Origin of the sequence: Chryseobacterium sp. MIQD13, assembly GCF_050496705.1 — a bacterium.
In the GTDB taxonomy this organism is placed as follows: Bacteria; Bacteroidota; Bacteroidia; order Flavobacteriales; family Weeksellaceae; genus Chryseobacterium.
This window is the reverse complement of the sequence record NZ_JBNWAF010000001.1, coordinates 172623-403308: the sequence shown is the minus strand read 5'-3', so window position 1 is coordinate 403308 and position 230686 is coordinate 172623. Positions and strand designations below refer to the sequence as shown.

At 37.0% G+C, this 230686-nt stretch carries 218 protein-coding genes and 2 tRNA genes (2 of these 220 only partly in view); 84 read left to right on the top strand and 136 right to left on the bottom strand.

Annotation, left to right across the window (positions count from 1 at the left end):
- The 4 genes from ACQWU4_RS01920 to ACQWU4_RS01905 form a co-directional block, all read right to left on the bottom strand.
- Window positions 1-203 carry the 5' portion of a helix-turn-helix domain-containing protein gene (locus ACQWU4_RS01920; protein WP_429934076.1) on the bottom strand. It extends 142 nt beyond the left edge of the window, so 203 of the gene's 345 nt are visible here — the first part of the coding sequence; it begins with the start codon at window positions 201-203; its stop codon lies off the left edge, out of view.
- Window positions 203-520: a transposase gene (locus ACQWU4_RS01915; RefSeq protein ID WP_429934075.1), complete on the bottom strand. Its 318-nt coding sequence runs from the start codon at window positions 518-520 to the stop codon at window positions 203-205. Before ACQWU4_RS01915 ends, ACQWU4_RS01920 begins: the two co-directional genes overlap by 1 nt.
- 197 nt (window positions 521-717) lie before the next feature.
- Window positions 718-1614, bottom strand: coding sequence for a hypothetical protein (locus ACQWU4_RS01910; protein ID WP_429934074.1), 897 nt, complete (start codon window positions 1612-1614; stop codon window positions 718-720).
- A 247-nt stretch (window positions 1615-1861) separates the two neighbouring features.
- On the bottom strand, window positions 1862-2146 hold the full coding sequence (locus tag ACQWU4_RS01905) for a bacteriocin-like protein (protein ID WP_429934073.1): 285 nt from the start codon (window positions 2144-2146) through the stop codon (window positions 1862-1864).
- A 340-nt stretch (window positions 2147-2486) separates the two neighbouring features.
- Between ACQWU4_RS01905 and ACQWU4_RS01900 the strand changes: the two genes are divergently transcribed.
- Together ACQWU4_RS01900 and ACQWU4_RS01895 are read left to right on the top strand one after the other, a co-directional pair.
- Window positions 2487-3272 carry an XRE family transcriptional regulator gene (locus tag ACQWU4_RS01900; protein WP_429934072.1) on the top strand — a complete coding sequence of 262 codons (786 nt, stop codon included), beginning with the start codon at window positions 2487-2489 and terminating at the stop codon, window positions 3270-3272.
- 127 nt (window positions 3273-3399) lie between these two features.
- On the top strand, window positions 3400-4008 hold the full coding sequence (locus ACQWU4_RS01895; protein WP_429934071.1) for a DNA-3-methyladenine glycosylase: 609 nt from the start codon (window positions 3400-3402) through the stop codon (window positions 4006-4008).
- 30 nt (window positions 4009-4038) lie between these two features.
- On the opposite strand, the gene ACQWU4_RS01890 is transcribed toward ACQWU4_RS01895, so the two are convergent.
- Entirely contained in the window at window positions 4039-4377 is a 339-nt protein-coding gene (locus ACQWU4_RS01890) for a MerC domain-containing protein (RefSeq protein WP_429934070.1), read from the bottom strand.
- 88 nt (window positions 4378-4465) lie between these two features.
- Between ACQWU4_RS01890 and ACQWU4_RS01885 the strand changes: the two genes are divergently transcribed.
- Both ACQWU4_RS01885 and ACQWU4_RS01880 read left to right on the top strand, forming a co-directional pair.
- Window positions 4466-4855, top strand: coding sequence for a Fur family transcriptional regulator (locus ACQWU4_RS01885; protein ID WP_429934069.1), 390 nt, complete (start codon window positions 4466-4468; stop codon window positions 4853-4855).
- 142 nt (window positions 4856-4997) lie between these two features.
- Complete coding sequence (locus ACQWU4_RS01880) at window positions 4998-5489, top strand: hypothetical protein (RefSeq protein WP_429934068.1); 492 nt, start codon at window positions 4998-5000, stop codon at window positions 5487-5489.
- Between the two features lie 3 nt (window positions 5490-5492).
- On the opposite strand, the gene ACQWU4_RS01875 is transcribed toward ACQWU4_RS01880, so the two are convergent.
- On the bottom strand, window positions 5493-5957 hold the full coding sequence (locus ACQWU4_RS01875) for an NUDIX hydrolase (RefSeq protein ID WP_429934067.1): 465 nt from the start codon (window positions 5955-5957) through the stop codon (window positions 5493-5495).
- A 177-nt stretch (window positions 5958-6134) separates the two neighbouring features.
- On the opposite strand from ACQWU4_RS01875, the gene ACQWU4_RS01870 reads away from it, so the two are divergent.
- Entirely contained in the window at window positions 6135-6302 is a 168-nt protein-coding gene (locus tag ACQWU4_RS01870; protein ID WP_429934066.1) for a lmo0937 family membrane protein, read from the top strand.
- A 130-nt stretch (window positions 6303-6432) separates the two neighbouring features.
- Here ACQWU4_RS01870 and ACQWU4_RS01865 read toward each other — a convergent pair whose 3' ends face one another.
- On the bottom strand, window positions 6433-6939 hold the full coding sequence (locus ACQWU4_RS01865; protein WP_429934065.1) for a TlpA family protein disulfide reductase: 507 nt from the start codon (window positions 6937-6939) through the stop codon (window positions 6433-6435).
- 5 nt (window positions 6940-6944) lie between these two features.
- Window positions 6945-7376: a rhodanese-like domain-containing protein gene (locus ACQWU4_RS01860; RefSeq protein WP_429934064.1), complete on the bottom strand. Its 432-nt coding sequence runs from the start codon at window positions 7374-7376 to the stop codon at window positions 6945-6947.
- A gap of 147 nt (window positions 7377-7523) precedes the next feature.
- On the opposite strand from ACQWU4_RS01860, the gene ACQWU4_RS01855 reads away from it, so the two are divergent.
- Both ACQWU4_RS01855 and ACQWU4_RS01850 read left to right on the top strand, forming a co-directional pair.
- Entirely contained in the window at window positions 7524-9182 is a 1659-nt protein-coding gene (locus ACQWU4_RS01855; protein ID WP_429934063.1) for an FAD-binding dehydrogenase, read from the top strand.
- A 76-nt stretch (window positions 9183-9258) separates the two neighbouring features.
- A complete protein-coding gene (locus ACQWU4_RS01850) occupies window positions 9259-10062 on the top strand; it encodes an SDR family oxidoreductase (RefSeq protein WP_429934062.1) in 804 nt (267 codons plus the stop codon).
- A gap of 78 nt (window positions 10063-10140) precedes the next feature.
- On the opposite strand, the gene ACQWU4_RS01845 is transcribed toward ACQWU4_RS01850, so the two are convergent.
- From ACQWU4_RS01845 to ACQWU4_RS01815, 7 genes are all read right to left on the bottom strand, one after another.
- Complete coding sequence (locus ACQWU4_RS01845; RefSeq protein ID WP_429934061.1) at window positions 10141-10677, bottom strand: hypothetical protein; 537 nt, start codon at window positions 10675-10677, stop codon at window positions 10141-10143.
- Between the two features lie 63 nt (window positions 10678-10740).
- Complete coding sequence (locus ACQWU4_RS01840) at window positions 10741-12366, bottom strand: DKNYY domain-containing protein (protein ID WP_429934060.1); 1626 nt, start codon at window positions 12364-12366, stop codon at window positions 10741-10743.
- Window positions 12367-12621: 255 nt separating this feature from the next.
- Entirely contained in the window at window positions 12622-13437 is an 816-nt protein-coding gene (locus tag ACQWU4_RS01835; protein ID WP_429934059.1) for a hypothetical protein, read from the bottom strand.
- Window positions 13438-13528: 91 nt separating this feature from the next.
- Window positions 13529-14353 (bottom strand): hypothetical protein, encoded by an 825-nt coding sequence (locus ACQWU4_RS01830; protein WP_429934058.1) that lies wholly within the window; start codon window positions 14351-14353, stop codon window positions 13529-13531.
- A gap of 11 nt (window positions 14354-14364) precedes the next feature.
- Window positions 14365-15192, bottom strand: coding sequence for a hypothetical protein (locus tag ACQWU4_RS01825; RefSeq protein WP_429934057.1), 828 nt, complete (start codon window positions 15190-15192; stop codon window positions 14365-14367).
- A gap of 246 nt (window positions 15193-15438) precedes the next feature.
- Window positions 15439-15759, bottom strand: coding sequence for a helix-turn-helix domain-containing protein (locus ACQWU4_RS01820; protein WP_429934056.1), 321 nt, complete (start codon window positions 15757-15759; stop codon window positions 15439-15441).
- A gap of 7 nt (window positions 15760-15766) precedes the next feature.
- A complete protein-coding gene (locus tag ACQWU4_RS01815) occupies window positions 15767-16201 on the bottom strand; it encodes a transposase (RefSeq protein ID WP_429934055.1) in 435 nt (144 codons plus the stop codon).
- Window positions 16202-16865: 664 nt separating this feature from the next.
- On the opposite strand from ACQWU4_RS01815, the gene ACQWU4_RS01810 reads away from it, so the two are divergent.
- Window positions 16866-18467 carry an AraC family transcriptional regulator gene (locus ACQWU4_RS01810; protein WP_429934054.1) on the top strand — a complete coding sequence of 534 codons (1602 nt, stop codon included), beginning with the start codon at window positions 16866-16868 and terminating at the stop codon, window positions 18465-18467.
- Window positions 18468-18627: 160 nt separating this feature from the next.
- Entirely contained in the window at window positions 18628-20475 is a 1848-nt protein-coding gene (locus ACQWU4_RS01805) for a chloride channel protein (RefSeq protein WP_429934053.1), read from the top strand.
- A 188-nt stretch (window positions 20476-20663) separates the two neighbouring features.
- On the opposite strand, the gene ACQWU4_RS01800 is transcribed toward ACQWU4_RS01805, so the two are convergent.
- Both ACQWU4_RS01800 and ACQWU4_RS01795 read right to left on the bottom strand, forming a co-directional pair.
- Window positions 20664-21608 (bottom strand): aldo/keto reductase, encoded by a 945-nt coding sequence (locus ACQWU4_RS01800; protein ID WP_429934052.1) that lies wholly within the window; start codon window positions 21606-21608, stop codon window positions 20664-20666.
- Between the two features lie 219 nt (window positions 21609-21827).
- Window positions 21828-23633 carry a hypothetical protein gene (locus ACQWU4_RS01795; RefSeq protein ID WP_429934051.1) on the bottom strand — a complete coding sequence of 602 codons (1806 nt, stop codon included), beginning with the start codon at window positions 23631-23633 and terminating at the stop codon, window positions 21828-21830.
- A gap of 509 nt (window positions 23634-24142) precedes the next feature.
- Here ACQWU4_RS01795 and ACQWU4_RS01790 point away from each other — a divergent pair.
- Complete coding sequence (locus ACQWU4_RS01790; protein ID WP_429934050.1) at window positions 24143-24739, top strand: Crp/Fnr family transcriptional regulator; 597 nt, start codon at window positions 24143-24145, stop codon at window positions 24737-24739.
- A 431-nt stretch (window positions 24740-25170) separates the two neighbouring features.
- Window positions 25171-25515: a mannan-binding lectin gene (locus ACQWU4_RS01785; RefSeq protein WP_184159708.1), complete on the top strand. Its 345-nt coding sequence runs from the start codon at window positions 25171-25173 to the stop codon at window positions 25513-25515.
- Window positions 25516-25574: 59 nt separating this feature from the next.
- On the opposite strand, the gene ACQWU4_RS01780 is transcribed toward ACQWU4_RS01785, so the two are convergent.
- Window positions 25575-26357, bottom strand: coding sequence for an AraC family transcriptional regulator (locus tag ACQWU4_RS01780; protein ID WP_429934049.1), 783 nt, complete (start codon window positions 26355-26357; stop codon window positions 25575-25577).
- 72 nt (window positions 26358-26429) lie between these two features.
- Between ACQWU4_RS01780 and ACQWU4_RS01775 the strand changes: the two genes are divergently transcribed.
- Window positions 26430-27635, top strand: coding sequence for a CynX/NimT family MFS transporter (locus ACQWU4_RS01775; protein WP_429934048.1), 1206 nt, complete (start codon window positions 26430-26432; stop codon window positions 27633-27635).
- A gap of 56 nt (window positions 27636-27691) precedes the next feature.
- Here ACQWU4_RS01775 and ACQWU4_RS01770 read toward each other — a convergent pair whose 3' ends face one another.
- Window positions 27692-28462: an MBL fold metallo-hydrolase gene (locus ACQWU4_RS01770; RefSeq protein WP_429934047.1), complete on the bottom strand. Its 771-nt coding sequence runs from the start codon at window positions 28460-28462 to the stop codon at window positions 27692-27694.
- Window positions 28463-28553: 91 nt separating this feature from the next.
- Between ACQWU4_RS01770 and ACQWU4_RS01765 the strand changes: the two genes are divergently transcribed.
- Window positions 28554-28871 (top strand): winged helix-turn-helix transcriptional regulator, encoded by a 318-nt coding sequence (locus ACQWU4_RS01765; protein WP_429934046.1) that lies wholly within the window; start codon window positions 28554-28556, stop codon window positions 28869-28871.
- Here ACQWU4_RS01765 and bioA read toward each other — a convergent pair.
- The 5 genes from bioA to ACQWU4_RS01740 all read right to left on the bottom strand — a co-directional run bounded on the left by bioA (window position 28831) and on the right by ACQWU4_RS01740 (window position 33617).
- Window positions 28831-30135: an adenosylmethionine--8-amino-7-oxononanoate transaminase gene (bioA, locus tag ACQWU4_RS01760; protein WP_429934045.1), complete on the bottom strand. Its 1305-nt coding sequence runs from the start codon at window positions 30133-30135 to the stop codon at window positions 28831-28833. The two genes, ACQWU4_RS01765 and bioA, sit on opposite strands and share 41 nt — an antisense overlap.
- Window positions 30136-30208: 73 nt before the next feature.
- A complete protein-coding gene (gene bioB / locus ACQWU4_RS01755; protein ID WP_429934044.1) occupies window positions 30209-31201 on the bottom strand; it encodes a biotin synthase BioB in 993 nt (330 codons plus the stop codon).
- A gap of 2 nt (window positions 31202-31203) precedes the next feature.
- Complete coding sequence (bioD, locus tag ACQWU4_RS01750) at window positions 31204-31818, bottom strand: dethiobiotin synthase (protein ID WP_429934043.1); 615 nt, start codon at window positions 31816-31818, stop codon at window positions 31204-31206.
- 82 nt (window positions 31819-31900) lie between these two features.
- Window positions 31901-33049 carry an aminotransferase class I/II-fold pyridoxal phosphate-dependent enzyme gene (locus ACQWU4_RS01745; protein ID WP_429934042.1) on the bottom strand — a complete coding sequence of 383 codons (1149 nt, stop codon included), beginning with the start codon at window positions 33047-33049 and terminating at the stop codon, window positions 31901-31903.
- On the bottom strand, window positions 32994-33617 hold the full coding sequence (locus ACQWU4_RS01740) for a hypothetical protein (protein ID WP_429934041.1): 624 nt from the start codon (window positions 33615-33617) through the stop codon (window positions 32994-32996). The genes ACQWU4_RS01745 and ACQWU4_RS01740 overlap by 56 nt, the downstream gene beginning before the upstream one ends.
- Window positions 33618-33682: 65 nt before the next feature.
- Here ACQWU4_RS01740 and ACQWU4_RS01735 point away from each other — a divergent pair, with 65 nt between their 5' ends.
- Window positions 33683-35173, top strand: a complete 1491-nt coding sequence (locus tag ACQWU4_RS01735) for a PLP-dependent aminotransferase family protein (RefSeq protein WP_429934040.1) — start codon at window positions 33683-33685, stop codon at window positions 35171-35173.
- A 219-nt stretch (window positions 35174-35392) separates the two neighbouring features.
- Here the strand turns inward: ACQWU4_RS01735 and ACQWU4_RS01730 are convergent, their stop codons facing one another.
- The 9 genes from ACQWU4_RS01730 to ACQWU4_RS01690 are packed head-to-tail and all read right to left on the bottom strand — an operon-like array spanning window position 35393 to window position 49078.
- Window positions 35393-36559: a PepSY-associated TM helix domain-containing protein gene (locus ACQWU4_RS01730; RefSeq protein WP_429934039.1), complete on the bottom strand. Its 1167-nt coding sequence runs from the start codon at window positions 36557-36559 to the stop codon at window positions 35393-35395.
- Window position 36560: 1 nt separating this feature from the next.
- Window positions 36561-39002: a TonB-dependent siderophore receptor gene (locus ACQWU4_RS01725; protein WP_429934038.1), complete on the bottom strand. Its 2442-nt coding sequence runs from the start codon at window positions 39000-39002 to the stop codon at window positions 36561-36563.
- Window positions 38989-40377 (bottom strand): AMP-binding protein, encoded by a 1389-nt coding sequence (locus tag ACQWU4_RS01720; RefSeq protein ID WP_429934037.1) that lies wholly within the window; start codon window positions 40375-40377, stop codon window positions 38989-38991. Before ACQWU4_RS01720 ends, ACQWU4_RS01725 begins: the two co-directional genes overlap by 14 nt.
- A 4-nt stretch (window positions 40378-40381) precedes the next feature.
- Window positions 40382-40627, bottom strand: a complete 246-nt coding sequence (locus ACQWU4_RS01715) for an acyl carrier protein (RefSeq protein WP_048504159.1) — start codon at window positions 40625-40627, stop codon at window positions 40382-40384.
- A 1-nt stretch (window position 40628) separates the two neighbouring features.
- Window positions 40629-42032 carry an MATE family efflux transporter gene (locus ACQWU4_RS01710; RefSeq protein WP_429934036.1) on the bottom strand — a complete coding sequence of 468 codons (1404 nt, stop codon included), beginning with the start codon at window positions 42030-42032 and terminating at the stop codon, window positions 40629-40631.
- Complete coding sequence (locus tag ACQWU4_RS01705; protein WP_429934035.1) at window positions 42029-43843, bottom strand: IucA/IucC family protein; 1815 nt, start codon at window positions 43841-43843, stop codon at window positions 42029-42031. Before ACQWU4_RS01705 ends, ACQWU4_RS01710 begins: the two co-directional genes overlap by 4 nt.
- Before the next feature lie 7 nt (window positions 43844-43850).
- Window positions 43851-45167, bottom strand: coding sequence for a lysine N(6)-hydroxylase/L-ornithine N(5)-oxygenase family protein (locus tag ACQWU4_RS01700; protein WP_429934034.1), 1317 nt, complete (start codon window positions 45165-45167; stop codon window positions 43851-43853).
- Window positions 45160-47580, bottom strand: coding sequence for a GNAT family N-acetyltransferase (locus ACQWU4_RS01695; protein ID WP_429934033.1), 2421 nt, complete (start codon window positions 47578-47580; stop codon window positions 45160-45162). The genes ACQWU4_RS01700 and ACQWU4_RS01695 overlap by 8 nt, the downstream gene beginning before the upstream one ends.
- Window positions 47552-49078: a pyridoxal phosphate-dependent decarboxylase family protein gene (locus tag ACQWU4_RS01690; protein ID WP_429934032.1), complete on the bottom strand. Its 1527-nt coding sequence runs from the start codon at window positions 49076-49078 to the stop codon at window positions 47552-47554. Before ACQWU4_RS01690 ends, ACQWU4_RS01695 begins: the two co-directional genes overlap by 29 nt.
- A 217-nt stretch (window positions 49079-49295) precedes the next feature.
- On the opposite strand from ACQWU4_RS01690, the gene ACQWU4_RS01685 reads away from it, so the two are divergent.
- Window positions 49296-50393, top strand: coding sequence for a taurine catabolism dioxygenase TauD (locus tag ACQWU4_RS01685; protein ID WP_429934031.1), 1098 nt, complete (start codon window positions 49296-49298; stop codon window positions 50391-50393).
- Between the two features lie 104 nt (window positions 50394-50497).
- On the opposite strand, the gene ACQWU4_RS01680 is transcribed toward ACQWU4_RS01685, so the two are convergent.
- The 5 genes from ACQWU4_RS01680 to ACQWU4_RS01660 all read right to left on the bottom strand — a co-directional run bounded on the left by ACQWU4_RS01680 (window position 50498) and on the right by ACQWU4_RS01660 (window position 54846).
- On the bottom strand, window positions 50498-51019 hold the full coding sequence (locus tag ACQWU4_RS01680; RefSeq protein WP_429934030.1) for a GNAT family N-acetyltransferase: 522 nt from the start codon (window positions 51017-51019) through the stop codon (window positions 50498-50500).
- A 9-nt stretch (window positions 51020-51028) separates the two neighbouring features.
- Window positions 51029-51607 (bottom strand): nucleosidase, encoded by a 579-nt coding sequence (locus ACQWU4_RS01675; protein ID WP_429934029.1) that lies wholly within the window; start codon window positions 51605-51607, stop codon window positions 51029-51031.
- Between the two features lie 344 nt (window positions 51608-51951).
- The gene (locus tag ACQWU4_RS01670; protein ID WP_429934028.1) at window positions 51952-52653 is read right to left on the bottom strand and encodes a DsbA family oxidoreductase; all 702 of its coding nucleotides are present in this window, start codon (window positions 52651-52653) and stop codon (window positions 51952-51954) included.
- Window positions 52654-52736: 83 nt separating this feature from the next.
- Window positions 52737-53909 carry an MFS transporter gene (locus tag ACQWU4_RS01665; protein WP_429934027.1) on the bottom strand — a complete coding sequence of 391 codons (1173 nt, stop codon included), beginning with the start codon at window positions 53907-53909 and terminating at the stop codon, window positions 52737-52739.
- Between the two features lies 1 nt (window position 53910).
- A complete protein-coding gene (locus tag ACQWU4_RS01660) occupies window positions 53911-54846 on the bottom strand; it encodes an alpha/beta hydrolase (protein WP_429934026.1) in 936 nt (311 codons plus the stop codon).
- 159 nt (window positions 54847-55005) lie between these two features.
- Here ACQWU4_RS01660 and ACQWU4_RS01655 point away from each other — a divergent pair, with 159 nt between their 5' ends.
- Window positions 55006-55380 (top strand): winged helix-turn-helix transcriptional regulator, encoded by a 375-nt coding sequence (locus ACQWU4_RS01655; protein WP_429934025.1) that lies wholly within the window; start codon window positions 55006-55008, stop codon window positions 55378-55380.
- A gap of 18 nt (window positions 55381-55398) precedes the next feature.
- Here the strand turns inward: ACQWU4_RS01655 and ACQWU4_RS01650 are convergent, their stop codons facing one another.
- Window positions 55399-56589, bottom strand: a complete 1191-nt coding sequence (locus ACQWU4_RS01650; protein WP_429934024.1) for an MFS transporter — start codon at window positions 56587-56589, stop codon at window positions 55399-55401.
- Window positions 56590-57025: 436 nt separating this feature from the next.
- On the opposite strand from ACQWU4_RS01650, the gene ACQWU4_RS01645 reads away from it, so the two are divergent.
- Both ACQWU4_RS01645 and ACQWU4_RS01640 read left to right on the top strand, forming a co-directional pair.
- The gene (locus tag ACQWU4_RS01645) at window positions 57026-57775 is read left to right on the top strand and encodes an NUDIX hydrolase (RefSeq protein ID WP_429934023.1); all 750 of its coding nucleotides are present in this window, start codon (window positions 57026-57028) and stop codon (window positions 57773-57775) included.
- Between the two features lie 75 nt (window positions 57776-57850).
- Window positions 57851-58582: an MBL fold metallo-hydrolase gene (locus ACQWU4_RS01640; RefSeq protein WP_429934022.1), complete on the top strand. Its 732-nt coding sequence runs from the start codon at window positions 57851-57853 to the stop codon at window positions 58580-58582.
- A 16-nt stretch (window positions 58583-58598) separates the two neighbouring features.
- Here the strand turns inward: ACQWU4_RS01640 and ACQWU4_RS01635 are convergent, their stop codons facing one another.
- Window positions 58599-58940, bottom strand: coding sequence for a helix-turn-helix transcriptional regulator (locus ACQWU4_RS01635; RefSeq protein WP_429934021.1), 342 nt, complete (start codon window positions 58938-58940; stop codon window positions 58599-58601).
- 431 nt (window positions 58941-59371) lie between these two features.
- On the bottom strand, window positions 59372-59998 hold the full coding sequence (locus ACQWU4_RS01630; protein WP_429934020.1) for a CatA-like O-acetyltransferase: 627 nt from the start codon (window positions 59996-59998) through the stop codon (window positions 59372-59374).
- A gap of 220 nt (window positions 59999-60218) precedes the next feature.
- Between ACQWU4_RS01630 and ACQWU4_RS01625 the strand changes: the two genes are divergently transcribed.
- On the top strand, window positions 60219-61064 hold the full coding sequence (locus tag ACQWU4_RS01625; protein WP_429934019.1) for an NAD(P)-dependent oxidoreductase: 846 nt from the start codon (window positions 60219-60221) through the stop codon (window positions 61062-61064).
- Window positions 61065-61142: 78 nt separating this feature from the next.
- Here ACQWU4_RS01625 and ACQWU4_RS01620 read toward each other — a convergent pair whose 3' ends face one another.
- The 5 genes from ACQWU4_RS01620 to ACQWU4_RS01600 form a co-directional block, all read right to left on the bottom strand.
- Complete coding sequence (locus tag ACQWU4_RS01620; protein ID WP_429934018.1) at window positions 61143-61946, bottom strand: helix-turn-helix domain-containing protein; 804 nt, start codon at window positions 61944-61946, stop codon at window positions 61143-61145.
- A gap of 18 nt (window positions 61947-61964) precedes the next feature.
- Window positions 61965-62369 (bottom strand): GlcG/HbpS family heme-binding protein, encoded by a 405-nt coding sequence (locus ACQWU4_RS01615; RefSeq protein WP_429934017.1) that lies wholly within the window; start codon window positions 62367-62369, stop codon window positions 61965-61967.
- Entirely contained in the window at window positions 62370-63161 is a 792-nt protein-coding gene (locus ACQWU4_RS01610) for an SDR family oxidoreductase (RefSeq protein WP_429934016.1), read from the bottom strand.
- A gap of 107 nt (window positions 63162-63268) precedes the next feature.
- Window positions 63269-63799 carry a DUF4442 domain-containing protein gene (locus ACQWU4_RS01605; protein ID WP_429934015.1) on the bottom strand — a complete coding sequence of 177 codons (531 nt, stop codon included), beginning with the start codon at window positions 63797-63799 and terminating at the stop codon, window positions 63269-63271.
- A complete protein-coding gene (locus tag ACQWU4_RS01600; RefSeq protein WP_429934014.1) occupies window positions 63796-64353 on the bottom strand; it encodes a TetR/AcrR family transcriptional regulator in 558 nt (185 codons plus the stop codon). Before ACQWU4_RS01600 ends, ACQWU4_RS01605 begins: the two co-directional genes overlap by 4 nt.
- 177 nt (window positions 64354-64530) lie before the next feature.
- On the opposite strand from ACQWU4_RS01600, the gene ACQWU4_RS01595 reads away from it, so the two are divergent.
- From ACQWU4_RS01595 to pdeM, 4 genes are all read left to right on the top strand, one after another.
- Entirely contained in the window at window positions 64531-65553 is a 1023-nt protein-coding gene (locus tag ACQWU4_RS01595; protein WP_429934013.1) for a ligase-associated DNA damage response exonuclease, read from the top strand.
- Window positions 65550-67130 (top strand): ATP-dependent DNA ligase, encoded by a 1581-nt coding sequence (locus ACQWU4_RS01590; RefSeq protein WP_429934012.1) that lies wholly within the window; start codon window positions 65550-65552, stop codon window positions 67128-67130. Before ACQWU4_RS01595 ends, ACQWU4_RS01590 begins: the two co-directional genes overlap by 4 nt.
- Window position 67131: 1 nt before the next feature.
- Window positions 67132-69579 (top strand): ligase-associated DNA damage response DEXH box helicase, encoded by a 2448-nt coding sequence (locus ACQWU4_RS01585; protein WP_429934011.1) that lies wholly within the window; start codon window positions 67132-67134, stop codon window positions 69577-69579.
- 232 nt (window positions 69580-69811) lie between these two features.
- Complete coding sequence (pdeM, locus tag ACQWU4_RS01580) at window positions 69812-70456, top strand: ligase-associated DNA damage response endonuclease PdeM (protein WP_429934010.1); 645 nt, start codon at window positions 69812-69814, stop codon at window positions 70454-70456.
- 85 nt (window positions 70457-70541) lie between these two features.
- Here pdeM and ACQWU4_RS01575 read toward each other — a convergent pair whose 3' ends face one another.
- From ACQWU4_RS01575 to ACQWU4_RS01550, 6 genes are all read right to left on the bottom strand, one after another.
- A complete protein-coding gene (locus ACQWU4_RS01575; RefSeq protein WP_429934009.1) occupies window positions 70542-71762 on the bottom strand; it encodes an MFS transporter in 1221 nt (406 codons plus the stop codon).
- 149 nt (window positions 71763-71911) lie between these two features.
- Complete coding sequence (locus tag ACQWU4_RS01570; RefSeq protein ID WP_429934008.1) at window positions 71912-72868, bottom strand: nitrilase family protein; 957 nt, start codon at window positions 72866-72868, stop codon at window positions 71912-71914.
- A 60-nt stretch (window positions 72869-72928) separates the two neighbouring features.
- Entirely contained in the window at window positions 72929-73729 is an 801-nt protein-coding gene (locus tag ACQWU4_RS01565; RefSeq protein WP_429934007.1) for a DUF6597 domain-containing transcriptional factor, read from the bottom strand.
- Between the two features lie 108 nt (window positions 73730-73837).
- A complete protein-coding gene (locus tag ACQWU4_RS01560; protein ID WP_429934006.1) occupies window positions 73838-74071 on the bottom strand; it encodes a thioredoxin family protein in 234 nt (77 codons plus the stop codon).
- A gap of 10 nt (window positions 74072-74081) precedes the next feature.
- On the bottom strand, window positions 74082-74966 hold the full coding sequence (locus ACQWU4_RS01555; protein WP_429934005.1) for a dihydrodipicolinate synthase family protein: 885 nt from the start codon (window positions 74964-74966) through the stop codon (window positions 74082-74084).
- A gap of 234 nt (window positions 74967-75200) precedes the next feature.
- A complete protein-coding gene (locus ACQWU4_RS01550) occupies window positions 75201-75656 on the bottom strand; it encodes a cupin domain-containing protein (protein WP_429934004.1) in 456 nt (151 codons plus the stop codon).
- Window positions 75657-75758: 102 nt separating this feature from the next.
- Here ACQWU4_RS01550 and ACQWU4_RS01545 point away from each other — a divergent pair, with 102 nt between their 5' ends.
- A complete protein-coding gene (locus tag ACQWU4_RS01545; protein ID WP_429934003.1) occupies window positions 75759-77204 on the top strand; it encodes a PLP-dependent aminotransferase family protein in 1446 nt (481 codons plus the stop codon).
- 122 nt (window positions 77205-77326) lie between these two features.
- On the opposite strand, the gene ACQWU4_RS01540 is transcribed toward ACQWU4_RS01545, so the two are convergent.
- A complete protein-coding gene (locus ACQWU4_RS01540; RefSeq protein WP_429934002.1) occupies window positions 77327-78472 on the bottom strand; it encodes an Atu1372/SO_1960 family protein in 1146 nt (381 codons plus the stop codon).
- 69 nt (window positions 78473-78541) lie between these two features.
- Between ACQWU4_RS01540 and ACQWU4_RS01535 the strand changes: the two genes are divergently transcribed.
- A complete protein-coding gene (locus ACQWU4_RS01535; RefSeq protein ID WP_429934001.1) occupies window positions 78542-79348 on the top strand; it encodes a helix-turn-helix domain-containing protein in 807 nt (268 codons plus the stop codon).
- A gap of 29 nt (window positions 79349-79377) precedes the next feature.
- Here the strand turns inward: ACQWU4_RS01535 and ACQWU4_RS01530 are convergent, their stop codons facing one another.
- The 4 genes from ACQWU4_RS01530 to ACQWU4_RS01515 all read right to left on the bottom strand — a co-directional run bounded on the left by ACQWU4_RS01530 (window position 79378) and on the right by ACQWU4_RS01515 (window position 82483).
- Window positions 79378-79878, bottom strand: coding sequence for a CinA family protein (locus ACQWU4_RS01530; RefSeq protein ID WP_429934000.1), 501 nt, complete (start codon window positions 79876-79878; stop codon window positions 79378-79380).
- Between the two features lie 48 nt (window positions 79879-79926).
- The gene (locus tag ACQWU4_RS01525; protein WP_429933999.1) at window positions 79927-80316 is read right to left on the bottom strand and encodes a hypothetical protein; all 390 of its coding nucleotides are present in this window, start codon (window positions 80314-80316) and stop codon (window positions 79927-79929) included.
- A 389-nt stretch (window positions 80317-80705) separates the two neighbouring features.
- Window positions 80706-81320 (bottom strand): Crp/Fnr family transcriptional regulator, encoded by a 615-nt coding sequence (locus ACQWU4_RS01520; RefSeq protein WP_429933998.1) that lies wholly within the window; start codon window positions 81318-81320, stop codon window positions 80706-80708.
- A 278-nt stretch (window positions 81321-81598) separates the two neighbouring features.
- The gene (locus ACQWU4_RS01515; RefSeq protein ID WP_429933997.1) at window positions 81599-82483 is read right to left on the bottom strand and encodes a DMT family transporter; all 885 of its coding nucleotides are present in this window, start codon (window positions 82481-82483) and stop codon (window positions 81599-81601) included.
- A 92-nt stretch (window positions 82484-82575) separates the two neighbouring features.
- On the opposite strand from ACQWU4_RS01515, the gene ACQWU4_RS01510 reads away from it, so the two are divergent.
- Entirely contained in the window at window positions 82576-83988 is a 1413-nt protein-coding gene (locus ACQWU4_RS01510; protein WP_429933996.1) for a PLP-dependent aminotransferase family protein, read from the top strand.
- A gap of 2 nt (window positions 83989-83990) precedes the next feature.
- On the opposite strand, the gene ACQWU4_RS01505 is transcribed toward ACQWU4_RS01510, so the two are convergent.
- From ACQWU4_RS01505 to ACQWU4_RS01485, 5 genes are all read right to left on the bottom strand, one after another.
- Window positions 83991-84584, bottom strand: a complete 594-nt coding sequence (locus ACQWU4_RS01505; protein WP_184159821.1) for a Crp/Fnr family transcriptional regulator — start codon at window positions 84582-84584, stop codon at window positions 83991-83993.
- Complete coding sequence (gene ytxJ / locus ACQWU4_RS01500; protein WP_429933995.1) at window positions 84584-84961, bottom strand: bacillithiol system redox-active protein YtxJ; 378 nt, start codon at window positions 84959-84961, stop codon at window positions 84584-84586. Before ytxJ ends, ACQWU4_RS01505 begins: the two co-directional genes overlap by 1 nt.
- Window positions 84958-85419 carry a DUF1569 domain-containing protein gene (locus tag ACQWU4_RS01495; protein WP_429933994.1) on the bottom strand — a complete coding sequence of 154 codons (462 nt, stop codon included), beginning with the start codon at window positions 85417-85419 and terminating at the stop codon, window positions 84958-84960. Before ACQWU4_RS01495 ends, ytxJ begins: the two co-directional genes overlap by 4 nt.
- Window positions 85413-85949: a YfiT family bacillithiol transferase gene (locus ACQWU4_RS01490; protein ID WP_429933993.1), complete on the bottom strand. Its 537-nt coding sequence runs from the start codon at window positions 85947-85949 to the stop codon at window positions 85413-85415. Before ACQWU4_RS01490 ends, ACQWU4_RS01495 begins: the two co-directional genes overlap by 7 nt.
- 209 nt (window positions 85950-86158) lie before the next feature.
- Window positions 86159-87301 (bottom strand): DEAD/DEAH box helicase, encoded by a 1143-nt coding sequence (locus ACQWU4_RS01485; protein WP_429933992.1) that lies wholly within the window; start codon window positions 87299-87301, stop codon window positions 86159-86161.
- A 172-nt stretch (window positions 87302-87473) separates the two neighbouring features.
- Between ACQWU4_RS01485 and pncA the strand changes: the two genes are divergently transcribed.
- Entirely contained in the window at window positions 87474-88079 is a 606-nt protein-coding gene (gene pncA / locus ACQWU4_RS01480) for a bifunctional nicotinamidase/pyrazinamidase (protein WP_429933991.1), read from the top strand.
- Window positions 88080-88211: 132 nt separating this feature from the next.
- On the opposite strand, the gene ACQWU4_RS01475 is transcribed toward pncA, so the two are convergent.
- Complete coding sequence (locus tag ACQWU4_RS01475; protein ID WP_429933990.1) at window positions 88212-89390, bottom strand: pseudouridine synthase; 1179 nt, start codon at window positions 89388-89390, stop codon at window positions 88212-88214.
- Between the two features lie 101 nt (window positions 89391-89491).
- On the opposite strand from ACQWU4_RS01475, the gene aroB reads away from it, so the two are divergent.
- The 5 genes from aroB (at window position 89492) to ACQWU4_RS01450 (ending at window position 95145) form a co-directional block, all read left to right on the top strand.
- Entirely contained in the window at window positions 89492-90538 is a 1047-nt protein-coding gene (gene aroB, locus ACQWU4_RS01470) for a 3-dehydroquinate synthase (protein WP_429933989.1), read from the top strand.
- A gap of 279 nt (window positions 90539-90817) precedes the next feature.
- Window positions 90818-91444: a porin family protein gene (locus ACQWU4_RS01465; protein ID WP_429933988.1), complete on the top strand. Its 627-nt coding sequence runs from the start codon at window positions 90818-90820 to the stop codon at window positions 91442-91444.
- A gap of 321 nt (window positions 91445-91765) precedes the next feature.
- On the top strand, window positions 91766-92458 hold the full coding sequence (locus tag ACQWU4_RS01460; RefSeq protein WP_429933987.1) for a porin family protein: 693 nt from the start codon (window positions 91766-91768) through the stop codon (window positions 92456-92458).
- Between the two features lie 494 nt (window positions 92459-92952).
- Window positions 92953-93996 carry an MBL fold metallo-hydrolase gene (locus tag ACQWU4_RS01455; RefSeq protein ID WP_429933986.1) on the top strand — a complete coding sequence of 348 codons (1044 nt, stop codon included), beginning with the start codon at window positions 92953-92955 and terminating at the stop codon, window positions 93994-93996.
- 426 nt (window positions 93997-94422) lie between these two features.
- Entirely contained in the window at window positions 94423-95145 is a 723-nt protein-coding gene (locus ACQWU4_RS01450) for a porin family protein (protein ID WP_429933985.1), read from the top strand.
- A 111-nt stretch (window positions 95146-95256) separates the two neighbouring features.
- On the opposite strand, the gene ACQWU4_RS01445 is transcribed toward ACQWU4_RS01450, so the two are convergent.
- The 6 genes from ACQWU4_RS01445 to ACQWU4_RS01420 all read right to left on the bottom strand — a co-directional run bounded on the left by ACQWU4_RS01445 (window position 95257) and on the right by ACQWU4_RS01420 (window position 102170).
- Window positions 95257-96204, bottom strand: coding sequence for a glycerophosphodiester phosphodiesterase family protein (locus ACQWU4_RS01445; RefSeq protein WP_429933984.1), 948 nt, complete (start codon window positions 96202-96204; stop codon window positions 95257-95259).
- 144 nt (window positions 96205-96348) lie between these two features.
- Window positions 96349-97848, bottom strand: coding sequence for an amidophosphoribosyltransferase (gene purF, locus ACQWU4_RS01440; RefSeq protein WP_429933983.1), 1500 nt, complete (start codon window positions 97846-97848; stop codon window positions 96349-96351).
- Between the two features lie 141 nt (window positions 97849-97989).
- On the bottom strand, window positions 97990-98709 hold the full coding sequence (gene purC / locus ACQWU4_RS01435; RefSeq protein WP_062646789.1) for a phosphoribosylaminoimidazolesuccinocarboxamide synthase: 720 nt from the start codon (window positions 98707-98709) through the stop codon (window positions 97990-97992).
- 33 nt (window positions 98710-98742) lie between these two features.
- On the bottom strand, window positions 98743-99438 hold the full coding sequence (locus tag ACQWU4_RS01430) for a DUF3307 domain-containing protein (RefSeq protein ID WP_429933982.1): 696 nt from the start codon (window positions 99436-99438) through the stop codon (window positions 98743-98745).
- A gap of 2 nt (window positions 99439-99440) precedes the next feature.
- Entirely contained in the window at window positions 99441-100046 is a 606-nt protein-coding gene (locus ACQWU4_RS01425; RefSeq protein WP_429933981.1) for a SatD family protein, read from the bottom strand.
- A 225-nt stretch (window positions 100047-100271) separates the two neighbouring features.
- On the bottom strand, window positions 100272-102170 hold the full coding sequence (locus ACQWU4_RS01420) for an endonuclease (RefSeq protein ID WP_429933980.1): 1899 nt from the start codon (window positions 102168-102170) through the stop codon (window positions 100272-100274).
- A 193-nt stretch (window positions 102171-102363) separates the two neighbouring features.
- Here ACQWU4_RS01420 and ACQWU4_RS01415 point away from each other — a divergent pair, with 193 nt between their 5' ends.
- The 9 genes from ACQWU4_RS01415 (at window position 102364) to ACQWU4_RS01375 (ending at window position 110722) form a co-directional block, all read left to right on the top strand.
- Window positions 102364-103503 (top strand): acyl-CoA dehydrogenase family protein, encoded by a 1140-nt coding sequence (locus ACQWU4_RS01415; RefSeq protein WP_111953316.1) that lies wholly within the window; start codon window positions 102364-102366, stop codon window positions 103501-103503.
- Between the two features lie 21 nt (window positions 103504-103524).
- The gene (locus tag ACQWU4_RS01410; RefSeq protein ID WP_429933979.1) at window positions 103525-104022 is read left to right on the top strand and encodes a DinB family protein; all 498 of its coding nucleotides are present in this window, start codon (window positions 103525-103527) and stop codon (window positions 104020-104022) included.
- Between the two features lie 203 nt (window positions 104023-104225).
- Complete coding sequence (locus ACQWU4_RS01405) at window positions 104226-107156, top strand: reprolysin-like metallopeptidase (RefSeq protein WP_429933978.1); 2931 nt, start codon at window positions 104226-104228, stop codon at window positions 107154-107156.
- Between the two features lie 427 nt (window positions 107157-107583).
- The gene (locus tag ACQWU4_RS01400) at window positions 107584-108297 is read left to right on the top strand and encodes a hypothetical protein (RefSeq protein WP_429933977.1); all 714 of its coding nucleotides are present in this window, start codon (window positions 107584-107586) and stop codon (window positions 108295-108297) included.
- A gap of 10 nt (window positions 108298-108307) precedes the next feature.
- A complete protein-coding gene (locus ACQWU4_RS01395; protein ID WP_429933976.1) occupies window positions 108308-108745 on the top strand; it encodes a hypothetical protein in 438 nt (145 codons plus the stop codon).
- 138 nt (window positions 108746-108883) lie between these two features.
- Window positions 108884-109351, top strand: a complete 468-nt coding sequence (locus tag ACQWU4_RS01390; protein ID WP_429933975.1) for a hypothetical protein — start codon at window positions 108884-108886, stop codon at window positions 109349-109351.
- 1 nt (window position 109352) lies between these two features.
- On the top strand, window positions 109353-109919 hold the full coding sequence (locus ACQWU4_RS01385) for a TlpA family protein disulfide reductase (protein ID WP_429933974.1): 567 nt from the start codon (window positions 109353-109355) through the stop codon (window positions 109917-109919).
- Window positions 109920-109921: 2 nt separating this feature from the next.
- Window positions 109922-110527, top strand: a complete 606-nt coding sequence (locus tag ACQWU4_RS01380; protein WP_429933973.1) for a DUF4230 domain-containing protein — start codon at window positions 109922-109924, stop codon at window positions 110525-110527.
- 12 nt (window positions 110528-110539) lie between these two features.
- On the top strand, window positions 110540-110722 hold the full coding sequence (locus tag ACQWU4_RS01375; RefSeq protein ID WP_429933972.1) for a hypothetical protein: 183 nt from the start codon (window positions 110540-110542) through the stop codon (window positions 110720-110722).
- 173 nt (window positions 110723-110895) lie between these two features.
- On the opposite strand, the gene leuB is transcribed toward ACQWU4_RS01375, so the two are convergent.
- The 4 genes from leuB to ACQWU4_RS01355 are packed head-to-tail and all read right to left on the bottom strand — an operon-like array spanning window position 110896 to window position 115205.
- Window positions 110896-112020 (bottom strand): 3-isopropylmalate dehydrogenase, encoded by a 1125-nt coding sequence (leuB, locus tag ACQWU4_RS01370; protein ID WP_429933971.1) that lies wholly within the window; start codon window positions 112018-112020, stop codon window positions 110896-110898.
- Window positions 112001-112606: a 3-isopropylmalate dehydratase small subunit gene (gene leuD / locus ACQWU4_RS01365; protein WP_429933970.1), complete on the bottom strand. Its 606-nt coding sequence runs from the start codon at window positions 112604-112606 to the stop codon at window positions 112001-112003. The genes leuB and leuD overlap by 20 nt, the downstream gene beginning before the upstream one ends.
- 16 nt (window positions 112607-112622) lie before the next feature.
- On the bottom strand, window positions 112623-114011 hold the full coding sequence (leuC, locus tag ACQWU4_RS01360; RefSeq protein ID WP_429933969.1) for a 3-isopropylmalate dehydratase large subunit: 1389 nt from the start codon (window positions 114009-114011) through the stop codon (window positions 112623-112625).
- A 30-nt stretch (window positions 114012-114041) separates the two neighbouring features.
- Window positions 114042-115205: a 2-isopropylmalate synthase gene (locus ACQWU4_RS01355; protein ID WP_429933968.1), complete on the bottom strand. Its 1164-nt coding sequence runs from the start codon at window positions 115203-115205 to the stop codon at window positions 114042-114044.
- 147 nt (window positions 115206-115352) lie between these two features.
- On the opposite strand from ACQWU4_RS01355, the gene ACQWU4_RS01350 reads away from it, so the two are divergent.
- Window positions 115353-116897 (top strand): hypothetical protein, encoded by a 1545-nt coding sequence (locus ACQWU4_RS01350; RefSeq protein ID WP_429933967.1) that lies wholly within the window; start codon window positions 115353-115355, stop codon window positions 116895-116897.
- Window positions 116898-116938: 41 nt separating this feature from the next.
- On the opposite strand, the gene ACQWU4_RS01345 is transcribed toward ACQWU4_RS01350, so the two are convergent.
- Both ACQWU4_RS01345 and ACQWU4_RS01340 read right to left on the bottom strand, forming a co-directional pair.
- Window positions 116939-117907: a dipeptidase gene (locus ACQWU4_RS01345; protein WP_429933966.1), complete on the bottom strand. Its 969-nt coding sequence runs from the start codon at window positions 117905-117907 to the stop codon at window positions 116939-116941.
- 17 nt (window positions 117908-117924) lie between these two features.
- Window positions 117925-119112 (bottom strand): DUF4932 domain-containing protein, encoded by a 1188-nt coding sequence (locus tag ACQWU4_RS01340; RefSeq protein WP_429933965.1) that lies wholly within the window; start codon window positions 119110-119112, stop codon window positions 117925-117927.
- A 92-nt stretch (window positions 119113-119204) separates the two neighbouring features.
- On the opposite strand from ACQWU4_RS01340, the gene thrS reads away from it, so the two are divergent.
- The 9 genes from thrS to ACQWU4_RS01295 all read left to right on the top strand — a co-directional run bounded on the left by thrS (window position 119205) and on the right by ACQWU4_RS01295 (window position 128275).
- Window positions 119205-121124 (top strand): threonine--tRNA ligase, encoded by a 1920-nt coding sequence (gene thrS / locus ACQWU4_RS01335; protein ID WP_429933964.1) that lies wholly within the window; start codon window positions 119205-119207, stop codon window positions 121122-121124.
- 129 nt (window positions 121125-121253) lie between these two features.
- Complete coding sequence (gene infC, locus ACQWU4_RS01330; protein WP_172617123.1) at window positions 121254-121754, top strand: translation initiation factor IF-3; 501 nt, start codon at window positions 121254-121256, stop codon at window positions 121752-121754.
- Window positions 121755-121954: 200 nt separating this feature from the next.
- Window positions 121955-122776, top strand: coding sequence for an alpha/beta fold hydrolase (locus ACQWU4_RS01325; RefSeq protein WP_429933963.1), 822 nt, complete (start codon window positions 121955-121957; stop codon window positions 122774-122776).
- A gap of 190 nt (window positions 122777-122966) precedes the next feature.
- The gene (locus ACQWU4_RS01320; RefSeq protein WP_429933962.1) at window positions 122967-123536 is read left to right on the top strand and encodes a hypothetical protein; all 570 of its coding nucleotides are present in this window, start codon (window positions 122967-122969) and stop codon (window positions 123534-123536) included.
- A gap of 184 nt (window positions 123537-123720) precedes the next feature.
- On the top strand, window positions 123721-123918 hold the full coding sequence (gene rpmI / locus ACQWU4_RS01315) for a 50S ribosomal protein L35 (RefSeq protein ID WP_062646738.1): 198 nt from the start codon (window positions 123721-123723) through the stop codon (window positions 123916-123918).
- A gap of 117 nt (window positions 123919-124035) precedes the next feature.
- Window positions 124036-124380: a 50S ribosomal protein L20 gene (gene rplT / locus ACQWU4_RS01310; RefSeq protein ID WP_040995267.1), complete on the top strand. Its 345-nt coding sequence runs from the start codon at window positions 124036-124038 to the stop codon at window positions 124378-124380.
- Window positions 124381-124618: 238 nt separating this feature from the next.
- Window positions 124619-125794, top strand: a complete 1176-nt coding sequence (locus ACQWU4_RS01305) for a M28 family peptidase (RefSeq protein WP_429933961.1) — start codon at window positions 124619-124621, stop codon at window positions 125792-125794.
- A 26-nt stretch (window positions 125795-125820) separates the two neighbouring features.
- Window positions 125821-127005, top strand: a complete 1185-nt coding sequence (locus tag ACQWU4_RS01300) for a M28 family peptidase (protein WP_429933960.1) — start codon at window positions 125821-125823, stop codon at window positions 127003-127005.
- 82 nt (window positions 127006-127087) lie between these two features.
- The gene (locus tag ACQWU4_RS01295; protein WP_429933959.1) at window positions 127088-128275 is read left to right on the top strand and encodes a M28 family peptidase; all 1188 of its coding nucleotides are present in this window, start codon (window positions 127088-127090) and stop codon (window positions 128273-128275) included.
- A 95-nt stretch (window positions 128276-128370) separates the two neighbouring features.
- On the opposite strand, the gene hisIE is transcribed toward ACQWU4_RS01295, so the two are convergent.
- The 12 genes from hisIE to ACQWU4_RS01235 form a co-directional block, all read right to left on the bottom strand.
- On the bottom strand, window positions 128371-128958 hold the full coding sequence (gene hisIE, locus ACQWU4_RS01290) for a bifunctional phosphoribosyl-AMP cyclohydrolase/phosphoribosyl-ATP diphosphatase HisIE (protein WP_429933958.1): 588 nt from the start codon (window positions 128956-128958) through the stop codon (window positions 128371-128373).
- Window positions 128955-129707: an imidazole glycerol phosphate synthase subunit HisF gene (gene hisF / locus ACQWU4_RS01285; RefSeq protein WP_429933957.1), complete on the bottom strand. Its 753-nt coding sequence runs from the start codon at window positions 129705-129707 to the stop codon at window positions 128955-128957. Before hisF ends, hisIE begins: the two co-directional genes overlap by 4 nt.
- On the bottom strand, window positions 129700-130422 hold the full coding sequence (hisA, locus tag ACQWU4_RS01280; protein WP_429935066.1) for a 1-(5-phosphoribosyl)-5-[(5-phosphoribosylamino)methylideneamino]imidazole-4-carboxamide isomerase: 723 nt from the start codon (window positions 130420-130422) through the stop codon (window positions 129700-129702). Before hisA ends, hisF begins: the two co-directional genes overlap by 8 nt.
- 3 nt (window positions 130423-130425) lie before the next feature.
- Window positions 130426-131004, bottom strand: a complete 579-nt coding sequence (gene hisH / locus ACQWU4_RS01275; protein ID WP_429933956.1) for an imidazole glycerol phosphate synthase subunit HisH — start codon at window positions 131002-131004, stop codon at window positions 130426-130428.
- Window position 131005: 1 nt separating this feature from the next.
- Complete coding sequence (gene hisB / locus ACQWU4_RS01270) at window positions 131006-132100, bottom strand: bifunctional histidinol-phosphatase/imidazoleglycerol-phosphate dehydratase HisB (protein ID WP_429933955.1); 1095 nt, start codon at window positions 132098-132100, stop codon at window positions 131006-131008.
- On the bottom strand, window positions 132097-133125 hold the full coding sequence (gene hisC / locus ACQWU4_RS01265; RefSeq protein WP_429933954.1) for a histidinol-phosphate transaminase: 1029 nt from the start codon (window positions 133123-133125) through the stop codon (window positions 132097-132099). Before hisC ends, hisB begins: the two co-directional genes overlap by 4 nt.
- A gap of 4 nt (window positions 133126-133129) precedes the next feature.
- Window positions 133130-134404, bottom strand: a complete 1275-nt coding sequence (gene hisD, locus ACQWU4_RS01260; RefSeq protein ID WP_429933953.1) for a histidinol dehydrogenase — start codon at window positions 134402-134404, stop codon at window positions 133130-133132.
- 2 nt (window positions 134405-134406) lie between these two features.
- A complete protein-coding gene (gene hisG / locus ACQWU4_RS01255) occupies window positions 134407-135264 on the bottom strand; it encodes an ATP phosphoribosyltransferase (protein WP_429933952.1) in 858 nt (285 codons plus the stop codon).
- A 252-nt stretch (window positions 135265-135516) separates the two neighbouring features.
- Window positions 135517-136614: a glycosyltransferase family 4 protein gene (locus ACQWU4_RS01250; RefSeq protein WP_429933951.1), complete on the bottom strand. Its 1098-nt coding sequence runs from the start codon at window positions 136612-136614 to the stop codon at window positions 135517-135519.
- Between the two features lie 121 nt (window positions 136615-136735).
- Window positions 136736-137548, bottom strand: a complete 813-nt coding sequence (locus ACQWU4_RS01245; protein ID WP_429933950.1) for a 2,3,4,5-tetrahydropyridine-2,6-dicarboxylate N-succinyltransferase — start codon at window positions 137546-137548, stop codon at window positions 136736-136738.
- 188 nt (window positions 137549-137736) lie between these two features.
- Window positions 137737-137898, bottom strand: a complete 162-nt coding sequence (locus ACQWU4_RS01240) for a bacteriocin-like protein (RefSeq protein WP_429933949.1) — start codon at window positions 137896-137898, stop codon at window positions 137737-137739.
- A gap of 73 nt (window positions 137899-137971) precedes the next feature.
- Window positions 137972-138544, bottom strand: coding sequence for a C40 family peptidase (locus tag ACQWU4_RS01235; protein WP_429933948.1), 573 nt, complete (start codon window positions 138542-138544; stop codon window positions 137972-137974).
- Window positions 138545-138697: 153 nt separating this feature from the next.
- Between ACQWU4_RS01235 and ACQWU4_RS01230 the strand changes: the two genes are divergently transcribed.
- Entirely contained in the window at window positions 138698-139342 is a 645-nt protein-coding gene (locus tag ACQWU4_RS01230; protein ID WP_429933947.1) for a hypothetical protein, read from the top strand.
- A gap of 36 nt (window positions 139343-139378) precedes the next feature.
- Here the strand turns inward: ACQWU4_RS01230 and ACQWU4_RS01225 are convergent, their stop codons facing one another.
- A complete protein-coding gene (locus ACQWU4_RS01225; RefSeq protein ID WP_429933946.1) occupies window positions 139379-139747 on the bottom strand; it encodes a hypothetical protein in 369 nt (122 codons plus the stop codon).
- 426 nt (window positions 139748-140173) lie between these two features.
- Between ACQWU4_RS01225 and ACQWU4_RS01220 the strand changes: the two genes are divergently transcribed.
- A complete protein-coding gene (locus ACQWU4_RS01220) occupies window positions 140174-140857 on the top strand; it encodes a hypothetical protein (RefSeq protein WP_429933945.1) in 684 nt (227 codons plus the stop codon).
- A gap of 134 nt (window positions 140858-140991) precedes the next feature.
- Here the strand turns inward: ACQWU4_RS01220 and ACQWU4_RS01215 are convergent, their stop codons facing one another.
- Together ACQWU4_RS01215 and ACQWU4_RS01210 are read right to left on the bottom strand one after the other, a co-directional pair.
- Window positions 140992-141156 carry a bacteriocin-like protein gene (locus ACQWU4_RS01215; RefSeq protein ID WP_429933944.1) on the bottom strand — a complete coding sequence of 55 codons (165 nt, stop codon included), beginning with the start codon at window positions 141154-141156 and terminating at the stop codon, window positions 140992-140994.
- Window positions 141157-141291: 135 nt separating this feature from the next.
- Window positions 141292-142095, bottom strand: coding sequence for a hypothetical protein (locus ACQWU4_RS01210; RefSeq protein ID WP_429933943.1), 804 nt, complete (start codon window positions 142093-142095; stop codon window positions 141292-141294).
- A 395-nt stretch (window positions 142096-142490) separates the two neighbouring features.
- Between ACQWU4_RS01210 and ACQWU4_RS01205 the strand changes: the two genes are divergently transcribed.
- From ACQWU4_RS01205 to ACQWU4_RS01190, 4 genes are all read left to right on the top strand, one after another.
- Window positions 142491-144854, top strand: coding sequence for a TonB-dependent receptor domain-containing protein (locus tag ACQWU4_RS01205; protein WP_429933942.1), 2364 nt, complete (start codon window positions 142491-142493; stop codon window positions 144852-144854).
- A gap of 124 nt (window positions 144855-144978) precedes the next feature.
- Window positions 144979-145215 (top strand): hypothetical protein, encoded by a 237-nt coding sequence (locus ACQWU4_RS01200; protein WP_429933941.1) that lies wholly within the window; start codon window positions 144979-144981, stop codon window positions 145213-145215.
- A 68-nt stretch (window positions 145216-145283) separates the two neighbouring features.
- Window positions 145284-146600 (top strand): radical SAM protein, encoded by a 1317-nt coding sequence (locus ACQWU4_RS01195; RefSeq protein ID WP_429933940.1) that lies wholly within the window; start codon window positions 145284-145286, stop codon window positions 146598-146600.
- Complete coding sequence (locus ACQWU4_RS01190; protein WP_429933939.1) at window positions 146587-148800, top strand: peptidase domain-containing ABC transporter; 2214 nt, start codon at window positions 146587-146589, stop codon at window positions 148798-148800. Before ACQWU4_RS01195 ends, ACQWU4_RS01190 begins: the two co-directional genes overlap by 14 nt.
- Before the next feature lie 141 nt (window positions 148801-148941).
- Here the strand turns inward: ACQWU4_RS01190 and ACQWU4_RS01185 are convergent, their stop codons facing one another.
- From ACQWU4_RS01185 to amaB, 13 genes are all read right to left on the bottom strand, one after another.
- Entirely contained in the window at window positions 148942-150276 is a 1335-nt protein-coding gene (locus ACQWU4_RS01185) for a hypothetical protein (protein WP_429933938.1), read from the bottom strand.
- A 3-nt stretch (window positions 150277-150279) separates the two neighbouring features.
- Window positions 150280-150678, bottom strand: a complete 399-nt coding sequence (locus tag ACQWU4_RS01180; RefSeq protein WP_429933937.1) for a hypothetical protein — start codon at window positions 150676-150678, stop codon at window positions 150280-150282.
- Between the two features lie 554 nt (window positions 150679-151232).
- Window positions 151233-151306 (bottom strand) — tRNA-Ala (locus ACQWU4_RS01175).
- A 159-nt stretch (window positions 151307-151465) separates the two neighbouring features.
- Window positions 151466-151945 (bottom strand): MarR family winged helix-turn-helix transcriptional regulator, encoded by a 480-nt coding sequence (locus tag ACQWU4_RS01170; protein WP_429933936.1) that lies wholly within the window; start codon window positions 151943-151945, stop codon window positions 151466-151468.
- Complete coding sequence (locus ACQWU4_RS01165) at window positions 151942-152439, bottom strand: GNAT family N-acetyltransferase (RefSeq protein WP_429933935.1); 498 nt, start codon at window positions 152437-152439, stop codon at window positions 151942-151944. The genes ACQWU4_RS01170 and ACQWU4_RS01165 overlap by 4 nt, the downstream gene beginning before the upstream one ends.
- Window positions 152440-152598: 159 nt before the next feature.
- Window positions 152599-154014 carry a TolC family protein gene (locus ACQWU4_RS01160; RefSeq protein WP_429933934.1) on the bottom strand — a complete coding sequence of 472 codons (1416 nt, stop codon included), beginning with the start codon at window positions 154012-154014 and terminating at the stop codon, window positions 152599-152601.
- Window positions 154015-154106: 92 nt separating this feature from the next.
- Window positions 154107-157253 (bottom strand): efflux RND transporter permease subunit, encoded by a 3147-nt coding sequence (locus ACQWU4_RS01155; protein ID WP_429933933.1) that lies wholly within the window; start codon window positions 157251-157253, stop codon window positions 154107-154109.
- Window position 157254: 1 nt separating this feature from the next.
- Entirely contained in the window at window positions 157255-158439 is a 1185-nt protein-coding gene (locus tag ACQWU4_RS01150) for an efflux RND transporter periplasmic adaptor subunit (RefSeq protein ID WP_429933932.1), read from the bottom strand.
- A gap of 1 nt (window position 158440) precedes the next feature.
- Complete coding sequence (locus ACQWU4_RS01145) at window positions 158441-158896, bottom strand: transcriptional regulator (RefSeq protein WP_429933931.1); 456 nt, start codon at window positions 158894-158896, stop codon at window positions 158441-158443.
- Window positions 158897-159012: 116 nt separating this feature from the next.
- The gene (locus ACQWU4_RS01140; RefSeq protein WP_429933930.1) at window positions 159013-159525 is read right to left on the bottom strand and encodes an N-acetyltransferase family protein; all 513 of its coding nucleotides are present in this window, start codon (window positions 159523-159525) and stop codon (window positions 159013-159015) included.
- 90 nt (window positions 159526-159615) lie between these two features.
- Entirely contained in the window at window positions 159616-159846 is a 231-nt protein-coding gene (locus ACQWU4_RS01135; protein ID WP_048504017.1) for a DUF2007 domain-containing protein, read from the bottom strand.
- 62 nt (window positions 159847-159908) lie between these two features.
- Window positions 159909-161234, bottom strand: a complete 1326-nt coding sequence (gene lat, locus ACQWU4_RS01130; RefSeq protein WP_429933929.1) for an L-lysine 6-transaminase — start codon at window positions 161232-161234, stop codon at window positions 159909-159911.
- A gap of 101 nt (window positions 161235-161335) precedes the next feature.
- Window positions 161336-162886: an L-piperidine-6-carboxylate dehydrogenase gene (gene amaB / locus ACQWU4_RS01125; RefSeq protein ID WP_429933928.1), complete on the bottom strand. Its 1551-nt coding sequence runs from the start codon at window positions 162884-162886 to the stop codon at window positions 161336-161338.
- A gap of 135 nt (window positions 162887-163021) precedes the next feature.
- Here amaB and ACQWU4_RS01120 point away from each other — a divergent pair, with 135 nt between their 5' ends.
- Window positions 163022-163174: a hypothetical protein gene (locus ACQWU4_RS01120; RefSeq protein WP_429933927.1), complete on the top strand. Its 153-nt coding sequence runs from the start codon at window positions 163022-163024 to the stop codon at window positions 163172-163174.
- Window positions 163175-163277: 103 nt separating this feature from the next.
- Here ACQWU4_RS01120 and ACQWU4_RS01115 read toward each other — a convergent pair whose 3' ends face one another.
- The 6 genes from ACQWU4_RS01115 to ccsA form a co-directional block, all read right to left on the bottom strand.
- The gene (locus tag ACQWU4_RS01115; protein ID WP_429933926.1) at window positions 163278-163475 is read right to left on the bottom strand and encodes an Arc family DNA binding domain-containing protein; all 198 of its coding nucleotides are present in this window, start codon (window positions 163473-163475) and stop codon (window positions 163278-163280) included.
- Window positions 163476-163616: 141 nt separating this feature from the next.
- The gene (locus tag ACQWU4_RS01110) at window positions 163617-164483 is read right to left on the bottom strand and encodes an SPFH domain-containing protein (RefSeq protein WP_429933925.1); all 867 of its coding nucleotides are present in this window, start codon (window positions 164481-164483) and stop codon (window positions 163617-163619) included.
- Between the two features lie 176 nt (window positions 164484-164659).
- Window positions 164660-165163, bottom strand: a complete 504-nt coding sequence (locus ACQWU4_RS01105) for a hypothetical protein (protein ID WP_429933924.1) — start codon at window positions 165161-165163, stop codon at window positions 164660-164662.
- 14 nt (window positions 165164-165177) lie between these two features.
- Window positions 165178-166641 carry an aldehyde dehydrogenase gene (locus tag ACQWU4_RS01100; protein WP_429933923.1) on the bottom strand — a complete coding sequence of 488 codons (1464 nt, stop codon included), beginning with the start codon at window positions 166639-166641 and terminating at the stop codon, window positions 165178-165180.
- Window positions 166642-166717: 76 nt separating this feature from the next.
- On the bottom strand, window positions 166718-167515 hold the full coding sequence (locus ACQWU4_RS01095; protein WP_429933922.1) for a helix-turn-helix domain-containing protein: 798 nt from the start codon (window positions 167513-167515) through the stop codon (window positions 166718-166720).
- A gap of 65 nt (window positions 167516-167580) precedes the next feature.
- Entirely contained in the window at window positions 167581-170838 is a 3258-nt protein-coding gene (gene ccsA / locus ACQWU4_RS01090; RefSeq protein ID WP_429933921.1) for a cytochrome c biogenesis protein CcsA, read from the bottom strand.
- Window positions 170839-171307: 469 nt separating this feature from the next.
- On the opposite strand from ccsA, the gene ACQWU4_RS01085 reads away from it, so the two are divergent.
- The 4 genes from ACQWU4_RS01085 to ACQWU4_RS01070 all read left to right on the top strand — a co-directional run bounded on the left by ACQWU4_RS01085 (window position 171308) and on the right by ACQWU4_RS01070 (window position 177077).
- Window positions 171308-173857: a DNA translocase FtsK 4TM domain-containing protein gene (locus ACQWU4_RS01085; protein ID WP_429933920.1), complete on the top strand. Its 2550-nt coding sequence runs from the start codon at window positions 171308-171310 to the stop codon at window positions 173855-173857.
- 65 nt (window positions 173858-173922) lie between these two features.
- Window positions 173923-174570, top strand: coding sequence for a LolA family protein (locus tag ACQWU4_RS01080; RefSeq protein WP_429933919.1), 648 nt, complete (start codon window positions 173923-173925; stop codon window positions 174568-174570).
- Window positions 174571-174680: 110 nt separating this feature from the next.
- Entirely contained in the window at window positions 174681-176135 is a 1455-nt protein-coding gene (locus ACQWU4_RS01075; RefSeq protein WP_429933918.1) for an LptF/LptG family permease, read from the top strand.
- 150 nt (window positions 176136-176285) lie between these two features.
- On the top strand, window positions 176286-177077 hold the full coding sequence (locus tag ACQWU4_RS01070) for a hypothetical protein (protein WP_429933917.1): 792 nt from the start codon (window positions 176286-176288) through the stop codon (window positions 177075-177077).
- 128 nt (window positions 177078-177205) lie between these two features.
- On the opposite strand, the gene frr is transcribed toward ACQWU4_RS01070, so the two are convergent.
- Window positions 177206-177760 carry a ribosome recycling factor gene (gene frr / locus ACQWU4_RS01065; RefSeq protein ID WP_429933916.1) on the bottom strand — a complete coding sequence of 185 codons (555 nt, stop codon included), beginning with the start codon at window positions 177758-177760 and terminating at the stop codon, window positions 177206-177208.
- 169 nt (window positions 177761-177929) lie between these two features.
- Window positions 177930-178637, bottom strand: a complete 708-nt coding sequence (gene pyrH / locus ACQWU4_RS01060; RefSeq protein ID WP_040999212.1) for a UMP kinase — start codon at window positions 178635-178637, stop codon at window positions 177930-177932.
- A gap of 166 nt (window positions 178638-178803) precedes the next feature.
- Here pyrH and porQ point away from each other — a divergent pair, with 166 nt between their 5' ends.
- From porQ to ACQWU4_RS01035, 5 genes are all read left to right on the top strand, one after another.
- Complete coding sequence (gene porQ / locus ACQWU4_RS01055) at window positions 178804-179796, top strand: type IX secretion system protein PorQ (RefSeq protein ID WP_429933915.1); 993 nt, start codon at window positions 178804-178806, stop codon at window positions 179794-179796.
- Window positions 179797-179877: 81 nt separating this feature from the next.
- Window positions 179878-180552 carry a (d)CMP kinase gene (cmk, locus tag ACQWU4_RS01050; protein ID WP_429933914.1) on the top strand — a complete coding sequence of 225 codons (675 nt, stop codon included), beginning with the start codon at window positions 179878-179880 and terminating at the stop codon, window positions 180550-180552.
- Window positions 180553-180647: 95 nt separating this feature from the next.
- A complete protein-coding gene (locus tag ACQWU4_RS01045; protein ID WP_429933913.1) occupies window positions 180648-180995 on the top strand; it encodes a YtxH domain-containing protein in 348 nt (115 codons plus the stop codon).
- Between the two features lie 82 nt (window positions 180996-181077).
- Window positions 181078-181392, top strand: a complete 315-nt coding sequence (locus ACQWU4_RS01040) for a phage holin family protein (protein WP_048504003.1) — start codon at window positions 181078-181080, stop codon at window positions 181390-181392.
- A 3-nt stretch (window positions 181393-181395) separates the two neighbouring features.
- Window positions 181396-181893: a phosphoribosyl-ATP pyrophosphatase gene (locus tag ACQWU4_RS01035; protein ID WP_429933912.1), complete on the top strand. Its 498-nt coding sequence runs from the start codon at window positions 181396-181398 to the stop codon at window positions 181891-181893.
- Between the two features lie 145 nt (window positions 181894-182038).
- Here ACQWU4_RS01035 and ACQWU4_RS01030 read toward each other — a convergent pair whose 3' ends face one another.
- Window positions 182039-182764, bottom strand: coding sequence for a TrmH family RNA methyltransferase (locus tag ACQWU4_RS01030; RefSeq protein WP_429933911.1), 726 nt, complete (start codon window positions 182762-182764; stop codon window positions 182039-182041).
- On the opposite strand from ACQWU4_RS01030, the gene ACQWU4_RS01025 reads away from it, so the two are divergent.
- Window positions 182750-185353, top strand: a complete 2604-nt coding sequence (locus ACQWU4_RS01025; RefSeq protein ID WP_429933910.1) for a BamA/TamA family outer membrane protein — start codon at window positions 182750-182752, stop codon at window positions 185351-185353. The genes ACQWU4_RS01030 and ACQWU4_RS01025 overlap by 15 nt on opposite strands.
- Here ACQWU4_RS01025 and ACQWU4_RS01020 read toward each other — a convergent pair.
- A complete protein-coding gene (locus ACQWU4_RS01020) occupies window positions 185350-185958 on the bottom strand; it encodes a SanA/YdcF family protein (RefSeq protein ID WP_429935065.1) in 609 nt (202 codons plus the stop codon). The genes ACQWU4_RS01025 and ACQWU4_RS01020 overlap by 4 nt on opposite strands.
- Before the next feature lie 5 nt (window positions 185959-185963).
- Window positions 185964-187088, bottom strand: coding sequence for a ferredoxin--NADP reductase (locus ACQWU4_RS01015; protein ID WP_429933909.1), 1125 nt, complete (start codon window positions 187086-187088; stop codon window positions 185964-185966).
- Between the two features lie 32 nt (window positions 187089-187120).
- On the opposite strand from ACQWU4_RS01015, the gene ACQWU4_RS01010 reads away from it, so the two are divergent.
- From ACQWU4_RS01010 to ACQWU4_RS00965, 10 genes are all read left to right on the top strand, one after another.
- On the top strand, window positions 187121-187684 hold the full coding sequence (locus ACQWU4_RS01010) for a TlpA family protein disulfide reductase (protein WP_429933908.1): 564 nt from the start codon (window positions 187121-187123) through the stop codon (window positions 187682-187684).
- Window positions 187685-187707: 23 nt separating this feature from the next.
- Window positions 187708-188679: an iron chelate uptake ABC transporter family permease subunit gene (locus tag ACQWU4_RS01005; RefSeq protein WP_429933907.1), complete on the top strand. Its 972-nt coding sequence runs from the start codon at window positions 187708-187710 to the stop codon at window positions 188677-188679.
- A gap of 161 nt (window positions 188680-188840) precedes the next feature.
- On the top strand, window positions 188841-189764 hold the full coding sequence (locus tag ACQWU4_RS01000; RefSeq protein ID WP_429933906.1) for an ABC transporter ATP-binding protein: 924 nt from the start codon (window positions 188841-188843) through the stop codon (window positions 189762-189764).
- A gap of 165 nt (window positions 189765-189929) precedes the next feature.
- The gene (locus tag ACQWU4_RS00995; protein ID WP_429935064.1) at window positions 189930-190382 is read left to right on the top strand and encodes a MarR family winged helix-turn-helix transcriptional regulator; all 453 of its coding nucleotides are present in this window, start codon (window positions 189930-189932) and stop codon (window positions 190380-190382) included.
- 55 nt (window positions 190383-190437) lie between these two features.
- Entirely contained in the window at window positions 190438-192831 is a 2394-nt protein-coding gene (locus ACQWU4_RS00990; RefSeq protein WP_429933905.1) for a 3-hydroxyacyl-CoA dehydrogenase/enoyl-CoA hydratase family protein, read from the top strand.
- Between the two features lie 25 nt (window positions 192832-192856).
- Window positions 192857-194038 carry an acetyl-CoA C-acyltransferase gene (locus tag ACQWU4_RS00985; protein WP_429933904.1) on the top strand — a complete coding sequence of 394 codons (1182 nt, stop codon included), beginning with the start codon at window positions 192857-192859 and terminating at the stop codon, window positions 194036-194038.
- A gap of 118 nt (window positions 194039-194156) precedes the next feature.
- A complete protein-coding gene (locus tag ACQWU4_RS00980) occupies window positions 194157-195932 on the top strand; it encodes an acyl-CoA dehydrogenase family protein (RefSeq protein ID WP_429933903.1) in 1776 nt (591 codons plus the stop codon).
- A gap of 179 nt (window positions 195933-196111) precedes the next feature.
- Window positions 196112-196426: a hypothetical protein gene (locus tag ACQWU4_RS00975; RefSeq protein WP_429933902.1), complete on the top strand. Its 315-nt coding sequence runs from the start codon at window positions 196112-196114 to the stop codon at window positions 196424-196426.
- Window positions 196427-196447: 21 nt separating this feature from the next.
- Window positions 196448-196783, top strand: a complete 336-nt coding sequence (locus ACQWU4_RS00970; RefSeq protein ID WP_429933901.1) for a YegP family protein — start codon at window positions 196448-196450, stop codon at window positions 196781-196783.
- Window positions 196784-196862: 79 nt separating this feature from the next.
- Window positions 196863-197309 carry a phosphohydrolase gene (locus ACQWU4_RS00965; RefSeq protein WP_184160021.1) on the top strand — a complete coding sequence of 149 codons (447 nt, stop codon included), beginning with the start codon at window positions 196863-196865 and terminating at the stop codon, window positions 197307-197309.
- On the opposite strand, the gene ACQWU4_RS00960 is transcribed toward ACQWU4_RS00965, so the two are convergent.
- Window positions 197306-198022, bottom strand: a complete 717-nt coding sequence (locus ACQWU4_RS00960; RefSeq protein WP_429933900.1) for a DUF2490 domain-containing protein — start codon at window positions 198020-198022, stop codon at window positions 197306-197308. The two genes, ACQWU4_RS00965 and ACQWU4_RS00960, sit on opposite strands and share 4 nt — an antisense overlap.
- A 71-nt stretch (window positions 198023-198093) precedes the next feature.
- Entirely contained in the window at window positions 198094-199905 is a 1812-nt protein-coding gene (locus tag ACQWU4_RS00955; protein ID WP_429933899.1) for a TonB-dependent receptor plug domain-containing protein, read from the bottom strand.
- Window positions 199906-200417: 512 nt separating this feature from the next.
- Here ACQWU4_RS00955 and uvrA point away from each other — a divergent pair.
- Complete coding sequence (gene uvrA / locus ACQWU4_RS00950; protein WP_429933898.1) at window positions 200418-203210, top strand: excinuclease ABC subunit UvrA; 2793 nt, start codon at window positions 200418-200420, stop codon at window positions 203208-203210.
- Between the two features lie 53 nt (window positions 203211-203263).
- Here the strand turns inward: uvrA and ACQWU4_RS00945 are convergent, their stop codons facing one another.
- Window positions 203264-203902 carry an NAD(P)-dependent oxidoreductase gene (locus ACQWU4_RS00945; RefSeq protein ID WP_429933897.1) on the bottom strand — a complete coding sequence of 213 codons (639 nt, stop codon included), beginning with the start codon at window positions 203900-203902 and terminating at the stop codon, window positions 203264-203266.
- A gap of 290 nt (window positions 203903-204192) precedes the next feature.
- Between ACQWU4_RS00945 and ACQWU4_RS00940 the strand changes: the two genes are divergently transcribed.
- From ACQWU4_RS00940 to ACQWU4_RS00930, 3 genes are all read left to right on the top strand, one after another.
- A complete protein-coding gene (locus ACQWU4_RS00940) occupies window positions 204193-204963 on the top strand; it encodes an alpha/beta hydrolase (RefSeq protein WP_429933896.1) in 771 nt (256 codons plus the stop codon).
- Between the two features lie 388 nt (window positions 204964-205351).
- Window positions 205352-206791 carry a S41 family peptidase gene (locus ACQWU4_RS00935; protein ID WP_429933895.1) on the top strand — a complete coding sequence of 480 codons (1440 nt, stop codon included), beginning with the start codon at window positions 205352-205354 and terminating at the stop codon, window positions 206789-206791.
- A 137-nt stretch (window positions 206792-206928) separates the two neighbouring features.
- Window positions 206929-207000, top strand: a tRNA-Arg gene (locus ACQWU4_RS00930).
- Between the two features lie 158 nt (window positions 207001-207158).
- On the opposite strand, the gene ACQWU4_RS00925 is transcribed toward ACQWU4_RS00930, so the two are convergent.
- The 4 genes from ACQWU4_RS00925 to ACQWU4_RS00910 all read right to left on the bottom strand — a co-directional run bounded on the left by ACQWU4_RS00925 (window position 207159) and on the right by ACQWU4_RS00910 (window position 211556).
- Window positions 207159-208052, bottom strand: coding sequence for a hypothetical protein (locus ACQWU4_RS00925; RefSeq protein WP_429933894.1), 894 nt, complete (start codon window positions 208050-208052; stop codon window positions 207159-207161).
- 468 nt (window positions 208053-208520) lie between these two features.
- A complete protein-coding gene (locus ACQWU4_RS00920) occupies window positions 208521-209435 on the bottom strand; it encodes a helix-turn-helix domain-containing protein (protein ID WP_429933893.1) in 915 nt (304 codons plus the stop codon).
- A 79-nt stretch (window positions 209436-209514) separates the two neighbouring features.
- Window positions 209515-210312, bottom strand: coding sequence for an SDR family oxidoreductase (locus ACQWU4_RS00915; RefSeq protein ID WP_429933892.1), 798 nt, complete (start codon window positions 210310-210312; stop codon window positions 209515-209517).
- Window positions 210313-210497: 185 nt separating this feature from the next.
- On the bottom strand, window positions 210498-211556 hold the full coding sequence (locus ACQWU4_RS00910; protein ID WP_429933891.1) for a 3-oxoacyl-ACP synthase III family protein: 1059 nt from the start codon (window positions 211554-211556) through the stop codon (window positions 210498-210500).
- Window positions 211557-211801: 245 nt separating this feature from the next.
- Here ACQWU4_RS00910 and ACQWU4_RS00905 point away from each other — a divergent pair, with 245 nt between their 5' ends.
- Window positions 211802-215143, top strand: a complete 3342-nt coding sequence (locus tag ACQWU4_RS00905) for a DEAD/DEAH box helicase (RefSeq protein ID WP_429933890.1) — start codon at window positions 211802-211804, stop codon at window positions 215141-215143.
- A gap of 285 nt (window positions 215144-215428) precedes the next feature.
- Here the strand turns inward: ACQWU4_RS00905 and ACQWU4_RS00900 are convergent, their stop codons facing one another.
- From ACQWU4_RS00900 to ACQWU4_RS00870, 7 genes are all read right to left on the bottom strand, one after another.
- Window positions 215429-216727, bottom strand: coding sequence for a T9SS type A sorting domain-containing protein (locus tag ACQWU4_RS00900; protein ID WP_429933889.1), 1299 nt, complete (start codon window positions 216725-216727; stop codon window positions 215429-215431).
- A 195-nt stretch (window positions 216728-216922) separates the two neighbouring features.
- On the bottom strand, window positions 216923-217423 hold the full coding sequence (locus tag ACQWU4_RS00895; protein ID WP_429933888.1) for an endonuclease V: 501 nt from the start codon (window positions 217421-217423) through the stop codon (window positions 216923-216925).
- A 15-nt stretch (window positions 217424-217438) separates the two neighbouring features.
- Window positions 217439-217801: a glyoxalase gene (locus ACQWU4_RS00890; protein WP_429933887.1), complete on the bottom strand. Its 363-nt coding sequence runs from the start codon at window positions 217799-217801 to the stop codon at window positions 217439-217441.
- The gene (locus ACQWU4_RS00885) at window positions 217798-218250 is read right to left on the bottom strand and encodes a GNAT family N-acetyltransferase (RefSeq protein WP_429933886.1); all 453 of its coding nucleotides are present in this window, start codon (window positions 218248-218250) and stop codon (window positions 217798-217800) included. Before ACQWU4_RS00885 ends, ACQWU4_RS00890 begins: the two co-directional genes overlap by 4 nt.
- An 80-nt stretch (window positions 218251-218330) precedes the next feature.
- A complete protein-coding gene (locus tag ACQWU4_RS00880) occupies window positions 218331-219140 on the bottom strand; it encodes an SDR family oxidoreductase (protein ID WP_429933885.1) in 810 nt (269 codons plus the stop codon).
- Between the two features lie 64 nt (window positions 219141-219204).
- The gene (locus tag ACQWU4_RS00875; protein ID WP_429933884.1) at window positions 219205-219759 is read right to left on the bottom strand and encodes a TetR/AcrR family transcriptional regulator; all 555 of its coding nucleotides are present in this window, start codon (window positions 219757-219759) and stop codon (window positions 219205-219207) included.
- 64 nt (window positions 219760-219823) lie between these two features.
- Entirely contained in the window at window positions 219824-220867 is a 1044-nt protein-coding gene (locus ACQWU4_RS00870; protein ID WP_429933883.1) for a M28 family metallopeptidase, read from the bottom strand.
- An 88-nt stretch (window positions 220868-220955) separates the two neighbouring features.
- Here ACQWU4_RS00870 and ACQWU4_RS00865 point away from each other — a divergent pair, with 88 nt between their 5' ends.
- Window positions 220956-222095, top strand: coding sequence for an aminotransferase class I/II-fold pyridoxal phosphate-dependent enzyme (locus tag ACQWU4_RS00865; protein WP_429933882.1), 1140 nt, complete (start codon window positions 220956-220958; stop codon window positions 222093-222095).
- Window positions 222096-222282: 187 nt separating this feature from the next.
- On the opposite strand, the gene ACQWU4_RS00860 is transcribed toward ACQWU4_RS00865, so the two are convergent.
- The 8 genes from ACQWU4_RS00860 to ACQWU4_RS00825 form a co-directional block, all read right to left on the bottom strand.
- Window positions 222283-225018, bottom strand: a complete 2736-nt coding sequence (locus ACQWU4_RS00860) for a sodium-translocating pyrophosphatase (RefSeq protein WP_429933881.1) — start codon at window positions 225016-225018, stop codon at window positions 222283-222285.
- 216 nt (window positions 225019-225234) lie between these two features.
- A complete protein-coding gene (locus ACQWU4_RS00855) occupies window positions 225235-225846 on the bottom strand; it encodes an inorganic pyrophosphatase (RefSeq protein WP_429933880.1) in 612 nt (203 codons plus the stop codon).
- Window positions 225847-225862: 16 nt separating this feature from the next.
- On the bottom strand, window positions 225863-226375 hold the full coding sequence (locus tag ACQWU4_RS00850) for a hypothetical protein (protein WP_429933879.1): 513 nt from the start codon (window positions 226373-226375) through the stop codon (window positions 225863-225865).
- 24 nt (window positions 226376-226399) lie between these two features.
- Window positions 226400-227566, bottom strand: a complete 1167-nt coding sequence (locus tag ACQWU4_RS00845; protein ID WP_429933878.1) for a hypothetical protein — start codon at window positions 227564-227566, stop codon at window positions 226400-226402.
- A 102-nt stretch (window positions 227567-227668) separates the two neighbouring features.
- The gene (locus tag ACQWU4_RS00840; RefSeq protein ID WP_429933877.1) at window positions 227669-228601 is read right to left on the bottom strand and encodes a phytanoyl-CoA dioxygenase family protein; all 933 of its coding nucleotides are present in this window, start codon (window positions 228599-228601) and stop codon (window positions 227669-227671) included.
- Between the two features lie 91 nt (window positions 228602-228692).
- Window positions 228693-229604: a hypothetical protein gene (locus ACQWU4_RS00835; RefSeq protein WP_429933876.1), complete on the bottom strand. Its 912-nt coding sequence runs from the start codon at window positions 229602-229604 to the stop codon at window positions 228693-228695.
- On the bottom strand, window positions 229601-230278 hold the full coding sequence (gene radC / locus ACQWU4_RS00830; RefSeq protein ID WP_429933875.1) for a RadC family protein: 678 nt from the start codon (window positions 230276-230278) through the stop codon (window positions 229601-229603). Before radC ends, ACQWU4_RS00835 begins: the two co-directional genes overlap by 4 nt.
- A gap of 35 nt (window positions 230279-230313) precedes the next feature.
- Window positions 230314-230686 carry the 3' portion of a murein L,D-transpeptidase catalytic domain-containing protein gene (locus ACQWU4_RS00825; RefSeq protein ID WP_429933874.1) on the bottom strand. 206 nt of this gene lie beyond the right edge of the window, so the window shows 373 of its 579 coding nt (coding positions 207-579); its start codon lies beyond the right edge, outside the window; the stop codon is at window positions 230314-230316.

Sequence of the window (230686 nt, the reverse complement as noted above, 5' to 3'; positions counted from 1 at the left end):
GAAGATTCATCATACGAACGGTGCTTCTGATTAGATAGAAAACTGCTTTTACTTGTCGATCCGAAAATTAAGTGATTAAGTTTTATTATGTCCAGACCTGTCAGGTCAGCTTTTGATAAAATCTCCCTGCATATTTCTTTTTTTTCAGGGTATTTTAATGCAATCATATCCTGGTATATTTTTCTGTAATCCGGTGGAGTCATTATTTTTCATTCGGTTTTTTGTATTTGCTGATCCATTTATATAAAGTGGTTTTAGGTATTTTATACTCCTCTATCACCTGCTTCTTGCTTTTGGTTTCGGATTCTATAAGCTCCAGAATAAAATCAATAATTTCTTTTGTGTAGAGATTCTTTCTGAATTGAGGTAAGACTGATTTTTCTGATCGCTTTCTACCATTAACGGGATTGGGTGGCGAGTATAAAATCATATGCTGGGAATACAGCCTGAAAAAATCATATTCCAGCAGCTTGCTCCATTTTAACAGTAAGTCGGTATCTATAGATTTTTCTTCGTACATGGCAATTATTTTATTTTCATCTAAACCAAAAAAATTACAGATCCTTTGTGTGGTTATATTCATTTCCCCAACCTTTGACATTATCATGTGGCCAATGTCTATCTCTTTTAAATTCACTATTTATAATTTTAAATTTTCAAATGTTTTTTCTATACAGGAACTGAAGCTTAAAGACTGGGCTTAAGTGTTTTTTTCTCTTAATCTAATTTTTCAACAAATAATGTTACGGAAGATGGTGTTGCGGGAACTGAGCCGCTTGCCGAAATATCTGCATTTACATTAGCAGTTACTCTATACACTTCTTTTGAGTTGTGCAATACAATGTAAGCATAACCGATATCCCTATTTACCTGGGATAAATTCCAGTCGGTATTCTGGCCGCCCGGCATTCTGTACCATGTTCCTGTAACAGCGGTGTTGGTACCCCAGAATTCATTATTCGTAGCCCCAGAACCACCTTTGTGATAAAGTACCGTAATATGATTGTTTACAATGGGCTGATATTCTATAACTCCTGAGGTAGTAGGAATTGTCGCATTGAATCTTACCTTTAAATTTCCGATCGTTACTACAGAATTAACTGGTGTACTGGTATTGATAGGGCTTACTGTCACCTTGGAATACTGCAGGGATAATAGGGCCCCTCCCGGAGTTCCTATCATTGAAAAGGCCCAGGTGGTTCCTGTAGGAGAAATACCGCCGGTACTTTTTACAAATCCGGTATAACCGTGAGGTATGGATACGGTATTGCTGCCTGTTCCGGCAATGTCAATCAATTCAGATCCGTTGCCCTTTAATGTAAGGGTATTTCCGGACGCATTCCTTATCAGGTATTCTCTTCCCTGTATATTGGCGGTTCCGGTAGCCAGAACAGGTAAAGTCCAGAGTGGAGAGGTTGATCCGGTATTGGTACAGGTAATTTCATGTTGTGTGGCACCTATTGTATAATTCGTGGAATTGGTCTCCGAATAAGAGGTTGCAAAAGAACCGTTTACACTCAGTGTGCTTGTAGGCGTAGGCGTATTGATTCCTACTTGAGCGAATGAAGTGATGCTTGGAAAAAGAAGCATGAGCTTAATAATTTTACTTTTCATAACAAAGTGTTTTTTAGATTTACATTCTTGGTAGGGCAAATCTATAATTGTCATGAAAGATTCTCAAAAAATCAGCCTCTCAATACTTATTGACTTTCTGTCAAAAATCGTCAGTAATTGATATACAGTATGTTGTGATATTAATTGTAAATAATTGCCATTTACTCATTCTTGAAATAAATATTCAGTTTGAGAGCACAAAAAAACCGCTCTTTTCAGAGCGGTACACTTTTAATTTTTGTTTGGTCTAGCAAGTAGATCCGCAAGAAAGTACCTGAATATGTACTACTCCGTTTATTACGCACTGTACGTTGCATAATGTAGTGCCTACAAGGGTACCTGTAGCATTTACTGCACCACCAACTGTACTGCCTACTCCGGTAACTACACCACCAACGATAGTGCCTACGCCGCCTACTACTCCACCAACTACTCCGCCAAGTCCGCCGATAACACCACCGATGTTATCAAAGATTCCTTCACCTGAAATAGTTTTCAATTCGTTTCTGTTCAATTTTTTAAAGTTTTTCATGATATAAAATTTGTATGATTATTACATCACTAAGATAATAATAATTATAATATGTGGAATAATTTTCAATAAAAAATAATTAAAAATGTTTATTGTTTAATATTTCGTTAATATAAATGATATTTTGTAAATATGTCATTATTTGACTTATTTTTCTTATTTTAATGAAAATGAACAATTTACAAGATGTAATTATGAAATTAATTTTTCCCTGTAATTTTAACTTCCTGTAAAATTTTAAATTTTTTAAACTGTATTGATGTAATTTTTTTTGTTTGCTTTGAAGATTTTGACCTGTTTTTATTCTAAATTTGTATTTTTGTTGATATATTTTGTATCAATGTCGGTTTTTTCAAGCAATATTCGCTTTTTAAGAGATAAAAGAAATCTCTCCCAACAATTTGTAGCTAATGAACTTACCATTTCCCGTGTGCGGTATTCCAAATACGAAAATGATATATCTGAGCCTCCTATCGAACTTCTTATAAAAATCTCCAAATATTTTCATATCAGCCTGGATCTTCTGGTCTCTGTAGATATTTCCAGGTACCCTGTTGAGGATATGCTGAAGCTTCCGGACAACAGAATCGTCCTGCCTGTAGCTGTGGATGAGCTGGGAAATGATACTATTGAAATTATTCCGCAGAAAGCATCAATGGGCTATCTTGAAGGTTACAGCGATATTGGTTATATTGAAAGCCTGCAGAGAATTTCCTTGCCGTTTCTTACTAATGGAAAATACAGAGCTTTCCCGGCAGACGGAGACTCTATGCCGCCATTTAGAAACGGTTCGTATATCGTAGGAAAATATGTGGAGGGAGTTAATGACCTGAAACCGGGGAAAACTTATATTTTTATTACCTTAAATGATGGAATTACCTATAAACGCTTTAAGGAAATAAAAGGAAATACAATATGTGTAAGTGCCGATAATTCATTTTACGAGCCTTATGACATTCCGTTTGAAGAGATTGTTGAGATCTGGCAGTATGCTTCAGGAATTTTTCCGGAAGATTTTGAACCTGGTGATTATGAGAATTATAATTTTAAAGAAATGTTCAGAGAGTTGAAGCAGGATATCAAGCAGCTGGATATGAAAGTTTCCGCCCGCCGTAAATCTAAATAAAGTATATAAACCATACTGGATGGCAATACTTTTAATGCCAATCCGTGGCTGCCTGAGTTGCTATCCTTAAACTAACTGCTTTGAAAATAAAAACCAGATGTTTAAATTTGCTTAGACTTATCAATAAATGGATTTAAAACTGCCGCTTTCCTATTATCTGAATCAGGATGTTGTTTTTCTGGCTAAAGATCTTCTGGGAAAAGTACTTTTCACGGAAATTGACGGGGATATTACTGCAGGAATTATTGTAGAAACTGAAGCTTATTTCGGGGTCTTGGATAAAGCTTCCCATGCTTATGGAGGCCGGCGTACTGACCGTACTGAAACATTATACAGTAAAGGCGGTATATCATATGTCTATTTATGCTATGGAATTCATCATCTCTTTAATATTGTAAGCTCCGTTGAGGGAGAACCTCACGCAGTACTGATAAGAGCTGTTGAACCTCTGATCGGTTCCGAAATAATGGAACTCAGACGCAATATGCCGGTTTCTAAACCTGCTGTATCATCAGGACCGGGATCTGCGGCCAAAGCCTTGGGTATTGACCATTCTTTTAATAAAAAAGATCTTACTGAAAACGAAATATGGATTGAGGACCGGGGAATCAGGTATTCTCCTGAAGATATTACTGCAGGACCACGAATCGGGGTTGCTTATGCCCAGGAAGATGCATTGCTGCCATGGCGCTTCTATGTAAAAGGAAATAAATACGTCAGCAAGCCCAGATCCTGATACTCTGCTTGATTCCCAAAAGATAGGTTATTAATGTTTATGATTTTTAAAATTAAGAATGTGTCCTGTAATCAGTCCTGCTGCTCCTGCATAAATTAAAGGAATGTGGATTTCAAAGATCAAGTCTGCCAGAACAGAAATTGTGATAAGGATAATGGAAACCCAAAAAAGCAGCTTAAGCCAGCCGCTGTCCATGTTTTTTGTGACTCTATAAACCACAATGGCACCAATAATAAGGAAAGCGAGATCAATATAAGGATTATGGGATATTCCTAATGGAATAATCATTAGCAGAGGAAAAGCAATACAATGAATAAGACACAGAACCGCTGCAGAAATTCCTACTGCATCAAGAATTTTTGATTTCATAAAAGGTGGAGATTTTAATTTCTTAGTGTAACTTTGTTGCAAAAGTATAGATTAATTTTTAATTAAAGCAACTTTGTTGCATTAAAAAATGAAACAAATCAGAAATACCCAGGCTAAAACTGAAATTCTAAATATCATTAATCATTCTGATATTGCCCTTTCGCAACCGGATATTCAGAAAAAATTAGGAGACCTCTGCAATAGAGTAACAATTTACAGAGTACTTGAAAGACTCGAAAAAGAAGGTCTTATTCATAAAATTGTAAATATTGACGGGGTTGTGAATTTCGCAAAATGCAGTAAAAAATGCAGTACAGGAAATCATTTTCACAATCATATTCACTTTAACTGTAAAGAATGCCATTCAGTGACGTGCATTGAAAATGTGGTTCCAGATATCAGTCTGCCTCCGGACTTTATAGCACAAGAGTATAATTTTATAGTGAGCGGAATTTGTCCCGGATGCTCAAAAGGATAGAAATTATAAAATATCCGCAGATGCCTGTTGATTTTCATGACGTTTTAAAACGCCAGAATCATTTCCTTTATCCAAAGCAGATTAATGTTTGGTAAAGCAAATAAAAGTACTATTTTTATTTTCAGAAAAGAAAACACCAATTATGCCGACTGAAGCTTCTCACAAGCTGATTCCGATGACAGATTTTGTTATTGAGTACTACTCTAACGAAGGATATGCCGATCTCCAGACTTTGCGTCTGATGAAAAATTATGCTAATTTTCTAAGACGGTCTTTAACACTTGGTATGTTTGTTCCCGTAGATCCAAAAGGAAATGTGCTGAAAGAACCAAAAAATTATACCTCCTGGAAATCGCTGGATCACAATGCGGTAAAAAGAAATGATGCTGCCGGATTTGAAGAATATCTCGAATATCAGAATGCGGAGCGCAACTGCCTGTTTGAAGGTTTTGTAATTGCTTACAACGGGTATTCTGTGGTAAGGATTGAAGCATCCTACAACCCTGAAATCGAATTGTCTTTTAATAAAAATGATTTGATACCGACCACTTTTTCGGATATTGAAGCACTTACTGCTTTTGATGATATCTATCTGACCGTTAATGCTTTAAAGTCTATAGGAATCAAACGGTAAAATTTATTCCGTTTCATTCAATATTTTTTCCAGTTCTGTGATAAATGCAGCCTGTGCAGAATTGATTCTCTTTTGAGCCTCCTTCGATTCAAACCATTCCCATTGGTCTATTTCAGGAATTTCAATCATTTTGGATGATCCTGGCGGCCATTCCATCTGTAATGTATTGCTGTAGAGTTCCGATGTTTGAAGATCACCCTCTAAAGCCCATCCATAAACAGTTTTACCACTTTTCTGTTTAACGGGCTGTAAAGCAATGAACTTCCCCTGTACAGTTTGCCCTGTTTCCTCTTTAAATTCAATCAGAGCCCGTTCAAAGGGATCTTCATCAGGCATGATCTCCCCTTTTGGAACAGACCATGCACCCGCATCTTTGTTTTTCCAAAAAGGACCGCCTGGATGAACCAGAAAATAATACAAATGATTTTCCTCTCTTTTAAACAGTAAAATTCCGGCACTTGTTTTCATAGTTTTAAGGTAGTGTATTTTAAAAAATAAACAATAATTAAAATACCAGGATTGTCTTATTTTATTTATAACATAAAAATATTATAGATACCACATTTTGAATACTATTGATTATTTTCTTCATAAAGGCATGGAATATGCATTAAATCAAGTGAATAACATTAAAAATTTAAAGTCATGAGAAATTTATTATGGTTAGTAGCCGTTATTTGTATCGTTGTCTGGCTTCTGGGAATGTTAAATGTTGTACCGGGTATCAGTACCGGTTATTTGGTACATATTCTTTTGGTAATTGCCATTATTGTAGTCCTTTATAATATTATTTCCGGTAAAAAGCCCCTCTGATGGTAAATGAAATTTTATTGAGTATGAAAATAAAAACAGGTCGGAAAAATCCTTTCCGACCTGTTTTTTTATATTAAGCTTGTTAACCATTAAGACATAATAAATGATTTAAACAAATAGATTGATAAACTTATCTTGAAGCAAAATATTTGGTAATGAAATTGCCAAGATCTTTGCCATGGAGGTTTTTGGCGATGATTTTGCCCTTTTCATCTATAATTACATTAAAAGGAAGTTCTTCAATTTCATAGCTTTTAGCCATAGGACTTTTCCAGAATTTCAGATCACTTACCTGTATCCAGCTGATCTCAAAACGGGTAATGGCTTTCTGCCAGCTTTCCTTATTTTTATCTAAAGACACCCCTAAAATTTCAAATTCCTGATTTTTTACTTTATCCGAAAACTTATCATATAATACTTTCAGTTCCGGCTGTTCTTCCACGCAGGGAGCGCACCATGTAGCCCAGAAATCGATTAGTACAACTTTACCCTTTAATGATGAAAGAATAAATGGGCTGTCATCAGTTTTTGAAAGGTTAATTTCAGGAGCCTGCTGTCCCACCTCTATTTTAGCCTGTTGAGCAGAGGTATAACCCATCAGAACGAATGCGGAAAAGATTGTTATAAGAGCTTTCATATTAATCATTTGTAGGATAATCTTTGTCCAGCCAGTCCACTTTGATATTTTTTTGGAAGATTCAAAAGTTTTGCCTTTTTAAAACCCATTTCCTGAAGAAGCCTGAAGGCAGGACGAATGTTCGGACATTTGACGAAAGGACAGCATCCGCAGTAGATTACCACTTCTTTTCCTTTAGGAACGTTTTTGAGATAGTTTCTTAATTTTTCAAGATTTTCCGGTTCATGTGTCGGACCTATATCTACAGAACCTTTGATTATGGCTTCAGGACCTACGGAAATAATCACCACATCTTTTGCTTTGTTTTTTGTAATCATTGATGCTAAAAGTGCAGGATCCATCAGCTGGCTATCATTCCATGGATCTTTTGTCTGCTGGGCAGAAAGCTGGCTGAATGCTGAACAGATCAGAAAAGCCACCATAAACAGATATTTCATTCTTCTTTTTTAACAAAGATATGAATTTAGCCATGAGCCTTATGCAGTCCACGGTTTCTTCTGAAATAATTTAAACGGTATAAGCCTAAATATTTTATATATTTATTGTAAGATATATATAGGTACAAACAAAAGCAAATCAATACAATGGAAGAAAAATTCCAGCCTGATGTTATTATTGTGGGAACAGGACTGGCGGGGCTGACTGCTGCCATGGAAATTACCAATGCCGGAAAAAAAGTACTTCTTCTGGACCAGGAAACTGAGCAGAATATTGGAGGGCAGGCATTCTGGTCATTTGGTGGTCTCTTCCTGATCAATTCACCCCAGCAGCGGAGAATGGGAATTAAAGATTCTTATGAGCTTGCTCTTCAGGACTGGAAAGGTACAGCAGGTTTTGACCGTGAAGAAGACTACTGGCCCAGAAAATGGGCGGAGGCCTATCTGAAATTCGCTGCCTATGAAAAATATGCTTATGTTTCTAAGCTGGGGATCAAATTTATGTTTATGGTAGGCTGGGCAGAACGCGGAGACGGATCCGCAACGGGCCACGGAAATTCTGTACCTCGTTTTCACGTAAGCTGGGGAACCGGAACCGGTGTTGTGAAACCTTTTGTAGATAAAGCATATGAGGCTAAAAAGAAAGGCCTTTTACAGATGAAATTCAGGCACAGGGTAACTGAACTGATTACAGAAAATGGTAAAATCAAAGGAGTTAGAGGTGATATTCTTGAGAATGATACTAAAGAAAGAGGTGCTGCCACAAACAGAAATGTGGTTTCACAGTTTGAATATCATACCTCTCATGTAATTATTGCGTCCGGAGGTATAGGAGCAAACCATGAGCTGGTACGGAAGAACTGGCCGGAGAGATTAGGAAAAGCTCCGGAAAATATGGTCTGCGGTGTACCTGCCTATGTAGACGGAAAAATGATCGGGATTGCAGAGAATTCAGGAGCACATATCATCAATCCTGACAGAATGTGGCACTATACAGAAGGAATACAAAACTGGAATCCGATATGGCCGAAACACGGTATCAGAATATTGCCCGGCCCGTCTTCCTTATGGTTTGATGCAAAAGGCAACCGTCTCCCCGCCCCTTTTCTACCGGGATTTGACACTTTGGGAACGTTAAAACATATACAGGAGACAGGTTTTTCTTACTCATGGTTTATCCTCACCCAGAAAATTATAAAAAAAGAATTTGCCCTTTCCGGATCTGAACAGAATCCTGATATTACCAATAAGGATTATGCTCTTTTCCTAAGCAGAATTTTTGGAAAAAAAGCACCTGGCCCTGTAGAAGCTTTTAAAGAACATGGTAAAGATTTTATTGTTTCAGATAATTTGAAAGATCTGGTACAAGGAATGAATGAATTATCAGGAACCGATCTTTTAAACTATGAAAAAATTAAAGAGCAGATCGAAGCCAGAGACCGGGAGCTGGACAATAAATATTCAAAAGATGCACAGGTCAATTATATTCGGAATACAAGAAATTATTTAGGAGATAAATTGGGTCGGGTTGCAGCACCGCATAAAATATTAGATCCTAAAAATGGTCCTCTGATTGCTGTACGGCTTAATATCCTTACCCGGAAAACGTTAGGAGGTATTAAAACCAATCTTGACGGCCAGGTTTTAAGAGATGATGATACTGTAATTGATGGACTTTACGCTGCAGGAGAAGCTGCAGGCTTTGGCGGCGGCGGAATGCATGGCTACCGTGCACTGGAAGGAACATTTCTCGGTGGATGCATATTTTCAGGAATGAAAGCGGGGAAATACATTGCAGGGCTTTAAAAGGCAGTAATGTATTTTCCTTCAAAAATGAATAGGAATTGTAATAATTGGGGATTGAAATATTAAACAAGACAAAGTGAGAAATTATTTTAATGATAAAGTGATTTGGATTACTGGAGCTTCTTCAGGAATTGGGGAGGCTTTGGTGAATGAACTGGCAGTGAAAAGCACTGCAAAAATTATTCTTTCGTCAAGAAATGCAGATCAGCTGAATACCGTAGCTCAAAAAGCGGGACTGGATGCAAGCCGTTTTGCCGTACTGCCTTTAGATCTGGAAGAGTATAAAAAGATGCCGGATATTGTAGCAGAAGCTATGGGAAAATTTGGAAAAATTGATATTCTGATCAATAATGCCGGACTTTCCCAGCGTTCTCTCGCTATGGAAACTGATATAGAAGTTGATAAACGTATAATGGATGTTGATTTCATCGGAACTGTAGCTCTTACAAAATCTGTACTGCCCTATATGATAAGGAACGGTGGCGGCCATATTGCTGTAGTATCCAGTATGATGGGGATTTTCGGGGCTCCTATGAGAAGCAGTTATGCTGCTGCAAAACATGCCCTCCACGGATTTTTTGATACTCTGCGTGCAGAATTGTATACTAAAAAAATTATAGTAACCATCATCTGTCCCGGATTTGTACAGACCAATATTTCTATTAATGCAGTTACCGGAAACGGTTCTTTACAGGGAACAATGGATAATGCAACCCAAAAAGGAATGCCTGCCGATGTTTTTGCGGGAAAAATGCTTTCCGCGATCGGGAAAAAGAGAAATCAGGCTTCTATAGGAGGTCAGGAAGTTATGGGTGCTTATCTTAAAAGATTCTTTCCCGGTCTTTTGGCCAAGATTGTCCGTAAGGCAAAAGTAGTATGATTATTTACTATAAAATTTGCCATACTGAAAGGTTGGACATACTTATGAAAAATCAAAAACACAGGTAATCCGGGGTTATTATTTTAAGTTATTTTCAGATTCAAACTGTTTCTGTGCGGAAAAGCGCTGTTCATCAGCTTTATAAACTTTCTGATACAGTTTTTGTTTTTCAAGAGCAAGCTCATATCTCTTATCCAGTGATATACGTATTTTTTGTTCATCTTTTTCTTCTTTCGTCTGCTTTTCCTGTTCAATTTCCTTTCTTGAGAAGATGTAAAGATCTTTAAGTGCTGTATAATAATTAATTTCAGCCTGCTGAATCTCTTGCCCTTTTGAAATACCGGCAGTATTTACTTTTTCTATGTCTTTAATAATATTGTTAAATTCAATTTCCTCTTTATCAATAATATTTAGAGCCTTAGGATAATCATAAGCAATCAGATAGTTCAGTTTGGCAGATTCTAAGCCTTTTTCGCTAAGCAGCATATCAGTTGCCTGTGATTCTTTCTTAGCAAGAACCTCTTTAAAATCAGCGGCCTTTTTGTCGGTACATGCATAAACAAGCATAAATGCCGAAGCTGTAAGTAAACTTTTGATAAATGTTTTATATTTCATAAGAATAAATTTTGATGGTAGTTAAATTTATGAAATAAATTATTGTTTTTCAGATTTACCTCTTTATTTACTTTTATGATCTAAGAAATCATTAATATCAACAGGAAGCGTTTTTCCAATATTCCGGATACTTTCAGATGTTACTATCCAAAACCCGTCCGAGTTTTTAAAAAGATATCTTGTTGGTCCCCCGCCACAGTCGCCGGGTTCACCCTCGAGAATGGCCACCATATCCAAATCTTTATTGTTAAGTAGCCTGTAGTTTAAATTATACAGATAATCCTTATCAATCAGAAATCCCCATTGTCCTCTGGCAGTCATTACATCTATACCTTTAATGGAAAATAATCCTTTCTCTCTTGAATATGTATAAATATTATTTTTATCCTTATAGATATTAAAAAGTCCATTTAGCCTCTCAAAAGTATTTATATCCGCCTGTGTTTCTTTTCCATTCCAATATATTTTATCATCTGTTTTATAAAGTAAATAGTCATAAGAAGTTGTTAAGGAGGTTTTTCCATCAATATTTACTAAATCATGTTTACCCTTATTAATCATGGCAATTACTTCTTGTGGAATGTTTTTATAATAAATACCTTGGATAAAATCATAAACCTGGTTGTCCAATACAAAATAACGCCCCACAATATTATAATTCTTTTTCCTTAGCATTTCTATTTCTTCAGCCGATACTTTTTTAACAGTAAGTGAATCTGCTCTGGAATTCCATACTTTCAATGAAATACCACCATTATCATAAAAAAAACTGGCACTTGGAAGTATGCCGAAATCTTCTTTTTTTACATTTTCCTGTTCTTTATTTCCAAGAAATATTTTTTTTCCGTCTGTTATATAGGATGCATTTGGAATTTCCCATATTTTAACTTGATTGAAATCTGCTTTATCAATGGGAAGAGCCTGGTTATGATAATAAATATGATTCTTATCTTTAGCATAATTGTCAGATAATCTCTCCAAACTTTCGGCATCAATTTCGGGATACACTTTCTTATCCCAGTTGTAAAAAACTTCTTTGGCAGTTTTATGCAGATATGCGTTCACGTATTGAACTGGAAGATTATTAAAGGTTAATCTTTTGCCCTTATAATAGTAATATCCGTCACTGAAACACTCGGAATCGACCCCAAATGCTTTTTTTACATCTGCTCCTAAAACTACCTTATCAAAATAATAAACATATTTTTCATCCTTAAAATATCCGTGAAATGCATCACCTCGTTTTGTTTTCAATCTTTCAAAACTATGCGGATTGATGCCTTTCAACTGTGTTGTATTCAGAAAAACTCCCTTTTTATTTTTCCACAGCCACTTATTTTCCATTGTTTTACCGAATGGAACAAAACCAATAGTGTCAGTTTTAATAAAATCACCGTTTACAAAAATTCCGTTTTTATCAAATGCAAACACATCATCTCTATTATAACTACCATTTAGTCTGAAGGTACTTAAGTCTGCCTTTATGATCTTTCGTGTATTCTTATCTTTCTGAAAAATAATATTGGATTTATTAACAATATAAACAGGCGATTGCAGAACTTTCAACAAGGGAAATGATAACAAAGAATCATTTCTGAAATTTTCAACCAATAGAATATTTGTGTCCTGCCCATAAAATAATGAACATCCGAAAATAAATAATGAAATTAAAAAATGTTTACTTTTCATCTGTGTTTTTATTCAGTGATGGGAACAACTCGTATATCAGTTAATTTTTTTCTATTTCTAAATAAAGAATAGTATAAGTGATAAAAATAATAAAAATCAAATATAAACAGCTTAATAACTGTACTATATCTAAATAGGAACAAAGTTTTTAATCAAAAACCTGAGTGATCTGCAAAATCAGCGGGAAGTAAAAATAAAATAACCTCCCAAATGAGAGGCTATTTTTATTATAATCTTTAAATATAAGAAATGGTTCTATTGTTCAACAATGGTAAGAACATTATAACCACCTGTATTAAGAAGAGGACGTTTATCCGGGTCCCACGCTACATTGATCCATACAAAAGGTCTCAGCTTATCGCCTGCATTCAGATACAAACTTGCAGTACATGCTGATCCTACTATTACCGCATTGGGTGCAACTCCTGTATCCTGAGGATAACCATTGTTGGTTTTTATTCTCTGTATAACCGAATTTGCGGAATTTCGTACCTCCCAGATCGCTTCCGTCTGGTTTTGTCCGAAACTTGTATTAACCTGATTTGATGCAAGCGCGAAGGTGAAAGTGGCAAAATATACACCTGCTCTTGGAGCAATGAATTCTCCTGTAGCAGGATCAAAATTGGTTCTGGGCTGCCCTGAATCCGAATCCAGTTTTTCCGTCCATGAAGTAAGATAAGTAGAAGATCTTCCGGGAATTCCATCTGTATAATTTCCTACAGGCCACAATCCTGGTTCAAAAACAGTAGAATTATTATCCGTTTTTTCAGCCATTACTACAATTCTCGGTTTTCCGTATGGAAGAATGGGAACCCATACCGTTCCGTCAGAATATTCTATATAACCCTGTACTCCGATAGCCGGATTTGGGTTATAACGCATAGCTCCGGCTCCGGCTTCAGCAGCGGTTTGATTGGTCATTCCTATAGCCATGGATCCGTTGGCTCCATTTCTAAGGTCAATTGCCATTTTGGGAGCTGCTACTCCTACTCCTATCTTTCCGGTTTTATCGATAATTACTTTTTCAGTTGAATTGATTTCAACAGCATTTGTAGAACTAGGATTATTCATACCAATGCCTATTTGAGCTGATATTAAGTTTGGGAATATTCCGAGGCTCAGTATCAATAAATATTTTTTATTTAATTTCATCTTTGTTAATTTATAGTTCGTAAATACTGATAATGTTATTAGTTCCGCTGTTTGCTGTATTTATAGTTCTGCTGCCGCCGAAATTGTGATATACCTTAAACTGAATCGTATTACCTGCCGATAAATTAAAAATAGCTGTACAGTTACCACCTACAATATTGTTGACAGTAGAAACATCCCAGGCAGGATATGAATTTACACTTCTGTACGTCTGGATATTGTTGGCAGAAGCATTACTCTCAATAATGGTTTCTATTCTTGAATTCTGGGCAATATTTCCATCCGCCAAAGTAACATTGAATGAAACTATATAAAATCCGTTTCTGGGTGCAGTGAATGTAGTCCCATTGAAATTAGATTGGGAATCTGTAACTACAGTCCACCCGCTTACCACGGTCGTTGCATTGTTTGGGAAAGTAATTGTTGTGCCTTTATTAGCCAGTACCAATGCTTTGGGAGGCAGTGTCATTGGAAGATTATGCCATGATGCACCATCAGAATACTGAATGATATTCCCGGTACTGTATCGGATAGCTCCCCCTCCTGCAGCTGCAGCGGTCTGTGTACTTGTTCCCAGTCCGATAATACCTTTTTGATCGGCAGAACGTACATCTACTTTTGTTTTGGGATCTATAAGCCCCACTCCCAGTTTACCGTCAGAAGTAACTACTACATCATTTAATATCTGATTGGCAGCAGGCGGTACAGTGGTGTTATCTTTTGCTCCGTCTATATGAAAAGTCTGCATTGGGTCTTTGGTAAAAACACCTGTTTGAGCCTGTACAGAGAATGACAGGAAAAGGACCAGTAATTTATATAAATTTTTAATTTTCATTTTTTGCGTTTTTAATTTTCAATAATAGTCAGATTGTTAAAGCCTGCGTCTGGATGAGTCCAGTCTGCATTTGCTCTTAATGCTCTGGCTCCGGAGCCCGTAATATTTTGGTTAAGTTGTGGACGAACGGTCTGACCGGCATTTAAGCTTACTGTAATTGTAGCCGAACCTCCTACCTGGGCATCTTCGTTGGCCCGGGCAAATGCTTTATAAGAACGTGCCAGAATAGAGTTGGTAGTGGGACTGTAAAACTGGCTGATAACCTCAGAAGAATTGGCTACTGAACCTGAAACAAAATTATACGTCATCAGAAACGTGTAAACCCCTGTTCTGGGTGCGGTAAAAATTCCTGTGACAGGGTCAAAGCTGTCTGATAGATCCCTTACCTCGTCCCATCCTGTGATATTAACATCAGAATTGTACGCAACAGAGAATGCACTCGTAAGTCTTGCAACGACTACGGCTTTCGTAGGCAGGATAATCGCTGCTTCCCAGACACTTCCGTCAGATACCTGGAATTTTGCCTGAGTCGGTTCATACCTTACGGCACCTGCTCCGGCTACATTAGCAGCCATATTGGTGGAACCGAGGCCTACAGCATTCTGCAGTCCGGCAGACCGCATATCAAGCTTTACAGTTGGATTTGAAACGCCAGCGCCTATGAAACCGGAACTGGTGATGATCAGGTCATTGCTGATTTGTGTGGGAGTAGCTGAAGTGGCATTATCTTTTGCTCCATCTATGTGCAATGCTCCCATAGGAGTTTTAGTATTGATTCCTATTTGTGCATTAACAAAGGATGAAGCCACAAAAGCTAAGGATAGCAATTTTTTTTTCATTGAATTGTGTTTTTAATGTTCGGCTTTTAATAAACCTTCTGGAATTAGGGTGCTATTAACAAATTTGATTCCAAAATGCAAAATTAAAATATTCTTTTTTAAATTGAAAAATTAAATGTTATCTGTTGAATACAAAAATTAACAAATCCTTTCAGAACAGAAAATATGAGGTGTAATATTTTCAGAAAAAAACACACTGGTTTAAATTCTTAATTCAATGATATGTAGTGATTTATACTTATTTATTTAACTGAATTTTTTCTTCCATTTTGCAATGGTATTCCTGCTTAATTTAAAATGCTGGGCCACTTGGGTATTGTTATATCCGGTTTTCTTTTGATAGTCCAATATTTCATAAATAGATTGCTCATCAAAACAGCGGTGCTTCTGATTAAAAATAAAGGTGCTTTTATCTTCCCTGTTCGTCAGAATATTGCTGCATGCAATCACATCAAGAATAGAGAAATCCTTTTTGGAGAGTATCATTTTCAATGCTTCTTTTTTTTCAGGATATCTTTCATTAACGAGGTCTGTGTAGATTCTTTTGTAATCAGGAATGTTTTTCATTGTATTTTTATTTTTCTATCAGGTTATATTTATGCAGCCATTTATAGAGCGTGCTTTTGGGAATTTTATATTCGGAAATAACACTCGATTTTGTCATCTCCCCTTTTCTGATTTTGTCAAGAACGAATTCGATAATTTCTTTGGTGTAAAGATTTTTACGGAATACCGGCAAAGAATCCGGTATTTTCTTCTTTTCAATATAATTCATAGAGGATTGTGGCGAATATAAAATCAAATGCTGTGAATAAAGCCTGAAGAAATCATATTGCAGGAGTTTGGACCAACGCAGCAGCACTTCTGTATCAAAAGCAGAAGATTTGTACATTTTTAGTATATCTTCTTCTTTGCAGTTTAGAAATTTACATATCCGGGACATTTCTATACCGCTTTTAGCCACCTTTTCTTTTATCATTGACCCAATGTTCAGATGTTTTAGATCCATATGTTTTTTTTTATCTGTGTTTTTTAAGGATTAAAGAATAATTTTTATAATTGAAAATGAAAAGAGGGACCAATAAAGGAAAAGCAATAGGACAAAATTCCTAATTGAGGAGATTAGAAATCCTGACGGGATTATTGCTTTTCATACCTGTGTTCTAGAATTTTATAAGCCTGATTTCTGTTTTATAATACAAACATTTGAGATTCTGGTACAACATTAAAGGTTTGTTATGGGATATGAAAATATATGATGTTGTAAATTCTGAATCCTTCACTACGATCCGGGATTGTTGGGTGGCATCCTCACATCTGTATGTTAAAAGATAGTTTTCTGTACGTATATCAGAAGAGGCTTAAGAAATTTTCTATTTAATCATTCATACTGTTTTTTGGTCCCTCAGTTTTTAAGGGAGTGCAATATTAAGTCTTTGATCAGGCATTGAAAAGCATAAACTGAAATGATTTCTGAAAAAGAAACAGGTGTTTTGAGGCTGTTTTCAGTAGGACGGCAATAATCCGGATTTGAAATGTTGATTTGAGTTTAAATTATTCAAGTTCAATTAATTGAAAAAATTAATTAATAATATAAATTCGGAAAAACTAACACTATTATTGGGTAATAATTATTAATATTGTACTTAATTTGCTCTTCCAAAAAACACACAATGAAAACTACCGTCTTACTCCTGTTCCTAGTAATTTCCGGCTTTTTTCATGCTCAGCTTAATTCCGGATCCCTCACAAATTCACAAATAGATTCCGAAATTATCAGGGCAGAAGAATTGTCCAAAAGCAATCCTGTAAAATCAATAGAACTTTTGAATGAGATCTATCTCGTTTCTAAAAAGACCGACTACAAAAAAGGAATTCTGGGAAGCAGTACCAGCCTGATGGCTAAGTATTATGATGTAGGAAATCATAAAAAAGTAATTGAGTTAAGTACTGAAGCTGAAAAACTTGCTCTGGAAGCAAAAGATGATGCAAAACTGGCTAATGTTTACAGGCTGAGAGCTTCATCCTATACAGAATTGGGCTTTAACAGTGAGAGTATTATAGAATTTAGAAAGTCTTTAAAAATAGCTGAAAAAGTTTCTCCTGAAGACAGGAAAAACTATCTGAAAGCTTTGATATATACAGGTATAGGCCTATATTTGGCTCATGTGAATGCGCCGCTGGATTCCGTAATAAGCTATCAGAAAAAATGTCTGGAAAGTGCAGTGCTTATTGGGGACCGAGAAGATTTTATGGCAAAAAAATATCACCTTCTCGCTCTGTCTTATATGAATTTAGGGATGACAAGTGTTGCCTCCAACCGGATCAGTGATGCAGAGAATTATTTTGGAAAAGCATTAAAAATCGCTCAAAATAAACGCTATAAAGTTTCTAATAATCTGGAGGTTACTATTCTTAATGAATATGCCTGGTTGAACTATGATCAGAAAAAATATAATCAGGCGATAGATTATGCAGAAAAGGCAGAACAGCTGGAAAGGCAGGTAAGTATACCTTATATCCGGAGGGATATTTATGAAGTAAGTTTCAAATCATATGTAGAACTTGGAAAAAAAGAAGCTTCAAAAAAATATATGAACTTTTATACAAAACTGAATGACAGTCTCGTTAACGAAGAAAAGAAAACAATAAGTACTCCTGTAAAAAAAATGATGGATGAGCAGGGAGAGGCTCATACCGGAAGTATTCAGAAAATTCTGCTATTTACTCTTGTTTTTGTGTTATTTCTTATAGCAGCCGGCATATTTTTATGGAAAAGAAATCAGAAAAAACTTCATGAAAGCTATGAAGCGGTTATTAATAACCTCAAAAAAACGGATCATGATACTCCTGTACAAAATATCCGGTTGGAAATACCCTCTGAGAAAAGCATTAATATTACAGACGATACAGTTAAAATGATCCTGGCCAAGCTTGAAAAATTTGAAAAATCGCAGAAATTTATCAAAAAGGACCTGAGTCTTACTTCCCTCGCCAATGATCTGAATACGAATACCAGGTATCTTTCAGAGATCATCAAGCAGTATAAGGAAAATAACTACAATAATTACATCAACGGTCTGCGGATCAATTATATTACCAATAAACTTTATGAAAACCCTATTTACAGGGAATATAAAATCAGTTATCTGGCTGAAGCCTGCGGGTTTTCGTCAAGGGAGGTCTTTGCTGTAATTTTCAAGAAAGAAACCGGAGTAAGTCCCTCCTATTTCATTAACAATCTGAAAAAAGACAGCCTGGAATCAGCATCTTAAAATAAGATGAAAAATTTATAACAAAATTTACAGTATTTCAAATTGCTTACCTTCAGTATATTATGGAAGCATTTGATTGTTTTGAGGTATCTTGGGTCTACATCTTTATAAAGATATTTCATAAATTTACGAAACCATTACGGTTTTAAATTGGTTCCCGGTGAAAATTCACAATAAAAAAAAGTATTTAAGCTTTCTAAAATTTAAAAGAGACTTTCAGGAATATGGACTGGAAAAAGCCCGAAGCTATGAACTTATTCTTCACTGGCTGAATAACAGGCTCAGCAGAAACCAGTTTCTGGTACTCTCGGGAATTCTTGTGGGCTGTACTGCGGGTCTTGCCGGAGTGATCCTGAAAACACTTGTGCATACAATTCATAATTTTATTACGCATAAAGTTCATTTTGAGTATCAGATCTTATTTTATGTTGTTTTTCCTTTTCTGGGAATTGTACTTACCACGGCTATTGTTCTTACTTTATTTAAAGGTCAGGACAGAAAAGGAATTGGTGCTATTCTTTATGAAATTGCCCAGAATTCGAGTATTGTAGCTTCCGTAAAAATGTATTCACAGATTATTCAGAGTGCTGTGACGGTTGGTCTGGGAGGTTCCGCCGGGCTGGAAAGTCCTATAGCGGTTACCGGTGCTGCCATTGGATCCAATTATGCCCAAACCTACAGGCTCAGTTATAAAGAAAGGACTCTCCTTTTGGCTGCAGGAGCTACTGCGGGGATTGCTTCGGCTTTTAATGCCCCGATTGCCGGAATTATGTTTGCTTTTGAAATTCTTTTAACCGGTGTGGTTTTTACAGATTTTATTCCTTTGGTTGTGGCAGCTGTCTGCGGAAGTCTTTTGTCAAGGATTCTGCTTCAGGAAGATGTTCTTTTCAGATTTTATACCAGAGAGCCCTTTAACTATAAAAATGTTCCCTACTATCTTATTCTGGGGATTGTAACCGGTCTGTATGCCCATTATTTTGTTGTTATTTCTCAAAAAGTCGAACATTTTATCAAAGGTCTTAAACTTTCGAGGATGCGTAAAGCTATGTTCGGAGGTTTGGTATTGTCACTTTTATGTGTTCTTTTTCCGCCATTATTTGGGGAAGGATATGATACGGTGAAGGCTTTTACCAATGGAAATACCTATTCCATCATCCAAAACAGCTTTTTCAGGTATTTTGAGATCGGAGACTGGACAATTATTATATTTCTTGTTCTGGTGTGCCTTTTAAAAGCTTTTGCGACTTCTTTTACAATATTCAGCGGTGGTAACGGAGGTAATTTCGCTCCTTCACTTTTTGCAGGAGGTACGGTAGGATATTTATTTGCAATTATTTGCCAGCATATAGGATTTACAGAGGTTCCGGTAACCAATCTTGTTCTGGTGGGAATGGCCGGAGCGATGAGCGGTGTACTCTATGCTCCTCTTACAGCCATATTTCTGATAGCCGAATCCAGTTTCGGATACGATCTTTTTATTCCTCTGATGATTGTGTCCATTACCTCCTATCTTATTGCAAAGTGGTTCTCCCCGATTTCTCCCGAATTGAAATCTTTGGCTGATGAAGGAAAAATACTGACCAGTAAACATGATACCAATCTCCTGTTTGCTTTAAGAACTGAAGACTTTATAGATCAGTATTCAGAGACGATCAATGAAAATGCTTCAGTCGCAGAATTGTTTGAACAGGTGAAAAACGGCAATAAAAACATCTTTGCAGCAACAGATGAAGCCGGAAAACTGAAAGGAATTCTTACACTGGATGATATCCGTCCGTACCTTTTTAATGAAGAAACAGACCGTTCGATGAAAGTTGCCCAAATTATGAAAGCTCCGCCTGCAATAATTCACAGAGAAAACAAGCCGCTGGAAATTCTCCAGATTTTTGACGACAGCGGTGTCTGGAATCTTCCGGTAACCAGTGAAAATAATGATTTTATCGGATTCATATCAAAATCTTCCATCCTGATGAGCTACCGACAGCTTTTAAAAGAATATTCCAATTAATTCTTTAATCACAAAAAGGCTCAATTTTTTTAGAATTTACAGTATATTATATTTCCTGTCTTGCTTGAAAATCCGTGCAATCTGTATAAATCCGCGAGAGATTTATTAAGTACAGATCTATCATTTAAGGCATAAAAAATATCCGTTCAGCACCCCGAACAGATATTTTATCAATTAATAACCTGAAACTAGTTACTTGCCTGATTAAGCAATTCAATATCCTCCTGATCCAGAACCAGCTTTGGAGCTTTAAACAAAGTATCAAGCTGGGATGCACTCGTAGCGCTTACAATCGGTGCGGTGATTAAAGGATTGGCCAGAAGCCATGCCAGTGCGGCAGCTCCCTGTGTGGTCTGATACTTTTCGCTTACCTGATCCAACGCTTTCAGTACTTCAAGACCCTTTGGATTCAGATACTTTCTCACCCCCTCACCTCTCTGGCTTTTACCTAAATCAGCTTCTGTACGGTATTTCCCGGTGAGAAAACCTGCAGCCAATGACCAGTAAGGAAATACACTGAGATCAAACTCTTCTACAAGCGGAGCATAATTTTTTTCAAAATCTTCTCTTTCCATTAAATTGTAATGAGGCTGCAAAGCAACATATTTGGGAAGATTATATTTTTCTGAAGCTTCAAATGAGGCTTTCAACCGCTCCGGAGAAACATTGGAAGCTGCAATATAACGTACTTTTCCTGCTTTAATAATCTCATCATAAGCAGAAAGTGTTTCCTCTACCGGAGTAGTATTATCGTCATAATGGGTATAGTAAAGATCAATATAATCTGTCTGAAGTCGCTGCAGAGATTCATCCACAGATTTTAAAATATGCTTTTTGCTGATATCCAGATCGTGCTCTTTGGTTTGAGCTCCTACTTTGGTGGCCAGTACAATATCCTTACGGTTAGAGTGGTTTTTCATCCATTTTCCGAGAATTTCCTCAGACTGCCCTCCTTTTCCATTAACCCACCATGAATAAACATCTGCCGTATCAATAAAATTAAATCCGGCATCGGTAAACTGGTCTAATATATCAAAAGACTGCTTCTCGTCAAGTGTCCATCCGAAAATATTTCCTCCAAAATTGACAGGTGCTACCGATAAATCAGTATTTTTTATCTTTCTTTTTTCCATAAAAATAAATTGAATTAAGATTTTAGAAGTATCTAAGGTAAGGATTATGATGCAGGATTTCAGATTCAAAATAAGCATACTGCTTATAGTTATTATTAATGGAAAAGCATATTCTGTCTCACTTTTTTACATTTCTAAATATTTAATTGCCAAAGCCCGGAATAAAAAAAACAGCCTCCGCAATGAAGGCTGTTTTATCTATCAATTTAAAAAATAATGTTACTTTTCAACCTGAGGAATCTCGATGGCTGTAAGTATCAGTTTGTATTCCTGCAGCTGCAGTTCTATAGTTTTCAGGCTGTTTCTGAAAAATGTTGAAGTGTTGAACAGATTGTGATAATATTCGATACCTTCCAATACGTTCTTTTTGAATGCATTCCACTTTTTGGTTTGAGAACTGGTAATCTGTGATGAAGAATTGCTGATTTCTTTTTTAAGGTAATCAACATACATTTTCAGTTCATTGATGAACATATTCGGACGTTGATTGTCAGGAAGAATATTGGCATTCCCGTAAATATGTTTTACCATTTCGGAAAGGGAAACTTCCTTATCAAAAAAAGCAAGATTAGGTCCCGGACAGATGACCACTCCTTGTTTCTCTCCTTTTATTTCCAGATTCTGCTCCATATAGGCTGAGTTTACCAGTCCTACGCACAGACAGGCTTTATCTGTAATTTCAGTCTTTCTTTTATCAAATTCTTCAGCTATAAGTTCATGACCTGCCTGAAGCTCTTTCAGTTTAATATCCTGGTACTTTTTAGATGCTGTACAGGTTCCCTGTGGTGAAAACTCTTTGCTTAAAGCCAGCAATTTTTTCGGACATGAGCTGCCGTATTTCCCGGCGGCTTCTTTTTCGTATTTCAGGATTTCATTGGATGTCCCTTTTACTGTATTGAAAGGAACTCCCAAAGGCGAAATATTACTCAGGTAGAAATCCTGTTCCTTAGATTTTAAAAGTAGATTTCTGGTTTCGGTATCTACAGAAGTAGCTTCGGGAACGAGAAGGAATGGGGATCCCCAACCGACACTGTCTACATTATAGTTTTCAATCAGAAATTCGTGCTCTTCTGAAGTTCCTACTCCACCCTGAACTGTAATTTTCATTTCGAGAGGTTCAGAAACCATGTACTTTCCTTTTTGCTGTAAAGCTGTTATCATTAAAGCATGGGCAGACTGTATCAGATCGTTCTTTTTTTGCTTGAATTCCTCCATAATTGGCCCAAGAAGCATCCCTTCTGTAGCAAATGCATGTCCTCCGCAGTTCAGACCGGATTCTATCCTGTATTCCGAGATCCACAATCCTTTTTTAGCTAAAAAATTTCCCTGGATCATCGCTGAACGGAAATCACTTACCTTAAGGATGATTTTCTTTTTTAAAATACCGTTCTGATCAGGAAAAAAATCATCAAATTCTTCAATATAGCTGTATAAACGGGGATTCATTCCCGCAGAAAGTACCATTGAGGAAGATAATTTACTTTGTGCAAACCCACGCAAGGAAGCATGAGCATCATTGAAAATCACCGGAAGCTGTTCATTCTTTTTATAGTTGTCCTTATCGACTTTTGTCATGATATTGACATCAATGCTTCCCGGTTTCAGATTGGATTCAATAAAATTTTTAATGCTGGAACCCAAATTATCTTTTTGATGGATTAAATTCTGCAGACCGTCTTTCAGATCCGAAGTATTGGGCAGAATGGCTGCGAAATTCTTTAATGCTTCCTTATTTTTAGTGATTTCCAGTTTAAAAGCTTCAAATTTTTCATTTACGATATCATCTACCATATCGAGATAAGCTGTAATTCTTTTCGCCCTGTAATCCTCTGTTTTTGTTGAAATTCCTAAATAACCGAGATTAAATTTCCTGTTATAGAAGTTTTTCATTTTTTCAAGGATCTCATCATCAATAATGGAAATAACGGAAGATATTCCATATTGGGCAACACGGATAGGGCTGTCTATGGTATACGCCAGACCCATTACCGGAATATGGAAGTTGTGTAATGGTTTATGTGTCATTTTATTTTGATAAAAATTCTTTCGCTGAATGAATTAAAAATCCGGAAATGTTTTCCGTTGAAATGAATCGTATTTCCGTTCGGATTTTAACTACTTAAATTTATTATTAAAATATTAGTTATGCATTAAATAATATTTATAATATCAGAAATATGCCAAATATCATTCTTTTGCCATGTGCGGTACTGCAATTTTCTACTGAACACCTGAAATTATCCATTATTCCTCCTGAGTATATAAAGTAAAAACCTCTCAATGGAGAGGTTGAATGTAAAAACGTAATGTATTAATATATATGGATGTTAACTGATTTCAAAAATAAAAGAAATGATTAGTATATTTTATGACTGGAAGCATGTTGTCAGAAATCACAAGAATATGTTAAAAATATAATTTTTTAAAGTTTTATCGTGTTTTTGTGAAGTAATAATTATTTTTGAATAAAAAATTGAGAATTTCAAAGATGAAATTGATTTTTTTTCTAAACTCCAGAACTGTTATATGTGCTTATGATAATTAATGAAGAACTTTTATTTTCCTCCGGATCGGAACTGATCAGTTATGCAGCGGATGATATTATTTTCAGAGAAAATGATCAGCCTAAGTATTATTTCCAGATTAAAACCGGAACTGTGAAGATCAATAATTACCATGAGGATGGAAGGGAAATCATCCATAGCTTACCTTTTGACGGTCATTGTCTTGTAGAGAGCTCTCTGTTTATTGATAAGCCCTACCCTGTGAATGCAGTTGCGATGGGTAATTGTGAGATTATAAGGCTGGATAAAAATAAATTTTTGGAAATTATCGGAAGTTCACCGGATCTTCTTCTGAAGCTTTACAGCTATACATCCGAAAGAATGTATTACAGACACGTAATGCTGAACAACCTTTCCGCACCCGACCCGGGAACCAAGGTGAAGCGTGTAATGGACTGCTTTAAATCTTATAATCAATATACCGATAAATATTCCTATCAGTTTCCGTTCACCAGAAAACATTTGGCAGCTCTTACCGGTTTATGTGTAGAAACGGTTATAAGAGTTGTAAAAAAAATGGAAAAAGAAAAGACTGTGAAAATACAGAACGGTAAGATATTTTACTGATTATATTTTTTAATTGATTACTCGAAATTAATGTAATGTCTTCGCTGTAATGTTTACACTATTTAAATATGTACTATTTATTTTGATTTTATGATAATATATTGTAGAATAAAGCTTTGAAAATTTGAAAGAAATTACTATTCCTGCAATCCTTATTTTTAATTAGAATTAATAATTTTTTAATATTTGTGCTTATAGAATGTCGCGCATAATATAAATTTTGCTTATATTTGTGGATCGAAATAATTTTTTTTCATCATTTGTGTTTTTTTAAGGTCTCCTCTAGGGGACCTTTTTCTTTTACCAGCTTATGTTTCCTTAATTAAAGATTAGGTGAAAATACTGAATAATAAATTTGGTACTTTCTACGCTAGTTTATATCTCTTTAAAGTGACAACTTTGTAATGTTAAACAACTTAAAACATTACACCATGTCAACATTCAAAATCAACATTATTGCAGGTCCGCTTTGGAGCAATGATGAAGCACAAAAAATCGGAGGCCGTATTGCTGCGGCACATTTAGGAAAATTCACCGGACAATGGAGTACTATTGTCGAAGGTCAGATGAGCGTTATCGAAGTTGAGTACAATACACAACCAACCGGAAGTACAGAATATACTATGGACGTTTTGGCGGGGCCTATCTGGAGCAATGAAGATGCAAAAGAAATATGCCCTTCAATCTGTGCTTCTTACGGAGGTACATGGAACGGACAGTGGACTACAGTCGTTGAAGGCAAAATGAGCGTTTGCGGCTGTGTATTTAAGTTCTAGGAATATTTAAATTCAGCATAAATCTCCGGGATTGTCCCGGAGATTTTTCATGTACTTAATTATTGAGTCGTTTTGATAAAATCTGTCGGTCTGGACTGCATAACAGCCTGAAAACTCCTTGTAAAAGCCTGTACGCTTTTGTACCCTACTGCATAAGCTGTTTCCGAAACAGTAAGATTCCCTGAACTCAGAAGTTCCAGACTTTTAATGATCCTCAGTATCTGCTGGTATTTGCTCAGAGTGATTCCTGTTTCTTTTTTGAAGATACGTTCCAGTGTCCGTAAAGACAGCCTCGAAATTTCACTTAGGTCTTCCATTTTTATTTCCTCTTTATAATGATTGTGGAGGTATTCAATAGACAATGACAGCCGTTTGTCTTCGGGAAGACTGATGTGAAGCTTAAGCGAGTGCTCAACAAAACGGGGCAATTCATTAAAAAGGGCTTTTAAAAACAACATCTCATCAGGATCATCCAAAAGGTTTTTTGACCATCTTTCCGAATATTTGATCATCTCCTTTAAAATGGGAGGAACTGAAAATACATTGATTTCGTGATGAAAAACACTGTTTTCCTCAACATCAGCAAACATAATCATCAGCTTAATCTTTTCGGAATGTGAATTGGTCTTATGAATCGCTCCGGGAGGAATCCAGGCAGCGTGATTCTGTGGAAGCAGATAGATCTTCTCTTCCACGGTAATATACTGAAAACCGCTTTCCACATAAACCAGCTGGCCTTTTTCATGGGAATGGAGAATATCATCATGCCGCCAGTTTTCCTCAAACCATACAAAATAAGGTTTATTCAGTTCGTCGATAGAAATGGTATCGTGAGCAGTCATGTCGTTTAAGGTTAAAACTTTGGCAAAATTAAATAAAACTGCTGAATTAATTTTGCACCAAATATTTATGATATGATGAAGACAGAAACCAGAAAGAACGCTTCTTATGTTCTGATGATGATTAATGTACTGGTGGTGATCCTTGTATCCAGTAACCTGAGATCTCCGATTATTTCCGTTTCTCCGGTATTATCAGACATCCGGAATTCCCTGAACCTGGATAGCTTTCAGGTAAGTCTGCTTACCTCTATTCCACTTTTTATGTTCGCAACCTGTTCTGTACTGGTCAGCAGGTTTTCCCATAAATTCAGCATCAGCAGGTTTTTAATGTATTCCTTGATCATTTTGAGTTTTGGACTCTTTCTGCGGATTACAGGATCTCTTTGGATGCTGTTTGCAGGTTCGGTTTTTATCGGGCTTGGAATCTGCATCGGAAATGTGGTGACACCGGGATATATTAAAAATAATTTTCCCGGGCAGATCGGCCTGATGACTGGGATTTTTGCAGTTTCCATGAATCTTACTGCTGCATTAGCTTCGGGTTTCAGTGTGAAAATTGGAGAATGGACGGGATTCGGGTGGCGTGGTTCACTGGGAATCTGGCTGGTGATTGCAGGACTGGGCCTGTTTGTTCTGATTTTAGAATTGATATTCAATAAAAAGAATCCTGATCAGAAAAAAGCGGCATTAAGTGTTTCGGATTTTAATATGTTCAAATCTGCACAGGCATGGAATATCAGTGTTTTTATGGGATTACAATCTTTATTTTATTATTGTATGATGGCCTGGCTGCCTTCATTCCTTACCGATTATAATATGCATGGTGAAAGCACCGGCTGGGTGCTATTTGTTATTCAGATCACCATGATTCCTATTACTTTCTGTGCACCGATCATTGCTGGTAAAATGAAAGACCAGAGAATCCTGATTGTTTTTATCTGTACTTTAATGTTTGCAAGTACTATGATGTTTGCATGGCTTCATTCTGAATGGATTTATATTAATGCCATGATTATTGGTGTTTCTAACGGTCTGTCTTTCAGTTTATCCATCCTCTTCTTTTCAACAAGAACAAAAAACAGTGCCAATGCCGTAAAAATATCAGGAATGGCACAGTCCGTAGGTTATCTTATTGCAGCTTTCGGGCCTCCTGTCTTTGGAAAACTGCATGATTGGGACACTTCCTGGAAAAGCTCTTTTTACTTTCTGAGTTTTGCCGTCATTCTGATGTTCTATTTTGGAATGAAGGCTGCCAGAAATAAATATGTTGAAGATTAAAAATAAAAAAGGCTGTACTTTCATATGATACAGCCTTTTTTATTCATAGATTTCTATTAAGATTTACTAAAAGAGTATTCCATACCGTCCTTCAAAATCAAGCATCTTTCTTCCAGATTGTTTTTATTGATTCTATCCTGGATAAATGCACGGTCTTCTTTGCAATGGCTCACAGCTTCAAGGTGGGTTACCAAAACAGTGGTATCAGGTGCATATTCACAAAGTTTGATAATATCTTCACTCGTCATGATTATAGGATCACCTACCACAAAAGTAGCTGCACCACCTGCAACCACAATATGCTGAGGCTTGTATTGATCAATTTCATTGGCAATTCCTTCATACCAGATACTGTCGCCGACAATATAAATAGCTTCATTTTCTGCCTTAAAGACAAATCCGTTTACCACACCCATTTTTTCACCTATTTCTCCAGTGCCGTGGCGTCCTTCGGTAATGGAAATATTGATATTCTCCCAAAGGATATGGTCTTTAACAGAAATAATGTTCGTAAATCCTGCCTGAGCAATTTGTTCTGCAATAATTCCGGAACAGATCACAGGAATGTTTTTATCCAAAAGCTCAATAGCCTTTTCGTCCCAATGATCGGGATGAAGATGGGTTACAACTACTGCATCTATTGCTGATAATTTAAGTTTCAACTCTTCTTCATTAAAAGGGAGATCTACCAAAGGGTTTGATAAATCGTTATCCGTCATTGGAAATTGTCCCAAAGAACCTTTTGCTCCGAGCATGGGATCAATTAAAATATTCTTTCCTCCGGTTTGGAGCAGCAATGTGGCGTTACGCCATAATTGTAGTTTCATTTTGCTTATGTTTGTACTGCAAAACTACAGGGTAATTAAGTTTAAATAATGGAAGGTTACCAAAAGGTTAACCATAAATATTTTATCAGGGATGAATTTTGAAGAATTTAAACATTGCGGTCTGAGAAAGAGCCTGGATATTCTTTCCGGAAAATGGAAACCGCTGATCTTTCACAATCTTTTTGAAGAAGATCAGGTCCGTTTTATAGAACTATGGCGCAGTATGCCCAGAGTTTCAAAGAAAGTACTTTCGGAGCAGCTTAAACAGTTGGAGGAAAATCATATGATTGAACGGATTGAAATCTATAATTTTCCTCCGGAGGTTTATTATAAACTCACTGATAAAGCACGGAAGTTACTGCCGATTCTTAATCAGCTGCATGAATGGGGAAATGATCTTGATTCCTAAAAGCATTTAATACTTCAAGAATATTCTGATAAATAAAATCCAGCTCTTCCGAAGTAATACAATAAGGCGGCACTAAATACATCACATTTCCTAGCGGACGCATAATGATCCCGCGTTGTAGGAATGCGTCATACAGAACTCTCCCTATTTCATTAAAATAAGATGTATTCTGATCCGTTTTGTATTCAAAAGCAAGAATAGTTCCGGTCTGGCGTACATTTTCAACATTCGGATGTCTGGATAGAATTTTAATAAAATCTGAATGCTGATTACTGATACGGTCAATGGCATTTAATGTTTCTTTCTGCAATAAAAGCTCCATACTTGCCAATGCAGCAGTACAGGCTAACGGATTAGCTGTAAAGGAATGCCCGTGAAACAGTGTTTTATATTTGTCATCAGATAAAAAAGCATTGAAAATTTCCTCAGAGCAGGTTGTAATTCCCATCGGCATGGTTCCGCCTGTGAGCCCTTTGGAAAAGCACATAATATCCGGACTTTCCGTTAAATGATCTGCTGCAAACAGTTTTCCTGTTCTTCCGAAGCCTGTGAATACTTCGTCCTGTATCATCAGGATTTCTTTGCTTCTGCAGAATTTCATCAGCTCATCCAGATGTTCAGCTTTATACATCAGCATTCCGGCTGCACCCTGTACTAAAGGTTCGTAGATAAAACAGGCTGTTTCTTCTGCAAGATCTTTAATCTGATTTTTTAAGCTTTCCAGGTTTTCAGCATTGGGGGTATCAATAAATACCACTTCGAACAGCATGCTTCCGAATGGTTTTGTCCAGACACTTCTGCCACTTACAGACATCGCCCCGAAAGTATCCCCATGATAGGCATTTTTGAAAGCCAGAATTTTAGTTTTATCTTTTCCGGTATTATAAGCATACTGAACACACATTTTCAGTGCAGCCTCTACCGCAGTTGAGCCATTATCCGAATAAAAAATTTTTTTCTGGTTACCTGGAAGCAGTTTCAGAAGGTTTTCCGAAAGCCGGACAGCCGGTTCATGCGTAAATCCTGCAAAAATTACCTGTTCCAAAGTATTCAGCTGCTGAAATACCTTTTCTGCAATATAAGAATGTGCATGACCATGCAGGGTTACCCACCACGATGAAACGGCATCGATATACCTTTTTCCTTCATCATCATATAGATAAACGCCTTTTCCTTTTACAACAGGTATGGAGTCTCCGGCTGTTTTCATCTGGGTATAAGGATGCCAGTTGACTGCTTTATCCCTGTTTTTTAAATTATGCATATTCTAATAAATTAGAGATTAGCATTGAAATAAAAGACAGAATATTTACAATTAGAGTCCAAAAATTCATGTTTTATATTTTACAGGTTGCCTTTACTTCTGATTTCATTGGCTTTAACCCTAAGGTTTCCAGCATCTGCATATCTTCGGAAACTCCCGGATTAGGGGTCACTAAAAGGGTTTCTCTTTCTCCTGTGAAAATAGAATTGGCACCGGCCATAAAACACCACGCCTGTTCTGTTTCATTCATTTCGATACGTCCCGCACTCAATCTGACCATTGAAGATGGCATTACAATTCTTGCGGTAGCAATCATTCTCACCATTTCCCAGGTATCCACTTTTTCATTGTCTTCAAGCGGAGTTCCTGCCACTCTTGCCAAGGCATTAATGGGAACAGATTCCGGATGTTTTGGCATTGTGGCCAAGGTCAGAAGCATTGAAATTCTGTCTCTGTGTGTTTCACCAAGACCGATGATTCCTCCTGAACATACCGTTATTCCCGCTTTTCTTACATTATTGATTGTATTGATCCTGTTATCGAATGTCCGGGTTGAAATAATCTCTTCATAATACTGCTCAGAAGTGTCCAGGTTATGATTATAGGCATATAAACCTGCTTCCTGAAGGCGGATAGCCTGTTCTTCTGTAAGCATTCCTAAGGTACAGCATACTTCCAGTCCCAGTTCGTTCACACCTTTTACCATGTCAATAACCCTGTCAAAATCGCGGTTATTCCTCACCTCACGCCATGCTGCAGCCATACAGAAACGGGATGAACCGCTGTCTTTGGCTTTTTGGGCATGGGCAATAACTGTTTCGGTCGGAAGTAACGCCTGTACTTTGATGTTGGTGTGGTAACGGGCAGCCTGTCCACAGTACGAGCAGTCTTCGGGGCATCCTCCTGTTTTGATTGATAATAAGGTTGAGATCTGCACTTCTTCCGGATTGTGCCATTCACGGTGAACCGTTGCTGCTTTATAGATCAGTTCCAGAAGCGGCAGGTGATAAATTTCTTCTATTTCTTCTTTTGTCCAGTTGTTTCTGATGGTTGTTTTTTTGTCCATTATCATAAATTTGCTTTTGTTAGTTGTTCTGTTGAAGCTTTAATGCTTTCTTTTGAAGGAATATCTATTTCAGGAATTCTGATGATTCCGGTTTCTTCTTTAATAAAACCCAGAATTACTCTTTCTGTATCCGGAGGAAAAGTTCCGTTAAGAATCAGATATTTCAGTTTGAGCTTTCTTTGTTTTAATGCCATGATGGAAAGTAAACTGTGATTGATGCATCCCAAATAATTTCTGACAACTAATGCTACAGGAAGATCAAGTTTTTCTATAAGATCAATCATAAAAACATCATCCGAAAGAGGGACCATAAGCCCTCCTGCTCCTTCTACGATAAGTCTGTTTGCTGTTTTGGGTAATTCAAAATCGTTGAGGTTAATTTGTATATTTTCTTCTTTGGCAGATTGATGTGGTGATGCAGCCAGTTTAAGACTATAGGTCTCCGGATGACATACTGTATTTTCTGTCCATGACGTTATCTTATGACTGTCTGTATAATCAAGATCACCAGATTGGACGGGTTTCCAGTAATCTGCCTTAAAATATTGTATTAAAACAGCTGAACAGACTGTTTTTCCTACTTCGGTACCTATTCCGGTGATAAATAATTGGTTCATTTGGATTATGAGTTACGTGATTCGGGTTTTAAACCAAAATGATATGTGTTTGATTATCAGTGTTTTTTTATTGATGTTTGATTTAAATAAATTCTTTAATAATTCTCGTGAGTGTTACAGTTTCTTCTTCAGTATTAAAGCTGTGAAGACATATCCTGAGCCTTTCTGTTCCTGTTTTTACAGTGGGACTGTAGACAGGATAAGTCAGGAAATTATGGTCAGATAAAGTTTGCTGTAGATTTCTTAATTGCTGATTGTCCGGAATCAGTATCGCCTGTATTGGACTTGTTTCTGCAGAAGGTGTTTCTATGTTCTGGTTTCTGAACGTCTTAATGTTCTGTTGAAGCTTCTTTAAGTGTTCCGGTTTTTGTTTTAAAAATTCATAGCCGGTTTTTATAGAAACCCATAGAAAATCCTGTGCTGCTGTGGTATAGATAAAAGGAGATGCAAAATTTACTAAATAGGATTTCACTGTTTCATTGCAGAGAATTGCTGCTCCATGTGATCCCAGAGCTTTTCCATAAGTCATTACAGCTGCAAAAACCTCGTTCTGAAGTTGATACTTATGAATCAGTCCATATCCGAAAACACCAAAAGCATGGGCTTCATCAACAATCAACGCTGCATTGTATTTTTTTACTAATGCAGTAATTTCCTGAATGGGAGCAATATCCCCATCCATTGAATACAGACTTTCTATCGCAACATAACACGGTCCGGTTTGTTTTTTCAGAATATTTTCCAAATCTTCAGGATCATTATGCCTGAATTTTAACTTTTTTGCATGAGACATTCTGCACGCATCATGAACAGAACGATGAATCTGTTCATCAACAATAATGGTGTCATGACGATCAGCCAATGAGGAAAATAAAGCCAGGTTTGCATTGTAGCCGGAAGAGAAAAGCAAAGCTGCAGGATATTGATGCTGCTCTGCAATATAGTTTTCCGTTTCAGATACTGTATTACTGTTTCCGCTGATCAGTCTTGAACCGGAACTGCCTGAAAGAATCTTTGGATTTTCCTGTATCTGCCTTAAAAGAAGATGTTGAAATTCCTCATTCCCTGCCAAGCCAAGATAATCGTTGGAGTAAAAATCAATACCTGCTGATTTTGGCTTTAAGGTTCTTAATATTCCTTCTTCTTTTCTTTTGTCAAGAGCGTTCTGAAATTTCTTAAGCATAATCAGGCTGTGATACTTCATTTGTAATGGCATTGATCCACTGGTCATGAAGTTCTTTTTCTATAATCAGGATATTGTCTGCATGCTGCTGCCAGTCCCCGGAAAATTCATTCAACTGGCTGATCATTTCTTCAAGATGTCCTTCTTCTTCCAGAATAATAGATTTTACCATAATTTTTGAAGACTCTTTGGTGAGAATATCCTGATAAACCGGATACAGTTCATCTGCCCGAACTTCAATGGCATAAGTTACAAAGAGATAGGCTGCATATTTCAGTTCTTCTTTATCCAGATTGAAAGCATTTTGAAGGTATCTGCAGGCTTTTACATCCAGGGAATGAAGGTACTGACGGGTAGCAACCGGGGCCAGAAGTTCTTCTGCTTTATAGGTTTTGCACAATTCAGGATCTATTTTTCCGATCTGTTTTTTTAGGTAGTAAGCATGGCGGTGTTCTTCGGCGGCGTGTTTCAGCTGGATCAGAGAAACTGAAACAGGATGCTCACATTTTGAAATTTTTCTGGCACCCGCATTTTCCATGAATGAAAGGGTATTCAGCCATTTGGCGTGTGTTGTACTATGTTGTACAATTCTTTCAAGCAGTTGATGAAATTCCATAGATTTTTATTTTGAACCAAAATTAGTATATTGCCGGACTGTTAAAAGGTGCCAGTTTTAATATTATGGATAGTCCGGTTAAGATTCCTTACAAAAGTTTTATAGAAATTGATAGAAATTCAGAGACTTCGATCTATATGCAGATCGCCAATCAATTGATTAATGCTATTCAGAGAGGTTTTTTGCCATACGGGACCAAGCTGCCGGGAACCAGAGCATTCAGTGAACTTCTGGAGATTCACAGAAATACGGCTGTGGCTGTTTATGATGAATTATCGGCACAGGGCTGGGTGGAAAGCTTACCCAATAAAGGAACTTTTATTATCGGTGAAAATAAGGAGGAGCCTGTAAAGGTAAAAGACTTTGAAAAAGATCATCTCCAGAATTATCCTGAAAAAACAGGATTTTCTTTTAAAACTTCGAATATTTTAGACAATCCTTTTGAACATTCGGATTGTGAATATGTTTTCAATGACGGGGTACCGGATATCAGGCTGACACAGATTGGCCAGCATTCAAGATTCTACAGTTCTATTCTTAAACGGAAATCCAACCAGAAGATGCTTGGTCATTATAATCATGACGGAAGTGAGTTTTTTAAAGAACATTTATCACATTACCTCAATCTTTCCCGGGGGCTGCCAATTTCAAAAAATAACCTGCTCATTACCCGAAGCACGGAGATGAGTATTTATATTGTTTCCGAAATTCTCCTTTCCGAAAATGATACAGTTCTGGTAGGAGCTCTGAGCTATTTCTCAGTTAATATGATCTTCCAGAAAGCAGGGGTCAATATTGTATCATTACCCATTGACGGGGACGGAATTATTGTAGAAAATGTCCGGGAAGCCTGTAAAAAACAAAAGATCAGGATGCTTTACCTGACACCGCACCACCACTATCCTACTACTGTTGCGCTGAGTGCCCAGAGAAGACTTGAGCTGCTGGACCTTGCTCACGAATATGGTTTTATCATTCTGGAAGATGATTATGATTATGAATTTCATTATGATAAAAGTCCAATACTTCCACTGGCAAGCGCAGATACCAACGGAATGGTTATCTATATCGGATCATTCGGAAAATCGCTGGCTCCGGGGTTCAGGACCGGCTTTATTGTTGCTCCTGAAAACCTGATGGCTGAAATGAGAAAATATCTTGGAATTATAGACCGCCAGGGAGATATTTTAATGGAAAGGGCTTTAGGTGAAATGATTGAGGAAGGTGAAATACACCGTTATCTGAAAAAATCGCTGAAGGTTTATCAGGAAAGGCGGGATTATTTTGCGGAGCTTCTTCAGGAGAATTTAGATGATCTTATACAGTTTCAGAAACCGTCGGGAGGTCTTGCTTTCTGGCTGGAATGGCAGGTGCCCATCAATCTGATGCAGCTGAGCAGAAATTGTACCCGGAATAATCTTTTTATTCCTAAAACGTTGCTTTACCAGACTAAAGATATTACAGCCATGAGATTGGGCTTCGGGAATCTTAATATGGAGGAAATGGAGAAAAGTATGGAGATTTTTTCTGAGACTGTAAAAACAGCTCTGATGTAGTGTGTTATAAAATCTCTCGCAGATTGAGCAGATCTGGCAGATGTCTATGTATTATTACTCTGGATAAACTACTAAAGCTGTGTGAAAAATTTGATTTTAAGTAATTCCCGCAGATTGCACAGATATTTATATTTATGAATCTGTGAAATCTGTGCAATCCGTGGGAAAAAATAAAGTGTAACAATTATGCTACACTTATCTAAATTTTGTTTTTTAAGTCTATATATTCAACTTCTTTTTCTTTGGTTTCTTCTTTTTTCTGTTCAGATAAATAATAAACCCGGTGATGGGAAGTGAGGCAGCAATCATTCCTGCAAAAAGATATAAGATCCTGCCCGGCAGCCCTAAAATACTTCCTGTATGAAGGTCATAATTTCTTTCTCTTAATGCAGTTCCATAGCCGATATTTTTATCTTTATAGGATTGATGCTTTAAAATTTTCCCGGAGTATTGATCAAAATTGAACTGTTCATTCTGGTAATGCCTGTCACTGTAAGTCACTTCAGCATAATAAGTTCCCTCTTCTGTTTTCGGGAAACTGATGAGTGCTGATTTTTTATCAGTGAGATTTTTTTCAACATTATTTCCAACTAAATTTAAAATGTTTTTCTGATTTTTAAATGCTTCGGAAGGGACTGTACTTTTGGCTTTTTCTGTTTTTATATTTCCGTTGAGTGTCTTTTTTACCCATTTGTCTACCTCTTCAAAATTCCAGATTACTGCTGCATATGAAATAAGCAGCAAAGGAATAACGGCATAGAATCCTAAGACATTGTGCATATCGTAATTGATTCTTTTCCATTTGGCTGATGTCTTAATGAAAAACATTCCTTTCAGTGCCTTTTTATTCATTTTGCGGGGAAACCAGATCACCAGCCCCGAAAAAAGCATAACAGCCAGTATCAATGTGGAATATCCTGTAATGGTTTTGCCAATTTTTTCACCCAGTAAAAGCCTTCTGTGAAGATCCATAACGATCTCAAAAAAGTCATTTTTTGCATTCTCTACCTCAAGAACTTTTCCGGTATAAGGATCTACATAAACCCTGTAATAATAAATATAAGTGCCCCAATAAGTAAGCGCATCATTATTCATTTTCAGAGAACGGAATGCATAGCTTCGTGAAGGATCTGAAGAGATTTCCACCCTGCTGACTTTCAGGTTGTCTGGCAATGCTTGTTCAGCTTTTAGTTTAAGATCGGAAAATGGAAGTTTTTCTTTTTTGATGGCTTTTACGAAATATTTTTCAGGATATATGGCATGTTTTAATTCTTTTTCAAAAGCAAGAATACATCCTGTAACTGCCATTATTACAACTATAAGCCCGGACGTTAGTCCGAGCCATAGATGTATTTGATATGCTGTCTTTCTTAGTATAGAATTCATATTAAAATTTAAGAGTAACCTCCGCAACAAAGTTACGGGGCATCTGGGCAACTATAACACCCTGCCCTGCGAAATACTGCACATTTCCTAAATTATTCATTTTAAATCCTAACCTGTATCGTTCTTTTTCAAGCGATAAGGAAGCATTGACCAAAGTGTAAGCCGGGAATATAAACTGCCCTGTATTTGCATTATCTACAGTAACCTGCTCCCCGACACGGTTCACACCAAAGCCTAAACCAAGACCTGAAAGCCCTTTGATCGGCAATACGTAGCTCACCCATGAATTGAATACATTAGCCGGACCTGAAGAGGATGGACGGCGGCCTTCTACATTAGCAGCAGCTCTTACAAACTTACTGTCATTATAAGAATATCCTGCCATAATATTCAGTCCCTGGATCGGATTCAGGGTGGTTTCAATCTCAATTCCCTTACTTCTCTGTTCTCCGTCCTGAATCGTTATATTATAGTCTGTTCCGTTTCGGTTCACAATATCTGCTCTTAACATATTGTCCACCAGAATATCATAATATCCTACGGTAAAATTCACTCTGTTTCTCCAGAGATTTCCTTTGAATCCTGCTTCCCACTGATTAGACCTCTGAGGTTTGAAATCTCCGCTGTAATCGGAAAGCGGCTGCGCAACCGGAACCAAATTACTAAACCCATTCATGTAGTTAGCATATGCAGACAGGTGTTCTTTAATGATCTGATAGGATAAACCAAATTTCGGAGACCATGCATTTTGGTTGAATGCCCCTGTATTGGAATTTTTAATTAAATCAAGCTGCCCTTTACTTTCATAATGATCAAAACGTAAACTTAATAAAGCAACCAACCGGTCCGTAATGTATACTGCATCAGAAATATATGCTCCATACATATTATTTGATGCTGTATTTCTTACTAAAGGCGCTGAAGAACTTTGAATTTTCTGCAATGCCAAATCTCTGGATATATTACCATATGTTCCTGTTATTGGCAGTACCACTGGAGCTGTAGGGTTTTTAGGATCAATGTAATCAAATACAACAATTGGAGAAAGGTTATTATTAAGAGACTGGTTCAAATAATCTAGCCCGATAAGAAGTTTATTTTTGATCTTTCCTATCTTAAACTCTCCGTTAAAATTCTGCTGAACACTGGTAGAAGCTCCTTCGCCATTCTGCCACTGTACATTACGCTCCAGAAGGTTATCTGTAGCCCCCCTCATGAACTGGTACTGATATAATCCTTCTGTTTTCCTGTAATTTCTTGAGATCAAAGTCTGTGAATTCCAGTTGTCTGAAATTTTATAATTCACCTCCGCTTTTACATTGATGGAAGGGGCTTTTAAGCTCATATCATTATTGGAATAAGACTTTTTCCAATCGTACCCAAGCTCATCCGGAGTTGTTGAAATAAATGGTCTGATTCTCGGTAAAAAGATAATCGGTGTGTTAGTTCCTTCATAAGTATAAATCTGAGCTCCCAGATTGAACTTTAGCCTATCATTTACCTGATAGCTCAGTGTCGGAGCTACAAACATTGACTTTCTGAACTCAGAATCCCTGAATCCGTTCTGGTACTGGTAGGCAGCATTCAGACGGAACAACGTTTTTCTTGAATCCGTGATCGGGCCGTATACATCAGCTGTCACACGATTCAGATTATAGCTTCCCAGAAGATAAGAAACCTCACCTCCGAAATAATCTTTAGGCTTCTTCGTTACTAAGCTGATCAATCCCCCAAAAGAATTAACCGCACCTCCATACAGAGTTCCTGAAGGTCCCTTGATTACGTCTATACGTTCAATATCAGCAGGATCGATTTCTGAGTTGGTTGTTGCGGGAACACCATCTACCATAGAAATTCTGGTAGGAAACCCTCTTAGGTTATAATAAAAGCTTCCATCTCCTGCTCTTCCTGCACTTCCCTGCATCTTTACAATACCCGGAGCATTTTTTACCGCATCCGAAACATCATAAATCAGCTGTTCTTTAAGGATCTGCTGGTTAATGCTTGTGTAGAACTGTGGATTTTCGATGTTTTTCAAAGGCATTTTAGTGATGGAAGTACTGTCTTTATCCAGAAATTTGTTTCTGCTGAAAGCATATACTGTGATTCCCTCAATAACATTGTTTTCTATTGAAGAAGCGTAGATCGCGGGAATTTCAAAGACATCTTTCTCAATATGGATCTGCTCACGCATCAATTCAATATCATTTAAAACTACCTGAAGGGTATACTCTCCCGGCGGCACATTATCAAAGTAATATTCTCCTGAACTATTGGTTTTTGCCTGATACGGCGTATTAACTAACCTTAAAAGTGCATTTTTCACTGGCACTTTTTCGGACAGCATGATTTTTCCGTTAACACGTTCATTCTGCTGTGCAGAAACAAAATGTGGAAGGCTGATAAGTAATAAAAGTAATATAGGGGTTTTAAATTTTTTCATGCTGTAAATTTTGTAGCAGTGGATAGTTGATTTTGCCGTTTTGTGATAATGGAAATGATTCTATGTGTTCAGTGCGTATGTACTGCGGATTGATGCGCAGCTTATTCTTGATAGTTTCGGTAATAATCCGGGGATCAATTTCGATGTTGTCATAAAGAACAATGATTTTTTTGTCATTGGAATTCAGGCAGACAAACGTATTGCCTTCCAGCTCATTTTTAAGGATAAATTCTACCTCATCCAGATTCAGGCGGATACCGAAAAGTTTCATAATGCGCTTGATTCTTCCTGTAATATAATAAAGCCCGTTCTGACCTCTTCTCGCAGTATCTCCGGTACGAAGAAGTCTTGGCTGTTCATAGGTGGCAAGATCTTCAAGCTTATTGGCATAACCTCCGCTGATACTTTGGTGTAAGAAAAGAAGTTCATCCGTTTCAGGATCGATCTGGAAACTGCCACCATTTACCGGAGTTCCTATGGAAGTTTCTTCTTCAAGAAGTCCGTCTGTTGTAAGATAGGCCATTCTTCCACCTGCTTCTGTCTGTCCGTACTGGGCAAAGAATTGTTTTTCAAATTCATGACAGTAATTGAAGATGGTTTTTCTCAATTCAGCATTAATTACGCCTCCTGTATGGGTCATATATCTCAGGCTGCTGCTGTCTTTTCTGAAGAAACCTATTCTGTTCAGGTTTTCATACAGATACGGAACACCTCCAAGTGTGCTGTAGCCGTACTTTTCCATTTCATCCCAGAATGCTTTCTGCATAATGTCCTTGTCTGTACATACTATTCTTCCCGCCCGCATACAGTTGGTGGTAAAAATAGAAAAACCGTACACGAAATTAATCGGTACGTTTAACGGAACTACATCATTTCCCAGAACAGGCATGTACTGAAGGATGCTCACTGCATTCTGGTACAGGTTTTCATCTGAAAGTTTCACCAGCTTTGGAACCCCGGTGGTACCGGAAGTACTCAGAAGGATCTTGATTTCAGGATGAATGGTAACCTCCGGCCTGTAATCTTCTTTGGCAAAAATTTTCACTGTTTCTGAAAATTCCTTTAAAGAATATCCCTGAACCTCATCTCTTGAGGGATCGAAGATATATTTCGGCCGGTACTCCGCTTCCAGGCGTTCTTTAAATTCCGGATACAGCTTCTGTCCCAAAACTGCAATAGCATGCGCTGTTCCGTAAAAATTGAGCAGAACCTCAATGCTGGGCAGCTGGTTGTCATTATACAAAAAGATCAGTCCTTTTTCCACAGGATTGAGGCCTAAAGACCGGTACAGCGTTCCAACCGGCGTGGTGGCACCGGTGGAAGCATCTGTAAACAAGAGGTTCTTGTTAGCAATTACATTTTCTAAAATTTTCATATACTTAGTTTTCTACGAGTACATCGTATTTTTTCATTTTTTCGCGAATCTTCCCGACAGTCCCCATTTCAAGGATATCATTGAAGTCAAACTTTACCTGATAGAACTGCTCCAGTGCTTCTACAATAAGCAGATGCGACATAGAATCCCATTCAGGAATCTCCTGATAAGTCAGGTTTTCGTCTACCAGTTCTTTTTTCACAGCGATTGCTGATGCGATAATTTCATAAAATTCGTCTGTTGTGTGCATTTTAAATTTTTATAGTTTTCCATTTACCATTTTTGAAGATCATTAAGAACAATACAGCCAGTACAATTTCTGATGAAACAATAGCTGTAAATATTCCTTTCAGTTCCCAGTGAAGCCTTATTCCAAGCAGGTAAGCCAGAGGAAGCTGAATAACGTAGAACATGATCATATACAGCAGCGTTACCTGCATAATATTTCCGGCAGCATTGAGTGCACGGCTGATGACCATTGTAAAGCCTAATAAGAGATAAGCCATAGATACCACATGGATATACTGTACTGCATACCTTGCGACCTCAGCTTCTTTAGTGAAAAAAGTCACGACATATTCCGCGGCAAACTGCCAGAATAATGCGACTGCAATAAGATAGGTCATATTGATCCCTCCTGCCCTCCATACTGTTTTTTCTGCGCGGTCAGGGTTTCCGGCTCCTAAATTCTGTCCTGTAAGAACTCCTGCAGCATTTCCTATTCCCCAGGCAGGCATTGTGGCCACAGAAGCAATTCTCTGGGCGATAATATAGCCTGCAAGAGCAGTTGTACCGAAAGTGGCAATAATTTTAACCATAATCAGCCAGCTGGAAGCAGGAACAATGTATTGAACCAGGCCGCCGAGTGCTATTTTCATGATCTTTTTCAGAAGAGGCAGATCAATATGAAATTTAGCCAGAATATTAACTCTTGTTTTTCCTGTAAGAAGAATGAAGAATTGATATAAAACTGCCAATAACCGGGACAAAATGGTAGCATACGCCAGACCCATTAATCCGTAGGCGGGAATAAAGCCAAGTCCAAATACCAGGATCACGGCAAAGACCATACTTGAAATATGACAGAGCCAAAGCGACTTCATGGCAAGATCAGCATCTCCGGCGCCTCTGAACAGTCCATTGATGGAAAGGCGGAGAATTACCAGACCAATACTTAAAAAGACAAGTCTGGAGAAAGGAAGCCCATTAGCTACCATATCTGTACTGAATCCCAGGAAACTGATAATTTCGCCTGCAAAAAGGAATGACAGACCACCGATCAGTAACGCAAAAGCAGCAGCCAGCGATATGATATAATGTGCAGTTCTGCTCATACCTTCCTGGTCTTTTTCTCCCGCTCTCCTTGCCGTCAGTGTTGCAGCAGCTATACCCAATCCAATGGCAATGGCGTTGGCAAAATTGATATAGTTATCTGCAATTCCTACAAGGCCGAGAACTTTATCTCCTAATCTGGCAATAATCAAGAGATTGATGCTGACAAAAACGGATTCCATCACCAGCTCCATCACCATCGGAATGGCCAAGCTAAAAATAGAACGGTTGATGCTGCCTGACGTAAGCTCTACTTTTTTCCCCGCCATGGCTCCGTACGCAAATACAGAGCCTTCTTTTACAAGATGCAGAAGCTTTCTCATACGGTAGCTACGAAGTTTTTATTGGCAATCTGATACAAAGGATTCGGCAGTGCACCGTCTTTCCTCGGAATAGCAAATGCTTTATTTTCGCTGTAACCATTATTTTTCAGACGGACACTGTTGATGTAGAACCTTTTGAATGCCGGAACATACAGATCATACTTTTCGTAGCGTTCATTCAGATGTGGATTTTGATTTTTGTAGTTCTCAATACATTCATGAACAAGCGTCCAGAATGTTTCTTCCTGAAAATTGGAATAGGTATGCAGGACGTTGGATAAATACCTGAAAAAGGCATCAAAAACCCCTAAAAGTATAGACAACGGAACATTTTCCTTGTTGGAAGACTGAATCAGTCCGTCGGCCAGATAATCAGGAAGTTTTTCTCTGGCTTCCGGAGTCAGAACGATATCATCCACGAAATCTTTGATGACAATTCTTTGCGGTAATCCGTTTTTCAGTACAACCATTATGTTTTCTCCGTGAGGTGTTACGCATAGAGAATGGGTATAATAGATATGAAGAAGCGGTGTCAGATAAGCATCCAGATACTCTTTAATCCACTGTTTAATACTGATTCCGGCTTTTTCTGCAAAAGCCTGTACCAGAGGAATTCCTTTCTGATCTACAAATAAAAGAGAAGCCATGGTAAACATTTCTTCGTCTTCTTTTAAATAATTGAAAGCACTTTCACGCCATAAAGCCCCTAAAAATTCATTATACTGATAAGGAACTCCGGAAATTGCGCTGTACTGAGGATGCAGATAAGCTATAGAAGCCTCTTCCCCTAAAAAGATGGTTCCTTTGGTTTCAAGATAAGCATCGTCTTTGATCAGGTTTTTTACCCAGTCTGTAATGGCAGGGGCGATTTTCATCTGTTTGGGTGACAAACCTCTGATATTCCCTGTGCTTAGAATAGAAACTGCAGTTTTCAGGTATCTTTTCTCAGGATAATCTGTATTAAACAGGGTTCTGATGCTTTGTTGCGGACTGTAGACATCATTTCCTTCTCCCAACAGGATTAAAATACCGGAAGCAATATCTCCTGCAAAATGAATTTTGAGTTTATGCTCCCATTGCCACGGATGTACCGGAATTAAATTATAATCCTGAACAGATTTTCTGGAATTGATCAGTTTCTGCTGAAACTCCTGATACAATTTGTCTCCTATTTCAGAACGGTAAAATGTTTCCTGATCAATGTGGTCTAAAGACTGGAATACCGATCTTTCCTTATGGGCAGCCAGCCATAAAACCTTTAGGTTCTCTCCTGCTTCCGGGGCAAACTTTTCAAGGTCAGCCGGAGAAAATCCTAACCGGCTTTTATTGACGATTACCCAGGGATGCCCTGTCATTTCATGCTCTACAGTCTGATAGTTGCTGGATGCCAAATCTTTTGAAGACATTACGCCTCTGGAAAGGATCAGTGCATCACAGTATAAGGTGTACAGTAATTCTTCGGTATATCTTGCCAGAGTATTCGAATCCAGATCCAATACGGTCTGCATCTCAAGGAAGAACTGGGGAATATCCAGAACCGATGAGTTGATACCGTTTTCTGTCTTTTCAATGCTGTCTTTATCAATATGCCAGTAATCCAGCATTCTTTCCTGTCCGCGGAAGCTGTATTGAATGTTTTCTATCCCTGTTTCAAGTCTGAAAACTGTAAATCCTGCCTCATCCTGAAAAACAGCGACAGGTTTCAGCCGTTCTTCGTGCATTAATTCTGCAATGGTCTTGGCCAAAAGCTCTCTGTTAGCCTGCAGCCAATGTTCCTGGCTGATTGTTGTATTTTTTAAAGTGGTGTTCATGATTAGATTATATATTGACAGTTGGCATTACAGCATGTTTTTCTACATCAAAATCCTGGAAAGCTATTTTCTTCTCTATTTTGTAATATTCTCTTCCCAGAATATCATTGATGATGTAGGAATTCCGGTAAGCGGCCATCCCTAAATCTGTTGAAATATAACTGTGGGTATGTACCTCTGCATGAAGAACATAAATTTCACCTCCGTTATGGTCTATGGAATAATTCCTGTTCACCGCAAATAATCCTGACGAATCTCTTTTGATCCTGGACTGGATGTTTTTCAGGAATGCTGGTTCGTGATAACGGTATCCTGTCCCCACAACAAGGTAATCGGCTTCCTGCTCATAAGGAACCTCCTGCTCAAGTTGGGTGAATTCAAGAGTGAGATGGTCTGTACTGCTGTTATCTACCCTGTCCAGCTGGCTGTTTGGAATAATGGTAAGCTTTGGATCAGCATTGTCAATATTCAGGTCGTAAATGAAATCGTAAATCTGGTTGATGAGGTCATAATTGATTCCTTTAAACTGAGCCTGCTGCTTGCTTAAAATGCTTTTCCTTGCAGGTTCGCTTCTGCTGTAGAAGTAATCAACGTAATCAGGAGAAGTCAATTCCAGGGTCAGTTTTGAATATTCCATCGGGAAAAAGCGGTCCGGCCTTGAATACCAGCCTAATTTTGTGTTTTCGCCACGGCTTTGCAGTAAATCATAGAAAACCTCCGCAGCACTTTGCCCGGAACCGATCACAGCAATTTTTTTCCCCTGAGCCAGAAGTTCTTCTTTGCGGTACAGATATGAACTTGTGTGAAGAATACGCGAATCATCTTTCGGAATAAAGGAAGGAATATGAGGCTGTGTACCCGTTCCCAGAATCAGTCGTTCCGTTTTGAAAACTTCCGTTTCTTTGGTTTTGGTATGAACTGTTGTAATTAAATACAATCCATTTTCATAAACGATATCAACTACCTGTGTTGAAAACCTGCATTGTGGAAGCTGGCTGACCACCCATTGACAATACCGGTTGTATTCTTTACGGGGAATGAAAAAATCTTCCCTGATAAAGAATTTATAAAGCCTGTTGGTTTCTTTCAGATAGTTCAGAAGGCTCAGAGGATTGGTAGGATCTGCCATAGATACACAATCACACAGAAAAGGGGTCTGTAGTGTTACATGGTCGATCATTAGTCCCGGATGCCAGTCAAAACCATCTCTCTGGTCAAGGAAAAGTGTTTTTAATTCAGAGATAGGATTGGATAAGGCGGCCAGCCCCAGATTAAAAGGGCCGATACCTATTCCTATTACATTATATACGGTTTCATTATTCATTTTCTGTGATGTTTGTGGTGAATTGTACGTCTTTGTTCTGGGGGAATTTTTCCCAATACCATTCCCTGTAGCAGAAATTGAGATTGGCTTTTTTGTGTGGCATTTCAATGACTTTTTCTACTTTGAAACCTACGTGAGCTTTATTCATCATAGAAGCCAGAGAATCTACCGATCCCTCGCCTACCATTTTTCCAACCTCAGGCTGGGCAAATACATAATCTACCATAGATTGTGTGGAAGGAGAAACATATTTCTTTTTTGGGTCTGTTGGCGCTATAAACTGATGAGTTCCGTAATCGGTAGGAAGAACATCATAGTAATCTCCTACAATATCCCTACATGGCCAGTAAATTTCAATATTGCATGAAGGTTCACCGTTGCTGGATACAATATAGCTGTGGCCTTCATCACCCGGAAGCATCAGGCGGTAATATGTTTCGAGCTCGTCAATCGGCCAGTTCATCTGCCAGATCTTAACAGCATGTTCCCGGTTGAACCATTCATGAAGCATTTCGAGGTCTTCATCGAGATTTATCGGTCTCATGGTGATCGTAACATCATCTTTCGGGAAGTAACGTTTGAAACAAATATTTTTTCCCTTCGGATGGATCAGTTGGTCCGAAAAATAATATTGATGAAGAAGATTGGGAACCTTGGCGTAAGAAATGGCTGATGCACTTGTAATTCCGTCAATTTCATTAGCGACTGCCTTAAAATTGGTTTTGGTCCCCCAATAACGGTTTTTAAGGGCATATTGGGTAAAGCCTGAAGGCATTTCATCATGAATCTGCTCAAACTCGTTGTGCAGCATATTGATAAGGCTTCTTTCACTTACCCATCCGGTTTTTCCTATTGATGCAATAAGCGCTGAAAGGTTACTTACCAGCACATGATAAGAAATGATATCCAGAAGACGCTCGTCTCTGATGAAAAGATCCTCAATTTCAGGATAATCTTTTGAAAGGTTTGTGTACTGTTCTCTTGAACTTTCTCTTAATAAATAACCCTGTGCATCCCTTACAAAAAGAGTCTGTGGCAGTAACTGCTCGTCTAGTTTTATCAGAAGGTTTTGCTGATGAGCTTCGGGAGCCATTCCGTATTGGCTGTATAGGTGATTGAGAGGCGTAATTAATAATTTAATATATTTTTCAAACCAGATAACAACCGATTCTTCCGGACTTGTTCCCAGCTTTTCCGAAACCTCTTCAAAAAACTGCTGTATGAAGCTCTGTCCGTTTGCAGGCTCGTCCTGGCATAATCTTGCTAGCAATATTATTTTGTCGTCCTTTGAGAAAGGATTTTCACGGATCAGCAGATTAAGACTTTCAATATTTTTATCTTCATGATAAACTCCCAGTGTTACAGGCTCCAAAAGCAATCTGAACTGATCGAAATCTTTTTCAAAAAACGATCCTGCATGTTTCCTCCATAAAGCGGAAGCATAGCCTCTTGCCAGATCCTTTTCAGTATTGATTCTTATAGATCCGGTCAGAAGAACATTTAAAGAAAATTTAGGCATCCAGGGAATATCCGGGCTGTACATACTTCTTATGGAAGATGTGGAATAAAATTCCTCCCCAAAAGCTCCCATATGGATTAAAGTACGGTTGCTGACCATTTCCGAACCTTCTTTGGTCGATAAAAGATAGCTGGCTTCCCACGGATGACAAGGAATTATATAAAAATCAGAAAGTTTTTCTCCTTCTTTTAGATAGTTTTCTTCCAGATTTTCAGGTAAAGAAACAATGCTTTTCAGAAATTCCTCATAAGACAGGTCAACAGCCTGTTCTCTGACACAGCTTTTAGCCACCAGAAAATATTCCAGCTGAATTCCTTTATTGAATTCCGGGCCGTAAAGAAGCTGTTCCTGTTTTGAAAATCCCATTCTTGCTTTGGTAAAAGGATGAAGATTGTGTCCTACAGGAAGCTGCTGCTCAGACTCAAGAAAAGAATAGGTTAAATTATTTCTACCTTTTAAGCCTTCATCCATAATCATTTCCAGATTTCTCAGGCTGCTGTGGATTCTTCTGGTAAACAGAGCAAGGCCCTGCTCACTATACTGTTCGGAAAGTTCCCTGTATACCAATGCTGTAAGTTCATCAATATCCGGTTGAGAAACTTTTTGGTTTTTGTGGTCAACGGTCCATAATGACGCGTAATCATGAAAAGTGCTTTCAGATCGGTAGGCAACCGGGGCAAATAAAAAGATCTCGCTTTTCTTCAGTTCAAATCTTATGTGAAGTGGATGGGTGCTGTTTTTCAGTGCTTCTGCTGTCAGAGTATCATATTTTGGAACTCCCTGATAGAATTTTCCGTTTCCAAGCTCACGGAGCATTCCGTTCAGGAGGATCCTTACTGTAATTTTGTGTGCTTTTTCTGTAAGATTAGTTGGCTGTACCAAAGTCTTCTCCATGTGATTTTATTTTGTTTAAAATTTGGTGTACATCTTCCGTCGTAGTAATCGGGTTCAGGAAAGTAAATTTCAGGTAGAAGTTTCCGTCTACCTTTGTACTTGCAACCAGAACTTCTCCGCTGTAGAAAAGCTTCATTTTGATATACTGGTTCAATGCATTCAGGTCTTCCGTATCAGTTCTCACATAGCGGAAAACCAGAACACTCAGATCGGTATCAGAAAGCAGCTCAAAATCCGGATTTTCACTGATCATGGATGCTACATCCTTGGTAAGATCTATCACGGTATCCGTGTATTCCGAGAGTTGTTCTTTGCCCATCATTCTTAAAGTAAACCACAGTTTAAGCGCATCAAATCTTCTGGTACTCTGGATGATGGATTTGTTGATCTGTGCAGGGATTTCCTCTTCATCCATTTCGGCAGGATTCAGATAATCTGCATGATGCTTCAGGATTCTCAGTTCCCTTTTGTTTTTTACGATGAAAGCACTGCTGCTGATCGGCTGGAAGAACGACTTATGATAATCTATCGTCACGGAATCTGCTCTTTCGATACCGTTCAGAAGATGACGATATTTTTCGCTTAGTAATAAAGCACAACCGTAAGCGGCATCTACATGCATCCAGATATTATACTGTTCTGCAATATTGGCAATATCTTCCAGCGGATCTACGTTTCCGAAGTCTGTGGTTCCTGCTGTTGCTACAATTCCGATAGGAATATTACCCATCTGCTCTTCCCTTTTGATGTATTTCTTTAAAAGAGCGATGTCCATGCAGAATCTTTCATCGGTAGGAACTTTTACGATACATTTCTCGCCCAGTCCCATAATAGAAGCATTCTTTAAGTTGCTGAAATGGGATTTATCAGAAACAAAGATTCTGAAACGTCCAGCTTCCTTCGGAAGGCCGTCCAGCTTGATATTGTGATTATATCTTTTCTGAGAAAAACAGTCGCGCATCATGACCAGTCCCATTAAATTACTTTGGGATCCTCCTGCGGTGAAAACTCCGTCGCTGTTGTCTGGATTGTAACCCAGCTGTTCCGCTGTCCAGTCGATCAGCTTTCTTTCCATAAAGGTTCCTCCGGCACTCTGGTCGTAGGTGTCCTGTGAAGAGTTGATGGCACTTACAAGAATTTCCCCTGCCAGTGCAGGAATCACAATTGGGCAGTTAAGATGGGCCACATATTGTGGAAGGTGGAAAGCAGTGGCATGCTTTACATATATAGTATCTACTTCGTGAAGAAGTTCCTGGTAAGAAGACAGTTTTTGGTTAAGGTCTATCTGCTGTACCATGCCTTTCATTTCTTTGGCTTCAATTCCGCTGAAGGGCTTATCATTTCTTTGCAGAAAAGTTCCCACAAGGTCTAAAGTTTCTTTGACGGCGGAACGATAATGATCATAATTATCAGAATGAAAAATATTCCCGAAATTCCCCGAAATGTGAGGTAAGGAAGCGTCCAGGATCTCTCCGGCGGACATTTGATTGTTGTTCATATACGTTTATGTAAGGTGATTTTAAAAATCAATAAGTTGTGTGAAGTTGTTTTGTGTATAAGTGTATATACCTGATAGTCAAGTTTTTATTTTTTACATTTTTAAAGCTTTTTATTTGGTGATTAATAAATTATTCATAAATTTGAACCGTCTATTGTTATTTAGAATAATTAAAAACAAATATAAAAATTATATTCACACACCAAATATTTTTTTAATGAATTCGCTAGAAATTTTAGATAACGACAGTATTACTGCGGTAAAACTGCTTCCCAGAGTCATTGAGATCACATCTCAGGAAAGAAGAATGATACAAGATGCAGCGGCGCATCTTCAGAGAAAGTATGGCAGCTATGAAAACAGGGAATTCATTACTCATGTCCATCAGCTGGCCTCCTATTTCTTACCGGAAAGAATTTTACATATAGCAGCTGATTTTGCCAGCGACTTCTCAAAAAATCAATACGGAGCATTGGTTTTCAAAGGGTTGATGGATATTGATCAGGAGAATATAGGAACCACTCCTCCCAACTGGCAGTCTGCAGATTATTCAAAATTCAATATTTATGGTTTTGCATGTGCTCTGATTCACGGGGCACTTCCTTCCAAACCAGTACAGTATTATTCCCAGCGTAAAGGCGGAGGTTTAATGCATGCTATTATCCCGGATGAAAAAATGCGGGAAACCCAGACCGGATCGGGATCTGCAACGGATCTTTATGTACATACGGAAGATGCATTTTTAAAGCATCAGGCTGATTTTTTAAGCTTTATGTATATCCGTAATGAAGAGCAGGTACCCTCTACCCTGTATTCCATCCGCTCTCACGAGTCTATCGGAGAAAATTTCAGGCCTCTTTTTGAACGCATGTACAAAATCCCGAAAGATGCCAATCTTGAAACCGGTATGGAGGAAGAAGAAAAGCTGGATTCTGTTCTGTATGGCAATTATGAACTGCCCTTCATGAGGTTTGATGCGGCTGAACAGCTTTTCAATCCTAGCATCAGGCAGACTGACGAGGCTCATCATCACCTGACAGAATTTTGGGAAGAAGCAAAAGATCTGGTTTATTCAGGTTTCACGCCTCAGGCAGGAGATGTTATCCTGGTTAATAATCATTTATGCGCTCACGGAAGGTCTGCTTTCCGTGCGGGAGTAAGAAATATTGACGGTATAGAATACCAATGCCAAAGGAGAATTATGCTTCGTATGATGAGCAAGGTGAGCCTTATGGAAATGAGGGCCCATACGCTTACGGAAGATCCATTCTTTGTGATTGAAGAGCATTTGGGCAAAAACTTTGAAAATATGTAAAGTTTCCCATAACGTTTGATAATTGATAATAAAAATCCTTTTAAGTACAGACTTAAAAGGATTTTGTTTTTGTAAGTATTTAATTTCTATTCTAAAAATTATGGTCATCCTAAAGTTTTCTTCATCATCAGATCGGTCTGATCATCATCTCCCAAGGTGAACGTATGGCTTCCAAATTCTTCGAAACCATTTTTTCTGTAAAAACTTAATGCTCTCAGGTTTTTCTCCCAGACTCCAAGCCACAGGTAATTTTTATTCAGGCTTTGAGCAACTTCCATAGCTTTATCATACAGCAATTGCCCTACCTTCTGTCCGTGATGGCTTTTTTTGACATAAATACGTTCTATTTCCAGAGAAGTATCGTCCTGCAGCTCAGTCTGTGCCGGACCGGAATTCAATTTCAGATAACCTACAGGAATATCTTCTTCCCAGGCAATAAAGAAATAAGAATCAGGGTTGTTCAGTTCTGATCTCACTTTTTCTGTACTGAAACTTTTGTCCAGATATGTTTTCATAGCCCCCTCTGAGTTACTTTCTGCAAAGGTTTCATAAAAAGTTTGTCTGCCCAGATTCTGTATAATTTCCAGATCTTCTGTTGTAGATTTATTGATGATAATAGATGCCATCTTTTATTTTTAAAATAATATTCTCTTAAATGCTTCTGAAGCCAAATGTACCTGCACACTCCAGTCATCTGCTGCATCACTTCCTGCATCATCGGAAATGTATTTCAGGCACAGGAAAGGGATATTTTCTTTTTTTGCAATCAGGGCGAGCGGATAAGCTTCCATATCCACAATATTATAATCCGTTTCGGAATGATTCATCTCAAAGCTGTCGCCGCTGCCGCAAACTCCTTCTTCCAGACCGCTCATCTGAAGACCGTATTCCAAAACAGGAGGTATACCGGATAAAGGGGTTTCATAAAGACTGAAACCGAGGCCTCTCACATCCATATCCCTCTGAATAAATTTTGTACAGCAGACCACTTCACCTTTTCCAAAACTTTTACTTCCGGCAGATCCCAGATTTACGATCAATTTTGGTTTTCTTAAATGAATTTCCCGGGTAAGTTCTATAGCTGCATTTACTTTGCCTATTCCTGTTACCAGTTTGTTTTTCCCTTCAAATGCTTTTCCCGCTTCTGAATCCAGAGCAAAGACGAAAAGAGTTTCTGAAACCGGATAATGATATTCGGCGTTGATTTTTATCATTGAGCTTAAATATTTAAACAAAAATAAGCATTGAACCGGTAAAATGGAGCTTCTTTCTATTTTTATTCAGCTGTAAAATGACAAAAACACTTTGGGTAGAAGTATTTTATAATGTTAATTTATTCTTTAACGCAAAGTTTTTATTCAGGGAGTTTTTGATTTAAGAAGGCAAAGATATGTGGCTGCGCCACTGACTAAGCCATGGTTAAAGCTTCCGCTTAATCAAATCAATCTTTGATTGATTCTCTCTTTGCAGTCTTTAAAATATTTAATATTAAAATAAAAACTTTGCGTTAGAAATATTGTGGTGATACTATTAAACTTGCAATTGCTACAGATTATGCTTAAATACTACAACCATCCGTATCACATGAAGCGCCTCCATTTTGAGAAAGGTCTTTAAACGGACTTACTGTTTCCTTATAAGTCTGCTGAAGAGCATCTGCAAAAACTTCGGCAGGTTGTGCCCCGGATACAGCATACTTTCCATTTAAAACAAAGAAAGGTACACTGGAAATACCATTGTTTCTTGCCTCCTGGATATCCTGATTGATTTCATAATCAAACTGATCTGAAGTTAATGCCTGCCTTGCTTCATCCTTATTAATCCCCGAATTTTCAGCAAGGGAAACAAGTTCATCAATATCTCCCACATTTTTTCCATCAATAAAATGGGCTTTAAAAAGGGATTCTTCCATTTCATCGGACTTACCATATTTTTTGGCAAGATGAAGCAGTTTGTGGGCGGTAAAAGTATTGATGATCAAAGCTTTTTCGAAATTGAAATCAATTCCTGCTCCTTTTCCCATCTGGGCTACCTGACCAATCATCTGTGCGGCCTGAGCTTCCGGGAATCCTTTTTTCTCTTTAAAATATTCGATGGTATTTTGAGTTTTTGCAGTATCTAAACTCGAGTCCAGCTGGAAACTCTTCCATTCTACCTCTATTTCATTTTTAAAAGGTAATTTTTCAAGAGCCTGTTCAAAATTATTTTTTCCTATATAACAGAACGGACACATAATATCCGACCATATTTCTATTTTCATTTTATTTATTTTAATTATTGATAATATTTTTATAGATCAAAATTAATATATTTTTTAATTGTAACAAAATTTATTACAATATATTATGAACATGGAATAATAACCCTCTTTTTTTCAGCTCTCTTTTCCAAAATGCTTCTCAATATGATCATCAGGAAAGCCATGATACCAAACACAAAGCCTATCCACGGATTATAAGAAGCTCCCTTGGTGACAATCATCCAGCCTCCGAGTGCGGTTCCCAGCGTTACTCCTAGATTCCCGAAAGAGGTAGCTAAACTGTTGGCAAATTCCAAAGAATCCGGAACAGAAGAGATCATATAAGTAGAAGCATTCTGAAAACTAGGCGAATACAAAAAGCCCCAGATTGCTATACTGATGATGTTTGCAATAAGATTATGTCCTGAAAAATATAGTAAAAATGGTATGATTAACGTGCCGGAAAGAAACAGGGCTGTCGTTTTTGATACATTCCAGCCCAGCATTCTCCCTGCAATCCAATTTGAAAAAACACCGATAATCCCAAACAGAAAAAGCATATAGCTTACCATTGTTCCATCCATTCCTTTTGCCTTATTCAGATAATCTGCAAAATAACTGTAAGTGGAAAACCAGGCCGTTATCATGAAAAAATTCATAGCCGTACTGATGATAAAGGTAGGCTGAGTCAAAATTTTAAGCTGACTTTTGTATGATTTCTTCTCATGTACAGGCATTGGCGGAAGCAGAAAATAGATGACAATCAGAGCTATTGTACTTACTGCAGCCTGAACGATGAAAGAAGATTCCCATGTCCATAAACTGGCAAGCCAGGTTGCAAAAGGGACTGTGGTCACCATGGCCAGAGCAACCCCGATAAAAACAATTCCCATAAGATTATTTGCCTGTTTTTTATCCGCACCGGATACCGCAACAGATAAAGCTGTTGCAATATATACCGGCTGCAGAAATGCAGGAAGTATCCTTACCAGCATCAGAAGCCAAAATGGAGGTGACATTGCTGAAACAACCGCCGTCAGCAAAAAGATAGCAATGGCAGCTAACATTACTTTTCTACGGTCAAATCCGGACATCAGTAAGGTCATAAAAGGCCCTGTCAATGCAATAATTAATGCAAAAGCACTGAGCAGCCAGCCGGCTTTGTCAATCCCTATCTGATAGTGTTCAGCAATCTGAGGCAGGATTCCTATGACTCCGAATTCTGTGGTAATAACCGCAATGAATCCCAAACATCCGATGTAAGCATATTTTTTCATACTATTTTTCTATAGTTTTAAGATGTTGATGAGCAAAAGCTGCCATTTCATTTACAGCCTGCTGTGTTTCATTCAGCACCTCTCCCATATGCATAAATCCGTGGACCATATCTTTATAAAAATGGGTGTGAACTGGAATCCCTGCATCTTTCATATGTTGTGCCAACACTTCACCTTCATCTCTTAATGCGTCATGCTCTGCTATGAAAACTAGTGTAGGCGGTGTATTTTTAAAATCTTCTATTAAAGCAGGAACAGCTAGCGGATTGGGATTGCTTGCGCCTTCAGGATGATACCATTGCCATGCCTGGATACCACCTTCCTTGTTGAGAACAGGGCCTGTTTCATAGGTCTTCCATGATTCTGTATTGAGCTGATTATCAGCAGCCGGATAAATCAATACCTGAAATTTCAGGAGCTCGCCTACCTGTGTTGAAACACTGGCTGCAAGGGCTCCGCCAGCGCTGTCTCCTATAATTCCTATCTGGTTGTTATCTATTCCCAGAGATTCAGCATTATTGCTGACCCATTTTACGATGTCGACACAGTCATTTAATCCTGCAGGAAAAGGATGTTCAGGAGCGAGTCGGTAATCAATAAAGATCACGGCTGCATCTGTTTTATTTGCTAATTTTCTTACGACAGCATCATGGGTTTCAAAGCTTCCGGCAATAAACCATCCGCCGTGTATGTAAATAATCGCCGATGATTTTTGTATACTTTTCCCTTTCGGACGATAAATGCGGATTGGAATCTGGTGGTTTTTCATAGGAACATTCAGTTCTTCTATCATTGCAACAGATTCTTTTTCTCCGCTGAGCTGGAGTGTCATTGTTTCAAGGTATTTCCTTGTATCATCCAATGAATCCTTTGCATTGAATGACTGTATTTTTTCTAAATGATTGATGATCTGCTTTATTGGTGATGTTAACTCCATTATTTTTTTGTTTTAATTAATGATATTTTTTAAGGGAATTTGAGCGCTATTGTTCCCGAACTGTTAGTTATTTTCAGTTTCTGAGGACAAAATTAATTTTCAAACCTTACATTTGCACTGTATACAGCTAATTGTATGGTACTAACAAATTTGTAAGCTATGAGGAAAATAAAGGAAAATTCGACGAATAACATCAACAAAAAGTACATACAGGAATGTGATCTCTCCTATGCGGTATGTAAGATTGGCGGAAGATGGAAATTGTTGATTCTAAACAGATTAAAAGACGGAAAGCTGCGTTTCAGTGAAGTCCGTGACAAGATCTGCGGAATCACAGAAAGAATGCTTACTCTTCAATTGAGAGAACTGGAAAAGGAAGGGTTGGTAAAAAGAACCGTTCATGCTGAAGTTCCTCCAAGAGTAGACTACGAGCTTACTGATATAGCCAGAGAACTGATTCCTATCTGGGAAGAACTGGAAAAATGGGGAAATAAGCACAGGGACTTAGCTCAGGGAAATATTGATAAGATTTAGTGAGACCGGAAGCCAGACTTAAGATTGAGATGTATTTACTTTATTACAAAACAGTACATGAGCTATGATCGCTAACAACCCAAAGGAAGTTCCCACAAAGCATACTCCCTCCCACTGCGCATATTGCCATGCCATAGAAGCCAGCCATGTTCCAAGTGACCCCCCGATGAAATAAGAAACCATATAAACAGTATTCAACCTGTTGACAGCGTTGGATTTAATTAAAAAATAATTGGTCTGGTTCATAATATGGCTTGACTGTACTCCAAGATCAACCAAAATAACACCAACAATCAATCCCCAGTAAGTTTCGCCTGCAAAATAGGTAAAAGCCCAGCTTCCCACCACAATACAAAGTGAATACAATATGATTCTATTGATATCCAGGTATTTCTGAAGTTTTCCAACTTTTGCAGCTGCCAATGCTCCTACTGCTCCTGCCAAACCAAAGCTTCCCACTACAGAAGAGCCCGCATTGAAAGGCGGTTTTTCCATATGAAAAACAAGCGTTGTGAATAATGCACACATGGATCCGAAAGCCATTGCTCCACGGAATGAAGCTAACTGCAGGATAGGCTGTGTTTTTGCAAGATGAACAACTGAACACATCAGTTCTTTATAAGTTCCCTTGAAATTAGGATGCATTTCCGGAAGCATTTTATAGACAGCCAGCCAAACCAGGACCATTAAGCCTGCTGCAATACCGAACATAGTTCTCCAGCCCCAGAGTTCACCTACAATTCCTCCGATAAAGCGCGATAAAAGGATTCCCAAAAGAAGTCCGGACATTACGAGCCCGATATTGGAAGATTTTTCTTTGTCGGAAGAAAGCTCTGCTGCGATAGGTACAAACAGCTGCGGAATTACCGAAGTAGCCCCTATCAGAAGACTTGCCGCATACAGCATCCATAATTCGGTAGCGAAAGTCATCCAGAGCAGAGATCCAAATACAAGAAATAAATCAAATAAAATTAATTTTTTACGAAAGAATTTATCCCCAAGAGGAACCAGCAGCAAAAGCCCAAGAGCATATCCTATCTGGGTAAGTACGGAAATTTTGCTTGCTGCACTTTCAGAAACGTGGAGATCGTCGGAAATAAGAGCCAGTAAGGGCTGGTTATAATAATTATTAGCCACTACCAGACCTGAAATAATAGCCATAAGCCAGATTACAGCACGGGAAATGCCGGGAGATGAGCTTGCCTGCATGATACGGTTAGAATTTATTTCAAATTTACATATAGAATGGATGTAGAAGAACGTATTTTCAGACTGTTAACAATTAATTATTCAAGGAAAATTGAAACAGAGCATCCCTCTAAAGATCATCAAAGGTAATCAATTTAAAAAAAAGAGACAGCTTACTGGAAACGGCCTCTTTCAATCAACTATGGCATTTAATCTTAAAATAAATTCAAGAACAGGAAATTGGGAGGTTTTTTCTTCAGTAATGGCTTTATAGAAAAATAAGCCGTGTGTTTTTTGTTTATTTTTAACGGGAAAAGACCTGTTAATATTTTGCAGTTGGATTTTTTTGTTGGATTATTTAAACAAATGTATTTTAAGTGTCTTTATTGAAAGGATTTTTAATGGAATTTCATTTTTTTTCAGCAAATTTGTGATAAAGCACATTTATACTGGTTCCATGGATTCAAAACAACAACTTTTACAGCAATCAGCTGAAGCCAAAGAGATTTTTCTGCCTCATATTTCTGCCGATCCTGTTATTTTTGGGTTTGAGCATAATGAACTTAAAGTTCTGCTTTTAAAAACCAATTACAGAAAAAAGTGGCTGCTTCCCGGCGGCTATGTAAGAAAAGATGAAGATCTGGATGAAGCCGTAAAAAGAATCCTCCACGAAAGAACCGGTGTGGCAGATATTTATCTTGAAGAATTTGGAGTATTCGGAAAGAAAAACAGAAGTGAATCCTATTTTGAAGATTTTGATGAAACTCTTTTTCAGAAACAGCGTTTCATTTCTGTAGGTTATTATGCGCTTTATAATCCATCAAAATTTAATATCATTCCGGATAAATACAGTGAAGCATGTGAGTGGATTTTCCTCAGCAGTTTGAATGACATTGAACTTGCAATGGATCATCGTGAAATTATTGAAAAAGCTCTCCTCATACTAAGACAGAAAATTGCGGCAATCCCTATCGGACGGAACCTTCTTTCTGAAAAATTTACACTTCCTGAGTTGCAGAAGTTATATGAAGCCGTTTTGGGAAGAGAGCTTAACCGGGGAAATTTTTACAGAAAAATAAAAAATCTGGGAATTCTGAAAAAACTTGATGAACAAAGACGTGGCGGAGCCCATAAAGCACCTGACCTCTACTCTTTTGATGAAGAACATTACATTAAAGCTATGGAAAACGGACTGAACAGCTGGTAACATCATTGTTTTTTCCAATGATTCCTATTGAAGAAAAGGCTTTCAGGTTTTAGAAATATTAGGGAAATTTGCAGCATGAAAATTATCCCGCTTAAAGAAGGCAATTTCTCAGCTAGCAAAACAAAAGATTTTACTCTTTTAACAGACGAAAACTTTGATACGGTTAAAGGAATTAAAATGTCGGTACAGCCTTTTCTGATTATAACAGCTAATGATTATATTCTTCTTGACGCAGGTATCGGGTGGAAAGATACTGATGGAAAAACTGTTATTTCTAAAGTATTAGAAGAAGAAAACATCAAACCTGAGCAGATCACCAAACTGTTGTTTTCCCATCTTCACAAAGATCATATTGACGGGAGTATTGAAAAAGCTGAAAATGGTTTCCGTCCAGCATTTCCAAATGCAAAAACTTATATCCAAAAACGTGAACTGGCCTTTGCTATGGAGAATAAAGGAAATCCTTCTTTTGATGCTGATATTTTGGAAAAGTTGATCACCCTGCAAAATATTGTATGGATGGATGAGGATCAGGGTAAAATTAATGATGAAATTTCTTTTGAAGTAGTTGGTGGACATACTCCTTTTATGCAGGTTTTCTGGATCAGGGAAGATGGAGAAACTGTTTTTTACGGTGCAGATAATCTTCCGCAGGAATCCTACCTGAAATATCATTTGGCCTATAAAAGTGATTTTGATGGCAGAAAAGCAATGGAATTAAGGCTGAAATGGCAGAAAGAAGCTGCAGAACAGCAATGGAAAATACTGCTTTATCATGATCTGGACAAAGCAGTAATCCAAATATAGTCTGATACAAAAAAAATTAAAGATCATTAAACCACTTATAGATATCCATTTCAGAAGGGATATTAAGTTTTTTCCTGATTCTGTTTTTTCTGTTTTGAATGGCTTTTGGAGTCACAAAAGTATAAGTTGCAATTTCCTTAGTCGTAAAGTTGAGTTTTAGGTAAATGCAGAAAATCAGTTCAGAATTTTTTAGACTGGTCTGTACTTTGGTGATTTTATCAAAAAAATCAGGGTAAACTAATCTGAATTTATTGAGCAGGCGTGGAGAATTTTCCTTAGCCAATGCTATAATCTCGTCCTGCATTAAAATCTTTTGGTTCAAATCTTCTAAATTGGATTGCGGTTTTTCGTTTTTCATAATATTTTTCTCATCTCTACTTATTTCTGATACACTATTTTTTGTACCAGTACAAAATCTCTCCTTGAGCTATGATAACAGCTATTTTATACTGAGGCTTTATTTATATTTCATAAATTTCTGATTCAATAGTATAATAAATACATTTTGTATGTTTAATTATTTTAAATGAAACAAAGAAAGAAAAAATGATTAAAATTATACTGAATTAAAATACCACATATGTACCACGTCGCTCTTATCAATAAGTGTAGTTATAAGTCGCTCATTTATTTATTTAAAACAAATGTAGCAGATACAGATTTTGTTTTTTATGATCTGAATCAATCTTTTTTGGGAATTATATTTTATGCCAGAGAGTTGAAAGTGTAACATAAGTTGCTTAAATTAAACCTGAGAATCCAATCTTCAGATCCCGGAACAAGCTTAGCTCATATATCAAGCTGTCTCTGAAACTCTTCCATATATCTTGCAAGATGAAGACCGTCCGCAAGCCCGTGATGCGCCTCCACAGAAACAGGAAGAAACTTCTTACCATCACGAATACTGAACTTTCCGAATGTAATTTTAGGAACAGACTCAGAATTATTAAAGTTGGTAGGATGCAGCAATGCGCTGAAAGAATTCCAGGGAATTGTAGTATGTCTGACCAGATCTTTGCCAAGATCACCATTATTTAGTCTAAGCCCGGTAGAATGTTGTACAGCTTCTATTTCCTGTTGCATCGCTTCATTAAACAGATCAAAATTTTCCGAGAAAGGGATAAATGCAAAACCGAAAGTGCCATCTGCCCTTGCAATAGTACTTCCCGCATGAATGGTATCATATAAAACGATCTGATCATCAACAATCCGCAGTTTAAGTTCATCCACTGCATTTACAGCGATCATAGATCTGTGAAGATAAGTAGCGAAAAAAGAATGGCTGTTTTCTTTTGCATAATCATAGGCTTTTGTGCAATCTACTTCAGTGGTAAAACCAAAATACGGGCTTGCCATTTTTGAGAAGAATTCAAAATGCTCTTTCCTGTTCCATTTTTCGATATCTATGATCTTCATTGATTTTTTTATTTGCTGCAAATTTCTGTAAGTTTTCCCGGTTTTAAAAATTATCAGAAAAGTATTATATATTTATTATATAAATAAATTATTGGAAAGATAATCCAAACTTAATATCAGAATGCTCTTTTTGGTCGGTTTTTTGATTCAAAACATACCTACATTATTACATTTTTAGGCTTTATCTAAAAGTCTTATTTAATTCACTGAAAAATAAAATATGGAGACAGAAAACATAGGATTTATCGGATTAGGGAATATGGGCCATCCAATGGCTAAAAATCTTGAAAAGGCAGGATTCCCGCTTTCAGTTTATAACAGATCACCCGAAAAATCTGAAGATTTTAAAGAGAAATCAATTGTTTATAATCAAATGCCTGATCTTATCAGTAACAGCAGCATCGTATTTACCATGCTTACTGATGACCATGCCGTTAGAGCTGTTTATGAAGAGATACTGAAATCAGATATCAGAGGAAAACTTTTTATAGATATGAGCACCATTTCCCCTCAGGCTACAGCAGAATTAAGCGGAGCGGTCAAGATAAAGGAAGCCTCTTTCATTGATGCACCTGTTGCAGGAAGTACAGGACCGGCAGCAGAAGGTACCCTGATCATTATGGCCGGTGGAGAAGAGAAAGACCTGCAGCGTGCTATGCCTTATTTTGAAAAGCTTGGAAAAGCGGTAAAACATTTAGGTGAAAATGGAAAAGGAATAGCCGGAAAACTTTCGATTAACTATTTTCTTTCCACTATTTACCAGGGATTGGCAGAAACGGTCCTGCTTGCAGATAAGCTGGGAATTGAGCGTACCTCCATGCTTGAAATTATTAATGAAAGCGCCAGCGGAAGTGGCGCTACCAAAGTGAAAACGCCTATGCTCATCAATAATCAGTATGATCCTGCTTTTGCACTGGATCTGATGCTAAAAGATATTCTTCTTGCCAAAAATGCCGGAGCCGATTTTCCTTTATCAAAAGTTTTGAATGAAACTTACCAGGCCGCCCACGATAACGGCTTTGGTAAAGATGATGTAATTGGCATTATCAATTATCTGAAAAAATAGGAACAGAAATACGAGATACTTTAACAGCAAAAGGAGCAATTACCAACTGCTCCTTTCTTATTATTAGTGTTTTTAAACTTAAACTTCACTGGTGGTAAGTCCAAATTTCTGTTTAAATGAATAGTAGAAATGGGATAGATTTTCAAATCCCAGCTCCAGATAAATGTCAGATGGCTTTTTGTTCTTATGACGGATCTGGTAATATGCTTCCTCCAGCCTTTTTTCTTTAAGCCACTGTTTTGGCGTATTATTAAATGACTTGCTGAAATCTCTTTTAAAACCCGAAAGACTGCGCCCGGTGAGCCTTGCAAATGTTTCCACAGGGACATTGAACATGAAATTTTTATTCATGAATTCCTTCAAATCAATCTTATGAGGTTCTGAAAAATCGAAAAGCAGGTTTTTAAATTCAGGATTGTTCTGGAGAATCAGCTCTATAGCTTCTTTCATTTTTAAAACCGCCAGTCTGGAAGTTGCTGTTTTTGTTTTATTGATATATGGAAGCAGAGATACAAAATATCCTTTGAAAAACTCATCAGGCTCAAAGAAAAGCTTTTCCTTGTCCGGAAATTTTTCTGATACTGTCATCTTATTTTCTGCCGCATACTCGCGAAGCGTCTCCTGATCAAGAGTAATGGAAACAAACTGGTATTTCTCATTCTTTGAAGGATATTTTATCGTACGGATCAGCTGATTTTTTCTGACCAGAACAACTGTATTCTCCCTGATAATAGTTTTCCCTTTGTCATGGAAAGCATGAGTCTCGCCAGACAGCTGAAAACCCAGAAAATGATCAGGAATAAATTCCTCATGTCCCCTGTAAGTTTCAAAAGCGCATGAATACACCAGTTTATCGAATATGATCTCAGAAGTTCTCTCCATAGTACAAATATCTGAAATTTAAGCCATAACAGCAGCACCTGCCGCAGCAATCTCTTTGTCCTGTTCAGGAGTTCCGCCAGAAGAGGCTATCGCTCCGATGATTTTCCCTTCCTTATCTTTGATCACTACTCCGCCTGCAATGGTGAGAAGTCCTTCATTGGAATTCAGCATACCATATCCATGAATATCCGCTCCTCCGATAATACTCCCCATCACATCACTGTCAATCCCGAACATTACTGCTGTCCTGGCTTTCTTCAGGGCAAAATCAATAACGCCGTACACGCTGTCCAGTCTCGCCAGCGCTACCAGATGCCCTCCCATATCCACAACGGCTAAACTTACCGGAATATTCATCGATCTTGCTTTTTCTATGGCTGCATTAAGTGATTTTGCAGCCTGTTCGTATGTGATATTCATCATTTAGCTTTTTGCAGTCCACGCATCAGCCTGAAGCTGTTTTACAAAATCTTCCGTTTCCTTAGGATGAACATTTCTGAAGTTGGAATTCTCATCCAGTGCTACATCAACAATTACATCAGCCATAGACTGCGGATCGAGCTGATGGGCAAGAGATTCAGCAACACCGTCAAAAGCAGATTCCGGAGTGAAATTCACCTTCGGATCATACCAGCGGAAAATAGAGTCTACTCCCCTGTCATTAAAGCCGGTTCCAAAAACTCCCGGATTACACGTTGCAATTTTGATATTGAATGGAGCCAGCTCAGTTTTTAAACCTTCCGCAATAGATTCCATCGCGTGCTTTGAAGCACAGTAAGCTGCTACATAAGGAACTGTCCATAAACCTCCCATTGAAGTGGTAAAGACAATTTTTCCCGGTTTTTTCTGATCGATGAACTTTTTCACAAAACCCTGAGCAAGCTCCAGTCCGCCGAAAACATTCACATCAAACATCGAACGGATAAATTCCAATGGCTGCTCTGCAATAGGCCCACCTTCCATGATACCGGCATTGCTGATCAGAATATCAATATCATATTTTTTTAAGATATAACTGATATCCTGTGAATTCTTTACGTCTAGTTTGTCAACTGTCAGTTCAATTCCCTGTTCCCCGGCTTCACGAATTAAATCACTCATTTGCGGATACACCTGTGTAGTCGCAATCACTTTATGCCCTTTTCTGGCAAGATCGAAAGCAGCTATCTTTCCGAAACCGCTTGCTGCACCTGTAATTAAAATTGTTTTGCTCATTTTGTTTTCTTATTGTTACAGATACAAATTTCAGAGGTTTCAGAAGAAAGATTATTGGTGAAAAGTTCAATGTTTTATTGTTGGAAAGTTCAGTTTAAACTGATTTATTAGGATGCCTGTTTTTTCAGTTCCCGCTTTTGTTTATAAAAACTTTTATCGGCAATATAGATGGTCTTCTTTATTTCGCAGTATAGGGTCTGCTTATTTTTGTCTGTAAGCTGTGTTGTTTTAACAATGACAATCTCATTTTCGGTTTTTATCCGCTCTTCTATTTCTTTTAGTTCTTCCTTTGTATAAATAAAATCTGCATAAAGATCAATATGAGCAGGACGTTTAAAAAAGATTTCCGCAGATTTGTCCCATATGACATATTTGTGGTCTGTGAGATATATCAGCTGTACCATTGGTATTGGGTCTACTGAAGAAAACATACTGCCCCCAAAAATAGTTCCCATATAGTTCCGGTTCTTATAACTAATAGGGAGTTTGATGCAGATATTTGATAAGTCCTCAGAAACAGATTGTATTTTGGCAGTACTTCTGCGGTACATAGGGGATAAATTAAATGCCCATTTAAACAATTTTGGCTGTCCAATAAACTTTGTCCCGTATTTACTCAATTTTTGATAAAAAGTCATTTTTCAAGTTTTAGATTGTTAATAATTTCATCCATTAAAATTTGAATTTCATCCTTCGTATACAGTCTTCCTATTTGGGCCAGTCCAACCAGCATAGATAAAATTTCCAAAGCCTTTAGCCGGCTGCTCTTGATCATCCGGAATTCCTTCTTATCAATACCGGATTCTAAGACGGCTGTTGTATGCAATAAAATAGTTTCATTAAATTCTTTCAGCTTTTCTGTGATCTTTTCATCCAGTGAATTATAGTCGGATGCTAAAGTACCCGTCAGGCAGATCTGCTGCTTATCAATAAGAAACAGATAATAGTTAAAAAGACCCTGAAGCTTCTCTGTTGCCGAAAGTTCATTCTGCGAATATTTCAGATTCAGAATACGCTGCTGATGCATTTCAATAATAGCCAGACATAGGTCTACTTTGGAGGGAAAGTGATAATGTATAGACGATGTTTTTATATTGATGCTTTTGGCTATATCAGCATAACTAAAGGCATTATAACCTTTTTCAGTCAGAAATTTATTTCCGATTTCAATAATTTTATCTTTGGTTTTCATAAATCTATTTACTAGTAGGTAGATTAAAATTACAAAATAAAATTGATATTGAGGATTTAATTTAAAAACTGTTTAATATTTTCACAGAAAATAAGATTTGGTCAGGTTTTTGAGGTTAAAATATAACCAAAACTCTATAAATTCATAAATTTTATAGAAAAATCAAAATATTTCCATTTGAAACTGATAACATTTACAAAGAAAGGCATTTACTGTCCACAGGGAAAATTCTATATTGACCCGTGGAGGCCGGTTGATCTAGCCGTCATTACACACGGACATGCCGACCACGCCCGCTGGGGTATGAAAAAATACCTTTGCCATCACTATACAAAACCAATTCTGTATCAGAGAATAGGGCCTGATATTGAATGTCAGAGCGTAGAATATGGTGAAACTGTAGTTATAAATGGTGTAAAAGTTTCGCTGCATCCGGCCGGACATATCATCGGATCAGCACAGGTGAGACTGGAATATAAAGGATATGTAACTGTAATTTCCGGAGATTATAAAGTACAGGAAGACGGTCTGAGTACACCGTTTGAACTGGTAAAATGCAACGAATTTGTTACAGAAAGCACTTTCGGGCTGCCGATCTATAACTGGCTGGACGTTCCTGATCTCAACAAAAAACTTCAGACATGGGTCCTTAAAAACCAGGAAAATTCGAAAACATCAGTATTTATAGGATATTCTCTTGGAAAAGCCCAACGTATAATGAAAGCCGTGGAAGGCCTTGGAAAAATATACATTCACTACTCCATAGGAAAACTCAATGAAGCTTTTGAATCTGTAGGAATAGACCTTCCGGACTATAAAATTGCAGATTTCCGGGAAAATGTAAAAGAAGTCCAGCATGAAATTGTCATTGTTCCACCGGCACTTTTAGACAGCAGTATTATCCGGAAAATACCGGATGCGGCCACTGCAATTTGCTCTGGCTGGATGCAGGTTCGCGGGGCAAGAAGATGGCGCAGTGCAGACGCAGGATTTGCCATGAGCGATCATGCAGACTGGAAAGGATTATTGCAGGCTGTAAAAGCCACAGAAGCGGAAATTGTACACGTAACCCACGGACAGACTGAGATTTTTTCAAAATATCTAAATGAAATTGGGATTAAAGCAGATGTTGTACAAACCCAGTTCGGCGAAGATGAAGAAGAGGCTGAAAAAGAAATCATTGAAAATCCGGAGCCATGAAACATTTTGCAGATTTGATCAATGCATTGGAAACTACCAATAAGACCAATGCTAAAATAGATGCCATTATCGATTATCTGGAACGTGCTCCGGACGAAGATAAAGTATGGTTCATTGCGCTGTTTACCGGAAAAAGACCAAAAAGAAACGTCAATACCAATTATATGAAAGAATGGGCCCTGGAGATAGCACAACTACCATTCTGGCTCTTTCAGGAAAGCTATTCTTCAGTGGGAGACCTCGGAGAAACCATTTCGCTCATTCTTCCGCCTCCATCAGAAAAAATTGACCGTACCCTTTCCCAGTGGATGACTGATATTGTTAATTTAAAAGATAAATCAGAAGCTGAAAAAAAAGAATTTGTATTACAGTCATGGAACGGTCTGGATTATACAGAAAGATTGATTTTCAATAAATTATTAGGAGGAAGTTTCCGCATCGGCGTTTCTGATAAAACGTTGATCAACGCCCTTACTAAATTTACTTCTCAGGAATCCAGTGTGCTTACTCACAGCCTTATGGGAAAATGGATTCCCGGCGAGGTTTCGTTTCAGGAACTGATCTCTGCAGAAAATATCAATCCGGATAACTCAAAACCTTATCCGTTCTGTCTGGCTTATCCGCTGGAAAAAGAGCTGGAAGAACTTGGAAATCCCCAAGACTGGCAGATAGAATATAAATGGGACGGAATCCGTGGTCAGATCATCCGGAGGAATGATGAAGTTTTCATTTGGTCAAGAGGCGAAGAGTTGGTAACAGACCAGTTTCCGGAAATAAAAGAAGCAGTACAGGCAATGAAAGGAAACTTTGTTTTAGATGGAGAAATACTTGCGGTAAAGGATTCTAATGTTTTAAATTTTAACGAATTACAGAAAAGATTAAACAGGAAAACTTTAACAAAGAAAATGCTGGTGGATATTCCTATTGAAGTCTTTGCATATGATCTGCTGGAGCTGGAAGGAACCGATCTCCGGGAAAAAACGATGGCAGCCAGACGGGCTATGCTGGAAGAAGTATTGCTGAACGAACCCCCTCAGAATATTAAATTATCCCAGGTCATTAATTTTGAAAAATGGGAAGATCTCAATACCATATGTGAAAAATCAAGGGAGATCAACAGTGAAGGTCTTATGCTGAAACAAAAAAACTCGCCCTATCATTCCGGAAGGAAAAAAGGTGACTGGTGGAAGTGGAAAGTAAGTCCTTTAACCATTGATGCCGTTCTTATCTACGCCCAAAAAGGAAGCGGCAGAAGAAGCGCCTATTACACCGATTATACATTTGCCGTAAAAAACGGAGATTCTTTGGTTACTATTGCCAAAGCCTATTCCGGATTAACGGATAAAGAGATCATGGAAGTCAGTAAATTCGTCAACAAAAATGCCATTGAAAAGTTCGGTCCAGTACGCACAGTAAAGGCTGAACTGGTCTTTGAAATTGCTTTTGAAGGCATAGGTTTCAGCAGCAGGCACAAAAGCGGTGTTGCCCTGAGATTTCCAAGAATTGTAAGGTGGAGGAAAGATAAAACTGTAGATGAAATTGATGAACTAGAAGAAATAAAAAAACTGATCCAGTAATTTGAAAGCATTTGAAAATACCAACGGATTTAAGGTCATTCAGCAGTGGATGGCTGATAAAGGTATATCCCCATTCAAATTTCAGATCGATACCTGGCAGAAATTCGGAAACGGATACAGCGGAATGGTTGTAGCGCCTACAGGTTTTGGAAAAACATTTTCTGTTTTCCTGGCCCTGGTTTCAGATTTCATGAACAATCCGGACGCTTATAAAAAAGGCCTGAAAATGATCTGGATCACCCCGCTCCGCTCCCTGTCTAAAGATATTGCCAAAGCTATGCAGGAAGCTATGGATGAAATAGGCCTCGACTGGACCGTTGGCGTACGGAATGGAGATACCGACCCTAAAGTAAGACAGCAGCAGGTAAAAAATATGCCGGAAATACTGGTGGTTACCCCGGAAAGTCTTCACCTGCTTTTAGGCCAGAAAAATCATGAGCGATTCTTTCAGCATATGAAATGTGTTGCAGTAGATGAATGGCATGAGCTGTTGGGATCAAAACGTGGTGTTATGGTAGAGCTTGCCATTTCCCAGCTGAGAAAATATGTCCCTAAAATGAAAATATGGGGAATCACGGCAACTATTGGAAACCTTGATGAAGCAATGGATGTTCTGCTCCCCTATGACATCAAAAAAACAAAAATCACAGCAAAAGAATACAAAAAAATAGATATTCTTCCGGTAATTCCTGATGAAATTGAAATCCTTCCCTGGGCCGGACATTTAGGGGCAAAACTAGCTGATAAAATAGTCCCGATTATCCTCGATTCAAAATCTACCATTGTATTTACGAATACCCGCAGCCAGAGTGAAATGTGGTACCAGCTTTTACTGGATGCCTATCCCGATTTTGCAGGCCAGATCGCCATTCATCACAGTTCTATTGATGCCCACCTCAGGATCTGGATTGAAGAAAATCTAAGTGCGGGAAAACTGAAAGCCGTTGTATCCACTTCTTCCTTAGATCTCGGAATAGATTTTAAACCCGTAGATACTGTCATACAAATAGGTTCCGCAAAAGGCGTCGCTAGGTTCCTGCAGCGGGCCGGACGAAGCGGGCACTCCCCTTTTGAAACCTCAAAAATTTACTGTGTCCCCACTCATTCCCTTGAACTGATTGAAGTGGCAGCATTAAAGGAAGCCGTGAAGCAAAAAGTAATAGAACCCCGCGAACCACAGGTTTTATGTTTCGATGTATTGGTCCAGTTTCTGATGACTCTGGCACTCGGTGATGGGTTTTATCCCGATGAAACCTTTGAAAGGATAAAAAAAGTATTTGCTTTCCAGGAAATGACAGCGGAAGAATGGAAAAGCATCCTGGATTTCCTTACCATTGGTGGAAGTGTTTTAAAAAGCTACGAAGAATTCCATAAAATAGTAATTATGGAAGATGGCCTGTACAAGGTGACTTCAAGGAAAATTGCCATGCTTCACCGCATGAATACGGGCGTTATTGTGAGTGATGCCATGCTTAAGGTTAAATTTATTTCCGGTGGCTATATCGGAATGGTAGAAGAATATTTTATTTCCAGATTAAAAAAAGAAGAAAAATTTATTCTCGCCGGCCGGACTCTTGAAGTAGCTATGATCAAAGATATGACGGTTTATGTCCGGTCAGCAAAAGGAAAAGCCCTGGCTCCGAGTTATCTGGGCGGAAGACTGCCGTTAAGCTCAAATTTAGGACATTTTCTAAGGGAAAAGCTATCTCATGCCTTAAACCCGAAAGCTTCAGAAAAAGAACTGAAATTTTTACATCCGTTATTGGTCAATCAGGAAAAAAATTCCCACATTCCAAAAGATGATGAATTCCTCGTAGAGCTGATCAAAAACCGGGAAGGTTACCATCTTTTTATGTATCCGTTTGAAGGCCGTCTCGTGCATGAAGTAATGGCTGCACTCATTGCCTACCGCATTTCCAAACTGGCTCCTATTTCGTTTTCTATGGCCATGAACGATTACGGTTTTGAACTGTTCAGCGACAAAGAAATTCCCTTACATGAAGATAACCTGGAAAAGATCCTGACCCGTGAAAATCTGATGAATGACGTTATCGCAAGTATCAATTCTGCAGAAATGGCAAGACGGAAATTCCGGGATATTGCAGTAATTTCAGGCATGGTGATCCAGAATTATGCAGGAAAACAACGCTCCAATAAATCACTGCAAAGCTCCGCAGGGCTTATCTTCAAAGTACTTGAAGACTATGACCGCGATCATTTCCTTGTAAGACAGGCCTATACGGAAGTTTTCAATATGCAGCTTCAGGAGCAGCGTCTTGTGGAAGCCTTTAAAAGAATCGAAAAATCAAAGATCATTTTGAAATATTCCCATACCTTTACACCGCTCAGTTTCCCGATCAAAGTAGACAGTTTGAGGCAGACACTTTCAAGTGAAAGTCTCGATGCTAGGATCAGGAAAATGGTGGAACAGGCGAGGAAAAATGGTTGATTACTTTAGTTGTGGGATTCGAGCTTAGAGATTCGTATTTTATAGATTAAGCCATGAAAATTACATTATGACAAACTTATCTCGACCCAAATTCCCCTTCTCTGAAGGGGTGGATTTTTGCACAGCAAAAAGACGGGGTAGTTAAAACAGCAAACCTTCTTATTCACTCATTATAACACCCATTGTCAAAAAAAATCATAAATACATTGTACACCAATACATCATACAAAAATTGAACATCACAGTAAAAAATATCACGCTCCTCAACGAAGTTTTCACTTTAACCAATCAGCGGGCAGCCTTCTGGGAAAAGGAAAAAGCATTGATCCTGTCTGATCTTCATATAGGAAAGACAGCGCATTTCAGAAAAAACGGCATTGCCCTGGCCAATCATATCATGAAAAGCGATCTCGAAAGACTCTCCGTTCTTATCGAGTATTTTCAGCCGGAAAAATTCATTGTCGTCGGAGATTTGCTTCATGCCGGAGACAATTCTGATGTAGATGAATTTTGCAGCTGGCGGAATCAGTACCCGGATCTTCATTTTTACCTCATTAAAGGAAATCATGACCGTTTATCTTCGGCACTTGAAAAAAAGCTCTGTTTAAACTTTAGTTCTGATTCTCTTACGATTGACGGTTTTACTTTTATTCACGATTTTGATGAACAATTTTCAGAATTTCAGATTACGGGACATATTCATCCCGGTGTTGTCCTGAATTCTTCTGTGAAAAGTATCAGACTTCCTTGTTTTGTACAGACGAAAAGCCAGCTGTTACTTCCTGCATTCAGTGAATTTACCGGATTGGATACCAAAAATATTCCCAAAGGAGGAAAATTTTTTGTGTTTACGGATTCAGAAATTCATGAGATATAATAAAGCCGAGATTATACCTAAATATATAAACCAAAAGACCACCTTAAAAAAGACAGTCTTTTGAAAATATAATAAACAGGTGAAATTATTTTTGACCTTTGCTCAAACGAATACTGTAAATTGTGATCAATACGGTTGCCAACAGAAATAAAGCTCCTATCCATGGCGTACTTGCCAGTCCTAAACTCGAAGTTACAATAATACCTCCCGTATAAGAGCCAATAGCAATCCCAATGTTGAAAGCAGCAATATTGATTCCTGATGCTACATCTTCTGTACCCGGAAGCTCTTTTTCTGCGATCTGCACCACCAAAAGCTGAAGTCCGGGTACGCTGGCAAATGACAGGCCGCCTAAAAGAAATAACGTAATAATGCTTAAGATTTGATTTTGTGCTGTAAAATAGAAAGCAAGCAGTACAAGTCCCTGTGCTGCAAACATCCACAGAAGTGCTTTTAAAGGGTTTTTATTGGCTGTTTTTCCACCCAGAAGATTTCCCAGAGCAATTGCAATTCCATAAATAAGAAGAATAAAAGTAACGGTAGATTCCTGAAATCCTGTAATTTCCTGTAAGATTGGTGACAGATAAGTGAAAACCACAAACGTTCCCCCATACCCCATTGCAGTCATTAAAAATGCAAAGATCATACGTTTGTTCCCGAATACTTTTGGCAGGCTTTTTAAAGAAGCTGTCTGGTCGCTTTTGAGGCTTTTCGGAACCAGAAGCATACTGGCCACCAAACCAATAATTCCCAGAATGGAAACACCTATGAAAGTTGCCCTCCATCCGAAATGCTGTCCGATAAACGTTCCCAGAGGAACTCCTGTTACAATGGCAAGCGTAAGTCCTGCAAACATGATTGAAATGGCTGTAGCCCGTTTTTCTTCAGGAACCAGGGATGCAGCAATAGTGGAACCGATTGAAAAATAAACCCCGTGTGCAAATCCGGTGAGAATTCTTGCCATTACCAGCGTTATAAATCCCGGAGCAATGGAAGCCAGTCCGTTTCCTATAACGAATAGGGCCATAATTGAAATCAATAGTGTTTTGCGGGGTATTTTCCCTGTTAGTGCTGTAAGAATGGGTGCTCCGATAGCAACCCCAATGGCATATAAGCTCACAAGAAGCCCTGCCGAAGGAATGCTGATGCCTAAATCTCCTGCCACGGTAGGAAGAAGTCCCACGATCACAAATTCTGTGGTTCCTATTCCGAAAGCACTTATTGTTAATGCCCACAGTGCTGCAGGAAGTCCTTTGCCTTTTACAGCAGAATTTGTATTAATCTGTATTTCTTTTTGATAATTCATTAGATTGGATTTTGTTGTGTTTGACTATGCAAATTTCCGATGAATTATTGTATTATAAAAATTATTTAAATTCTAGTTTATTATCAGAATAATAATAGTTTGTTTACGTAAGATTTCTGTTCTTTTGCATTAAATCCAATAGTTTTATTTTAAAGATTCTTATCCTTCATCCAGACTACTTTCTGCTCCGAGTAATGCTCCATACCGATGATCTCTCTGTAGAGTTCAGGTCTTCTTGCTTTAATATATCTGTTTCCTCCGGCCTGAGTAAGTTTTTCGGCAGTAAAAACAGCAGTTTCAAAGCTGTCTTCGAATGAGCGGCATTCTGCAATGATATCTCCAAAGGGATCAATGATCATCGAACAACCGTTTTTGAGCTGATCGTCATCCATACCGATAGGATTTGAGAAAACTACGTAAATTCCATTATCATAAGCTCTTGCAGGCAGCCATTTCATCAGCCAGTCCCGTCCTTTCATTCCGTCAAACTCCAGACGAAGTGATGTTGGATCAGTTTCTCTTCTTTTCCATAATTCAGGATCTACAAACCCTGCTCCCGGTCTTGTGGAGGGAGTACACATAGTCACATGCGGCATAAAGATTATATCTGCTCCCAAAAGCCTTGTTGCTCGTACATTTTCAATAATATTGTTATCATAACAGATCAGAATTCCACATTTCCATCCGTGAAGATCAAAAATACAGTATTCACTTCCGGGAGTCAGATGAGGATTGATGAATGGATGAAGCTTTCGGTATCTGGCTTTCAATCCGGTTTGATCAACACATACATAAGCTTTGAAAATAGCATCATTTTCATCCTTTTCGAAAAGCCCCGCCAATATGGTAATATTGTGTTGAGCAGCAATCTGCTGTAATTTTTGAATGCTTTTTCCCTCAGGAATCAGCTCTGCAATATCCAGAAGCTGCTCTTTTGAAAGATTTCTGGCAAATGTATAACCGGTAACTGAACATTCGTGGAAAGCAATAACCTGTGAACCTTTGGCAGCTGCTTCAGCCGCCAGTTTTTCTATTACAGAAAGATTATATTCTTTGTCCCCGCTTTTATTTTCGAACTGGACTGTTGAAATTTTGAGATTGTTCATCTTTTTTTCCTACAAAACTAGCATGCGGATTCTTCCGAAAATTGTAAAAAACCGACATTCTTATCGTAACTCAATGAAATTGACAGCCAGTTTATTTTCTGTTTTTAAATACTGGTTTGGAGTAAGGCCGATATTATTTTTAAAGTCTTTGATTAAATGGGACTGGTCGGTATAGCCTGCATCATGAGAAAGCCCTGCAGTACTTTCATTGTCAACATTTTTTTTCATGAGATTGATGAAATGATGAAGACGGACGATACTTCCGTATTTTTTAGGGGTTAAACCCATATAATGCTCAAATTTTCTTTCAAGATGCCGTTCGGAATATCCGGTGAACAATTCCAGATCTTTTGAAGAAACTGAGCCTTTGTTTTTAAGCATTAATTGCTGAACAGCTTTGATCAGCTCATGATCGGAACTGATTTTCCCGGCAAGGAATTTCGTAAAGAAATGATTCAGTTGAGTGATAATAAATTCAGGATCTTTTCCTGTTAAAAGGTATTCCTGAAATGGTAACAATTCATATTTTAAAATATCTTCAGCTGAAATAATCTGGTTTTTGGCTTCTTTTGAAGAGATTTTAAGAAGCATATTAAGGAAATAAGGCTGAAAAACTACAGCAATCATAGAAAATGCTCCTTCTGCAGTAAAATCTTTGTACCCGGCAGGCTGTCCATAGAAAAAAGAAGGCGGAAGATGATCCTTTGAAATACCTGTATAAAGGCTCTGACTCCCTGACAAAATCAATCCAGTGCTGCCATCAGTAAATAACCTGAGGTTTTTACATTTACTTCCTGCATCCTCCAAAAAGATGTAATGCCGGATATAAGATGACAAATGCCTGGATGGTTTGATCTGCATTATGTAAAATTACACAGAATAAATATCTTCATTGTATAATTTAAACGAAAAAATTTAATCAATATGAAAGGAAAAGGCGGCTGATATTCTCGAAGCCGCCAGTAATTTTTATTTCTTCACATCCTCCATTGATGCTCCGAAATTAATATGCAGAACATTCCCATTCGGCGTTACCAAAGCTGGGACAGATTTTACACCTGCTTTCTCTGCTTCTGCAATTTTATTTCTGTCGTTTCCTAAATGTACAATTTCAACATTCTCTGTACCGATAAGATTAACAATATCATGTTCCGCACTTAGACATACAGGACATCCTGCGTGATAAAAAACTGATTTTTTCATAAGGTTTAAATTAATTTAAAAGGGTTTTAATAATATTTTTAAGCTCTTCCGTTTCCTTTTCTGTCAAAGGTTTTAGCGGGCTTCTTAAATTTCCGCCTTCTTCTCCTAAAATATTCAGACCTGCTTTGACTGCTCTTGGCAATCCTTTACTGACAATAAATTTCAAAAGATCAAACTGTCTGTAGAAAATATCTTTTGCTTTTTCCAAATCTCCTCCTTCAATAGCATTGTACAGATTTACATTCAGCTCCGGGATCAGATTGGGGGCTGCAGTACACCATCCTCTTGCGCCGGCAGTAAACGCAGATAATGCCAGAGGATTGGAACCATTGTAGAAAGCAGTTTCCTCACCAAGCTCTTTTCTCAGATAATGCATTCTCTGGATATCTCCTGTACTTTCCTTGATCATGGTAACATTCGGGATTTCCAAAAGCCTTTTGAGAAGGGCCGGTGACATATCTACCCCACTGGTTGCCGGATTGTTATATGCCATGATGGGAATTGAAATTTTACAGGCAACTGCATCATAATGAGCAACGATTTCATCATCTGTCAGTTTCCAATAGCTCATTGGGATAATCATTACGGCATCAGCTCCGGCTTTTTCAGCAAATCTGGCATGATGGATAGTTTTTTCTGTTGTAAGATTGGATACTCCAACCAATGTTGGAACTCTTCTGTTAGTCTGTTGTATGGAAGCTTCTGTTATGGCTTCTTTTTCCTCATCAGATAAATAAGGCATTACTCCTGTACTTCCTAATGGCGCAATTCCGTGGCTTCCGGAAACGATAAGTCTTTCTACTAACTTTTTAAAAAGAGGAATATCTACTTTTTCATTCTCGTCGAAAGGCGTAATGGGATAAGCAATGATTCCTTTGAATGGAATATTTTTCATGTTTTGTTTATTTAAATTTAAAATGATTTGCAGAATCTTTTAAGAAAATTTAAGCCGTCAGGAGATCAAATTAAGTTATCGTTGAGTTTAAAAATCTCTCTTTCATCATCATACTTTTATGATGAGATTTTAAACTTAATTAAGAAATAATGGCTGGTTTGGTTTTAAACTTAAAATCAGAATGATCTTCCTGACGGACTTAAACTTTATCTGCCCCTTAATAATGCAGTTATATTAAAGATCTCTTCCCTCTTCTTCTCTCAGGGCTACTCCCAGGTTCTGTAACTGTGGTGCATTTTCACAGGCTAAATATTTGGCAGGTTCTGTATCACTAAGGTTCTGGTGTTTATGCCATGCCCATGAAGGAATATATACAGCGTCACCTGCTTCCCAATGCACTCTTTCATCCTCTACTTCCGTCCAGCCTTTTCCTTCTATCACGTACAGTACAGTTTCGTAAGTGTGGCGGTGTCTGTTGGTTTGCTGTCCCGGAGTAAGACCGCCAATCGTCATACTTACATTTTTGCTTGGAAGGTCTACGAAGAAAACCGGATGTTTTCTTTCCGTTGAAAACTGGTTGTGCTCTCCAGCATTTTCAACATTTTTATGGATCAGATGGGTTGGTTTTACATACTTTGGTCTTGCAAACGTTTCGTGAAAATCTTTTGAGCTGAAATTTTTCTTGTCCATGATGTTTAAAATTTTATATGTTTTGTGCTTTATTGCCTGACAAAATTACCTTACATTTGGACTGTTTAAATGATTCAGTTTTTATATTAATTGGTAGTCCAGATGCTTCGTCCTTGGAAATTAGAATTTGAAATAGATAAAAAGCTTGAAAAAGCGGTTTACCTGCAGATTGCAGATACTATTATTACGGATATACGTTCCGGAAGGCTCAAAGCAGGCGATACACTTCCTGGAAGCAGAAATCTTGCAACAATGCTGAAGATTAACAGGAATACTGTGGTTGAAGCCTATCAGGTGCTTATTAATGAGGAATGGGTGGTCTCTAAAGAAAGAAAAGGAATCTTTGTATCTGACAGGCTTCCGGCGTTGCATGAAACTCCGGACAATAGAAGTAAGGAAACAGAAGATGATTCATCAGCATTTAGTACAGCAATAATTAATTTTGATGATGGGCATCCGGATAGCAAAATAGCTCCGGTTACTGAACTGGCGAGAGCATACCGGCAGATCTTTAACCGAAAAGCGAAATGGCAGATGATGGGTTATGGAAATGAACACGGAGACACAGAGTTCCGTAAAACCATTTCTCAAATGCTGAATCATCAGCGGGGAATGCATATCAGCGAAAATGAAATTTCGATTACGAGAGGAAGTCAGATGGCTATGTTCCTGACTGCTCAGTGTCTTTTAAAGGAAGGAGATCAGGTTATTGTAGAAAATCCGGGATATAAACCGGCCTGGAAAGCATTTGAGTATGCAGGAGCAGAATTACTGGCTGCTGCAGTAGATGATGAAGGAATCAGTATTGAAGATATTGAGAAACTTTTAACCGGAAACAAAAATATAAAAGCCATATATATTACTCCTCACAGACAATATCCTACAACGGTTACTTTAAGTTTAGCACGACGACTTAAATTAATAGAACTCTCAAACAACCATGGAATTACTATTATCGAAGATGATTATGATAATGAGTTTCATTTTGGTTACCGCCCTATTCTTCCCGTTTCCAGTTTTGCTGAACTTAACAGCTATGTTTACGTAGGTACATTGAGCAAAGTAGTTGCTCCGGCTTTAAGAATTGGTTATCTGGCATCCAAAAATCCAAATCTGCTTCAGAAAATAGGTGATTTGAGGAAAATCATTGATGTTCAGGGTGATGTAATTATGGAACAGGCAGTTATGCAGCTGATAAAAGAGGGAGCCGTAAAAAAACATATTAAAAAAGCTACCGTCCATTATAAAAACAAAAGAGATTTTGTATACAGCCTGTTGGAAAAATATTTGAAAGATATTGTTGATTTCACCCTACCTGAAGGAGGTCTTGCTTTCTGGATTGTTCCAAAAGAAGATCTCAACTGGGATACTGCAACAGCTTCATTGCTGGAAAAAAGCATTAAAATTATTCATCCTAAACAGTATAGTTATAATAATATCATTAACGGATTCAGGCTCAGTTATGGCTCACTTTCTCAAGAACAGCTGGAGAAAAGCATAAAAATAATTTCCGAAGTTCTCAGATATCAAAAAGCAAAGTCTAAATAAGCTTAATAAAATAAAAATCTGCTTAATCTGCACAATCTGAGAGAGTTTAAAATTGATTTTTTCTTTTTTTGTCTCTCAGATTGTGCAGATTAAGCAGATCTAAAGTTTTATATACAAAGAATCTATTCTACTTCAAAAACAGCCTGTATTTCCACTGAAGAATTCACAGGAATAGATGAAGCTCCTAAAGTAGCTCTGGCGTGTTTCCCTTTTTCTCCAAAAACTTCTACTGTAAGATCCGATGCTACGTTCATCAGGTCTGCATGTTTCGTATAATCGTCTTTTGTATTGAAAATACCTGTCAGTTGCACGCATTGTTTTACCCTGTTGAGATCTCCACCTACAGCTTCTTTTAAAACAGCAATAACGTTAAGCATTGTTGCTCTTGTTGCTTCTTTTACCTGTTGCTCATTAACGTCAACACCTAATTTTCCGGGATTTAAAATTTTTCCCTCTTTCAAGGCAACCTGGTTGATGAATACAAGGTTTCCGGAACGTACAAAAGGTTTATAATTTCCGGCAGGCTGTGGAACCTGTGGCAGAATAATATTTTTCTGTTTCAGAAGATCATTAACATCCTGGGTTTTTTCCGGGGTTGCAGCTGCTATTTGCTTTTTAGAAAATGTACCTTTTAAAGCCAGAGCAGTTTTAGCAAAATTTCTTCCCTGAAGTTCTGCCAGTCCGCGTTCATCTTTTGTAGGTCGTTCAATATCTTTCAATGATGCCATACTTGTTACTCCTAAAACCGTATTCCCCTGGGGAATTGTTTTATTGATATTTTCGGTTCCTCTGATCCCGTTGGAAACCAATACCATTCCGTGAACGGCTAAAGTATTCCAGAAGGCATTAAGGGCAAGCTCTTTTCCTGCTCCGCTTCCTGCAGACATAAAAACAGTTGCAGGCATTCCTTCCAGTGAATGATTGGTCCATAAATTAACTGTTTTAGACAGAAACTCGCTCATTCCTGTGCTGATATTTCCAAAATAGACCGGAGATCCGAAAGCAATTCCATCATAAGAAGGCAGCTCATTCACTGATGCTACAGGAATATTTTTCAGCTTTGGATTTTGGGATTCTTTTACCTGTTTAATCACTGCTGTAGCATTTTTATTACTCTCGATACCGGATGCTACTTCTTTTGCCAGTTCATAGGTTCCTCCATTATCCGAATGGATGAGAACCAATATTCTGGCTTTATTGTCCTGTGCCATAACTGTAGTGATTTTTAATAATAAAATTAATACAAAAACTGTACTTAGTTTCTTCATCTTTAATTGAATAAATAATTGCATTACAAAATTAGTATTGTCGTTTTTATTAAATTTGCCAAAAATTCCATGCAGAACGACATGATAAAATGCGGTTTAAAAGAACAGACCAACAGCGGATTTGTAGATACTATTGAAAAAGAAGCCTATGTCTGGTGTGAAAAAGACTGGAAACATGACGATCATGAACATGCTCATCAACGTGCCCAACTTACTTTTGTGGAGGAAGGATACCAGTATTTTCATATTGAACAGAAAATCTATATTGTACCACAGCATCATGTCATCTGGATTCCTTCTGGAAAAGCACACAGAATTACCTCGGAGGCAAAAACGGTCAATTTAATGGTCTTTTTATTTAAAACTGTTTTTAATGATGAATTTTACCGGAATGTTCATGTTTTTGCAGTTCCTCCGGTTTTGAAAGAAATGCTTCTGTATGCTTCCAAATGGAATCAGCTGATTGAAGAAGATGAAGAGCAGGATCTGTTCTTTAAAGCTATTTTAAAAAGTCTTCCAAATTTCTGCAAGGAAAGCAGCTATCTTGAGATTCCTGTTCCTTCTGATGTAAGGCTTATTCCCGTTTGTACTTATATCAAATCAAATTTTAAATACAGCTTACATGCTGATGAACTGGCAGAAAAAGCAAAGATGTCCGTAAGAAGCCTTCAGAGAATATTTAAAAATGAAACAGGAATTACCCTTCAGAAATACCTTCAGCTTGTAAGGATACTGAAGAGCATAGAATTGCTTGACACACAGCAGTATACTTTAAGTCAGATTGCTTATAAAGTCGGTTATCAGAGCCTGTCCGCTTTTACCACTTCCTACTATTCGATTATGAAAACAAAACCTAAAGTGAAAAAGATCAGTTAAGATTTACTTTTTAATTCATTCATCAGAAACTATTTTAAGATCAGGAGCTGGTTAATTTCGCTTTTAAAGCATCCAAGAATAAACTCTGTATAATATAACTGGGCATTAAGAGCTTGTGTTTTGGGATGCAGTTCCAGTTTTTTGGTCAGGATAATTTCTCCTTTATAGGAAAAGGCAAAATAGGTAAAGATTTTATATGATGAGTTTCTGATTGGCGTGCAGTAACCTGTTGTAGCAATTGACCAGTCAGAATCAAATATTTTGGCTACACTAAGGGCCATGGTCCGGGCAATGGCTTCTGATACACAATCGCATTCCTCGGCTTCTTCTTTTTCTACATTCAGGAGTTTTATTTTTTGTTGCAGTGTATAGGCTGTCATTCCACCGTTGTAAAACAGTGTGGCATTGGGCATTTGTGAAAAAGCCAGCTGCAGGCATCCTGATGTAACGCTTTCTGCAATGGAAATTGTCTCACCTGCGGTCATGAGAGACTGGCTTATGTATTCTAAAAGACTTTTCTGAAATTCCATAATTTTAGATATTTAGTGGTGTGAAGGTGTTAAAAAGTAAAACTACAATCATTCTGTTCCTGTTCTGCCCTTTTCCAGAGTACTTAACAGTTTGCTGAGATATTCTTCTTCTTTTAATACTTTATAATATGCTGTTTTGGCATATAGAGTGAAGGATGTATTTTCAATATTTATTTCTGTATTCTTCAGATTGGACGGAGAAGAGGTTCTTTCATTATGATACTCCCGGATGTTCAGAATATATTCTTTGGTATAGGTGTCGATTACGTTTTTCAGAATATCACATTTTGCATTATTTTTTATCTTTTCCAATGATTTGATTAGGAACGCGGTAACTCCGTAAAAATTGATCACGCTCGGAAACAGAGATTCATTCTCTATCACATTGTTCTTATCATTCAATCCGGAATGCTTTAAAGTGTCATTTTCAAATATCATATTCTTAAAGGTTATCAGTTATCGGAAATTTTTAAATATTTCTCAAAATAGTTTAATGAAGTTTTTATGTTCAGAGTTTTATAATCTTTTGGCAATCCATATATTTGAGTAACTGTGGTTTTAGCCTTGCTTTTTTTCAACATCAATTTCTTTGAACTGCTGTAATTTTCAGTATTTGTTACCGAATTCTATAAATTAATAAGAATGAGTATCACAGTACAACTGCTGTTCAAAATTGTACAGCAAATAAGTTTGAATTTATAATTTGTCTGAAAGCTAAAAGCTTTAACTGCCCTTACTGAGGTCTTAAGAATGGTGTTGAAACTCGATATCTCAAATATACGCCTGAATAACTCACTTTTTTATGATCGAGGTCATAAAAGCCTTTATTAATAAATTAGTTTTCTGTTTTCTATAGTAATATTTCCTTCTTTCTCCATTTTTTTCAGGGCCCTGATCACTGTTTCTACGCGCAATCCTAGCAGATTGGCAATCTGCTGTCTTGTAAGCTCTACATGGAAGCAGCTTCCACAGCTGTCATCATGATAACTCTTCAGATAATTCAGAAGTCCGGTGAGTCTCGAAGTAGGATTCAGAGATGCCATATTCTGCAGCATAATCGCCTTGAAATAAAGCCTTTGAGAAAGACATGCATTCATTTCCAAAGAAAGTTTAGGTTCCACTTTTATTAATTTCAGAAACTGATCCTTAGGTACTCTTATAATTTCTGAAGGTATAATGCAGGTTGCATCCATCGGATAAAACTTATCCAAAAAGAGCATTGAATCCCCAAAGCTCTGTTTCTCTCCAAAAATGTTATGGATGAGTTCTTTTCCTTCACTATCATAATTATTCAGTTTTACCTTTCCTTTTAGGATCTGGAAGTAATAAACAGCATAATCTCCTTCTCTGTATATAATCTCACCTTTTTTATATTGTTTAAGTTCTCCTCCGTATGAATACAGAACTTCTTCGTCTATATTCATGCAGCTTATTGTTTTCATAATGACTTCTTTATTTCTTATGCACTGAAATTAAATTAGAAATTTATTTACTGAATGCAAATATTGAACCCTGTTGATTATTTAAATAGTTAAATAAAGCTTAAATGATTACTAAAATACGCCACAATTATACTATTAATTAAATTTTTGTGGTAGAAATAATTTATAGATTAATATATTGGTAAAATTAATAAACAATACAAATACTCAGAATAGTAAAAGCCTGCTTTTATTAAAGCAGGCTTTCAATCTGTGATAACTATTTTTTTAGCCTTAAATTATTTCGCAAATTTTTTAGTCCCTGCCACACATAAAATAACCCCAACAGTAACACCAAGCATTCCTATACTAACCTGCTCATGAAGGAAATATGCAGCCAGTCCCAGTCCGAAAAAGGGTTGCAGCAACTGCAGCTGTCCCACTGTAGCAATACCTCCCTGTGCAAGACCTTTATACCAGAATATAAATCCAATGAACATACTGAAAAAAGAAATATAGGCCATTCCAAACCATCCCTGAAAACTAACGGTCCCAATATTATCAGGAAAATAAATAAAGAATAAAGGGATCATAATGGGCAGTGCAATTACTAAAGCCCAGGAAATTACCTGCCATCCGCCTAAAGTTTTGGATAGTTTAGCTCCTTCAGCATACCCCATTCCACACAAAATAACGGCAAGTAGCATAAGGATATCCCCTACAGGAGAAGCTGTAATTCCCTGCGCAACAGCATAGCCGATGACCAGGAGGCTTCCTGCAACCGAAAAGAACCAAAATATAGGATGCGGCCTTTCTCCTCCACGAAAAACCCCGAATACTGCAGTTGCCAAAGGCAGCATTCCCAAAAACACTATAGAATGGGCAGAGGTAAGATACTGAAGCGCCAGCGCAGACAGAAGCGGAAAACCCACTACACAGCCAAGAGAAACCAAAAGCAAGGGAATTAGCTGGCTTTTAACAGGGCGTTTTTCTTTACCGATCCATAAAACCATAAAAGCTAATATTCCTGCAACAGCGGCACGGACTATTGTTACAAAAATAGGGCTCATTTCCATTACGGCTAACTTAGTAGCAGGCAATCCGCCACTAAATAATACTACACCTATAAAACCATTAATCCATCCGCTTATATTTTCATCTTTAGATATCTGTCTTGTCATCATTTTCATTATTTTTTTGATTATTCAAAATTAGAAATCAGAAATGGATAAACACAGTCTCAGTTTTGTATATTTGCATGAGCACAGTTCAAAAAATGAGCAAAGAATTTATCTATACAGAAATTGCTGACGGAATTGCTTCCCAGATCCGCAATGGCGTACTGAAGGCAGGTGACAAACTTCCTTCCGTAAGAATGTTGTGTCAGGAACATCAGGTAAGTATGAATACAGCCAAACGTGTTTTTCTCGAGCTGGAATCACAATCTTTAATTGAATCCAAGCCACAGTCCGGCTATTTTGTAAGCAGGCTGATGTCTGTAAAACTTCCTCTTCCGGAAGTAAGCCGTCCGTCTTTAATTGCCAATAATGATGAGCCTGATGAACTGATCAGCAAGGTTTATGAGAATATGGGCAAGAAAGGACTTACCTTTTTCTCTATCGGAATTCCTTCGGGAGATCTTCTCCCACAGGCTAAATTAAAGAAAGAAATCATCAATGCAACCCGCGAATTAAGAGAAGGCGGGACAGAATATGAGGAACTTCAGGGAAATTTAAAATTAAGGAGAATGATTGCTGTCCGGTCGTTACAATGGGGTGGAAATCTCAGTGAAAATGATCTGGTTACTACAAACGGTGGTATGAATGCACTCTCCTTTTGTCTCATGGCTTTAGGGAAACCCAGTGATACCATTGCGATTGAAAGTCCCTGCTATCCAGGTATTTTACAATTGGCGAATGGTTTGGGGCTCAATGTGCTTGAACTTCCTACCCATCCAACTACAGGCATTGAAATTGAAGCTTTAAGAAAAGTAATTCCACAAATTAATCTGTGTCTGCTAATTCCTAATTTCAACTCTCCGTTAGGAAGCTGTATGCCGGATGAGAATAAAAAAGAAATTGTAAAAATACTTTCTGAAAACAATATTCCTCTGATTGAGGATGATGTATATGGTGATCTTTATTTTGGGTCCAGCCGTCCGAAATGCTGTAAATCGTTTGATAAGGACGGAAATGTACTGTATTGCAGCTCCATTTCAAAGACATTGGCTCCGGGATACCGTGTAGGATGGATTGCTCCGGGAAAATATAAAGATAAAATCATGAAGCTTAAGCTGCTCCATTCTACTTCATCTATTTCTATTGTTAATGAAGCTGTAGCCAATTTCCTCAAGTCAGGGAGATATGAAAAGCATCTCCAGCAAATGCGCAGGGCGCTTCAGAATAATTATCAGAATTATGTGCAAACCATAGCAGAATATTTTCCTGAAGGCACAAAAACAAGCCGCCCGCAAGGAGGTCTTTCTCTTTGGGTAGAATTCGATAAAAATATCCGCACAACTGAACTTTATGATCTGGCTATTAAACAGAACATTAGCATTGCTCCCGGCAGAATGTTTTCCCTTCAGAATCAGTTTGAAAACTGCATGCGTTTATGTATTGGACTGCCATGGACGGAAGAAACCAGATTATGCCTGCAGCAGGTCGGAAATCTTGCGAAAAAGATCTGATATTATCTGTCTGGAACAAAGTTTTTTCTGGCCAGTTCCTTTCTTACCCTGCTTAAACTTTCAGGGGTGATACCAAGATAGGAAGCAATCATCCATTGTGGCACTCTGAGAAGAAGATCAGGATACATTTTAATGAATTTCATGTATCTTTCTTCTGCAGTTTCGCCCAGTAAAGAATTGATCCTGTTCTGAAGGCTTCTGATGTGCTTTTGCAGAAGGAAATCACTTCTTTCTATACTGTTCGGGAACTGTTCTACAAGTTTGTTGAAGAAGTCGGGATGAAGAAACAGGACTTCCGTATCTTCTACGGCTTCAATATAGTAAATGGATTTTTCGTTAAAATAAAGACTGCTTCGGTCGGAAATCAGCCAGCTTTCGGGAGCAAACTGAATAATATGTTCTTTTCCGTTCTTGTCTATGGAGTACATTTTAAGCAACCCTTTTTCCACAAAGAATATATGCCTGCAGATTTCACCATACTGTAAAAGAAACTGATTTTTAGGAATTTTCTTTACCTCATAGTGTAAACTGCACATGTTCACTTTTTCTATAGGAACATTTAATACTTTGGCTAAATAAGTGTTTATATTCTTCATTATGCAATCTGGCTTGTGGATATGTCTTCATGTGATGCACTGTTGATGACCTTCCCATCTTCAATTACGATCAACTGCGGGCTTTCATGCCTGATTCCTAGATCTTCAGATATTTTATTTGAAACCAGTCTATGTTCCAGCAAATCTAGGTAATATAACTCTACTTTATTATCTAAATTATCTATTTCTTTCTCAAAATTTTTCAATACAGTTTTGCTGATGAAGCATCGCGTTGAATGTTTGAATATAGCAATTCTATGGTGATGGGAGTTTTCAATTGCATTGGCCAGATCTCCCACAGTTTCCAATTTTTTCCAGAAAGATTTATGATCAGGGGCCGCCTCTTTACCTCCGAATATTTTATCAAAAAAACTCATACGTTAAATTGTTTTAAATGGTGATCAAGATGCTTGTATTCTAAAAATCCCCAATCTTTTTCATTCATTTTCCCGAATAATCTGTGACAGCCCGGAAGATCTTTATTTTCAGATGCTGTCCGGAAATCTTTCAGTGTATTCAGAAGATTGGTTTTTGATACATCAAAATCACACCCAAAATTAACGATTAGTTTTTGAAAAGTAGGCATGTTTCGGGGAATTCCGTTATTAAAAATCTGCATTTCTATTTTGGTTACCACTCCTATGGTTTCAAAAAAGATATTAATCCTAGGAAGTTCAACCTTCCTTAAAGCTACCTTAAGAACAAGATCACAGTGTGTTAACATCTGGGAAGCATTCATTTTCCCCCATCTTCGCGGAGTATTTTCATTAAGCAAAGAAATTCTGTGAATAATTTCCTCAAAATAAATCGGATTGTGCAGACTTTTCTTTACCACCCCTTTTCCCTCTTCAGATTTTCGATGTGAGCAAAATGATGATTACAATGCCAGACATACAGAGCAAGATAGTTTCTCAGATCATAATCCTGGTTTTGTTCAGGATGATGGTAAGTTCTCTCGAACTGTTTATTTGTAAGGGTCTTAAGCAGAGCAGCCCATCTCTGATGCGTTCCTTTTATCATTCTCATCGCAGGCTTTATCGGCATATTTACACTGTCCTGAAGCTCTGCCCATTTGGCTTCATCATAAGGTCTTATGGTAGGATTATCCTCTGTTAAGGCTAATTTAAGACGGATAAAACTGTTAATGTGGCTGTCAGCAATATGATTAATAAGCTGCCGAACAGTCCAGCCACCTTCCCTGTAAGGAGTATCCAATTGATCATCAGAAAAGTCTTCTACTAAGTTTTTAAGCTTGTCAGGAAAGTTTTTGATGACTTTAATATACTCATCAAGCTTGATATCACAGATATTTTCAGGCTGCTGGTATTCACCTATGGGAAATCTCTTCTGTTCTAAATTGCTCATTCTATTAATTTTAAATTTTAACGTCACAGTTTTGTCCGGTCATTAATTTTTGGACAGTTTTTTTATAATGGTCGTGTAAATTTATCAAAAATTCAAGAATCTAAAATGAAGAAAGCGTTAATTGTATTGGTTGCAGTTTACAAAACAGAATGTCTTCACCGAATAAAAAAGCTTCAATTCTATTAAATTGAAGCTTTTTTATTCTGATATTAATAACCATGCAGATCAATACCTTCTGTTCTTTGTAAAGTTATTTTCCTGCCCATTTTCTTTTGAATAACCCTGAAATGCTGTAATTCAGCATCCGTCAGAATACTGATGGCAGTTCCTTTTTCGTTGGCTCGTCCAGTTCTGCCAATACGGTGAATGTAATCCAGAGGTGAGCGTGGCAGTTCGTAGTTGATAACACACGGTAAAGATTCAATGTGGATACCACGGCCAATTAAGTCTGTAGCTACTAAAATCTGTGCTCCATTTACTTTGAATTCTTCCAGATTATTTCTACGGGCACCTTGCGATTTCTGGCTATGAATAGCTACTGCTTTAATTTTATTCTTTTTAAGCTTTTCCACTAAATTATCTGCAGATCTTGTAGAGGAAACAAAAATTAAAGCTTTTTCAACTTTCTTTTCTTTAATCAAATAACGCAGAAAAGGCCCTTTATTTTCAGGAGAAACATGATAAGCCAATTGCTCAATATTATCAATCTCAACTTCTTCCTTTTTGATCTCAATGATTACAGGATTAATAGATAAACGCTCCTTCATTTCAGAAACTTTATCATTTAAAGTTGCAGAAAACAAAGTGGTTTGTTTCACTACAGGCATCATCGCGAAAAGTTTGTTCATTTCTTCGCCAAAACCCAGCTGAAACATTTTATCCGCTTCATCAATTACCAAATGCTGAATTCCTGAAATACTTAACGCATTATGGTCAATCAAATCCAATAAACGGCCGGGTGTTGCAATAAGAACTTCTACCCCGAACATTCCTTTCATCTGCGGATTGATAGAGACCCCGCCATAAACTGCCATCGTACGTATCTCTCGTTTCAGGTTTTCTGTAAAAGCTCTGAAAACTTCATCAATCTGAATGGCTAATTCACGGGTAGGAACCAATATTAAAACCTGTACATTACGATCTTTCTTAACTTCTGAATTCTGCAGTTTTTCTAAAATCGGCATCACAAAACATGCTGTTTTCCCGGAACCTGTCTGGGCAATTCCCATCAGGTCTTTTCCCTGTAAAATAACCGGGACGGCCTGCTCCTGTATTGGAAATGGCTTCAGATAACCCAATTTGTTTACAGAACGAATGATATTGTGTGATAATCCTAGAGATTCAAATGACATAAATATTTATTTGCTGCAAAGATAAGCTATTGATATTTGGTTTATATCCTGAAACAGATAGTCTTTAAACAAAGACTGATACTAATTTCAAAAAAATTATGGCCGATTTGTCCGATAATTCAGTTTTGGACGGTTTTTTGAGTATTTTTATCAAAATTCGAGAAATCTAAATATGAAAAAAGCGTTAATAATCGTAGATGTACAGAATGATTTCTGTGAAGGCGGCGCATTAGCAGTTCCGGAAGCCAACGAAATTATTCCTTACATCAATGTTTTGATGGAGGAAAATGAATACGACCAGATTGTCCTTACTCAGGATTGGCATCCCGCTGACCATAAAAGTTTTGCCAGCAACAATAACAGAAAAGTAGGTGAAAGTATTATCCTGAACGGTGTTCCTCAGTTTATGTGGCCGGATCACTGTATTCAGGGAACGTTCGGAGCAGAATTCCATAAGGATCTGAACAGGGATAAAGTAACCCATATTATCCAAAAAGGGAAGAATACAGAAATTGACAGCTATAGCGGATTTCAGGATAATAACCATTTTATGAAAACAGGTCTGGATGATTTCCTTAAATATCATGACATCCAGTTAGTTGAAATTGTGGGACTTGCAATGGATTACTGTGTTAAATTTACAGCTCAGGATGCTGTGGCAAACGGATATATCACATGTCTTCATTTCAACGGAACAAAAGCTGTTAATGTAAAACCGGACAATGGCAGAGATGCTATTTATGAAATGCTCCAGAAAGGAGTTACGGTTTTAGGATAGTTTCCGGTAAATGAATTGACGCAATCAATTGTTTCAACTTATATTCATATAAAAAGGCGCAGAAATTTTATTTCCGCGCCTTTAATTTTATAGCTTCATAAAGATAAGTTCAGTTTTCAGAACTATCATTACTTACTGAAGCATTTTAAGATTATTCACTTCCAGTTCTGTAAGGATTCTCCAGTGTCCACGTTTGATGTTTTTCTTTGTAAGGCCTGCAAACATCACTCTGTCTAAAGCTTCCACCTCATATCCAAGTCTTTGGAAAATTCTTCTGATCACACGGTTCCATCCGATATGAATTTCAATCCCGATTTCATTTTTAGGCTTCCCTTCAATGAAAGAGATCTGATCTACTACTGCTACTCCTTCATCAAGACGGATACCTTCAACAATCAGTTTCATATCTTCATGGGTAAGCTTTTTGTCCAAAGTTACATGATAGATTTTTTTAGCATCGAAAGAAGGGTGCGTAAGTTTTTTCGTCATATGCCCGTCATTCGTTAGAAGAATAACTCCGGTAGTAGAACGGTCCAGCCTTCCTACAGGGAATAAACGATAAGGAGATGCATTGGCAACAAGATCCATTACGGTTTTTCTTGCTTTATCATCTTTAGTTGTAGAAATATATCCTTTAGGTTTATTTAAAAGTACATATACAGGTTTTTCCGGTGTAATACCCTGTCCGTCAAAGACTACCTTATCAGTCTTCTGAACCTGATATCCCATTTCAGTTACCACCTGTCCGTTTACTTCTACCAGTCCTTGTGTGATCAGTTCATCAGCCTCTCTTCTGCTGCAGATCCCGGAATTGGCAATATATTTATTAAGACGGATAGTGTCTTTATGAACATCTTTTTCAATCTTGTTCAGCCTTCTTTTCTGTACGAAAGATCTTGCCTTATCATCATTCTTGTCATCTCCGTTGGATGGTCTTCTTCCGTATTTCAGGCTGCCTCTTTCATACTTGTCTCTGGTATCAAAGCTTTTTCCACCTCTTTTTGGAGCCGGTTTGCCAAAAGTCTTTTTCTCACGTCCTTCGCTTGAATTGGTGATATAAGCTCTGCTTTCAGTTCTATCCGCAGAATCTTCATCTCTGCCGGCAGAACTTCTTTTAAAAGATTTCGGTTCAAACTTTGAATTATTTCCCTTATTGTCAAAATTTCTTTCACCAGCTTTCGGGAAAGATTTTTTAAAAGGTTTTGATCCTGAAGAATTTCCAGATCTAGAAGCACGAGAATCATCAGAAGTTTTTCTGGTTGAAGTTCTTGGTCTTTTTGGCCTTTCTGAATTATTGTTATCTCTGCTCATTCTAAAAATTTCTGCAAAGATAGTAATTTAGTTACGAGTTAAAAATTAAGAATCATAACTTTGCAGAATAGTTTTATTTTAATTTTAAAGAAACTCCAATAATGATAACAATATTAAACGATGATTTTTCTCAATTAAATAACTTCCTTCACGAAAAATCTTTCAGCAAGATTTTTATTTTGGTTGATGAAAACACCCATGAATATTGTCTTCCTGTTCTCTTAGGCAATATGGAGACAGACTTAGGCTTTGAAATTTTAGAAGTTGAGGCAGGGGAAGAAATGAAAAACATCCAGACAGCCAACCAGCTTTGGGAGATTCTTACCGAAATGCAGGCAGACAGAAAAGCCCTTGTCATCAATCTTGGCGGCGGTGTGATCACGGATATGGGCGGTTTTGTAGCATCTACCTACAAACGAGGAGTTCAGTTTATCAATATCCCAACCACCCTTCTATCGATGTGTGATGCTTCTATCGGAGGAAAAACAGGGATAGATCTTATGCATTATAAAAATATGGTGGGAACTTTTGCCTTCCCTGAACAGATCTTTATTTATCCTAAATTTCTCGAAACACTTCCTTTTAAAGAATTAAGAAGTGGTTTTGCCGAAATGCTGAAACACGGCCTCATTGCAGACAAGGCTCATTGGGAAAGTCTTATTCAGATTCATAAACTTGATGTGGAAGCGGTAGTCCCGCATATTCAGACTTCAATGGATATCAAACAGGATGTAGTGGAAAAAGATTTTCATGAAAGAAACATCAGAAAAACCCTGAATTTCGGGCACACAATTGGACATTCCGTAGAAAGCCTGTGCCTTAGCCAGGGAAACCCTATTCTTCACGGTGAAGCTGTTGCCATGGGAATGATCTGTGAAGCTCATCTGGCTTATCTTGAAGATCTTATCTCCGAACAGGATGCTGCCGGAATTATTGAAAACATTCAGAGGTACTACCCTTACCTTGATATAAATGATTTTACCGATGAAAGTATTACTGCTCTTTTAATGAATGACAAAAAGAATACGGACAGTAAAATCAATTTCTCACTCCTTTCCGGAATAGGCTCATGTACTTATGATCATCAATGCAGTCAGGAAAACATTTTAAAGTCTCTGGATTTTTATAGAAAACTAAATAATGCGTAATTTATTTATGTAAAAGTCTCTTTTCTATCTATAATTTTAACAAGATGATAATTTAGATTATTTCTAAACAAACGTTTAATAGTTTTATCAATTAACTAAAAATCAATAAATTACTAAAAAGCAGCTTATTATTTAAGTTGCTTTTTTTACTGACTTTTATCATGTGTTTTGTCTTTGGCAAGCAATTTGAAAGATAATCTGCGTCAAACTCAGTAGTAAAAGTTTGGCGGTAGTAAAATTTAAAATTAGAAATAGTAAAATATTAAAAAAATTAAAGTTATGAAAAAGTTAATTTTAGGATTAGCAGTAACTGCAAGTTCACTGGCATTCGCTCAAAAGACTACATCTTCTTCTAACCCGGTAACATTTGGTGTAAAAGGTGGAATGAACGTATCTTCTCTTTCTAAAGACGAAGGTTTAGATGATCAAAAATCTAAAATCGGTTTCAACGCAGGTGTATTTGCTAATATTCCGGTAGCGGAATCATTCAGTGTTCAACCTGAATTATTGTACTCTCAGTATGGTGCTAAATCAGAATATACTGGATTTGGAAGCAAATTTTCATCTTCTACTAAATTAGATTATATCACAGTACCGGTAATGCTCCAGTATAACCTGATCCCTAATCTTTATGTAGAAGCAGGTCCTGAATTCGGATTTATGGTGAGTGCAAAAAACAAAATCAAAAACGAGAACAACGGAGATTCTACCACTTCTGATAACTACAAAGATGATTTAAAAACTTTCAACTTTGGTATCGGTCTTGGTGCAGGTTACTACTTCACTCCAAACTTTGGAATTACAGCTAGATATGTTGCTGGTTTAACAGATACTTTTAAAGATAATTCTGGAGATGCAATTAGAAACAACGTATTCCAGGTAGGATTAGCTTATAAATTCAAATAGTAAGCTTCAACATTCAGAAAACAAATTTTATATTCAATAAGAAAGCCGGATTATTTATTTAATTCGGTTTTTTTTATTATCTAATCGTTAACTGAGCATTTTTGGCAAGGAGTTTGCCTATATAAAATCAGCTGTAAAACTTAACATTTTAATTAATGTTTACAGCAAAAGTTTCTTCATATATAAATTGATTTCAATAGAAAAGGTCAGGTTTATTCATTTAAGCCTGACCTTTTCGCCTTAATCATGACTTTTATCACTTTATTCTCTTTGGCGGGAATTTTGCTGCGCTGTGAAAGACAAGTTTAAACTTTAAAAATCATGAAAAAACTAATTTTAGGATTGGCATTTGCAGGAAGCTTTTTTGCTAATGCACAAGAAAAAACCAAATCTTCTTCTCCGGTAACATTCGGAGTTAAAGCAGGATTAAATGCATCTACTTTGACTCAATCAGATGATAGCTACGATTACAATAGTAATGAGAAAATGAAGGCAGGTTTTCATGCAGGAGTATTTGCCAACATTCCGGTTGCTGAGAAATTCAGTATTCAGCCTGAGCTTCTTTTCAGCCAGCTGGGTTCAAAACTAACAGACAGATACAGTTATTATTCCGGGTCTTATGGATTTACCCAGGAATATGATTATAAATTGACTTTAAATTATATTACCCTTCCGGTAATGGTACAGTATAATATCCTTCCTCAGCTATATGTAGAAGCAGGTCCTGAATTCGGGCTATTATTGAGTGGTAAATCAAAAGGAGACGAAACTTATACAGAGATATCAGGAAATTCAATATCCACAACTCATGAAAGTTTCTCAAATAAGGTTCCTATGGAACTGTACAACAAATTCAATTTTGGGATCGGTATCGGGGCCGGATATTACTTTACCCAGAATCTTGCAGCAACAGCAAGGTTTACAGCAGGTATAACGAATATTTTTAAACCCAATGAAGGAGATGCCGTTAGAAATAATGCATTTCAGGTTGGTATAGCTTACAAATTCAAATAATATTATATATATTTTCAAAGCGGATGCCGGGCTCTTCATGAGCCCGGTATTTTTATTGCCAAAAAGGATCTGAATAAAAAGTCAGGTAAATTTCCTTCTAAAGAATTACCCAATTAGTTTATTAAATTATTGGCTATATTTAATCCAAAACTGGAAACCGCTGCCTCTTATTGGAAAATAACAAAAAGGGTAAACAGTGAAAAAGCAATATGATTACGGGATAAAAAACCTATTCTGTCAAAAAATCTGGTTTAGGTGCTGTAAACAATTTATAATGATGAATTTAATAAAATAAAAACGATGAAAATAATAATGATCAATGTCACAAAACTGACTGATGAAAACGGACATTCTGATTTAATATATACTATTCAGGAAGTAAAAGATATAAAATTACAGACGAAGCTATGAAACGGTTTTTAAAAATACTCAAACGAACACTCATCGTTTTGTTATGTATAATGGCAATCTTCACCATTATCACCTACTTTTATATGAAACAGCCCCAGTTCGGAGCATTACCTGAAGGTAAAAGACTGGAAATGGTAAAAAAATCGCCTCATTACAAAAATGGAAAATTTAGAAATTTTATAGAGAAACCAACTATTTCTGATGGTTACAGCTTTACAGGAGAAATCTGGAAAGCCCTGACAAAAAAATACCCGCATACAGAACCTGTAGATGTACTGCCATCAATAAAAACAAACCTGAAAACAATCCCTGCAGATCGCAATGTTATTGTATGGTTTGGGCATTCTTCTTTCTTTTTACAGCTGGATGGTGTGAAAATTCTGGTAGATCCCATTTTCAGCGGAAATGCATCACCATTACCTGGAAGCGTAAAAGCTTACAAAGGCAGCGATATTTATACAGCAGCTGATATGCCTGAGATAGATTATATGCTCCTTTCGCACGACCATTATGATCATCTGGATTATGAAACAGTAAAAGCATTACAGCCTAAAGTAAAGCATGTGATATGTGGTCTCGGAGCAGGTGCTCATTATGAAAAATGGGGTTATAGCCCTCAGCAGATCGTGGAAAAAGACTGGGGTGATAAAACACAGATAAAACCTGGCTTTGCCATCTATGCCGAAAGCACACACCATGATGGAGGAAGAAATTTCACAAGCTCGCAGGCTTTGTGGCTGTCATTTTTCATTCAGTCTCCAACTATGAATATTTATTACAGCGGAGATGGAGGTTATACCGACCGTTTCAAAAAAATTGCAGAAAAATATCCATCTGTTGACTGGGCTATTATGGAATGCGGACAATACAATAAAGCATGGCAGTCTGTACATGAACTGCCTGAAGAAGTAGCTTTGGCAGCCACGGAACTAAAAGCTAAAAATTTATTGCCTGTTCACCATTCCAAGTTCACTTTAGCCAAGCATCCATGGGATGAACCGCTGAAGCAAATTACAGCATTATCAAAAGCAAAACCTTACCGGCTTGCAACACCAATGATAGGAGAACTGGTAGATTTGAATGACAGTTCACAAGTGTTCAAACAATGGTGGAAAGATGTAAAATAACAGACAATGAATAGTCCTGCATTTATTTTTAAATTGATTCAGGATTTAAAGGTTCTTCATCTTTCTTTGGAATCACAGCAAGAAAATATCAGATAAATGAAGTTAGTTTACCGGAATATTCTTTCTTGAATCTCATTAAAAGCATTAATCCTCTCAATATTTTTTATGATATATTTTCAGGTTTTGGCATTCCATTAATCATTAACATAAAGTTTATTTAAGTTTAAAATTATTTAAAAAACAGGATTTTCATAATATAAATTTTCATAAAAAACAGTTAAAAGCACCAATAAAGCAATCCCTAAAACCGTCGGTAACACCCTTCATACAAGGCTTTTCCAACTTTGGCAAGCATTTTGCAAAATAAATCAAGTCTGATTGAAAAATCAGATGAGAAGTAAAATAGTAAAATTAAAAAATAAAATTATGAAGAAGTTATTTCTAGGGTTGGCAGTTGCTGCTGGCATGATGACGTTTGCTCAGGAAACACAAACACAAGAAACGAAAACAGTAAACCCTGAACCAATCAAAAAAGAAAAACAACCAATCAGATTCGGTATTAAGGCAGGAGGAAACTCTTCTTACTTCAGTGAGCAGAAATTAAGCCTTAATAACCAGAAAATCGGATTCCATGCCGGAGTTTTAGTTAATATTCCACTTTCTCAGAAATTCAGTTTGCAGCCGGAGGTTTTATATAACCAATTAGGGGCAAAAAGTGTGATCTCCTCTACTGATGTAACAACTGGTGATACCAACATCAAGACAAAGAGTGACTACAAAACTACCATGAACTATATTTCGGTTCCTTTGATGGTACAGATGAGACCTACAGAGAAGTTTTATATAGAAGCAGGACCTGAGTTCAGTTATTTCATTAATGGAAAAAATTCTGGAAACAGTACTATTTCTACAACAACAGGAGGTGTTACAACAACCCAGTCTGTATCTAATTCTGAGGATATTAATAAGGATACTGTTAATAAGTTTAATTTAGGGCTAGGTTTGGGTCTTGGGTATGATATTACTCAAAATATCGGGATCAATGCAAGATATATCAACAGTCTTACGGATATGAGAAACCAAAAGCCTGAAGGTACTGAACCATTGAACCACAGAGCATTTCAGCTAGGTCTGAATTACAAATTCTAATCAGATACAACCAATTTTTTAACCCCAAAATGCAGATTACTGCATTATATAAAATAGCCGGAGGATTTTCTTCCGGCTATTTCATTTAATTAAAGAAAATAATATAAAGCCTTATTCGAATATTCGCGGATCATCGCTAATGACTCCATCTATTCCCATATCCTGTAATTCTTTTAATCTTTCTTTGGTATTGACGGTCCATGGTATCACTTTCATCCCCAATGCATGGCATTCTTTTATAAGTTCTGAAGTAACAAGGGTATGCTCCGGACTGTAAATAGTTGGGGTGAAACTTAGAAATCTCATATCTCCTTTTACTCCATTCAGGTGATCAGGATACTGTCTGAATTTCTCTGCAGGTATATTTTCGAAGTGACTCCGTTGCTGGGCCAGTTTCTTGTCATCAACTCTTTCTACCAGCAAAGCAGTCATTATTTCAGGATATTCTTTATGAATAATCTCCAGGGTTCTGGGATCAAATGACTGGATAATTACCCGCTTCTGAATTCCTTTTTCTACAATGATCTTCATCATCAGATCTACAAATTCTTTTGGCTCCGGATGAAATATATAATCGGAGAACGGGCGTGTTTTGGTTTCTATATTATAGAAAGGTAAAGGCCTTTTCAGTTCACGGGCATAAGTTTCACATACATCTATTACGTCTGAGAAAAGAGGTTTCTGAACCTTCATCTTCTTCTGATCAGGATAATTGTTAAGTTTCTTTAAACCTACATCAAATGTCCGGATTTTTGCATAAGGCATATCATAGATTTTATAGTAAAAACCGGAATCTTTCGGAATATAGGTTCCATCGGGTTTTGTTACTAATTCAGGGGAAAGAAAAGCATCATGGGAAAGAATTACTTTTTTGTCTTTCGTGATGGCCAGATCCATTTCCAATGTCGTAACACCCATTTTCAGGGCATTTTTCATTGCCGGAATGGTATTTTCCGGGTACAAAGATTTTCCTCCGCGGTGCGCCTGCTTATCGAAAGACTGAGAGAAATATAACTGAGTAAATACCAGAAAAACTCCTGCTAAAAATACTTTTTTCATATCCTGAATTTAATTTAACAAAAATAAAGTTTGCCCTTCTATTGTATAATACAGGAATATTAAGCTTTTGATACATTTATAAAAACAAAAAGAGCCAGGCATTATAACCCGGCTTCTTTATTTTTATTTCAAATCAATAAAATACTAATTGAATAATTCTACCTCCTCTCCTTTTCCTACAGGATATTCTTCTGTAAAGCATCCGAAACAGTGGTTGGAAGATCCTAAAATCTCTTTCAGGTTATCTGTGCTTAAGAATTCTAATGAATCTACCCCCAGATAATTTCTAAGTTCCTCAGTAGTCATGTTGGCTGAAATCAGATCATCCTTTGAAGGCGTATCTATTCCTAAATAGCATGGTGCAATAATAGGTGGAGAAACGCTTCTGAAGTGGATCTCTTTTACACCTGCATCTTTCAGTATTTTTACCAGTCTTTTGGAAGTAGTTCCTCTTACGATAGAATCGTCAATGATCACTACTCTTTTATCCTTGATTTCAGAAATGATCGGGTTAAGCTTAAGATTAACTACTCTTTCTCTCATTTCCTGCGTAGGAACAATGAAACTTCTTCCGATGTATCTGTTTTTGATCAGAACCGGACGGAAAGGTATTCCTGAAGCTTTAGAGAAGCCTATGGCAGCCGGAACTCCTGAATCAGGAACTCCAATTACAACATCAGCATCTACAGGCGCCTGTTCCCAGATCTTTTCGCCGGATTTCTCCCTGATTTCATATACATTGATATTTTCCAAAGTAGAGTCCGGTCTTGCAAAGTAAATGTATTCAAAAGAGCATATTCTTTGTTTTCCTTTTTCTTCGTTTACCATATAGGAATGAAGTTTTCCCGGCTCATTTTCATTGGTATAAATAATTTCTCCCGGAAGGATATCACGAACATACTGAGCTCCCACAGCATCCAGTGCAACAGATTCAGAAGCTACAACGTACGTTTTTTCGTCAACAGCTCCTAAAACCAAAGGACGGATTCCGTTGAAATCCCTGAAGGCAAAGAATTTATTTCTCGTCATTCCCACTACGGAATAAGCGCCTTCAATTTTCTCCATGGTTGCTTTAATCGCTCCACGAAGCCCTAAATCAAGATTTTTCTGGATTAATCTTAAAATAACCTCAGAATCGGAAGTTGCTCTGAAAACTACGCCCTCAGCTTCCAATTCATTTTTTAATTCTCTGGCATTGGTAAGGTTACCGTTATGCGCTATAGAAAGTATAATCTGGTCATATTCGTTTTTCGCGAAAAACGGCTGGAAATTATACTTCTTTTTGTCTCCTGCAGTGGTATAACGGGTATGACCGATTGCAGAATTTCCCATAAAAGTCTCAGGTTCCTGAATTTCTTTATAAACGTCCAAAACCAGTCCTTCATCTTTCATATTGGTAATTTTTCCATCTTTTAAAACGGAAATACCGCAGGCTTCCTGTCCTCTGTGCTGAAGAGCAAAAAGTCCGAACTGTGAAAGGGAAAACGTATCCAGATCATTATCAGAATACAATCCGAAGATCCCGCACTCCTCATTGGGAGCATCCAGTCTTTCTTCTTCCTGCGTTCTGAAAAGATTCCTTCCGTAGGTCTGGTCTTTAAACTGTTTTAAATATTCACTTTTATGAATGTCTAAACTTTTCATTTCTATTTTTTCTATTCTAGATCTAAGAAGTCAGATTTCAGATTTTTAGACCAAAAACTAACTTCCAATTTTAATTTTGTTTTGCTAACAAATCATTCTCCAGTGCTGAAAATCAGGCATCTGATGTCTGACATCTGAAATTTACTTATTCAGTAAAGTTTTCAGTCTGTTATAGATCTCAACATACGCCTCGGTAACTTCTCCAAGATCTCTTCTGAATCTGTCTTTATCCAGTTTCTTCATTGTATCTTTATCCCAAAGTCTGCAAGTGTCAGGAGAGATTTCGTCTGCAAGGATGATCTCGCCATCAGCAGTTTTTCCTAATTCAATTTTGAAATCAACCAGGATGATGTTCATTTTATCAAAAAGATCGATCAGGATTTCGTTGATATCAGAAGTAAGCTCATACATTTCGTCAAGCTCTTCATAAGTTGCAGCTCCTAAGAAAACAGCATGGTGATCATTGATAAGCGGATCTCCCAATTCGTCTTTTTTGTAGCAGATATCGAAGATCGTAACAGGAGATTTAATTCCTTCCTCTACTCCTAATCTTTGAGCCATGCTTCCTGCAGAGTAGTTTCTTACTACCATTTCCAATGGAATGATAGACACTTTTTTTACCAGCTGCTCTCTTTCGTTCAATTGTTTAATGAAATGAGTTTTAACCCCTTTTTCATTTAAGTATTCAAAAATAAGAGTGGTGATTGCATTGTTCATTTCACCTTTAAGATCCACAGATCCTCTTTTCTGAGCATTAAATGCTGTAGCGTCGTCTTTAAAACGTACCACTACTTCATTAGGATTATCGGTAGCAAATACCTGTTTTGCTTTACCTTCGTACAACATTTCTTTCTTTTCCATTTCTAAATTCGTATTAGTTAGATTTATTTTATATTACTTAGTTAAAATTCCTGTTAATACAGCCATTCCGAAACTCAGCAGTGTACCGATGAGTACATATTCCGTAAGTTTTCTCTGCTTGGCCTGTGCCAGATCACTGAATCTGAAAACCGATTTTGCAGCGACCATAAAACCTACCCCTTCCCAGTGATTCACCATAATAAAAGTGAAAACAAGAAGACGTTCCAAAATCCCGATATATTTTCCTGCACTCGATAGAGATTCGGTCTGTAAACTGCTTTGTGTTTCCGGAACCGGAGTCCACGAAGACAATAATATTTTAATAAAGATGGAAGCAGGTGTTGTAAGGAACAGTGCTGCCATTAATATTTTTAAAAATTCCTGATTCTGTAAAAAACCAAAGCTGAATTCTTTGAAATAGAATGAAATTCCTGCAATCACAAGAATATGCAGCATCTGGTCAATAAAAAACCATCTTTTCTTAGTTTTTATGGTCTGGAAGAAAAGTTTTGAGGCATCAATAATGAGATGAGTACCCCCAACCAGCAGTGAAACCCACCACAAGTCTGTATTCCAGAGAAAAATAAAGCTTAAAACAGTGTGGATCAGAACATGAAGATACAAATAAGGGCTTTTCAGCTTACGGCGTTCTTTATCTGCAACCCAAGAGTTTGGCTGAAGAATAAAATCTCCGAGTAGATGTGCCAATATGAGTTTAATAAAGATCATGCTTACAGTTCTGAGATTTTCTTTTTAAAATATTGGTTGGTTTCTACGATAAGCTCGTAGTTGGCGCGTTTCAGTCTCTGGCTTACCGAGGACTGTGAAATTGCAAATTTCTTTGCAAGGTCTTCCTGTGTGATATCCTGGTTCATAATCATTTCGTGAATGATTTCTGCCGTAGCTACCGTCCAGTTGTCAAAATCTTTTGAAGACCATTTCAGAAGAATATTCAAATCCCTGTCTACGGCTTCATTGGAGGTTTTTATAGAAACGGTGTGGCCGTCACTTTTAAGGTCATTCAGCAGCCTTCCTGAGTTCACGTAAGCCGTTCCGTTGGATTCAGTGATCTTTTCAGAGGAAAAATTTTCTTCACCAATGCCTATTGCGATTCTTACATCTAAATTTTCCTGACTTCTTATAAGAGACTTAATGGCTAGAAAACGCCAGAATACTTCATCAATACTACATTTGAACTGAAACTCATCTCCTCTGTAAATTTCCCATGCGAGCGGTGAACTTCCCCAGTTTTCCAGGAGATTCTTGAGTCTGGTGATCCAAACTTCTGTGTCTGCATGCTGTGAATTTATAATATCACCGGTTATGACCGCTATCATTGTGCAAATATAAGCATAATTACTTATAAATAAAAAATATAAGCAGAAACACTTATAGATATTGATTATTAGTGAATCTGCTTATATCAATGATGCTTTAAACATCAACTTTATGAGTATATTTTATTGCGTCATTGCGAGCGCAGCGAAGCAATCTCTTGTCTTTTAACTTAAAAAGTGTCTTGAGATTGCTTCGCTGCGTTGGCAATAACAGGTTGTTATGTTTTATTTTTTAATAAACTGATAAACTTTATCATCAAGCTTTAAGAAATAAAAACCTGTTGGAAGATATTGTACTGAAATATTTTTCTTATTTCTGAACGGATCCTTTTCAGTAGAAATTACTTTTCCTGAAACATCCAATATCTGAGCTGTTCTAATATCCTGAATTTCTCCGCTTACAAAAAGATCATCATTAACAGGATTAGGATATATTTTAAATTCTTTTGTTGAAGTAATCAGATCAGTTGCGGATAATGTTCCAAGGTTCTGACAGTAATTGGAAGGATAAGAATCCCATTCTCCGATAGTGAATGTACTGTTGGGCTGGTTTATTGTAGTTTTTCTGTACAATGAGATATTGCCATTGGCATTGGATGTATTTTTCAGACCAATTCCATCAACAGTATTAAAGCCTTTATATGCTAATTCCACATACTGACTTCCTGTGTAAGTCATGGGTGTAGAGGCGGTAACAAATTTAGCCTGTAAGTTTGTATAACAAGTAAATGCTGCGTTGGGGTTTAAAACTACAAATGTTTCATTATTGGCAATTTTTCCTTCAAGCTGAAAACTGTCTGAAAAATAATAATTGGTTCCGCTGTAAAACTGAATATTCATATTGTAATTATTCAGGTTAACTTCATGTCCGGTTTTATTAGTAATTTCTATAGCTTTATTATTTGAACTTCCTTCAAGATATTTGGTAATCATTAAATCTTTTGCAAAGCTATCTGAAGCAATGGTAGTTGCAGCCGCACTGTTACTGCCTGGAGACTCCAGATATCCTTTATCATAGGATTTTACGGTAAAATTATAAGTTGTGGATGGAGTCAGCTGATCAATTGTGATACTGGTATTTTTAGTAGTAGCAATAGGTGTTGCAGCACCGTTCAGATAAATTTTATATCCTAAAATATCCGTATCCGTACTTGGAGTCCAGCTTAAATTAACAAAATGGGCATTTTGCTGAACAACCGATAAATTTATTGGAGCAGATGGTGCAACTGCATCAGGAGTTTCAGACCAAATCAAATCTACCCAACCCGGGTTATCAATAAATGGATTCCTATTTTTTTGAATATTATATACAGCATTATTCCTGTCTATTTCCCTTTGTGAAACCGGGTCTAAAGTATTCCATTGTTTTAACATGGCAATATAAGCGGGTTCAAAGGCACGTTCTTCAGTTCCGTCAAGCTGCGATTCATCATTGGCCGGAGTTGTTCCTGCATTATAATTAAACCCGTTCAGCTTTCCTTCATATCTTACAGCGAAATACAGCAATGCTCTTGCAACATCTCCTTTAAATTCATTAATGGGTTCATAAACACGGCCTGTATAAGCCAAACCGGGAGTAGCATCGTTTGCAACTTTTGAACCATTCGTAAAATTATAATATACCGTTGATCCTGCCACACCATAAGGATAATTGGATCTTCTCTGATTGATCCAGCCATCAACCGGTACTACATAAAACAAATCGGAATACATAGGATAGTTACTAATACTTCCTGTACTAAATGTACTTTGCGGTACCATATGTTCTCTATTCCACGCCTGTCCTTCTGCTGTGATAGAACCTCCTCCCTGCAATTGTGCGGAATTATACTCGTATGCATCTGCCCCACCTGGAATTTCTGAATAAATATCCAGTAAGATATAATTTCCACCGGAAGGATTGTTGGTTGTATTATGATCATAATAAACATCCAAATCTGTCTGTTTATAATATTCCTGCAAATCACCATAGTGCCAGTTGATATTCTTTTCAGAAATAATATTGTGCAGTTTGGACTTCAGTGCGTACCCGGTAAGTCCGGCTGTTCCGTCATAATACCCTGCCGGAGCCTGGGCGGAAACGAATGACGAGATCAAAATAATAGGAAATAGAAGTTTTTTCATATCTTAAAAATTGGGAGGCTAAAATAGTAAATTAAAACACTTAAAGTTCCGAAAATTTTATTAAAAAATTATTAATTGTCAAAATATAAAAAATTGATTATTAAAATCTTGCGTATTTGATACTGTATGCGAAATAATTATTTTTGGCATTCCATCAATTTAATTATCTTTGGGAACTAACTATTTTATCTATATGAACACAGAGACTATTGACAACATTAAAATGATAGCAGAAACAGCAAGAGAATTTGCTGAGAAAAATATCAGACCGAATATTATGGAGTGGGACGAGAGCCAGACATTTCCAAAAGATTTATTTCACCAGCTGGGAGAAATGGGTTTTATGGGAATTGTAGTTCCTGAGCAGTACGGAGGTTCTGGTTTAGGCTATCATGAATATGTTACTATTCTGGACGAAATCTCTCAGGTAGATCCGTCTATTGGTCTTTCTGTAGCTGCACACAACTCGCTTTGCACCAATCATATCTATGAGTTCGGAAATGAAGAGCAGAGAAATAAGTGGCTTCCGCAACTTGCTTCAGGAAAAGTGATCGGAGCATGGGGACTTACAGAGCACAATACAGGTTCGGATTCAGGAGGTATGTCTACCACTGCTGTTAAAGATGGTGACGAATGGATCATCAATGGAGCTAAAAACTTTATTACTCATGCTATTTCAGGAGATATAGCTGTAGTAATGACAAGAACAGGTGAAATAGGAGCTAAAAATAATTCTACAGCTTTCGTTTTAGAAAAAGGAATGCCGGGCTTCACTTCAGGAAAGAAAGAAAATAAACTGGGAATGCGTGCTTCAGAAACCGCTGAACTTATTTTCGATAATGTTCGCGTACCGGATTCACACCGTTTGGGAGAAGTTGGAGAAGGATTCAAGCAGGCAATGAAAATTTTGGACGGAGGTAGAATTTCTATCGCAGCTTTAAGTTTAGGTACAGCAAGAGGAGCTTATAAAGCTGCTTTAAAATATGCCAAAGAAAGACATCAGTTCGGAAAAGCAATCGCTGAATTCCAGGCGATCAACTTCATGCTTGCTGATATGGCTACTGAAATTGATGCTGCTGAGCTTTTGATTCAAAGAGCTTCAACACTGAAAAATGCTAAACAAAAAATGACGAAAGAAGGAGCAATGGCAAAATTGTACGCTTCTGAAGCATGTGTAAGAATTTCTAACAATGCTGTTCAGATTTTCGGAGGCTATGGATATACAAAAGACTTCCCTGCTGAGAAATTCTACAGAGATTCCAAACTTTGCACTATCGGTGAAGGAACTTCAGAAATCCAGAGATTAGTAATCGGCAGAGATATTACAAAATAATCTTTTTTAAAATATATACAAATGATTAAACAAGCCCTCCTAGGTGAGTTTCTGTACGAAGCAGAAAGCACAAGAAAACTTTTAAAAGCAATTCCGGACAGTGCCTTAAACTGGAAGCCATCTGAAAAAAACTGGACTACCGGGCAATTAGCTTCTCACATTGCAGAAGTATATAACTGGTACGAGTCCACTTTCAATCAGGATGTTTTCGATATGGGAACATACCAGTATGACAAAGGTGATATTTCCAAAGCTGAAAATATTGTAGCAAAATTTGAAGAAAATGTAGCTAAAGCAAAGAATGTTTTAGAAAATTCAAATGAAGACCATTATTTTAACGAATGGAGAATGGAAATGGGCGGAAATCCACTTTTCCCTCCTATGCCGAAAATTCAGGTAATCCGTTCTTTTTTATACAATCACCTGTATCACCACAGAGGTGAGCTGATTGTTTATTTAAGAGCAACAGGAAATAGTGTACCTGGTTTATACGGACCTACTGCTGACGATCAGATGTAATTTAGACTTATATAATAATAAGTGAATAGCATACGTATTTTGCGTATGCTATTTTCTTTTTTTGAGATAATGTGTTTTTAATTATACGCAATGTATTGCATAATAAACTGAACGCATGTTCTAAAAATTTCTTAAATAATTTTGTTTTTCATAACGTATTTTTTATTAGCTTTGATATTCCACAATCAAAAAGAAAATTTAATATGAAAAAACAATTATCCATGATTGGGATGCTTCTTATTACAGGCATTTCTTTCGCGCAGACTGACCGTCTCTGGAGTGAAGGTTCAAACAAAACACCTTCAAACGTTTTTGAAAACAAAACCTCAATCACAAATCCTAAAGTCTACAATTTAGACCTTACAGGACTGAAGAACGCTCTCGCTAAGGCTCCAAAAAGACTTGCGCCGGGAGAAAAATCAGAAACCATTATCTCTTTTCCAAACTCCGAAGGAAAGATGGAAAATTTTAAAGTAAGGGAAAATTCCAACTTTGATCCTCAGCTTGCCGCGAAATATCCGGATATCAAATCTTACGTAGGCGAAGGCCTTAATGATTCCAATTCAACAGTCTATTTCAGTATTTCTCCGCTTGGTCTTTCTTCGATGGAGATTTATGGCGACAAATCTGCAGTTTTTATTGAGCCTTATACCAAAGATCTGTCTTCTTATGTAGTATACAGAAAGTCAGATAAAAAGGATGATCTCAATAAATTCGAATGTACGGTTATCGACGTAGCACAAAAAGGAGTATCCAACAATAATACTCTAGCTGCAAGACCGAACGCAGATGACGCCAAACTAAGAACATTCAGGCTGGCTCTTTCAACTACAGGAGAATATACAACGTATTTTGGAGGAACTAAAGCAAATGCTCTTGCCGCAATCAACAACACAATGACCCGTGTGAATGGTGTTTTTGAAAAAGATTTTGCAGCAAGAATGGTATTGATCGCCAATAATGATGCTGTAATTTACACCAACGCTTCTACAGATCCATATTCTGCAGCTTCAGGAATGAGCAGCTGGAATTCTCAGCTTCAAAGTACACTGACTTCTGTTATCGGAGAAGCTAATTACGACATAGGACACTTATTCGGAGCTTCCGGAGGAGGTGGAAATGCAGGCTGTATCGGTTGTGTCTGCACCAACGGCTCAAAAGGAAGCGGTTATACTTCGCCTGCAGATGCTATTCCTTCAGGAGATAACTTTGATATCGACTATGTTGCCCATGAAATGGGACATCAGTTCGGTGGAAATCACACTTTCTCCATGAACAACGAAGGAACAGGAGCTAATATGGAACCGGGCTCAGGATCAACTATTATGGGATATGCAGGTATTACCAGCCAGGATATCCAACCGCATTCTGATGCATTCTTCCACGCAATAAGCATCCAGCAGATCACGAATAATATTAAAGCTAAAACATGTCCGGTAAGTACTTCTACAGGAAATTCAATCCCTACAGCCAATGCCGGCCTTGATTATACAATTCCAAAAGGCACACCGTTCATGCTTACAGGAACAGGAACTGATGCCAATGGAGACTCGTTAACTTATATCTGGGAACAGATGGACAATGCATCTTCTTCCCAAACAGGAGCCAGTTCTGCAGCAAGTGCCACTAAAGCATCAGGTCCTACTTTCAGATCATGGACACCTACAGCTTCTCCAACAAGATATTTCCCGAGAATGGCATCTATCTTAACCGGAGCTACAACTACAGCGGGTTCAGAGATTACAGTAGAAGCATTATCTAATGTTGCAAGATCATTAAACTTCAGGTTTACGGTTCGCGACAACAGAGCCGGAGGTTCCGGAAACAATTCTGATGATGCTTTGATTACTGTAAACGCAACAGCAGGGCCTTTCAGTGTTTCATCACAAAACTCAGCAACTACCTACGCAGGAGGAAGTTCACAAACTGTAACATGGAATGTGGCAGGAACAACTGCAAATAATGTAAATGCTGCTAATGTAGATATTTTATGGTCAACAGACAGTGGGAACACATGGACTACCCTTCTTGCCGGAACTCCTAATGACGGAACACAGGCTGTAACCATTCCAAATACATCTACTACTACAGGAAGAATTATGGTGAAAGGCTCAAACCACATCTTCTTTGATGTAAATAATGCCAATATCACAGTGAATGCAGGCGGTGGTACAGATACTGTAGCCCCTACAGCTCCTACCCTTGCTGCTTCCGGAACTACAGCTACGACTACAAACCTTTCCTGGAGTGGAGCTACAGACAATGTAGGCGTTACAGGTTATGATGTATATATGAACGGATCTGTAATCGGAAATACTGCATCTACTACGTATACAGTTACAAGTTTAACTCCTTCAACAACTTACAGCTTCACTGTTAAATCTAAAGATGCAGCAGGAAATGTTTCCCCTTCAAGTAATACGGTAAGCGTTACAACACTTTCCGGAGGTACAGTAACTTACTGTTCATCTTCTGCAAGCAATACGGCAGATGAAAGAATCGGGAATGTGAAATTCGGTACTATTAATAATACTTCAACCGGAAATGCAGGTTATGAGAACTTCACGTCTGTTTCTACTAATGTAACAAAAGGAAGCGCTTATACTATTTCGGTAACTCCAACATGGACTTCAACGGTTTACAGCGAGGCTTATGCGGTGTATATTGATTATAATGGTGATGGCGACTTTACAGACAGTGGAGAATTAGCATGGTCTAAAGCAGGTTCTACAACTACACCTGCAACAGGAAGCATTACCATTCCTGCAACCGCAACTGTAGGCTCTACAAGAATGAGAGTAATGATGAAGTACAGCTCTGCTCCTACTTCTTCATGTGAGGCCTTTACTTATGGCCAGGTTGAAGATTACACCCTGAATATTGTTTCTTCAGGAAGAGGAGACCTTCTTGATACCAAAGATCTGATCACTGATATCAAACTGTATCCAAACCCTGTAAGAGATATGCTACATATTTCTAATACAACATCAGAGGATTATAAAATCTTCGATATGGGCGGAAAACTAATTAATTCAGGAAAACTAGAAAGAGGCAGCGTAAATGTAAGCGGACTTATCAAAGGAGCTTATATGATCCAGATTGGAGAAACTGCCAAGAGATTCATTAAAAATTAATAACCACTAAGTAAACACTTTGGAAGACTGCCTTCGGGCAGTCTTTTTTTATGCAATTCCAATATTTAAATATCTCATATTTTGAATATAAGCTATGATAAAAATACAGTATAAAAAATATATAAAATCTATTCATAATTATTTATTTAAGTAAAATTAATCAAAATTTAAAAAATTTAATTTAAATTTATCATTCAAATTTCTTGGTACCGCTACCCGATCAGATTGGAGCCAAATTCTGACGTTAGATTTTTATCTTATTAATGAACGATTTTCTCTTCTGAATTTTATTTCCTGAAAGTTCGCTTCTTGTAAGTAAATTATTATTGAAATAAGCTTAAACTACAAAATACTTTTCGCGTAGTTAAATCGCACCTCAAATCAAAACCGGATTTTATAAGAACAAATAATCATAAAAACTTTTACCATGAAACATTTATTTAAGTACATCTTTTTTATAACCGCTGTATTCTTTTCGGCGGCCTGTAGTTCGGACAGTGAAGAAATAAACAATCCAACGGGAGTTGTTACCCATGTATTCTATAAAAATGCAGATGAATTTGCATTAACTTATGATCCGGCAGGAACGGTAAGCCAAACCATCAGAAATCAGGCATTTGATTTATACAAACAAGGTAAATGGAGCGAACTGGAAGCACTCTTTAATGCCAACAACCTCAATGGCGGATGGCCACCTGCAAACGGCGGTTATAACATTTTTGATGACGTTCCGTTTCAGGCCGGACAAAAATTTGACAGATACAGCGGAACTGTCGGCAGCTATGATGGTACAGGAGTTCCTACTTTAGGAGGCAGTTTTACAAGTCCTATTATAAACGGATATGTCTATACTTTCTCACAAAGAGCCTTAAACCAACCGGAAAATAAATATGATTTTTATTATGAAATAGATGTTCTGAATAATTTACTACCTTTCAAATCTCAGGTAGCCGATGTAATTCCGTGGTTTAATCAGGTTGGCGGTGGTAAGCAAACCATGTGGAAAATCCCGATTGATGTAGCGACAGGCTATCAGAAAACATGGAATAAACTGGCACAGGAAGGATATGTAAAAATTACTATCAAAAAAAGTCCGAGCGGAAAATACAATAATGTGGTAGGTACCGTTATTCAGCAATAAATAAATTCAGATGTATTCAATATCAAAAAAAATAAGCATAGGAAAACAGGTAAACGTTTCAAAAAATCGTTTCATCAATGATGAAATCATACCGTCTGCAACAACAAAATTCACGTGCTGCGATTGCGGTCATGAAAATGTAATTGAGATTTCTCCATATAAGTCAGGATTTCCTATCTCTCAGATCTATAATGATGATCAGGTTTTATCCAGAAATGAATTACTTAAAAATAAGATGGTTACCGAAACTTCACAAAGAATGCTCCATTTCGGAGATTTAACGGTGCGTGATTTACCTACCCTGTATTTCGGAACAGACTGCCAGAATTGCTATTCAAAATATTTCTGTGTGTTCAGTTATGGAGAATGGCAGCCGGGATTAACACTTTTAAATATTTCAGGTATCTGGAAATATGAAAAGCCGGAGTCATCTGATTTAAACCATTAAGGAAAAACCACAGTTCAGGCTGTGGTTTTCTGTTAAAAAAGTTTACAGCCAATATTCAATTTTTATCTGAAGAGATATGCAGGTGCATTACAAAATTTCCAAATTCGTTTTCTATCTTTGCTGTAAATAATAAAATTCATGGATAAAATTGACAGTCTGAACCAAGTTGCAGAATTCCACACTACTTTTAAAGCCCCTATTTTAGATACCCCACAAATCCCTTCCCAGGAAAGATGCAACCTCAGAGTTGAACTTTTGCAGGAAGAATTAAATGAATTAAAGCAGGCAATTGCTGATAATGATATTGTAGAAATAGCTGATGCACTGTGTGATCTCCAGTATGTTTTAAGCGGAGCTGTACTGGAATTCGGACTTGGCAATAAATTTGTAGAGCTATTCAACGAAGTACAGCGCTCCAATATGTCTAAAGCATGTGACAATGCAGAGCAGGCAGAGGAAACTGTAGCATTTTATAAAGAAAAAGAAGTAGAATCTTTTTATGAAGAATCAGGAGAGAAATTTAATGTCTACAGAAAAGCAGACCATAAAGTTTTGAAAAATAAATATTACTCCCCTGCGGATTTAAAAACAATTATCGAAAAATAATATGAAAAAATTTATTACTAATATTGTTGCCGTTTCAAGCTTTGTTTTGGCTTCCCAGCAGTTCAGCGCCCAAAAAGTAGTGATGAACCGTGAAGTGGAAACCCAGAATGACGGCAAAATGCTTTTGGGAAATCAGTTCAAAGAGCAGTTTTTAAAAGCTCCGTATGCAGACTGGTATGTGAAAGAACATGATGAATATGCTGTTGATCAGAAAGCAATAAGCGAATTAAGAAAGTCTAAATTCAATACATATTCCCTGACTGTTTTTATGGGAACATGGTGCGAAGACAGCCACAGGGATTTCCCAAGACTGACAAGGATCCTGGAAGAATTGAAGTACCCTGATAATAAACTGACAATTATTGCTGTTAACCGCAAAAAAGAATCCCCTACCGGAGATGAGGTTCGTTATAATATTCAAAAAGTTCCAACCATTATTGTAGAAAAATACGGTAAAGAGATTGGAAGAATTATAGAAATGCCGACTTCCGGATATATTGAAAGAGATCTTGTTGAAATTCTGAAAAAAGACGACAGTTCTGTAATCAAAGAAATATTTAAGAAATAACGTTGAGAAATTACAAGGTAATCATATCATTTGCAGCGGGAATTCTCGTTATGCTGATCCTGTTTCTGGGCCTTAAGTCATGCTTTAATCTTGGCGGAAAAACAGAAAAATCGGACTATTATATTCTGACTAATCAAATTTCCAAGATGAATAAAATGGTGGTGATGGAGCAGAATGTTTCCAGCATGCAGAAAACCAAGATGGGTTATGAAGTATTTGGTAAAGAAGTTTCAAACAACAGCATTATTACCTATACTAAAACCAATGCACAGGTTTCCTATGATCTTAATAAAATGAAGATCGAAGTAGATTCCATCAACAAAAAGCTGGTGATTACCGAACTTCCTGAAGCAGAAATAAGAATTACACCCAGTGTTGAGATCCAGTCTCTGGACGATTCCTTTTTCAACAGAATTTCAGAAAATGATATTAAAAATGTGACGCAGAAAGCTAAAGAAACTGCGATACAGTCTGTTAATCAGAATCAGTTGAGAACAGAAGGGCGTAAACAATTAATGGAAAATCTCAACAATATTTTCGTTTTGGCAAAAGCTTTGAATTATACTATAGAAGACGAAACCGGAAAGCTCGGTGTTTTAGGACTCTAAAAATGTAAAGCTATGGATTCAAAAGACAACAAAAAGAAAGAATCTGCCAACAGTGCAGAAACGAAAAAGCAGAATCAGGATTTCCAAAATATTCCTGCTTCATCAGAAAAAAGTAATCCGCCTGATATTAGTAAGGAAGATGTTCAGAAAGCTTCAAAAAACAAATCAGGAAAAACAGATAATACGAAAAAATAGAAAAAGGTTCTGTCTCATAGGAGGCGGAACCTTTTCTTTATCAAATGTTTTTGAATCATTTAACTACTAATATTTTCAAAAGATTCAAAGGATATAAAATCGAAAGATTCCATCTCATATGAGACAGAACCTTTCTAACTAATCTATTATTTATGTGAACTGTTGATTAAAATTTATACGATCGTAGATTTTCCGATCTTTATATTTTCAAAATTATAGTAAGATTTTTCAGAATATCTGATGTAATCTGCAATAAAACTTCCTACCTCGCTTGTGGAGTAATGCTGTTCTGAATTAAGATCTAATGTAACATATCTGTTTTCAATAGCATGTTCTACTGCCCTTCTTAATTTATCAGCAGCTTCAGGAAGCTCAAGATAATCGAGCATCATAGCTGTGCTCAGGATAGATGCTACAGGATTGGCAATACCTTTTCCTTTTGCCTGTGGATAAGAACCGTGAATGGGTTCAAATAAAGCATTTTCCTCTCCTATGGATGCTGATGGTAAAAGGCCGATGGAACCACCAATAACACTGGCTTCATCAGAAATAATATCTCCAAACATATTTTCGGTAAGAATAACGTCAAACTGTTTTGGATTGAGAACCAGCTGCATTGCTGCATTATCTACAAATATATAGTCCAGCTGTACGTCAGGATATTGAGAGGCAATTTTCTGACATGTTTTTCTCCACAGCCTCGAAGTATCCAAAACATTGGCTTTATCAATCAATGTAAGTTTCTTTTTCCTTTTTTGAGCTTCTTTAAAAGCCATATGGGCAATCGGAAGAATCTCTTCTGTACTGTATTTGCAGATATCATAGGCATATTTACCATCCGGATCTGTAAATTTTTCACCAAAATAAATCCCGCTCACCAATTCTCTGAAAATCTGGATATCCGTTCCTTCGATAATTTCTCTTTTCAAAGGACTTTTATCAATCAGTGAAGCATAAGTCTTCAAAGGTCTGATATTGGCATATAATCCCAATTCTTTGCGAAGCTTCAGCAATCCTTGTTCAGGTCTTACTTTTGCTTCAGGATTGTTGTCGAAAACAGGATCTCCTATGGCACCGAAAAGAACCGCATCCGAATCTTTACAGATTTTTAATGTTTCTTCAGGAAGAGGATCACCCGTTTTAAAAATAGCTTCAGCTCCCATTAATCCATAAGAAAACTGAAACTGGCAGTGAAAAACTTCTGCCACAGCATCCAGTACCTTCATACTTTCACCGACCACTTCGAGTCCGATTCCGTCTCCGGGCAGAACTGCTATTTTAAAATAATTGTTGCTCATGCTTTTGTGTTTTTAGTTCAAACTGTTTTATCGCCTGTTTTTTGCTGATTAAAAAATCAATATCGTCATAGCCGTTGATAAGGCATATTTTCTTGTAGGAATCAAGTTCAAAGGTTTCTGTTTTGCCATTAAAGCTGATTGTCTGCTGTTCTACATCCACAGCAATTTCCAGTTCAGGATTTTCAGTAATATTTTTTAGAATATCTTTTAAAAATCCTTCGGAAACCTTTACAGGAAGAAGCCCGTTATTCAGGGCATTCCCTTTAAAAATATCGGCGAAATAGCTGGATATAATTACTTTAAAACCATAATCAGTCAAAGACCAGGCGGCATGTTCCCTGCTGCTTCCGCACCCGAAATTATTTCCGGCCACTAAAATCTCACCGCTGTATCTGGAATTGTTTAATACAAATTCCGGATCAGGTTCTCCTGTATGAATATTAAACCTCCAGTCTCTGAACAGATTTTCTCCAAAACCTTTCCTGTCAATACTTTTAAGAAATCTGGCAGGAATAATCTGGTCTGTATCTATATTTTCTGCCGGCAATGGCACTGCAGTGGACTTTATATGTGTTAGTTTTTGCATTGGTACGTGTGATCTTTTAGTTTAAGCTTTCAAAAGCTGAAATTTTTCCTTCTATAGCTGCTTTGGCTGCGGTAAGCGGACTGGCTAAAATTGTTCTTGCTCCCTGCCCCTGTCTTCCTTCAAAATTCCTGTTTGATGTGGAAACACAGTATTCTCCTTCCGGTATCTTATCATCATTCATGGCCAGACAGGCAGAACATCCCGGCTGACGGATCTGGAATCCTGCATCACTGAATATTTTATCCAAGCCTTCTTCATAAATCTGCTTTACTACCTGTTGGGAACCTGGAACGATCAGCGCTTTTACAGTTTCAGACTTTGTTTTTCCCTTGATATATTTTGCCGCAGAACGGAAATCCTCTATTCTGGCATTGGTACAGCTTCCGATAAATACATGCTGTACTTTAATACCTGCAACTTCCTGTCCTGCTTTCAGTCCCATATATTGAAGTGCTTTTTCCTCAGATTCATTTTGTGGGACAGGAATGGCCTCATGAATTGAAATTCCCATTCCCGGATTGGTTCCGTAAGTAATCATTGGAAAAATTTCTGATGCATCAAATGTCAGTTCTTTATCAAAAACAGCTTCTTCATCCGTTTTTAAAGTTTCCCAGTGCTTCAGTTTCTCTGTCCATTCCTCTCCTTTTGGAGCAAATGTTTTTCCTTTTACATATTCAAATGTGGTTTCATCCGGTGCAATCATTCCGCCTCTGGCTCCCATTTCAATACTCATATTGCAGACGGTCATTCTTCCTTCCATAGACATTTCTTCAAAAACATTTCCGGCATACTCACAGAAATAACCTGTTCCGCCATCAGTTCCTATTTTGGAAATAATATAAAGGATAACATCTTTTGGCTGTACATTTTCATTCAATTTTCCGTTTACTGTAATCCTCATGGATTTAGGTTTGTTCAGCAACAGACACTGGCTGGCAAAAACCTGAGCAACCTGACTCGTTCCAATACCGAAAGCAATAGCACCGAAAGCTCCATGTGTAGAAGTATGGCTGTCTCCGCAAACAATACTCATTCCTGGCTGGGTAATCCCCAATTCAGGGGCAATAATGTGAACTATTCCCTGATAAGAATGACCTAATCCGAACAATTCAATATTATTTTTCTTACAGTTTTCAGTAAGCTGCTCAACCTGATTTCTGGAAAGCTCGTCACGGATTGGTTGTTCCTGATTTAGGGTAGGAACATTATGATCTGCTGTAGCTACAATCTGTTTTGCTCTGAAAACTTCAAGATTTCTGGCCTCAAGTTCTGCAAAAGCCTGTGGACTGGTTACTTCATGGATCAGATGTTTATCTATATAAATGATTTGAGGTCCGTCCGGAATGGTTTCTACAACATGAGCATCCCAAACTTTGTCAAAAAGTGTCTTTCTATTATTGTCCATATTCAATTTTCCCTGATTTTAAAATCAATACTATCCTATTTTTCTGCTGCATGTTTCCATGATCATGTACAGATCATCATTCTTAACTTCTTTCTTTCTGTCTGCAATTTTCAAGAATTCCTGATACAGGAAATCAAGTTCATTTTTAGTGATATCATAACCAATGTGTTTGAATCTGTAAGCTAAAGCAGAGCGCCCGCTTCTTGCCGTAAGAATAATGGATGAAGCATTGACACCCACTTCAGCAGGATCTATAATCTCATAAGTTTCTCTGTTTTTAATAACACCATCCTGATGGATTCCTGAACTATGGGCAAATGCATTGGCTCCGACAATAGCTTTATTAGGCTGTACAGGCATTCCCATCAGATCTGAAACCATAAAACTCATTTCGTTAAGCATTTTTGAATTGATATCAGTATGAAAATTTAAATCTTTATGCTGCTTTAGAATCATAACGACTTCTTCCAACGCGGTATTTCCAGCTCTTTCTCCCAATCCGTTGATTGTACATTCGATCTGGCGGGCTCCATTGATGGCTCCGGCAATTGAATTGGCTGTAGCAAGCCCAAGATCATTATGACAATGGCATGAAAGGATTGCCTTTTCAATGCCTTTTACATTTTCTTTCAGGTATTTTATTTTCTGTCCGTATTCTTCAGGCAGGCAGTAACCTGTTGTATCCGGAATATTCAATACTGTAGCTCCGGCTTTAATGACTTCTTCGCAAACCTTTGCCAGATAAGCATTGTCTGTTCTTCCAGCATCTTCAGCATAAAACTCCACATCTTCTACATAGCTTTTGGCATATTTTACCGCTTCTGCAGCACGTTCCAGAATATCTTCACGGTTTGAATTGAATTTATATTGTATATGAGAATCAGAAGTTCCGATTCCGGTATGGATACGTGGTCTTTTTGCATATTTCAATGCTTCGGCTGCCGTATCAATGTCTTTTTTATTGGCTCTTGTCAGTCCGCACACTTTAGCATTCCTCACCAGTTTTGAGATCTCCGAAACGGACTCAAAATCTCCCGGGCTTGAAATTGGAAAACCCGCTTCAATTACATCAATCCCTAGCTTATCAAGGCTTTCAGCGATAATCAGCTTTTGTTTTGTATTCAGTTTACATCCGGGAACCTGTTCCCCATCCCTCAGCGTTGTATCAAAAATTTCGATTTTTTCGGAATTCATAATGAAGTTTTTTACTTAATTTTGATCAAAACTACTGCTTGGCAATATTTTTTCATTTTCATTTTTATTGAAAACTACAATATTCAACAGCTGACAAAACAACCATATTTACCTTATAATCAATTTATTACATTTTATAAATTTACAATGGCAGAATTGCAGAAAGATTTTTTGTTTGTACTGATTAAATCATTAACAACTTCCGAAAAACGTCAGTTCAAACTTTATGTGAACCGTCTCGGGATTAATGTGGATGCTAAATTTCTGCTCCTTTTTTCGGAACTGGATAAGATGAAGGAATATGATGAACAAATCATCATTGAGAAAAAAATATCCACCAAACAACAGCTTTCCAACCTGAAAGCCCACCTTTATAAACAAATTCTGGTGAGTCTCCGTATGAACCCCAGTCATCAGAATTACAGGATACAGCTTCGGGAGCAGCTAGATTTTGCCAATATTTTATATCAGAAAGGACTTTATAAACAGGCTCTAAAGATATTAGATAAAACAAAACAGTCTGCTTTGGAACTGGATGAGAAAAGCATTGCCTCTGAAATTATTGATCTTGAAAAAGTAATTGAATCACAGTTCATTACAAGGAGTATTGAAGGGCGTGCTGAGGAACTTATCAAGCAATCTACGGAAATCAGCAAGCAGAATCATTATGCCACGGAACTTTCTAATCTGTCTCTGAAATTATACAGTGAGATGCTGACGCATGGCTATGTGAAGAATGATGAGGACCGGGAAACCGTTTTGAATCTTTTCAATGAGCAGATTCAAAAAATAAAGCTGGAGAAACTTAATTTCACGGAAAAACTGTGGTATTTTAAAGCGCATGTCTGGAAAAACCAACTGCTTCAGGATTATAAATACACCCTGAAGTATGCTTATCAGTGGGTAGATCTTTTTCATAAAAAACCGGAGATGATTTTCAGCCATCCGGTATGGTATATCAAAGGAAATACCTATTTACTGAAGATTTTATTCCTGTATGGAAATATCGACATCCTGGAAGAACATTTTGAGAATTTCAACACAATGGTGAATTCCCAGAATTTTACTCAGAATGAAAATCTGCAGGCTTTAATATTTCTTACCCATTATAATACTCTGATGAATATTCATTTTGTAAAGGGTGAATTTTTTACAGGAACAAAGCTTATTCCGGAAATTGAACTGAAGATGGAAAGGCTTAGAGAAAAGATTGATGAGCATCACTTTATGATCCTCTACCTGAAAATGGCTGCTATGTTTTTCGGGAGCAAAATGTTTGATAAATCCATAGAATATTCTATGAAGGTGGTTGAATGCAAAGGAAATGTTCAGGAAGATCTTCTGTTCCATACCCGTATTCTGATTCTAATGGCAAAATATGAATCCGGCAATGATGAAGATTATGATGAATTTATCAACTCAACTTTAAAATTTGCCAGAAAAATGAAAAAGCCGGAAGCTTTTCACTTTGAAAGCATTCAGTTCTTTAAAAACATTAATAATCTGGTTTTAAATAAACAGCAGGAAGCATTTAAAGCTTTTGATGAAGTACTGGAAGATTTTTCAAAAAATGAATATTACAGAAGATCCTTACTGTATATTGATATCCACGGCTGGGTAAAATCTAAGGTGAAAAATGTGGATGTGATAGAGATCATTAAACAGAAGGTGCGGTACAAAAGGAAGAGCTAGGATCTGGTGGCTTCGAGTGCCTCAGCCACCATTCCTGAAATTTAAATCTTCTCTAAAAATTTCAACGCATTTCCATGACTGATCTTTTCCATCATTTCAGGAGAAAAATCTTTTTCAAGCCTGCTATTAATTGTATTAAATACTGATGCATTATCATATCCTTCAAAGAAAAAAGGATAACGGGATTTGTCAGAATGGCCTTTATCATGGAAAAAATCTAAACCGTAAGCAATAGCATTTTCTCCTCCAAGATCAAGCCCGTACTGGATATGTTCATATAATCTTTCCGGACTTTCATCATCCAGCCAGTCTTTTATAAGGTTGAGCCCAATCAAACCTTTTCTTTTGATGACTTCTTTAGCCAGCTCATCAGGAAGGTTTCTTTTTTTATTCTGAATATTTCTGTAATTGGAATGGCTTGCTAGAATTGGAATGTTATAGTTTTTCTGATCTATATAATTAAGAATGCCATATGCCAGCTGGTCGCTTGTATGTGCAAGGTCAACAGCTATTTTCCTGTCCGAAATATAATCTATCAGCACTTTACCGTCATCTTTCAGTCCGGCTTCAGAATTGTTCCCGCCTCCAAAACGGTTTTCGGTATGATGGGTAATTCCTATATAAAAAAGTTTCTTTGTATTTCTGATAATCGTTTCCAGGTTTTTAAATCCTGATTCGAGAGTATCATCTTCATTACAAAAAGCTGATGCATTTTCTATGGATGCTATAACGCCTACTTTATCTTTGTTTTCTATATTTTTATAGCTTTCGCCTTCAAACAGGAAGAAATTTTCACTTTTTATCAGATCTGAAAATATTTCACTCTGCTTTATACCATTAACAGAACTGTTTCCACCTGTACCTGCATACATTGCCATCACCTGAAGCTTTACATTTCCCTCTTTTAAATAAGGCAGTGAACAGCCCAGTTCTCTGTCATCAATTGCAGAACCGGCTTCCAATAAATAGCACAACAGGTCGCAGTGGAGATCAATATTAAAATTATTCATATGATAAAGATGCTAAATTATTTTTTGGTTTTCTTTAGTGCATCATTGATAAATTCAATATTGCTGTTCTCAAAAATTTCCAGAAGTTGAGGAACAAAATCTCCAAATGTTTTATATTTTGCTCTGTTATTCTCATACTCATTAATTTTTTCTTCTAACTGTGGCAGGAAGATAAAATTATTTTTCAGGTGATATTCTTCCAGTTTTTTTGATCTTTCAAAATCTTTCTGAATTCTGGCGGTCTGTATCTCTCCCAGCCTTACCAGATGTTCAGCAACACAGGTCTGGTAATCGCCATAACCACCTGTTTTAATCATGGTTTCTTTCAGATTGGATTTTTCAAACAGTTCTTTAAATTTTTCAATCCTGGCGTTATTTTTATATACTTCCTTGTTTACGAAAGAATGTCCGAATTCATGAACACTTAAAAATCTTGCCTGAAACTGGTTGTCATACCCGAACTGTTCAGGCTTTTCAACTCTTACAAACGGACTTGCAATTTCATAAATATTCTTTGCCCCTAATTTCAAATCGACAGCTGTTCCGATTCCCCTGCCTTCATTATCCTCAATCGGCCACATCATCATTGGAGAAACGAGAATAGTGTAAGTATTAAACTTTTCACCGTAAAACTGCTCCATTGCTTCTGTAAATCCCGACGGGATCTGTTTATTATATTCAGCTTCAGCGCTTTTATAAAAGTCTTTATTTTCCTTAAAGAATTCACCAATATTTTCCTTTACATAAAAATCATGCAGCTTCGAGATATAATTTTTGATCAGAGAAGTTACTTCTTTGTTCTGTGTTTCCGTAAGTTTATTATCATTGAATGAATAGGCAGTAATCCATTTATCTGCCGGAAATTCATTGTGATAAAGTAAAGGCTTCATAAGAGCATCATTTCCCAAGCCATATTTCTCCAAAAGAATATCATTGATCTGGGCTGTCAGAACAGCCATTTCAGAGTTTTTAAATGACCCGTATTTTTCAAGAGCTTTTTTGACAATCGGCTGATATACAGAACATTCTTTGATCTTATATAATTCAAAGTCTTTATTGTTCTTCCGGTGCTCTGCAGAAAGGATCTCTGCAAGGAAATAGGTCTCAACATTCCGGTTGTGAGAAACTGAAAATTTTGATGTTTTTTTCTGTGAAAAGTGCAGTGTAAAAATGAGCACAGCAAAAACCGCAACAATCTTTTTCATATTTGGTGTTAATTCTTATTCTAATTACTGGCTAATATAGTATTTTATCCAAAAAATGCGTATTTTTGCATCTTAAAAATTTTTAGTAAACAATGATAAAAATTACACTTCCAGACAATAGTGTCAAAGAATTCGAAGGAGCAGTTACTCCTTTAGATGTGGCAAAATCTATCAGTGAGGGATTGGCTAGAAATACCATCTCTGCAGTTGTAAACGGCAAACAAGTAGAAACCACCACACCTATAACCACGGATTCAACGGTACAATTGTTGACATGGAATGATGATCTTGGAAAGAAGGCTTTCTGGCATTCTTCTGCCCACTTGCTGGCGCAGGCCATCCTTGAATTTTATCCTGATGCTAAATTAACGATCGGACCTGCTATCGAAAGCGGATTCTATTATGATGTGGATTTCGGGGACGAAAGTTTATCTGAAAAAGATTTTGAGAAAATTGAAAAGAAAGTGCTGGAAAATGCCAAAAAAGGTTCAACATTCTCTTTATATCCTGTTTCTAAAGAAGAAGCATTAAAAACATATGCAGACAATCCTTACAAAGTTGAGCTTATCTCTAATCTTAATGATGGGGAAATCACTTTTGTAACTCACGATAATTTCACAGATTTATGCCGTGGAGGTCACATTCCCAATACCGGAATTGTGAAAGCAGTGAAAATTTTAAATGCAGCAGGTGCTTACTGGAGAGGAAATGAAAAAAATCCTCAATTGACAAGAGTCTATGGTATTTCTTTCCCTAAACAGAAAGAACTTACAGAATATCTTGAATTATTAGAAGAAGCTAAAAGAAGAGATCACAGAAAATTAGGCAAAGAATTAGGGATTTTCGCTTTCTCTGAAAAAGTGGGTGCAGGACTTCCGTTATGGTTGCCAAAGGGAACTGCTTTAAGAAAGAAACTGGAAAATTTCCTTAGTGATGCTCAGAAAAAAGGAGGTTATGAATTTGTTATGTCTCCACATATCGGTTCAAAAGAATTGTATGTAACTTCCGGACACTGGGATAAATATGGTGCAGACAGCTTCCAGCCGATCAAAACGCCAAATGAAGGAGAAGAATTTTTGCTGAAACCAATGAACTGCCCTCATCACTGTGAAATCTATAAAACTTCACAATGGAGCTACAGAGATCTTCCAAAAAGATATGCAGAGTTCGGGACTGTTTACAGATATGAGCAAAGTGGAGAGCTTCACGGATTGACAAGGGTTCGTGGGTTTACTCAGGATGACGCTCACCTTTTCTGTACTCCGGACCAGCTTTTAGGAGAATTTGAAGCGGTAATCGATCTTGTATTATATGTTTTCAGATCTTTAGGTTTTGAAGACTTCGTAACTCAGGTTTCTTTAAGAGATCCGGATAACAGAGAAAAATACATTGGCTCTGATGAGAACTGGGAAAAGGCAGAAAACGCAATCATCACAGCAGCAAAAAATAAAGGTTTAAAAACGGTTGTTGAGTATGGTGAAGCAGCATTCTACGGTCCGAAACTGGATTTCATGGTAAAAGATGCTTTAGGAAGAAAATGGCAGCTGGGAACTATCCAGGTAGATTATAATTTACCGGAAAGATTTGATCTTCACTACATCGGAAACGATAATGAGAAGCACAGACCGGTAATGATCCACAGAGCGCCATTCGGTTCTATGGAGCGTTTTATCGCAATCCTTTTAGAGAACACTGCAGGAGATTTCCCATTATGGCTGAGCCCTGATCAGTTTATTATTTTACCGATCAGTGAAAAATATGTAGATTATGCAAAAAAAGTTTCACAATTTTTGGAAAATCACGATATTAGCGGTCTGATTGACGACAGAAATGAGAAGACAGGGAAAAAGATCCGCGATGCAGAATTAAAGAAAATCCCGTTCATGCTGGTTGTAGGTGAAAATGAGGCGAATGACGGTACGATTTCTGTAAGAAGACGTGGTGAAGGTGATCTTGGAGTCATGAATATGGAAGATTTTGTTGCTTACTTTAAAAAAGCAGCAGCAATTTAAAATTAAGTCCTTTAAGGACTTAAATTTTAGAAAAATAGATAAGTAATTAACCAATAAAATTATAATACAATAGCACAAAGATTTAACAACAGGGGCCCACAGAGACGTCCGGTACAGGAGGACTTACACTTGATCAACGATAAAATTCGTGTGAGAGAGCTTCGTTTGGTGGGCGATAACGTAGAGCCGGGAGTTTACCCGATTGATAAAGCAAGACAACTTGCCACAGAGCAGGAACTTGATCTGGTAGTAATCTCCGATAAGGCTGAGCCTTTCATTGCAAGAATATTAGACTATAAAAAGTTTTTATACGAGCAAAAGAAAAAGCAGAAGGAACTAAAAGCCAAGCAGGTAAAAGTGGTTGTAAAAGAGATCCGTTTCGGACCTCAGACCGATGATCACGATTATGAATTTAAGAAGAAGCATGCTGAAAAGTTTCTTGAAGAAGGTTCAAAATTAAAGACCTACGTATTTTTTAAAGGACGTTCGATTATCTTTAAAGATCAGGGAGAAATCTTACTTTTAAAACTGGCTCAGGAACTTGAGCACGTTGGAAAAGTAGATCAGCTTCCAAAGCTAGAAGGAAAAAGAATGATTATGATGATGAGTCCTAAAAAACCAGCTAAATAGTTTTTAACAGATACCACATCTGTTTCCTATCATATAAACCTCAAAGTAATTTTTGAGGTTTTTTGTTTTTTTTAAATTTATTAAGTTATTATTAAATATTATCCTACATCAATATCTGTCTAAGGATATAAGTATACATTTGTACTGTAATTAAAGAAAGACAAATTTCATTATATTATTAATAACTTAAACAGGAAACAATGAGCACATTAAAATTAAAAGACGGAACAGAGATCTATTACAAAGACTGGGGAAAAGGGCAACCTGTATTTTTTCATCACGGATGGCCACTATCCGGTGATGACTGGGATGCACAAATGCTGTTCTTTCTTGAAAAGGGATATAGAGTAATTGCCCACGACAGAAGAGGTCACGGAAGATCCGAACAGACTGCAGAAGGGCATAATATGGACACTTATGCTTCTGATGTGGCAGAAATTGTTGAAGCCTTAGATTTGAAAAATGTTATCCACGTAGGCCACTCCACAGGAGGCGGTGAAGTAATCAGGTATGTTGCCCAATACAGCAAAGGGAGAGCTTCCAAAGCTGTTCTTGTAAGTGCAGTAACCCCGATCATGGTGAAAACGGAAAATAACCCAAACGGTATTCCTATGTCTGTTTTTGATGAGATCCGTCATAATACGGCAACGCAGAGACAGCAGTATTTCGTAGACTTCACACTACCCTTTTATGGTTACAACAGAGAAGGGGCAGCAGTTTCAGAAGGAATCAGAAGAAATTGGTGGCGACAAGGAATGATGGGATCTATTAAAGCCCACTATGACTGTATCAAAGCTTTTTCCGAAACTGATTTTACAGAAGATCTTAAGAGTACTGAAATTCCGGTTCTGGTTATGCATGGAGAGGATGATCAGATTGTTCCTTTTGAAACTACCGGTAAAATCGCCGCTACCCTTCTTAAAAACGGGAAATTAATCTCTTACCCTGGTTTTCCGCATGGAATGCCTACTACAGAAGCAGAAACAATCAATAAAGATTTATTATCATTTTTTCAATCATAATAAATTTATAGTATAATTATTTCAAACCGTTTTTCTAAAAAATTGACGGTTTTTTAATTTAAATACACTAAAAAGTGTCTTAAATATAATTTGAAATAACCATTAATAAAGGATTTATTTTAACTTATTTAATCCTATAATTGTGATTTAATGTTATAATCGCTATATTCGCAATGTTAAATCATAACCTATGAAATTTAAATTATTGACTTTATTAAGTCTTCCGGTGCTTCTTGCATCTTGCGCTCAGGATGATACTCTTGACAATGTGAATACGAATGTGCAAAATGAAAAGCACGCTATTGCAAACAAGAACAGTGAATCCCGTATTTTGGATTTTACACGCTATACACTTTTAAAGGAAAGCACCAATCATCCTCAGGTATTAGAAGCAGGACAATCAATCAGCATGGAATATAATGGCAGCACTTACCGATTCATCATGCAGACGGACAATAACCTGGTTCTATACAGGGAAAGACCCGGGCTTACCAATGTACTATGGCATTCCAATACCTACAGAAGCTCAGGTACTCCAAGACTTATTGTACAAAATGATGGAAACATGGTTATTTACAGAGACGGAAATGCTCTTTGGAGTTCAAATACTGCTGTGAACTATTATGTAGCTAATCCGCACGTTAAACTTCAGCTTTATTCCAGAACTGGGGCAGCAATTCCTTCAGGATTCAGAATTAAAGTTATTTTAGGTGGAAACAATGAGGAAAGAAATGATATCATTGTTGAAGATTTCCTATAATAGAAATTACTTTTAAAAGCATAACCGTCCCTTAACAGGGGCGGTTTTTTATACCAGTCTGATAAAATCACAGATTATAAAAGTTCGGATTGATTTTTTTTTGTATCTTTGCGAACTGTAATTCCTCTGTATTGCAGGAATCAAAGACAAGATATTGATAACAAAACAATAAAAAAGCAGAACAATGCCAAAATTAAAAACGAAATCAGGTGCTAAAAAGCGTTTTAAACTTACCGGAACTGGTAAGATTAAAAGAAAAAATGCTTTCAAAAGCCACATCTTAACTAAGAAAGAAACTAAGCAGAAGAGAAATCTTACGCAGACTTCTTACGTTGCTGCTGTGGACGAGAAAAGCGTTTTACGTCAATTAGCCATTAAGTAGTTTTTATAAATCTATATTCGGTTTATAAGAATTCAAACAAATTCAACAATTTAACCCTGAAACGGTGCCACTAAGAGCAGTTGAGCTGCCGCCCTTTTCAAAAAAACAATTTAAATTATGCCAAGATCAGTAAATGCAGTAGCTTCAAGAGCTCGCAGAAAAAAAATTATGAAGCAAGCTAAAGGTTTTTTCGGTAGAAGAAAGAACGTTTGGACTGTAGCTAAAAACGCGGTAGAAAAAGCAATGCAATATGCTTACCGTGGAAGAAAAGAGAAAAAGAGAAACTTCAGATCACTTTGGATCACGCGTATCAATGCTGGTGCAAGAGAGCACGGAATGTCTTACTCTCAGTTTATGGGAGCTCTTAAAAAGAACAACGTAGAGCTTAACAGAAAAGTTTTAGCAGATTTAGCAATGAATCACCCTGAAGCTTTCAAAGCAGTTGTAGATCAAGTAAAATAATGTAGAATTTTTTGTTATCAATATAATCCCGGGTTAATGCCCGGGATTTTTTGTATAGTATCATACCACCCTTTTCCTAATACCCTTATAAATTAAATAAAATATAATAAATTGTATGTTTTTCAGGGGATCCGGAAAAATAAAACCGTATTTAAAAGTTTTCCTTTTTGTATAAAATAAAATTGATTTTAATTATCTACATTTGTTAATTATTAAATCTATAAAACTTTAGTTAAAAGTGAAAAAAATAACGACTATTTTACTCCTTTCTTTATCAGCTTACAGCCTTCATGGTCAGAATTTTATACAAGCCTATCAAACAAGAGTTAATAAGATATCTCAGGCCAATATTACAGCAAACCTTCAGGGTTTTGGAAATTTAGGCGTAAAAACTACAGGTTCTACAGAAAATACCAATGCATTAAACTGGCTTAAAGCAAAATATCAATCTTACGGATATGATCCAAGCCAGATCACAGAAGACAGCTTCACTTATAATGGTAATACATCAAAGAATTTAATCATCACCAAAACAGGGACCGTTTACCCTAATATTTATGTAATTATTTGTGGACATTACGATACCGTAGTAGGCCCCGGAGTAAGTGATAATGGAAGCGGAACAACTATTTTGCTGGAAGCAGCAAGAATTTTAAAAGATGTTCCTACAGAATATTCCGTGAAGTTTGTTCATTTTTCCGGAGAAGAACAGGGATATCTGGGAAGCTCTCATTACGTGAATAATGTCGTATTTCAGAATAATGCACGCCAGCTCAATCTGAAAGTTGTTTTCAATATTGATCAGGTAGGCGGAAAAATAGGAAATTCAAATACCAATATCAACTGTGAAAGTGATCAGAGCGGACAAACAGGTAATAATTCTGCTTCATTGGCAATGACACAGCAATTAGCAACCTGTACTACACTGTACTCCCCTTTACAGCCCACTATGTCCAATGCATACAATTCAGATTATATGCCGTTTGAAAACAAAGGTGACATCATTACGGGCTTTTATGAAACAAACAGAAGCAATAATGAGCATACTATAAATGATACTTTTGCCAATGTAGATCCGGTTTATGTTTTTAATGTTGGAAAAGCAGCTTTAGGAGCTTTGCAGCACTTTGCAGTAGCTACCACCACCACTTTGGCAACAGATGATATAACTAATGAAGATTCATTGGAAGCAATCAGGGTTTATCCTAATCCTGCTCAAGATGTACTTCATATCGAACTGCCAAAAGACCAAAAGAATTTTAAGGTAGAAATCAGTGATATGAACGGCCGATTGATTTTGAATGCGGAAAACGAAAAGAAAATGAATACTTCCGGCCTGACAAACGGAACATATATGGTAACTGTAAAATCTGATAAAACAAGCATCACCAGGAAAATCATTATTGAAAAATAGCCACACACCAAACCAAAATATTTAATATGAAAAAACTTACCACATTTCTATGTACTGCAGTAGCGGTCGGAAACCTCAGTGCCCAGACTCTCGTTCAGGCTTATAAGAACAGGGCTGATCTGGTTTCTCAAACCAACATTACCACAAATCTCCAGGAGTTTTCCAATTTAGGAGTAAAAACCACCGGATCTGTGAATAATACCAACGCTTTAACCTGGATTAAAAACAAGTATACTTCTTACGGATATTCTGCAAGCCAGATTGTAGAAGACCCTTTCACTTTCGGAAGTACGAGTTCCAAAAATCTGGTGATTACCAAAACGGGAACGCTGTATCCTGACAAGTATGTGATTATCTGCGGACATTATGATACCATCACTGGTCCGGGTACAAATGATAACGGCAGCGGAACCTCTGTTATTTTAGAAGTAGCCAGAATTTTAAAAGATGTTCCTACGGAATATTCCATTAAGTTTATTCATTTCTCCGGAGAAGAACAGGGTTTATATGGAAGTTCTCATTATGCTAACAGCGTTGCCTATCAAAACGGTGTAAAAAAACTGGATATTAAATTAGTCTTTAATCTTGATCAGGTAGGCGGAAAACTGGGCAATACCAATACCAGAATCATCTGCGAAAGAGATACAGCCGGACAATCAGCAAACAATGCCCCTTCCAATACTATTACCCAACAGCTGGCAACATGTACTACTCTGTACTCCCCTCTTCAGACCAGTATTTCTAATGCCTATTCTTCAGATTATATGCCTTTTGAACAAAAAGGATATGTGATTACAGGTTTTTACGAATATACCAGAAGTTATACAGAGCATACGGTAAATGATACTTTTGCCAACGTAGATCCGGTTTATGTATTCAAAGTAGGTAAAGCCGCTGTAGGTGCAATGCAGCATTTTGCAACGGCATCTACAACCGTTACAGCTATTTCTTCTGCCAAAGAAAATCCTGTAAAGACATTGGAATCTGCAAAAATTTATCCGAATCCGGCCAGAGATATTCTAACAGTTGAATTACCGGATCCAGCAATAAAAGACTTTAGTGTTGAAATTACTGATTTAAAAGGACTTTCCATATTGAAGAAAGAAAATCAGGCTCAGATTAATATTTCACATTTGAATAACGGAATTTATTTGTGTACTGTAAAAGCCGGAGGAAAAAGCCTTACTCAAAAAATAATCATTGAAAAATAATTATAAGCCATAAGTCCCGGATAAACACTGGGACTTTTATTCTTTAAATTACTACACACACCACAATTATAAAATATTTAAAATGAAAAAAACAATCACAATGCTGTCTGTTTGCCTTGCGATATTCAGCAGTAAGGGCCAGACTTTTATTCAGGCTTATCAGGACAGGGCAAACCAGGTTTCCCAGACCAATATTACAACCAACTTACAGCAGTTCTCAAATCTTGGTATCAAAACAACGGGTACCACCAAAAATGCCGATGCATTAGCATGGATTAAAAACAAATATATTTCCTATGGATATTCAGCCAGCCAGATTGTAGAAGATCCTTTTACATTTGGGAGCACCAGTTCCAAAAACCTGGTCATTACCAAAACAGGAACTGTTTATCCTAATAAATATGTGATCATCTGCGGGCATTTTGACAGTATTTATGGTCCGGGAGTCAACGATAACGGAAGCGGAACTTCCATTATTTTAGAGGCGGCAAGAATTTTAAGAAATATTCCTACAGAATATTCCATTAAGTTCATCCATTTCTCCGGTGAGGAACAGGGATTGAGAGGAAGCACCCATTACGTGAATAATGTAGCCTATCAAAATGGAACAAGAGTACTGGATATCAAACTGGTATTCAATCTTGATCAGGTAGGCGGCGTTATGGGGAATAATAATAACACGGTATACTGTGATCAGGATCAGGCAGGACCAACAAGCAATAATGCCGCTTCGGCAGCAGTAACACAGCAGCTTAGAAACTGTACGGCCCTTTACTCTCCTCTTCTTACAGCTGTAGATCCGGCAGAAGACACAGATTATATCCCGTTTGAAAGAAAAGGTGAAGTGATCACAGGCTTTTTTGAAAGAATAAGAAGCACTTATCCCCATACCTCCAATGACACATTTGCGAACACAGATCCTGTTTACATTTACAAAATAGGGAAAGCAACAGTTGGGGCTCTTCAGCATTTCGCAGTTGCAACCTCTGCAAGTTCTATTGTACTGGGAGCAAAAGAAGCCGTTCCAAACCAATCTCTCGAAGCTGTATCTATTTACCCTAATCCGGCTAAAGATACCCTTAATATTGAGCTTCCGGCTAAAGGAAGAAAAGATTTCAGTTTTGAAATTACCGATCTTTCAGGAAAATCACTGCTTAAAACAGATAATGAAACCGTAATCAATGTTTCAAAACTGGATGCAGGAGCTTACATCGGGGTAATAACCTCTGATGGGCAAAAGGTGGTAAGAAAGATACTTATTGAGAGATAATATGTCAAATTCATTTAAATGATAGAAAGGCTGTTTCATTCTTGAAACAGCCTTTTTTAGTATTGAATTTAAACTAATAACTTTTGGTTAAAATTCTATTTATCTCTGCTTAAAAGAACCTTCTCAATATCTTCCATAGCAAATCCTTTTGCCTTAAGCAGAATCAGGAAATGATAAAGGAGATCGGCAGCTTCGTTTTTAAAAAGATCATCATTACTGTCTTTGGCCTCAATTACCAGCTCTACAGCTTCCTCTCCTACCTTTTGGGCCATTTTATTGATCCCTCTCTGATAAAGAGAATATGTATAGGAACCTTCCGTTTTTTCATCAATTCTTTCTGCAATTTTTGCTTCAAGTTCGTAAATAAAACCCTTACTTTCCTTTTCACCAAAACAGCTGAAACTTCCGGTGTGGCAGACTGTATTTTCAGGAACGGCCTGTATTAAAATAGTATCCTGATCACAATCAATGCTTATGTTTTTTACCGTCAGAAAATTACCTGACTCCTCTCCTTTTGTCCAGAGTCTGTTTTTGGAACGGCTGAAAAAAGTGACAATACCTTCTTTTTCTGTCTTTTCAAATGCCTCTTGATTCATATAACCAAGCATGAGTACCTGCTGTGTTCTGCTGTCCTGGATGATTACCGGGACAAGTCCGTTACTTTTATCGAAATCTATTTTCATCGTACGGGTATTTTTTGAATTTTTAATTGTTTTTTTAATTCCTGTACAGGCACTTCATTAAAATGGAAAATGCTGGCTGCCAAAGCTCCTGTTACTCTTGTTTCATTAAAAACTTTAATAAAGTCATTTACACTTCCTGCACCTCCCGAAGCAATTACAGGAATAGAAACGGCTTCCGAGACCAGCTTTGTAATGCGAAGATCGAATCCATTCTTTGTTCCGTCACCATCCATTGAGGTCAACAGGATTTCTCCTGCTCCCAGAGATTCTGCCTTCTGTGCCCAATCAACTGTATTCAGGTTGGTAGCCAGTTTTCCTCCTCTTACGTACACAAGGTTTGATCCGTCCGTAAAACGGGTATCAACAGCCACTACCACACACTGGCTTCCAAATTCCTTAGCCAGATCATAGATCAGTTCTGGATTTTTAACCGCAGAGGAATTGACACTGATTTTATCTGCTCCGGCTTCCAGAAGTATTCTGACATCTTCTACAGAGGAAATTCCGCCGCCTACAGTGAACGGGATGCTCAATTGCCTGGCTATATCCTTTACAAGGTCTGCAAATGTCTTTCTATTCTCTAAAGTTGCGGTAATATCAAGAAAGACCAGCTCATCAGCACCTTCCTGTTCATATTTTACAGCAAGCTCTACAGGATCTCCTGCATTCCTGAGTCCTTCGAAATTAATTCCTTTTACCGTTGTTCCGTCTTTAATATCCAGACAGGGAATGATTCTTTTTTTAAGCATTTTCAATAAATTTCTGAAGTTGTTGCAAACTTATTTTTCCTTCATAAATAGCCTTTCCGATAATGGTTCCCGAGCATCCGATCTCTTTCATCTTATATACATCTTCAATACAGGAAATTCCACCGCTGGCCGTAAGTCTTATTGAAGTTTTATTCAATATTTCTCTATACAGATCCGTGGACGGTCCTTCCAGCATTCCATCTTTTGAAATATCCGTACATATGGTCTGGCTGATACCCTTTTCCTGATATTGAAGAAGAAAATCTATAATATCCAGGCTGCTTTCTTCCAGCCACCCTGATGTTCTGATCTTCCTGTTATCACAATCAGCACCTAAAATGATCTTTTCATTGCCGTGTTTTTTAATCATTTCAACACAGAATTCCGGGTCCTGTACAGCAATACTTCCCAAAGTGATCTGCTTTGCTCCTGAATTAAAGGCTGTTTCTATATCATTTTCAGTTTTCAAACCGCCTCCAAAATCAATATGAAGCGAGGTTTCTCTGGCTATATTTTCCAGCACTTTCCGGTTAACAATATGCTTAGATTTAGCACCGTCCAGATCTACCAGATGAAGAAACTGAATACCGGAGTTTTCAAATTCTTTGGCTGTCTCAACAGGGTCTTCGTTATATATTTTTTTGGTGGAATAATCTCCTTTTGACAGACGGACACATTTTCCGTCAATGATGTCAATGGCTGGAATAATTTTCATCATTTACAATTTTATAAAGTTTTCCAATATCCTGCTGCCCGCCGATCCTGATTTTTCCGGGTGAAACTGTACCGCGAAAAAATTATCTTTCTGCAACGAAGCACTGAACGGCAAAATATAGTCGCAGACAGAAACCGTAGAGGCTGCCAATCCGCAATAATAGCTGTGAACAAAGTACACATCACTGTTGTCTTCAATACCGGAAAAAAGCGGAGATTTTAGTTCTGAAATGGTATTCCAGCCCATATGGGGAACAAGTTCTCCAGGGGGAAAGCGTTTTACATCTACATCAAAAATTCCCATCCCTTTTGTGTCTCCTTCTTCATTATTCCCGCACATCAGCTGCATACCCAGGCAAATTCCTAAAACAGGTTGTTTCAGGCCGGGAATAAGCTTATCAAGGCCTTTTTCCCTAAGTACTTTCATGGTTGAGGAAGCTTCCCCCACACCCGGAAATATTACTTTATCTGCTTTTATGATCTGTCCGGGATCATCCGTAATGATGGAATCAATATTAAGCCTGTTCAGGGCATTCTGAACCGAACTTACATTTCCCCCATTATATTTTATCAATGCAATCATATTATAAACTTCCTTTGGTTGATGGTAAATTAAAGCTGCTATCCGATTGGTTCACTGCCATTTTAACGGCTTTTGCAAATGCTTTGAAAACGGCTTCTATCTTGTGGTGTTCGTTATCTCCTTCTGCTTTGATGTTCAGATTGGATCTTGAAGAATCTGTAAAAGATTTGAAAAAGTGAAAGAACATTTCTGTAGGAACATCTCCTATTTTCTCCCTTTTGAAATCAACATCCCAAACGATCCAAGGCCTACCTCCAAAATCAATGGCAGCCTGGGCCAGACAGTCATCCATCGGAAGCAGGAAACCATATCTTTCGATACCTTTTTTGTTTCCCAATGCTTTCGAAAAAGCTTCACCCAGAGCAATTCCTGTGTCTTCGATTGTGTGGTGCTCATCCACATTAAGGTCTCCATTCACTTTAATTTTAAGATCGAGATTACCATGTCTTGCAATCTGATCCAGCATGTGATCAAAAAAATGAAGCCCGGTTGAAATCTCTGCAATTCCTTTTCCGTTCAGGTCTATTTCAATGTCTATTTCTGTTTCGTTGGTTTTTCTGTAGACTTTCGCCTTTCTTGATTCCTGCTTTAAAAAGCGATAAATCTCAGACCAATTTGTAGTAGTAAGAGCCGCCCTTCCATTAAAGCTTTCATTAATAAAAACAGCTTTAGTTCCCAAATTTTCAGCAAGTTGAATATCTGTACTTCTATCACCAATTACATATGAGTTTTCCAGGTCATAATTTCCGTAAATATATTTTGAAAGCATTCCGATTCCAGGTTTTCTGGTGGGAAGATTTTCATGCTCAAAGCTTTTGTCAATCAGAATATCACTGAAAATAATCCCTTCATTTTCGAAGGCTCTCAACATTTTCTCGTGAGGTTTAATGAAGTCTTCAAAGGGAAAACTTTCAGTGCCTAAGCCATCCTGATTGGTAACCATCACGAGCTCATAATCCATTTCCCTAGCGATTTTAGAAAGGTTCTGAAAAACTCCGGGATAAAACTCAAGCTTTTCCAGAGAATCTACCTGAAAATCTTCAGGCGGTTCTATGATAAGGGTTCCGTCACGATCTATAAAAAGTACTTTTTTCATGATATTCCTTTTAAAACATTGATTAATTTTTCGTTTTCTTCACGGCTTCCCACATTAATCCTGATACAGTCAGGAATTGCAGGAGCTCTTTTACTGGTGAGGATTTCTTCTTTGAGCATTTCATCATATACTTTATCGACATTTTTCATTTTAAGCAAAAAGAAATTGGCATCAGTCGGAAATACTTTTGTGATGCATTCAATACTTTTAAACTGTTCTTCCAGCCATGTTCTTTCCTTAAGAATACTGTCAACATTTTCTTTAAGCTTATTTTTATCATCCAGTAGATTTAAAATAAGCTCCTGACTTAAAGAATTGACATTATATGGAGCTTTTACTGTATTGATAAAACGTATAATTTCTTCGGAAGCATATGCACAACCTACCCTTGCCCCAGCCGTTCCCCAGGCTTTGGAAAATGTCTGCAATACAATTATATTGGGGTATTTATCAAGTAAGTCAAGTCCTGACTTGTTTTCTGAAAATTCAATATATGCTTCATCTATGACTACAATTCCTTCAAAATTCTGAACAAAAAACTCAATATCTTTTATACTGTTTCCTGTAGGATTATTGGGGGAACACAGGAAAAAAATTTTAATATCATGTTCCTGGGTTATTTTTAAAAAGTCTTCTTTTACAATGTCAAAATTTTCGTCCAGATTCAGTTTTAACACTTCATTTTCATTAACGGCAGCATAAAAAGCATACATGGCAAATGAAGGATTCATCATAAGGATGGCATCTTTTTTAGGTTCACAGAAGATTTTGATAATAAGATCTATAAGCTCGTCACTCCCGTTTCCTAAGGCAATCTGCGAAGGCGATACTCCTTTAAATTCGGCTAACTTATTCTTAAGCTTTTTCTGTGTTGAATCCGGATATCTGTTGTATTTTCCAAACGGAGATTCATTGGCATCCAGAAGAACCGGAGCATTAAATTCATTATTATCCCTGAAACTGGTGTAAGGCTGTAATGATATTATATTTTTTCTTACTAAAGTATTGAGGTTAAATTCTTTCATTATATTATTTTAATCTGATAGATACTGCATTTTTGTGGGCGATAAGACCTTCTGCCTCTGCCATTACTTCGATTGTTTTTCCTATTCTTTTCAAACCTTCCTTAGAAAGATGCTGGAATGTGATCTTCTTCACAAAACTGTCAAGAGAAACGCCGCTATAATTTCTTGCATAAGCATTGGTTGGCAATGTGTGATTGGTTCCGCTGGCATAATCCCCTGCACTTTCACAGGAATAATTTCCTAAGAAAACAGATCCTGCATTCATAATCATTGGAATATATGGTTCAAAGTCTTTCAGGGCAAGAATAAGGTGCTCCGGAGCATACAGATTGCTGAATTCCAGGGCTTCATCTATTGAATTTATCAAAATAAAAACACTGTGATCCAGAGCATTACAGGCCATTTGATTTCTCGGAAGTTTTTTTATTTGTTTTTCTATAGCATTAATAGTTTCATCAAATATTATGAAATCTGTGGTAATAAAAACCACCTGACTGTCGCTTCCGTGTTCTGCCTGTGAAAGAAGATCTGCTGAACAGAATTCAGGAACCGCCTTGTTATCTGCAATAACGAGAACTTCACTTGGTCCTGCAGGCATATCGATCGCTACGCCATAACGCTGTGCATATTCTTTTGCTGCAACCACATATTGATTTCCGGGTCCAAATATTTTATAGACTTTTGGAATACTCTCTGTTCCCAGACTCATCGCTGCTACAGCCTGTGCTCCACCGGTTTTGAAGATTTTTGTAATACCGCAAAGCTTTGCCGTGAACAGAATTGCAGGGTTAATATTTCCGTTGCTATCCGGTGGTGTACAAAGAACAATCTCTTTACATCCTGCTAAATTTGCTGGTACTGCAAGCATAAGTACGGTTGAAAAAAGAGGGGCAGTTCCTCCCGGAATGTAAATTCCTACTTTTTCTACTGCTCTGTTTTCTCTCCAGCAGGTTACTCCTTTTACAGTTTCAATCTTTTCTGTTTCTGCTGCCTGGGAAGCATGAAATTTTGCAATATTCTCTTTTGCCTGTCTAATGGCCTTCTTTAAATCTTCAGAAATTTCTTTCTCTGCATTGTCCACTTCTTCTTGTGAAACTGTAATTTGTGAAGTGACTGCTTTATCAAACTTTTTATTAAATTCAATAAGGGCTTTATCTCCATCTTTTTCAACAGCGTCAAATATTTCTGCAATCAGTCCGGATATTTCCTTCTGTTCAATAACGGGGCGTTTCACCAGATCCGGCCATGTTTTTCTTTCTGGATATCTGTATATTTTCATAATTAAATCACCATTTTATCAATTGGAATAATGAGTATATCCTGAGCTCCGTTTTCTTTCAGCTCGTCGATAACGTCCCAGAATCTTTCTTCATCAATTACGGAATGAATGCTGCTCCATCCTTTTTCAGCCAAAGGGATAACCGTAGGGCTTTTCAGTACGGGAAGGACTGAAGCAATGTCACTGATCTTTTCATCAGGAACATTCATCAGAATATATTTTGAATTTTTTGCTTTTAAAACGGATTGGATTCTGAAGAGGAATTTATCCAGAATAGCTTCTTTCTGAGCATCAAGCAGAGAGGTCTTTGCTAAAACGGCTTCGGATTTCAGAATAGTAACAGTTTCCCTTAACCCGTTTTTAAACAATGTACTTCCTGAACTTACAATATCACAGATACCATCTGCCAAGCCTATATTCGGGGCGATCTCAACTGATCCGGAAATAATGTGAATGTCAGAGGTTATTCCTTTTTCCTCAAGAAATTTTCTAAGGGTATTAGGGTAAGAAGTGGCAATTTTTCTGTTTTGAAAGTAAGAAAGATTATCGGTCTCCACTTCTTTGGGAACCGCCAAGGAAACACGGCATTTTGAAAATCCAAGTTTTTCTACGATCTGGATATTTTTCTGCTTTTCTACCAAAAGATTTTCACCGACAATAGCGATATCTACCACTCCATCTTCCAAATATTGCGGAATATCTGAGTTTCTGAGATACATAATCTCCATCGGAAAGTTGTCTACGGAAACTTTGAGCTGGTCTTTTCCGTTATTGACGAAAATACCACAGTCTTTGAGGAGCTGTAAGGAGTCTTCATAAAGCCTGCCGCTTTTCTGGATCGCAATTTTTAATTTACTCATTGTATTATTTTAGATAATCTGAGTAAATGAAAACTGATCTGTTGTAAGATTTCCTGGAAGATTTCGGGAAACAAAAAAACCGTCTATTTACTCAGACGGTTTTACTTATTTTTGATTTTAACACATGTTCATATCAATCAGTTCCGTCTTAACAGAGATGATGATAGTAATGATGAAGTGTTAAAAAATTCGGTTTCATTGTTTTGAATTGTGGTACAAATGTAGGATTTATTTTTAAACTGCAAAGTTTTTTTACAGATTTTTTTTGTAGAGCTCTATCAATTGTGTGGCAATAGGCTCGTCATTAAATTTCTGAACAAACTCGAAGCTCTTTTCAGCACGGCGTTTTCTCTCGGATTCATTTTCCCAGAGAAATCTGATCTTAGCTCCTATATCGAGATAGTTGGCCGGATCAATATAAACAGAGTCTTTCCCTCCTGCTTCCGGCAAACAGCTGGTATTGCTTGTAATCGTTACAGTTTTTGAGAAAAGTGCCTCTATTACAGGGATTCCAAAACCTTCAAAAAAACTTGGATAAACAAAAATATCTGCCAATTTGTAAATTACTGCCAACTCTTCCATGGAAACTCCTTCAAGGAAAAAGACTTGTTTTTCCATCTTGTTTTTTCTGATAAAAGCTTCTACTTTTTTGTAGTAATCGGTCTTTCTTCCCACTACAACAAGAGGAATTTCAGCTCCGGCAATGCCTTTAACGATGTTCAAAAGGTTTTTCCGGTCTTCAATGGTTCCTACATTCAGAATATAGCGTTCCGGAAGGTTAAATTTGTCTTTTACTGTCTGAATAAATTCATCAGATTGCTGTTCTTTAAAAGCCTGATGGCAACCCTGGTAAATGACTTCAATTTTACTTTCGGGAACTTTCAGATAAGTGATAATATCTCTTTTGGTCTGTTCTGAAATGGCAATGATTTTATCCGCAGATGCAGCTGCTTTTTTGAATTTCCACAAGTGAATTTTTCTGTCAAAAAAGGAATAATACTGCGGATATCTCATGAAAATCAGATCATGGATGGTTACAATTTTTTTGACAGGTTCTTTCCCCCATTTCATTGGCAGCTCACCGGAAAGGCCATGAAATATATCTACGCCTGCTTTCTGGGCATCTTTCCCCATTTTAAGCTGCCGGGAAAGGCTCCCTTTTGAGGTTTGCACAAACCGGACATTTGGTTTTTCCTGAATTTCTTTACCTCTTTCTGAACTTTTTTTGTTCAGCAGCAGGTATTCATTTTCAGGGTAATACTGAGAAAGGATTCTTACAAGATCTCTTGAATAATTGCCCAATCCGGACGTATTGTGAAAAAAACGTTTTGCATCGAAGGCAATTTTCATATTCAATTTTTTAATAAGCTTTTAAGGCTTAAATTTATAAATAAAATAAACCCCAAATGATTATTCAGGGTTTATTATGTAAATTTTAAATGTGATCTTCAAAATTTAGAGATAATACAGCTTACACCGCTACATTATTTTCTCTCAAAGCATCATTAAGGGATGTTTTTTTATCTGTAGATTCTTTTCTCTGACCAATGATCAATGCACAAGGAACCTGGTATTCTCCGGCAGGATACTGTTTTGTATAGCTTCCCGGAATCACTACTGAACGTGCAGGAACTCTTCCTTTGATTTCAATAGGCTCAGAACCGGTAACGTCAATAATCTTTGTAGAAGCTGTCAATACAACATTAGCACCCAATACAGCTTCTTTTTCTACGTGAACGCCTTCTACCACAATACATCTTGAACCGATGAAACAATCGTCCTCAATGATTACAGGAGCTGCCTGTAATGGTTCCAATACACCACCGATACCTACACCACCGCTCAGGTGAACATTTTTACCTATCTGGGCGCAGCTTCCTACCGTAGCCCATGTGTCAACCATGGTTCCGGAATCTACATAGGCCCCGATATTTACGTAAGACGGCATCATAATCACTCCTGAAGCTACAAAAGATCCTTCTCTTGCGATGGCATGCGGTACAACTCTTACTCCTTTCTCTGCATAGTTTTTCTTCAAAGGAATTTTGTCATGAAATTCAAACGGACCTACCTCGATAGTTTCCATCTTCTGAATCGGGAAATACATTACTACGGCTTTCTTTACCCACTCGTTCACCTGCCATCCGTTTTCCGTAGGCTCAGCTACGCGAAGCTCTCCTGAATCCAACAGGGAAATAACTTCTCTAATGGCCTTCTGGCTGTCTTCATTCTGTAATAAATCTCTATTATCCCAAATGTTTTCAATAGTTTGTTGTAACGACATGTTTTCTGTTTAAATTAAATATGCTTCAAATATACAAAAACTTCATCAAAACCTCCTTTGACATCTCATCTGCACTATATTTAATTAAAATTCGAAACTGGTATTCTCCGGTTCTAGTAATGTTTCTATTTATAAAATAAAAAAGAGCGAAAACGCTCTTTTTCAATTTTTTTTTCTGCTTTTTGTCTTTAAGGTTCAAGTGTACAAAGGCATGTACATCTGCTTGGGATCCATATCCCTCCTGAAGGTCCACCGCAAAATTCATTACAATAGTTAGGAGAAGGCGGAGGACAACCGGCTCCTATAATAGCCATTTGTTCTTTTCTGTTTAGTTTTTTAAGATTTTTCATAAGAAATAGTTTTTAATTCACTTTAAAGTTAATTAATTATTTCCGCTTGAAAAAAAATCTGAAGAATTATTTACTACAAAATCCTTTGTGCATGAAGATAGGCTTTGTTCCAGTATTTTTCGTTTAATGAAGAAATAATTACTCCTTTTGAAGTGGAAGCATGAATGAATTTCACTTCTCCATCCGTCCCGATGTCATGAACGATCCCTACATGGGAAACCCTGCTTCCTCCGGCTGTTGCAAAGAAAAGCAGATCGCCGGGTTTCACTTCTTTGATATCGATTTTTTTACCGGCTTCAGCCTGATCTGTAGATCTGCGTGGAAGTGAGAAATCATTTTCTTCAAAAACTTTTACGGTAAATCCGGAACAGTCAAAACCTGAAGATGTATTTCCTCCGAATTTGTAGGGTGTTCCGATATATTTTTCAGCATCTTTCAGGATATCATTAACGGATCTGGAAATATTTCCATCAAATTTAGAATCCAGTTTTCTGAGATTTTCAGTTTTTGCAACAGTTTTGGTCCTAGTATTTTTTTTGGAAGACACATTCTTTGAAGATCCGCAGGAAACTGCAATAGCAGAGGCAATCATCAAAACAGAAAGCTGCTTTATTCTTAAGTTTTTTTCAAATAATCCCGGTATCATAGTCATCTGATTTTAAATGAAGTAACTAATTATACAGCAAATATACATTTTATATTTTAATTATAATATAACTATACTACAACTATATAATAAATATATGTTAAAATTTTGATTTCCTATATTTATTAGTATATTTGAATCCTATTTTGTGATATGGCAACGTATGAAAGTTTAATAAAGATTAAAGGCAGCGTAGGCGATCTGGTTTTTTACAGCCTGAACGGGAAAAATGTGGTTCGGAAAAAAAGTGGATTTAATAAAACGGCGTTTAAGAAAAGTCCGTCTTATGAGAAGGTAAGACAGAACAGCTCTGAGTTCGGGCACTGTTCAAAAGCCGGTAAAATAATACGAAGCTGTATTGAAGGCTATATTAAGGAAACCGGCGAACCCCTGCTCTATCAAAGGTTTGCAAAGCTGATGACAGCTGTCAAGGATCTTGACACTGCTTCAGAGAAGGGAAAAAGAACTGTACAAAATGGGCTTGCTACTGAAGAAGGTGTAAAATTGCTTAAAGAATTTAAATTTGGAGAGAAGAAAAATTTTAGTGAAAAGACTTCTGTTTGCAATGACAACGGAGAAATGATACTGAATTTAGCTGATACCCTATCAGCAGATGAAATTTTGATGATTACCATACAACCTGATCTGGAAGTATATTCTGCTGAATATTTTGAAGATAGGCTAACGAGTGGAGAAAAAGAAATCCGTTTTAAGAAGCATTTTAATGATGAAAAGCTTCTGCTTTATTTTTTAGTATTCAAGTATAGAGAAAATATTACCCATATGGGATTTGTTTAAATAAAAAAGTCTGCAGATGATCTGCAGACTTTTTGTTTATTGTTTGTCTCCTGTCCAGGTTCCGAATCTTGCCGGTGTAGGAACAGAGTTTGACCAGTTTCCGTTTCCTTTTTTCTCTTTTGAAAGGGTCCCTTTGAATTCTCCATCATCAGGCAGCCCGACTACAGCTGAAAGATCTCCGGTATCAGTTAAATTTCCGGAAATATTATAGTTTTCATCATTTACTGTAGAATGCATGGTACCGGTTACTTTTCCGTCGCTGGCCACCACAAGGTTCCATGTTCCGTCATCACTTCCAGTATACTTTCCTGACCATGTTCCTATATAATCATAAATAGTGTCATCATCAGAGCTGCATCCGATAAATAAAAAAGCTGTTAAAAGAAGTAAAAAAAGTTTCTTCATAGTTTCTAATAGTTTAATAACCTAATCAAATTTTATTGTTATTGATTCAGATTCTATTTCTTAAATAGAACATTGAATCCATGTTTGTTATTTTTCCGGCTTGTTCCGTGCAAATCTACTAATTTTTTCATTCAGATTATCTGAATTTTAATCAGCCAATTATATTTTTATGGATAAGCTATATATTTTGGCTAAAATACAATTATTTACCAAATAGAAACAAACAATCACCTTTCAACCTGTTAAAAATAGATACAAAATATCATGATTCTTATTAAGCACAAATAAAGCATTTATTTTATTCCAAAATAATAATTTTAATATTTTTTATTACATAATTAATAATTTAAATAAAATATATTTTCAAATTTATAAATATTTCTTACTTTAGTGAAAAATCTAAAACCATTAAAACTTATCAATAACATGAAAACAGGAATATTTCTTTGTGTTGCAGTAGCTTTATCCGGCAGTTTAAAATCTCAGGTAGGGATAAATACTTCTACACCTACTCATACTTTAGATATTAACGGACTGGCTAGAGTAAGAGGATTGGCCAACGCGGAAAGAAAAATAGTTGCGGCAGATCCTCAGGGAGTTTTAATTTTAATTTCGCCCGAAGAGGTTTTCTCTCCAAAGGCACTGCTCAATACCTCTACATCCCCTGCTGAACAAAGATTGACTGTTTACGAGGGAAAATGTTTCCAGCCGACAGATAACGCGTCTTCCTGTACTGTGAACGTAAATCATTATAGCTCATGTGCCGGTTTTACTCGTGCAGTAGATTCTCAAATTGTGGTAGGACAAACAATTAATACAGGTAATGGACAATTTCTGGGAACCTGGGCAGCCCGTTTCATCGATAATAAAGGGTATGTAGGCGGTATAACAGCAGCTGAACAGGTCGCTCCGGATTATCCCAGAATCTCTTATCCGGCTGCCAATACTGCCAATTATTTAGGGAGCGGATCATTTTCCGGACAGTGTAATGCAGATCTGGTAACTACCATTAACCAGACAACAGGTGACATCAAAGTGGAATCTGTGAAGAGAAGCATGTTTGCCCATCTGGTTTATCTTCTATCTATTTCACGATCCAGAAGTAATTAGGATAGATTTTTCATAAAATAAAAGGTAGCTGTACTATAATACGGCTACCTTTTTGACTGAAATCCTACAAAAAGGAAAAATAAATAATAAAGAAATGAAAAACCCTCTGAAAAGAGGGCCAACTAATTAAAAAATTATGGGTAAATACATCCACATACACAATCATACTGATCAAACTCCGGAGCACATACTCCTACTGCTTCACATCTGTAAATCATTCTAGGAGGACAATGTGGGATTGTAGTTCCACCCTGTACCTGCTTTAAGTTTTCTCTTGTTAATTTTTTTAGATTTTTCATAATTAGATATTTAATTTGCTTTAGATACCAAATATACAAATTAGACACCAAAAAGTGTCTTAACATAATAAAATAATTTCATCATTTTTTGCTTTTATTAGTTTTTTGAAAAAATATCAGCAGACACCATTAATCTTAAACTCTTTCCATAAAATAAAACCTTGTTATATTTTTAAAAGGAAAATTATAAATTTTGTGAAAAAATTTATACATGTTACTATATTCCGCAAATCGGTGTTTGTATACGATTTCTTTAATCATAAGCTGTGAAAACATCAGGTCTTCAACTACATCTATTATCTTCAGCTTAATTGTAAAATCATAAAAAGTAGTTCCAAAATACTGCCGGCAATCTTTCTGAAACTGAAGATAACTGATGTCATTCATTTTACTCAGATTTCGCATCTTAATGGAAGGGTCCGCTTTAAACTTTAAAAGAACATCATCAAGATAATATAAAGAGGAAGTGCAGAAGTTAATTTGCCTTAGATTGACTGTAAATTCATAAAGAAAACCTTGAGCTGTTTTAGCTGAATGATCCATTATACACAGCCCGAATACAGCAGACATGTCTGAAAAGTTTTTGCAGAAACTGATATGCAGCGGAACAACACTATATCCTGAATCACTACTAGTACCCGACGCAGATCGTATGGTTTTGTCAAGGTAAGAAATAATTTTATTCTCTAATGGTTCACTGTAAATGTCCCCGCCATCAAAGCGAAAATTTATTTCCCGCCCAGAATAAGAAAAATCATCCTGTAAAATATCAAGAGTCCTGAACAGAGCAGCGTATGCTTTAATTACCAACTGAATATAATCATTACACTGCTTTTCAGATAAATGAAGATCGTTGGTATTCCCGGATAAAAATTCAGATAGTAGTTGTATTGCCCTGTTCACTCTTTGCTCAACGAGAAAAAGAAGTCTGGCATTCATAGTTATTAGTTTTCATAATTAGGTTTAGTTTTTTATTAAATCACTTAATAGCGACTAATATATTAAAAATACGCTACTATCTGCTACTTTTTAATACAAAACAATTTTAATATTAAAAGAAAATCTAAAAATTCTGTCAATTATATAAAAAAAGAATATCCTTCGGTGAATCTATCCGGAAAATTTACACCAATCCTTGCAGTATTTTATCATATTTCCAACAAAAACATCACAACAAAGTGACATTAATACTTAAATCAAAGAAAAAATAAATAAATAGCAACAATTTTAATCTATTGATAACTAGTTAATTATACTATTAACCCTAAATAAAAATTATTTTTTTTTTGAAAATTTAAAAAATATTATTTCCTTAGTCGGAGAAAAAACTAGAAATGACCAACCCAAAACTTCTGCTTACGGCGCTTGCCTTTGGCATGCTATCCGGCACGATTACTGCCCAACAATATGCGCTTAGCGGAAGTGTTGTCAACAGTTTTAATGGTGACCTCCGGAATACCAATCTGCAGGTAAAAAATAAACTGACCCAGAATATTATAAATGCACAAACAGATACCTCAGGAAAATTCAAAATATTTTTAAGTAAAGGTATTTATACCCTTTTGATTACTCAGCTCGGAAAAAAATACTATGAAAAATCAATTGAGCTGAATGAGGATCTTGATTTAGGTATTATTACAATCAATAATGAGATTGCATTGGAAGGTGTTGTCATCAACGGACAGAAACAACTTATTGAAAGAAAAACGGACCGTTTGGTATTCAATGTTGAAAGATCAGCTTTTGCTGCCGGAGGAAACGGGCTGGATGCTATTACCGTGACACCCGGGCTTCAGGTAAGCAACGAAAGCATAAGCATGCTTGGAAAAAGCGGAATGGGCGTTATGATTGACGGGAGAATCATGAATATTTCGGGCGATGCACTCATCAGTTATTTAAAAAGCATCCCAAGCAGTGACATTAAAAGTATTGAAGTAATCACCAATCCCCCATCCAAGTACAGTGCTGAAGGAAACAGCGGACTGGTGAATATTGTTTTAAAGAAATCGCGGGCAGATAACTGGTCATCTTCTATTGTAACAAGCTATCAGCAAGGGAAATATGCCCAGCATTCCTCCTCCGCCAATTTCAATTATAAGAAGAAGAAACTCTCTTTATCATCTAATCTTAATTATGGATATGGTAAGTATTTCGGTGCAGAAGAGCTGGAAATAAAATATCCCGAAACATACTGGCATTCTGATAAGGAATATAGAAATAAAATAAATAATTTATCCGGCCGCCTAGCAGTTGATTATGATATATCCAAGCATTTTCAGATTGGTGCCATGTATAATGGAAGTTTAAGTAAACCGACCACAGAAGATGATGATTGGTCTCTGGAAAGAAATCCGGCTAATGCTAACCAATATCATACTGTTGGAAGAACCTCAAGAAAAAGAGAGCTTCATACTGCCAATTTCCACACTATTTATAAAATTGACAGTATAGGAAAACAACTGAATATGGATTTTGATTTTTTCACTTTTAAGGATAGAAGTGATAGAAATTTTGATGTATTCTTTAATAATTCATCAGCTTCTGAGAGCCGGAATCAGAATAATGCTCTTCAGACTATAAATAATTATTCCGTTAACCTTGATATGGAACATCCGTTAAAAGCTGTCAAATTAAATTACGGAGCAAGATTTTCTTTCTCGCGGACCAATAATGATCTTTACTCGGATATACAGCAGGTGGGTTTTACACAGCAGGATCTCTTTAAATACAGAGAAAATACCCAGGCAGTTTTCCTTTCAGGTGAAAAAGAAATCGGAAAAGAAAAAAAGTGGTCTGCCAAATTAGGTTTGAGAGTTGAAAATACCCAGCTGGAATCCGAGAACGTTTTTCTGGATAATAAAAACAATACCCATTATCTGAAATTCTTTCCAACTGCATATATTCAGTTTAAGCCTACTGAAAACAACACTATTTCACTGGATTACGGTAAAAGAATTTCCAGACCTTCATTTTCGAATCTGAATCCTTTCCGTATCTACAGCAGCCCTTTTAGCTATTGGGAAGGTAATCCTTCATTAATGCCTTCTTACACCCATAATATTGAATTAAACTATATATATAAAGATTTCCTGCAAAGTGTTTTATACTGGGAAAAAACAGATGATATGTTTGGCGGGATTGTGTTATTAAATAACGACAATATTACCCAGCGAATAACCCAGCTCAACTATGCACAGGGACAGACGTATGGATTAAGGCAAACGTATGTCTACAAGAAAAAAAAATGGCTGGAGAGTTATATAACGGCTTACATCGGGTATCAGAAAGCAACATCTGACATATACCCTTTAACTCCTAAGGAAATTGAAGGCTTTTTTAGTATGATAGCGCTCTCCGGGAATTTTTTACTCAGCAAGACAACGAGCACCGGATTTAATCTGCTGCACAGGTTTCCTAATAAATCTATTGATATGGTTGAGAATAAAACCAATACACTTCTGGATTTTTATTTTAAAACCAAACTTTGGAATAAACTGGGGTTTGTGTTGTCGGTGAATAATATACTTAAAGAATATCAATTTAATTCAGTGTCCGAACGAAGTGGTAACAGAACATATACGAACGGATATTATGATTCCCAATTTATCAGGTTAACATTAAACTACTCTTTTGGAGGGCAGATCAATGTAAATCAGAGAAATTACCGCAATCAGGAAGAAAGAAACAGAACAAACTGATTTGTTGTTCATTGATGTAATGGCCAGTACATTAAATGAATTATAAATATGCTTGCAAGCAAGGTCCAAAAACGGTTAATGACTTTAAATATTTACCGCATACTAATTACAAATCTTTATTATCATGAAATCAAACGAAAACAAATTCGACATCTCAAAATTTACTCAAGAAAATGACACTGTAAAAGGAGGTTTTTCAAAAGCATTAGGAGGAACTAGTGCAGGTTTTTCTAGCGCAGCAGGTTCAAACTTTGGAAACTGCCCTACAACAAACAGTGGAAACTGCGTAGCAGGATGTGGTACAACGACTCAGCCAACTCAGCCGACACAACCAACTACGACTACAACTATACAGTCATAAGCAATGCTTTTCTGTAACTAAGGGGCAGAAATGCCCTTTAGTTTTTTAACTAAAAACCCAAACTAACTATGAAATACAGCCAGTTCAACTCAATTGTGCCTTTCAATAACCAATATGCTTTATTCAATTCTTTTGAAAAGAAGGTTATTTTTTTAGACCCGGAACTAAAGGAGCTTTTGGAAGCTGGAAAAAGGGATGGTATTGATGAGCTTTCCGAAATTCACCCCGATTTCTATGATTACTTGAAAGAAGAATATTTTCTTGTTAATGAAGAAATTAATGAGGTTCAAAAGGTTAAAGATATATCGAAAAAAATTGACAATAACCCCAATATGTTCTATCTGATTGTCAATCCTACTATGAATTGTAATTTCAAATGCTGGTATTGTTATGAGACTCACATCAAAAAATCCAGATTAGAAGAAACGGTATTGGATTCTGTAAAAAAATTTATAACAAAAACCGTCTCTCAGAAATCTATAAAAACTTTTACATTATCTTTTTTTGGTGGTGAACCTCTGTTATATTTTAACAGAAATGTAACTCCAATGATCGACCATTTGGTTCAGGAATGTGAAAAATATGATACAAAATTTAATATTGCATTTACCACCAATGGCTATTTACTAAATGAAGAATTCATCAATTATTTTGTTGACAGAAATCTGGAAGCAGGACTTCAGATAACATTCGACGGATATGGAGAAGAGCATGATAAGGTGCGTTTTGTGAACAAAACAAGAGGCAGTTATAACGAAATTGTAAGCAATATAAAAAATCTGTTGAAGCATGATAATTTCTTCATCCGGGCAAGAATTAACTATACCCATGAGAATATCCACAACTGCTTTAAAATTGTTGATGAATTTTCTTATTTAAGTGAAGAAGAAAAGAAGAAAAAACTGCTTTTTGATTACCACAGAGTATGGCAGGATGACGAAGCAGACGGAACCAACGTTGTTGCCGACGAAAATGCCGAAAAAATGAAAACCAAAGGATTCAATACAAAAGTGATGTATTCTATCAACAATGTTCAGGACCCTTGCTATGCAGATAAAAGAAACAGTGCAACGATCAATTACAATGGGGATTTATACAAATGCACAGCCAGAGATTTTCTGCCTAAAAACAGAGTCGGATATATTACTCAGGACGGAGATCTTGTCTGGGAAAACAATCATCTTGAACGCAGGATGGAAGCCAAGTTTAAAAATCAGCCATGCCTGAAATGCAGATTATTGCCACTATGTAACGGCGGATGCAGCCAGCATGCCGTAGAGCATATAGAACTTGGTGATGAATATTGCATATATAATGGTGATGACAGTGAAAAAGACAAAGTAGTACTCAGTAAAATAGAAGAAATAGTGAATGCGTTGGCCTAAAAATAAATTTGCATTTTACCATCAGCTGCAAAGTACAGATTGTGCTGCCGCTTGTCTTGCCATGATTCTCAGTTATCATGGTAAAAAAAAATATTCTCTCCCTTTTGTAAAGTCTTTATTTGAATTTACACGGGTTGGTGTTTCTGTGGATGATCTTGTTGAAGCATCTGAGAAAGCCGGATTAAAGTCCACTCCCGTACAGATAACGATTTCCAATTTAAAAGAAATACCCCTACCTGTCATATTATTCTGGAAACAGGATCACTTCGTGGTACTGGAAAATATTGTGGAGAAAAATAATCAAAGTACCTATTTCTTAGCTGATCCCGCCTATGGAAGGATTCAGCTGGATGAGGAAGGCTTTTCCAATGAATGGCGGGGAACAGGCGATAAAGGTATACTCATTTATTCTGAAAAAGATACAGATTGGGAAGCATCAAAACTACCTGCTGAAAAGCCTGAAAGCTTTTTAAAATCCGGTTTTTTTAAAGAAGCGGTAGATTATATTAAAACCCGTAAGGGAAGTTATGTACTGTCTATTCTTTTAATAGTTATCGGATTGATTATCAACAGCAGCATTCCTTTTGTCTTCAAAAATATAATTGATGAAGGGATATTGCAGAAAAACTCCAATCTTATATTGCTTCTGCTTGCGTCACAGCTCGTCCTTTTTATTTCCAGCTTTATCAGTGATTTCTTCAGTAATTTATTGCTTACAAAAATCAATTTTAATTTAAGCATTTCACTGAAAAGCAACCTCCTGAAAAAATTGATGAATCTGCCGATCCGTTATTTTGATACCAGACTTAATACAGAGACTCTTCAAAGGATTAACGATCAGCAGAAAATTCAGAATTATGTTACCTGGAAAGGAGTCGATTTTCTGATAAGCATCCTGAATATTTTATTATTTGGAAGCATCCTGTTTTATTTCAGTAAATGGGTATTTATTGTTTATCTCGTACTTTCTGTCATAAGTGTTGCATGGATCTTTTTATTCCTGAAAAAACGGGCAGTTCTTGAATATGCCTTATTTCTGAAACAATCAGAAAACAATAACCATATTTATGAATTTATCATGAATATGCCTGAAATAAAGGTAAACAACGCCCAGATTTTTTCCATCAATAAAATACTGGCAATCCAGAAAAAACTAAATTCAATTGAACTTAATTCCCTATTTCTGAATATGTACCAGCTGGTAGGTGTGAACTTTTTATCAAAACTTAAAGAGATCACAGCTATCGGTATTTGTGCCATTCTGATTATGGACGGGAAAATGAGTTTAGGGGTTCTGATGAGTATTTCCTATGTTATCGGGCAGCTTTCTTCTCCTATCAACAGGCTGGTAAGTTTGGTAAAAGATACCCAGGACGCTGAAATTGCCTCTAAAAGAATTGGTGAAATTTATAATGAGCAGGAGGAAAACCTGACAAGGACAGTAAATCTTACTACACCTGTTAACACACTTTCCATTAATAATATTTCCTTTAAATATCCGGGAAACTTTAATCCTTTTGTTTTAAATGACATCAACTTTAAAATCCTTCCCAATAAAGTCACTGCCATAGTAGGCTCCAGCGGAAGCGGCAAAACAACCCTATTAAAAATATTACTGGCCTACTACCCTGTTACTTCAGGAAAAATATTATTGAACAGCATGAATATTAATGACGTCTATGCAGATCAATGGCGTGAAAGATGCGGTATAGTACTTCAGGACGGACATATATTCAGTGGTACGCTTGCTGAAAACATTGCTTTTACTGAAGAAGCAATAGATCATCAAAAATTAACTGAAGCTGCAAGAATCGCATGTATTGACTCATTTATCGAATCCCTTCCTATGGGATATAATACAAAAGTCGGAAATATCGGTATTCAGCTAAGTGGTGGCCAGAAACAGCGTATCTTAATTGCCCGGGCAGTTTATAAAGACCCCGAATTCTTATTCCTTGACGAAGCCACTTCAGCACTGGACGCAGAAAATGAAAAACAGATTTATAACAATCTTCAGTCCTTTTTTGAAGGAAGAACGGTTGTTGTTATTGCCCATCGTTTATCAACTGTAAAAAGTGCTGACCAGATCATTGTCCTGAAAAACGGAAAGATTGCAGAAATAGGTAATCATTATAAACTTGTGGATACAAAGAATGAGTACTTTAATCTGGTAAGAAACCAATTGGAGTTGGGAAATTAAAATATAAAATTTACCCGTAAAAAATAAAATCCTGCAATTTTTAATTAACTGCAGGATTTTTTAACTTTTAAACTTTACTAAGATTTTCAATGATAGTAAGCTCTGTCTATTTCAAGAGACTATATGCGATCAGTTGCTGCTTTACCAACCCATAATCGTTCCTAAATTCATCTTGGTTACAATCCCAAAAGTAATTCTCTCCAGCGGAGGACGAAGATTCTGATCCAATTCCGGTTTCATTCTTTCTTCATTATTATTTATATCCGGTAGTTCAACATAAAAACCACCTAAAAATTTACCTTTAAGGAAATAGAAACCGCTACCTATATTTGTTTTATTAAATAGCAGTGAAGTATCTCTTGAAAATAACCTTGCCCGCAAATATGGATTCAGCAATAAATGATAGCTGTTTTCTTTTTCCAGTTTTATCCTCCAAACCAGATCGGCATTGAGATTATTAACTTCTACCTCACCATAGGTCCCGCCATAGCCGGTTATTTTGCTTTCTTCTCCCAACGACTGGCCTCCAATGTTGGTTGTTTTTCTCAGAGTATATTCTTTTTTATCCAAAACTTCAAAATTATTGGTAGAAGTATAACTGTAAGTAACCCCAACCCAAACATTACGATTCTGATAATTAATGCCTATACCAATATTTCCTCCTCTATCGTTAATATTTTCAAAACTATTAGCCAGATTGGTACTGTCAACAGCCTTAAACATTTTAAAACCTAAAGCAGAAATTCCACCAAATCCAAAAACGGTGAACCTCTGAAAACTGCCGGTTTTAAATTCATCATGTAAGGCTTCCAGTTTTTTATTATTTGCTTTTTTCTTTGATATCAAATCTTCTTTACGTTCCCTGGTATAAGAAGCAAGTTCGGCGTAGGCAAGCTCCATTTCCATATCGGAAGCTTCCCTACTAATTACCTCGTCATAAAATTCTTCGACTTCAGTCAATGAATTTAATTTGGTATTTAATGATTGTTCAAAAAGTTCACGCTTGGCTGTATTAGAAATTTGAGCTGAAACAGTTTTAATTTTTGCAGCAAAATCTGTTTTCATTGCTTTTCGTAAGTCATCACGTGTTTTGCTAAAATCTTTTACCAGTTTTGCCCTTCTTTCCAGCTCAGCTACTTCAGCTGTATTGAACGCATTGGAAAATGTAATCCCTCCGTACAAAGAAGCTGAACCACTTGGAACCAACCCACCACTACTAAATAAATTCCCGATTCCCTCTTCATTTTTCACTTTAATGTCAATACCGAAAATGGGCTTTATTTTTTTTGCAGTAACTGTTTTATCAATATTATTAGCTCCAAAGGCCAATTCTGCTTTTGCAATATCTATACCTACTCCAAATCCTTTTAAGGGAATAGTACTTTTACCATCAGCACTTTGGGTAAGACCTTGCGCCAAATAGATAACCGGTGTCACAAGAAAGGTGACAATAACGATTTTTATGATATTCAACATAGCTTATGGAAGTTTTATATCATTTAAAAACAGGCCACCTTTACCGGAATTCTCAAACTTAAGAAGCCGAGGGGATGCAAAAACATCTTTGTTTTTGGTCAAATCTTTAAGCTGTAATGATCCTGTCCCCGATGGAGAAACTAAACTTGCCCGAACTTCCAGATAAAATGGTTTCCCGCGATCAGCGTAAATCTGACCGTTCAGCTGTATATCGGTTACTTCAGTGCCATTCACATCAAGAAGATAAATTTCAATTCCTTCAGCTTCAAAAGTATATTCAAAATTAGAAGCCCTTTCAGTTATTTCCAAAAGCTTGAAATACTTGTGATTTTTTTGTTTCCTGCTCACAAAACGTTTTTTAAATTCCTGTGTTTGTGATAGAGTTTTGACTTGTTTTTTCATGATTGTAAGGTTATTAGTGTTAATATCTGTTTATAAGAACTTTAATAAGTTTAAGATATCAGGTAAATTTCCAATCAAATACTTCAGATAGAAGACTTTTATTTTATCCTTAAAGCCGAAAGAATGGCGAATAAGGATGACGAATACATTAACTGAAGAAAATTCTACAGTAAAATAAACATAGGGATAGGTTACAAGTGATAAAGCTGAAATTTTTCATCAACAATTCCTATTCAGGATTTTACGGCAGCCCAATAGTTGGGTTGAAAAAACTGAACTTACTTTAATTGTAGAATTTTAAATGAAATATTCGATTTGCTTATATAAGTTACCCTAATAGTTATTATTAGGAACCTTTTAGCTTCCTCTTTTTACGTATTCACCTGAATGTATGTTGTGTATTGCTTAGCCATGATTATTGTTTTTAGTTTAACTAAATATACTAAATTAAAAACAAAAAAAGAGGAAAATTTATAAAAACAAATCCTTGTAATTATCAGTAAATTACAAGGATCTAATTGTTAAGCCTTTGATAAAATTATCATCCGCTTCTGTGGAGAATACGGGATTCGAACCCGTGACCTTTTGACTGCCAGTCAAACGCGCTAGCCAACTGCGCCAATCCCCCTACTTGCTTAAAGCGGTACAAAAGTAAGTATTTAAACTACATATCCAAATATTTTCTCACTTTTTTATCAGAATTCATTCGATTCTTTTTCTCTTTCAATCCAAAGTTTGAATTGATATAAAAACATACTATCTAATAAATAACTGACAGTCAAATAATTTACTTCCCTTTCTTCATCTGCATTGCCCGCTGATAAAAAGACTGCTCTGCTATTTTTTCTTCGGCTTCATTAATCGCTGCCAAAAGGTGATTCCTATTATCTGCAATTTCACCAAGTACTTTTGATACCAGCTCCCAAACAGGCTTCATTTTTTCAATCAGTTCAATACCTTTTGGAGACAGGACAATAAGCCTTTTACGTTCATCCTGTTTATCCTTTTTCGATTGAATAAGCTTTTGCTTTTCCAGTTCTTTCAGCAAACTTATGGTTGATGGATGAGTATACCCTATTTCATTGGCTATTTCTACTACGCTCAGCATTTTTTTATGATGCAGGGTAAAGATTACAGGAAACCACTTGGGTTCAAAATCAATATCAAAAGATTTATAGATCAGGGCACCATCTTTTCTGAGCTGTTCGCTCAGACGCTGCAGCCTTGTTGATATGGCCAGAATGCCGGATTCATCTATTATATTCATATAGTTCGATTTACATTTAAATAATAAAAAACATTATCCGCATTCATCAACGGAAAACGAGCCGGAAGATTTTCTTTTTCAACCTGTAAAAAATCATTTCGTTCATAAAAACGCATAGCTGCCTTCAGTATATTAACGGTTCCAAGATATACAGCTTCTATTCCATTTTCACGACAGAAAGAAATTAAAACCTCTAGAAGTTCCTGTGCAATATTAAGTTCTTTTCCCCTGAATTCTTTTTTCACAAACATTTTACGGACAGCCCCTGCTTTTTCGTCAAATTTAACCAATGCAATTGAACCCACAAGTTCACCATCAATAAAAGCTCCCCAGAAGTTTCCGCCGGATTCCATATAAAAGCTTTCAATCTGTTTCAGATCCGGTTGGTCTTCTATCGTAATAGGAACATTAAATTCCTTTTGCTGGATAGTAAGAATTAAATCAATAAGTTGATCGGAATAGCTATTATTTAATTGCTGAATAGTTGTTTTCATATACATTTTATTTTACACGACAAAACTACGTAGTTTACTACATATATACAAAATGAAAACTGTTTTTTATAAAAAAATTAACACTTAACTTAAACTGTATCAACAAAAAACGCATGCCTTTTCTGACATGCGTTTTTACTATTTTTTTGATTGAAATTATTATTTCCATCCTCCGCCAAGAGCCTGGTAAAGCTCTACGGCAGCTTTCATTTTACTGTATTCTGCATTGGAAATATTCAGTTCTGCATTTAATGAGTTAACACTTGCATTCAATACTTCAAGGTAGTTCGCCATACCGTAGTTAACAAGTTCCTGGGAATATTCAACAGAATTTTTATAAGCATTCAGCTCCTTCTGTTTCAGTTCAATAAAAGAATCCTGAACTGAAAATACCCTGATTGCATCTGAAACCTCTTTTCCGGCTGTAAGAACTGTTTTTCTGAAGTTCAGATACGCCGTTTCCTGATTGGCCAGACTTACTTCATAGTTGGTTTTGATTGCTCTCCGGTTTAAGATCGGCTGTGCAAGACCACCCACAACACTTGCAAACAATGAATTTACACTGAATAAGTGATCAATATCCATAGATTGAAGTCCTCCGTTTCCTGTAATTTTTAAAGTAGGATAAAACTGTGCTTTCGCAGAATTGGTGAGTTCAAAAGTATTCATTAGATTATACTCCGCTCTCATTACATCCGGTCTGTTGGCCAGTAGCTGTGCAGGATATCCCAATCTTAAATCAATCGGAACTTTCTGGCTTTCCAGTGTAGATCTTTCAATACTATGAGAAGGTTCTCCCATCAACAGACTCATTGTATTTTCTAACAACTGAATCTGGGTGTCCATATCAATCAATAAGGACTTTGCATTAAAAACTAACGCCTCACTCTGCTGAACTGCAACTTCTGTCACTGTTCCGGCTACTTTTAAAGCTTTAGTCGTTTCTAAATTCTTTTCACGAACCGCAATTGTTTCTGTGATGATTCTTTTCTGGTCATCAAAAGTAAGCAGCTGATAATAAGCGGAAGCAATAGAGGCAACCAGATCACTTTTTACAGCTTTATGTGCTGCAACAGTTCCCAGATAAGTAGCCAGCTGAGCCTTTTCCTGAGCTCTCATTTTACCCCAGATATCAGCTTCCCATCCCAAGCTCGCCGTAATGTCAAGCTGATTGATATAACGTCTCTGCCCGAACAATTGCCCGGTTTGTGTATTTAAAGACTGAGTCTGGAAAGTATAACCCGGTCCTACTGTTAAAGTTGGCTCATAGGCTGCTTTACTTTGCTTTAAATAAGCTTCTGCAGAATTAATACTCTGCAGGGCAATTCTTATATCTAAATTATTTTCTAAAGCCTTTGAAATATGCTTTTGAAGTATAGGATCGGTAAATATTTCTTTCCATGAAACATTAGCAACCGTTGTACTGTCAGAAGGAAGCATATCGGTACGGAAAAGCTTTTCGTCCACAACGTTTTTCGGTCTTTCGTAATCTTTTCTAGCCATACAGGATGTAACGGCACCAAGAATTGCGACTGAAAAAGTTATTCCTTTTATGATGTTTATTAAACTCTTCATTATTTTTAATTAGAAGTTAGAGTTTAGAAGTTAGAAGTTAGTTTTAGACTCGTATCTCTAATTTCTAACTTCTAATTTCTTAAACCTTAATTTTATTCTGCTAAACTGATATCTTCTTTCTTGATAGGTTTAATTTTTTCCTGCAGTGTCTCGAAAATCACATACAGTACAGGAATTACAAATAATCCTAAAATAGTTCCTATCAATAGCCCGATCGCCGCACCTGTTGCAATAGATCTGTTACCTACAGCACCAATTCCGCTTGCCAGAACCAACGGCAATAAACCGAAGATAAAGGCAAATGAAGTCATAAGGATTGGTCTTAATCTGGCCTTAGCCGCATTGATGGCAGACATCACGATGGTTTCACCATGATGCCTTCTCTGGACGGCAAATTCGACAATAAGAATCGCATTTTTTGCTAATAATCCTACAAGCATGATCAGGGCGATCTGGAAGTAAATGTTATTTTCCAAGCCCATAATCTTCTGTCCGAAATATGCTCCCATTACCCCAAGAGGAAGAGAAATTACCACAATCAGCGGAAGGATATAACTTTCATACTGAGCAGAAAGAATAAAATAAACGAAGATCAAACTTAATCCGAAAATCAGAAGGGTCTGTGATCCTGAATTTAATTCCTCTCTGGTTAAACCGGTGAACTCTACCGCATAGTTTTGGTTCAACGTTTCATTGGCTACCTGCTGTACGGCTGTAATCGCATCTCCGGAACTGAATCCTGCCGAGTTGGCTCCTGTAATTTTAACAGAGGTAAAAAGGTTATATCTGCTTACAGACTGAGGTCCGTATGCTTTTTTCAATGTTACGAACTGTGAGATTGGAGACATTATTCCTGAACCTGTTCTTACATATAATTCGTTCAGGTTTTCAATATTTTTTCTGTTTTCAGGAAGGGCCTGAACCATTACTCTAAACTGTTTCCCGTACTTGGTAAAGTCAGCAGTATAAATACCTCCGATATATCCCTGCATGGTAGCCAGGATATCACTTACAGAAACTCCAAGCTGTTTGGTCAGCGGAACATTGATTTCCATCTGATACTGAGGATATTTTGTATTGAATGAAGTCTGGGCAAATTCTATTTCAGGTCTTTCCATCAATTTACCAATAAATTCACCTGTCTTATTATCCAGATCTGCATATTCACCTCCCGATTTATCCAATAATACCATTTCAAAACCGGCACTGTTACCAAATCCCGGTACACTTGGAGGCTGGAAGAAAACAACTTTTGCATCAGGAACAGCTCCTGCTATTCCGAACAGCTGTTTAGTGATATCTTCAGAGGTCTGTCCGTCTTTTTTTCTTTCATCAAAAGGCTTCAGTTTTACAAAGGCAAGACCGTTGTTACTTCCGTTTCCGGATAAGAATCCTCTACCTGTAGAAATTGTCACGTTCTGTACTCCCGGAACTTTTAACGCTTTTGCCTGAAGTGTTTTCAGTGCATTATATGTTCTTTCCATAGAGGCTCCCGGTGGCAGCTGAACATCTGTAAAGATAATCCCTCTGTCTTCTGTAGGTACGAAACCTTTTTTCATAGTACTGCTTGCCCAGAAAAGAATACCTCCGGTAACAGCAAAAATAATCAGGGTTACCCACTTATGTCTCAGAAGGAAAACAAATCCTCTTCCGTAACGCTCCGTTGTTGTTTTAAAAGCAATATTGAACTTATAGAAAAACTTCTGAAGGAAATTCAGGTTTTTATATTCTTTGTGATGCTCTGAGTGAGGTTTTAAGAATAATGAACATAAAACCGGACTTAAAGTCAATGCGTTAATTGCGGAAATGATGATTGCCACAATCAGCGTTATACCAAACTGTTGGTAGAATACTCCCGTAGGACCAGTAATAAACGTCACCGGAATAAATACTGACGCCATTACCAGAGTAATAGAGATAATCGCTCCTGTGATCTCATCCATGGCTTCTACGGTTGCTTTCTTAGCATCAGAAATACCATGTTCCATTTTTGCATGAACAGCCTCGACGACGACAATCGCGTCATCCACAACGATACCGATTGCCAGTACCAATGCGAAGAGCGTTAACAGGTTTAATGAATATCCAAATAGGTTCAGGAAGAAGAATGCTCCCACAATGGATACCGGAACTGCAATAGCCGGAATCAGGGTAGATCTGAAATCCTGAAGGAATATATATACAACGATAAATACAAGGATGAAGGCTTCAATAAGGGTATGTACTACCTTTTCAATAGAAGCTTCAAGGAATTCATTCGTATCAAAGTTAAAAGTATATTTAATTCCTTTAGGAAATGTGCCTTCTGCCGATTTCAGATAATCTTTGATATTTTTAATGATCTCCTGGGCATTGGATCCCGGAGTCTGGAAAATCCCCATACTGATGGACGGATTGTTTCCGTTTTCCCCGATTCCTGTATAAGACTGCCCTGCAAGCTCTACTTTGGCAACATCTTTCAGCATTAAATTCTGCCCGTCACCAAGAGATTTGATGATGATATTATCATACTGTTCCTTGTCGTTGAACTTACCTACATATTTAATGATATATTCAAAAGAGCTTCCGCTGTTCTGTCCTATAGAACCTGCCGCTGCCTCTCTACTCTGCTCATTGATTGCATTCGTAACATCCGTAGGTGTTATACTGTAGGCTGCCATTTTTGCAGGATCCAGCCAGATTCTCATGGAATAGTTCTTACCACCGAAAACGTTGGCATCCCCTACACCATTAATTCTTTTAAGATTCGGAATAATATTGATATTCAGGAAGTTCTGAAGATACACATCGTCCAGATCCTTATTTTCGGAATAGAAAGACATATACATCAGGGCACTGGTCTGCTGTTTCTGCGTTACAACCCCTGAACGGGTTACTTCAGATGGAAGAAGCGGTGTTGCTCTTGCCACACGGTTCTGTACGTTTACCGCAGCAATATCCGGGTCTATTCCCTGTTTAAAGAATACCTGAATCTGGGCAGATCCGTCATTTCCGGCACTGGAAGTAATGTAGTCCATACCTTCCACCCCGTTGATCTGTTCTTCGAGTGGTACTACCACACTTTTCATTACAGTTTCTGCATTGGCTCCGGTATAGTTTGTAGAAACACTTACTGTAGGCGGTGCAATGTCAGGATACTGTGTAACCGGCAGCGAGATCAATCCCAATATCCCGAGAATAACAATCAGAATTGAAATTACGGTGGATAAAACCGGTCGGTTTATAAAATTTTTAATCATTTTAGAATTTCGGTTTTATTGATTGAACAAGGCTATCCATTTTGACAGGCTTCTTTTTAACGGCAGTTCCCGGTTTTAATCCTCCAATACCTGCTGCAACAACAATTTCTCCTTTATTTACACCAGATTTTATAAGAGCATAATTGTCTATTCTGTCGATAACATTCACTACAACATTTTTAGCTGTATCTTTATCTACTTTGTAGACGTAAACAATACCCTGCTGCTCATATGTTGCGCTTTCAGGCACTACCAATACATTGTCATAATGTTGCGGGAATCTGATGGTTCCGCTGTTACCGTTACTTAATAATTTCTGAGCATTGGTAAAGGCTACTCTGAACTGTATGGTACCTGTGGTAGGGTCTATTTGTCCTGTAATAGCTTCAATTCTACCTTTTTCAGGGTAAAGGCTTCCGTTAGCCAGCTGAAGTTCCACCATCGGAAGATTTTTGATCTTTTCAGGCATGGATGCACCCGGAGATTTTTCAAGGAAATCAAAATATTCTTTTTCATTCATTGAGAAATAGGCAAAAATCTCGGAAGTATCAGAAATAGTTGTCAGTGGAGTCTGATCGGTAGGTCCTACCAAACTTCCCACTTTTAAAGGAAGCTTTCCAATAACTCCTGAAATAGGTGCACGGATAATAGAATATTCTATGTTGGCTTCAACTCCTTTGTAATTGGCAACTGCCTGTCTTTTTGCAGCATTAGCCTGCTGTAACTGTGCCTGAGCCTGGGCAAGATTTGCCTGAGCAGTCTGCAGCTGTACATTACTGATGATATTTTTCTGAACAAGAGGTTTCAGTTTGTTCACTTCAACCTGTGCTGCATTTACAGAAGCCTGTGCCGCTGCAATTGTAGATTCTGCCGCCCCGATACCTGCTTTGGAAGCTGCTGCATTTTCGGACAGGATATTGGTTTCAAGACGGAATAGCGGCTGCCCTTTTGCAACATACTGTCCTTCATCCACCAGTACCTGGGTAATATATCCCTGTATTTTTGCGCGGACATCATTGTTGATCCTTCCTTGTATGGTAGCCGGGAAGGTCTGATAGCCCACTATATTTTTTGACTCCACAGAAACTACAGGATAAGGTTTCGGCCCATCCTGTTTTGGAGCTTCTTTTTTGCAGGCTGTGAGTGAAAAGGCTGCAATAGAAAGTATAACTAGCTTATTGTTCATTTTAAAGTTTATTAAGTGATTCCTGAATATTTTCTATATTTTTATGTAAGAGCGCTTTGTAAGCTTCTACCCGCTCGTTGTATTCATTATCATGATTTTTTTTAAAATTGTTTAGGTCATCCAGTAATTTGAGCTCGTCATTCATTTTTTGAACTATTTTTTGAAATCTGATCTTTTTGTACTCGTCATTGATGAAAAAATACCTTTTCCGCTCGTCCATTTTGTTGTGATCGATGATGAGCTGTGCATTCAGCAGTAATGAAATACTGGTAGATACGGAGCTTTTGCTCGCAGAAAGCACTTCAACAAATTCATCAAAGGTTATTCCTACTTTTTCATAATCGAAAAGCAGATAGGAATAGATTTTTGAAGCTAAGGGCGGTAGGTTGAAAACGGTGCCATAAAATTTTACGGCATCCTGAAAAATTTTTTCATCAATTTCTATACTTTGGTGCATAATATAAAAATTTTGACAAAAGTAGAAATTAGTTCAGAACTAAACGAACAAACATGATAGAGTTTATAAATACAACTTCTTTTAAAAATTCAATGATAGTTGATTTAACTTTTGGCTTAAATTATAATCTTCTCATAGGCTTTTCTCATTCCTCCGGCTAAAAGAACTTCACCACAGTAGGAATAACCTTTACTTTCCAGGATTTTCAGCATGGCCAAATTATCATAATTCGTATCTACTTTTATACTTTGGATACTGTGGGATTTTGTAAAATCTTCAATATGGTCAAATAATTTTTTCACCAATCCTCTTCCTGCAAATTTTTCATCAATTGCTACTCTATGAACAACAACGAATTCTCCATCACTTAACCAGGCTCCTTCAATAGTACTGTAGGCTGGTTCGTCATTTAGTATAAGGGCAACATACACAGCTATTTCTCCATCTACAGTAAGAACGTATCCGAAACCTTTTGCAATATCACTTTCTACGGTTCCCAGATTGGGATAACCATTCTGCCATTGAGTGCTTCCATCCTGCCTTCTTCTTTCAATGGACTGCTGGATAATTCCCCAAATAATATCCCTGTCATCAATCTCCGCTTTTCTTAGTTTAGTCTCTGAATTCATTATTGCTTGATTTTTTGAATTAAAAAACCGAAAACTAATTAAAATTAATTTTCGGTTCGAAGTAGTAAAATTTAAAATTATGAAATTGTTTTATTGATTTTCACTTTGCTGAAGATAAGCATCTATAACTTTAAATGCATTCTTCTCGTCTTCCAGCTTTACCATAATTTTCAATGACGTTGCAGTGGGCGTAGTCGTAAATGTAAGGTAACTGTTTTCGACGCTGTTTGTAATTTGGGCATCATCCAATTTAGACTTTATTAGCTGGATTTCTGAAGGCTTGTCGCTTTCAAAAACCGATACTCTCGTGCTTCTTTCCATATTCTATATCGTTTGAGTATCTAAATGTACAATGTTTTTTTTAAAATTACAAATCTTTGGTTTTAAATTTTATTAATATTGCTCTCGATTTTATCTAAAGCTAATTGAATTTCTTCCTGGGTAACATTCAGGTGTGGTCTGAAACGAAGTGATTTGTCTCCACATGGAAGAATGATCAGCCCGTCTTTGAAAAGCTCGTTCATTAAATGGTTTCTTTCTTCTGCTGAAGGAAGGTCAATAGCGCACATAAGGCCTCTTCCTCTTGCATTTGAAATTTTTCCAGGATGTTTCTGAGCCAGCTCTTTTAATTTTTCCAGCAGGTAATCTCCAACCACTCTTGCATTTTCAACCAGGTTTTCTTTTTCGATGACTTCCATTACCAGCTGGAAACGAAGCATATCGATAAAGTTTCCTCCGAAAGTAGAATTGATTCTAGAACTTTCTCTGAAGACGTTGTTCGGGATTTGGTCAAATTTTTCTTTGTTGGCCAAAACTCCGCAAACCTGAGCTTTTTTACCGAAAGAAATGATGTCCGGTTTTGCCGTAAAATGCTGGAATGCCCACATTTTTCCTGTAATGGCAATACCTGTCTGAACTTCATCAAAAATCAGTAAGATTTCATTCTGATCACAAAGTTTTCTTAAGCCCATCAGGAATTCATCTCTGAAGTGATTGTCTCCTCCTTCTGCCTGAATAGGCTCAATGATGATACATGCCACTTTATCAGGGTTCATCAGAATAGCTTCCTCAATCTGAAGAAGAGCCAGTCTTTCATTCTTGATTGTTTCTTCTAAATTTTCTTCTGTGATAGGGAAAGTTAGCTTAGGATTTAATATTCTTGGCCATTCAAACATTGGGAAATTCTGATATTTTCTAGGGTCCGAAGTATTGGTTAAGCTTAAAGTATAGCCGCTTCTTCCATGGAATGCCTGTCTGAAATGAATACAGATCCCGGCTTCTGTCTGAAGTCCTTTTTCAAAATTCTTACGTGTTTTCCAGTCGAAACAGGCTTTCATTGCATTTTCCACACCTAAGGTTCCGCCTTCAATAAAGAAAGCATACTGCAGTTCTTCAGGGATCACTACTCTTTCGAAAACCTCCAGAAAATGAGCATATTCCTCTGAATACACATCTGCCAATGTAGGCTTGTTCACAGCCATTTTTCCCAGCCATTCTGATCTTTCTACCAGATAGGGGTGATTGTAGCCTATTGAAGCGGATGCAAACATGGAGAACATATCCAGATACTCTCTGCCTGAAAGCTTGTCATACAACCATGATCCGTGGGATTTTTCAATATCCATCACAAAATCAAAGCCGTCTGCCAAAACGTGTCTTCCTACTGTTTCTTTTACTTTGTTTACTTTTATATCAATTGTTTGTTCCATAATTAAAATAGTTGTGTGATCTAATAATTGAATGATTAAAAGCTTTAAACATTCAGGTTATTAATTTTTGTTTTTTGTTGTGACTGACTTAAACTAAATTTTTACAAATCAAATTTAATCCCCTGTGCCAAAGGAAGTTGAGTTGTGTAATTTATAGTATTGGTTTGTCTTCTCATGTAATATTTCCAAACATCTGAACCGGATTCTCTTCCACCTCCTGTTTCTTTTTCACCTCCGAAAGCACCACCGATTTCTGCACCCGAAGTTCCGATATTTACGTTTGCAATACCACAGTCTGAACCTGCATGAGAAAGGAATAATTCTGCCTCTCTTAAGTTCTGGGTCATGATAGCAGATGATAATCCCTGAGGAACATCATTCTGGATTGCAATAGCTTCGTCTAGAGTTTTGTATTTAATCAAGTATAAAATCGGAGCAAAGGTTTCATGCTGAACGATCTCATAAGAATTTTTCACTTCTGCAATGCATGGTTTTACATAGCATCCTGATTCATAATCTTTTCCGCTTAGAACACCACCTTCAACAATAAACTTCCCGCCTTCTTTCTTACATTTTTTGATAGCTTCTTCATATTGGTTAACTGCATCAACGTCAATAAGTGGCCCTACGTGGTTATTTTCGTCTAATGGATTTCCGATTTTCAATTGTCCGTAAGCTTTTACCAATCTGTTTTTCACTTCATTGTAAACACTTTCATGGATGATCAATCTTCTTGTTGAAGTACATCTTTGTCCCGCTGTACCTACCGCTCCGAAAACAGCACCGATGATAGACATATCGATATCTGCATCTTTAGAAATAATGATGGCGTTGTTTCCTCCCAATTCAAGGATAGATTTCCCGAATCTTTCTGCCACTTTTGAAGAAACCATTCTTCCCACTCTGGTAGATCCTGTGAAAGAAACCAAGGAAACTCTTTTATCGTCAACCAGTTTCTGTCCAATTTCATGATCAGCAACCAGTACACTTGAAATACCTTCGGCAAGATTGTTCTCCTTTAGTACTTCAGACATAATGTTCTGACATGCAATAGCGCATAACGGTGTTTTTTCTGATGGTTTCCAGATGGTAACGTTTCCGCAGATCCATGCTAAAGCCGTATTCCATGCCCATACGGCAACCGGGAAATTGAAAGCGGTAATGATTCCCACAACGCCAAGCGGATGATATTGTTCATACATTCTATGACCAGGTCTTTCTGAATGCATTGTATAACCGTGAAGCTGTCTTGAAACTCCTACTGCGAAATCGCAGATATCAATCATTTCCTGTACTTCTCCAAGGCCTTCCTGAAGGGATTTACCCATTTCATAAGAAACCAGTTTTCCAAGGTCATCTTTATATGTTCTTAATTTCTGACCTAACTGTCTAACGATCTCCCCTCTTTTTGGAGCAGGGATAGATCTGAATTCCTGAAACGCCTTCTGAGCCGTCTCTATCACTTTGTCATAATCACTTTCTCCGGAAGTCTTTATTTTAGCAATCAATTTACCATCTACCGGCGAAAAACTTTCTATTGTTTTCCCAGAAGCAAAATATTTTCCACCAACTGATGTACCTTTATTTTCCTCCTTTATTCCTAGATTTTTGAGTGTTTTTTCGATTCCGAAATCCTTTACTTTTTTAGACATAAAATGTTTACTTTTCGTTTCCTCTAAAGATAGAAATATTATGCGAACCTCAAAATTTAAATTTTTAACATCCTTTTTATTTGGACTAATTATAAACATGTTTATCTTTGTAGAGTAATCTTTTGACATTCAGACATGGAAAATTTACCGGAAAATAATAATTCGAAGTTCAAGAAATGGTTCAAGCGTGTAGGCTGGGCAGGATTTGCTTTTTTCACAATCAAAGGCCTGATCTGGCTCGTAATATTCTACTTTGGCGCTGATACGCTTCAGAGTTGTATAAAATAAAAAAAGCAGAGAAAATTTCTCTGCTTTCTTTTTGTAGTAAGGTTAATTGAATTGTTATTCTTTTTTATTGGGCTGGCTAACTAAAGTACTTTTCACCTTTACCCTATCCTTCTTCATCTTTCTTTTTCCTTCCTGAATTCACCAGGCTTTGATGCAGCAGATATTCAATCTGGCCGTTTACACTCCTGAATTCGTCATTCGCCCACTTCTCCACCAGTTTATAGGTAGATTCATCGATTCTTATGACAAAGGATTTTTTGCCCTTGGTTTCAGAGGATTTTGAAGTTTTTTCCGATTTCATTCTCTTATTCTCTAGCCTGATTTTATTACTTTATTTTAAACGCTGAGGCTTCAAAGATTTATTCTAACAAACTGATATTTTAAATTAAGCTTGATATAAAATCTAAGTAAATTCTTCATTCTTCACTTTTCTCTCTTCATTTTAATTATAAAGAGTTCCTGCATTTAAGATAGGAGTTGCTGCTTTTTCACCGCAAAGCACTACCATTAAATTGCTTACCATAGCTGCTTTTCTTTCATCATCAAGCTCTACGATATTTTCTTCCGAAAGCTTTTTCAAGGCCAGATCTACCATTCCTACAGCCCCTTCCACAATTTTGGTTCTTGCAGCAACAATTGCTGTTGCCTGCTGTCTCTGAAGCATAGCTCCTGCAATTTCGGAGGCATAGGCAAGGTGAGAAATTCTAGCTTCCTGAATCATAATTCCGGCTTTTGAAAGACGGTCAGTAAGTTCCTGCTCCAAAATAGAATTAATCTTATCGCCGCCTTCTCTCAAGGTAATCGGCGCATGATCGTCTTCTAAATTATCATAAGGAAAGCTCATTGCCAAATGACGTACCGCAGCTTCACTCTGCATTCTTACGAAATCTGAATAACGTTCTACATCAAAAGCAGCTTTGTAGGTGTCTCCTACTTTCCATACGATTACTACTGCAATTTCAATCGGGTTACCCATTTTATCATTTACTTTCAGAGTCTGTCCCTGCAGGTTTTCTGAACGTAACGACATTTTCTGTGATGAATACAGTGGATTAATAAAAAACAGTCCGTTATCCTTCACTGTTCCCACATACTTTCCAAAGAAGTTCAGTACTCTTGAATGGTTCGGCTGAATGATCATAAGACCTTTCAGGAAGAAACAGAACAACAGAAAACACAACATTGCAATAATGACGAACGTAATGCTGTGTTCAACGCCGGCAATAAAAAAATAAACAGCTCCGACAAACAGAACCAGACAGATTACTAATGCCAGATAACCGGACATCGGTTTTAAGACTTTTTCCATGATTGTAATTTTAATTTGATATTATTTTGATATCATAAAGGTATGAAGAAGTTTTTAAATTATAAATAAAAATATATATTTTTTCAAGTAAGCATTCCTGAATATTTAATAAATCCATTTATCTAACAAAAAATACCAGCTCTAAAGCCGGTATTTAATATATATGAAGTTCTCTTCTAATCTTTAAATATACTTTTACTGATCATATCAAAATATATCTGATTCCTCTGTTTAGAAAAGCTGTCGGATATGATGAGAAGGCAAACCAGAATCATTAAAGAAATACTAATTCCTTTCCAGAATTCATTGGGGAGAATAATAATCATAAGAACAGCGACTCCCATTAAAACAGCAAAGGAAATAAAAGCATATCTGAAAGTGACATTCATTACCTTATCCATTCTTTGGACTTCATCTCTTTGCAGTTCTGCTTCTGATTTATCCTTAAGATTTTCAACAGCTGCAAGTTTTCTGTTATTGTAGCTGATCGTTGAAATTGCTCCTCCCAAAAGCAGCATACTTATGACAAGAAATCCTACAGCGATTCCTTTTGACATCTGATTATCTGAAAATTTCAGCCAGATGAAAATTCCTGAGATTAATAATACTACTGAAGCTATCAAAGCATATACCGCTCCCTGCTTCTCATCTGAATAATACTGGTGAATGTATTCTATCATGTTCATGTAATAATTTAATATAAAATTGTTTTAAGTTCTGTAAATGATGATAATCCATAGCTGCCGAATTCGCGTCCTACACCGCTTTGCTTATACCCTCCGAAAGGAACTTTGAAATCCGGCTGTGCAGCATTGATCATTACTGTTCCCGTTCTGATTGCTTTTGCCACTTCCAATCCTTTATCGACATTACTGGTAATAACAGCACCTCCCAATCCATATTCCGAATCATTGGCAAGAGCAATTGCTTCTTCTAAATTATCATAAGCAATCAAAACCTGAACAGGACCAAAGATTTCTTCTCTGGCAATTTTCATTGTGTTTTTAACATTAATAAATAAAGCAGGTCTGATAAACCATCCTTTTTCAAATTCTTCTCCTTCCAGCTTTTCCAGCCCTCCGGTCAGCAGTACAGCACCTTCTTCGATCCCACTTTGAATATAGGCTTTTATTTTAAGATATTGAGTTTCATTATAAACAGGTCCTAAAAAAGTTTCATGATTTTGAGGATTTCCCAGCTTAATATTTTCAATTGCTTCTTTTAAAATTCCGCTTATTTCTTCATAGCGGCTTTTAGGGACAAGAAGACGTGTTATTCCTGCACAGGACTGGCCGTTATTGGTAAAAGCAGAATACCTTCCCAATGCTGCAATCATACTGGGGTCTGCATCTTCAAGGATAATTCCGGCAGATTTACCACCAAGCTCCAGACTGAAACGTTTCATCTGGCTTCCGGCAATTGATGCTATTGTTTTCCCTGCTTTTGTAGAGCCTGTAAATGCTATTTTATCTACATCGGGATGACTGACAAGATATTCGCTGATTTCACGGTTAGCCGGAAGAATGCTCAATACCCCTTTCGGAAGACCAGCTTCGGTAAACATGGTACCAAGAGCAATACCATCAAGAGATGTTTCCGGTGTCGGTTTGAAAATAACCGTACATCCTGCCAGTAATGCGGGTACAATTTTAACCAGTGCAGATTGCTGTGGTGCATTCCATGGAATTATTGCAGCAACGACTCCTACCGCTTCTTTTCTGACTATAGATCCACCACCGTTTTCGTTACGTGTGATTTTTTCCCATTCCGTTTCTTTTCCTGCCTGCAGATAAGAGAGATTCTGAAACTCAATCATTTGTTGAAGACTTGATGTAAACCAGATGGGAGAACCATTTTCATGGGTAGTTAAGACGGCTAACTGCTCTGAAAAACCTCTGTAGATTTCCATAAAACGAAGAATGATTCCTTCCCTTTCTTCATAAGGCTTATTTACCCAGACTCCAGAATCAAATGTTTCTCTTGCCGCTTTTACAGCTTTGTCTACATCCTCTTTGCCGGCCAAAACAGTATATCCTATTTCAGACTGATCAAAGGGAGAAATAACTTTTACAGTTTCATTATTTGAAGAATTCACCCAATCCCCTGCGATGTACAATTGGTCGTATTGGGTTTGCAGTGCTTTTTTTGTCTGTTCCATTTTTCATAATTTTATGATACAAATTTCAAAAGGAACATTGATAAAAAGTTTGCTTAAACGTCCAAATATAATATGCTTAAACGTTCAAAAGTGTTTTGGGACTGTATCCAAATTCAGCTTTAAATGCTCTGGAAAAATGGGAAAGATTTTCAAAACCTGAATTTATAAATGCTTCAGATGGCTTCAGCTGTTGTTTATCAATTAAAAAATGGGCGTGCTCCAGCCGCTTTTTGGTAAGCCATCTCTGGGGTGTGATTTCAAAAATTTTGAAGAAATCTCTTTTAAATGTAGAAATGCTTCTTCCCGTTAAATAAGCGAATTTCTGTAAAGGAAGATTAAAAATATAATTTTTCTTCATAAAAGCTTCAAGATCTATTTTACCGGGGTCTTCAAAGTTCAGCAAATGGCGGTCTATTCCAGGATAAAAGGTTCTCAGAATGCCCAGTGCCTCCATTCTTTTAAGATCACAAAGATACTCCGGAAGGTTTTCTTCCATATCTACATAAGGTTTCAGGGAAGAGAACAGATTATCTGTAAGCGTATGTTTATTCAACACAAAGCTTTTGGATACTTCGATACCTGAAAAAGAAGGTTCATTTTTCTCAAAATATTCCTTCAGGAATTGCTCTGAAAAAATAACAGAAACAGATTTATATGGCCTGTCTTTAGAAGCTAATTTCGTAAATCTGAAAATATCATTCTTTGCTGTAAAAAATAAGGAACCGCTTTCCAGCAACAAAGTTCCTGATGCATCCGTAATTTCAAAATTTCCCTCATAAATAAAAGTAAGACTGTGAGCAGGAACTACATTCTCGTCTGATGTATACTTTTGCGATGTGCATGAAAAAAACAATTTGATTTCCGGCGGTTTCATAAAAACAAATGTATAAAAAAAGAGTTTTTAAATTTTTAAAAACTCTTTTCTGTATTATTTTAAGATTATTTTTTCTTCGTTAAGGTTTTAAACTTGAAGTAAGAAACAATTGATAAAAGCAGCATTGTTCCCAATCCGATGTATACCCAGGCCGGAACCGGAACCGGATCTCCTGCTGCATAAGAGTGAAGTCCACTCAGGTAATAATTAACTCCGAAATACGTCATTACCATTGAACAGAAAGCAAACATTGTTGCAACGTGGAATGCCCATCTGCTTCTTAATCCAGGAACCAATCTCATGTGCAATACGAATGCATATACCATAATGGAAATGAAAGCCCAAGTTTCTTTCGGGTCCCAGCTCCAGTATCTTCCCCATGATTCATTGGCCCAGATACCGCCTAAGAAGTTTCCTACCGTTAAGGCAAAAAGCCCAATCGTTAATGACATTTCAGATACAATTACCAATTCTTTTAATGTGGTGTCGTGGTGAAGTTTGTAAGTATCCTTATTGGAGATAATATAGAATACCAAAGAGATCACAGCAATAATCATCGACAAGGCAAAGAAACCATAGCTTGATGTAATAATCGCTACGTGAACAATCAGCCAGTAAGATTTCAATACAGGAACAAGCGGCGTGATCTGCGGATCAAGAGCTGAACCTCCGTGTGCAAATCCCATCATGATAACTGCTACCATAAATCCGGCTGCAGGAATCAATGCATTGGCATTTCTGTATAATAAAAGTCCTGCAGAAATACCTACCCACGATATAAAAATAATGGCTTCATAACCGTTACTCCAAGGAGCGTGTCCTGAAATGTACCATCTTGCCACAAGGCCTAAGAAGTGGCATAAGTATCCTACTAACCCTAGGGCTATAATTACTTTGATTACTTTATTTAATACTTTACTGGATTTGAATAATTCTACAAATCCCAGGATAAGAAGCAGTCCTCCGATAATGGTATAAAAGATCAATAATTTGAAGTTGATATTCACTTTGTTCATGAAAACCTCAAGATCTACTTTCGATTTTGCAGGAACTACTGCTTTACCCCATTTCTGCTGATATTCTGAAAGTTTTGCCAATTCAGTATCGGCTTTACTCCAGTCTCCTGTTTTTTGTGCAGTAAGAGCTTCTGCAAAATAAGGCCCCATTACCTGCTGAGATTCCATATCCGGTTCAAATTTCTGATCCAGCCATGAATGCCATGTGTGGTTGGCATCATTTTTCACAGGAACAATTCTCATAAACTGGCCGCTGAAAAACTCGTTAAAAATCTGTACTCTCTCGTTTACAGAGATTACTTCCTTATCATAATTGGTCTGCTCAGCCGGTTTTTTACGGAATGCCGTATTGTAATCGTGTTCAAGGATATAAGTCAGATTACCATTGGCATCTGCCGGGAAAAGATTCATTAATGAAGTGTAACCGTCATCATCAGCTTTTGTTTTATTTTTCAGCTCATCACCTCCTTTAGTTCCCACTTTAATGATCGGAACCATAGTCCAGCTTGGTGTATCCGTATTGATGGAAAGAAACCATTGATTAGCTGTAAGGGATTTTCCGTCTGTTCCTTTAAATTCGTCTTTTTTGTATAGTTTTCTTAAAATATCCAGCGCCTCTGTGTTGACAGGAACGATTCTTCCTTCAAAATTCTGCACTAAAAGATACCCGAACTTGTCAGCATGTTCTTTGTTGATTTTATTTCTTGAAATAATTTCATCAGGAGTGATCGATCTCATTTTACCCATCGGGGTTGCCAATGAATTCTGCTTAGGAGAAGCACCGTCTAAAGGCTGAGCATGGGTATGAGCATCACCTTCTACATGAATATGCTCTCTGCTTCCGTCTGTAGTACCGTGTGTTTCAATTTTCTGAGCGTTTAATCCTAAACTCAACAATACCAAAAGTACTGCAGCAGCTTTCTTTTTATTAACATCAGTCAGCATTTTGTTCAGTTTCCAGAAATGGGTTCCTTTCCAGAAGAAGATCACAAACATTCCCAAGAATAAAAGTCCGTATCCGATATAAGAAATAATCGTTCCCCAGAAATCATGATTCACGGAAAGTACTGTTCCCATTCTGTCCGGGTCAAAGCTTGACTGGAAGAAACGGTATCCTTTGTGGTTCAAGACGTGGTTCATGTAAATTTTATAAGGTGTTTCTTTTCCTTCATCAATAATCTTCACGTGACTCTCATAAGCACTTGGAGATGAGCTTCCCGGATAAGTTTCCATTACGAAATCATCCAGTTTCAGTGCAAAAGGCGTGTTGTATACTTTTGGCCCGAAACCTACCATAATATTCAGTCCGTCCATTGTTACCTGCTTGAAAGCATTCGGGTTTCCTTTTTCTACGGAAAGATCCACCAACTGTTTTGTTTTTGGCCCCTGAAGTTCTACTCTAAGTACATCCGGAACCATAGCATCTTTCTTTTTATCGCCTTCAAAAGCCATCAGTCTTCCTTTCTTAAGACCTTCAGGAACAACAAGTTTCAGTTCGTTGATCGTATATAAACTTCTCAGTACCAAAGGCTGGAATTCATCTTTCTTGGTACTTCCGGTAGCCTGCGTTGCCATGGTCATGAAAGCTGCATCAACAGGTGTTTTGATGAAAAGCTGTCCGTTTTCCTTTTTAAACTCAACAGCACCTTCAATTGCTCTGTTGAACGTTACCAAAGTTCCGTTGATTGATTTTGTTTCTCCCGGTTTGATATAAATATTCTGTCTTCCGGTAGTTCCTGTAGAAACCAGGTGAAGATATTCTGCCCCGTTTGGTTCAGCAATTAAGCTGTCTTTTTTTCTCTGGATATAATCTTTTGTAAAAACTTTTACTTCTTTCCCGTGGAAATCATAAGTTGCATTAAAGTCTTTGTGAAGAGGTGACATCAGATAAGGAACATCCTGATAATTAAGAACGTCACCTTTCTCCTCAATCTGAATTTTAAAGAAATTCTTGTCTGTCACAATTTCATTGGAAGTTTCCCCTTCCCTGATGTGCATGGTACCTTCAAAACTGATGTACCTTGTAATTGCTCCTCCAATAAAAATAAGGATAAAAGCAAGGTGAAAGACCAAAACCGGCCATTTTTCCCTTTTCCATAATCTATATCTCGCGATATTTCCTACGAAGTTGAGAATGAGCAGAAACATGATTAATTCAAACCATTTTGCTTCATAAATTAATGCTTTGGCTGTTGGAGTTCCGTAATCGTTTTCTAAGAACGTTGCATATGCCATCGAAAATGCATACACCAATAACAGCACAGCCATTGTTCTGGTTGAGATAAGAATATCTTGGAGCTTCTTCATGATTTATTTTACTTGACATGCAAAAATAAGGATGATAAACAACAAAGAGGCTAAAAAAAGCTGTTTTTTGTCACTTTGAAGCCTATTTTAGTTATTTTGAATCATTCTTAATAACAGGAAAATCATTAAGAAAAATTCAATTTTTAAGATCATAAAATTCCGGATTTAATATACCTATCTTCATGATTGAAGGCTTCTATCTGGATTGTGCTTTTATTTTAGTTAAAGCAGCTAAGCCGTAATTTCATTTTTCCTCATTTTACAAGTTTATGGAATAAAATTAGTGGTGATATTATTATCAGCATTTAAACTTGTTTAAAAAACAACTATTATATTTATGTTTTAACGAAAAAAACATCCTAAAAACCCTATTTAATTTAAAAAAATAACCCTAAATTACGCTATCTTTTTGAACAAAAAAAGATGCTGTTAATGTTGAAAAAACATTAAATTTGCCCACATTGATATTATGGATAAAAAGACACAGACAAAATCGACGGAATCGCCTGATAAAGGCAAAATTTTATCTAAGCCACGTATATTTTTCGGGCTTACCTTTATTCTTTTTTCTGTTGTTCTGGCATTTTCCTTCATCTCTTATCTGATGAACTGGAAGGCAGACCAGAGCCAGGCAGGAACTATGACAGACAAAACAATAAAATCTTCAAATATCTTTGGGAAGGTAGGCGACTGGCTGGGGAATATTTTTATATTCGAAAGCATAGGAATTGCATCGTTTATCATTGCCTTTTTATTTTTGGTTGTAGGAACTCTTATTCTTAAAAAAAGGACCTTTAAACCATGGAAAACTATCGGGCATTCTTTGTTTTTCATTTGCTGGCTTCCTATTTTTATGGGAGCAGTGACTAAAGGACAAGGTGTTTTAGGGGGTGTTTACGGATACCAGATTATGGATTATCTGAATGCCATTATCGGACCTGTGGGACTTTGGGTAGTACTGGCAGCAAGCATACTTTTATATTTCATTCTTGAATTCAATCTTCGGCCAAGCTCTATTAAAGCAAAACTGGATAAGATTAATGATAATACAATCGGTAAAGTTAAATCGATGATGCCAAGCTCAGAGGAAAACTTTGAAGCTGATACAGAACTTGAAGAGGAAGCTGAGGAAGCAGGGCTCAATGTTACCGTTACTGATGTATCAACCAAACCAAAAGTTGCAGAGCCAGAACCGGTAAGTGTTCCGAAAGGATTTCCTGAAGTTCATCCTGTTACAGATTTAGAAACTATTGTAACGCCTAATCAGACTTCTTTTGAAGAAGAAAAACCTGTCAGCTTAAATCTGAATACAAAACCTCCGGTTCCTACTTCAACCCCGGAACAGGCTTTTGATATGACGCCCGTGAGTCCGGCAATTACAACTCCTGTTACTTCCCCGGTATCAGCACCTGCTCAGGATAACATTAAATTTAATGTAGAGGTAGCATCGGTAGTTGATGTACTGGATGATTCAGACAAAAAATCCCAGGAACTTGTAGAAAGACATGGATTATACGATCATAAACTTGATCTGGCAGGCTTCCAGATGCCGACAGTGGAATTGCTTAAGGATTACGGCAGCGAAGAAATTTCTATCAATCAGGAAGAATTAGAAGAAAATAAGAATAAAATTGTTGGACTTTTAAAGAACTTCAATGTCGGAATTTCTGAGATCAAAGCAACGATCGGACCTACAGTTACATTATATGAAATTGTTCCTGAAGCAGGAATCAGGGTTTCTGCTATCAAAAAGCTTCAGGATGATATTGCCCTGAATCTTTCCGCTTTAGGAATCAGGATTATTGCTCCTATGCCCGGAAAAGGAACAATCGGGATTGAAGTACCGAGAAAAAACCCTACCATGGTTTCCATGCGTTCCGTTATTGCCTCGCATAAATTCCAGAATACGGATATGGATCTTCCGGTGGTATTCGGAAAAACGATTTCCAATGAGGTATTCATGGCCGACCTTTCAAAAATGCCTCACTTACTGATGGCAGGTGCTACAGGACAGGGTAAATCTGTAGGTATTAATGCTATTTTAACTTCCCTTCTTTACAAAAAACATCCTAGCGAACTGAAGTTTGTTATGGTAGATCCTAAGAAGGTAGAACTTTCATTATATTCAAAAATTGAAAGACATTACCTGGCAAAACTTCCGGATGCGGATGAGGCAATCATCACAGATACCAACAAGGTGATCAACACCCTGAACTCTCTTTGTGTAGAGATGGATACAAGATATGATCTTCTTAAAAATGCATTCTGTAAGAACTTAAAAGAATATAACAAAAAGTTTTCGGAAAGAAAATTAAATCCCGAGAACGGACATCGTTATCTTCCTTATATAGTATTGGTAGTAGACGAGTTTGCTGACCTTATCATGACAGCAGGAAAAGAAGTTGAACTTCCTATCGCCAGACTGGCACAGCTTGCAAGAGCCGTAGGAATCCACCTGATCGTTGCTACACAGAGACCTTCCGTGAATGTAATTACAGGTATGATTAAGGCTAACTTCCCTGCAAGAGCAGCATTCAGAGTAATCTCAAGTGTGGACTCCAGAACAATTCTTGATTCTCCGGGAGCAGATCAATTGATCGGTAAAGGAGATATGCTTTATTTCAACGGAAATGAAATCTTAAGACTTCAATGTGCTTTTGTAGATACACCGGAAGTAGAAAGACTGGCAGAATATATTGGTGAGCAGAAAGGATATTCATCTGCATTCATGCTTCCTGAATTCGTTTCTGAAGATTCTACAAGTACAGTAGGTGCATTTGACCCGAACGAAAAAGATGCTTTATTTGAGGAAGCTGCAAGAATCATTGTTTCTACCCAGCAAGGATCTACTTCTATGCTGCAGAGACAGCTTAAACTGGGCTATAACAGAGCCGGAAGAATTATGGATCAGCTTGAAGCAACCGGAATCGTAGGAGGATTTAATGGAGCCAAGGCCAGAGAGGTTATTATCAGCGACCTTCATTCTTTGGAACAGTTTTTGGAAGATTTGCGTAACTAAAGGAAAAATGCTTTATAAATTAAACCTTGAAGCATTAGAATGTTTAAAGTTTATTTAATAAAAAAATGAAAAATATTATTTCAAAAATTATAGTCGGAAGTTTTGTAATAGGTGCTGTAGGATTTGCCGAGGCGCAGAAAATTGATGCAAAAGCTAAAAAAATACTGGATGATATCACAGCCAATTACAATTCCAAAAAGAATTCTTATTTTAAGTTTTCTTTCGGAACGGGTGTGAACGGACAGGTTACCAAAACAGAGCCGGGAATTTATTATGTTGCAGGAGATAAGTATAAGCTGAAAATCATGGATACAGAGCAGATCTTTGACGGAAGCAAAATATACAACATCAATGCAGATGATATGGAAGTAACGATTGCAAAACCTAACGGAAGCAGCAGCATGTTCTCCCCTATCAACTACCTTACTACCTATAGAAATGATTATAACGTAACTTACAACGGTAAAAAGAATGTAAACGGAGTAAATGCAGATTTCATTAAGCTGACCCCTGTAAAATCCAATGGAATTCAATTCGTATATCTTTTTGTAGATTCTGCAAAAAAACAGATGGTGAAACTTGAACAGCACGGAAACAACAAAGATGTAGCGGTAATTGCCATCAAAGAATATAAGGAAAACCAAACACTGGATCCCAATATGTTCGTTTTTGACAAAAACAAGTTCAAAAACTATGTGATCACAGAACTTTAAAAAACAAAAGTGCAAAGGGATTAACTGGCCTTTTCACTTATTAAATAAAAAGTAATAAAAATTATAAGAGCCACAAGTAAACTTTGTGGCTTTTTGATTAATTTTGACGCATGCTAAAAATACTAGACCGATATATCATAAAAACCTTCTTTGGACCGTTTTTCTTTATATTCAGCGTTTTGTTTTTCATTTTTATTGTAAACATTATCTGGGTTCAGCTGGGGCAGTTCATGGGAAAAGGATTAAGCTACTGGCAGATCCTTAAACTTCTTTTTTATCTTGGGGTAAGTGTTGTCAGCTTAGTACTCCCGCTTACCATTCTTTTGGCGAGCATCATGTCTTTCGGTGAATTTGGGGAACGGTATGAGCTTGCCGCAATGAAAGCAGCCGGAATTTCCCTGACAAGAGTCATGGCACCTCTGATGGGAGTAGCCACAGTACTGGCAGTCATGCTTTTCTTTTTCTCCAACAATATCATTCCGGATTTTCAGAAGAAGGCAAAGAATATGCTTTTCAATATTGCACAGACCAAGCCTGCTCTGAACTTTACACCGGGGCAGTTCATTGATCAGCTTCCCGGATATGTGGTAAAATTTGACAAGATCTATGGTGAGAACGGAGAAAATATTGAAGGGGTTTTTGTACACAGGAAAGCCAGCACTTACGAAAATCAGCAGTCTATTGTGGCAGAAAAGGGAAAATTCGTTCCTGCAGCCAATAAGAACTTTCTGAAGTTGGAGCTTTATAACGGCTATATATTTGAAGACAATTTTGCAGGAAAAGGTGAAAATATAAGATTGAAACAGCCGGATCAGGCCATCAAGTTTGATACTTTAGTTTCCCATTTTGATATCAGTGAAGTCATTAATAAGGCCATTGAAAAGGAACAGATCACGGATGATTACCGTTTTCAAACCTACGGACAGCTTAATGAAACCGTTGCCAAAAACAAAAAAGAAAATGCAGCTTTCTTTTCAAATATCAGCTCTGATGTTTTAAGCCAGACCAATTCGGTAATCAATTATATGGATAAAACGAAATCCAAAGCTGTCGCCAAGCAGCAGATCAAACTGGATACCGTAAAAGGAGAAAAAAAGATGGAGATACTCTTTAATGCTTATAACAGACTGGATAATCTTAAATCTACAGCTTCCGGGAAAAAGAACGAATTCAGCTCAAATGTAAAATACTTCAGCAAAGTTGTTATTTATCAGCAGAGAATTATTTCCTATTCCGTAACCTGTATTATCTTTTTCCTGATCGGAGCAAGTTTGGGATCAATCATCAGAAAAGGGGGAATGGGACTTCCGGTAATTATTGCTATCATTATTTTCATTGTTTTTTATGTGATGAATCTTGGTATCGAAAACGTTGCCTGGGGAGGAGGAATGAGCCCTTATCTGGCAGCATGGCTTCCTAACCTTATCCTTCTTCCTTTCGGAGTATGGATGACGTATAAAGCGCTTACCGACTCACAGCTGTTTGATGCTGAAAAGTATAAAGTACTGGTTAAGCCAATTACGAAGAGATTCTCTAAGAATAAAGAACATCAGAGATATCAGTAATTATTATTTAAACTTTGAAGGATTTAATAATTTAAAGATACAGACCCGGAAATTCCGGGTCTTTTTATTTGAAGCTATGGCATTTTATTTCATTTTGTGATAAGGTATAAAAAGCTATATTTACAAAAATTTATTAAAAACTATAATTATATGAAGAAAGTATTACTATTTGGCCTGTTTACATTGGCATCTTTCAACGCTTATGCACAGGAAGACAATACAGATTATGAATTGAGAGCCGATGAAAAATATGGTTACATTATTGATAAAGGCGGAAAAAAAATTGAAGGAATTGTAAGGTTGAACGGAGATGCCATGAATCCTTGGAGTAACCAGAAAAAAGTAAAATTCGTGGCCGTATCTGATATTGACAAGTCTAAAAAGAAACAGAAGTTCAAGACCCTTGATACGGATGACATTAAGGAATATGTGGCTTTTGATGAAAATAATGAAGAAAGACATTTTGAAACCATCAAATATACCAACACTAAAGAAGGTTTCAATACGGCAACCGGAGGTTTAAGCGGCAATATCAAAGCTTTTAATAACCTTACAAAAAGTTATCAGTTTGCAGAAGTGGTAAAAGACGGTAAGATCAAAGTATACAAATTATACGGCTACCCTACTACATTTTCTGCAGGAGGCCAGATTGCAGAGGCAGAAAAAGAAACTGAGAGAATGAGAAACTCACCTTCCTATATCTACTCTAAAAAAGGGGGTAAAATAGAAGAACTTACTTTAGCTAAAGCCAAGATCATTATTGCAGACTGCAGCTACGCAAAGGGTAAATTGACAAGCGGTTCTTATGCTTCTCTTAAAAACGACGAAAAGAAAAGATCCGGATTGGGAAGACTGATCAAAAGCCAGATTGATGACGTGATGTCAAACGTTCCGGAAATTGTAGAAGAAGTAATTACCGATTACAACGAAAACTGTAAATAATAGCAAAAATAAACAAAGGCTCTCCAACAGGGAGCTTTTTTGTGATTAAAAAGACAAAATAAAATATCCGTCAAAACAAAAAGAGGCTTCACAAGAAACCTCTTTTTTATATTTTTAAAATCTGAAAATTATACTTTCATGATTTCAGCTTCTTTTGTCTTAAGATGCTCGTCACAAGTTTTTACATACTTATCAGTATAAGCCTGGATTTCTTCTTCCACACCCTTTACAACGTCTTCAGAAACTCCGTCTAGTTTTTTAAGTTCTTTCAGCCCGTCCTGTCTGGCATTTCTTATCGTTACTTTTGTTCCTTCAGCCTCTACTTTAGCCTGTTTTGCCAGCTCTCTTCTTCTTTCCTCTGTTAAAGGCGGAACATTAAGAATAATATTTTCCCCGTTATTAGAAGGTGCAAAGCCTAAATTTGAATTGATAATAGCTTTTTCAATAGCACCAATAGCCGTTCTGTCCCAAGGTTGAATAGAAATGGTCATGGCATCCGGTACAGAAACATTGGCAACCTGGTTAATAGGAGTTGGTGCTCCGTAATATTCCACCATTACATCCTGAACCATTGACGTAGAAGCACGTCCTGCTCTAATTCTTTGAAACGCATGATCCAAGTGCTTTACAGCTGCATCCATGTCCTGCTTTACAGATTCTAATATAAGATCTAATTCTTCCATTATATAGTTAAAATTTGATAAGTTACACATTTTTATAAATGATGATTGATAAGTGATAAATGATCAGTAATGATTAACAGGCAATCCGTAATTTATAAGGTTCTGAATTTTTAAATGATTAAATATTTAAATCTTTCAATTACCTGCAACCACTATCTACTGCCGCTACCTACAAATCAACTAAAGTACCTACATTTTCCCCATCCACAATCTTCTCTAAATTCCCATCCTTATTCATATCAAATACAATAATAGGCAATTTATTTTCGTGGCTTAAAGTGAAGGCAGTCATATCCATTACTTTAAGGTTTTTAGCATACACCTCGTCGAATGATAGTGAGTTGTATTTTACAGCATCTGCATTCTTTTCAGGATCACTGTCATAGATTCCGTCTACTCTGGTTCCTTTTAAGATCACATCTGCCCCAATTTCGATAGCTCTTAAAGTCGCAGCTGTATCTGTTGTAAAATAAGGGTTTCCTGTTCCGGCTCCGAAGATCACTACTCTGCCTTTTTCAAGGTGTCTTACTGCTCTTCTTTTGATGAAAGGTTCAGCTACTTTATCCATTTCGATGGCAGACTGAAGTCTTGTTTTGATTCCCGCATCTTCCAATGCTCCCTGAAGAGCCATTCCGTTAATCACTGTTGCCAGCATTCCCATATAATCTCCCTGCACTCTGTCCATTCCTTTAGCAGCTCCTGCTACTCCACGGAAAATGTTTCCTCCTCCGATAACGATCGCCACTTCGCAGCCTTTTTCCACTACTTTTTTGATCTCTGCCGCATATTCCTGCAGCCTTTCATTGTCAATACCATATTGTCTGTTCCCCATTAAGGCCTCACCACTCAGTTTCAGAAGGATTCTTTTATATTTCATCTTTAATTTTTAATAAACTTTACCGGAGCTGTTTTCTCCGAAATTTGATTTTGCAAATATAATCATTAAAAATATTGAATAAAGAAAAATATTTACGCAGAAATAATGTCAGAAATATTTTGATAAGTACGAAAAAGAATTATTTTTGCATTAATTATAAATTGAATTGAAGAAAATTGTCATTTTTTCATTATTTCTGTCAGGAATTGTTTCTTATGCGCAAACAGGAACAAATGTTTATCCTTTCTTAAACATCCCTGTATCTGCCAGACAGGCTGCTTTAGGCGGCGATGCAATTTCCATCAGAGACTATGATGTTTCCTTTGCTATTGCAAACCCGGCCCTTTTGAATAGAGATTCTGACAAACAGCTTTCAGTGAATGCGGCAGCTTACCTTGCTGACTCAAAATATGGAACTGTAGCCTATGCCAGAGATTTTGATAACGGACATATGGCAACCATCAATGCCAGATATATGAGCTACGGAAGCATTCCCAGAACCGATGAAAGCGGTGAAGAGAATGGTGAATTCAAAGCTTCAGATGTGGCCATCGGTGCAGGATATGCTTACCAGTTTGAAGAAGACTGGACCATTGGAGGGGGAATCAATTTCATTACTTCAAAAATTGACAATTATACTTCTTCTGCTATTTCAGGGACAGCAGGTGTTACCTACCATAATAAAAAGAACAAAGAAGTTCTTTCCCTTGTCATGAGAAATTTCGGTTTTCAGCTGAAATCATTCAACGGAACCAGGGAAAATCTTCCGTTCAGGGTAGATCTCGGATATACCAGAATCCTCAAAGTCATTCCGCTTGCCGTTACCATTACTGCCCACGATCTTCAACAATTTGATATTTCTTCGGAATATAATGTAAACGGGCAGGAAGTAGGTTTCGGAAGAAAACTCGCAGACCATTTTTCCATTGGGGCAGAACTTTTCCCGGAAAAGAGCTTCAATATAAGACTTGGCTATAATGCGAAAAGAGGAAATGAGCTTGCCGTGGCAGATCAGAGAAACTTTTCAGGACTTTCAGGAGGATTTGGAATTAAGCTGAGAAGATTCCGTATAGACTATGCCCATATACGTTATCACAATTCTTCCAATGTGAACCAGATAGGTGTTTCCATGGACCTTAGCAGCCACGCAGGAGAATAATTCCGGAACAAAATCTGTAAACAATATAGATTTTTTTCTGTGCAACCTTGATTTTTTAAAAAAATTCTTGAAATTTGCGGTATGAAAAAACCTGTAATAGCTATCGATGGGTACTCGTCTACCGGAAAAAGTTCAATCTCTAAAGTCATTGCCGATAAACTGGATATCATACATCTGGATACCGGTGCACTTTACAGAGGGATTACATGGTTTGCCATTCAGAACTGTATGAAAGAGGATGGTTCTATCGACCTTCAGAAATTATTCTCTTCTTTAGATCAGATCGAACTTGAATTCAGAAATGATAATAACGAGCTTATTCTTTATCTTAACCATATTGATATTTCCAAGCAGATCCGCACCACTGAAGTTTCAGACAATGTAAGTATTGTGGCAAAACAGAAGGAAGTAAGAGATTTTCTTCTTCAGTCTCAGCGTTCGCTGGCAGAAAAAGGCGGCATTATTATGGACGGACGTGACATAGGGACAGTAGTTCTGCCAAATGCGGACTATAAATTCTTTCTTACTGCCAGTATTGACGAAAGGACTAACAGACGGTATTTTGAACTGGCAGGTATGGGAATCCATGCAGACAGGGAACAGGTAAAGCAAAACCTTATAGACCGCGACAAGATCGACAGTGAGAGGGAAATAGCTCCTTTGAAGCAGGCTGAAGATGCCATAATTATTGACAATACAGAGCTTACAAAAGAAGAAACCATTGATCTCATTCTATCTCACATCCAAAAGATTTAACAATTTTTAATAGGCACAGTGCCTCCTTTGGTATACAAATTGTAGATTTTAACACAGTAAAAACTAATATTTATTAACTATTAAAAAAGCTTAAAATGTCGAAAAACGGAAAAAATACAGCAGGTATATTGGCAGGACTTCTTGCAGGTGCTGCAGCAGGTGTAATCTTAGGAATGCTTTATGCGCCGGAAGAAGGTAAAGAAACGAGAAAAAAAATCAAAGATAAAGCAGGTGACCTAAAAGACCAGGCTAAAAACAAGTATGGTGAGGTTTCTGAAAGAGTAAAAGATCAGTACAGCAATATCTCTTCTACTTTCAAAGAAACGGCCAACAGTGTAGCTCATACGGTAAAAGACGGATATGATAAATACAAAGATCAGATTGTTTCCAAAACTGCAGACGTAGTAAAGGATGTAGAAACCGAACTGAATGATCTTAAATAATAAATAGTTTATTTTTTGAGTAAATTATGGGAAGGAACTTTTTGCGCGAAAGTTCCTTTTTTTGTAACTTTAAAAAAAAACAATGATAGAGACTATTAAAGAATATGCATCGAAGAGAATAGATTTACTGAAGATTGAAGCTACCGAAAAATCCTCTCTTTCTGCAGGGCTCATCACCTACTTTGTAGTGCTGCTTGTTGCTTTTGCTTTTTTTATTATCCTTTTCAATTTTGGAATCGCTTTCCTTATTGGAAAAGCACTGGATAATTACTCGTACGGATTCCTGATCGTTGCAGGTTTTTATGTTGTGGTAATGGCATTTATCATTTCTTTTAAAAATAAGATTGTGAACGGAGTGGCAGATCAGGTTATTAAATTTTTAAATCATAATCATTAAGCTATGGGCAGAAATTACGAAAGCATCGAAGAATTAAGAAGAAAGAAAAAATTGCTTAAAAGCGAGATCAATGATCTGGAAAACCTTCTTACCTTTAAAAATACAAAAGAAAGCCTCAGTGCATTTACAAATGGCCTTACGGATCAGTATCTGCAGGAAAAAGTAAATGATGACGGTAATGAAAAAGTAGTTCTCCGAAAAGATGTTATTGCAAGACATCTCACTTCTGAAGTAAAGGATATGTTCATCAATAAACAAACTGCTGTGGGAATTGCAAGTACTGCATTAGGCGGTAATGTAACAGACAGCCTGGTGAAACTTGGTATTACAGCCTTAGTTGGCAATTATGCCAAAAAGAATATGAAAAGCTCCAACTGGAAGAAAAAACTTGTGGGTGCAGCTATGATCTACCTCGCTCCCATTGCTCTGAAATATGTAAGAAAGAAAATGGAAGTCTACCAGAAAAATAAAAGTGTTTCCAGCTTGGAACAATTAATATAGAGGTTAGAGGTTAGAAATTAGATGTTAGATTCCGGAAATTGAAATATCGTTACCAGATATAATCTTTTTTAATATTGCTTAAAATAATTATTATAAGAAAATTTCCCTACTCTTACTTTATTACCTAATTTCTAACCTCTAGCTTCTATTTCGAGAACAGCTGTCCCAATATAATTCCCGCTGCCATAGAAACATTGAGGCTTTCTGTAGACTGGGATTTTCCAAATCTTGGAATAGTGATGCATTTTTGAAGAAGTTTTTCCGTTTCCGGTCTCATTCCGTTTCCTTCATTGCCTAAAATCAGGTTGAGTTTTCCGGGTTTCTCAAAAGTATAAATATTTTCCCCTTCCATATCCGTTCCAATATTGATATTCTCTGTTTTTGAGAGATATTCTGCAAGATTGGTATAAATAATATTTACCCGGGTAAAAGACCCCATAGTGGCCTGAATTACCTTAGGATTGTAAACATCTGCAGTATCCTCGCTACAAATGATCTGCTCTATTCCAAACCAGTCTGCTAAACGGATAATGGTTCCGAGATTGCCCGGATCCTGAATTCCGTCAAGAACCAGCTGAACATCTCTATCTTCCAATTTTTGCTCTTCTGGCAGATAGCAGACTGCTACAGAATCTTTAGGCGTTTTAAGGAAACTGATTTTTTTCAGCTCATTTTCAGTGATCTGGATCACAGGTGAATCTGTACGGTCCAATTTTTGCGGATCGGTAGAAAATATTTCTTTAACTTTAAAATTAGATTCAGAAAGTTCACAAATGATTTTATTACCTTCAACCAAAAACAAATTGTATTTTTGTCTGAACTTCTTTTTATCTAAAGACTGTAAAACTTTTATTGTATGAGCTGTAAGCATTATAAGAATTCTCCTCAAAAATATTATAAAATTATCTCATTTGCAACATTTGTTGGTCTCCTTTACGCATGCAGTACAACCAAAAAGGTTCCGGAGGGCGAATATCTGCTTAATAAGAACAATTTTAAGTTTGAAGATAAGAAAGAGTCTTTTGATGAAGAACTGAAAGATTATGTTCAGCAGAAGCCTAATAAAAAACAGCTTCTTTTCATGCCGCTGGGTTTGGGATTCTATAATATGGCCAATCCTAAATATGATACCTTACTTAACGAATACATGACCTATCCGAGTGAAATGAGAAATCAGAAGTTAAGAGATTCTCTTTTCATTAAATATGACATGAAGAGCAGTGTAGGAAAAACACTTTTTATGGACCGTCTGCTTCACAGCTGGGGAACACCACCTGTAATTCTTGACCAGACGAGAAGTGAAAAAAGTGCTGAGTCCATTGAAAAAAGACTTATTTACAGAGGTTTTTGGAATGCAGATGTCAGCTTCAAACATGCTCTTGATTCTGCATCCAGAAAGGCTGCCGTTAATTATTTTATCAGACATAATGATCCTACCTATATTAAAGATTATTATTACAATATTACAGACCCTACTGTCAAAGGTCTTTACTGGCAGAAACTTGACAAGAGTCTTATAAGATCAGGACAGAGACTTGACCAGACCGTTCTTGAAAAAGAAGTAACGAGAATTACTGAACTGATGCGGGAAAACGGATATTATAGATTTAACAGTTCCAATGAAGAAATCTATTTTGTAGCAGATTCCCTGAAAAGCAAAAAACAGGTTCCTCTTACCCTGGAAATCCATAAAGATTCTGCTGACCATCCTTATAAAGTAGCAACTATAGGGAATATCGATGTAGCAATTGTTGATGAAGCGGGTGATTTTCCTAAAAATACAGTTAAGGACAGCTTAAGAAGAATCAGATTCCATAAAATGGATGAAAGCTACAAAACATCTTCTTTGTGGAGAGCTGTGATTGTAGACAGTAAGAAAGTTTATGACCAGAAAGCCCTGGATCTTACAAAAAGAAACTTCCTTGCAATGAATAATTTCAGTATTCTGAAGGCAAGAGATTCTTTAAGAAGAGGTGGCGGTACTTCTCCTAATGACAGTATCGTTGATGTTCTTTATGTATTGAAGCCACTCCCGAAATATGAACTTAAACTGGGAACGGATATCAACTACTCCCAGATTCTTAATCTCGGGATATCCCCTTCTGTAGACCTTACCACAAGGAATGTGTTTCGGGGGGCAGAAAACCTTTCTACCAGCATTTCAGGAACATTCGGATCTATCAGAAGTACAAAAGATATTGATAAAAGAGAACTTGCCTATGAAATTTCAGCACAGGCTTCCCTTAACTTCCCGAGGCTTCTGCTTCCGTTCAATTATTATAAACTTCTTCCCAAAAGATATACCCCTACTTCTTCCATCCTTTTGGGAGCTTCTATACAGAACAATATTGGTTTAGGAAGAGTAAACTTTAATACAGGGCTGAATTATCAGGCAAATGTAAATGATCAGGTATCTCACAGGCTTACCCTTTTCAATACACAGGTCAGTCTTACAAAAAACAAAGATGCTTATTATGATTATTTCGCGAATGATGAGATTATAAGGAGAGATGTATTTTCAAGTTATTTTGCCACTAAACCGCCGGAACTTCAGCAGCAGTTTGACTCCGGACAGCTTAGCATAGATGATGTCTCTGAGTTGATTCTGGGGGACACAACTTACCTTCAGGGTCTGGATAAGAAAGGCCAGGATCTTATTTTAGCATTTATGGGATCTCTGGTTAATAAAGACAGACAAACTCAAGATGTCCTTGTCTCTTCTATGATTTATAATTTTGTTTATAGCGAAATCGGTAAAAAAGATTATCCCAATGCATTCTATTTTAATGGAAAAGTAGAGCTTGCAGGTAATATTTTAAGCATATTTAACCAAAAAAGAGATGCCGGAGGTGTTGTAACGAGTCCGCAGAGAACCATTTTCGGAATTCCTTATGCCCAGTTTGTGAAATTTGATATTGATACCCGGAAATATTTTAAATTTAATGGTAACCAGACCTTGGTTTTACGTCAGTTCATAGGACTTGGAATTCCATACGGAAACTCTACCAATATGCCTGTAATTAAGTCGTACTTCAATGGTGGATCCAACGACATCAGAGCTTGGGTTGCATTTGGAGGACTCGGTCCGGCAGATTCCCAGGTGGATGAAAGAGTCCGTACCTATATGACGAGCAACGTAAAACTTACTACGAATATAGAATACAGGGTCCCGTTTAATGACATGTATGAAGGGGCCATATTTACCGATATCGGAAATACCTGGAGCCTTAAAAACTACAATGACGGATATGGAGATGAATTCAAATTCAATAAATTCTTAGGACAGATGGGGATCGGAAGCGGAATTGGATTAAGGGTAAATGTAGCTTACATCACTTTCAGGCTTGATCTTGCGTATAAAATTTATGATCCGAATAAACCTGACGGAGACCGGTGGAGATTTAAGAATTTCCAGCCTTTCAAACCAACATTGAATATTGCATTCGGATATCCTTTCTAATCCGGAGAAATTCCCAATATGAAATATACTACAGCAATCACTCTGGCGAGTATTTCCCGGACCTGATTCCTGTAGTAGCTTTCAGGCTTTGTAACGTCCTGCGCATCGAATCCCAGGGCATTCATATTATTATTTCTTGCAAAAAACAAGGCCCGGAGATTATGAAATCCCTGTGATACGATAATCACATCTTTCTTTTTGTAGACATCTTTACAGCGCAGAATGCTTTTATAAGTATTAAATCCCTTCGGATCTTCAATGATAATATCTTCCGGAACACCTTCCTGATTCACCAGATAATTCTTCATGGCACCAGGTTCGTTATAGCCTTTACTTTTTTCTCCGCTTACAATAATCTTTTTGATTTTTCCGTGATGATAAAGAAGTGCAGCTGCATCCATTCTTTTCGTAAAATAGGGATTGGAAAGTCCCGATCTCATCTTTGGCGAAGTTCCCAACACAAGAGCGATTTCCCGCGGCGGAATTTTAGAGATCTTGGTATAGGTACGCCCGTTGGTAAGTCCGAAAACCCAGGCATTGCAGAGACATATCAGCAGAATTCCTATTTCTGCCAATACAAAACCTAAATTGAATATGTTTCTGATAACTCTCAACTAAGATCAAAGTTAAGCTTTATTTTCTTACTTTTTACAATGGACATGCATGCCAATATTTTACCTTGTGCCTCTTCTTTTTCAGTCAGGTATTCATTTTCAAGCAGTTCCACTTCCCCTTCCTCAAGATAGCATTCACAACTTCCACAGATTCCGGATTTACACGAATATGGCACCGGAAATTTCTGAATCAGAAGCTGTTGCAGGATCTTTTCTTTATTGTCAGGAAGATGGGTTTCATATTCTTTTCCGAATATTTTAAATTGTACTTCCACATCTTCAATCAGTGGAAATTCCTTTTCTACAGGATAAATATCGTCATTGTATTCTTCAAAAAGTTCAAAATGAATGTTCTTTTTCGGAATTCCATGATGGTAGCATGCATTAGCCAGTGATTTGATCATCTCTCCTTTTCCGCATATCAGTACTTCATCCACCGCATCCCAAATTGTAGACTCTTCATCAGTATCATCCAGATGCAGAATTTGGTTAATAATCAGGGCAAGTTTTTTTTCATCCAGCCTTCCATAGAAAAACTGGTCGGCCGTTTTCTCCCGTGAAAAGAAATAGAAAATCTGAAGCCTGTCGCCACTGGTTCTGGCAAGATTATCTAGCTGTTCTCTGTAAATAAGTTCCTCCGAATTTTTATTTCCAAAAAATAAAAAAAGCCTGGTACGTGGTTCTGTATGAAGTATATTTTTAAAATGGCTCAGAATCGGGGTAATTCCTATCCCTGCAGCAAATCCGACAATGGTTCTGAATTCGCTCGGCTTGGAAACCAGGGTAAATCTTCCGGAAGGTTCCCCTACCATCAGACTATCTCCAACATTATAATTTCTGAACAGTTCCGAAGTAGCACCTTCAGAAGAATTCACCTTTATTCCAAGGCTGATTTTTTTCTCATAAGGCGCCGATGTCATTGAATAATCATTAATAACTTCTTCACCATGAGCAGTAAATTTTATGCTTACAAATTGTCCTGCTTCAAACTTAAAATTCTCCTGCAAATTCCCGGGAATCTCGAATTCCAGAGAAAAAGTATTTTTGGCCAGTTGTTCCTTTTTCGCTATTTTTAACGGATGAAACTGTATCAGTTTCCCTTTATAGATTTGTTGTTCCATACTTCAATTCAAAAATAGTTAAAAAATAATTTATGAAGAAGATAATTTTATCCACGCTTATTCTCACTGCTCTTTACAGCTGTAAAAAGGAAGGCCAGAAAACAGAGGATACAACAACTGTGGCAGGTTCAGTTTCGGTAACGGAAAATACAGCTTCTGCAACAGGAGCCTACACATCAAAAGAACTTTCCCCTGAAGATCTTGGAAAATATTTAGCTCAAAAGAATGATACCCTATACGTTACCAATTTTTTTGCAACGTGGTGTGGACCATGCATGAGAGAAATCCCTCACTTTAAGAATAAAATGGAGGAATTAAAAGCCAAACCGGTAAAATTTACCTTTATCAATCTTGATGATAAATCTGAGTGGAACAGTGCAGTAAAAAAGTTTGCACAAGAGAACAATCTTGCCGATAATATTATTCTTCTGGACGGCCAGAAACTGGATGCCGGTTTTTTTACCAATAATTTCAAGCAATGGGACGGCGGTTCCATTCCTTTTACCTATTTAAGAAAAGGAGATAAAACTGACGAATATTTAGGAATGATGACTGAAGAGGTATTGAATTCCAAAATTGAAACTCTTTTAAAATAAAAACATCCAGATTTTTTCTGATCATGTCAAAAAAATTCAAAATCCTGTGTTTACTGCTGACAGCTGCTATTATCTTTACCGCAGTCATCAACCTGAACACAGGATTTTTAAATTTAAATCTACAGGATTTTTTTCAGGATTCCGCTCAAAGCCAGATAGCCGAGATCCGTATTAACCGGGTTTTAGTGATGCTTTTAGCAGGGATTTCAATTCCAACATCCGGCTTTCTGATGCAGGAATATTTTCAAAATCCTTTGGCTGGTCCTGATATTTTGGGAATTACCTCTGTAGCCAGTTTATCTGTAGCATTTTACATTTTCTTTTCCCATGATTTCCTGATTCCGGAATTTCTGCAGAACAGCTTCCTCAGTCTTTCAGCCATTGCAGGAAGTCTTTTGCTGATGCTGGTTCTTCTTTCCATGTCAAATAAATTTCAGGATAAATCCTATCTTATTATATTCGGATTTCTTGTTTCTGCATTTGCCGGTGCTATAGTTTCACTGTTACAGTTTTATGCAGAAAATCAGAGCCTTAAAAATTATATTTTATGGTCTTTCGGGGCTAATAATATGGTAACGAGAAACCAGATTTATGTACTATCCGTTTTGGTTTTCATAGGGCTGTTTTTTTGCTTCAAAACTATAAAACCTCTGATTGGTAATTCATTGGGGACCTCCTATGCGCAAAGTTTAGGAGTCAATCTTAATCAGTTGAAAATCCTGGTTATTGCTGCATCCTCTCTTCTTTCTGCTTCTGTTACAGCTTTTCTGGGACCTATTTTATTTATCGGAATTATTGTTCCGCATTTCTGCAGACTAATCTATAATCCTTCAAGATTATGGCAGCAGTGGATACTGAATATGTTTCTAGGGATGCTGGTGATGATGCTTTTCTCAATAGTGGCAGAAAAAACACAAATCCCTCTGAATGTGATAAGCTCTGTATTTGGAATACCTGTAATTTTATTAATGCTTTTGAAGCAAAACAAAGTGTAAAGATGAATAACTTAATAGTCAATTATGAATTTTTATCTGACAAAAAGATCTGCTCGATTTGCGAGCATATATTATTTTTTTTAGTCTCTCGCAGATTTAGCAAATCGAGCAGATAAAAACAGTATTTTTATAAAGTTACGTCTTTGCATTAACAACAGAATATGCACTTAGAAATCAGACAAGCCAATATAGGCTACGACAAAACTTTAATTTCAAATGCCAGCGCAGATTTGAAGCTAGGTGATGTATGTCTTCTGATAGGAAACAATGGTGTAGGGAAAACAACTCTTATCAAATCTGTTTTACATCAGGTTTCTCTTTTAAGCGGAGAAATTTCAATTGGTCAGAAAAATATAAAAAAACTTTCCGTTAAAGAAATTGCAGAAAATATAGCTGTTGTTTTTTCAAAGTCAAATGTTCCGCAGCATTATACTGTGGAAGATCTTATTTCATTGGGAAAATACATCTACTACCCTTTTTATTTTGAGCTTAAAAAAGAGGACAGGGATGAAGTGGCACATATTATTGATGAACTGGATCTCAGCCAGTATAAATATACTCTTCTTAAAAACCTTTCAGACGGAAATTTACAGAAAGCCTTTATCGGGAGGGCTATTGCCCAGAACTCTCCGGTGATTATTCTGGATGAACCAACAACCCATCTGGATGAAAAAAATAAGCTTATCATCTTAAAAACTCTTCGCAGGCTGGCTAAGGAACAGCATAAAATAATTCTATTCTCTTCCCACGACTGGAGACTGGCCAAAGAATTTGCGGACAAAATCTGGTATGTAAAAGATAACCAGCTTTTTTCCGGAATTGTGGAAGATGTATTACTTCAACATGATGAGCTTACCAATGTTTCATTATTTCAGGTGAATGAAAATTTTGTTCCTCCCTCTATTGAGGCTCCGCAGGTACATAAGGAAATGCTCTATTCTTTGCTGCAGAAAAACTTCGAAAAAGACCTTTCTTCACTACATTTTGAATATAATAACGGTTTTTGGGAAATTCTCACTGACAATTCAAAACAACAATACGAATCCTTTGAAGAAATAGTCGATTTCATCAGAAACATTCATTAATACTGCGTTTACATTAAATATTTCACATACTATGCATGCATAGTATTATGCTAATCATATAATTTAATTCACTTATTATCAGCTTATTAACAAAAATTAACGTTAATAAATACTATGCATGCATAATATTTACTAAATTTGGGTAACACCATTAGTGGATAAATGATGGATAATAATAAAGAAAAAATAGAAAACGTAGATTTAGTTTTGAAGCAGACCTGGCTGGCTGTTTCTAAAATGTACACAGAACTTGCTCAGGAGCATGATTCTACGGCTGTACAAGCCCTCACTCTCCTTAAAATTGATCCCAAAGAAGGAACCCGAAGCACCAATTTAGGTCCTAAGATGGCGATTGAACCCACCTCTCTGACCAGAATCATCAAGCTTCTGGAAGACAACGGATATATCTATAAGGAAAAAACCACTGCCGATAAAAGGGAAGTGATCATTAAACTTACGGATAAAGGTCTGAGCTCAAGGAATATGTCAAAAGAAGTGGTCGTTAATTTTAACAAGAAAGTGATGGAAAAGATTGCTCCGGAGAAAATTGAAACGTTCAAGGAAGTGATGTCTGAAATCATGAAAATTGCCAACGAACTATTAAACAACAGAAAATAAATCAAATGAAACCATTTGGTTGCATATGACCTTATTAAATAATAAAAATTTACATATGAAAAGAAGAATCAAACATGTAACGGTTCTTGGTTCAGGAATTATGGGTAGCGGTATTGCAGCACATTTCGCCAATATTGGTGTGGAAGTGTCTCTTTTGGATATCGTACCTTTTGAACTGACAGAAGCTGAACAGAAAAAAGGTTTGACCAAAGATGACAAAGTGGTAAGAAACAGAATTGCTTCTGAAAACTTTGAAAAACTGAAAAAAGCAAGTCCTGCCCTTCTTTATTCTCCAAAATTTGCGGATAGAATTACAGTAGGAAACTTTGATGATGATCTTCAGAAGATCAAAAATACAGACTGGATCATTGAAGTAGTAGTTGAGAAACTTGACATCAAGAAATCTGTTTATGAAAAAATTGAACAGTTCAGAAAACCGGGAACATTAATTTCTTCTAATACATCAGGGATTCCTATTCATTTTCTAATTGAAGGAAGAAGTGATGATTTCAAAAAATATTTTGCAGGAACACATTTCTTCAACCCGGTAAGATACCTTCCTCTTTTAGAGATTATTCCTACAGCAGATACCCTTCCGGAGGTTGTAGATTTCTATATGAGCTTTGGAGCTAAATTCTTAGGAAAAACTACCGTTTTAGCTAAGGATACTCCTGCTTTCATCGCAAACAGAATTGGGGTGTTCTCTATGATGGACCTTCTTCACAACGTACAGAAATTAGGATTAACCGTTTCTGAGGTTGATAAATTAACAGGCCCTGTCATCGGACGTCCAAAATCTGCAACATTCAGAACCGCAGATGTCGTAGGTCTTGATACCTTGGTAATGGTAGCAAACGGTGTACGCCAGAGCGGTGCAGAAGCTAATAATTTCAATGATGTTTTTGCTCTTCCGGGTTATATCCAGAAAATGATGGATAATAAATGGCTGGGTTCAAAAACTGAACAGGGATTCTATAAAAAGGTAAAAAATGCAGAAGGAAAATCTGAAATCCATGGATTAAACCTTGATACATTAGAATATGAACTTCAGGGAAAATCTTCATTCCCGACTTTAGAATTAACTAAAAATATTGATAAGCCAATTGACAGATTTAAAGTTTTAATCGGCGGAAAAGATAAAGCCGGAGAACTATACAGAAAATCTTTAGGGGCATTATTCGCTTATGTTTCTCATAAAGTTCCGGAGATCTCTGACGAAGTTTACAAAATAGATGATGCCATGAGAGCCGGTTTCGGATGGGAAAACGGTCCGTTTGAGATTTGGGATGCAGTTGGCGTTCAAAAAGGTATTGAACTGGCAAAAGATGCGGGTTATGAAGTATCAGACTGGGTTAAAAATGTAGAAAGCTTCTATAAAGTAAATGATGAGGGGCAAAGTATTTTCGTTGATAAAAATTCAGGACAATACAATACAATTCCGGGTCAGGATGCTTTCATTATTTTAGATAATATCAGAAAGAACAAAACACTTTGGAGCAATTCAGGGGCAGCTATCGAAGATCTTGGTGACGGTATCATCAACTTTGAAATCCGCTCAAAAATGAACTCCCTTGGAGGCGAAGTTCTTGACGGGCTGAACAGAGCCATCGACTTGGCAGAAAAAGAATACGACGGATTGGTGGTTGGAAATCAGGGAACCAATTTCTCTGTAGGAGCAAACCTTGCCATGATCCTTATGATGGCTATCGAACAGGACTGGGATGATCTGAATATGGCAATCGCTTACTTCCAGAAATCAATGATGAGAGTACGCTACTCCTCTATCCCTATAGTTGTTGCTCCTCACGGAATGACGCTTGGCGGTGGTTGTGAAATGACCATGCATGCAGACCGCGTAGTTGCAGCAGCAGAAACTTATATCGGATTGGTAGAAACCGGAGTTGGTGTAATTCCTGGCGGTGGTGGTACCAAAGAACTTACCTTAAGAACTTCAAGAGAATTCCATGCAGACGATGTGAAAAACAACAGACTTCGTGAAGCATTCATGAATATTGCAATGGGTAAAGTAGCTACTTCCGCTTATGAAGCTTACGATATGGGAATCCTTGAAAAAGGAAAAGATATTGTTTCCGTAAGTAAGAACAGACAGATTGCGGAAGCTAAAAAAGTTGCAAAATTATTAGCAGAACAAGGCTACACGCAACCAATCGAGCAAAAAGTAAAAGTTCTAGGAAAAGATGCTTTGGGAATGTTCTATGTAGGAACTGACCAGATGCTTACCGGAAACTTCATTTCTGAGCACGACAAGAAAATTGCAGACAAATTGGCCAATGTGATGGTAGGAGGAAATCTTTCTGAACCGACCGTAGTTACCGAACAATACCTATTGAACCTTGAAAGAGAAACATTCCTTCAGCTTTGTGGTGAAAGAAAGACTCTGGAAAGAATTCAGTATATGTTACAAAATGGAAAACCGTTGAGAAACTAATCATTAACGAATTAAGAATTAAAAAATGTCAAAGACAGCATATATAGTAAAGGGTTTCAGAACTGCCGTTGGAAAAGCTCCAAAAGGAAGTTTAAGATTTACCAGACCCGATGTAATGGCAGCTACAGTTATTGAAAAATTAATGGCTGAACTTCCACAATTAGACAAAAACAGAATTGATGACCTTATCGTAGGAAATGCAATGCCGGAAGCTGAACAGGGCTTGAACGTTGCCCGTCTGATCTCTCTGATGGGATTGAATACAGACAAAGTTCCGGGCGTTACTGTAAACAGATACTGTGCATCAGGAAGTGAGGCAATTGCTATTGCTTCTGCAAAAATTCAGGCAGGAATGGCAGACTGTATCATCGCAGGAGGTACGGAATCCATGTCGTATATCCCAATGGGTGGTTACAAGCCGGTTCCGGAAACAGATATTGCCAAAACAAACCCTGATTACTATTGGGGGATGGGTTACACTGCGGAAGAAGTAGCAAAACAATACAACATTACAAGAGAAGAACAGGATCAGTTTGCTTTTGAGTCCCATATGAAGGCCTTAAAAGCTAATCAGGAAGGCAAGTTTGCCAACCAGATTGTTTCTATTCCTGTAGAATATAATTTTCTGGATGAAAACCAGAAAATGCAGTCTAAAAAGTTTGACTTTTCTGTAGATGAAGGTCCGAGAGCAGATACTTCTCTTGCAGGTTTAGCTAAACTAAGACCCGTATTTGCCAACGGAGGAAGCGTAACTGCCGGAAATTCATCCCAAATGAGTGACGGAGCTGCTTTCGTAATGGTTATGAGCGAAGAAATGGTAAAAGAACTAGGCCTTGAGCCGGAAGCTAGATTAGTTGCTTATGCAGCTGCAGGCTTAGAGCCAAGAATTATGGGGATGGGACCAATCTACGCTATTCCAAAAGCTTTGAAACAAGCAGGTCTTGAATTAAAAGACATTGATCTGATTGAATTAAACGAAGCATTCGCATCACAATCCGTTGCAATCAAAAAAGAATTGGGCTTAAACCCAGATATTTTAAATGTAAACGGAGGTGCAATTGCTCTTGGTCACCCGCTTGGATGTACAGGCACAAAACTAACCGTACAGCTTCTTGACGAAATGAGAAGACGTGGAAACAAATATGGAATGGTTTCTATGTGTGTGGGAACAGGACAGGGAGCTGCATCAATATTTGAGCTTCTATAAAAATGTACTGGCGTATTTACGTACAATGTATTCATGAACTTCAAACTAAAATCATAAATACATTGTACATGAATACGTTAATACAAAATTACTAATCGTTATAAAAACAAAATAATATATGGCTACATTAAAAGGAGGAGAATTCCTTATAAAAGAAATCCTTGCTAACGAAATTTTCTCTTTAGAAGAACTGAGTGAAGAACAAAAAATGCTTCGTGATTCTGCTAAAGAATTTATTGACAGAGAAGTTATTCCGCAACATGATCGTTTTGAGAAAAAAGATTACGCATTAACTGAAGAAGTAATGCGCAAATTAGGAGAAATGGGATTGTTAGGAATTACCGTTCCTGAAGAATATGGTGGTCTTGGAATGGGATTCGTAAGTACAATGCTGGCTTGCGATTATGTTTCAGGAGGAAACGGATCATTAGCAACAGCTTATGGAGCACATACCGGAATCGGAACACTTCCAACTCTTCTTTACGGAAGCGAAGAATTGAAAAAGAAATACCTACCGGATCTGGCTACCGGAACAAAGTTCGGAGCATACTGTTTGACTGAGCCGGATGCAGGTTCTGATGCGAACTCCGGAAAAACAAGAGCTAAATTATCTGAAGACGGAAAACATTATATCATCAACGGACAAAAAATGTGGATTTCCAATGCAGGTTTTGCAGATACTTTCACTTTGTTTGCAAAAATTGATGATGATAAAAACATTACAGGCTTTGTGATCAACCGTTCAGAATTAGAAAACCCAAACAGTTTAACATTTGGTGAAGAAGAACATAAATTAGGTATTCGTTCCTCTTCTACTCGTCAGGTTTTCTTCAATGATATGAAAGTTCCTGTTGAAAATATGTTAGGCGAAAGAAATAACGGTTTCAAAATCGCTTTGAATGCATTAAATGTTGGTAGAATTAAATTAGCTGCAGCAAACCTTGACGGACAAAGAAGAATTTTAAACCATTCTATTCAATATTCAAATGAAAGAAAGCAGTTTGGTGTTTCTATTTCTACTTTTGGAGCAATCAGAAAGAAAATTGCAGAAATGTCAACCGGAGTTTTTGTAAGTGAAGCCGGTTCTTACCGTTTAGCAAAAAATGTTGAAGATAAAATTGCAGAATTAGTTGCCGGCGGAATGGATCATCAGCAAGCTGAATTAAAAGGTGTTGAAGAATTTGCAGTAGAAGCTTCTATCCTTAAAGTTTTCGTTTCTGACCTTACTCAAAATACAGCTGATGAAGGAATCCAAATCTATGGCGGAATGGGATTCTCAGAAGATACTCCAATGGAATCTGCATGGAGAGATGCAAGAATCGGAAGGATTTATGAAGGAACCAATGAAATCAACAGGTTATTGGCAGTAGGTATGCTTATCAAAAGAGCGATGAAAGGGGAACTTGACTTATTGTCTCCTGCAATGGCGATCAGCAAAGAATTAATGGGTATTCCTTCATTTGATGTTCCTGATTATTCAGCATTCATGAGTGAAGAGAAAGCTATTATTGCTAATCTTAAAAAAGTATTCCTGATGGTTTCCGGAGCAGCTCTTCAGAAATTTATGATGGATATTGAAAAACAGCAGCACCTATTATTGAATGCTTCTGAAATTCTTAACCAGATCTATATGGCGGAATCTGCAATATTAAGAGCTGAGAAACACTTCTCTCCTGATTCTGTAGAAGCGGCAATGGCACAGCTTAATCTTTACAAAGCTGTTGAAAAAATCATCGTAGCAGCTAAAGAAGGAATTATTTCTTTTGCTGAAGGTGATGAACAGAGAATGATGCTTTCCGGATTAAGAAGGTTTACGAAGTATACCAACCACCCGAATGTAGTGGCTTTAACTGAGAAGGTTGCAGCTCACTATATCGCTAAAGGAGCTTATTAGTCTTTTATAACATAAATTTTGATTTTAAAGCGTCTCATTTTTGAGACGCTTTTCTTTTCATTTAAACACTCTGAAAAGCATAACAGACAGAATTGCAAACTGATATATTAAAATCTGTCAGGTAAAGAATTTTAAATTCCAATATTTTTTTATATTTTTATTAAAATTTAAAAAACCTAATGAAAATCTTATTATTTCCCTTACTTCTGATTTCTGTTGCCTTATCTGCTCAGGAAAAAGACAAAAAGCAATCTCTACCGAAGATGGATACCACGAAAATCCTTAATTTCAAAAATATTCAGGAAATACAGACAAAGAACGAGACAGAAAAAAAAGAGCTTTATAAAATACTTACTGTAAAACCTAAAGATACAGCAGCATATATAGCTTTAAAGCAATCTGAAAAAAAGGATTATTCAAAATACAGGATATTAAATCCCGACATTCCTGAAAAAATAACAACAGACACAAAAAAGGCCCAGCCTTCCAAATAATTAAAAATAAAATTTATTACTATGGGAAAATTTGTTATCTCGAAAAGGACAGACAATGACTTCAAATTCAATCTGAAAGCCGGAAACGGACAAGTCATCTTAACGAGCCAGGGATATGGCTCAAAATCTTCATGTGAAAACGGAATAGAATCTGTACGCACCAATTCACAGGATGATTCAAAATTTGAAAGAAATACAGCCAAAGACGATCGATGCTATTTCAATTTAAAAGCCGGAAACGGGCAGATCATAGGAACCAGCCAGATGTACGAATCCGAAAACGGAATGGAAAATGGTATAGAATCCGTAAAAAGCAATGCGCCAGGAGCTTCCGTGGAGGATGAAACTCTGGATTAATATTACATAAAATAATCTTGATAAAAATGTCTTATTTTTTAAGGCATTTTTTATTTTTGTATTCTATTTTCTATTAGAAATGACAAAAGAAGAAATGCTCAACAGAGCCATAAAAATAGCTGATAAAGCACATAAAGGACAAACAGACAAATACCACGCTCCTTACATTGCCCATGTAATGCGTGTCATGGAATATGGTAAAACTATAGATGAAAAAATTGTAGGTATACTTCATGATGTGGTAGAAGATCATCCTGAAGAATTCAGTCTGGATTATTTAAGAACCGAAGGTTTTCCTGAATACATTATTTTTGCGATAAGCTGCCTGACCAAACTGGATCCGGAAGAAGATTATGATGAATTCATCAAAAGAACGGAAAGATCTCCTCTCGCTGTTGCTGTAAAGCTTAATGATCTTCGGGATAATATGGACCTGAGAAGAGTAAACAGAGAGCTTACACCTAAAGACATCAAAAGATTCAACAAATACCTGAAAGCTTACCGTTATCTGATAGAGAAGTATTAATCCGCTCCCGGGAAATCATACGTTTTTGTCGGATGATTTGTACCGTCGATATTGATGTTTAAAGCAAGATAGATAAAGTGAAGGTTTCTGTTTCCTTTGGCTTCAAATTCACGTTGCCATAGATAGCCCGTCAGGATTCCGAAATAATCATCAATCTGATACCCGAAACCACCATATACCCTGTTTCTTGCAAATGTAGGCTTCATCGGACTTACAAGAAAGATTTCGTCATAGGCATTTGCGAAAACAGTACCTTTCTTGACGGTTTTTGCATTCAGGGGAACACTTACATTCAGACGGTATCTGTAACGCATTCTTTGGGAAGCTTTATCCGTTGCAGGCTCATAAAACCAACTCTTCTCCGCACGGAAACGGTTTTCGAACTTAACGATCCCTTTTTTGAGATCAATTACGTCCTGTAACCATACTCTGAATTCCTCTTTGCTCAGGCTGTGGTCTTTGTAATTCACATATCTTCCCAAACCGATGAACGGTTTATGATTTTTGGTAAGGTTGTATCCTACTCCCCCTTTGATCTCGTAATAATCCGGATAGGTATAATCTTCGTTTCCTCTAAGCTGACCTTCTGCATAGAGGAAGAATTTAGGATGAAACTTATAGGTTAGAGTCACTGCATTGAAGCTGGAAACGTGATCCTGTGCTTTTAAAAAGGTCATACTCAAAAGTAAACTCAGACTTAAAAAAAGTTTCATAAAAAATTTTTGCAAAAATATATTATTTAACAATTTGTTAATATTAACTTTCATTCATTTCAACTTAACATTTACTTAATATTGATCGTATATGAGAAGCCTAAATGAAACCATCTTCGGGGCATTTCAACTCCAAAAGCTTCCGTATATTTTGTATTCGTCACATTATTAACAAGCACATATACAGAAAGATCCTTTCCGGTAAAACTCAGTTTTTCATCAAGGAGATTATAAGTTCCCAGATTTAATCTTTCATTGTATCGGTAAACCAGTTCATTCGTAAAGTATTTCAGGAAACGGGTTTCAAGTTTTGCAACGACCTGATGTTTTAAATTATCGAGGATATATCTTGAAACAAATTCATTGGATTCACTTATTTTACTGTCCAGATATGTATATCCTGCTGTATATTTCAGCCAGTCAAAAACCCTGTGGCTCAGTTCTACTTCAACTCCTTTTGTGTCAATTTTTCCTACATTCTGGGCGTACCATACCGGAGCATTAATATCTTTCTTCGTCCAGTCGATAGAATTTTCAGAATTTCTCATAAAACCGCTCACTTTTGCCAGAATTCTGCTGTTCTGGTACTGATATCCTATTTCAGATGAGATGGCATTTTCCGGAAGCAGGTCAGGATTTCCCTGTTCCGTTTTACTTACATAATAAAGATCAGTAAAGGTCGGAACTCTGTGAACTCTCGCAACATTTCCATAAATTTTATTATTCTGATTGAAATTATAGCCCACATCTAAGCCGGGATAAAAGAAATTCCCTTCTTTGGAATAATTGGCCCAGGAAATCCCCGGACTGATGTTCAGTTTTTTGTCCAGTAATGAGAAATGATGTTCAAAGAAAACCTGTGAAACGAAACGGTTTCTTTCCCCTAAATTGTTACTCGCCAGAAACTCCTTTCTCAGCTCAACACCTATACCTGTCGTTCCCAATCCCCACTGATAGCTGGAATTCACTTCTCCACCTACATTATTCCCGATATGCATATTTCTGTAACCGTTTGGTTTATTCCTGTCGTACAGATACATGTCCTGACCTCTTCTCCAGTACACATTTGAACTTAGTTTCAAATTACCAAATTTCTGCTGATGCGCAAGGCTCACAATAGAAGCCTGTGTTTCCTCATACTGTTCGGTAGCACTTTTAGAAGCATAAAAGCCATTAGCTCCGAATTTCTTCTCTGAAAAGCCGGCCTGTAGTTTAAGGTCTCCGTTTTTAATATTCAGTTTGCTTTGGTAGAAAACATTCCGGATCTCATAATCCGTATTATACATATATCCCTGAGATGAGGCAGAATTAGCCTGAAGCGAATTGGAGAACTTTTCATTTCCCAGCTGTGCATTGAAACCGAACCCATATGTTTCATAATCTCCGCCTTCAGCACTTATTTTAACCCGTTTTCCCGGATTTGTTTTTGTAATAATATTGATAACCCCGGCGTAAGCATTCTGTCCGAATCTTCTGGCTGCCGGTCCTTTAATAATCTCAATTCTTTCCACATCATCCATATCTACAGGCACATTCATGGAATTGTGGCCAGTCTGGGAGTCATTCATCCTGATCCCGTTCAGCAGCAGCAGGACCTGTTCAAAAGAACTGCCTCTGAAACCTATATCACTCTGTACCCCATTGGCTCCTCTCCTTCTGATATCCATTCCCGGAACCTGCTGAAGAACTTCATCAATACTCTTTGCAGGAGAATTGGCAATATCTTCTCTGGTAATAACCGTTATATTCTGATTGGCACTTTTATAAGGTGTTGAGATAAATTTTCCCTGAAATTCAATGTTTTCAATATCTGTAGTCTTTTTCTGTGCGTGAGCACAGAGCACTGATCCCAATAAAAATATACTTCCAATCTTCTTGATCATAATAGTTCCCGTTTTGTTCTTAATCCGTTTCTTTAATAATGGCCTCAAAAGTAAGGGAGTTCCTGAAGACAGGCAAATGATAGTTATCATAAAAAAAGATGCAGTAATGGATATACTGCATCTTTTGAGGGAAGTAATTTTATCTTTTTCTCATTAAATGTATAACAAGATCTCTGAATAACTTTCTCATTTCTATATTACATATTTATGAATACAATTTTAATTAATTTTAAAATATAAAACAAGAGTAAAATTAAAAAATATAACGAAAATCATATATTGTCTCAAAATATCATGATAATTTAGCATTTATACAACCATATGAATGTTAATTACTTATTTAATTAATATTATTCTAATTTTACAACAAATTAACTTCTTTTTTTCCGTATACGTTCTTGAATATCAGTGTTCTGTTTCTCAAAATATTTAAGCACCTGTTTTCACTAAAATTTCGTAATTTTGTGGGTCTTTATTTTAAGAAGCAGATAACCTTTTTGCAAGGATAAAACATGGCTAAAACAACAGAAATAGATATAAAAAAACAGATCTTTGTTAAGAACGCACATCTTAACAATCTGAAACATATAGATGTACTGATCCCCAAAAATAAACTGATCGTGATCACAGGAGTTTCCGGAAGCGGAAAGTCTTCCCTGGCATTCGATACTATCTATGCAGAAGGACAGAGAAGATATGTGGAAAGCTTAAGTTCTTATGCTCGTCAGTTTTTGGGTAAACTGGAAAAACCGAAAGTAGACGATATAAAAGGACTGGCTCCTTCCATTGCCATACAGCAGAAAGTAATCTCTTCCAATCCCCGTTCCACGGTCGGAACTTCTACGGAGATCTATGATTATATGAAACTTCTTTTTGCAAGAATCGGAAAAACTTTTTCTCCCGTTTCAGGTGAAGAAGTGAAGAAAGATTCCGTTTCTGATGTCATAGATTTTATCAAAGCATCAAAAAAAGAGACTTCATTTTTACTGACAGCTCCTTTGGAATATGATGCTGCCAATTTCAAGGAAACCCTGAACATTTTAAAACTGGCAGGTTTCACGAGACTTGAAATTAACGGTAATGTAGCAGGTATTGAAGATCTGGAAAGCTTCGGTTTTACTCCTGAGAAAGGGATGGTTATCAATCTTGTAATCGACCGTTTTTCTTATGAAGAAGATGAAAGCTTCCTTCAAAGACTGGCAGATTCCATTCAAATGGCATTTTATGAAGGTCACGGTTATTGCTCACTGAAAAATACAGATACAGGAAAAATAAAAGAATTCTCCAATAAATTCGAACTGGACGGTATGGAATTCCTCGAGCCGAATGTTCATTTCTTTAGCTTCAACAATCCTTACGGAGCATGTCCGGCATGTGAAGGATACGGAAAAGTAATCGGAATAGATGAAGATCTTGTTATTCCCAATAAAACCTTATCTGTTTATGAAGATGCAGTAGTTGCCTGGAGAGGCGAAACAATGAGTGAATGGAAAAAAGAATTCATCAAAAAAGCTGGTGATTTCCCTATTCATAAACCTTATCATCAATTGACCAAGGAACAGAAAAGCTTCCTATGGAAAGGAGATGGTAAAAGCAGCTTCCCTTCTATCAATAATTTCTTCAAAATGCTTGAAGAAAACCTGTATAAAATTCAGTATCGCGTTATGCTTTCCCGTTACAGAGGCAAAACACTCTGCCCGACCTGCGAAGGTTTGAGATTACGTGAAGAAACGAGCTGGGTAAAAGTAGACGGACACAACATCCAGTCTGTGATCGAGTTGCCACTGGATGAATTATACCCTTTGATAGACGGGCTGAAACTTTCCGAGCATGATCAGGATGTTGCCAAAAGATTGTTATATGAGATCAAAACCCGTATAGAGTTTTTATTGAAAGTAGGTCTAGGATATTTGACATTGAACAGAACTTCCAATACACTTTCCGGTGGTGAAAGCCAGAGAATTAACCTTGCCACAAGTCTGGGAAGTTCCCTGGTAGGATCCATTTATATATTGGATGAGCCTTCTATCGGGCTGCATTCAAGAGATACGGAAAACCTGATCGGGGTTTTAGAAAATCTTCGTGACCTTGGAAACACCGTGATTGTAGTTGAACATGATGAGGACGTTATGAAAGCTGCAGACTACATTATAGATATTGGCCCGGAAGCTGGTTATCTTGGTGGCGAACTGGTATTTGCAGGTGATTATGATGATCTTAAAAATGCAGATACGCTTACCTCAAAATACCTCACCGGAAGAATGGAGATTGAGGTTCCGAAAAAACGCAGAAAAGCTAAGGAATGGATCCATATTAAAGGTGCAAGACAGAATAATCTGAAAAATATAGACGTAGATGTTCCTTTGGAAAGCCTTACCGTGATCTCGGGAGTTTCCGGAAGCGGAAAATCTACGCTGATGAAGGAAATTTTAACCAATGATATCCAGATCCAGCTTGGAATGGGTGGCAAAAAAGGAGATTATGACTCTGTGGAATTTCCAAAGAAACTCATCAAAAACATTGAGCTGATTGACCAGAACCCGATTGGAAAATCTTCACGGTCCAACCCTGTTACCTACCTGAAAGCTTATGATGACATCAGGGATCTTTTTGCCAAACAGAAAGTTTCAAAAATGATGGGTTACAAGCCTAAACATTTCTCTTTCAATGTAGACGGCGGAAGATGTGATGAATGTAAAGGAGAAGGTGTAATCAATGTTTCCATGCAGTTCATGGCGGATATTGAACTGGAATGTGAAGTATGTAAAGGAACCCGTTTCAAAAATGAGATTCTGGAAGTGAAATTCGACGAGAAAAGTATTTCCGATATTCTTCATATGACGGTGGATGAAGCTTTAGAATTCTTTAAAGACAATAACGAAGAAAAAATTGTCACAAAACTAAGACCACTACAGGAAGTTGGTTTGGGCTATCTGCAGCTGGGACAAAGTTCTTCTACTCTTTCCGGCGGCGAAGCACAGCGTGTAAAACTGGCTTCATTCCTTGTAAAAGGAGTTACAACGGACAAAACTCTGTTTATTTTTGATGAACCTTCTACGGGGCTCCATTTCCATGATATCCAGAAATTATTGAAATCTCTGCAGGCACTGATTGATCTAGGTCATTCCGTGATTGTTATTGAGCATCAGCCGGACATTATCAAATGTGCAGATCATATTATTGACATTGGCCCTGAAGCAGGAAAATACGGTGGTGAAGTAGTTTTTGCAGGAACTCCCGAAGATTTGGCAAAAAACAAAAAATCACATACTGCAAAATACATCAAGGAAAAACTTGAAAACTAGATATAAACAGAGAGCCGTCTGGCTCTCTGTTTTTTATTCAAATAATACCAGCTTTAAATATTATTATACAAAAACGGACTCTCCCTAATAAATGTTCTGTCATCAATCTGGGAAACCAAAAATTCAGATAAATCTGCTGCACTTATCTTTTCTCCCAAACAATCTGTCAGGTTAGTTTCTGTTTTGAAATGTTCAGCATCAGGAATAATCAAGGGAAGCCTGACTAACGTCCAGTCCAGATTACTGTTAACAAGAATTTCGTATTCAGCCTGTTTATCTTTTGTTGTCTTTGGATAATTCTGATACATCCATCCGGTAGCTGCTTTCACCTTATCATTTTTATGATCAAAGGGTGTATCAACATTTAAACCCGTTATAGCAATATATCTTTTAATTCCATGAAAATTCATTGATTGTATAATGTTTTTTGTAACCTCTGTAAATACAGGTTCCTCCCCCACAGGCTGTCCGATTTTACTGATTACTGTATTACAGCCTGTAATAAGTTTGTTCACAGCTTCGAAATCTCTCGCATCTCCCTGTACAACTTCAATTAAAGGGCTTTTGAAAGTGAAATTTTCAGGAGTCCTTAATAACAGTTTCATAGGGTATTCTTTATTCAGAAGTTCCTGAATAAGATAGCTTCCTGATTTTCCGGTACCGCCTATAACGGCAATTTTATTTGTTTTCATAATGATCTCTTTTGTTTGTAAAATGAGGCACAATAACGAATGAGAAATAACTCATGCATTTACTGTGATTCCTTTTTTAATATTAAAATAATAGCAGAAAAAGGCTCAGAAGATTGAACCTTAAGATTTCAGATGCTTAGAAAACACCTGATTGTGATATTTATAAAGAGATATTAATGATCCAAATATAGTTATTAATTTTAAATCCAATAAATTATATTCCAAAAGTAAAATCCTCCCTGTTATTTATTAAAATATTTATTAATTTTCCGTCTGCAAACCTAAAATCCATGAAATACAAATTTCTGTTCCTTTCTGCAATTTTACTTTCATTATACGGCTGCTCATCTAGAAAAGCATCATTTTCAAACCAGATTTATGATACAAAACTGGATACATTAACCTTATTCGATAAAAGCAGAAACCGGAAGATTCCTGTTGCATTCTATAGTCCAAAGACTGATCAAAAGATCTCACAGCAGCAGGTCGTTATTTTCAGTCATGGATATGGTGCCAATAAAGGCGGTGATTATTTTGTGTATTCTTATTTAACTCAAAAACTGGCTTCCAAAGGATATTTTACGGTAAGTATCCAGCATGAACTTCCAACCGACGAACTGCTTCCTGTAGAAGGAGACCTGCAGGTTGTAAGAATGCCTTTCTGGGAAAGAGGCGCCGATAACATTCTATTTGTTTTGAGTGAACTTAAAAAGACCAGACCGGATCTTGATTATAAGCATCTGGTATTGATCGGCCATTCCAATGGTGGAGATATGACCGCTTTATTCGCCAATAAGTATCCTTCTCTGGTATATAAAGTCATCACTATGGATAACCGGAGAATGTACCTTCCACGTACCTCACTGCCTAAAATATATACTCTCCGTTCCAATGATTATCCCGCTGATGAAGGCGTACTTCCATCCCCAGAAGAACAGAAAAAGTACCATATCCCTGTACAGCCAACTCATATCAATCATGGCCATATGGACAATAAAGGCAGTGATGATGAGAAAGCAATGTTGAATAATTTTGTTTTAAAATATATTGAAAATCAATAACTTAAACACTTATCCACAATAAATTGTGGATAACTTGTGAATTTTAACATTAAATTCATGTTTCGTATTAAAAATAGTGCTACATTTACTATGTAATACAACTGAAATGAAATCTTTTTTTGCTTTTTTCAGCTTTGAAATTGCAATTAAATTTGAAATAAAAATTTAAGCACAGCATTGTCGGCTGTGCTTTTTATTGTTGTCTAATTAAAAAAATGAGATGTATTATCTACTGGATCCGCTCCTAAAGAGCGGATTCTTTTAATATCAAGAAAAAGACAGGCTAAAACCTTTAAGCCGGAAGTTAAGAATTCCCTATTTTCGTTAATGTTTCATAATAAGGTTTCCTATTTATTGCAGCTTTTTTACTTTAGCTTCAAATTAACCCATGAAAAAAATTACATTAAGCATCGTTATTCTGGCGACAGGAGTCTTTGTTCACGCTCAAATGCAAAACCCCGATTTTGAAGAAACTGAAAACAATCTTCCTATTACATGGAAAAGCAGACCCACGGAAGCATATGAGGTAAAATCAGATAATACCGTTAAGTATTCCGGGAAAAATTCATTACAGATTACCAGTACAGCAGACGCATCAGGCAAAATGCAGACTTTTTCCCAGCTAATCCCTATTCCGGGAAGCGGACTCAGAAAGGTCCGTCTCAGCGGCTATATCCGTTCTGAAAATACTGCGGGAAGTATTGCACTTTGGGCACAGGTAAAAAATGAAGAAAAAAATACCATTGATTTTGGAAATTCCAAGACACAAAATAATAATATAATTCCCAATTCGGACTGGAAAGAATATTCTTTGGAATTTGTACTGGATGACACGGCTAAAAATTTTCTGTTCGGAGGTTTTTTATCAGGTAATGGCAAAGTATGGTTTGATCATTTTACAGTTTCAGAAATTCCTTTTTCTTCAAAACCATCTTCTGAAAAAGCTTTAGCTTATATAAAAGAATTTAAAAATATCGTTAAGAAAAACTCCATTTTTAAAAATCAGATTAACTGGACTCTGCTGGAAAAGGACCTGAAAAAGATCTCAAAAGGTATGGAAACTGTAGAAGATACAGGCCCGGCTATACAGTATATTATGCGAACCCTGAAAGTATCAGGAGATAATCACTCATTTATAGATTCCAAAGAGAATGTTGAGAAAAAAGCAGTTTCCAATACTGTCGCTATAGAACCTGAATTTAAACTGACTGACCAAAATATCGGATATATCATGGTTCCTGCATTTTCTTCCAGAAGCAAAGAAGTAGGAATATCATTTGCCGAAAAAATTCAGGGTATGATTCAAAAACTGGATACTGAAAATACTGTTAAAGGCTGGGTTGTGGATCTGAGGAAAAATACAGGCGGAAATATGTACCCGATGATCACAGGTTTAGGGCCGCTGACCGGCGAAGGAATATTGGGATATTTTACAAGTGATAAAGGGAAACATGCCTGGAGTTACAAAAAAGGAACAACCGGTTATGGCTTAGCAGTTTCCAATCCATATTCGGTTAAAAGTCCTGAAATAAAAATAGCAGTATTAATAGGTCCCGGAACAGCAAGCAGTGGTGAGGCGACTGCAATTTCATTCATCGGAAAAACAAATGTAAAGACATTCGGGCAGCCTTCCGCAGGGTATACGAGCGGTAACCGGGGGTTTAAACTAAGTGACGGAAGGAGTCTTCTCCTGGCTTCGTCTTATGAAATGGATAGAAAAGGAAAGGAGTATAAAGAAAAAATTCAGCCTGATGTTCTTGTACCGGTTTCAGAAAACACAGATTCTGATGCTGATCTAACTGCTGCTACACAGTGGATTCTGGAATAAAATATTTTATTGATTATTTTTCTTTTAAAAAATTACAATACAGGAGAATAAACCAGGAACTACATATAAAAATAAAAGACTTTGACGTTGCAAAGTCTTTTATTTTTTTAAATTAATTAGTAATTTTATTCTTCAGAGGCTCCATAGTTCAACGGATAGAATAGAAGTTTCCTAAACTTTAGATCCAGGTTCGATTCCTGGTGGAGCCACTTTAATCTCACTCAGCTTATAGGACCTGCCAAATATCTTTCTCCAAATACTCTGTTCTTCAGTTCTGTTTTTACAATTCGCCTATATGAATATTCTGAAAATCAAATTTCATAAGATTAACACTCTCTTCCTGAAGTATTTATATTTATTTCTGATTCTAGTCCAATTTTTCCACAAATAATGTTACCGAAGAATTAACTGCCGGAACACCTGCTACCGCAGCTATATCACCATTCACATTGGCAGTCACTCTATAGACTTCTTTAGTATTGTGAAGAATGATAATAGCATACCCGATATCTCTGTTATTAGGGTTGATGTCTCTGGTTGCATTTCCATTTTCTCCATTAAAATTATACCAGGTATTGGCCAAAGATGCCTGTCTGCCCCATTCCTCCAGGTTTACCCCTCCGCTTCCCGCTTTATGGTATAATATAGTGACATGATTGGGAACAGACAGATTATATTCTAAGTTGGCAGCACTTACACTTGTTCCATTAAATCTTAAACTAATCGTTCCAATGGTTACCGCTGAATTAGCAGGAGTATTATTGTCAATAGGAGTAACTGTCTTTTTTACATAAGTTAAGGCTTTGATATACGTATTAAAAGATTGCCCTATAAAAGAAAGATCCCATAGCGGCCCTGAAGGATCAGATAAATCATTTTTGACAATTTCAATATAGCTATTTGCAGGAATCACATAAGTAGGCTTATTACTGGTTGCCGTAACTCTAATCAGCTGTGATCCACCCAAACCGGATACCGTAACATCCTGTGTAGAATTATTTCTGATTCTGTAAACCCTTCCCGAAAACGAGTTTGCACCAATACCATCAGGTAAAGTAATTGTAACCGGGGAAGTACCCGTTACAGCAATGTATTGATCCTGGATTGTTAAACTAACATCTGAAGTGATGTTCTTATAAGCACCTTCATAAGATCCTTCCACTACAAAAGTACTATGAGGATCTGTAGTACTGATTCCAACTTGAGCTTTAATGTTTACTATTGAAAGCAACAAAAGGCAGATAAATAATTGTTTTTTCATGAACTTTGCATTTAAATTTGAATGCAAAAGTATTCGGGGACAAGAAAGTTTACAAAATCAGAACCTAGCAATACCTGTCAATAACTGTCAATTAACTGTCAAAATCCGTATTTATCTAATATTCATTGTATTAAAGTAGGAATTTTAATACTACAAATTGCCTATAGAAAGTAAAAATATCCGCTCATTTTATAAATTTATAGGTTAGTATACATTTTTTTAAAGCATTCATTCCACTACTTTTCATTTTTTTAATATTAAAGGCAATTTATAAGCATGCTTTTAGACTGTATAAATTGATCGGATATTGAAAAATCAATTTCACCAAAATACACAGTCGAGTTAAAGAGATTCAATTATAAACTGATCATTGAAGGCTGTTGATTAAAATTCCGATCACAATTCCGAATTTTAACAGAAAACTACTGATCATAGTTTTTAATCAATTAACTTATTCATGAAATCAATTTAATTAAAGGATTGTTTATATCCCAGAGGAGTAACTTCCATTTTCTTTTTAAACAGTTTATTGAAAGATTGTGGATGTTCAAAGCCTAAAGCATAGGCAACCTCTGAAACTGAAAAATTGGTAGCAGTAAGATATTCCTTAGCTTTTTCAATCAGTTTTTCATGAATATGCTGTTGAGCGTTCTGTCCGGTAAGATTCCGGAGCATATCACTTAAATAGTGTGGCGAAAGGTTCATTTCCGAAGCCAGAAATTCTACTGTAGGAAGTCCTTTAGTCAAGGTTTCCTGTCTGTTGAAGTAGTTTTCCAGTATGATTTCCATTTTGGACAACAGATCATTATTGACCGCTTTTCTGGTGATAAACTGTCTTTTATAAAAACGGTTGCTGTAATTCAGCAAAACCTCAATGTAGGAAACAATAACATCCTGGCTTACTTCATCAATGGCTGTATTCAATTCATTCCTGATATTGTCCAGCAATCCGGTTATGATTGTCTTTTCCTGATCAGACAGATGGAGGGCTTCATTGGTATCGTAAGAAAAAAATCCAAATTTTTTGATATTTTTTCCCAAAGGATAAGTCCTTATAAAATCCGGATGTATCAGCAATGTATATCCGCAATATGCTTCATTCACTTCTGTGGAAAGAATCTGTCCAGGTGATGTAAACATCATACCTCCCTCATTGAAATCATAATAACCCTGTCCATAACCCATTTTTCCGTGCTCAGAAAACTTGTATGAAATTTTATAAAAATTCATGTGAAAGCTCCGGTTCAGCAGCTCTTTATTGACAACCATTTTCGTATTATCTACCAGACTTACCAATGGATGAAGCGGTTTTGGAAGCTGCAACATATTGTGAAGCTCCGATATGGACGAAATTTTCAAAGGGGTGTTATCTTTCTTTTCCATGATATAAAGTTATTAAATATTTAAATGGAAAGACAGCACAAGTAGAATTACTTATGCTGCTTTACTATTTCAGACGATGTTAGATAAATTGCTTTCCGAGCTGTTCTCTGAAACTTTCGTCTCCCAATTCAAGACGCTGTGCATATAATGCTTTTGCATCCTCTCCTGCTACATATCTCAGTTGTTTCTTACCGTCTGTGGCAGCTTCATAAACTACTTCGGCAATCTGTTCCGGCTCGGAGGCCCCTTCCATCATTCCTTCCATGCTGGAGAAAAGAGAAGTAGTCATTTCATCATATGCAGGACTTGTTGCAGCATCTAAGGAACGGCTGATAAAATCTGTTTTAATCCCGCCCGGAGATACTGTTTTGATATCGATACCAAATTTATTCAGTTCGAAGGCCATACTTTCGCTCCAGCCTTCCAGAGCCCATTTGGTTGCATGATAGGTTGAGCCTAAAGGAAATGCAATCAATCCCCCGATTGAAGTGGTAGAAATAAACATTCCGCTTTTTCTCTCTCTGAAATAAGGAATAAAAGCCTGCGTTACACGGATCACTCCAAGAAGATTGGTATCCAGCTGTTTTAAGATCTGCTCATCCTTTAATGCTTCCAAAGGACCGATAAGCCCATATCCTGCATTGTTGAACACCACATCTACACTACCCAGTTCAAGGGTCTTATTCACAGTCGACTTTATCTGTTCGAGATTGGTAACATCTAAAGGAAGAAGAGTTACATTATCTAAAGCTGCAAGTTCAGGTGCTGCTTCAGGATTTCTCATGGTAGCAATAACGTTCCATCCTCTGCTTTGAAATAATTGGGCAGTCGCTTTTCCTAATCCTGTTGAAGCTCCTGTTATAAAAATTGTTTTCATTTTGTTCTGTATTAAATTAACAGGACAAAGGTCAGCATTAGAATAAGAGATGAAGTTGCCAAATTGGACTAACGTGTAGCCAAAATGGATTAAATAAAAAAGCCCGGATCAGACATCCGGGCTTTATTTTAAAAGAAGAGAAACAGGCAATACAGTGAAACGGTTTCTCTTTTGAATAAGTTTAGTTAAAATTTATAGACAAATGCGTTGATATTCATCCCTGCTCCCACGGAGGCAAATAAGACAACATTTCCTTCTTTTATTTCATGGGAAGGAAGTTCTCCGTTTAAAATCATGGTAAGCAAACTTGGAATGGTAGCTACGCTGCTGTTTCCTAATTTATTAATGACCATCGGCATAATATTTTCCGGCATTGGCAGATCATAAAGCTGGTAAAAACGTTTTACGATCGCTTCATCCATTTTTTCATTAGCCTGATGAATAATAATCTTATCGAGCTGATCTATAGAATAACCGCTTGAATCCATACATTTCTTCATAGCATCTGCAACATTTACAAGGGCAAATTCGTAGATCTTTCTACCATCCATCTTGATATACTTCGTATCCGGACAGCTTTCATTATTGTATGACTTACCAAAGAAAAGGTAATCTTTTTCAGTTAAAGTATAAGAAGCAGATAAATGGGACTGTATACCTTTATCATTTTCACTGATTTCCAGGATAGCTGCTCCCGCACCATCTGCATAGATCATACTGTCCCTGTCATGAATATCAACTACTCTGGAAAGTGTTTCTGCACCAATAACAAGGCAGCGTTTTGCAATTCCTGACTTAATGAAAGCATTAGCCTGTATCACCCCTTCAATCCAGCCCGGACATCCGAAAAGTACATCATAGGCTACACAGAAATTATTTTTGATTTTCAACAGATGCTTTACTCTTGAGGCCAGACTTGGAACACTGTCCGACTGAACAGTACCAAAGCGGACATCTCCAAAATTATGAGCAAATATAATATAGTCCAGAGTTTCAGGATCTATTTTTGAATTTTCTATTGCTTTCTGTGCTGCAATCAATCCCAGATCAGAAGTCACCTGATGTTCAGATGCATATCTCCTTTCTTCTATGCCGGTAATTTCTTTGAGCTTTCTGGCAATAATATCATTCGCTTCTTTTAATGACTCTCCGTTTTTATTAATAAAATGATGCTGGTCAAAAAATAAATTTGTAATTGTTTCCGGCGGAATATAATTGCCGACACCTATAATCTTGCTTGTCATTAAAAAAAAATTATAATTTTTTTAAATTCATTTTGTTTTTATGAATTGAAATATTGTACAATAATAACGATAAAATATCTATTAATCGTATGATAAAATATAATTGAATATTTATATTGGTATTCAAAGCATAGAATGAAGCTTCAGCTCCTCTCAAATTACTCTTCATCACTGTTTTTTTTAAAATTCGTCATAAAAAATAATCAGGATCATATTGTTGACATTTTTTGTAAATTCGCGTGTTTATGGCAGCCTATATTCTTGAAAATACAAGCATCAGCACGCTTTCTGTGTACGATCTTCTGAAACATGCTTCAGGCAGCTCATTTCTGGAGATCAGAGATTTTCATGACATCTATCCTACTGCCATTGAAAACAACAATGGGGTTTTCAGCAAAAGATCTCCATTAAAAGATTTTCCGGACGTTTCCGTAAGCCAGATAGGAAGTTCTATTGTAAGTACCTGTACCTGTAACAGTCCCAAAGACAAACTCTGTGAGCATCAGACAGAAATTATACACGGAATTTTGGAAGAAAAAAATTTCAGAACTTTTTTTGATCCTTTTCTTCGCAAAAAACTGTTTATTGCCAAAGCTAAAAGCTATGGTTTAGAAAATGAATCTGATCTGGATACCTATTTCGAACTGAAATATATTGAAGGTAAAATCGAAGTACGGCCTAAAATTAAGGAGATGCTTCTTATTGATGAGGATATTTTTAAACAGTATCTTATTCCGCAACGTTCATCTACAATTAATGAATTGGCTTTACAGGATACCGGAAAAAGAAAAATACTGGTTATTGGAAGGCATCGTTATTACAGCCATCTGAATTTTTCACTGATGGAAGCGGAAACCACTCAGACAGGAAAGGTAAAAAATCCTGTAACCTCCGTTGATGCCATGCAGCTTATCTGGAAAGCCGAAGAACCGCAACATATTAAATTCTATACCGCTGTTTCAGCGTTTCAGAATAATTATAATGAAGATTATAATGCAGCCGAACTGGAAGCCTTGAAACTGATTGTACGGAATCCGCTTGGACTGGAAACCTATTATCATGACCGGGAATTGTCCGAAACGGTTTCATCAAAATCCCTTGTTCCTGTGCAGCTTGAAGTTTTACAGGCAGAAATACAGCTTAGTGTATTCAAAAAGGAACCTTTTTATGAAGTGACAGGAGAATTGGAATTTAATGATATTTCCATTCCTTTTAAAAATGTAATGATCCGTAATGAATATTTCGTCTACAGCAGAAATACATTCAGTTTTGTAGATGATCCTGATATGCTCCGGGTCATTAAGTTTTTTAAAGCTAATAACGAGATTTTGCTGGTTCATGCCTCAAAATATGAAGCATTTATGCAGAATATCCTCTCCTCACTGGAAGAACGTATTCACATCAACTACAGCTACATACAGCCTGCAACAGCAGTACAGCTTGAAGAGAAGGATCATAAGAATGAACGGATCATTTATCTTCGCCAGCAGGGAAATTATGTTGCCCTGACTCCGGTCATGAAGTACGGACAGATAGAAGTTGCCGTCTATTCCAGAAAACAGCTTTTTGATACGGACCAGAATGGAAATGTATTTAAAATTGACAGAAGTGATGCGGAAGAAGCCCGCTTTACCTCTCTTATCATGAAGCAGCATCCTGATTTTGAAGAACAGATGGACGGTTATGATTACTTTTATCTGCACAAAGATAAATTTCTGGATCAGGACTGGTTTCTTCATGCTTTTGACGTATGGAGAAATGAAGGGATTGTTATTCTTGGTTTCAATGAACTTAAAAATACTAAGCTTAACTCACATAAAGCAAAGGTTAATATCCAGATTACCAGCGGACTGGATTGGTTCAATGCTAAACTGAAGGTAAGCTTCGGACAGAAAGATGTTGCTTTAAAACAGCTTCACCGTGCTATCCGCAACAGAAGCAAATTTGTACAGCTGGATGACGGTACACTTGGAGTTCTTCCTGAAGAATGGATCAACAGGATGAATGAATTTTTCAGGATCGGTGAAATTGATGCTGAAGATCTTAAAATTCCCAAAATCAATTTTACAGAAGTATCATCATTGTTCGAGAAAGATATTGTAAGCACTGAGGTACAGGAAGAGCTTTCTTCTTACTCTCTGCAATTCTCATCAGTTAAAAATATTCCTCAGATCAGTATTCCTTCGGGATTAAATGCAGTTTTGAGAGATTATCAGCATGATGGACTGAACTGGCTGACTTTTTTGGACAGTTTCAGTTTCGGAGGATGTCTGGCGGATGATATGGGACTTGGAAAAACGCTGCAGGTAATTGCATTTATCCTTTCTCAGCGGGAAAAACGGGGGCATGTTACCAATCTCGTTGTGCTTCCTACTTCCCTGTTGTTCAATTGGCAGGAAGAAATTAATAAGTTCGCTCCTTCCATCAAAGTAATGACTCATTACGGACCTGACAGACTGAAAACTTCAGAACATTTTTCTGAATATGAAATGATACTTACCAGCTATGGAATGCTTCTTTCAGATATCCGTTTTCTGAAAAATTTCCGTTTCAACTGTATTTTCCTTGACGAATCTCAGACCATCAAAAATCCCAATTCGGAAAGATATAAAGCTGCAAGATTATTGAATTCAAGAAACAGATTTGTTCTTACAGGAACTCCTATCGAAAATAATACGTTTGACCTTTACAGCCAGCTTTCTTTTGCATGTCCGGGACTTTTGGGAAGCAAACAGTATTTTAAAGATATTTATGCTGTTCCTATCGATAAATTTGAATATGGCAAACGGGCTCAGGAACTTCAGGAGAAAATAAGGCCTTTCATTCTCCGCAGAACGAAAAAACAGGTCGCCAAAGAGCTTCCTGAAAAAACAGAAATGGTCATCTACTGTGAAATGGATGTTGAGCAGCGTAAAATTTATGATGCTTACGAAAAAGAGCTTCGTGAATTTATTGCAGCTAATGATGACGATGATCTGAATAAAAACAGTATGCATGTGCTGACAGGGCTTACGAGACTCCGGCAGATCTGTAATTCTCCCGTTCTTTTAAAAGAAGGATATTCAGGGGATCACGCAGTAAAAATAGAAATACTGATGGAACAGATCCAAAGTAAATCTAAAGGTCATAAAATCTTAGTATTCTCACAATTTGTAGAGATGCTGGATTTACTTAAAGCTAAACTTGAACTCAAAGATATTCCTTTTGAATACCTTACCGGACAGACCAAAAGCAGAGGTAAAGCGGTTAATAATTTTCAGGAAAATGAAGACATCCGGGTATTTCTGATCAGCTTAAAGGCTGGCGGGGTCGGTCTTAACCTTACGGAGGCTGATTATATTTATCTTGTAGATCCGTGGTGGAATCCGGCAGCAGAAAATCAGGCTATCGACAGGAGTTACCGGATTGGGCAGACTAAAAATGTAATTGCTGTCCGTCTGATATGTTCAAATACTGTGGAGGAGAAAATTTTAAGTCTTCAGAAAAGGAAAAATGAACTGGCTCAGAATCTGCTTCAGACTGATGGAAATGGAATCCAGAAGTTGTCAAAACATGATTTACTGGAAATACTGGACTCAAAACCTTAAAGATTTTCAGTAAAGACAATATTAAGCGTCGTTGGAACAATCTTCTTTGCAAAACTTTGTTATAAAGCTATTTTAACGCAAAGTTTAATTTTGATTATGTGGATTGAAGGATGCAAAGAAGGAATCAATCTGCGATTGATTTGATTAAGCGACTGGTGTATCTTTCTGTTTTTAAGCTGTTATTCTTATATGGTTTCTTTTATTGATCTTAAAAGAAAACCGACAGATAGAAATCTGCCGGCTTAAAAAACAAAAATTGATATGGATATGATTAGATAAGTGTTTCTATTTTTTGATGATTTTTTCTGTAATTGTTTTTTTGTCTTTCGTATGGATCCTGATCAGGTATGTTCCCGGAGTAAATTTTTCCATATTGACAACATCTGATGTTCCTTCCATAAGCTTCTGCCCTGCTACATTATAAATCTCATATTTTTCAAGTCTTTCATCTGTTTTTAATGTGGCAGAACCTGATGTAGGATTTGGATATATTTTTGCAGAAGATTTCTTTGTTACTTCTGATGTAGCCAGATTAGATGCCAGTACATTCAAAGTATAATCTTCAACCTGTCCGATGAACCATCCTGAAGGGCATGGAAGATTTTCCAATGTTCCCATCCATGAACTGGATTCATAGGCTTTAACAATTCTGAAACGGGTTTGGCCCAATATTGCATCAGCAGGAATTGCTATGGTTCCGGATGTTATCCCTGTCTGTTTACCGGGAACCGGATCAGAATTATCCAGGTAACCCAGATTAAATGCTTCGTTCGGATCAAATACATTATTATGGTTAAAATCGATATAAGCGTAAGCAGAAACAGTTGTCTGTCCCTGGGTTCCTCCTGTTATTGTTATCGGATAAGAACTTCCTTTATTCACATTGAAAACTGTATTTGTAAAGTTTTCGATCACGTCTGAAGTCCCATCTATATTACTTTCTCTGGAAATTCCAGTAAATTCCACTTTTGTAATTTCACTGACAGTCAAAGTTGTAATATTTTCAGCCCCACAGTATGGCGAAGGAAAAACTGTAGGAGTTCCTGTAATATTAACAGTATAATCTTCCGTTTGTCCTGCCCTTAAACCAGTATCACACGCTGTGTTGATTGAGTTGGGTGCATTCGGATCGGAATAGGCTGCTGTGTTGGTGTTTTTCAGTACTCTCATTCTTGTAGTACCAGATACAGCATCGGCAGGAACTGTAATGGTCCCGTTTATTGTAAAAGCATTAAAAGGATTAGCCGCTGCTAACCTACCGATGTAAAGGCTTTCTCCTGCATCGTTAAAATCACCGTTCTGATTAAAATCAATAAAAACCACAACATCACTTGGAAAAGTACTTGAAGGGCCTTTTACAGAGATCTGATAACTGTTTCCGGCCTGAAGATCCGCAGACATTGAAGTAAAATCCTCATAAACCTGAGCTCCTCCGGATTGAGAAGATGATGTGTTATTGATATTTCCAAAATTCACATTGGTGATCATATTACTATCTGCCCCATACTGAAATACAGGGTTGCAATATTGTGCATTCATCATCATATAGAATACTGCGGCAGAAAGAGTAGATAATTTCTTCATTAATTCCTTTATTTTGTTGGGACAAATTTATATTTATTTAGAATTAATAAAAATAAGAAGCGAATGATATTTATCACTTTTTACAGAATAATTTAAAAATCAGAAAGATAAATTAAATCAAACTTCAAAAAAATGTAAAATAGACAAATACTATTGTGGAATTTCAAATAAGAATAATCAATATGCAGGTAAAAACTACGCCCGGGAAAGCTGGTCCAGCTTTTTCAACAATGACGGTATCCGGTAAGAACCGTGCATCTGCGCTACTTTCAGCAGTATCTCATCTACATCTGCTCCTTTTGCAGTGAGAAATAACGGTGTTTTACTTTCTCCCCTTAAAACACTTCTTCTCTGCGAATCCGGTGAGGCAAATTCATTTTTTGCAATCCCAATAATTGCATACTCCTGTTCCAGAGCTTCATAAAGATAGCCTCCTAAACCAATTTTACCATCATTATCAAGGGTAACATAGCCATCGACTATAATAATATCTCCTTCTTTTAATTCAATTTTCTTTAATAAGCTTAAAATGCACGGCAGCTCTCTCTTGTAAAAAGCACCGCTCTCGTATTCAGAAGAGATATCTGTTTTTTCAGTTAAAATATCGGATTCATTTTCTGAGGTCCAGTCTTCAAAAGCAATACATACCGTATTGGCATGGTCCTCATAATAATAAGTATCAAAAGCGTAAATCATATTTCCTTTCCGGCATTAAAAAAATTCACCAAAATGCCACAGAATTCCGGAAGGATCATGTACAAAGCATTCTTTTCCCCACTCCATTGTTCTTACCGGAGTAAGCCTTACGTTTTCATACTTTTCGGTAAGATTCAAAGTCAGGAGTTCTTTCCAAAACTCATCTGTATTCTCAACCTCCATAAAGATCATCGTATTGTCTACCCAGTCTTTGGCATAATAATCCTGAAGATAAAATCCTGTTTCCTGTCTTTTAAATAAGGAAAGTTTAGATTCAAGAATCACTTCCTCAAATCCGAGATCCCTGTAAAAATTCCTGCTTAGTTCAAAATTTTCAGCTCCAATGAATGGTCTGATGGATTTCACTCCCTGTCTCATGATTTTCTGTTTTTCCAGTTATTATAAGTCATTTCAAATTTGATTTCTCCTTTCCCGTACATTCCTGTTTCGGTCCAGCCGGATTTCCTGTAGAATATTTCTGCTCTTGTATGGGGAGAAGTTCCCAGCCACAGATCTTCTTTAGTCTGTTCAAAATACCAGTCAAGCATGCTATCATGAAGTTTTCTTCCGATCCCGAGATTTTCAAAATCAGGGTGCATAAACAGCGCCCAGATATTGTTTTCTTTTAAATCTACAATGGAAAAACCTACAATTTTCGATTCAATTTCGCACACCCAGCCTTTTCCTCTTTCAAACAGAAATTCCTTACAGTCTGCATCAGTTACCAATGCAGGATCTGAAAGGGTATTTTCTTTTACGGAATTTCTTACGATCTGAATCTGCGGAATATCTTCCGGTCTTGCTTCACGGATTTCAATGGTATGCATGAGTAAATATATTTAATTTTAATGAAAAAGCCTGCAAAATAATTTACAGGCTCTGGTATTGATATCGGAAATTTCATTTTTTATTGACCCAGGAAGATTTTCTTCACTTCTTTCCGGAAGCCGTCCTGCCCCACTGAATTTCTCAGTGAAAACAAATCTTTTGCATCATTTCCTGCAATATATTTAATCTGATCTTTACCGTCAGTAGCTGCTTCATACACTACTTCTGCAATCTGTTCAGCAGTTGAGTATGAAGTCTGTCTTTCAGGATTAGTAAAAGCAGAATATACTTTTGCAAATATTTCGTCATAGGCATCATGTTTGGACAAATCCAGACTTCTGCCGGCAAAATCTGTAGTAATTCCGCCCGGAGCTACTGTTTTCACCGTGATTCCAAATGGTTCAAGCTCGTATGCCAGACTTTCGCTCCAGCCTTCCAAAGCGAATTTTGTAGCATGGTACACTGAGTTCATAGGAAACGTTACCGATCCTCCGATAGAAGTTGTGGAGATAAACATTCCTTTTCTTTTTTCACGGAAATGCGGAAGAAAAGCCTGAGTCACTCTCATGACACCCAGCAGATTGGTATTAAGGTTTCTGAATATCTGATCTTCATCCGCCCCTTCAAAAGGCCCTGCCAAACCGTAACCTGCATTATTAAAGACCAGATCTACGTCATTATTGGATAATACTTCAGAAACTACTTTCTGTACCTGCTCTTTATCTGTTACATCCAATGCCATTAAGCTTACATTGGGAATGTGATTCAGTTCTGTTTCATTTTCGGGCTTACGCATGGTAGCGATAACTTTCCATCCTTTGTCTGCAAAAAGCTTTGCTGTTGCTTTTCCTAATCCGGTTGATGTTCCGGTAATAAAAATTGTTTTCATTGTGTAATGATTTTGTAATTGTTATTATGGAATGAACATTCATTCCATATTGATTTAAATTTTTTTATTCTTTTATAGCATCCCAAACCATTCTTAATTGCTGATCAAGGTGCTTTTCTCTTTCACTCTCTTCAATACTAAGCATCCAGCGGACATAAGCTGTCATTGTTCCGCCAAGAAACTGAAGAACTGCCTGTATGGTCATCTTTTTAATAATTCCTTCCTGCTGACCTTTTTCTATCAGTTCTATGATTGAAAGAAATTCTGCCTTTCCTTTATCTTTGGTAATGCACGAAATAATTGGTGAATTCTGCATCTGATCCATAAAAGCAAAACATTCCGGATATTGGACATTAAAATCTATAAATGCTTTATAGTAATCTAAAAATTTAATTTTCAGTGATGAATCAACTGTTTTTTTGGTTATAAACTGAACTTCTAAATTTTTAATATACAGATAAATAGCATTAATAAGTTCTTCTTTTGTGGAAAAATAATTATAAATGGTCCCCATTCCTGTACCCGCAGCTTTGGCAATAGCAGACATAGGTGTAGCCTGTACCCCCTTCTCTGTAAGCAGTCTCATTGCAGCATTAATTATTTGGTCCTTCTTTTCCACCTGACAAAAATAACAAACATTGGAATAAGTATTCCAATGTTTGCTGTTAAATTATTCTTAAATATTATTTTTTATCTACTACAATTCTTTCCGCTCTGTTTGCAATTTCCCATGCAGTAGCAAAAACCAGCTGAGCTCTTTTCTCCAGCAACGGATAATCAATTTTCTCAGGATCATCAGTAGGTTTGTGATAATCTTCATGAATCCCGTCAAAGAAAAATGCTACCGGAACATTGTTTTTAGCAAAATTATAATGATCTGAACGATAATACAGACGCTCCGGATCTGACGGGTCATCATATTTATAATTCAATTCCAGATTATTGGTTTTCTTATTGGCAGCTTCGTTAATGACTTTAAGCTGAGAGCTTAGCATTTCAGAACCAATTACATAAACATACTGTTTTCCTCTGTTTTCTGCATCATCACGGCCGATCATATCAATATTGAGATCCACAACGGTATTGGCAAGTGGAAATACTGGGTTACTAGCATAGTATTCAGATCCGAACAAGCCGTGCTCTTCTCCGGTTACATGAAGGAACAGGATTGATCTTTTTGGACCATTTCCTGCCTTTTTAGCTTCCTGAAAAGCTTTTGCGATCTGCATAACACCTACGGTTCCGCTTCCATCATCATCGGCTCCATTGTAAACGACTCCGTTTTTAGTTCCGACATGGTCATAGTGGGCAGAAATCACTACAATTTCTTCAGGCTTTTCACTTCCCTCAATGAAAGCAAGGATGTTCTCGGAATCAGGCAGATTACCTCCACCTCTTTTCTTCATAAATTCAGCTGGAACTTTCTGATAATAAGATCCCAGTGCTTTTGGAGGATTAATTCCCAGGCTTTTATAATAATTAACCATATACTCACCCGCTTTCTTCTGTCCCGGACTTCCTGTATCTCTTCCACCCATTTCGTCAGAAGCAATCACATATAAGTTTTTCTTTAACTCATCAGCTTTAATAGTCTTGTATGCAGCAAGAAATGCTTTATCTCCTTTTGCTACAGATGTAGTTTGGGTTGGTGTTCCTTCGGAAGTTTTCGCTGTTCCGCAGCTGACCACTACAGCCAGCCCCAACAACGGGATAAGTATTTTTTTCATATGACAATAATTTGCCTAAAAATAACAAATTTTATTTAATCTTCAACGAATGTCTATTTTTCTTATATTTGATATAAATGCAACATAGATGGATAAAATTTACGGATTTACACATTATTCCTTTTTCACGGAAATGTCTGAACTTGCCACAAGACATAATAGTTTTGACTTGTCTTTAGGACTTCCCGATTTTGATATTGATGACCGATTGAAATCGTTTCTGAAGGAGGCTGCAGACTGCAATAAACATCAGTATGAACCGCTTGCAGGAAATCCGATGCTCATCAGTAATATTATTACTTATAATGCAGCACGTAAAAACAGCATCAAACTTAAAGAAAATGAAGTAACTGTTATTCCATGTGCAACTTTTGCTTTACATACAGCCCTTAAATCTATTTTAAATCAAGGAGATGAAGTGATAATTATTCAGCCTTCCTATTATACTTATGCCCCTTCTGTTGTTCTCAATGGCGGTGTTCCTGTCTATTATGATCTTGATAATGATTTTACCATAAACTGGGAAAAATTTCAAAAATGCATTTCCGAAAAAACAAAAGCCATTATTGTTAATTCACCACAAAACCCTACGGGAACCGTCTGGAAACAGAACGACTGGAATCAGTTACATGATTTGATAAAGCATCAGGAAATTTACCTTATCTCAGAAGAGATTTATGATACCTACTGCTATGACGGAATTGAGCATTACAGTTCTTTTCTTCATCCTGAACTGAAAAACAGAACATTCTGTATCTTTTCTTTTGGAAAAATGTTTCATACTTCCGGCTGGAAAGTCAGTTATTTACTTGCTTCAGAATACCTTACATCAAAATTCAGATGTCATCAACAATATATTTCTTACAGTGCCAATGCTCCTGCCCAGCATGCTCTCGCCAGATATCTGGAAGTATTTGATTCTTCTCAGAATAAGAATGCAATGCAGCGGAAAAGGGATATATTTAATGAAATGATCGCGTTCACGCCTTTAACAGCTGTAAAAAAGGCTGAGGGAAGTGTTTTTCAGGTGGTCAATTTCAGAAATGTTTCTAAAACCATGACTGATGTGGAATTTTCAAAATGGTTGACTATAGAGAAAGGAACGGCATGTCTTCCGCTTTCTGCATTTTATAATTCAAGGCAAAACTCTGATTATGTACGGTTCAGCTTTGCTAAAAAAGATGAATTGATTATTCAGGCTCTGGAACATTTGCAGAAAAATCTTTAAAAGTATCATAATACATAAATATCCGTGTCAATCTGTGAAATCTGTGGAATGCAAAAGAAAAATATCTTGAAATTTTATTTTTCCACAGATTTCACAGATTGACACGGATGATCTGGTTATAACCGGAAAGTCTTGATATTAAAAAAGCACCGCTTGAAACGGTGCTTTATATATTTGATTCGTTGATCTATAGAGAAAGGACTCTTACATCAATTCTTCTGTTTTTTGCTTTACACTCATCCGTGTCATTTGCCTCACAAACCGGATGCTGGGATCCATATCCTTCAGCTTCTACCCTGTCAGATGAAATACCTAATTCCAAAAGCTTCAGCTTTGCTGTCTGTGCTCTTAAATTTGATAATTTCTGGTTACTTTCCTCATTTCCTGTATTATCTGTATAACCTCCTAATTTTATTTTCAGATCAGGATATTCATTTAGAATTTCGGCGAGATTATTCAGCTGAACTTCTGAACCGGCTTTAAGATCGCTTGATCCGGTTTCAAAATAAAGATTTTCCACCGTATACCAGTTATTTGGATCTATTACAGTCTGATCTTTTTGCTTTATTGAATTGTACAATTGAAATAATCTGCTGCCTTCTCCCAAAGTGATTGTATTTCCACCTTTCAGCTTAATCTCCTGAATGTTTCCTGTTTCATAAACAAAGTCTCCGTTTTCATTAAGATGCCCTTTGATCTCTTTCGGAGCAGAAGGAACCGTTTCAATACCTGCATGTGCCGTACTTGAACTTGCATTATATACCTTGGTCAGGCTTTCCAGCTTAGCTTTTCTGTTAGCTTCAATTTTGTCTTTATGCAATACTGCCAGAGTTGGCGCAATAACCAGTGAAACAATCGACATTAATTTAATCAAAATGTTCATTGATGGTCCTGATGTATCTTTAAACGGATCTCCTACCGTATCTCCCGTTACAGAAGCTTTATGAGGTTCTGAACCTTTATAATAAGTTTTACCATTGATATCAACTCCTTTTTCAAATGATTTTTTTGCATTATCCCAGGCTCCTCCGGCATTGTTCTGGAACATTCCCATCAGAACACCACTTACGGTGGCTCCGGCTAAAAATCCTCCTAAAACCTCAGGTCCAAAGATAAACCCAATCAGCAAAGGTGAAATAATGGCAATAGCTCCCGGAAGCATCATTTTTCTGATAGATGCATCCGTGGAAATAGCTACACATTTTTCATATTCAGGTTGTGCTTTTCCCTCTAAAATCCCTGGAATTTCACGGAATTGTCTTCTTACCTCTTCTACCATAGCCATTGCGGCCTGTCCTACTGCGGTAATGGCAAGTGACGAGAATATAAACGGTATCATTCCTCCTACAAATAAGCCTGCCAAAACATCTGCCCTGTAGATATCAATACCATCAATCCCGGCAATTCCTACGAAGGCGGCAAATAAAGCCAGCGCCGTTAATGCTGCAGAGGCAATCGCAAATCCTTTTCCTGTAGCTGCTGTTGTGTTTCCGACAGCATCAAGGATATCTGTTTTTTCACGAACTTCTTTTGGAAGCTCACTCATTTCAGCAATTCCCCCCGCATTATCAGCAATCGGTCCAAAAGCATCGATAGCGAGCTGCATCGCAGTAGTTGCCATCATTCCGGCTGCTGCAATAGCTACTCCATAAAGTCCTGCACATAAGTAAGACCCATAAATCCCCCCTGCCAGTACAATGATTGGAAGTAATGTAGACTCCATTCCGACTGAAAGACCTCCAATAATATTCGTTGCATGCCCTGTAGAAGACTGTCTCACGATACTTGAAACAGGTCTTTTACCCATAGCTGTATAATATTCTGTGATGATACTCATTAAAGTACCCACAACAAGTCCTACCATTATAGCTCCGAAAACACCCATTTTAGTAAACTCATGTCCTCTGAGGGTCATTTTTTCGGGAAGAATATACGTTACCAAAAAATAAGAAGATATGGCTGTGATCACAATACTTCCCCAGTTCCCCAAATTAAGGGCATTCTGAACACTGGAAGTAGATGAGCCTTCATTATCATTGATTCTCACAAACAAGGTTCCTATCATAGAGAAAATAATCCCTGTTCCGGCAATAAGCATCGGAAGAAGTATAGGAGCAAAGCCTCCGAAAGAATCATCAGACATTGTTTCTCTACCTAAAACCATTGTGGCCAGTACTGTTGCGACGTATGAACCAAATAAATCAGCTCCCATTCCGGCAACGTCTCCTACGTTATCTCCTACGTTATCGGCAATCGTAGCTGGGTTTCTGGGATCATCCTCAGGAATTCCCGCTTCTACTTTTCCTACCAGATCCGCTCCAACGTCTGCCGCTTTTGTGTAGATACCACCACCTACTCTTGCAAAAAGAGCAATGGATTCCGCTCCCAAAGAAAATCCTGTAAGAATCTCGATCGTTCTTTCCATTTCATGGGAATCTACTGTTGCATCAGGAGCAAAAATCTGTTTAATAATCAGGAAAAGAGAGCCCAAACCAAGAACTGCCAGTCCGGCAACTCCCATTCCCATTACTGAGCCTCCTGTGAAGGACACTTTCAATGCTTTGGAAAGCGATGTTTTTGCAGCTTCTGCAGTTCTTACATTGGCTTTTGTGGCAATCTTCATTCCGATAAAACCAGCCAGAGCAGAAAATACAGCTCCAACAGCAAAAGCTAGTCCTATACTCCAGTGAGAATTGGAATTGCTGCCTCCCATCACAGCCAGTAATATGGCTACTACAACTACGAAATAGGTTAAAATCTTGTACTCAGCTTTTAGAAAAGCCATTGCACCGTCAGCGATATGTCCGCTGATAATTTTCATTTTTTCATTTCCGGCATTCTGCTTACTTACCCAGTTACTCTGAAGAAATGTGTAAAGTAAAGCCACAACACCAAAAATTGGTACTAACACAAATAGATCCATAGTTTAATATTTTTTTGGTAATAGAAAATTAAATATAATAAATAATTGTTACTAAAGCATTAAAAAATTTAAGCCTTTATAAGTGATATTTAGCCAAAAAGAATTTATATCCGGATTTTTAAGGGTTGAATTGACAATGGAAGTACCTTAATTTTATTCAACAAAAAAGGATAAACGAAAGCCGTTTATCCTTTTATATGATTAAATCAGAGAATACTATCCTCCGAATTTTTCTGCATAATCTTTCTGAGAAGCTCTGATTACTTTTTTAGCATGTTCAGCTCCGTATACTTCATGAATTCTACATTTTGCAGGTTCATCCGGTAAGTTCTTATACGTTAAGAAATAGTGCATTAATCTTTTTACCTCTGCTTCAGGAAGCTCAGAAATATCTCTGAAATGTCCAAATGCGTGGTCATTAATCATTACTGCAACAATTTTATCATCTGCTTCACCCCCATCAATCATTTTGAATCCACCGATTGGAATAGCTTCCATCAGTAATCCTCCTGCATGGATATTGTGAGAACTCAACACACAGATATCAAGCGGATCGTGATCTCCTTCTGTAACATCATCTGCACCGGCTTCCACAGCCAGTTTCATTACTTCGTTATGGCAGTATGTTCTTGGAACAAATCCGTATAGAGCGGGAATAATATTAGAAAATTTCTGAGGCCTGTCTACCTTTAAATATCCTGTTTCTTTATCTACTTCATATTTAATTGTATCTGAAGGAACGATTTCCACGAATACGTTTACAACATTTGGCGCATCTTCACCTGCAGAAATCCCGTGCCATGGATGTGCTTTAAAATTTGGAATCATTATTTATTTGTTATTTTTAAGTTATAATTAAAATTTCTCTTCTAAGGTCTTCTATGGTAGCTGCGATATAATCGTTTCCTTCCATATAGTTCATGATGAAAATGGTTTTGAACTCTTCAAGATCAGCATTTCCGTTCAATCCGTCATAGGTTTTGTGAAGCAAATCGATCAATGCATTTTTAGAATCTACAATATTTGTCCAAGAACTTTTTGTAATATATAATTGCTGTGAAGAATTATATTCAAACTCATCATTAATGGTTTTTTCCGTAAGATAGATAAACTCATGTACTGCTAAACCCTTATCAAATTTCTGGATGATATTTGAAGGCTTTATTCTTTCTAAAAACAGGGTCATTCTTTCATAGGAATGTGCTTTATTTTCAGAGTTTGATTTCACGGAAAGAAGCTTGATCTCCTGATTTTTAAGGGTGATGTACGAGTGTACAAATTGTCTCAGCAAAACCAAAAAAGGAATTGCGATAATCAATGCAAAAGCATACGGTAGATATCCTGAAAAACTAGCCATAATTTTAGACGGCAAAATTACTAATTATTTTCCGGCTTCTAAAGAGTTTTTAAATATATCACGCTTAGAATTCTGAATATAAATAAGAGACAGTATGATGATGAGATAAAAACCTATCATCATTCTGTTGGCCAGGCTCGGGAAAACCAAAAATCTTAGAAATACAGAGATGTAAATAGCTGCAAAAAACAAAGACTGGGCCCAGCTTTTTTTACTTTTCAAAGAAAATGTATTTGCCAGAATAATGACAATAAATAATAGAAGCAATGGAAAATACGAACCATTAAAATCCAGCATTATTGTTTTCTTTATATAATTCAAATAATCCGGAAAGTAGAACGGATCAGGGTTTGTTATAGGATAAATCTGAACTTTTGTAAACTGATTCATGAATAAAGTGGACCATGAAATCTGATTAAAATACTGGATCAGAAAGAAGGAAAGGAATATATAGCCATAAGATAGAAATACATTAGCCGTTTTAATCTGAAGGGTATTTCTGTAAAAGTAAACCAGAATATAAAGAAATGAATATAAAATAAAATATTCCGGCCTTGTTAAAATACAAAGCATGGCAAAAACCGTAGCTGCAAGATGTTTTTTCCTAACCACAAATGCATACAGGCTCAACAGTAATAATAAACAGGATAAACTGTCTGCCGAAGCATGCCTGCTGGCTTCCAAAATTGGCTTAAACAGAGAAATCAAGGTCGTTATAATAAATGCTAAAGGATAATTTTTTAAAATTCTGATTAAGAAACTGAATATTAATACTAAAATAAGAACATAAGAAAGTATGGAAGTTAAAAATATTGACGTTGTAACTTTAAAACCCAGTTTAAAGAACATCAGATTGACAAAATTATAAAACGGCTTCACGGAAAACAGCTGCAGTTCTTCCCCATAAGCTTTTGGATTTTCTGAAAGAACTTTATAATAGGTATTCTCCCCTATTGCAATTTCTTCGTCCTGTGGAGTAATTCCGAAAAGTTTTGGATTTGTATTTTTTAATTCAGTATATACCTTTTTATGAATATCCTCTATTTTCATATCCGGATATTCAGCTTTGTAAATAAGCCCTACATAAGCCTCCAGATCTACGTTATAATACTGATGAGTATATAAATAGTACGACATCAGGCATAAATAGAGTGAAAAAATAAAAACAAGAATATTTCCGGTTTTCTTCATTTGTGTGTTGATTTAATCAGTAAGAATGCAAAAGTAAAAAAACTATTCTTTCAGCCGTTATGATTCAGATAATTTATTCTTTTTGTGGAACTCCGAAATACATTATAATTCAAATAAAGCAGGTCTTTGGGTCACTTCATGATAACATATGCTGTTTTCATCAAAGAAATGGTAAACCAGACTTTTTCTTGTCCTGTTTTTATCTGTATGAGGTTCACCCCCATGAAGGATATTTGCGTGCCATATCAGCATATCTCCTTTTTTTGCTTTAAAAATTTCTTTTTTCAAGCCTAGTTCCTTTACCTTAGATTCTAAAAATTCTTCATAAGCCCGGTAACTTTTTTTACCGATCCTTAATGCATCTCCTTCATTATCATAGTCAGAATTCAGGAAATAAGGAAGTTTATGACTTTTGGGAATATAATGCAGAGCGCCATTGGTTTCATCCACATCTTCTAACGCGACCCAAACTCCCAACAGACCTCCAAGCGGATAGGTTGTCATATGGATACTGTCGGAATGGGTTTTCTGCTGGCTTCCGTTAATAAAATTGATGCTCTGGAAAAGCTTAGCCTTACCATCTAAAAGTACAGAGAGAAAGTCCATTAAATTTTTATCACTGCCAATATTTTTAATGATCTCAGAATGATGAATGGCAAACATTAATTTTCCACCGTAAATAAATTTCAAGGTGCCATTTTCCATCAGTCTTTCAATTTCATTATTGATTTGGTCAGCAGCATCTGTAGTAATGAAATTTCTTAAAATCATATATCCATTTTCATCATACTGAAGGGCACTTTCTTTATTTTCAGCAGTTAATTCTTTGAAAAATTCAGTATCAGTAAGCTTTTTTTGATCTATTCCCCTTTCAGAAGCCGGAAGATGGGCAAAATCAGCACTGGAAATACTGGAAAAATAACTTTTATTAAGACCGTGTTTTTTATACAAATGGATGTTATGCTGTAATTTCTTTTTATTAAAAAAATTATAAATAATATAGGGCAGTTTATAATGGCGGATCTGCTTTAGCATGACTGGATTATTAGGATAAATACTTTTTAAAGGTACGGAATATTATTTACTTAAACTCATTCTAAATAATAAAATATACATGATATTAATTTTAAGAAAACTTACCTCTCATTACAAATTGTGCAAAATTCTTGATCAATGTTTTTTTTGAGTTTTCTATGACTGCATAATTTGTCTGCACAGCTCTGAAACCTCTGAAGAATTCTTCAATACTTGGAAGATTTCCTCCTTCAAAGTCAAAAATATAATTTTCTATGTTCTCTTTTATTACATGATCAATAAGAGTAGATGCACCAGCCATTTTGATGTACTTTTTATCATTAAAAGTTCCCAACAGAGCAATGGTATCATAATCTGTGTAAATGGCTATCATATTCGTTATCTCATGGTGATAATAAAAAGCCAGAAACTTCAAATGTTTTGATGAATGAAACATCTCAAGGGTTTTTAGCAGGGTTTCCGCATCATCTTCCTTATCCAGCCCTATCACATTATTTTTTATAAAAACTTCAGCTTCTTTGTAATTTAACTCTTTCAGTTCCGAGTTTTCTATCACTTCATCGTCAAGCCGCAATTTTCTTTTTCTCTTCGGGGAATATTTGGCGAAAACTTTAGCATACTCATCAGGATATAAAAGAAAATTCTTTTTTGTCTTTAATTTTGAATCAAAATTATTGGTTTCATTAAAATGATAAGCTCTTACCAAATAATTCTTCTGAAGAAAATGAAGGAATTTTTCATTGATCTTCTTATCATCTTTATCCGAAAAGATTCCAAGCTGCTGGCATATCAGCGGATTATGGACCACTTTAATACCTTTTTTCAGGATAAACGGAACAGGCATTACTGCTTCATAGTCATTATGAACTAAAATGTCCCATTGCTTGTTGGTCGTTATGTCTAAGAAATTTTTTGATGCAGAATACTTTCTTTGCTCTGACTTTACAAGACAGTCAGTATATTTTTTAAAATCAATCTCGTTATATTTCAATCTTCTAATCATAGTAATCCTTCATCTGAGAAACTAAAGTATGTGTCATGTGTCACAATAATATGGTCTAAAAGCTGTATGCTCAAGGTTTTCCCTGCCTCTTTTATTTTCTGGGTAATGCTGATATCTTCCTTACTCGGCTTCAGGCTTCCAGACGGATGGTTGTGGGCAATAATAATTCCTGTTGAGAAATAATCCAAAGCATTTTTAAATAAAATTCTAATATCTACAATCGACTGGCTTATTCCTCCCTGGGTCAGCTGTGAGATATGAATTACCTTATTGCTGTGGTTCAGAAATATAGCCCAGAATTCTTCCGTTCTTAAATCTGATAGTTGATTTTTAAGAATAGCATAAGCATCATCACTGTTTGAAATCTCTGCTTTTTCAGGTATTTCCTGAATGATTCTTCTTTTTCCTATTTCCAATGCAGCAATAATTGAAACAGCTTTTACCTCGCCAATACCTTTAAATTTCATAAGATCTTTATTGGAAAGAAGACTCAATTGATGCCAATTGTTATTTACTGATGCCAGTATCTTTCTGGCTAGCTCCAGTGCACTCTCATCTCTGTTCCCACTTCCCATAATAATTGCCAGAAGTTCGGAATCGGAAAGGGAATTTTTTCCTTTCCGTAAAAATTTTTCTCTGGGTCTGTCGTCTTCAGCAAGGAGTTTTATGGTCATTTGTGAGTTTGAGTTTTGAATGGGAAATTCAGAATTTAATAAAATGCATACATGATCACTGGTTGCTTTGATTTGTCAAGATATTTTGCGGTTTGGGCAAATGCATTGGCAGAAAGCATCGGACATCCCAGACTTAAACACGCCGGATTTTGGGATTCCTGATCCGGAATACATCCGTAAGAATGTAAGACTATTGCCCTTTGCAATGCATTATTATTACCGGTATCGAGACCATTTAATCTGTAAGCCTTACCAAACTTTCCGCTATAGCTGTTCAGAATCTCATACTTTCCAAGTGAAGACTGGTATGATCCTTCGGTATTACTAAATTTTAAAGCATCCGAGTTCTTAATAACTGAACCTGAACCATGAGAAACAATAGCTTTTTGTAATATTTTATTGTTTTTC

Excerpts from the sequence above, each read along its gene's own strand:
- rpmI (WP_062646738.1), top strand. The coding sequence starts at position 123,721 with ATGCCAAAATTAAAAACGAAATCAGGTGCTAAAAAGCGTTTTAAACTT.
- ACQWU4_RS00920 (WP_429933893.1), bottom strand. The coding sequence starts at position 209,435 with ATGGAAAAGAAAGATAACACCCCTTTGAAAATTTCGTCCATATCGGAG.
- ACQWU4_RS01860 (WP_429934064.1), bottom strand. The coding sequence starts at position 7,376 with ATGAAATATCTGTTTATGGTGGCTTTTCTGATCTGTTCAGCATTCAGC.
- ACQWU4_RS01145 (WP_429933931.1), bottom strand. The coding sequence starts at position 158,896 with ATGCACCAAAGTATAGAAATTGATGAAAAAATTTTTCAGGATGCCGTA.
- ACQWU4_RS01655 (WP_429934025.1), top strand. The coding sequence starts at position 55,006 with ATGAGGAAAATAAAGGAAAATTCGACGAATAACATCAACAAAAAGTAC.
- ACQWU4_RS01735 (WP_429934040.1), top strand. The coding sequence starts at position 33,683 with ATGGATAGTCCGGTTAAGATTCCTTACAAAAGTTTTATAGAAATTGAT.
- ACQWU4_RS01235 (WP_429933948.1), bottom strand. The coding sequence starts at position 138,544 with ATGATACCGGGATTATTTGAAAAAAACTTAAGAATAAAGCAGCTTTCT.
- ACQWU4_RS01740 (WP_429934041.1), bottom strand. The coding sequence starts at position 33,617 with ATGGAATTTCATCAACTGCTTGAAAGAATTGTACAACATAGTACAACA.
- ACQWU4_RS01875 (WP_429934067.1), bottom strand. The coding sequence starts at position 5,957 with ATGAAAACAAGTGCCGGAATTTTACTGTTTAAAAGAGAGGAAAATCAT.
- ACQWU4_RS01610 (WP_429934016.1), bottom strand. The coding sequence starts at position 63,161 with ATGAGCAAAACAATTTTAATTACAGGTGCAGCAAGCGGTTTCGGAAAG.
- ACQWU4_RS01775 (WP_429934048.1), top strand. The coding sequence starts at position 26,430 with ATGATGAAGACAGAAACCAGAAAGAACGCTTCTTATGTTCTGATGATG.
- cmk (WP_429933914.1), top strand. The coding sequence starts at position 179,878 with ATGAAAAAACCTGTAATAGCTATCGATGGGTACTCGTCTACCGGAAAA.
- ACQWU4_RS00965 (WP_184160021.1), top strand. The coding sequence starts at position 196,863 with ATGACAAAAGAAGAAATGCTCAACAGAGCCATAAAAATAGCTGATAAA.
- ACQWU4_RS01420 (WP_429933980.1), bottom strand. The coding sequence starts at position 102,170 with ATGAAAAAACTTCTATTTCCTATTATTTTGATCTCGTCATTCGTTTCC.
- aroB (WP_429933989.1), top strand. The coding sequence starts at position 89,492 with ATGATAACAATATTAAACGATGATTTTTCTCAATTAAATAACTTCCTT.
- ACQWU4_RS01210 (WP_429933943.1), bottom strand. The coding sequence starts at position 142,095 with ATGAATGCCAGACTTCTTTTTCTCGTTGAGCAAAGAGTGAACAGGGCA.
- ACQWU4_RS01000 (WP_429933906.1), top strand. The coding sequence starts at position 188,841 with ATGCACTTAGAAATCAGACAAGCCAATATAGGCTACGACAAAACTTTA.
- ACQWU4_RS01545 (WP_429934003.1), top strand. The coding sequence starts at position 75,759 with ATGCTTCGTCCTTGGAAATTAGAATTTGAAATAGATAAAAAGCTTGAA.
- ACQWU4_RS01035 (WP_429933912.1), top strand. The coding sequence starts at position 181,396 with ATGGGCAGAAATTACGAAAGCATCGAAGAATTAAGAAGAAAGAAAAAA.
- ACQWU4_RS01165 (WP_429933935.1), bottom strand. The coding sequence starts at position 152,439 with ATGAAAACAACTATTCAGCAATTAAATAATAGCTATTCCGATCAACTT.
- ACQWU4_RS01765 (WP_429934046.1), top strand. The coding sequence starts at position 28,554 with ATGAATTTTGAAGAATTTAAACATTGCGGTCTGAGAAAGAGCCTGGAT.
- ACQWU4_RS01505 (WP_184159821.1), bottom strand. The coding sequence starts at position 84,584 with ATGAAGAATATAAACACTTATTTAGCCAAAGTATTAAATGTTCCTATA.
- ACQWU4_RS01155 (WP_429933933.1), bottom strand. The coding sequence starts at position 157,253 with ATGATTAAAAATTTTATAAACCGACCGGTTTTATCCACCGTAATTTCA.
- ACQWU4_RS01885 (WP_429934069.1), top strand. The coding sequence starts at position 4,466 with ATGAAACAAATCAGAAATACCCAGGCTAAAACTGAAATTCTAAATATC.
- leuC (WP_429933969.1), bottom strand. The coding sequence starts at position 114,011 with ATGGACAATAATAGAAAGACACTTTTTGACAAAGTTTGGGATGCTCAT.
- ACQWU4_RS01650 (WP_429934024.1), bottom strand. The coding sequence starts at position 56,589 with ATGCAGGCAAGCTCATCTCCCGGCATTTCCCGTGCTGTAATCTGGCTT.
- ACQWU4_RS01660 (WP_429934026.1), bottom strand. The coding sequence starts at position 54,846 with ATGGAGTTAACATCACCAATAAAGCAGATCATCAATCATTTAGAAAAA.
- amaB (WP_429933928.1), bottom strand. The coding sequence starts at position 162,886 with ATGTCTAAAAAAGTAAAGGATTTCGGAATCGAAAAAACACTCAAAAAT.
- ACQWU4_RS01670 (WP_429934028.1), bottom strand. The coding sequence starts at position 52,653 with ATGAAAATAGAAATATGGTCGGATATTATGTGTCCGTTCTGTTATATA.
- ACQWU4_RS01320 (WP_429933962.1), top strand. The coding sequence starts at position 122,967 with ATGAAATTTAAATTATTGACTTTATTAAGTCTTCCGGTGCTTCTTGCA.
- ACQWU4_RS01010 (WP_429933908.1), top strand. The coding sequence starts at position 187,121 with ATGAAGAAGATAATTTTATCCACGCTTATTCTCACTGCTCTTTACAGC.
- ACQWU4_RS01915 (WP_429934075.1), bottom strand. The coding sequence starts at position 520 with ATGTACGAAGAAAAATCTATAGATACCGACTTACTGTTAAAATGGAGC.
- ACQWU4_RS01520 (WP_429933998.1), bottom strand. The coding sequence starts at position 81,320 with ATGAAAACAATAAGCTGCATGAATATAGACGAAGAAGTTCTGTATTCA.
- ACQWU4_RS01250 (WP_429933951.1), bottom strand. The coding sequence starts at position 136,614 with ATGAAAATTGCCTTCGATGCAAAACGTTTTTTTCACAATACGTCCGGA.
- ACQWU4_RS00960 (WP_429933900.1), bottom strand. The coding sequence starts at position 198,022 with ATGAAACTTTTTTTAAGTCTGAGTTTACTTTTGAGTATGACCTTTTTA.
- ACQWU4_RS01725 (WP_429934038.1), bottom strand. The coding sequence starts at position 39,002 with ATGAAAAAATTTAAAACCCCTATATTACTTTTATTACTTATCAGCCTT.
- ACQWU4_RS01110 (WP_429933925.1), bottom strand. The coding sequence starts at position 164,483 with ATGGAAAAAGTCTTAAAACCGATGTCCGGTTATCTGGCATTAGTAATC.
- ACQWU4_RS01345 (WP_429933966.1), bottom strand. The coding sequence starts at position 117,907 with ATGAATAATTTTAATATTGATCTCCACTGCGACCTGTTGTGCTATTTA.
- hisA (WP_429935066.1), bottom strand. The coding sequence starts at position 130,422 with ATGAAAATTATTCCAGCCATTGACATCATTGACGGAAAATGTGTCCGT.
- ACQWU4_RS01715 (WP_048504159.1), bottom strand. The coding sequence starts at position 40,627 with ATGCACACAACAGACGAATTTTATGAAATTATCGCATCAGCAATCGCT.
- ACQWU4_RS01785 (WP_184159708.1), top strand. The coding sequence starts at position 25,171 with ATGTCAACATTCAAAATCAACATTATTGCAGGTCCGCTTTGGAGCAAT.
- ACQWU4_RS01645 (WP_429934023.1), top strand. The coding sequence starts at position 57,026 with ATGGATTCAAAACAACAACTTTTACAGCAATCAGCTGAAGCCAAAGAG.
- ACQWU4_RS00890 (WP_429933887.1), bottom strand. The coding sequence starts at position 217,801 with ATGAGACAGGGAGTGAAATCCATCAGACCATTCATTGGAGCTGAAAAT.
- ACQWU4_RS01605 (WP_429934015.1), bottom strand. The coding sequence starts at position 63,799 with ATGACTTTTTATCAAAAATTGAGTAAATACGGGACAAAGTTTATTGGA.
- hisG (WP_429933952.1), bottom strand. The coding sequence starts at position 135,264 with ATGAGTAAATTAAAAATTGCGATCCAGAAAAGCGGCAGGCTTTATGAA.
- ACQWU4_RS01830 (WP_429934058.1), bottom strand. The coding sequence starts at position 14,353 with ATGAAAATTAAAAATTTATATAAATTACTGGTCCTTTTCCTGTCATTC.
- ACQWU4_RS01590 (WP_429934012.1), top strand. The coding sequence starts at position 65,550 with ATGAAACATTTTGCAGATTTGATCAATGCATTGGAAACTACCAATAAG.
- ACQWU4_RS01025 (WP_429933910.1), top strand. The coding sequence starts at position 182,750 with ATGAGCTGTAAGCATTATAAGAATTCTCCTCAAAAATATTATAAAATT.
- ACQWU4_RS01230 (WP_429933947.1), top strand. The coding sequence starts at position 138,698 with ATGGCAACGTATGAAAGTTTAATAAAGATTAAAGGCAGCGTAGGCGAT.
- ACQWU4_RS01855 (WP_429934063.1), top strand. The coding sequence starts at position 7,524 with ATGGAAGAAAAATTCCAGCCTGATGTTATTATTGTGGGAACAGGACTG.
- ACQWU4_RS00990 (WP_429933905.1), top strand. The coding sequence starts at position 190,438 with ATGAAAAGAAGAATCAAACATGTAACGGTTCTTGGTTCAGGAATTATG.
- ACQWU4_RS01810 (WP_429934054.1), top strand. The coding sequence starts at position 16,866 with ATGAAAACTACCGTCTTACTCCTGTTCCTAGTAATTTCCGGCTTTTTT.
- ACQWU4_RS01720 (WP_429934037.1), bottom strand. The coding sequence starts at position 40,377 with ATGAAAATTTTAGAAAATGTAATTGCTAACAAGAACCTCTTGTTTACA.
- ACQWU4_RS01680 (WP_429934030.1), bottom strand. The coding sequence starts at position 51,019 with ATGGCATCTATTATCATCAATAAATCTACAACAGAAGATCTGGAAATT.
- ACQWU4_RS00865 (WP_429933882.1), top strand. The coding sequence starts at position 220,956 with ATGGATAAAATTTACGGATTTACACATTATTCCTTTTTCACGGAAATG.
- ACQWU4_RS01350 (WP_429933967.1), top strand. The coding sequence starts at position 115,353 with ATGGCAGAATTGCAGAAAGATTTTTTGTTTGTACTGATTAAATCATTA.
- ACQWU4_RS00910 (WP_429933891.1), bottom strand. The coding sequence starts at position 211,556 with ATGACAAGCAAGATTATAGGTGTCGGCAATTATATTCCGCCGGAAACA.
- ACQWU4_RS00995 (WP_429935064.1), top strand. The coding sequence starts at position 189,930 with ATGGATAATAATAAAGAAAAAATAGAAAACGTAGATTTAGTTTTGAAG.
- ACQWU4_RS01840 (WP_429934060.1), bottom strand. The coding sequence starts at position 12,366 with ATGAAAAGTAAACATTTTTTAATTTCATTATTTATTTTCGGATGTTCA.
- ACQWU4_RS01790 (WP_429934050.1), top strand. The coding sequence starts at position 24,143 with ATGATAATTAATGAAGAACTTTTATTTTCCTCCGGATCGGAACTGATC.
- ACQWU4_RS01015 (WP_429933909.1), bottom strand. The coding sequence starts at position 187,088 with ATGGAACAACAAATCTATAAAGGGAAACTGATACAGTTTCATCCGTTA.
- ACQWU4_RS00895 (WP_429933888.1), bottom strand. The coding sequence starts at position 217,423 with ATGATTTACGCTTTTGATACTTATTATTATGAGGACCATGCCAATACG.
- ACQWU4_RS01450 (WP_429933985.1), top strand. The coding sequence starts at position 94,423 with ATGAAGAAGTTATTTCTAGGGTTGGCAGTTGCTGCTGGCATGATGACG.
- ACQWU4_RS01140 (WP_429933930.1), bottom strand. The coding sequence starts at position 159,525 with ATGAATTCAGAGACTAAACTAAGAAAAGCGGAGATTGATGACAGGGAT.
- radC (WP_429933875.1), bottom strand. The coding sequence starts at position 230,278 with ATGACCATAAAACTCCTTGCTGAAGACGACAGACCCAGAGAAAAATTT.
- bioA (WP_429934045.1), bottom strand. The coding sequence starts at position 30,135 with ATGCATAATTTAAAAAACAGGGATAAAGCAGTCAACTGGCATCCTTAT.
- hisD (WP_429933953.1), bottom strand. The coding sequence starts at position 134,404 with ATGAAAATATACAGATATCCAGAAAGAAAAACATGGCCGGATCTGGTG.
- ACQWU4_RS01905 (WP_429934073.1), bottom strand. The coding sequence starts at position 2,146 with ATGAAAAACTTTAAAAAATTGAACAGAAACGAATTGAAAACTATTTCA.
- ACQWU4_RS01460 (WP_429933987.1), top strand. The coding sequence starts at position 91,766 with ATGAAAAAACTAATTTTAGGATTGGCATTTGCAGGAAGCTTTTTTGCT.
- frr (WP_429933916.1), bottom strand. The coding sequence starts at position 177,760 with ATGGAAGAATTAGATCTTATATTAGAATCTGTAAAGCAGGACATGGAT.
- hisF (WP_429933957.1), bottom strand. The coding sequence starts at position 129,707 with ATGCTTAAAAAAAGAATCATTCCCTGTCTGGATATTAAAGACGGAACA.
- hisIE (WP_429933958.1), bottom strand. The coding sequence starts at position 128,958 with ATGAAAATAGATTTCGATAAAAGTAACGGACTTGTCCCGGTAATCATC.
- ACQWU4_RS01620 (WP_429934018.1), bottom strand. The coding sequence starts at position 61,946 with ATGGAGAGAACTTCTGAGATCATATTCGATAAACTGGTGTATTCATGC.
- ACQWU4_RS01455 (WP_429933986.1), top strand. The coding sequence starts at position 92,953 with ATGAAACAGCCCCAGTTCGGAGCATTACCTGAAGGTAAAAGACTGGAA.
- ACQWU4_RS01355 (WP_429933968.1), bottom strand. The coding sequence starts at position 115,205 with ATGAATTCCGAAAAAATCGAAATTTTTGATACAACGCTGAGGGATGGG.
- ACQWU4_RS01325 (WP_429933963.1), top strand. The coding sequence starts at position 121,955 with ATGAGCACATTAAAATTAAAAGACGGAACAGAGATCTATTACAAAGAC.
- ACQWU4_RS01555 (WP_429934005.1), bottom strand. The coding sequence starts at position 74,966 with ATGAAAAATATTCCATTCAAAGGAATCATTGCTTATCCCATTACGCCT.
- purF (WP_429933983.1), bottom strand. The coding sequence starts at position 97,848 with ATGAAAAGTTTAGACATTCATAAAAGTGAATATTTAAAACAGTTTAAA.
- ACQWU4_RS01825 (WP_429934057.1), bottom strand. The coding sequence starts at position 15,192 with ATGAAAAAAAAATTGCTATCCTTAGCTTTTGTGGCTTCATCCTTTGTT.
- ACQWU4_RS01200 (WP_429933941.1), top strand. The coding sequence starts at position 144,979 with ATGAAATCAAACGAAAACAAATTCGACATCTCAAAATTTACTCAAGAA.
- ACQWU4_RS00835 (WP_429933876.1), bottom strand. The coding sequence starts at position 229,604 with ATGATTAGAAGATTGAAATATAACGAGATTGATTTTAAAAAATATACT.
- ACQWU4_RS01705 (WP_429934035.1), bottom strand. The coding sequence starts at position 43,843 with ATGAACACCACTTTAAAAAATACAACAATCAGCCAGGAACATTGGCTG.
- ACQWU4_RS01185 (WP_429933938.1), bottom strand. The coding sequence starts at position 150,276 with ATGTTGAATATCATAAAAATCGTTATTGTCACCTTTCTTGTGACACCG.
- ACQWU4_RS01430 (WP_429933982.1), bottom strand. The coding sequence starts at position 99,438 with ATGATCTTTATTAAACTCATATTGGCACATCTACTCGGAGATTTTATT.
- ACQWU4_RS01445 (WP_429933984.1), bottom strand. The coding sequence starts at position 96,204 with ATGAAAAAAGTATTTTTAGCAGGAGTTTTTCTGGTATTTACTCAGTTA.
- ACQWU4_RS01515 (WP_429933997.1), bottom strand. The coding sequence starts at position 82,483 with ATGATGACAAGACAGATATCTAAAGATGAAAATATAAGCGGATGGATT.
- hisH (WP_429933956.1), bottom strand. The coding sequence starts at position 131,004 with ATGATTGCATTGATAAAATATAATGGGGGAAATGTAAGTTCGGTTCAG.
- ACQWU4_RS01565 (WP_429934007.1), bottom strand. The coding sequence starts at position 73,729 with ATGCAGATCAAACCATCCAGGCATTTGTCATCTTATATCCGGCATTAC.
- ACQWU4_RS01635 (WP_429934021.1), bottom strand. The coding sequence starts at position 58,940 with ATGAAAAACGAAAAACCGCAATCCAATTTAGAAGATTTGAACCAAAAG.
- ACQWU4_RS01075 (WP_429933918.1), top strand. The coding sequence starts at position 174,681 with ATGCTAAAAATACTAGACCGATATATCATAAAAACCTTCTTTGGACCG.
- ACQWU4_RS01120 (WP_429933927.1), top strand. The coding sequence starts at position 163,022 with ATGGAAAATTTACCGGAAAATAATAATTCGAAGTTCAAGAAATGGTTC.
- ACQWU4_RS01105 (WP_429933924.1), bottom strand. The coding sequence starts at position 165,163 with ATGATAGAATACATTCACCAGTATTATTCAGATGAGAAGCAGGGAGCG.
- lat (WP_429933929.1), bottom strand. The coding sequence starts at position 161,234 with ATGGAACAAACAATTGATATAAAAGTAAACAAAGTAAAAGAAACAGTA.
- ccsA (WP_429933921.1), bottom strand. The coding sequence starts at position 170,838 with ATGAAGAAGCTCCAAGATATTCTTATCTCAACCAGAACAATGGCTGTG.
- ACQWU4_RS01835 (WP_429934059.1), bottom strand. The coding sequence starts at position 13,437 with ATGAATAATCCTAGTTCTACAAATGCTGTTGAAATCAATTCAACTGAA.
- ACQWU4_RS01095 (WP_429933922.1), bottom strand. The coding sequence starts at position 167,515 with ATGAAACCGCCGGAAATCAAATTGTTTTTTTCATGCACATCGCAAAAG.
- ACQWU4_RS00975 (WP_429933902.1), top strand. The coding sequence starts at position 196,112 with ATGAAAATCTTATTATTTCCCTTACTTCTGATTTCTGTTGCCTTATCT.
- ACQWU4_RS01375 (WP_429933972.1), top strand. The coding sequence starts at position 110,540 with ATGGATTCAAAAGACAACAAAAAGAAAGAATCTGCCAACAGTGCAGAA.
- ACQWU4_RS00840 (WP_429933877.1), bottom strand. The coding sequence starts at position 228,601 with ATGCTAAAGCAGATCCGCCATTATAAACTGCCCTATATTATTTATAAT.
- ACQWU4_RS01385 (WP_429933974.1), top strand. The coding sequence starts at position 109,353 with ATGAAAAAATTTATTACTAATATTGTTGCCGTTTCAAGCTTTGTTTTG.
- ACQWU4_RS01295 (WP_429933959.1), top strand. The coding sequence starts at position 127,088 with ATGAAAAAAACAATCACAATGCTGTCTGTTTGCCTTGCGATATTCAGC.
- uvrA (WP_429933898.1), top strand. The coding sequence starts at position 200,418 with ATGGCTAAAACAACAGAAATAGATATAAAAAAACAGATCTTTGTTAAG.
- leuD (WP_429933970.1), bottom strand. The coding sequence starts at position 112,606 with ATGCAAAAACTAACACATATAAAGTCCACTGCAGTGCCATTGCCGGCA.
- ACQWU4_RS01340 (WP_429933965.1), bottom strand. The coding sequence starts at position 119,112 with ATGAAAAAGATTGTTGCGGTTTTTGCTGTGCTCATTTTTACACTGCAC.
- ACQWU4_RS00880 (WP_429933885.1), bottom strand. The coding sequence starts at position 219,140 with ATGAAAACAATTTTTATTACCGGAACATCAACCGGATTAGGAAAAGCA.
- ACQWU4_RS01745 (WP_429934042.1), bottom strand. The coding sequence starts at position 33,049 with ATGACCAGTGGATCAATGCCATTACAAATGAAGTATCACAGCCTGATT.
- ACQWU4_RS01395 (WP_429933976.1), top strand. The coding sequence starts at position 108,308 with ATGTATTCAATATCAAAAAAAATAAGCATAGGAAAACAGGTAAACGTT.
- ACQWU4_RS01415 (WP_111953316.1), top strand. The coding sequence starts at position 102,364 with ATGAACACAGAGACTATTGACAACATTAAAATGATAGCAGAAACAGCA.
- thrS (WP_429933964.1), top strand. The coding sequence starts at position 119,205 with ATGATAAAAATTACACTTCCAGACAATAGTGTCAAAGAATTCGAAGGA.
- ACQWU4_RS01815 (WP_429934055.1), bottom strand. The coding sequence starts at position 16,201 with ATGGATCTAAAACATCTGAACATTGGGTCAATGATAAAAGAAAAGGTG.
- ACQWU4_RS01115 (WP_429933926.1), bottom strand. The coding sequence starts at position 163,475 with ATGAAATCGGAAAAAACTTCAAAATCCTCTGAAACCAAGGGCAAAAAA.
- ACQWU4_RS01665 (WP_429934027.1), bottom strand. The coding sequence starts at position 53,909 with ATGAAAAAATATGCTTACATCGGATGTTTGGGATTCATTGCGGTTATT.
- ACQWU4_RS01890 (WP_429934070.1), bottom strand. The coding sequence starts at position 4,377 with ATGAAATCAAAAATTCTTGATGCAGTAGGAATTTCTGCAGCGGTTCTG.
- ACQWU4_RS01045 (WP_429933913.1), top strand. The coding sequence starts at position 180,648 with ATGTCGAAAAACGGAAAAAATACAGCAGGTATATTGGCAGGACTTCTT.
- ACQWU4_RS01465 (WP_429933988.1), top strand. The coding sequence starts at position 90,818 with ATGAAAAAGTTAATTTTAGGATTAGCAGTAACTGCAAGTTCACTGGCA.
- pncA (WP_429933991.1), top strand. The coding sequence starts at position 87,474 with ATGAAAAAAGCGTTAATAATCGTAGATGTACAGAATGATTTCTGTGAA.
- ACQWU4_RS01845 (WP_429934061.1), bottom strand. The coding sequence starts at position 10,677 with ATGAAATATAAAACATTTATCAAAAGTTTACTTACAGCTTCGGCATTT.
- ACQWU4_RS01820 (WP_429934056.1), bottom strand. The coding sequence starts at position 15,759 with ATGAAAAACATTCCTGATTACAAAAGAATCTACACAGACCTCGTTAAT.
- hisB (WP_429933955.1), bottom strand. The coding sequence starts at position 132,100 with ATGAAAAAAGTACTTTTTATAGATCGTGACGGAACCCTTATCATAGAA.
- ACQWU4_RS01180 (WP_429933937.1), bottom strand. The coding sequence starts at position 150,678 with ATGAAAAAACAAGTCAAAACTCTATCACAAACACAGGAATTTAAAAAA.
- ACQWU4_RS01600 (WP_429934014.1), bottom strand. The coding sequence starts at position 64,353 with ATGAAAACCAAAGATAAAATTATTGAAATCGGAAATAAATTTCTGACT.
- ACQWU4_RS01240 (WP_429933949.1), bottom strand. The coding sequence starts at position 137,898 with ATGAAAAATCTTAAAAAACTAAACAGAAAAGAACAAATGGCTATTATA.
- ACQWU4_RS01425 (WP_429933981.1), bottom strand. The coding sequence starts at position 100,046 with ATGATAGCGGTCATAACCGGTGATATTATAAATTCACAGCATGCAGAC.
- ACQWU4_RS01630 (WP_429934020.1), bottom strand. The coding sequence starts at position 59,998 with ATGAAGATCATAGATATCGAAAAATGGAACAGGAAAGAGCATTTTGAA.
- ACQWU4_RS00855 (WP_429933880.1), bottom strand. The coding sequence starts at position 225,846 with ATGATTCCAAATTTTAAAGCACATCCATGGCACGGGATTTCTGCAGGT.
- ACQWU4_RS01730 (WP_429934039.1), bottom strand. The coding sequence starts at position 36,559 with ATGAATTCTATACTAAGAAAGACAGCATATCAAATACATCTATGGCTC.
- leuB (WP_429933971.1), bottom strand. The coding sequence starts at position 112,020 with ATGAGCAACAATTATTTTAAAATAGCAGTTCTGCCCGGAGACGGAATC.
- ACQWU4_RS00940 (WP_429933896.1), top strand. The coding sequence starts at position 204,193 with ATGAAATACAAATTTCTGTTCCTTTCTGCAATTTTACTTTCATTATAC.
- ACQWU4_RS01535 (WP_429934001.1), top strand. The coding sequence starts at position 78,542 with ATGCAGAACGACATGATAAAATGCGGTTTAAAAGAACAGACCAACAGC.
- ACQWU4_RS00945 (WP_429933897.1), bottom strand. The coding sequence starts at position 203,902 with ATGAAAACAAATAAAATTGCCGTTATAGGCGGTACCGGAAAATCAGGA.
- ACQWU4_RS01405 (WP_429933978.1), top strand. The coding sequence starts at position 104,226 with ATGAAAAAACAATTATCCATGATTGGGATGCTTCTTATTACAGGCATT.
- ACQWU4_RS01560 (WP_429934006.1), bottom strand. The coding sequence starts at position 74,071 with ATGAAAAAATCAGTTTTTTATCACGCAGGATGTCCTGTATGTCTAAGT.
- ACQWU4_RS01640 (WP_429934022.1), top strand. The coding sequence starts at position 57,851 with ATGAAAATTATCCCGCTTAAAGAAGGCAATTTCTCAGCTAGCAAAACA.
- ACQWU4_RS01690 (WP_429934032.1), bottom strand. The coding sequence starts at position 49,078 with ATGAACAACAATCAAATGTCCGCCGGAGAGATCCTGGACGCTTCCTTA.
- ACQWU4_RS01895 (WP_429934071.1), top strand. The coding sequence starts at position 3,400 with ATGGATTTAAAACTGCCGCTTTCCTATTATCTGAATCAGGATGTTGTT.
- ACQWU4_RS01710 (WP_429934036.1), bottom strand. The coding sequence starts at position 42,032 with ATGAGAAAGCTTCTGCATCTTGTAAAAGAAGGCTCTGTATTTGCGTAC.
- ACQWU4_RS01030 (WP_429933911.1), bottom strand. The coding sequence starts at position 182,764 with ATGCTTACAGCTCATACAATAAAAGTTTTACAGTCTTTAGATAAAAAG.
- ACQWU4_RS00845 (WP_429933878.1), bottom strand. The coding sequence starts at position 227,566 with ATGAAGAAAACCGGAAATATTCTTGTTTTTATTTTTTCACTCTATTTA.
- ACQWU4_RS01865 (WP_429934065.1), bottom strand. The coding sequence starts at position 6,939 with ATGAAAGCTCTTATAACAATCTTTTCCGCATTCGTTCTGATGGGTTAT.
- ACQWU4_RS01205 (WP_429933942.1), top strand. The coding sequence starts at position 142,491 with ATGACCAACCCAAAACTTCTGCTTACGGCGCTTGCCTTTGGCATGCTA.
- ACQWU4_RS01135 (WP_048504017.1), bottom strand. The coding sequence starts at position 159,846 with ATGGAAAGAAGCACGAGAGTATCGGTTTTTGAAAGCGACAAGCCTTCA.
- ACQWU4_RS01005 (WP_429933907.1), top strand. The coding sequence starts at position 187,708 with ATGTCAAAAAAATTCAAAATCCTGTGTTTACTGCTGACAGCTGCTATT.
- ACQWU4_RS01540 (WP_429934002.1), bottom strand. The coding sequence starts at position 78,472 with ATGAAGAAACTAAGTACAGTTTTTGTATTAATTTTATTATTAAAAATC.
- ACQWU4_RS00900 (WP_429933889.1), bottom strand. The coding sequence starts at position 216,727 with ATGAAGAAATTATCTACTCTTTCTGCCGCAGTATTCTATATGATGATG.
- ACQWU4_RS00985 (WP_429933904.1), top strand. The coding sequence starts at position 192,857 with ATGTCAAAGACAGCATATATAGTAAAGGGTTTCAGAACTGCCGTTGGA.
- ACQWU4_RS01625 (WP_429934019.1), top strand. The coding sequence starts at position 60,219 with ATGGAGACAGAAAACATAGGATTTATCGGATTAGGGAATATGGGCCAT.
- ACQWU4_RS01780 (WP_429934049.1), bottom strand. The coding sequence starts at position 26,357 with ATGACTGCTCACGATACCATTTCTATCGACGAACTGAATAAACCTTAT.
- ACQWU4_RS01675 (WP_429934029.1), bottom strand. The coding sequence starts at position 51,607 with ATGATAAAAATCAACGCCGAATATCATTATCCGGTTTCAGAAACTCTT.
- ACQWU4_RS01080 (WP_429933919.1), top strand. The coding sequence starts at position 173,923 with ATGAAAAATATTATTTCAAAAATTATAGTCGGAAGTTTTGTAATAGGT.
- ACQWU4_RS01510 (WP_429933996.1), top strand. The coding sequence starts at position 82,576 with ATGAGCAAAGAATTTATCTATACAGAAATTGCTGACGGAATTGCTTCC.
- ACQWU4_RS01160 (WP_429933934.1), bottom strand. The coding sequence starts at position 154,014 with ATGAAGAGTTTAATAAACATCATAAAAGGAATAACTTTTTCAGTCGCA.
- ACQWU4_RS01410 (WP_429933979.1), top strand. The coding sequence starts at position 103,525 with ATGATTAAACAAGCCCTCCTAGGTGAGTTTCTGTACGAAGCAGAAAGC.
- ACQWU4_RS01040 (WP_048504003.1), top strand. The coding sequence starts at position 181,078 with ATGATAGAGACTATTAAAGAATATGCATCGAAGAGAATAGATTTACTG.
- ACQWU4_RS00885 (WP_429933886.1), bottom strand. The coding sequence starts at position 218,250 with ATGCATACCATTGAAATCCGTGAAGCAAGACCGGAAGATATTCCGCAG.
- ACQWU4_RS01390 (WP_429933975.1), top strand. The coding sequence starts at position 108,884 with ATGGATAAAATTGACAGTCTGAACCAAGTTGCAGAATTCCACACTACT.
- ACQWU4_RS01100 (WP_429933923.1), bottom strand. The coding sequence starts at position 166,641 with ATGGAACAGACAAAAAAAGCACTGCAAACCCAATACGACCAATTGTAC.
- ACQWU4_RS01575 (WP_429934009.1), bottom strand. The coding sequence starts at position 71,762 with ATGAATTATCAAAAAGAAATACAGATTAATACAAATTCTGCTGTAAAA.
- bioD (WP_429934043.1), bottom strand. The coding sequence starts at position 31,818 with ATGAACCAATTATTTATCACCGGAATAGGTACCGAAGTAGGAAAAACA.
- hisC (WP_429933954.1), bottom strand. The coding sequence starts at position 133,125 with ATGAAAGAATTTAACCTCAATACTTTAGTAAGAAAAAATATAATATCA.
- ACQWU4_RS01170 (WP_429933936.1), bottom strand. The coding sequence starts at position 151,945 with ATGAATATAATAGATGAATCCGGCATTCTGGCCATATCAACAAGGCTG.
- rplT (WP_040995267.1), top strand. The coding sequence starts at position 124,036 with ATGCCAAGATCAGTAAATGCAGTAGCTTCAAGAGCTCGCAGAAAAAAA.
- ACQWU4_RS00850 (WP_429933879.1), bottom strand. The coding sequence starts at position 226,375 with ATGGCTAGTTTTTCAGGATATCTACCGTATGCTTTTGCATTGATTATC.
- ACQWU4_RS00980 (WP_429933903.1), top strand. The coding sequence starts at position 194,157 with ATGGCTACATTAAAAGGAGGAGAATTCCTTATAAAAGAAATCCTTGCT.
- ACQWU4_RS01870 (WP_429934066.1), top strand. The coding sequence starts at position 6,135 with ATGAGAAATTTATTATGGTTAGTAGCCGTTATTTGTATCGTTGTCTGG.
- ACQWU4_RS01475 (WP_429933990.1), bottom strand. The coding sequence starts at position 89,390 with ATGAGCAGAGATAACAATAATTCAGAAAGGCCAAAAAGACCAAGAACT.
- ACQWU4_RS01190 (WP_429933939.1), top strand. The coding sequence starts at position 146,587 with ATGCGTTGGCCTAAAAATAAATTTGCATTTTACCATCAGCTGCAAAGT.
- ACQWU4_RS01700 (WP_429934034.1), bottom strand. The coding sequence starts at position 45,167 with ATGAATAATGAAACCGTATATAATGTAATAGGAATAGGTATCGGCCCT.
- ACQWU4_RS01800 (WP_429934052.1), bottom strand. The coding sequence starts at position 21,608 with ATGGAAAAAAGAAAGATAAAAAATACTGATTTATCGGTAGCACCTGTC.
- ACQWU4_RS01685 (WP_429934031.1), top strand. The coding sequence starts at position 49,296 with ATGAATTCGCTAGAAATTTTAGATAACGACAGTATTACTGCGGTAAAA.
- ACQWU4_RS01195 (WP_429933940.1), top strand. The coding sequence starts at position 145,284 with ATGAAATACAGCCAGTTCAACTCAATTGTGCCTTTCAATAACCAATAT.
- ACQWU4_RS01900 (WP_429934072.1), top strand. The coding sequence starts at position 2,487 with ATGTCGGTTTTTTCAAGCAATATTCGCTTTTTAAGAGATAAAAGAAAT.
- ACQWU4_RS01225 (WP_429933946.1), bottom strand. The coding sequence starts at position 139,747 with ATGAAGAAACTTTTTTTACTTCTTTTAACAGCTTTTTTATTTATCGGA.
- bioB (WP_429934044.1), bottom strand. The coding sequence starts at position 31,201 with ATGGACAAAAAAACAACCATCAGAAACAACTGGACAAAAGAAGAAATA.
- ACQWU4_RS01150 (WP_429933932.1), bottom strand. The coding sequence starts at position 158,439 with ATGAACAATAAGCTAGTTATACTTTCTATTGCAGCCTTTTCACTCACA.
- ACQWU4_RS01530 (WP_429934000.1), bottom strand. The coding sequence starts at position 79,878 with ATGGAATTTCAGAAAAGTCTTTTAGAATACATAAGCCAGTCTCTCATG.
- ACQWU4_RS01795 (WP_429934051.1), bottom strand. The coding sequence starts at position 23,633 with ATGACACATAAACCATTACACAACTTCCATATTCCGGTAATGGGTCTG.
- ACQWU4_RS00915 (WP_429933892.1), bottom strand. The coding sequence starts at position 210,312 with ATGAAAACAATTTTTATAACAGGAGCTTCAACAGGATTAGGAAAAGCG.
- ACQWU4_RS01770 (WP_429934047.1), bottom strand. The coding sequence starts at position 28,462 with ATGAAACTACAATTATGGCGTAACGCCACATTGCTGCTCCAAACCGGA.
- ACQWU4_RS01550 (WP_429934004.1), bottom strand. The coding sequence starts at position 75,656 with ATGGACAAGAAAAATTTCAGCTCAAAAGATTTTCACGAAACGTTTGCA.
- purC (WP_062646789.1), bottom strand. The coding sequence starts at position 98,709 with ATGGAAAAGAAAGAAATGTTGTACGAAGGTAAAGCAAAACAGGTATTT.
- ACQWU4_RS01910 (WP_429934074.1), bottom strand. The coding sequence starts at position 1,614 with ATGAAAAGTAAAATTATTAAGCTCATGCTTCTTTTTCCAAGCATCACT.
- ACQWU4_RS01245 (WP_429933950.1), bottom strand. The coding sequence starts at position 137,548 with ATGTCGTTACAACAAACTATTGAAAACATTTGGGATAATAGAGATTTA.
- ACQWU4_RS00870 (WP_429933883.1), bottom strand. The coding sequence starts at position 220,867 with ATGAAAAAAATACTTATCCCGTTGTTGGGGCTGGCTGTAGTGGTCAGC.
- ACQWU4_RS01070 (WP_429933917.1), top strand. The coding sequence starts at position 176,286 with ATGAAGAAAGTATTACTATTTGGCCTGTTTACATTGGCATCTTTCAAC.
- ACQWU4_RS01085 (WP_429933920.1), top strand. The coding sequence starts at position 171,308 with ATGGATAAAAAGACACAGACAAAATCGACGGAATCGCCTGATAAAGGC.
- ACQWU4_RS01220 (WP_429933945.1), top strand. The coding sequence starts at position 140,174 with ATGAAAACAGGAATATTTCTTTGTGTTGCAGTAGCTTTATCCGGCAGT.
- ACQWU4_RS01215 (WP_429933944.1), bottom strand. The coding sequence starts at position 141,156 with ATGAAAAATCTAAAAAAATTAACAAGAGAAAACTTAAAGCAGGTACAG.
- ACQWU4_RS01880 (WP_429934068.1), top strand. The coding sequence starts at position 4,998 with ATGCCGACTGAAGCTTCTCACAAGCTGATTCCGATGACAGATTTTGTT.
- ACQWU4_RS01300 (WP_429933960.1), top strand. The coding sequence starts at position 125,821 with ATGAAAAAACTTACCACATTTCTATGTACTGCAGTAGCGGTCGGAAAC.
- ACQWU4_RS00925 (WP_429933894.1), bottom strand. The coding sequence starts at position 208,052 with ATGAAAAAACAATTATTTATCTGCCTTTTGTTGCTTTCAATAGTAAAC.
- ACQWU4_RS00905 (WP_429933890.1), top strand. The coding sequence starts at position 211,802 with ATGGCAGCCTATATTCTTGAAAATACAAGCATCAGCACGCTTTCTGTG.
- ACQWU4_RS00955 (WP_429933899.1), bottom strand. The coding sequence starts at position 199,905 with ATGATCAAGAAGATTGGAAGTATATTTTTATTGGGATCAGTGCTCTGT.
- ACQWU4_RS01615 (WP_429934017.1), bottom strand. The coding sequence starts at position 62,369 with ATGATGAATATCACATACGAACAGGCTGCAAAATCACTTAATGCAGCC.
- ACQWU4_RS01485 (WP_429933992.1), bottom strand. The coding sequence starts at position 87,301 with ATGTCATTTGAATCTCTAGGATTATCACACAATATCATTCGTTCTGTA.
- ACQWU4_RS01490 (WP_429933993.1), bottom strand. The coding sequence starts at position 85,949 with ATGAGCAATTTAGAACAGAAGAGATTTCCCATAGGTGAATACCAGCAG.
- ACQWU4_RS01400 (WP_429933977.1), top strand. The coding sequence starts at position 107,584 with ATGAAACATTTATTTAAGTACATCTTTTTTATAACCGCTGTATTCTTT.
- ACQWU4_RS01525 (WP_429933999.1), bottom strand. The coding sequence starts at position 80,316 with ATGATATTTGAAAATGACACTTTAAAGCATTCCGGATTGAATGATAAG.
- ACQWU4_RS00935 (WP_429933895.1), top strand. The coding sequence starts at position 205,352 with ATGAAAAAAATTACATTAAGCATCGTTATTCTGGCGACAGGAGTCTTT.
- pyrH (WP_040999212.1), bottom strand. The coding sequence starts at position 178,637 with ATGAAATATAAAAGAATCCTTCTGAAACTGAGTGGTGAGGCCTTAATG.
- ACQWU4_RS01695 (WP_429934033.1), bottom strand. The coding sequence starts at position 47,580 with ATGGAGAAGACTTTGGTACAGCCAACTAATCTTACAGAAAAAGCACAC.
- ACQWU4_RS00860 (WP_429933881.1), bottom strand. The coding sequence starts at position 225,018 with ATGGATCTATTTGTGTTAGTACCAATTTTTGGTGTTGTGGCTTTACTT.
- ACQWU4_RS01570 (WP_429934008.1), bottom strand. The coding sequence starts at position 72,868 with ATGAACAATCTCAAAATTTCAACAGTCCAGTTCGAAAATAAAAGCGGG.
- ytxJ (WP_429933995.1), bottom strand. The coding sequence starts at position 84,961 with ATGAGTTTTTTTGATAAAATATTCGGAGGTAAAGAGGCGGCCCCTGAT.
- ACQWU4_RS00970 (WP_429933901.1), top strand. The coding sequence starts at position 196,448 with ATGGGAAAATTTGTTATCTCGAAAAGGACAGACAATGACTTCAAATTC.